Source organism: Myxococcus eversor (assembly GCF_010894455.1).
GTDB classification, from domain to species: Bacteria; Myxococcota; Myxococcia; order Myxococcales; family Myxococcaceae; genus Myxococcus; species Myxococcus eversor.
On record NZ_JAAIXY010000021.1, the window covers coordinates 1 to 212,053 of the forward strand.

The 212,053-nt window shown below is 68.1% G+C and carries 157 protein-coding genes and 3 pseudogenes; 91 read left to right on the forward strand and 69 right to left on the reverse strand.

What is annotated here, in order from left to right; genetic code table 11:
* A partial coding sequence (locus tag G4D83_RS34230; protein ID WP_205522789.1) for a hypothetical protein occupies positions 1-1,254 on the reverse strand: 1,254 nt, incomplete at its 3' end.
* 66 nt (positions 1,255-1,320) lie between these two features.
* The gene (locus G4D83_RS34235; RefSeq protein ID WP_163869091.1) at positions 1,321-1,764 is read right to left on the reverse strand and encodes a hypothetical protein; all 444 of its coding nucleotides are present in this window, start codon (positions 1,762-1,764) and stop codon (positions 1,321-1,323) included.
* A gap of 306 nt (positions 1,765-2,070) precedes the next feature.
* Between G4D83_RS34235 and G4D83_RS34240 the strand changes: the two genes are divergently transcribed.
* From G4D83_RS34240 to G4D83_RS34330, 19 genes are all read left to right on the forward strand, one after another.
* A complete protein-coding gene (locus G4D83_RS34240) occupies positions 2,071-2,955 on the forward strand; it encodes an RNA polymerase factor sigma-32 (protein WP_163869092.1) in 885 nt (294 codons plus the stop codon).
* A gap of 622 nt (positions 2,956-3,577) precedes the next feature.
* Positions 3,578-4,180: a Pvc16 family protein gene (locus G4D83_RS34245; protein WP_163869093.1), complete on the forward strand. Its 603-nt coding sequence runs from the start codon at positions 3,578-3,580 to the stop codon at positions 4,178-4,180.
* Positions 4,177-5,625: a hypothetical protein gene (locus G4D83_RS34250; protein WP_163869094.1), complete on the forward strand. Its 1,449-nt coding sequence runs from the start codon at positions 4,177-4,179 to the stop codon at positions 5,623-5,625. Before G4D83_RS34245 ends, G4D83_RS34250 begins: the two co-directional genes overlap by 4 nt.
* 37 nt (positions 5,626-5,662) lie before the next feature.
* Positions 5,663-7,216 (forward strand): phage tail sheath family protein, encoded by a 1,554-nt coding sequence (locus G4D83_RS34255; RefSeq protein ID WP_163869095.1) that lies wholly within the window; start codon positions 5,663-5,665, stop codon positions 7,214-7,216.
* 91 nt (positions 7,217-7,307) lie between these two features.
* On the forward strand, positions 7,308-7,727 hold the full coding sequence (locus tag G4D83_RS34260) for a phage tail protein (protein WP_240356920.1): 420 nt from the start codon (positions 7,308-7,310) through the stop codon (positions 7,725-7,727).
* A gap of 14 nt (positions 7,728-7,741) precedes the next feature.
* Entirely contained in the window at positions 7,742-8,272 is a 531-nt protein-coding gene (locus G4D83_RS34265; protein ID WP_163869097.1) for a phage tail protein, read from the forward strand.
* A gap of 10 nt (positions 8,273-8,282) precedes the next feature.
* Entirely contained in the window at positions 8,283-8,474 is a 192-nt protein-coding gene (locus G4D83_RS34270) for a DUF5908 family protein (protein ID WP_163869098.1), read from the forward strand.
* Between the two features lie 2 nt (positions 8,475-8,476).
* Complete coding sequence (locus G4D83_RS34275) at positions 8,477-9,178, forward strand: CIS tube protein (protein ID WP_163869099.1); 702 nt, start codon at positions 8,477-8,479, stop codon at positions 9,176-9,178.
* Positions 9,175-10,974, forward strand: a complete 1,800-nt coding sequence (gene vgrG, locus G4D83_RS34280; RefSeq protein WP_163869100.1) for a type VI secretion system tip protein VgrG — start codon at positions 9,175-9,177, stop codon at positions 10,972-10,974. The genes G4D83_RS34275 and vgrG overlap by 4 nt, the downstream gene beginning before the upstream one ends.
* 25 nt (positions 10,975-10,999) lie before the next feature.
* Entirely contained in the window at positions 11,000-11,302 is a 303-nt protein-coding gene (locus G4D83_RS34285) for a PAAR domain-containing protein (RefSeq protein WP_163869101.1), read from the forward strand.
* A gap of 6 nt (positions 11,303-11,308) precedes the next feature.
* On the forward strand, positions 11,309-11,734 hold the full coding sequence (locus tag G4D83_RS34290; protein ID WP_163869102.1) for a GPW/gp25 family protein: 426 nt from the start codon (positions 11,309-11,311) through the stop codon (positions 11,732-11,734).
* A gap of 3 nt (positions 11,735-11,737) precedes the next feature.
* On the forward strand, positions 11,738-15,466 hold the full coding sequence (locus G4D83_RS34295) for a baseplate J/gp47 family protein (RefSeq protein WP_163869103.1): 3,729 nt from the start codon (positions 11,738-11,740) through the stop codon (positions 15,464-15,466).
* 26 nt (positions 15,467-15,492) lie between these two features.
* Positions 15,493-17,943 carry a hypothetical protein gene (locus G4D83_RS34300; protein WP_163869104.1) on the forward strand — a complete coding sequence of 817 codons (2,451 nt, stop codon included), beginning with the start codon at positions 15,493-15,495 and terminating at the stop codon, positions 17,941-17,943.
* On the forward strand, positions 17,940-23,384 hold the full coding sequence (locus G4D83_RS34305) for a contractile injection system tape measure protein (protein WP_163869105.1): 5,445 nt from the start codon (positions 17,940-17,942) through the stop codon (positions 23,382-23,384). Before G4D83_RS34300 ends, G4D83_RS34305 begins: the two co-directional genes overlap by 4 nt.
* Before the next feature lie 4 nt (positions 23,385-23,388).
* The gene (locus tag G4D83_RS34310; protein ID WP_163869106.1) at positions 23,389-24,753 is read left to right on the forward strand and encodes an ATP-binding protein; all 1,365 of its coding nucleotides are present in this window, start codon (positions 23,389-23,391) and stop codon (positions 24,751-24,753) included.
* Positions 24,754-24,850: 97 nt separating this feature from the next.
* Complete coding sequence (locus G4D83_RS34315; protein WP_163869107.1) at positions 24,851-26,458, forward strand: S15 peptidase family protein; 1,608 nt, start codon at positions 24,851-24,853, stop codon at positions 26,456-26,458.
* Between the two features lie 221 nt (positions 26,459-26,679).
* On the forward strand, positions 26,680-28,551 hold the full coding sequence (locus G4D83_RS34320; RefSeq protein ID WP_163869108.1) for an OmpA family protein: 1,872 nt from the start codon (positions 26,680-26,682) through the stop codon (positions 28,549-28,551).
* An 11-nt stretch (positions 28,552-28,562) separates the two neighbouring features.
* On the forward strand, positions 28,563-32,714 hold the full coding sequence (locus G4D83_RS34325) for a DUF4215 domain-containing protein (RefSeq protein WP_163869109.1): 4,152 nt from the start codon (positions 28,563-28,565) through the stop codon (positions 32,712-32,714).
* An 89-nt stretch (positions 32,715-32,803) separates the two neighbouring features.
* Positions 32,804-36,517 (forward strand): serine/threonine-protein kinase, encoded by a 3,714-nt coding sequence (locus G4D83_RS34330; RefSeq protein WP_240356923.1) that lies wholly within the window; start codon positions 32,804-32,806, stop codon positions 36,515-36,517.
* Between the two features lie 10 nt (positions 36,518-36,527).
* On the opposite strand, the gene G4D83_RS34335 is transcribed toward G4D83_RS34330, so the two are convergent.
* The 4 genes from G4D83_RS34335 to G4D83_RS34350 all read right to left on the reverse strand — a co-directional run bounded on the left by G4D83_RS34335 (position 36,528) and on the right by G4D83_RS34350 (position 40,430).
* Positions 36,528-36,872 carry a hypothetical protein gene (locus G4D83_RS34335; protein ID WP_163869110.1) on the reverse strand — a complete coding sequence of 115 codons (345 nt, stop codon included), beginning with the start codon at positions 36,870-36,872 and terminating at the stop codon, positions 36,528-36,530.
* Positions 36,873-37,043: 171 nt separating this feature from the next.
* Complete coding sequence (locus G4D83_RS34340) at positions 37,044-38,660, reverse strand: sigma 54-interacting transcriptional regulator (RefSeq protein ID WP_163869111.1); 1,617 nt, start codon at positions 38,658-38,660, stop codon at positions 37,044-37,046.
* Positions 38,661-38,892: 232 nt separating this feature from the next.
* Entirely contained in the window at positions 38,893-39,600 is a 708-nt protein-coding gene (gene infC, locus G4D83_RS34345; protein WP_163869228.1) for a translation initiation factor IF-3, read from the reverse strand.
* A gap of 275 nt (positions 39,601-39,875) precedes the next feature.
* Positions 39,876-40,430: a GNAT family N-acetyltransferase gene (locus G4D83_RS34350; RefSeq protein ID WP_163869112.1), complete on the reverse strand. Its 555-nt coding sequence runs from the start codon at positions 40,428-40,430 to the stop codon at positions 39,876-39,878.
* Positions 40,431-40,684: 254 nt separating this feature from the next.
* Between G4D83_RS34350 and G4D83_RS34355 the strand changes: the two genes are divergently transcribed.
* The gene (locus G4D83_RS34355; protein WP_275902410.1) at positions 40,685-41,743 is read left to right on the forward strand and encodes an NAD(P)H-dependent flavin oxidoreductase; all 1,059 of its coding nucleotides are present in this window, start codon (positions 40,685-40,687) and stop codon (positions 41,741-41,743) included.
* Positions 41,744-41,930: 187 nt separating this feature from the next.
* Positions 41,931-43,616 (forward strand): DUF6311 domain-containing protein, encoded by a 1,686-nt coding sequence (locus G4D83_RS34360; protein ID WP_240356933.1) that lies wholly within the window; start codon positions 41,931-41,933, stop codon positions 43,614-43,616.
* Between the two features lie 10 nt (positions 43,617-43,626).
* Here the strand turns inward: G4D83_RS34360 and G4D83_RS34365 are convergent, their stop codons facing one another.
* Positions 43,627-44,523 (reverse strand): bestrophin family protein, encoded by an 897-nt coding sequence (locus G4D83_RS34365; RefSeq protein WP_163869114.1) that lies wholly within the window; start codon positions 44,521-44,523, stop codon positions 43,627-43,629.
* 83 nt (positions 44,524-44,606) lie between these two features.
* On the opposite strand from G4D83_RS34365, the gene G4D83_RS34370 reads away from it, so the two are divergent.
* The 4 genes from G4D83_RS34370 (at position 44,607) to G4D83_RS34385 (ending at position 49,489) form a co-directional block, all read left to right on the forward strand.
* The gene (locus G4D83_RS34370) at positions 44,607-46,046 is read left to right on the forward strand and encodes a hypothetical protein (protein ID WP_240356936.1); all 1,440 of its coding nucleotides are present in this window, start codon (positions 44,607-44,609) and stop codon (positions 46,044-46,046) included.
* The gene (locus G4D83_RS34375) at positions 46,036-46,722 is read left to right on the forward strand and encodes a hypothetical protein (protein ID WP_240356938.1); all 687 of its coding nucleotides are present in this window, start codon (positions 46,036-46,038) and stop codon (positions 46,720-46,722) included. The genes G4D83_RS34370 and G4D83_RS34375 overlap by 11 nt, the downstream gene beginning before the upstream one ends.
* A 9-nt stretch (positions 46,723-46,731) precedes the next feature.
* A complete protein-coding gene (locus G4D83_RS34380) occupies positions 46,732-48,282 on the forward strand; it encodes a hypothetical protein (RefSeq protein WP_163869115.1) in 1,551 nt (516 codons plus the stop codon).
* A 115-nt stretch (positions 48,283-48,397) separates the two neighbouring features.
* Positions 48,398-49,489 (forward strand): M35 family metallo-endopeptidase, encoded by a 1,092-nt coding sequence (locus G4D83_RS34385; RefSeq protein WP_163869116.1) that lies wholly within the window; start codon positions 48,398-48,400, stop codon positions 49,487-49,489.
* Here G4D83_RS34385 and G4D83_RS34390 read toward each other — a convergent pair.
* Complete coding sequence (locus tag G4D83_RS34390; protein WP_163869117.1) at positions 49,477-50,547, reverse strand: serine hydrolase domain-containing protein; 1,071 nt, start codon at positions 50,545-50,547, stop codon at positions 49,477-49,479. The two genes, G4D83_RS34385 and G4D83_RS34390, sit on opposite strands and share 13 nt — an antisense overlap.
* Before the next feature lie 108 nt (positions 50,548-50,655).
* Here G4D83_RS34390 and G4D83_RS34395 point away from each other — a divergent pair, with 108 nt between their 5' ends.
* Positions 50,656-51,222: a hypothetical protein gene (locus G4D83_RS34395; protein ID WP_163869118.1), complete on the forward strand. Its 567-nt coding sequence runs from the start codon at positions 50,656-50,658 to the stop codon at positions 51,220-51,222.
* A 64-nt stretch (positions 51,223-51,286) separates the two neighbouring features.
* On the opposite strand, the gene G4D83_RS34400 is transcribed toward G4D83_RS34395, so the two are convergent.
* Complete coding sequence (locus G4D83_RS34400; protein ID WP_240356940.1) at positions 51,287-51,769, reverse strand: hypothetical protein; 483 nt, start codon at positions 51,767-51,769, stop codon at positions 51,287-51,289.
* 24 nt (positions 51,770-51,793) lie between these two features.
* The gene (locus tag G4D83_RS34405; protein ID WP_275902408.1) at positions 51,794-52,291 is read right to left on the reverse strand and encodes a LysR substrate-binding domain-containing protein; all 498 of its coding nucleotides are present in this window, start codon (positions 52,289-52,291) and stop codon (positions 51,794-51,796) included.
* A 20-nt stretch (positions 52,292-52,311) separates the two neighbouring features.
* Between G4D83_RS34405 and G4D83_RS34410 the strand changes: the two genes are divergently transcribed.
* The 3 genes from G4D83_RS34410 to G4D83_RS34420 all read left to right on the forward strand — a co-directional run bounded on the left by G4D83_RS34410 (position 52,312) and on the right by G4D83_RS34420 (position 55,054).
* Positions 52,312-53,028, forward strand: coding sequence for an SDR family NAD(P)-dependent oxidoreductase (locus G4D83_RS34410; protein ID WP_240356942.1), 717 nt, complete (start codon positions 52,312-52,314; stop codon positions 53,026-53,028).
* Between the two features lie 141 nt (positions 53,029-53,169).
* Positions 53,170-54,696, forward strand: coding sequence for a PKD domain-containing protein (locus G4D83_RS34415; protein ID WP_163869121.1), 1,527 nt, complete (start codon positions 53,170-53,172; stop codon positions 54,694-54,696).
* A gap of 91 nt (positions 54,697-54,787) precedes the next feature.
* The gene (locus G4D83_RS34420) at positions 54,788-55,054 is read left to right on the forward strand and encodes a hypothetical protein (protein WP_163869122.1); all 267 of its coding nucleotides are present in this window, start codon (positions 54,788-54,790) and stop codon (positions 55,052-55,054) included.
* Between the two features lie 61 nt (positions 55,055-55,115).
* Here the strand turns inward: G4D83_RS34420 and G4D83_RS34425 are convergent, their stop codons facing one another.
* The 6 genes from G4D83_RS34425 to cqsA form a co-directional block, all read right to left on the reverse strand.
* On the reverse strand, positions 55,116-56,753 hold the full coding sequence (locus tag G4D83_RS34425; protein ID WP_240356944.1) for a cell wall anchor protein: 1,638 nt from the start codon (positions 56,751-56,753) through the stop codon (positions 55,116-55,118).
* A gap of 192 nt (positions 56,754-56,945) precedes the next feature.
* Positions 56,946-58,628 carry a carbohydrate-binding protein gene (locus G4D83_RS34430; protein ID WP_163869123.1) on the reverse strand — a complete coding sequence of 561 codons (1,683 nt, stop codon included), beginning with the start codon at positions 58,626-58,628 and terminating at the stop codon, positions 56,946-56,948.
* Between the two features lie 133 nt (positions 58,629-58,761).
* Positions 58,762-59,748, reverse strand: coding sequence for a methyltransferase (locus tag G4D83_RS34435; protein ID WP_163869124.1), 987 nt, complete (start codon positions 59,746-59,748; stop codon positions 58,762-58,764).
* A gap of 280 nt (positions 59,749-60,028) precedes the next feature.
* Positions 60,029-63,589, reverse strand: a complete 3,561-nt coding sequence (locus tag G4D83_RS34440) for a PepSY domain-containing protein (RefSeq protein WP_163869125.1) — start codon at positions 63,587-63,589, stop codon at positions 60,029-60,031.
* 254 nt (positions 63,590-63,843) lie between these two features.
* Positions 63,844-64,443: a TetR/AcrR family transcriptional regulator gene (locus tag G4D83_RS34445; RefSeq protein ID WP_163869126.1), complete on the reverse strand. Its 600-nt coding sequence runs from the start codon at positions 64,441-64,443 to the stop codon at positions 63,844-63,846.
* Between the two features lie 147 nt (positions 64,444-64,590).
* Positions 64,591-65,832, reverse strand: a complete 1,242-nt coding sequence (gene cqsA, locus G4D83_RS34450; RefSeq protein ID WP_205522790.1) for an alpha-hydroxyketone-type quorum-sensing autoinducer synthase — start codon at positions 65,830-65,832, stop codon at positions 64,591-64,593.
* Between the two features lie 157 nt (positions 65,833-65,989).
* Between cqsA and G4D83_RS34455 the strand changes: the two genes are divergently transcribed.
* Together G4D83_RS34455 and G4D83_RS34460 are read left to right on the forward strand one after the other, a co-directional pair.
* The gene (locus G4D83_RS34455; protein ID WP_163869128.1) at positions 65,990-66,355 is read left to right on the forward strand and encodes an ArsR/SmtB family transcription factor; all 366 of its coding nucleotides are present in this window, start codon (positions 65,990-65,992) and stop codon (positions 66,353-66,355) included.
* Positions 66,352-66,843: an SRPBCC family protein gene (locus tag G4D83_RS34460; RefSeq protein WP_163869129.1), complete on the forward strand. Its 492-nt coding sequence runs from the start codon at positions 66,352-66,354 to the stop codon at positions 66,841-66,843. Before G4D83_RS34455 ends, G4D83_RS34460 begins: the two co-directional genes overlap by 4 nt.
* On the opposite strand, the gene G4D83_RS34465 is transcribed toward G4D83_RS34460, so the two are convergent.
* The gene (locus G4D83_RS34465; RefSeq protein ID WP_163869130.1) at positions 66,815-67,258 is read right to left on the reverse strand and encodes a DUF4345 domain-containing protein; all 444 of its coding nucleotides are present in this window, start codon (positions 67,256-67,258) and stop codon (positions 66,815-66,817) included. The genes G4D83_RS34460 and G4D83_RS34465 overlap by 29 nt on opposite strands.
* A gap of 61 nt (positions 67,259-67,319) precedes the next feature.
* Here G4D83_RS34465 and G4D83_RS34470 point away from each other — a divergent pair, with 61 nt between their 5' ends.
* From G4D83_RS34470 to G4D83_RS34480, 3 genes are all read left to right on the forward strand, one after another.
* The gene (locus G4D83_RS34470) at positions 67,320-67,925 is read left to right on the forward strand and encodes a TetR/AcrR family transcriptional regulator (protein ID WP_163869131.1); all 606 of its coding nucleotides are present in this window, start codon (positions 67,320-67,322) and stop codon (positions 67,923-67,925) included.
* 225 nt (positions 67,926-68,150) lie between these two features.
* Complete coding sequence (gene ileS, locus G4D83_RS34475; RefSeq protein ID WP_163869132.1) at positions 68,151-71,897, forward strand: isoleucine--tRNA ligase; 3,747 nt, start codon at positions 68,151-68,153, stop codon at positions 71,895-71,897.
* 103 nt (positions 71,898-72,000) lie between these two features.
* Positions 72,001-76,017, forward strand: a complete 4,017-nt coding sequence (locus G4D83_RS34480; protein ID WP_163869133.1) for an AAA family ATPase — start codon at positions 72,001-72,003, stop codon at positions 76,015-76,017.
* 9 nt (positions 76,018-76,026) lie between these two features.
* On the opposite strand, the gene G4D83_RS34485 is transcribed toward G4D83_RS34480, so the two are convergent.
* The 9 genes from G4D83_RS34485 to G4D83_RS34525 all read right to left on the reverse strand — a co-directional run bounded on the left by G4D83_RS34485 (position 76,027) and on the right by G4D83_RS34525 (position 86,062).
* Positions 76,027-77,775, reverse strand: a complete 1,749-nt coding sequence (locus tag G4D83_RS34485) for a complex I subunit 5 family protein (protein WP_163869134.1) — start codon at positions 77,773-77,775, stop codon at positions 76,027-76,029.
* Positions 77,772-79,256: a monovalent cation/H+ antiporter subunit D family protein gene (locus G4D83_RS34490; protein WP_163869135.1), complete on the reverse strand. Its 1,485-nt coding sequence runs from the start codon at positions 79,254-79,256 to the stop codon at positions 77,772-77,774. The genes G4D83_RS34485 and G4D83_RS34490 overlap by 4 nt, the downstream gene beginning before the upstream one ends.
* Positions 79,253-80,680: a complex I subunit 5 family protein gene (locus G4D83_RS34495; RefSeq protein WP_163869136.1), complete on the reverse strand. Its 1,428-nt coding sequence runs from the start codon at positions 80,678-80,680 to the stop codon at positions 79,253-79,255. The genes G4D83_RS34490 and G4D83_RS34495 overlap by 4 nt, the downstream gene beginning before the upstream one ends.
* Complete coding sequence (locus G4D83_RS34500) at positions 80,677-81,006, reverse strand: sodium:proton antiporter (RefSeq protein ID WP_163869137.1); 330 nt, start codon at positions 81,004-81,006, stop codon at positions 80,677-80,679. The genes G4D83_RS34495 and G4D83_RS34500 overlap by 4 nt, the downstream gene beginning before the upstream one ends.
* Positions 81,003-81,935, reverse strand: coding sequence for a hydrogenase subunit MbhD domain-containing protein (locus G4D83_RS34505; protein WP_163869138.1), 933 nt, complete (start codon positions 81,933-81,935; stop codon positions 81,003-81,005). Before G4D83_RS34505 ends, G4D83_RS34500 begins: the two co-directional genes overlap by 4 nt.
* On the reverse strand, positions 81,932-82,243 hold the full coding sequence (gene mnhG / locus G4D83_RS34510; protein ID WP_163869139.1) for a monovalent cation/H(+) antiporter subunit G: 312 nt from the start codon (positions 82,241-82,243) through the stop codon (positions 81,932-81,934). The genes G4D83_RS34505 and mnhG overlap by 4 nt, the downstream gene beginning before the upstream one ends.
* On the reverse strand, positions 82,240-82,545 hold the full coding sequence (locus tag G4D83_RS34515; RefSeq protein WP_163869140.1) for an MrpF/PhaF family protein: 306 nt from the start codon (positions 82,543-82,545) through the stop codon (positions 82,240-82,242). Before G4D83_RS34515 ends, mnhG begins: the two co-directional genes overlap by 4 nt.
* Complete coding sequence (locus tag G4D83_RS34520) at positions 82,538-83,065, reverse strand: Na+/H+ antiporter subunit E (RefSeq protein ID WP_163869141.1); 528 nt, start codon at positions 83,063-83,065, stop codon at positions 82,538-82,540. Before G4D83_RS34520 ends, G4D83_RS34515 begins: the two co-directional genes overlap by 8 nt.
* Before the next feature lie 264 nt (positions 83,066-83,329).
* The gene (locus tag G4D83_RS34525; RefSeq protein WP_163869142.1) at positions 83,330-86,062 is read right to left on the reverse strand and encodes a N,N-dimethylformamidase beta subunit family domain-containing protein; all 2,733 of its coding nucleotides are present in this window, start codon (positions 86,060-86,062) and stop codon (positions 83,330-83,332) included.
* A 303-nt stretch (positions 86,063-86,365) separates the two neighbouring features.
* On the opposite strand from G4D83_RS34525, the gene G4D83_RS34530 reads away from it, so the two are divergent.
* A complete protein-coding gene (locus G4D83_RS34530) occupies positions 86,366-87,169 on the forward strand; it encodes an alpha/beta fold hydrolase (RefSeq protein ID WP_163869143.1) in 804 nt (267 codons plus the stop codon).
* Positions 87,170-87,237: 68 nt separating this feature from the next.
* Positions 87,238-89,667, forward strand: coding sequence for an ATP-binding protein (locus tag G4D83_RS34535; RefSeq protein WP_240356973.1), 2,430 nt, complete (start codon positions 87,238-87,240; stop codon positions 89,665-89,667).
* 1 nt (position 89,668) lies between these two features.
* On the opposite strand, the gene G4D83_RS34540 is transcribed toward G4D83_RS34535, so the two are convergent.
* From G4D83_RS34540 to G4D83_RS46495, 3 genes are all read right to left on the reverse strand, one after another.
* Positions 89,669-91,342 (reverse strand): condensation domain-containing protein, encoded by a 1,674-nt coding sequence (locus tag G4D83_RS34540; protein WP_163869145.1) that lies wholly within the window; start codon positions 91,340-91,342, stop codon positions 89,669-89,671.
* A 207-nt stretch (positions 91,343-91,549) separates the two neighbouring features.
* Positions 91,550-91,957, reverse strand: a complete 408-nt coding sequence (locus G4D83_RS34545; RefSeq protein ID WP_240356952.1) for a TetR/AcrR family transcriptional regulator C-terminal domain-containing protein — start codon at positions 91,955-91,957, stop codon at positions 91,550-91,552.
* Positions 91,954-92,181, reverse strand: coding sequence for a TetR family transcriptional regulator (locus G4D83_RS46495; RefSeq protein WP_240356954.1), 228 nt, complete (start codon positions 92,179-92,181; stop codon positions 91,954-91,956). The genes G4D83_RS34545 and G4D83_RS46495 overlap by 4 nt, the downstream gene beginning before the upstream one ends.
* Positions 92,182-92,198: 17 nt before the next feature.
* Between G4D83_RS46495 and G4D83_RS46500 the strand changes: the two genes are divergently transcribed.
* The 7 genes from G4D83_RS46500 to G4D83_RS34580 all read left to right on the forward strand — a co-directional run bounded on the left by G4D83_RS46500 (position 92,199) and on the right by G4D83_RS34580 (position 99,896).
* On the forward strand, positions 92,199-92,990 hold the full coding sequence (locus G4D83_RS46500; RefSeq protein WP_275902411.1) for an FAD-dependent monooxygenase: 792 nt from the start codon (positions 92,199-92,201) through the stop codon (positions 92,988-92,990).
* 75 nt (positions 92,991-93,065) lie between these two features.
* Positions 93,066-94,622 carry a glucosyltransferase domain-containing protein gene (locus tag G4D83_RS34555; protein ID WP_205522792.1) on the forward strand — a complete coding sequence of 519 codons (1,557 nt, stop codon included), beginning with the start codon at positions 93,066-93,068 and terminating at the stop codon, positions 94,620-94,622.
* A gap of 74 nt (positions 94,623-94,696) precedes the next feature.
* The gene (locus G4D83_RS34560; RefSeq protein ID WP_163869148.1) at positions 94,697-95,347 is read left to right on the forward strand and encodes a carbonic anhydrase; all 651 of its coding nucleotides are present in this window, start codon (positions 94,697-94,699) and stop codon (positions 95,345-95,347) included.
* A 180-nt stretch (positions 95,348-95,527) separates the two neighbouring features.
* Positions 95,528-97,540, forward strand: coding sequence for a glycoside hydrolase family 71 protein (locus G4D83_RS34565; RefSeq protein ID WP_163869149.1), 2,013 nt, complete (start codon positions 95,528-95,530; stop codon positions 97,538-97,540).
* Between the two features lie 123 nt (positions 97,541-97,663).
* Positions 97,664-98,206 carry a hypothetical protein gene (locus G4D83_RS34570; RefSeq protein ID WP_163869150.1) on the forward strand — a complete coding sequence of 181 codons (543 nt, stop codon included), beginning with the start codon at positions 97,664-97,666 and terminating at the stop codon, positions 98,204-98,206.
* Positions 98,207-98,532: 326 nt separating this feature from the next.
* Positions 98,533-99,144, forward strand: a complete 612-nt coding sequence (locus G4D83_RS34575) for a DUF6310 domain-containing protein (RefSeq protein WP_338041958.1) — start codon at positions 98,533-98,535, stop codon at positions 99,142-99,144.
* Complete coding sequence (locus G4D83_RS34580) at positions 99,141-99,896, forward strand: DUF5953 family protein (protein ID WP_163869151.1); 756 nt, start codon at positions 99,141-99,143, stop codon at positions 99,894-99,896. The genes G4D83_RS34575 and G4D83_RS34580 overlap by 4 nt, the downstream gene beginning before the upstream one ends.
* Before the next feature lie 47 nt (positions 99,897-99,943).
* Here G4D83_RS34580 and G4D83_RS34585 read toward each other — a convergent pair whose 3' ends face one another.
* Both G4D83_RS34585 and tal read right to left on the reverse strand, forming a co-directional pair.
* A complete protein-coding gene (locus G4D83_RS34585) occupies positions 99,944-101,251 on the reverse strand; it encodes an acetamidase/formamidase family protein (protein WP_205522793.1) in 1,308 nt (435 codons plus the stop codon).
* A gap of 62 nt (positions 101,252-101,313) precedes the next feature.
* Positions 101,314-102,444, reverse strand: coding sequence for a transaldolase (gene tal / locus G4D83_RS34590; protein WP_163869152.1), 1,131 nt, complete (start codon positions 102,442-102,444; stop codon positions 101,314-101,316).
* Between the two features lie 167 nt (positions 102,445-102,611).
* Here tal and G4D83_RS34595 point away from each other — a divergent pair, with 167 nt between their 5' ends.
* On the forward strand, positions 102,612-104,516 hold the full coding sequence (locus G4D83_RS34595) for a transketolase (RefSeq protein ID WP_240356955.1): 1,905 nt from the start codon (positions 102,612-102,614) through the stop codon (positions 104,514-104,516).
* Positions 104,517-104,562: 46 nt separating this feature from the next.
* Positions 104,563-107,031 (forward strand): WD40 repeat domain-containing protein, encoded by a 2,469-nt coding sequence (locus tag G4D83_RS34600; protein ID WP_163869154.1) that lies wholly within the window; start codon positions 104,563-104,565, stop codon positions 107,029-107,031.
* 6 nt (positions 107,032-107,037) lie between these two features.
* Here the strand turns inward: G4D83_RS34600 and G4D83_RS34605 are convergent, their stop codons facing one another.
* Entirely contained in the window at positions 107,038-107,754 is a 717-nt protein-coding gene (locus G4D83_RS34605) for a hypothetical protein (protein WP_240356957.1), read from the reverse strand.
* Between the two features lie 146 nt (positions 107,755-107,900).
* On the reverse strand, positions 107,901-108,320 hold the full coding sequence (locus tag G4D83_RS34610) for a hypothetical protein (protein WP_163869155.1): 420 nt from the start codon (positions 108,318-108,320) through the stop codon (positions 107,901-107,903).
* Positions 108,321-108,607: 287 nt separating this feature from the next.
* On the opposite strand from G4D83_RS34610, the gene G4D83_RS34615 reads away from it, so the two are divergent.
* The gene (locus G4D83_RS34615) at positions 108,608-110,560 is read left to right on the forward strand and encodes a vWA domain-containing protein (protein ID WP_163869156.1); all 1,953 of its coding nucleotides are present in this window, start codon (positions 108,608-108,610) and stop codon (positions 110,558-110,560) included.
* A 93-nt stretch (positions 110,561-110,653) separates the two neighbouring features.
* On the opposite strand, the gene G4D83_RS34620 is transcribed toward G4D83_RS34615, so the two are convergent.
* Together G4D83_RS34620 and G4D83_RS34625 are read right to left on the reverse strand one after the other, a co-directional pair.
* A complete protein-coding gene (locus G4D83_RS34620; protein ID WP_163869157.1) occupies positions 110,654-111,538 on the reverse strand; it encodes a class I SAM-dependent methyltransferase in 885 nt (294 codons plus the stop codon).
* 190 nt (positions 111,539-111,728) lie between these two features.
* The gene (locus tag G4D83_RS34625; protein WP_163869158.1) at positions 111,729-111,947 is read right to left on the reverse strand and encodes a hypothetical protein; all 219 of its coding nucleotides are present in this window, start codon (positions 111,945-111,947) and stop codon (positions 111,729-111,731) included.
* A 195-nt stretch (positions 111,948-112,142) separates the two neighbouring features.
* On the opposite strand from G4D83_RS34625, the gene G4D83_RS34630 reads away from it, so the two are divergent.
* Positions 112,143-114,035: a caspase family protein gene (locus tag G4D83_RS34630; protein ID WP_163869159.1), complete on the forward strand. Its 1,893-nt coding sequence runs from the start codon at positions 112,143-112,145 to the stop codon at positions 114,033-114,035.
* A gap of 65 nt (positions 114,036-114,100) precedes the next feature.
* Here the strand turns inward: G4D83_RS34630 and G4D83_RS34635 are convergent, their stop codons facing one another.
* Positions 114,101-114,700, reverse strand: a complete 600-nt coding sequence (locus G4D83_RS34635) for an RNA polymerase sigma factor (RefSeq protein ID WP_163869160.1) — start codon at positions 114,698-114,700, stop codon at positions 114,101-114,103.
* A complete protein-coding gene (locus tag G4D83_RS34640; protein WP_275902409.1) occupies positions 114,701-115,768 on the reverse strand; it encodes a sigma-54-dependent transcriptional regulator in 1,068 nt (355 codons plus the stop codon). It lies immediately after the preceding gene.
* A 390-nt stretch (positions 115,769-116,158) separates the two neighbouring features.
* Here G4D83_RS34640 and G4D83_RS34645 point away from each other — a divergent pair, with 390 nt between their 5' ends.
* The 10 genes from G4D83_RS34645 (at position 116,159) to G4D83_RS34690 (ending at position 129,354) form a co-directional block, all read left to right on the forward strand.
* Positions 116,159-116,488, forward strand: a complete 330-nt coding sequence (locus G4D83_RS34645) for a hypothetical protein (protein WP_163869162.1) — start codon at positions 116,159-116,161, stop codon at positions 116,486-116,488.
* Positions 116,489-116,590: 102 nt separating this feature from the next.
* The gene (locus G4D83_RS34650; RefSeq protein WP_163869163.1) at positions 116,591-118,840 is read left to right on the forward strand and encodes a TOMM precursor leader peptide-binding protein; all 2,250 of its coding nucleotides are present in this window, start codon (positions 116,591-116,593) and stop codon (positions 118,838-118,840) included.
* Between the two features lie 12 nt (positions 118,841-118,852).
* Positions 118,853-120,247 (forward strand): SagB/ThcOx family dehydrogenase, encoded by a 1,395-nt coding sequence (locus tag G4D83_RS34655; RefSeq protein WP_163869164.1) that lies wholly within the window; start codon positions 118,853-118,855, stop codon positions 120,245-120,247.
* The gene (locus G4D83_RS34660; RefSeq protein WP_163869165.1) at positions 120,244-121,584 is read left to right on the forward strand and encodes a B12-binding domain-containing radical SAM protein; all 1,341 of its coding nucleotides are present in this window, start codon (positions 120,244-120,246) and stop codon (positions 121,582-121,584) included. Before G4D83_RS34655 ends, G4D83_RS34660 begins: the two co-directional genes overlap by 4 nt.
* A complete protein-coding gene (locus G4D83_RS34665; protein ID WP_163869166.1) occupies positions 121,581-122,921 on the forward strand; it encodes a cytochrome P450 in 1,341 nt (446 codons plus the stop codon). Before G4D83_RS34660 ends, G4D83_RS34665 begins: the two co-directional genes overlap by 4 nt.
* The gene (locus tag G4D83_RS34670) at positions 122,918-123,736 is read left to right on the forward strand and encodes a class I SAM-dependent methyltransferase (protein WP_163869167.1); all 819 of its coding nucleotides are present in this window, start codon (positions 122,918-122,920) and stop codon (positions 123,734-123,736) included. Before G4D83_RS34665 ends, G4D83_RS34670 begins: the two co-directional genes overlap by 4 nt.
* 70 nt (positions 123,737-123,806) lie before the next feature.
* Positions 123,807-125,780: a discoidin domain-containing protein gene (locus tag G4D83_RS34675; RefSeq protein WP_163869168.1), complete on the forward strand. Its 1,974-nt coding sequence runs from the start codon at positions 123,807-123,809 to the stop codon at positions 125,778-125,780.
* Between the two features lie 79 nt (positions 125,781-125,859).
* Complete coding sequence (locus G4D83_RS34680) at positions 125,860-126,627, forward strand: hypothetical protein (RefSeq protein ID WP_163869169.1); 768 nt, start codon at positions 125,860-125,862, stop codon at positions 126,625-126,627.
* A complete protein-coding gene (locus G4D83_RS34685; RefSeq protein ID WP_240356959.1) occupies positions 126,624-127,310 on the forward strand; it encodes a carboxypeptidase regulatory-like domain-containing protein in 687 nt (228 codons plus the stop codon). Before G4D83_RS34680 ends, G4D83_RS34685 begins: the two co-directional genes overlap by 4 nt.
* Before the next feature lie 73 nt (positions 127,311-127,383).
* Positions 127,384-129,354 carry an adenylate/guanylate cyclase domain-containing protein gene (locus tag G4D83_RS34690; RefSeq protein WP_240356961.1) on the forward strand — a complete coding sequence of 657 codons (1,971 nt, stop codon included), beginning with the start codon at positions 127,384-127,386 and terminating at the stop codon, positions 129,352-129,354.
* 67 nt (positions 129,355-129,421) lie between these two features.
* Here the strand turns inward: G4D83_RS34690 and G4D83_RS34695 are convergent, their stop codons facing one another.
* Positions 129,422-130,915, reverse strand: coding sequence for a mannitol dehydrogenase family protein (locus G4D83_RS34695; protein ID WP_205522794.1), 1,494 nt, complete (start codon positions 130,913-130,915; stop codon positions 129,422-129,424).
* 436 nt (positions 130,916-131,351) lie between these two features.
* Positions 131,352-133,913 (reverse strand): PPC domain-containing protein, encoded by a 2,562-nt coding sequence (locus tag G4D83_RS34700; RefSeq protein ID WP_163869172.1) that lies wholly within the window; start codon positions 133,911-133,913, stop codon positions 131,352-131,354.
* A gap of 420 nt (positions 133,914-134,333) precedes the next feature.
* Here G4D83_RS34700 and G4D83_RS34705 point away from each other — a divergent pair, with 420 nt between their 5' ends.
* Positions 134,334-135,758, forward strand: a complete 1,425-nt coding sequence (locus G4D83_RS34705; RefSeq protein ID WP_163869173.1) for an MATE family efflux transporter — start codon at positions 134,334-134,336, stop codon at positions 135,756-135,758.
* A 166-nt stretch (positions 135,759-135,924) separates the two neighbouring features.
* Positions 135,925-137,649 (forward strand): serine hydrolase domain-containing protein, encoded by a 1,725-nt coding sequence (locus G4D83_RS34710; protein ID WP_240356963.1) that lies wholly within the window; start codon positions 135,925-135,927, stop codon positions 137,647-137,649.
* On the opposite strand, the gene G4D83_RS34715 is transcribed toward G4D83_RS34710, so the two are convergent.
* Positions 137,588-138,202, reverse strand: coding sequence for a hypothetical protein (locus G4D83_RS34715; protein WP_163869175.1), 615 nt, complete (start codon positions 138,200-138,202; stop codon positions 137,588-137,590). The genes G4D83_RS34710 and G4D83_RS34715 overlap by 62 nt on opposite strands.
* A gap of 230 nt (positions 138,203-138,432) precedes the next feature.
* Between G4D83_RS34715 and G4D83_RS34720 the strand changes: the two genes are divergently transcribed.
* Positions 138,433-139,050 carry a CAP domain-containing protein gene (locus tag G4D83_RS34720; RefSeq protein ID WP_163869176.1) on the forward strand — a complete coding sequence of 206 codons (618 nt, stop codon included), beginning with the start codon at positions 138,433-138,435 and terminating at the stop codon, positions 139,048-139,050.
* 69 nt (positions 139,051-139,119) lie between these two features.
* Here the strand turns inward: G4D83_RS34720 and G4D83_RS34725 are convergent, their stop codons facing one another.
* Positions 139,120-139,998: an aldo/keto reductase gene (locus tag G4D83_RS34725; RefSeq protein WP_163869177.1), complete on the reverse strand. Its 879-nt coding sequence runs from the start codon at positions 139,996-139,998 to the stop codon at positions 139,120-139,122.
* Positions 139,999-140,258: 260 nt separating this feature from the next.
* On the opposite strand from G4D83_RS34725, the gene G4D83_RS34730 reads away from it, so the two are divergent.
* Positions 140,259-141,848, forward strand: a complete 1,590-nt coding sequence (locus G4D83_RS34730) for a hypothetical protein (RefSeq protein WP_163869178.1) — start codon at positions 140,259-140,261, stop codon at positions 141,846-141,848.
* The gene (locus G4D83_RS34735; RefSeq protein WP_163869179.1) at positions 141,845-142,876 is read left to right on the forward strand and encodes a DNA adenine methylase; all 1,032 of its coding nucleotides are present in this window, start codon (positions 141,845-141,847) and stop codon (positions 142,874-142,876) included. Before G4D83_RS34730 ends, G4D83_RS34735 begins: the two co-directional genes overlap by 4 nt.
* Before the next feature lie 12 nt (positions 142,877-142,888).
* Here G4D83_RS34735 and G4D83_RS34740 read toward each other — a convergent pair whose 3' ends face one another.
* From G4D83_RS34740 to G4D83_RS34750, 3 genes are all read right to left on the reverse strand, one after another.
* Complete coding sequence (locus tag G4D83_RS34740) at positions 142,889-143,572, reverse strand: MotA/TolQ/ExbB proton channel family protein (protein ID WP_163869180.1); 684 nt, start codon at positions 143,570-143,572, stop codon at positions 142,889-142,891.
* Between the two features lie 217 nt (positions 143,573-143,789).
* Positions 143,790-144,332, reverse strand: a complete 543-nt coding sequence (locus G4D83_RS34745; RefSeq protein WP_163869181.1) for a DsbA family protein — start codon at positions 144,330-144,332, stop codon at positions 143,790-143,792.
* On the reverse strand, positions 144,329-144,868 hold the full coding sequence (locus G4D83_RS34750) for a redoxin domain-containing protein (RefSeq protein ID WP_163869182.1): 540 nt from the start codon (positions 144,866-144,868) through the stop codon (positions 144,329-144,331). The genes G4D83_RS34745 and G4D83_RS34750 overlap by 4 nt, the downstream gene beginning before the upstream one ends.
* 165 nt (positions 144,869-145,033) lie before the next feature.
* Here G4D83_RS34750 and G4D83_RS34755 point away from each other — a divergent pair, with 165 nt between their 5' ends.
* The gene (locus G4D83_RS34755; protein ID WP_163869183.1) at positions 145,034-145,966 is read left to right on the forward strand and encodes an RluA family pseudouridine synthase; all 933 of its coding nucleotides are present in this window, start codon (positions 145,034-145,036) and stop codon (positions 145,964-145,966) included.
* Here G4D83_RS34755 and G4D83_RS34760 read toward each other — a convergent pair.
* From G4D83_RS34760 to G4D83_RS34770, 3 genes are all read right to left on the reverse strand, one after another.
* Positions 145,948-146,700 carry a class I SAM-dependent methyltransferase gene (locus G4D83_RS34760; RefSeq protein WP_163869184.1) on the reverse strand — a complete coding sequence of 251 codons (753 nt, stop codon included), beginning with the start codon at positions 146,698-146,700 and terminating at the stop codon, positions 145,948-145,950. The genes G4D83_RS34755 and G4D83_RS34760 overlap by 19 nt on opposite strands.
* Positions 146,701-146,875: 175 nt before the next feature.
* Positions 146,876-147,625, reverse strand: coding sequence for a hypothetical protein (locus tag G4D83_RS34765; RefSeq protein ID WP_163869185.1), 750 nt, complete (start codon positions 147,623-147,625; stop codon positions 146,876-146,878).
* Between the two features lie 318 nt (positions 147,626-147,943).
* Positions 147,944-148,456 carry a hypothetical protein gene (locus G4D83_RS34770; RefSeq protein WP_163869186.1) on the reverse strand — a complete coding sequence of 171 codons (513 nt, stop codon included), beginning with the start codon at positions 148,454-148,456 and terminating at the stop codon, positions 147,944-147,946.
* 74 nt (positions 148,457-148,530) lie between these two features.
* Here G4D83_RS34770 and G4D83_RS34775 point away from each other — a divergent pair, with 74 nt between their 5' ends.
* The 5 genes from G4D83_RS34775 to G4D83_RS34795 all read left to right on the forward strand — a co-directional run bounded on the left by G4D83_RS34775 (position 148,531) and on the right by G4D83_RS34795 (position 151,518).
* Positions 148,531-148,749, forward strand: a complete 219-nt coding sequence (locus G4D83_RS34775) for an SDR family oxidoreductase (protein WP_176434694.1) — start codon at positions 148,531-148,533, stop codon at positions 148,747-148,749.
* A gap of 71 nt (positions 148,750-148,820) precedes the next feature.
* Entirely contained in the window at positions 148,821-149,204 is a 384-nt protein-coding gene (locus tag G4D83_RS34780; RefSeq protein WP_163869187.1) for a hypothetical protein, read from the forward strand.
* Positions 149,205-149,445: 241 nt separating this feature from the next.
* Positions 149,446-150,192: a class I SAM-dependent methyltransferase gene (locus G4D83_RS34785; protein ID WP_163869188.1), complete on the forward strand. Its 747-nt coding sequence runs from the start codon at positions 149,446-149,448 to the stop codon at positions 150,190-150,192.
* 11 nt (positions 150,193-150,203) lie between these two features.
* Positions 150,204-150,758, forward strand: coding sequence for a pyridoxamine 5'-phosphate oxidase family protein (locus tag G4D83_RS34790; protein ID WP_163869189.1), 555 nt, complete (start codon positions 150,204-150,206; stop codon positions 150,756-150,758).
* Positions 150,759-150,870: 112 nt separating this feature from the next.
* On the forward strand, positions 150,871-151,518 hold the full coding sequence (locus G4D83_RS34795) for a hypothetical protein (protein WP_163869190.1): 648 nt from the start codon (positions 150,871-150,873) through the stop codon (positions 151,516-151,518).
* 37 nt (positions 151,519-151,555) lie between these two features.
* On the opposite strand, the gene G4D83_RS34800 is transcribed toward G4D83_RS34795, so the two are convergent.
* The 6 genes from G4D83_RS34800 to G4D83_RS34825 all read right to left on the reverse strand — a co-directional run bounded on the left by G4D83_RS34800 (position 151,556) and on the right by G4D83_RS34825 (position 158,677).
* A complete protein-coding gene (locus G4D83_RS34800) occupies positions 151,556-151,753 on the reverse strand; it encodes a hypothetical protein (protein WP_163869191.1) in 198 nt (65 codons plus the stop codon).
* Positions 151,754-151,971: 218 nt separating this feature from the next.
* Positions 151,972-154,050, reverse strand: coding sequence for a sodium-translocating pyrophosphatase (locus G4D83_RS34805; protein ID WP_163869192.1), 2,079 nt, complete (start codon positions 154,048-154,050; stop codon positions 151,972-151,974).
* A 525-nt stretch (positions 154,051-154,575) separates the two neighbouring features.
* Positions 154,576-155,211: a TetR/AcrR family transcriptional regulator gene (locus tag G4D83_RS34810; RefSeq protein ID WP_163869193.1), complete on the reverse strand. Its 636-nt coding sequence runs from the start codon at positions 155,209-155,211 to the stop codon at positions 154,576-154,578.
* Entirely contained in the window at positions 155,208-155,525 is a 318-nt protein-coding gene (locus tag G4D83_RS34815; RefSeq protein WP_163869194.1) for a DMT family transporter, read from the reverse strand. The genes G4D83_RS34810 and G4D83_RS34815 overlap by 4 nt, the downstream gene beginning before the upstream one ends.
* A gap of 22 nt (positions 155,526-155,547) precedes the next feature.
* Positions 155,548-156,288 (reverse strand): 3-oxoacyl-ACP reductase family protein, encoded by a 741-nt coding sequence (locus tag G4D83_RS34820; protein ID WP_176434692.1) that lies wholly within the window; start codon positions 156,286-156,288, stop codon positions 155,548-155,550.
* A 133-nt stretch (positions 156,289-156,421) separates the two neighbouring features.
* The gene (locus tag G4D83_RS34825; protein ID WP_163869196.1) at positions 156,422-158,677 is read right to left on the reverse strand and encodes a S41 family peptidase; all 2,256 of its coding nucleotides are present in this window, start codon (positions 158,675-158,677) and stop codon (positions 156,422-156,424) included.
* A gap of 253 nt (positions 158,678-158,930) precedes the next feature.
* On the opposite strand from G4D83_RS34825, the gene G4D83_RS34830 reads away from it, so the two are divergent.
* From G4D83_RS34830 to G4D83_RS34845, 4 genes are all read left to right on the forward strand, one after another.
* Complete coding sequence (locus G4D83_RS34830; protein ID WP_240356965.1) at positions 158,931-160,016, forward strand: SGNH/GDSL hydrolase family protein; 1,086 nt, start codon at positions 158,931-158,933, stop codon at positions 160,014-160,016.
* Positions 160,017-160,063: 47 nt separating this feature from the next.
* Positions 160,064-160,561, forward strand: coding sequence for a hypothetical protein (locus G4D83_RS34835; protein ID WP_163869198.1), 498 nt, complete (start codon positions 160,064-160,066; stop codon positions 160,559-160,561).
* A 211-nt stretch (positions 160,562-160,772) separates the two neighbouring features.
* Positions 160,773-161,564 (forward strand): DNRLRE domain-containing protein, encoded by a 792-nt coding sequence (locus G4D83_RS34840; RefSeq protein WP_163869237.1) that lies wholly within the window; start codon positions 160,773-160,775, stop codon positions 161,562-161,564.
* A gap of 214 nt (positions 161,565-161,778) precedes the next feature.
* A complete protein-coding gene (locus G4D83_RS34845) occupies positions 161,779-162,705 on the forward strand; it encodes a hypothetical protein (protein ID WP_163869199.1) in 927 nt (308 codons plus the stop codon).
* Positions 162,706-162,785: 80 nt separating this feature from the next.
* Here G4D83_RS34845 and G4D83_RS47300 read toward each other — a convergent pair.
* From G4D83_RS47300 to G4D83_RS34865, 5 genes and pseudogenes are all read right to left on the reverse strand, one after another.
* Positions 162,786-162,992, reverse strand: a pseudogene (locus G4D83_RS47300) (transposase domain-containing protein); the annotation flags it as partial.
* Between the two features lie 45 nt (positions 162,993-163,037).
* Positions 163,038-163,442 (reverse strand): annotated as a pseudogene (locus G4D83_RS47305) (IS66 family transposase); the annotation flags it as partial.
* Positions 163,426-164,073 carry an IS66 family insertion sequence element accessory protein TnpA gene (tnpA, locus tag G4D83_RS47310; RefSeq protein ID WP_420826681.1) on the reverse strand — a complete coding sequence of 216 codons (648 nt, stop codon included), beginning with the start codon at positions 164,071-164,073 and terminating at the stop codon, positions 163,426-163,428. The pseudogene G4D83_RS47305 and the gene tnpA, both read right to left, overlap by 17 nt.
* Positions 164,074-164,506: 433 nt before the next feature.
* Positions 164,507-165,061, reverse strand: a complete 555-nt coding sequence (locus G4D83_RS34860) for a hypothetical protein (protein WP_163869200.1) — start codon at positions 165,059-165,061, stop codon at positions 164,507-164,509.
* A gap of 69 nt (positions 165,062-165,130) precedes the next feature.
* A complete protein-coding gene (locus tag G4D83_RS34865; protein ID WP_163869201.1) occupies positions 165,131-165,562 on the reverse strand; it encodes a hypothetical protein in 432 nt (143 codons plus the stop codon).
* 280 nt (positions 165,563-165,842) lie between these two features.
* On the opposite strand from G4D83_RS34865, the gene G4D83_RS34870 reads away from it, so the two are divergent.
* Positions 165,843-168,209 carry a hypothetical protein gene (locus G4D83_RS34870; RefSeq protein WP_163869202.1) on the forward strand — a complete coding sequence of 789 codons (2,367 nt, stop codon included), beginning with the start codon at positions 165,843-165,845 and terminating at the stop codon, positions 168,207-168,209.
* Positions 168,210-168,271: 62 nt separating this feature from the next.
* Here the strand turns inward: G4D83_RS34870 and G4D83_RS34875 are convergent, their stop codons facing one another.
* Positions 168,272-169,594: a carboxypeptidase-like regulatory domain-containing protein gene (locus tag G4D83_RS34875; protein ID WP_240356967.1), complete on the reverse strand. Its 1,323-nt coding sequence runs from the start codon at positions 169,592-169,594 to the stop codon at positions 168,272-168,274.
* A gap of 537 nt (positions 169,595-170,131) precedes the next feature.
* On the opposite strand from G4D83_RS34875, the gene G4D83_RS34880 reads away from it, so the two are divergent.
* The 6 genes from G4D83_RS34880 to G4D83_RS46505 all read left to right on the forward strand — a co-directional run bounded on the left by G4D83_RS34880 (position 170,132) and on the right by G4D83_RS46505 (position 184,026).
* A complete protein-coding gene (locus G4D83_RS34880) occupies positions 170,132-173,917 on the forward strand; it encodes an FG-GAP-like repeat-containing protein (RefSeq protein ID WP_163869203.1) in 3,786 nt (1,261 codons plus the stop codon).
* A 220-nt stretch (positions 173,918-174,137) separates the two neighbouring features.
* Complete coding sequence (locus G4D83_RS34885) at positions 174,138-180,593, forward strand: SIR2 family protein (protein ID WP_163869204.1); 6,456 nt, start codon at positions 174,138-174,140, stop codon at positions 180,591-180,593.
* A gap of 9 nt (positions 180,594-180,602) precedes the next feature.
* Positions 180,603-181,595: a P-loop NTPase gene (locus G4D83_RS34890; protein WP_163869205.1), complete on the forward strand. Its 993-nt coding sequence runs from the start codon at positions 180,603-180,605 to the stop codon at positions 181,593-181,595.
* Positions 181,595-182,074, forward strand: coding sequence for a hypothetical protein (locus G4D83_RS34895; RefSeq protein ID WP_163869206.1), 480 nt, complete (start codon positions 181,595-181,597; stop codon positions 182,072-182,074). The genes G4D83_RS34890 and G4D83_RS34895 overlap by 1 nt, the downstream gene beginning before the upstream one ends.
* A 143-nt stretch (positions 182,075-182,217) precedes the next feature.
* Positions 182,218-182,829 (forward strand): hypothetical protein, encoded by a 612-nt coding sequence (locus G4D83_RS34900; protein ID WP_163869207.1) that lies wholly within the window; start codon positions 182,218-182,220, stop codon positions 182,827-182,829.
* Positions 182,830-183,195: 366 nt separating this feature from the next.
* Positions 183,196-184,026 carry an 8-oxoguanine DNA glycosylase gene (locus tag G4D83_RS46505; protein ID WP_420826682.1) on the forward strand — a complete coding sequence of 277 codons (831 nt, stop codon included), beginning with the start codon at positions 183,196-183,198 and terminating at the stop codon, positions 184,024-184,026.
* On the opposite strand, the pseudogene G4D83_RS47315 reads toward G4D83_RS46505, so the two are convergent.
* The 3 genes and pseudogenes from G4D83_RS47315 to G4D83_RS34920 form a co-directional block, all read right to left on the reverse strand.
* Positions 183,995-184,633, reverse strand: a pseudogene (locus G4D83_RS47315) (nitroreductase family protein); the annotation flags it as partial. The gene G4D83_RS46505 and the pseudogene G4D83_RS47315 overlap by 32 nt on opposite strands.
* Positions 184,560-185,156: a 7-cyano-7-deazaguanine synthase gene (locus G4D83_RS34915; protein WP_163869209.1), complete on the reverse strand. Its 597-nt coding sequence runs from the start codon at positions 185,154-185,156 to the stop codon at positions 184,560-184,562. The gene G4D83_RS34915 and the pseudogene G4D83_RS47315, both read right to left, overlap by 74 nt.
* Positions 185,153-186,343, reverse strand: a complete 1,191-nt coding sequence (locus G4D83_RS34920) for a PfkB family carbohydrate kinase (protein WP_163869210.1) — start codon at positions 186,341-186,343, stop codon at positions 185,153-185,155. Before G4D83_RS34920 ends, G4D83_RS34915 begins: the two co-directional genes overlap by 4 nt.
* A gap of 781 nt (positions 186,344-187,124) precedes the next feature.
* Here G4D83_RS34920 and G4D83_RS34930 point away from each other — a divergent pair.
* On the forward strand, positions 187,125-189,302 hold the full coding sequence (locus G4D83_RS34930) for an eCIS core domain-containing protein (RefSeq protein ID WP_240356971.1): 2,178 nt from the start codon (positions 187,125-187,127) through the stop codon (positions 189,300-189,302).
* Between the two features lie 27 nt (positions 189,303-189,329).
* Here the strand turns inward: G4D83_RS34930 and G4D83_RS34935 are convergent, their stop codons facing one another.
* Positions 189,330-189,974: a pyridoxamine 5'-phosphate oxidase family protein gene (locus G4D83_RS34935; RefSeq protein ID WP_163869212.1), complete on the reverse strand. Its 645-nt coding sequence runs from the start codon at positions 189,972-189,974 to the stop codon at positions 189,330-189,332.
* 164 nt (positions 189,975-190,138) lie between these two features.
* Between G4D83_RS34935 and G4D83_RS34940 the strand changes: the two genes are divergently transcribed.
* Positions 190,139-191,068 carry a LysR family transcriptional regulator gene (locus tag G4D83_RS34940; RefSeq protein ID WP_163869213.1) on the forward strand — a complete coding sequence of 310 codons (930 nt, stop codon included), beginning with the start codon at positions 190,139-190,141 and terminating at the stop codon, positions 191,066-191,068.
* A gap of 135 nt (positions 191,069-191,203) precedes the next feature.
* Here the strand turns inward: G4D83_RS34940 and G4D83_RS34945 are convergent, their stop codons facing one another.
* Positions 191,204-192,451, reverse strand: coding sequence for a sigma 54-interacting transcriptional regulator (locus G4D83_RS34945; protein ID WP_163869214.1), 1,248 nt, complete (start codon positions 192,449-192,451; stop codon positions 191,204-191,206).
* A gap of 239 nt (positions 192,452-192,690) precedes the next feature.
* Between G4D83_RS34945 and G4D83_RS34950 the strand changes: the two genes are divergently transcribed.
* The 3 genes from G4D83_RS34950 to G4D83_RS34955 all read left to right on the forward strand — a co-directional run bounded on the left by G4D83_RS34950 (position 192,691) and on the right by G4D83_RS34955 (position 195,585).
* A complete protein-coding gene (locus G4D83_RS34950; RefSeq protein WP_163869215.1) occupies positions 192,691-194,580 on the forward strand; it encodes an SPFH domain-containing protein in 1,890 nt (629 codons plus the stop codon).
* A gap of 10 nt (positions 194,581-194,590) precedes the next feature.
* The gene (locus G4D83_RS46990; RefSeq protein WP_255203653.1) at positions 194,591-194,716 is read left to right on the forward strand and encodes a hypothetical protein; all 126 of its coding nucleotides are present in this window, start codon (positions 194,591-194,593) and stop codon (positions 194,714-194,716) included.
* Positions 194,717-194,781: 65 nt separating this feature from the next.
* Positions 194,782-195,585 carry a hypothetical protein gene (locus G4D83_RS34955; protein WP_163869216.1) on the forward strand — a complete coding sequence of 268 codons (804 nt, stop codon included), beginning with the start codon at positions 194,782-194,784 and terminating at the stop codon, positions 195,583-195,585.
* Between the two features lie 10 nt (positions 195,586-195,595).
* Here the strand turns inward: G4D83_RS34955 and G4D83_RS34960 are convergent, their stop codons facing one another.
* Positions 195,596-196,738, reverse strand: a complete 1,143-nt coding sequence (locus G4D83_RS34960; RefSeq protein ID WP_163869090.1) for a hypothetical protein — start codon at positions 196,736-196,738, stop codon at positions 195,596-195,598.
* A gap of 327 nt (positions 196,739-197,065) precedes the next feature.
* On the opposite strand from G4D83_RS34960, the gene G4D83_RS34965 reads away from it, so the two are divergent.
* The 7 genes from G4D83_RS34965 to G4D83_RS34995 all read left to right on the forward strand — a co-directional run bounded on the left by G4D83_RS34965 (position 197,066) and on the right by G4D83_RS34995 (position 205,926).
* A complete protein-coding gene (locus G4D83_RS34965) occupies positions 197,066-197,923 on the forward strand; it encodes a PA5033 family protein (RefSeq protein WP_163869217.1) in 858 nt (285 codons plus the stop codon).
* Between the two features lie 218 nt (positions 197,924-198,141).
* Positions 198,142-199,461, forward strand: a complete 1,320-nt coding sequence (locus tag G4D83_RS34970; protein ID WP_163869218.1) for a leucine-rich repeat domain-containing protein — start codon at positions 198,142-198,144, stop codon at positions 199,459-199,461.
* 276 nt (positions 199,462-199,737) lie between these two features.
* Complete coding sequence (locus G4D83_RS34975) at positions 199,738-200,034, forward strand: hypothetical protein (protein ID WP_163869219.1); 297 nt, start codon at positions 199,738-199,740, stop codon at positions 200,032-200,034.
* A gap of 177 nt (positions 200,035-200,211) precedes the next feature.
* Entirely contained in the window at positions 200,212-200,664 is a 453-nt protein-coding gene (locus tag G4D83_RS34980; protein WP_163869220.1) for a hypothetical protein, read from the forward strand.
* Positions 200,665-200,977: 313 nt separating this feature from the next.
* The gene (locus G4D83_RS34985) at positions 200,978-201,565 is read left to right on the forward strand and encodes an RNA polymerase sigma factor (RefSeq protein ID WP_163869221.1); all 588 of its coding nucleotides are present in this window, start codon (positions 200,978-200,980) and stop codon (positions 201,563-201,565) included.
* A 79-nt stretch (positions 201,566-201,644) separates the two neighbouring features.
* Positions 201,645-203,243: a vWA domain-containing protein gene (locus G4D83_RS34990; protein ID WP_163869222.1), complete on the forward strand. Its 1,599-nt coding sequence runs from the start codon at positions 201,645-201,647 to the stop codon at positions 203,241-203,243.
* A 211-nt stretch (positions 203,244-203,454) separates the two neighbouring features.
* The gene (locus tag G4D83_RS34995) at positions 203,455-205,926 is read left to right on the forward strand and encodes a hypothetical protein (RefSeq protein ID WP_163869223.1); all 2,472 of its coding nucleotides are present in this window, start codon (positions 203,455-203,457) and stop codon (positions 205,924-205,926) included.
* Between the two features lie 209 nt (positions 205,927-206,135).
* On the opposite strand, the gene G4D83_RS35000 is transcribed toward G4D83_RS34995, so the two are convergent.
* From G4D83_RS35000 to G4D83_RS35020, 4 genes are all read right to left on the reverse strand, one after another.
* On the reverse strand, positions 206,136-206,906 hold the full coding sequence (locus tag G4D83_RS35000; RefSeq protein WP_163869224.1) for a hypothetical protein: 771 nt from the start codon (positions 206,904-206,906) through the stop codon (positions 206,136-206,138).
* 252 nt (positions 206,907-207,158) lie between these two features.
* Entirely contained in the window at positions 207,159-208,094 is a 936-nt protein-coding gene (locus tag G4D83_RS35005; protein WP_163869225.1) for a serine protease, read from the reverse strand.
* Between the two features lie 350 nt (positions 208,095-208,444).
* Positions 208,445-209,200 (reverse strand): hypothetical protein, encoded by a 756-nt coding sequence (locus G4D83_RS35010; protein ID WP_240356975.1) that lies wholly within the window; start codon positions 209,198-209,200, stop codon positions 208,445-208,447.
* Between the two features lie 835 nt (positions 209,201-210,035).
* Positions 210,036-211,691, reverse strand: a complete 1,656-nt coding sequence (locus tag G4D83_RS35020) for a hypothetical protein (RefSeq protein ID WP_163869226.1) — start codon at positions 211,689-211,691, stop codon at positions 210,036-210,038.
* Positions 211,692-212,053 lie beyond the last annotated feature (362 nt).

The following is a 212,053-nucleotide window of genomic DNA, read 5'->3' on the forward strand; positions in this document are numbered from 1 at the left end:
TCCCCCGAGCAACGCCAGGAAGACCCCCGCGCCCATCACCGCGCGCCGATTGCCCCCCTCTCCCAGACAGTGCTTCCACCCCAGCCCCGCCGCCACCGCGAGCCCCAGGCTGACCAGCGGCACCAGCTTCTCCGGATAGCGAAACGGCCGCCACAGCGGGAACACCTGATACACCCATCCATAGACAGGCAGCGCATCCCCCAGGCTCAGCGCGAGCAACAACAACCACGCCCCCGCCAGCACCCACGCACGAGGACGCCGCGCGGAGGCGATGAGCCCGCCCAATGCCAGCACACAGGCCGGTGTCCCGACATAGATGGAGTCCACCCAGACGCGACCAAATCCTCCCGACGGAACCAGGTGACGCACGACAATCTCCGGGATGCCGCGCAGCCCCTCCTTGTCCGCCAGGTACGGCCCCACCAGCAGCTCCCACAGGCGCAGCGGATGGAGCGAGAAGCGCTGCGCCTCCGCCGCCGAGCGAGCCCCGGGCTCACCCGAGAGCACCAGCCCCACCGCCGGAGACAACTGCGGCGCGGCCAGAAGGCCCCCCGTCACCACCAACACCCCGCAGACACCCAGCCGCCGTCGCCACGCGCCCACCCCAGGGTCCACGGCGGCCACGAGCACGACCAGCGCGTTCGTCATCGCGAAGCCCTGCGCATCCCCCGCGAAGGCCACCAGCGCCAGCAGCCCCGCGCCCACCCCCAGCCGCCCCACCGACGGCGCGCGCAGGAAGCGGACCGCCCCCCAGAGCGCGGCGGGCACCGTACTCGCCGCGAGCAGATAGGTCGGATTGTTGGTGATGCAGACCAGGTAGCCGCTGAAGGTGAAGCAGAGGGCCGCGAAGAAGGCCCCGGCGCGAGGCACGTCGTACTGCCGCAGCAGCGCCCAGGTGCCGAGCAACGCCACGGGGTAGCAAGCGAGGATGGTGGCCTTCACCGCCACGCCGAGCGGCAGCAACAGGTGCAGCAGCGTCGTGGGGTGGAACGCGCCCGAGATGAAGATGCCCAGGAAGGACTGTCCGAAGCCATCGAAGGCGAACCACTCCGGCAAATCGAACACGGCCACCCGCGCGGCCCAGAAGGCCCGCATCGGATAGAAGGCGCGCAGCGTGTCACCGGCGATGAAGACGTCGCTCCAGAAGAACGCCCGGAAGAAGAACCCCACCGGCAGCAGCACCATCAGCGCGGGCAGCACCCAGGCCCGCCGCGTCCTCGGGTCGTCCACCACCTGCTTCGATTCGTCCGCCATCTCTTCAGCGTTCTTCGCATGCCGAGCGGGCTGACGGGTAGCCCGGACGGGGCACATCCCACGCAATCAGTGCGGCGGCGGTGGCGGGGAGTCCTCGTCCGCGGAGACCCGCTGCTCCACCTGTCTCCTCACCAGCCGCTTCGTCGCGACCTCCTCCTCCTCCGTCCGCTGCCGCCGCTTCACCAGCCCCTGGCTCTCATCCACGAACCAGAAGATGACCCGGTAGAAGGCGGCGATGACGGTGACGAGCAGCGCCGACAACAGCCACCGCAGCACCAGGCCCGGCCAGCCGCCCACCACCACGTCGATGGGATACGTCCCCGTGAGCGGCACCAACACGAAGGCCACGTAGTGCGACAGGCAGTAGGGACACGACACCAGGTAGCCCCACCACGTGTCCTTCCCGCCCAGCCGCTCACGCAGCGACGCGAAGATGCGCTCGCGGGCGATGGTCTGCGACACCCCCATCACCACCGCCGACACCGCGAAGAGCTGGAACAGGGTCCCCATTCCACCAAGGTGGCGATGACGCGCCCGGGCCGCGGACACGCGTCGCACAACCGCCACCTTGCTCGCCTGGATGCCTCCTCCGCTCCCACCCTTCCCCACTGTCAGCCGGGAAACAGTCGGAAGAGTCTTCGGATCACCCCCCTGTAAAAACGAAAGGGTCCTGCCCTTAAGCACCCTGACCCGGTGATGCAAACCCTCGCATTCACTGGGAAATGGTCCGCAAGTGCCGTGGCACATGCATTGCGAAGGACCCGTCCCGTGCCGCCGATGCGCGGCTCCCACCGGCCCCCTTCCCCGAGAGACGCCATGCAGGAAACCTCCCACTTCTCCTCCCCGGATTCCCTCTCCACGTACCTCTCGGAAATCAACAAGTACCCCCTGCTGACCCAGCCGCAGGAGCAGGAGCTGTCGCGCCGCTTCCGCAAGGGCGACCTGATGGCGGGCCACCAGCTCGTCACCGCCAACCTGCGCTTCGTGGTGAAGGTGTCCTACGAGTACCGCTCGTACGGCCTGAAGATGTCGGACCTCATCCAGGAGGCGAACATCGGCCTGATGAAGGCCGTGCAGAAGTTCGACCCGGACAAGGGCATCCGCCTCATCTCCTACGCGGTGTGGTGGATTCGCGCGTACATCCAGAACTGCATCCTGCGCAACTGGAGCCTGGTGAAGCTGGGCACGACGCAGGCGCAGCGCCGGCTGTTCTTCAGCCTGGCGCGCACCCGCCGCGAGTTGGAGCGCATGGGCGCCGGTGACGCGAGCATCGTCAACGCGGAGGAGATTGCCCGCAAGCTGAACGTGAAGGCCTCCGAGGTGCGCGAGATGGAGCAGCGCATGGGCGGCCGGGACTTGTCGCTCGACGCGCCCGTCGGCGAGGACGGCGACGCCACCCACCTGGACTTCGTGGAGTCCTCCGCAGCGTCCCACGAGGACGAGGTGGCCGACCGCCAGCAGGCGGGCCTCACCCGGGACCTGGTGCAGCGCGCCCTGCGCCGCCTGGACCCGCGCGAGCGCTTCATCATCGAGAACCGGGTGATGGGTGACGCGGAGATGACGCTCAGCGAGCTGGGTGAGCACTTCGGCTTCTCCCGCGAGCGCGCCCGTCAGCTCGAGATTCGCGCCAAGGACAAGCTCAAGGCGGAGCTGGCCCTGCTGATGGCCGACGCGGGCCTGGACGCCGCCTCGCTCTCCTGACCGCTCTTCACACCGACTTCCTCACCGGAAGTCGCTGACCTGCACCGAGTCCGCCTTTCGAAAGAAGGGCGGACTCATTCGTTTCCAGGTCCTACGTCCCCGGCCGGCCGCCCCCGGGTCCACCCGACCTCCCCCGTCGAAATCGCGCCCGAGGCCGAAAATCCGGCCCGCGCGGCGTCGCGGCGATTCCTCCCGTCGACGCGGGGCCTCCCCACCCAGGCCCGCTGTCCGGGACGCCCACCCCCACGAACCCTCCAGGTGAGCCCCGCGATTCTCCGTCCACCCGCCCAAGCCCCTCGGGGGCAGGACGTCCGACGTGCGGAAGTCGCCGCGCGCCCCACCGCCTGAATCCACCCTCCGGTGAGCCTTCAAATACAGACGCGCGGGGTTTCAAAAGACATCCTCCCCGCCAAGTCAGACAAGTCCACCCCCATTGACACACTTGTTTTCCCTGTTACTGTCTGACCATCACACGAATCAAACCTTCGCGTGAATCACTCAGCGGCTGTGGCGAACGGTCGGCGGTTCCATCTTCGCTCGCAAAACCCCGGCGGCCCTCCGGGTCTCACCATCCACACCAATCACAGACACGCCCGGCGGGCGTGCTCGGCGGAGTCTTGTCTTGGGCAAGCTGGGAGGCACATTGGAGCTGGTCCGCAGGCGTCTGGATGAGTTCATCCGGAACGCGGAGGCGGCGCCCCGGCAGGAGCCCTGGGTGGTGCTCTCCAACCTGACGGACAATCAAGGCAGTCCCGCGGCCCCCGCGCGCGACGCGGTGGTGATGTTCCTGGCGAACATCCGGCACGAGACCATCGTCAGCACGTACAACCGCAACGTCCCCGTGTCCGCCGACACGTACGGCATCGTCGCGCCGCCGCTCTACATCGACCTCTTCGTCCTGCTGTACGCCAACTTCGAGGACCAGGCGTACCCCGTGGGGCTGGAGGCCATCTCCCACGTCATCAGCTTCTTCCAGCAGACGCCGTGGTTCACCCAGCAGAGCCTGCCGGGGTTGGACCCGGACATCGACAAGCTCACCTTCGAGTTCGTCGACCTGGACCTGCTGGGCCTCAACCACCTGATGGGGCTCGCGGGTGTGAAGTACCTGCCGTCCGTCTTCTACAAGGTCCGGATGATTCCCTACCGGGGCGAGGCCCAGCAGGCCCAGGTGCCCGCGGCCAAGGGCGTCGAGGCGCCCGGCCAGCCCGAGGCGGTCCTGCCATGAGCCGCTTCCGACGCGCCAACGAGCGGGCCCTGCGCGGCCCCCTGAGGCCCGGGGAGCTCGCGCGGCGCCACATCCCCAAGGGCCTGGCAGCGCCAGAGCCGCTCGAGGACGTCACGCTGCCGCGTCGCTACACCTTCGAGCGGCTCTTGAGCGTGGACCTGCGGCACACCTACTTCAATCGCTCCGAGGGCCGCTGCCCGGCCCTGGTCTGCCGGCCCACGTCCGCCACGGCGGCGCTGCTCAGGGACCTGGGCCTCATCTTCCGCGACGAGGGCACCTCCTTCACCGTCCTCTACGACTACAACCGCCGCGCGCAGCTGCTCAAGGCGATGGAGCGCCGCGAGAAGTTGGGCCAGTGGACGTGGCTGTCCTTCGTGCTCGTCCCGGACACGCCCTACTTCGTCAACTTCACGGACCTGCCCAGCGACTTCCAGCCCACGGAGGTCAACCTCTACTTCAACAACCTCCAGGCCCACTTCGCCGGCGAGCAGCCCTCCCCCGAGGACCAGGAGCTCCACTGCGCGGGCACCGCGTCGCTCCCCGTCCTCATCAACCCGGGCGAGCAGGTCACGGAGGCCAGCCGGCAGCGCGTGGTGCAGGTGCAGGTGCAGGTGCCGCTCCTGCCGGGGGCGGACGAGGTCGTCCTGCTGGACCTCTCCGGCGCCGAGGTCCTGTGCAGGCCCTGCAGCATTCCGGTGGCCCTGCTCCAGAAGCAGTCCCCCTCGCGAATCACCTGCGAGGAGGTGCGCGCGACGCGAGGGCTCAAGGGCCCCGAGCAGCGCGTGGGCGACTTCCTCTACCTGGACCTCTCCGCCCTGCCCGAGGGCATCTACACCGTGCGCCAGCTCGACGCCGCCGGCGCGACGCTGCACCAGGGCACCATCCTCTACACCCAGGCGTACCCGACGCCGCTGGCCTTCCTGGACCTGGTGCTGTCCAAGCCGAGCCCCGGCGACGTGGGCCTGTATCCCTTGTGTGACTTGTCCCTGGGCGCGGAGAAGACGCGCATCGTCCCGCTGCGGGCGGAGCTGCGCTTCGAGCGACGGAGCACCCGCTGGTGCTACTACGTCGTGCCGCCCCGGGGCGTCCGCTACGACGTGCTGCGGCTGCTCGACGTGAGCTCGCCCCAGCCCGTCACCTTCTCCGGCCCGGTGCCCGTCACCGTCGCCGGAGCGGGTGACGCCTATCTCTTCGTCGCGGACCAGGAGCTGCCGCTCCAGGAGGTCCCCGACCAGCTCTTCGAGCTCACGGGGAGCCGGGCCGAGGGCGTCTTCGAGAGCACGCTGATGTCCAACGTGCCGGTGGCCTCGCCCGCGATGGTGCTGCCCCGCGTGGGCCCCCCTCCCGGTGTCCCGCGCGCCACCCGTCCCTCGGGCCAGCGCCGAGCGCCCCAGCCCTCGCCACTCGAGCAGCGGGACTACTCGGACATCTACCTGAACCTCTGAACCCCGAAGCCCACCCACGCAGCGAAGAGAGGACCCGATGTCCATCAGGCAAGCCCGTAAAACCCCCGGCGTCTATGTCACCGAGCTGGACGCCTTCCCGCCTTCCGTCGTCGGCATCCAGACGGCGGTGCCCGCCTTCATCGGCTACACCCAGACGGCGACGCTCAGCGGAAAGCCCATCCCCAACAAGCCCATCCGCATCGGCTCGCTGGCGGACTACGAGCAGATTTTCGGCGGGGCGCCGGACCCGACGTTCGACCTCACCGAGGTCACCGACACCGCCAAGCAGAAGTCGGGCGACTACGACTTCAAGGTGTATGACAGCGGCGCGACGCCCGGCTGGAAGTACTACGACCTCATCCCCGCGGTGAGCACCAAGTACGTCCTCTTCAACAGCCTGCGCCTGTTCTACGCCAACGGCGGCGGCAGCGCGTACATCGTCTCCGTCGGCGACTACACGAGCGCGCTGGACCCGGCCACGCTCGTCGGCGGCCTGGCGGTCATCGCCGAGCAGGTGGGCCCCACCATGCTCGTGGTGCCGGACGCGGTGAACCTGACGGCGCTGGCGGACTACGGGACGGTCGCCACCGCGATGCTGGCCCAGTGCGGCGCGCTTCAGGACCGCGTGGCCGTGCTGGACGTGTATGGCTCCGCCACCGTCACCCAGGCCACCCTGTCCACCGTCATCTCCGACTACCGGGGCGTGCTGGGCAGCAAGTTCCTCAACTACGGGATGACCTACTTCCCCTTCCTGCACACCACGGTGCAGGAGGTGAGCGACTTCGACTACACCAACATCAAGACGGAGGCGACGCTCAAGTCCATCCTGCTGCTGGAGAGCGCCAACCTCTACGCCAACGCCGCCGCGCGCAAGACGGCCGTGGACGCGGACATCGCCAAGATTGGCACCGTCACGACGCCCGAGGACATCCTCGCGCTGAACCAGAACCTCACCGCCGCGCTGCCGCTCCTCACGGACATGCTGCGCATCATCACCAGCAAGGACGACGTGCTGCCGTCCAGCGGCGCCATGGCGGGCATCTACACCTGGAACGATGCCAACCGGGGCGTGTGGAACGCGCCGGCCAACGTCAGCCTCACCGGCGTCACCAGCACCACGTTCAAGCTCAACAACGAGCAGCAGGCGGACCTCAACGTCCCGGTGGACGGCAAGGCCGTCAACGCCGTGCGCGAGTTCGTGGGCCGGGGCTCCGTCGTCTGGGGCGCGCGCACGCTGGACGGCAACAGCAATGACTGGCGCTACATCCAGGTGCGCCGCACCCTCACCTACGCCGAGCAGTCCATCAAGGCCGCGTTGGACCGCTTCGTCTTCGCCGCCAACGACGGCAACACCTGGGCGTCGGTCACCTCCATGGTGTCCAGCTTCCTGCAGGGCCTGTGGTCCCAGGGAGGCCTGCTGGGCGCCACCGCGTCGGATGCGTTCAGCGTGGAGTGTGGCCTGGGCAGCACCATGACGGCGCAGGACGTGCTGGAGGGCTACATGGTCGTCCAGGTCACCCTGCAGATGATCCGCCCGGCGGAGTTCATCGAGCTGACCTTCAAGCAGAAGATGGAAGGCGCCAGCGCGTAGCGCCCGCCCGGACTTCGACGACTGATTCCACCCTTCACGAGTTCAACGAGGAGCCGCCATGGCAGGAGAAGTCCAAAACGATATCTGGCCGTTGCCGAAATTCTATTTCTCCGTCCAGTTGGGGGACGACACGTCCGTCAGCTTCCAGGAAGTAGATGGCCTGGAGACGGAGACGCAGGTCATCGAGTACCGGCACGGCAACAACCCCAGCTTCTTTCCCATCAAGATGCCGGGCCTGGGCAAGGTCGGCAACGTGAAGCTGCGCAAGGGCATCTTCATCAACGATGCCCGCTTCTGGGATTGGTACAACGAAATCAAGATGAACACGATTACCCGGCGGACGGTCATCATCAGTCTGCTGGATGAGAAGGGCGCGCCGAAGATGACGTGGACCCTGAACAACGCGTGGCCCACGAAGCTCTCCGGCACGGACCTCAAGTCGGAAGGCAACGAGGTCGCCGTGGAGTCGCTCGAGGTCGCCTTCGAGACGCTCGTCGTCGCCGCGCCGTAATCACAGCCATCGCCATGTCCGAACCCTACTACCCGCCCGGCGCGTTCTACTTCAGCGTCTCCGTCCTCGGCTCCGCGACCCTGCTCGCGGCGGCGAGCGATTTGGACGCCTCGTTCCAGGAGATTTCGGGCATCGAGGCCCGCTGGGACACGGAGGACGTCACGGAAGGGGGCGAGAATCGCTTCACGCACAAGCTGCCCAAGGCCGCCAAGTACTCCAACCTGGTGCTCAAGCGGGGCGTGGTGACGCGGGACTCGTTCCTGGCGGAGTGGTTCGGACAGAGCGTGGGTTCGGGGCTGTCATTGCCGCTGTTGCCACAGAACATCCTCGTGCTGCTGCTCAACGAGGATGGCCTTCCACTGGTGGCGTGGGGCTTCATCAACGCCTGGCCGCTGCGCTGGGAGGTGTCCCCGATGAGCTCCACGGAGAACCGCATCCTCACGGAGTCGCTGGAGCTGTCCTACAACTACTTCGAGCGCGTGAATCTGGGCAGCCCGGCCTCTGTGGCCATCAAGCTGGCCCAGCTCACGTCCCGGCTGATGTGAGGCGCGCGCCATGCCCCTGGAAGTCAACGAGGTCGGCATCCAGATGAGCGTGCGGGGCGGCTCCGGCGAGGCGATTCCGGAGACGCCCAGCACGCCCGTGGGCGACTGCGGCTGCGACGACGAGAAGCAGGCGCACCAGAAGGTGGTGGAGGACTGCGTGCGCCGCGTCCTCCAAATCTTGAAGGCGCGACAGGAGCGGTAGCGATGGGGTTCTCCGGCAGCCTCGAGAAGATGAACGTCATCGCCTACCAGAAGTCCGACTTCACGTCGGAGGTCGGCCGCTACACCGTGTACATCAACCCGGCGTCGTACTCGCACACGTACTGCGTCAAGTACAATGACAACCAGACGCAGGGCAGCCCCGGAGGTTCACCGGACTTCAACCGGATTCCCGCGGACACGGTGGAGCTGGAGCTGGTGTTCGACGGCACCGGCGTGGTGCCCAGTCCACTGCCGGGGCTGATGCCTTTCACCGACGACGGCATCGCCGAGCAGGTGGCGAAGTTCAAGAAGCTGGTCTTCACCTACAACGGGAACATCCACAGCCCCAATTATCTCAAGATGTCGTGGGGCACCTTCCTGTTCAAGTGCAAGCTGTCCAAGCTGAGCATGACGTACACGCTGTTCAAGCCGGATGGCACGCCGCTGCGCGCGCGGGCCAAGGGGACGTTCCTTGGCTACAACGACGAGGTGGAGCTGGCGCTCCAGGCGAGGATGAGCTCGCCGGACCTGACGCACGTGCGCACGGTGCAGGCGGGAGACACGCTGCCGCTGATGTGCTTCCGCATCTACGGCACCAGCGCGCTGTATCTCGAGGTGGCACGGGTCAACGGGCTGTCCGACTTCCGGCGGCTCACCGTGGGCTCGAAGCTGCTGTTTCCTCCGCTGAAGGAGACCCAGGCATGACCCCGCCCTTTCCGGAGAAGAACGAAGGGGCGCTGGCGACGTTCACGATTGAGTCGAACGGCACCGTCATCCCCAAGACGTACCAGGTCATCAGCGTGGACACGTGGCTGGGCGTCAACAAGCTGCCGCGCGCGAAGCTGGTGTTGTTCGACGGCAGCGCGTCCACGGGCCTGTTCCCCATCAGCAGCAAGGACACCTTCATCCCCGGGGCCAAGGTGCTCATCTCCGCCGGCTACGACGGGGAGAACACGCGCATCTTCCAGGGCATCGTCTGTCGGCAGGGGCTCGAAATCGACCAGTCCTCCGGCTCCAAGCTGGTGGTGGAGCTGACCGACGAGGCGATGAAGATGACGCTGGAGCGCAAGAGCGGCTTCTTCGAGAAGGTGAAGGACAGCGCGCTCATCAAGACGCTGCTGACGCGCAACGGGCTGTCCGGCGACGTCACCGCCACGACGGCCGTGCACGACGAAATCGTCCAGTACTACGCCACCGACTGGGACTTGATGGTGACGCGGGCGCAGCTCAACGGCCTGGTCGTCATGGCGGACGGCGGCGAGGTGACGGTGGCGGAGCCCAAGACGTCGCAGACGCCCGTGCTGAACCTCACCTATGGCCGCTCCATCCTGGACCTCCAGGTGGAGATGGACGCCACCACCCAGTTCGACGCGTCCGCCATCAAGGGCTACACCTGGGACGCGGGCGCGCAGAAGCTCATCGAGTCCGGCCCGCGAAGCGTCTCCGTGAAGGAGCAGGGCAACGTCACCTCCGCCCAACTGGCGCAGGTGTTCGGCGCGAAGAAGTTCGCGCTCCAGACGGGCGCGGAGTTGCAACCCGCGGACCTCCAGGACTGGGCCTCCGCGGAGCTGCTGATGTCGAAGCTCGCGAAGATTCGCGGCTCGGTGCGCTTCCACGGCAGCGCGCTGGCGCAGGTGGGGAAGATGCTGGAGTTGGGGGGCGTGGGGCCGCGCTTCAACGGCGCCGCCTTCATCAGCGCCGTGCACCACCACATCGAGGACGGGCGTTGGATGACGTCGGCGGACTTCGGCCTGTCGCCGCGCTGGTTCACCGCGGAGAACCCGGACATCGCGGCGCCGGACGCGGCCGGACAGCTTCCGCCAATAAAAGGACTGCAGACGGGCGTGGTCAAGCAGGTGGCCAAGGACCCCGGCGGCGAGCTGCGCGTGCTGGTGGGGCTGCCGCTGCTCCAGGAGCCGAGCAAGGGCGTGTGGGCGCGGCTGGGGACGTTCTACGCGTCCAGCGGCGTGGGCGCGCTGTTCTACCCGGAGGTCGGCGACGAGGTGGTGGTGGGCTTCATGAACGAGGACCCGCGCCACGCGGTCATCCTCGGCTCCGTGTACAGCAAGCAGCGCGCGCCGGCGTATCCCCCGGACGAGAAGAACACGCGCAAGGCCGTCGTCACGCGGTCCAAGCTGGAGCTGTCGTTCGATGACGAGAAGAAGGTCATCGTCATCAAGACGCCCGGCAATCACATCGTGAAGCTGGACGACACGTCCGGCGCCATCTCCATTCAAGACAGCAACGGCAACACCGTGTCCCTGTCCAAGGGCGGCATCGCCCTGGACAGTGCCAAGGACGTGAAAATCACCGCCAAGGGAAACGTGGCGGTGAAGGCCGGCGCCAACCTGACGCTGGAAGCCACGGGCAATGTCTCCGTGAGCGGCAAGCAGGTGGCGAACAAGGCGTCCGTGAGCTTCTCCGCCAGCGGCAATACCCAGACCGAGGTGAAGTCCGGTGGAATCCTCACCGTCCGCGGCTCGCTGGTGAAAATCAACTGAGCGCTGTCCCCGAAAGGTGCGCCCCATGCCTCCCGCCGCCCGCGTCACGGACTTCCATCAGTGCCCGATGACAACCCCCGTGGGCCCCGTGCAGGTGCCTCACGTCGGAGGCCCCATCGCCGGCCCCGGCGCTCCCACGGTGCTGATTGGCGGGCTGCCGGCCGCCAAGGTCGGCGACGTGGCCATCTGCGTGGGGCCACCGGACGCGGTGATGAAGGGCTCCACGACGGTGAAGGTGATGGGACTTCCCGCCGCGCGGCTCGGGGACAAGACGGCCCACGGCGGCACCATCCTCGTGGGGTTTCCCACGGTGATGATTGGAGGGTGAGCCACCATGGAGAACCAGCCCCCCTCCTTCCTCGGTACCGGGTGGAGCTTTCCACCCACCTTCTCCCGGCGCACCGGCGGCCTGCTCATGGTCAGCGATGACCAGGACATCCGCGAGAGCCTCTGGGTGCTCTTGTCCACCTCGCTGGGCGAGCGGATGATGCTCCCCAACTATGGCTGCGAGCTGCGGCAGATGGTCTTCCGCAGCATCAACACCACGCTGACGCGGCAGATCCAGGACTACGTCCAGCAGGCCATCCTCTACTGGGAGCCGCGCATCGCCGTGGACGCGGTGACGGTGCAGCGGGATGCGTCGGTGGATGGGATGCTGTCCATCACCATCTCGTACATCGTCACGCAGACGAACACGCGCAGCAACCTCGTCTACCCCTTCTATCTCCAGGAGGGCAGCATCCCGGTGCAGGGGCCCTAGCCCATGGCCCCGCGCGATACGAAGGTCGCCATCAACGATGCGCCCAGCCAACTGGGACGCTGGCTGCGCGCCCTGGAAGCGGGCCATGCGCCGGTGGACGGGCGCACGCGCTCGGAGCTGCTCGACTTCGCGCCCCGCTTCGGCGCGCTCATCTACTTCTACGACTTGAAGAACACGCGGGACGGAGACTGGGCGGAGTTCTTCCTCGCGGACCCGGTGATGGTGCTCGCCTCCATCGACGCGCTGGACGCGAGCGCGGTGGAGGACCGCTTCCTCGTCACCCTGCGCGAAGTGGACGCGGCCCGCGCCTTCGAGCGCTCCTTCTCCACGCTCTCGGACGCGTTCCAGCTCGTCCTCGGCCTGGCCCGTCGCTTCGACCTCTGGTTGAGGGGCACGGGCCTGGGCGCGCAGGGCGAGCTGTCCCGGTTGCTCGGCCAGGGCCTGGTCAGCGCCGTGGAGGGGCCGCTGTCCGTGGCGCTGCGCGCGCTGGTGAGCGCGGCGAAGGGCGCGGGGCTGCCCCAGGCGCTCGGGCGAGCGGTGCGGCTGGACACGGAGGGCATGCTGCCCATCTGGGGGCTGGAGGACCTGCCCGCGGACGGCGCCAGCTACAAGGGCGCCTCCAAGGAAGCGCGGGCGCGCGCGGCGGCGGCGAGACTGGAGCCGCTGCTCGACCCGTTCCTCGATGCGCTGTCGCGGCTCCAGGGCCTCACGGCGACGCTGCTGCCCACGGCGCTGGCGACGGGAAACCACCCGCCGCACCTGGCGCTGTACATGTCCTTCGTGCAGCTCTTCCGCACCGCGCAGGACACCGTCAACACGGTGTCGGGCCGATACGCCGGCTTCTATCACCGCGACGTGCTGCGCCTTCAACACCGCGCCGCGCTCCCCGACAGCACGTACCTCACCTTCACCCTCGCCGAGGACGAGGAGGTGCGCGAGGCACTCGTCCCTCGGGGCACGCTGTTCCCCGCGGGCAAGCGGCCGGATGGGCAGGACATCCTCTTCGCCTCGGACACGTCGGTGGGCGTCACGCCGGCCACGGTGGCCCGGCGCCTGGCGCTGCGCGTGCTGAGCGGGCCCCTGCTGCCGTTGGCCTCTCCGCTAGGGGACGAGGAGGACGCGCTCACCGTCGTCCAGCAGGTGCTCTCCTCGGAGATGCCGCTGGAGCCGGAGCAGACCGACGCGGAGTCGTCCTCCGACGAGCGGCTTCCCGGCTGGGCGACGTTCGGCGCCGTGCGCACGGGCATGACGCCCACCACCGTCACCGTGCCCGCGACGCTCGGCTTCGCGCTCGCGTCTCGCTACCTGCTGCTGACGGGTGGCACTCGCGAGGTGACGCTGGAGGTTCCACTCGCGCCGGCCTCCGCGAAGCGCCTGGGCACGCTGCTGACGGCGCTCGCCTCGGCGACAGGGCTGGATGAGCGGAGCGTGCTCCGCCAGGTGCTGCAAGAGTCCTTCACACTCCAGGTCTCCACCGCGGACGGCTGGCTGACGGTGGAGAATTACGAGCCCGTCCTCCCGCCTCTACCCCCTCGGGGCGAGGTCGAGCCGCGACTGAGTGGCTTCGGGCTCTGGTTCAAGCTGACGCCCTCCGCGCCCTCCGTGGTGCCCAATGGCACCGGCCCCACTCCGGACCTGCCCACGCTCCGGGCCTTCCTGAAGTCCGAGCCCGTCCTGCTGCAGGGCGACGTCGAAGTCCATCCCGTGTCGCTGTTGGACGCGGTGGACTTCTCCACGCTGGAGCTGCGTGTACAGGTGTCCGACCTGTCCGGCGTGAGCGTGGAGAACACGCAGGGCGAGGTGGACCCGAACGTGCCCTGGCCCCTGTTCGGCTCGGAGCCCGTCGTCGGCTCCTACGTGCGAATCCGGCACACGGAGCTGTTCGTCAAACAGCCCGACACCCTGCGTCTCTCGCTGGACTGGTTCAACCTGCCCTCCAACAAGGATGGGTTTCACGGTTACTACCGTGACTATGTGGTGGGACCGGACGGCAAGCCCACGGCCGACCTCTTCGACAACCAGAGCTTCCTCGCGGACCTGCGCGTACTCCAGCCGGGCTCCTGGATGTTGCAGCCGCTGATGTCGCCGCTCTCCCCGGTGACGCCGCTGGAGGACGCGGAGGACTGGGACACCGTGCGCGGCTATCTCTTCCGCACGAAGGACGACTGCGCCAATCCCACGCCCACGGTGAGGGGCGAGCTGTGCAAGGACACGGTGTTGGAGCAGTTCGACATCAGCCCCAGCACGCCGCCCGACTACTACGACCCCGCCACCAGCGCGCTGGAGCTGCGGCTGGCCGCGCCGTCGTATGCCTTCGGTGACTCGCTCTACACCCTCAACGTCTTGAACGCGGTGCTGGCCGAGCTGCCGGACCCGCTCGACCAGAGTCCCCTGAGCCCGGTGGAGCCCAAGGACCTCAAGTACCCCAATCCTCCGTGGCTGCCCCAGCTCCAGAAGCTGAGCCTCCACTACTCGGCGCGCTGCACGCTGGAGGACATGCGCTTCTTCCACCTGCTGCCCTTCGAGGGCTTCAAGCAGGTGACGCCCGAGGCGAAGCGCCCCCTGTCGCTGCTGCCGCGGTTCAAGGCGCCGGCCAATCTGTTCCTCGGCTTCACGGGGCTGAACACAGCGCAGACGCTCACGCTGCTGTTCCAGTTGAGCGGCACCTTCCTGGGAGAGGGTGCGCCGCCCGTCGTGCGGTGGGACCTGCTCACGGCGGCGGGGTGGAGCGCGCTCGCGCCTTCGCAGGTCCTCTTCGATACGACGGGAGGCTTCCAGGGCACGGGCATCCTCGCGTTGAGTCTTCCGGCCTTCAGCTCCGAGGGGAGCACGCTGATGCCCTCCGGAGGTGAGGAGTCGGAGCTTCAGTGGGTGCGCGCCTCGGTGGCGGACGACGCGGAGGCGTTTCCCCGGACGCTCGACGTCATCCCGCATGCGTTGCTCTCCACGCGGCAGGAGCCCGGCGTGGACGTGGAGACGCCCGTTCCGGCCGGGAGCATCACCCTCTCCGTTCAGGAGCTGCCCGACATCGGCGGAATCTCCCAGCCGATGCCGTCCTTCGGCGGACGTCCTCCGGAGACGCCTCGCACCTTCGAGGCCCGCGCGTCCGAGCGACTGCGTCACAAGGAGCGCGCCATCCTCGCGTGGGACTACGAGCGCCTGGTGCTGGAGCGCTTCCCCTCCATCTGGAAGGTGAAGGCCCTGCCGGCCCACGCGCCACTCCAGTCCGGCGTGCCTGGCGCGGTGCTCGTCGTTGTCGTTCCCGGAAGGGATGGGACGACGTCGGCGGACGCCACGGTGCCGCAAGTCACGTCGGACATGCTGGAGCGCATCCAGGGCTATCTCCAGGAGCGCGCCAGTCCTTTCGCCCGGATTCGCGTCGTCAATCCCATCTACGTGCGCGTCACGGTGAAGGCCCTGGTGGACTTCCGCGTGGGTGAGGACGTCGGCGCGAGCATCGACCAGTTGGACCGCGAGCTCGTGGAGTACCTGTCGCCCTGGTACCAAGACGCGTCGCGCGCCACGCGGCAGGGACAGTACGCGTCCGAGGCGGACATCTCCGACTTCATCCAGACGCGGCCCTATGTCCAGGCGCTGCTGTCGCTGGAGCTCGGGCACACGCCGCCGCCCGAGGCGCTGGAGTCCGACTGGTACTTCCTCACCTCCGCCACGCGGCATGAGCTGCAAGCCGCCGGTGCGCCCGCCGCCGAGCCCCTGGCGGAAGGCTACTGAGCCCCTTCGTCTTCGTGGAGCCCCCCATGGCAGAGCCCGTCACCGTCACCGCCGAGCCGCCCGCGAACGTGGGCCTGAACTACGGGGCCCTCAAGGAAGAGGGCACCGCGCTCATCCAGCAGCTCTCCGGAAACATCTGGACGGACTACAACGAGACCGACCCGGGCGTCACCACGCTGGAGCAGCTCTGCTACGCGCTCACGGAGCTGTCCTACCGGGCCTCGTTTCCCCTCGCGGACCTGCTGCTGGACCCGGTGACGGGCCTCATCGACCCGGCGCGACAGGGCCTCTTCCCCGCGCGCGACATCCTCCCGTGCAACCCGGTGACGGAGCGCGACTACCGCAAGCTCCTCATCGACCGCGTGCCCACCGTCGGCAACGTCTGGCTCACGCCCGTCACGTCCGGTGAGGTGCAGGGACTCTATGACCTGGGCATCTACGCACCGGGCCAGCACGACTGCGCCACCGACGAGCGCTCCCCCGAGGCCATCATCGACGCCGTCCGCCGCGTCTACCACCGGCACCGCGGGCTGTGCGAGGACCTGCGGGACATCACCGTGTTGGAGAACGTGGAGGCCATCGTCTCCGCCGACGCGAGCATCGACGAGAGCCGCACACCCGAGCTCATCCTCGCCGGGCTGTTCTTCGACATCGGGAACTTCCTCGCGCCGGAGCCTCGCCGTGAGTCGCTGAAGTCCCTGCTCGACGAGGGCCGCACGACGGACGAAATCTTCGAGGGACCGCTGCTCCAGAACGGCTTCATCGCCGACGCGGAGCTTCAACCCAAGGCGACCTCCATCTCCCTCCAGGACCTCACGCGGGTGATGGTCCAGACGCCGGGCGTCACCAGCGTCCGCAACGTGAGCCTCCGCGCGAACGACGCGGTGGCGGTGGGACCGGACGGCTCGCTTCCCGTCGCGTTGAATCAGGTGCTCGTCCTGGACACGGCGACGGACGCGAAGCGGGGCGGATTCACCATCCGCCTGTTCCGCAATGGCGTCGAGGTGAAGCCCCAGCCCGCGCGCGTGCGACGGGAGCTGGAGCGCCTGTGGGCCGAGCAGCGCCGCACGTATCCCCTGGCGCCGCAGTACGACGAGTACCTCGCCATGCCCCGAGGTCAGCGCCAGGACTTCCGAAGCTACACCTCCATCCAGACGCAGTACCCGATGGTCTACGGCATCGGCTCGGCGGGGCTTCCCGAAGCAGCGCCCCTCGCACGCCAGGGACAGGCGCGGCAGCTCAAGGGCTACCTGCTCGTCTTCGAGCAGCTCCTCGCGGACTTCTTCGCTCAGCTCTCGCGCGTCCGGGACTTGTTCTCCGGCGATTCGGAGCTGCGCCGCACGTACTTCTCGCAGTCGCTCGCCGACTCCGTCCCCGACGTGGAGGCGCTGCTCAAGCGGGAGGCTCCTGGCGAGGACTCGTCGGGCTATGAGCGCGGCTTGAGGGAGCTGGTCGCCAGCCAGGACCCCGTCACCGAGCGCCGCAACCGGTTCCTCGATGTCCTGCTCGCGCTGTGCGCGGAGGGACTCGAGGACGACGCGGTGGCGGACGTCGCCTGGGAGGGGAGTCCGCAGGCGCTGCAGTCAGAGCGATTGATGGAGGCGAAGCTCGCGCTGCTCCATCACCTGGTCCAGAGCACGCACGGACGCGGACGCGGCTTCGACTACCTGGAGCGACCGGGCCCCGGGAATGTCGCGGGCATGGCCATCAAGAGCCGCATCCAGCTTGGGATGCACGAGGCGGATGCACGGCCGCTCATCGACACCCTGGACGAGCACGGACTCGACCTCTCGGACTCGGGTGAGCCCGCGCCAGAGGGACGCGCGCTGGCTCGGCATGTGGACACCATCGAGGAGCGCTTCTCGAGCGTCGCGTCCCTGCCCGCTCCGGAGAGTCCGTCCGCCTCCCCGTTGAGAGCACAGGCGGTGAGCGGTGCCTTCCTTGGGGCCGCGGGCGCATTGGAGAACTTCCGCGTGGGGACGTTGCCGGGCGAGTCCTCCGTGGCGCTGGTGTGCAAGGCGCCTTCCGAGAAAGGGTGGCATCTGGCGGGGAAGTTCCCGGACACCGGCAGCGCCGTGGCCCGCGCGCATGCGCTGGTCGACCAGGTGGCCACGCTCAACCGGCAGCGCTCGCAGCTCTACATCGTGGAGCACCTGCTGCTGCGGTCCGCGCGTCGCGACGGCGAGGATGCGTTTCCCTACAGCTTCACGGTGACGGCGGTCATCTCCACGGCGACGCGGCAGTGGAGTGACTCGGAGTTCCAGACCTTCGCTCGCGAGGTCATCCGGAGCAACGCGCCCGCGCTCGTGGTGGCGGACTGCTTGTTCCTCGGCCCTTCGCGCATGGCTCGCTTCGAGCGGCTCTATTGGGCCTGGAGGAACGCGCTTCGCCAGGAGGAGGGGCTGGCCACGGCATCGGCTCGACTGCGGGACTTCCTGGAGGCCGCGACGCGCGAGTCCGAGGTGGCTCCCGCATGACGGGCTCGCGGCACCACATCCGGAAGCAGACGCTCCACGTGGAGCTGGAGTCCGAGGCCCAGGCGCTGGAGCTTCAACCTCGACTGAGCGACTTCAACCGGCGACGCCTGCTGGCCATCATCGAGCAGGTGTTCGACGCGGTGGATATTCCGGGCCTGCACCTGCGCATCGACCGGCTGGATGTGGACCTGGGGACGGTGCCTCTCGACAATTTCGAGCAGGTGGTGGAAGAGCGGCTCACCGCCCGGCTGCGCGAGGTCGTGGAGCAGGCGGTGCATGCCCGACGTGTGGCGCCGCCCTCTGGGGAGCAGCCTCGGACCGAGGCGGAGGTGCGGCTGGAGTTGTTCGAGCACTACCTGCTGCACGGCACGCTGCCGTACTGGGCACCCGGTGGCGCGGGGTTCTCCTTCGGAGCCCTCTTCGCGCAGGTGGCCATGAGCGACCCCCAGGCCCTGGTTCGACTGGTCGGCACGCATGCCTCGATGGGAGACGTGCTGGACCGGCTGGTACTCCAGTTGGACCAGCGCTCCTTGGAGCGGCTCATCACGCTCCTGGAGCCGAAGCACGCGGCGCTCCTCATCGACTACATCGTCAGTCTCCAGGCGCTCCATCGGGTCAAACCCGTCGTGCCGCTGAGCGACCGCGGACTGTCGCGCCTGCTCTGGTCGCTGACGCTGACGTATCTGGTGAAGGAGGCGGGTTCACAGTTCAATCGCAAGAGCGCGCTGAAGCAGCTCCTGGAAGGCGTCGCCGAGAGTCAGGGTCTGGAGTATCCGGAGCTGCTCACCACGCTGGGCATCGGCTTGGAGCAGGTGCGCAAACGGCACCCGGTGCTGGCCTCGCTGTCCTTCGTCATCGGGGAGCTGGTGCGGGAGCTTCCTCCTCCTGTTCCGGAAGCCGCGGACGTGGAGGAGTACGACGCGGAGGAGCTGACGGTGCCGGAGACGGCATCGGCTCGCTATGAGCTGACGGAGGCGCTTCGCTACTACCTTCAGCATGGCGTGTTGCCGTGGGGCACGCTCGTGCGCATGCCGGAGCTGACGGCGGAGCGCCTCGTGGCGACGTTGCCGGAGCTGCCCCGTTCACTTCAGCGACGGGCGCTTGCGTGGGAGCACCCTGGCGGGTCTCTGACGCGATTGGTTCGCGCAGTGCGGAGGATTCCGGAGGAGACACTGGCGAAGCTGCTCGTGCGGCTGATGCCTCCTTCTGGCGATGAAGGCAGTCCGCTGCGCTCGGCGCTGCCGGTGTTCGTGGCTCGGGCGGAGGACAAGCCGCTGTTCTTCGCTCGGTTGATTTCCGCGCTCCTGGATGGGCGGCCGGTGGACCTGGAGGAGCTGGCGGCGCCTCGTGCGGGGGCGTTCGCGGAGGCTCGGAGCTCTCCTGAGGCGGAGCTGTCCCGGTGGGAGGCCCATGCGCTCAAGTCGGCGCTGGTGAGTCGGCTCCGATTCGGAGAGCAGTCGGGGCCTACCGTGGCGGCGCTGCTGGCGGCGCTGCTGGTTTCATTTCCGGAGGACACTCGACACTTCCTTCTCGCGCTGCGCGACGTGGAGGTGTTGAGGACCGCGCTGGTCGAGCAGAGCGAGCCGGAGCTGATTGAGCGGGCAATGGACCTGCTGCGTCCCCGTGAGGCGGGCACGCTGAATGCGCTGGTGCGGGCGCTGAACACTTTGCCGGAGCGGCTCCTTCCACGCGGCAGGGAGGGGGCTCGACAAGAGGTGTTTCACGAGTTGTTGCTGCTGGGGGAGACGGCTCCGCTGGCACAGGGCGCGTTCAGTCGGTTGTTGAAGCGACTGTTCGGTTCGGTGATTCCGGGTGAGGTTCATGGGGTCCTGCTTCGGACCGTCATGGTTTGGGAGGCGGCGGGACAGTTGCCGGCGAAGCAGGTTGAGGCGTTCCGCGGTGCGCTGGCAGATGTGGACCCTGCTCACGCTTCAACCGTGAGTCATCGGCCTTCACGGGGGAATGAAGAAGCAGAGATGTTCGCGCCATCGGTCTCCTCCGTGGATGCAGTCCTGACTGAGGCGGCATCCGTCGGACTCCGGTCAACAGCGACGGAGGAGGAGGAGCACATTCCTCCTCGGCACGTGGACGCGGTGGATTCGGAGATTACCGCGCGCGACCAGTCGCGACGCACGCACGGGATAGATGGGGAGCAACTGCCATCTCGGAGCGTGGACATGGCGGTTCCGCAATCCGCCGCGAGCCTCCAGACTTCTCGCACCTACGAAATAGAGGCGGAGCAGCCGGCTCCTCGGCTCGTGGACACGATGGCTTCGCCATCCAACCTGGGCATCGAGACTTCGCCCACGCACGAAGTCGATGCGGAACTCGTGGATGCGGGCACCTCACCATCCAGCGTGAAGAGGGACCCTGCACGCGCGCAGGAAGAAGAGGCGGAGGGCTTTCATCCTAGGCAAGTGGATACCGAGGTCGACTCACCATCCATTGGCCTCATGCCTCCGCGCATTCAGGCAGCGAATGAGGTGCGAGACTCCGCACGACAGGTTGTGCCCTCAATCGGGGACCTCAATCCATCACTCGCGCTCGAAGCAGCTCCTTCGTCGGTGACGCCATCATCGGGACTGGTCGAGTCATCACCTGCGAGTCGCGAGTCTGCTCTCGCGCACGAGGCAAGAGAGGGAGTCACCCCGTCGGAGCGGACGAATACGGCGCTTGTCGATCCGACACTCGTACGTCCCGGACAAGCGCGTGCGCTTGAAACAGACGCGGCACTGGCTTCCAAGGCGACAGAGGCGGCGAATCGAAACGAGTTCCATCCCACCAGCCTCGGAGCTTCTCCAGCGCCCGGCGCGAGTGCGGAACCCACCTCTCTGGCGAAGCACGGGTCCCCTACCGAGCCATTCTCCGCGAGCCTCTGGCACTCACTTTCGCCGGCGGTTGAAGAAGGCTCAGGTCATCCGAAGCAGTCCGGCGCAGACCAGGTCGAACGGCGACCCTCAACGGACTTCGGGAGTTCACGTTCGCCGGAAGCGAATGCCTCTTCCGCTTATCTGGAGCGGTCCAACGCTGCTCCAGCGGAACAGCCGCACTCCATGGACCTCAGGAGTTCACGCTCGCCAGAGGTGGATGCGCCTTCCACTCATCAGGAGTGGCCCGACGCTGTTCCAGTCGAACAATCGCCATCGACGAGCCTCGGGCATTCACGTTCGCCGGAGGTGAACTCTTCTTCCGCTCATTCGGAGCGACCCAACGCTGCCCTTACCGAACAGCAAGCCTCCACGGGCCTGGGGCATTCACAACAGCCCGAGGTGGACGAAGTCGTTCATCCGAGAAATGCCAACGCTGTTCTGGGCGCGCGGTCCCCCTCCACGCGCCCCGGGCTTTCACTCCCACCAGAGGTGCACGAAGCCTCCAGTCATCTGAAGCCGCCTGACATTGTCCAGGCCGAACAGCCTCCCTCGGCAATCCTCGAGCGTTCACGTTCGCCAGAAGTGGCCGATTCGTCCGCTCATGCAGGGCAGCCTGACACTGCCGAGGTCGAACAGTCGCCCTCCGCAAGCCTCAGGCATTCACGTTCGTCAGAAGTGACCGATGCGTCCACGCATCCAGGGCAGCCTGACACTGCCCAGGCCGAACAGCCGCCCTCCGCGAGCCTTGGGTATTCACGTTCGCCAGACGCGGCTGAAGCGTCCACTCATCCGACACAACCTGACGCTGCCCAGGTCGAACAGCCGTCCTCCGTGAGCCTTGGACGTTCACGTTCGACAGAAGCGACCGCCGCGACCGCTCATCCGATTCAGCCTGACGCTACCCAGTCCGAACAGTCAGGAGAGAGCCTCGGGCGTTCACGTTCGCCAGGACTGGCCGAAGCCTCCATTCATCAGAGGCATTCCGACACTGCACCCGCCGAACAATCGCCATCCACGAGTCCCGAGCATTCACGCGGAGCCATTTCGCACGCAGTAAACACTCCGACGGAAGCAGCCCATCCAGAACTCCAAGGCGACAGGCCCGCGCGCACCTCTTCCCGCGAGGACTCACTCCTTCAGCAACCGCCAACTTCCTCAGCGCCGCACCCTCCTGGCTCCATCGCGGAGGCACCGCGTCCTCCTGTGGCCTCGCACGACCACCGCGCCCTTGCGCACGAGTCGCCACCAACAGCCACTACGGCGTCCCTCGCCTCCCCGCCTCCTCGCGACGCCTCGACCCATCCAGGCAACGAGCTATCGCCAGAGCCGAGCTCCGACGAAACACCCGCCGCCGCCCAGTCCGCGAATCTCGCGGGACACGAAGCACGCGAGGCCCTCTTCTCGTTCCTGCTCGCGGAGAGCGCGGACCGTTACGCCGGCCTGTCAGACGATGCTTTGCTCCGCCTGCTCCAGTCCCTCCTGGATGAATCACCGGAAGTGCTCCGCGGCTTCGTCCGTCGCCATGCCCACCGCAAGCGGCTCCAGGAACACTGGGCCCGGAGCCTTCCGGACTCCGTGCTCGCGCGCTTCAGCGCCGTGCTCGCGCCCCACGTCCACGCAGCGCTCCTCTCCGCCACTGAAGTGCTCGCCGCCGCGTGGCAGGAGGTCGCTCCTCCTGGAACTCCCGCGCTCACGGAGCGGTCCGCCTTCTGGCGCTTCGTCCTGGAGCTGCTCGGCGAACGTCCTGGCGGAAGCCTCACGCTGGAACAACTCGTGTCCGCCTTCTTCGAACACTTCTCCGCGCGCCTCCACACCGCCCAGCCCGGCCACCGAGACTCGCGCAGCACCGCCGAGCGACTCCTCGAGCGCGCCATCGAACTCGCCCGACACGAAGCCGTCCCGCGCCTCGGCGCCCTGCTCCTTCAACGACGCGCGGCCCTCGTCACCGCGTGGACCACCACCACCCGCCCCGACTCGCGCCGCTCCAGCACCCCGCGCTCCCGCCCCTCGAAGAACCCCGGTCGGACCGCCTTCCGACTCGGCGAGGAGAAGCACGGCGGCACGCCCATCTACATCGACAACGCGGGCCTCGTCCTCGCCAGCCCCTTCCTCCCCCACCTCTTCCGGGAGCTCGGCCTGTCGCGCGTCGACGACACGGGAAAAACCCACCTGGACCCCGAGCCCGCCACGCGCGCGGTGCACCTGCTCCAGTACCTCGTCGACGGCCGCACCTCCGCGCCCGAGCCGCTGCTCGTCCTCAACAAAATCCTCTGCGGCCTCTCCGTCCCCACCCCCGTCCCCAGCGGCATCGACCTGACCGAGCGCGAGCAGTCCCTCTGCGACCGACTCCTCAAGGCCCTCATCGCCAACTGGACCATCATCGCCAACACCTCCGTCGCCGGCCTGCGAGAGACCTTCCTCCAACGCGAAGGCCGACTGGAGCAGCTCGACGACCGCTGGAAGCTCCAGGTGCAACGCAAGACGCTCGACGTGCTCGTCGACCAGGTCCCCTGGAGCATCTCCATCCTCACCCATCCGTGGATGCCTCAGCCCCTCTATGTCTCCTGGTAGCGCCATGGCCACCACTCCCGCCTCGAATGCCACGTTCATCCGCGCCGAGGTCTCCTGGTTCAGCCAGCTCCTGGACCTCCGCCTCAAGCAACACGCCGGAGGGACGCCCCACGAAGACCTCCTGGAAGCCCTCCCCCCACCCCGCCTCCCGAAGAAGTCCACGCCCTACTCCGACGTCCTCCGTGAGCTGAAGCTCCAGCCCCCCGAGCGATTGCTCCTCGTCCTCGCGTACCTGCCCCACGTCCAGCCCTCGGCCCTGGACCCCCTCTTCATCCGCAACCAGGCCCTGGACCGCCGCTTCACCGAGTTCGGCGGACTGGCGGGGAGCTCCCACGGCGGCTTCCTCCCCACCGGCGAGACGGCGCTGTTCCTCCTCGCCGGAGAGGACCTCTCCCAGCGGCTCTCCCACCACCGCCTCTTCCATCCCGAGCACCCGCTCCTCGCGCGCCGCGTGCTGCGTCTGGAACGCCGTCACCCGGACGAGCCGCCCCTGTCCGCCGCCCTCCAGCTCACGCCGGAGTACCTGGAGCGCCTCACCACCGGAGGCACCTACCAGCCGCCCTTCGGCCCGGAGTTCCCCGCCCAGCGCATCACCACGCTCCAGGACTGGGATGACCTGGTGCTCGACGGCCCGCTGCGCGATGACCTGGAGGACATCATCACCTGGGCGCGCCACCAGGAGACGCTGATGGACACGTGGGGCCTGCGCAAGCAACTCAAGCCCGGCTACCGCAGCCTCTTCCACGGCCCTCCCGGCACCGGCAAGACGCTCACCGCCTCGCTGCTCGGCAAGGCCACCAACATGCCCGTCTTCCGCGTGGACCTCTCCAAGGTGGTGTCCAAGTACATCGGCGAGACGGAGAAGAACCTCGCCAGCCTCTTCGACCACGCCCAGCTCCAGCGCTGGATTCTCTTCTTCGACGAGGCCGACTCCCTCTTCGGCAAGCGCACCGAGTCGCGCAACGCCAATGACCACGCCGCCAACCAGCAGATCTCCTACCTGCTCCAGCGCATCGAGGACTTCCCGGGCATCGCCCTGCTCGCCAGCAACCAGCGCGCCCACTTCGATGAGGCCTTCGCGCGCCGCTTCCAGTCGATGATCCACTTCCCCATGCCCGGCCCCGCGCAGCGCCTGCGGCTCTGGGAGGCGTGCTTCCGCGACAAGCCCTTCACCCTCGCGGCCGACGTGAACCTGCCCCGCCTGGCGCGCGAGCACGAGCTGTCCGGTGGCGCCATCATCAACGTGCTCCGCCACGCCTGCCTCAAGGCCATCGTCCGCGAGCCCCAGGAGATTCGCGCCCAGGACCTCCTCCACGGCATCAGCCGCGAGCTCCACAAGGAAGGCCGCTACTCCCTCCCTGGACGTTGAATCATGCTTAACAAGCCGTCCTGGACTAACCTTGATTGACGAATCAATCGAGCGGTACGGTGTGCGCCCCCTCTAGCCAGCAGTCCCGAGGTGCTCCATGGCGCAGCGTCTTGCCCCCCGGTTGCTCCGACTGCCGTCCCTCCTCCTGGCGTTGCTGCTCCCCTTCGCCGGGAACGCCGCCGTTCCACATCCCACCCCTGTCGTGAGCGCCGTGCTCGCGGCGGTGCCGACCACGGCCTTCCAGTTCGTCGACATCGCGGTCGGCAACGGCGTGGTGCTGAAGGCGAACTTCATCGCGCCGACGACGCCCGGTCCCCACCCCGCCGTCGTCTTCATCGCGAGCTGGGGACTCAATGACCTGGAGTACCTGGCCCAGGCCAAGGCGCTGGCGCAGAAGGGCTACGTGGTCCTGTCGTACACGCCCCGGGGCTTCTGGGCGTCGGGCGGTGGCATCGACACCGGCGGGCCCGCGGACATCGCCGACACCTCGCGCGTCATCGACTGGCTGGTGGCGAACACGCCCACGAACAGCGCGCGCATCGGCCTGGCGGGCGTGTCGTACGGCGCCGGCATCGCCCTCATCGCCTCGGGGTTCGATTCGCGCGTGAAGGCCGTGGCCGCGCTCTCCGGATGGACGGACCTGGTGGCGTCGCTGTACGGCGGTGACACCCGCAGGCCGCAGGCGGTGGCCCTGTTGGATATCGCCTCGCGCCTGCTGGGCCGGCCCAGCCCCGAGCTGCGCACCAGCATCGACAACTACTTCGCCAACCGCGAAATCGAGGCCATCAAGAGCTGGGGCCGCATCCGCTCGGCCTCCACCTACGTGAGCCGCATCAACACGAACGCGCCCGCCATCCTCATCGCCAACGCGTACGGCGACAGCCTCTTCCCCCCCAACCAGCTCGTCGACTTCTTCGGTCAGCTCACCGGCCCCAAGCGCCTGGAGCTCGCCCCGGGAGACCACGCCGTCGTCGAGGCCACGGGCCTGCTCGGCCTGGACAACCACGTCTGGACCAGCGTGCACCGCTGGATGGACCAGTACGTGGCTGGCATCAACACGGGCATCGGCAACGAGGCCCCCGTCGTCCTGCGCACCTACGACGGCGACGTGGAGGGTTATGCCAACTGGGCCGACGTGTCCTCGGGCACGCAGCGCCAGGCGCTGGGCGCCATCCGCCTGCTTGACGGCACCGGGACACTGGGAGGCTCCTCCTCCACCTCCTCGCGCACCGTCTTCAGCGGCTTCGACACCACCGCCGACGCGGGCGTCGCGCTGCTCACCAACGGGCTCCAGGCGCTCACGGGCATTCCCCCCATCGTGTGGCTGCCGGGCGTCAACCGCCTGAACGCGGGCGTGTGGACCTCCTCCCTCTCCACGCGCGCCATCTCCATCCGTGGCGTGGCCACGCTGAGGCTGCGCATCACCCCGACGACGGCGTCGGGCACCGTGGTCGCCTACCTGTATGACCTGGCCGGCGACTTCGGCGGCCTCATCACCCACGTGCCCCTGAGCTGGCAGGGCGCCACGCCTGGCGCGCCCGTGGACTTGAACCTGGTGTTCCCCGCCACCGCGTACGACGTCCCGGCCTGGCACCAGCTCGCGCTCGTCGTCGACACCGAGGATCCGCTCTACTTCGACGCCAACACCACCGGCGCGCCGCTCGCGCTCGGCGGACCGTCCTGGCTCGACCTGCCGCTGCGCTAGCCACGCGCCCCTCCCTCCCGGGCCCCTCGTGAGCCTGGGAGGGTCTGTCCCCACCCTCCCCTGACCTGACACGTCAACGGCACGCGCGCTCGCGTCCGAACGTGCCCTGACACGTCAGGAGGGCCCCTCCACGCCTGGCCGACTCCTCACGGCGCCCTGGCCCAGGGCGTGCAAATGTGCGCTCGCACACATTTGGTGGCTGAAGGCCGCGCGCGCTCCTGATGAGCCGCGCGGATGTGGAGGAACCCTTGAATCCTAGAAGTCGTCATCCCCTGCTCGGAGGACTCGCCGTTCTCTGCGCGCTTTCGACCCAGGCGCAGGCCCAGCGAATCCCGAGCATCGAGTTGGAGCGGCTGCAGCTCAACCCAGGCGCGAAGGACAGCCTCGTGCTGTCCACCGGCGACCTGCTGCCGGACGGAACGTTCCGCATCGGCCTCACGGCGCACTATGAGCACCAGCCCCTGGTGCTGCTGCGCAACGACGAGGTGCAGGGCACCGTCGTCTCCAACCGCGTGTCGGTGCACTTCAGCGGCGCCTATGCGGTGACGGACTGGCTGGAAGTGGGCGCGCAGGTGCCCGTCGTCACGCAGTGGGGCCCGGAGACGCGCGCGCTCGGCATCGACAAGCCGGGCACCTTCGCGCTGGGCACGCCCTGGCTGCAGGCGCGCGCGGGCCTGTTGTCGGAGTCGCGCGGCGGGCCGCTGGACGTGGGCCTGCACCTGGGCGCGGCGCTGCCCTTTGGCAGCGAGGAGGTGCTCACGAAGGATGACGGCTTCGTCTTCACCCCGCGCGTGGGACTCGGCAAGAAGCTGGGCGACACCTGGCGCCTGGGCGCCGACGTGGGCGCGCTGGTGCGGACCAAGACGTACGCCCTCACCCCCGGCGCGGACCCGCTGCGCGACGAGATGGGCGTGGAGATGAACGGCGGTGTGAATCTCACCGCGAACCTTTTCGGCCTGCGCGAGGAGCTCGTCGTGCGCGGCACGCTGCCCTTCGCCGACGCGCCCAAGTCGCTCGAGGTGCTGCTCGGCCTGCGCTCGAAGCCGAACAATGGCGCCGAGCTCTACATCATGGGCGGCCCGGGCTTCGGCGAGACGCCGGGCACCCCGGAGTTCCGCGTGCTGGGCGGCGTCAACTTCGGCCCTGACACCACGAAGGTGGCGTCATGTGTCGCGGGCAAGCCCCACGACGCGGCCCGCTGTCCGGACCTGGACGCGGATGGCGACGGCGTGAAGAACGTGGCGGACCGCTGCCCGACGGCGCCGGGCCTCGCCGAGCTCAACGGCTGCGCGGACACGGACGACGACCAGGACGGCCTGATGAACCTGGCGGACCGCTGCCCCGCCCAGGCGGAGAACCTCAACGGCTTCGAGGACGCGGACGGCTGCCCGGATGACCCGGACACGGACGGCGACGGCCTGGCCGACTCCAAGGACGCCTGCCCCAGCGCGCCCGAGGACCTGGACGGCTTCGAGGACGCCAACGGCTGCCCGGACCCGGACAACGACCAGGACGGCGTGGCCGACGCGCGCGACGCCTGCATGAACGAGGCGGGCCCGAAGGAGAACCGCGGCTGCCCGGACAAGGACCGCGACGGCGATGGCCTCGTGGACCGGCTGGACAACTGCCCCGACGAGCCGGGCACGGAGAAGAACCACGGCTGCAAGCAGAAGCAGCTGGCGAACATTGGAGAGGGCCAGATTCGCATCCTCGAGTCCGTCTTCTTCGAGAACAACAAGGATGTCATCAGCGCGCGCAGCCACAAGCTGCTCGACAGCGTGGCGTCCATCCTCGCGTCGCACCCTGAAATCGAGAAGCTGCGCGTCGAGGGCCACACCGACAACACGGGCAAGGCCGACTACAACCTGGACCTGTCCCAGCGCCGCGCCGAAGCAGTGGTGAAGTACCTGGTGGACAAGGGCCTCAGCCGCGAGCGGCTGGATTCGCAGGGCTTCGGCCCGGCGAAGCCCATCGCCGAGAACACCACCAAGCCCGGCCGCGCCAAGAACCGCCGCGTGGAGTTCCGCATCGTCGGTGACGCCGAGGGCGTCGAGACGAAGCAGGGCGCTCCCGCCGACACCCTCGAGAAGTGAGGCAGACACTCATGAACCCACGAATCCCTGAACCCCTTTGTCCGGAGCCCGCGAAGTCCTGGCGCCCGGGCCTGTCCACCGCGCTCGCGCTCGCGCTCTTCACCGTCCTCACCGGCTGCGAGCAGAACACCCCGGCGCCCTCTCCCGTCGAGGAGGCCGTGCTGACGTCGCGGCTGGCCCCTCCCGTCGTCGGCGACGGTCGCATCCAGCCCGGCGAGCAGTGTGACGACGGCAACACGGTGAGCGGTGACGGCTGTTCCGCCACCGGCGTCATCGAGGCCGGCTACCTCTGTCATGTCCCCGGACGGGCGTGCTCGCTGGCCTCGCTGTGTGGCAACAACGTCGTCAACCCGGGCGAGGCCTGTGACGACGGCGACACCGCCGCCGGCGCCAACGGCTGCACCGCCACGTGTGACTTGTCGCTGTGCGGCAATGGCACGTTCAACAACCGCCAGTGGCCGAACTTCGACCAGGAGATCTGCGACGACGGCAACCGCACCGAAGGCGACGGCTGCAGCCGCATGTGCGAAGTGGAGCCCGGCTTCGCCTGCGCGGGAACGCCCAGCCGCTGCGTGAGGGCGGGCCTCGCGTTCTTCAACACCGGCGTGGACCAGAACAACCGCCGACTGGAGGTCGGCGCGGACCCGCACTGGTTCTATACGGGTGGCTCGACGGGCGCCGCCACGGGCGTGCGCAACGCCAATGACTGGCCGCAGGAAATCACCACGGCCCGCTTCATGGCGGCCCCGCTGGGCGCGCCCGTGTGCGTCTACCAGGACTTCATCATCCCCTCGACGACGAACATCGCCCAGTTCCGCATGCGGCTGGCGACGTTCAACGACAACGAGTTCGACAGCGCGTCCGTCAACGGCACGCCCTTCACGCCCATCACCGTGAGCGAGCCGGCGGGCAACTCCTGGCAGAAGAACATCATCCGGGAGTTCGGCACGACGGCGGCCTGGCGCACGGGCCTCAACCGCATCGAGCTGTGCAACGAGAACGCGGCTTCGACGCCCAACGCGTTCCGCTACCTCTTCGTGGACGCCTACGACGACCGCTGCGGCGACGGCGCGGTGTCCCTGCGTGAGGAGTGCGACGACGGCAACACGACCAACAACGACGGCTGCAGCTCCAGCTGCGGCATCGAGCCCGGCTATGGCTGCGCGGGTACGCCCAGCTCCTGCGCGGCGACGTGCGGCAACGGCCTGCTCAACTCGGGCGAGCAGTGCGACGACGGCAACGGCACGGTGGGCGACGGCTGCAACGCGTCCTGCCGCGTCGAACCCGGCTACTCCTGCCCCACCCCGGGCCAGGCGTGTGTCACCACCTGCGGCAACGGCGCGGTCGACCCGGGCGAGCTGTGCGATGACGGCAATGGCCTGTCCGGCGACGGCTGCTCCAACTCCTGCCGCATCGAGAGCGGCTACGAGTGCGTGGGCCAGCCGTCCAACTGCGCGCCGCTGTGCGGCAACTCGCGGCTGGACTCCGGCGAGCTGTGCGACGACGGCAACACGAACCTGGGTGACGGCTGCTCCAACGCCTGCACCCTGGAGCTGGGCTACTCCTGCCCCACCGTGGGCCAGCCCTGCGCGAAGACGTGCGGCGACGGCACGGTGAACCCGGGTGAGCAGTGCGACGACGGCAACCTGAACTCCGGCGACGGCTGCGCCACCGAGTGCCGCACGGAGCCGGGCTACTCCTGCAGCAGGCCCTCCAACGGGCCCTCCGTGTGCGCGCAGACCTGCGGCAACGGGACGCGGGAGGCCAGCGAGACGTGCGACGACGGCAACACGGCGAACGGCGACGGCTGCTCGCAGGGCTGCGGCGTGGAGACGGGCTACTCCTGCTCCGGCACGCCCTCCACCTGCACCACGCTCTGCGGCGACGGCCTCACCGCCGGCACCGAGGCGTGTGACGACGGCAACGCGACGGGCGGCGACGGTTGCACCGCGTGCGCCGTGGACCCGGGCTACAGCTGCCCGCCTCCTGGCAACGTCTGCTTCAACACCTGCGGCAACGGCGTCATCAACGCGGGCGAGACGTGCGACGACGGCAACACGACGAACGGCGACGGCTGCTCCGGCATCTGCGGCCGGGAGCCGGGCTACAACTGCTCCGGCGCGCCCTCCACCTGCGCCACCACCTGCGGCGACGGCGTCGTGGCCGGCTCCGAGGTGTGTGACGACGGCAACCTGAACAGCGGCGACACCTGCTCGCCTCGCTGCCTCTGGGCGAACGGCCAGCCCTGCAGCGCCTCCGGCGTCTGCGAGAGCGGCACCTGCAACCCGAACACGGACGTCTGCGTCACCGCCAACGTGTGCGGCAACGCGATGCTGGACAACGGGGAGCTGTGCGACGACGGCAACACGACGAACGGCGACGGCTGCGCGGCCACCTGCGCGATTGAACCGGGCCATGGCTGCGCCGGCAATCCGTCCGTCTGCGCCGTGACGTGCGGCGATGGCATCAAGGCTTCCTCCGAGGCGTGTGACGACGGCAACACGACGGCCAACGACGGCTGCTCGGCCACCTGCACGATTGAAGCGGGCCATGGCTGCCAGAACACCAACGTGCGCGCGTTCATCACGCGTCAGGGCAGCAGCCAGTGCACCCAGGTGTCCAGCATCTCCGAGCCGGAGCTGCCCGCGGGCGCCGTGGTTGCGTTGCTGACGGTGCCGGGCCGCTACCGCACCGGCTACGTCTCCGGAGCGGTGAGCTACTCCGGTGGCACCAACTGGTATCCGGGCATCTTCGGCTTCAACCACGACACGAGCGCGGGCACACAGCACTTCTCGTTGGGCGACGTCCCGGCGGGGGGCCCCGCGTCCACCACGCGTGATGCCGCCATGGAGCTGGGCTTCCCGCTGCGCCGCGATTTCGACGCGACGTCGGGCGACGTGCGCCTGGCGCTCATCGACACCGACTGCGCGCTGAACAACAACTCGGAGACCGCGGTGTCCTACCGCGTGGACTCGCTGTCCATCTGCCAGCTCATTCCCGTGCTGACGGACCCGACCCCGGGCGGCGTGTCCAACCCCGTCATCGGGGGCACCGGCTCGCCGGGCTCCACCATCAACGTCTACGTGGATGGCAGCCCCACCTCCGCGTGCACCGCCGTCGTCGACAACAGCGGCAACTGGGTGTGCGATTTGGGCAACATCCCCGAGGGTCCGCACTCGGTGGTCCTCACCTCCACCGAGGTGGGCGCCACGGAGACGGCTCCGCCGGTGAACATCACCATCGACAACGGGCCGCCCGCCGCGCCCGTCATCACCGGCCCCGCCAACGGCTCCACCACGCCCGACTCGACGCCGCCCCTGAGCGGCACGTCCGAGCCGAACGCCACGGTGACGGTGAGCGAGGGGGGCACGGTGCTGTGCACCGCCACCGCCGACGCCACGGGCAACTGGAGCTGCACGCCCGCCACGCCGATGACGGATGGCCCGCACACCATCACCGCTGTCGCCACGGACGGCTCGGGCAACACCAGCACGCCTTCGGCTCCGGTGACCTTCACCGTGGCCGGGACGCCGCCGGCCGCGCCCGTCATCACCGGCCCCGCGAACGGCTCGCTGCTGAACACGTCCACCCCGGCCATCTCCGGCACCTCCGTGCCGAACGCCACGGTGACGGTGCGCGAGGGTGACACCGTGCTGTGCACCGCCACCGCCGACGCCACGGGCGCCTGGAGCTGCACGCCCACCACGCCGCTGGCGGACGGGACGCACTCGGTGGTCGCCAACGCCACGGACCGGGTGACGGGCCTCACCAGCGCGCCCTCCAATGTCGACACGTTCCGCATCGACACCCAGGCGCCCGACACGTCCTTCAGCCGCAACCCGCCGGCGCGCACCGGCGAGCCGGAGGCCCCCTTCGGTTACGCCTCCAACGAGGACGGCGTGGCGTACGAGTGCAGCCTGGACGGCGGGCCCTTCGTCGCCTGTCGGGACACCTACGACGTCCGCGACGGTGACCACACCCTGCGGGTGCGCGCCACCGACGGCGCGGGCAACGTGGACGCCACCCCCGCCGAGTACCGGTGGACGGTGCTGAACACGCGCGCCTTCGCGGGCGGAGGCTGCAGCGCGGCCCCCGCGACGTCCTGGCTGCCCCTGCTGGCGCTGCTGGGACTGCGCCTGCGCCGCAAGCAGCGCCGCCAGTAGCGAACGGTTTCCGCCGGGAGGTCCACGTCCCTCCCCCCAGTCCCCGGCCCCCTCCGGGGACTCGTGGGCCTCCCGGCGGGTCTCCCCGCATGACCGCGCAACCCCGTATGCTGGGGGCCGTGGACATCGCGGGGAAGAAGCAGGAGACGTATGAGGAGGAGCTGCTCCTCGCGCTGGACGAAGGGCTCGTCTCCACCGAGGAGGCGGCCGCCCTGCGCGAGGAGGCGCTCGACCTGGGGCGCAGTCCCCTGGAGCTCTTGCGCGAGCAGGGGCGCCTGGGCGAGCACACGCTGAGCGAGCTGCGCGAAGAGGTCTCCCGGGAGCTGGGAGGCGCCAGTGGCCAGGGCCCGCTGGAGGCCCCCACGCTGGACCCGGACACCCCGGTGGTGGCTCCCCCGTCCGCCTCCGCCGTTTCGGAAGGCTCGGGCGTGGACCCGTCCTTCCCCGTGCCGGACTGGGACCGCTACCAGCCCGTGCGCTTCCTGGGCCAGGGCGGCATGGGCCAGGTGTTCCTGGCGTATGACCCGCTGTTGCGCCGCAACGTCGCGCTCAAGTTCGTGAAGGGCGGAGACCCGGAGCTGGCGCGCCGCTTCCTCTCCGAGGCCCGCGCCCAGGCCCGCGTGCGCCACGAGCGGGTGTGCGAGGTGTACGAGGTCGGCGAGGTGCAGGGGCGCGGCTACATCGCCATGCGCTACGTGGCCGGCCAGTCGCTGGGGCAGCTCGCGCCCTCGCTGACGCCGGAGCAGAAGGTGCTCGTGCTGCGTCAGGCCGCCGAGGGCGTGCACGCCGCGCACCGCGCGGGACTGGTCCACCGCGATATCAAACCCGGCAACATCCTGGTGGAGCGCACGGAGGACGGCGACTTCGCGCCCTTCGTCATGGACTTCGGTCTGGCGCGGGACTGGCGCGAGGAGGGCGGACTCCACGGCGTGGTGATGGGCACGCCCCACTACATGGCCCCCGAGCAGGCCAAGGGCGACACGGCGCGGTTGGACCGGCGCGTGGACGTCTACGGCCTGGGCGCCACGCTGTACCTGCTGCTCACCGGACAGACGCCGTTCCACGGCACCAACGAGCACGACATCATCACCCGGCTCCAGACGGAGGAGCCCCGTCCGCCGCGCGCGGTGGACCGGGATATCCCCCAGGACCTGGAGGCCGTCGTCCTCAAGTGCCTGGAGAAGGAGCGCTCGGCCCGCTACGACTCGGCGCGGGCGCTGGCGGATGACCTGGAGCGCTTCCTCGGCGGAGAGCCGGTGCAGGCGCGGCGGGGCCTGGGGTACCGGCTGCGCAAGAAGGCGCGCAAGCACCGCGTGGCGCTGGGCGCGGGCCTGGCGGCGCTGACGGTGGTGGCGCTGGCGCTGGGGCAGGCGGTGCTGGCGCGCAGCGAGGTGGCCGAGCGCGAGCGGCTCACGCGCAGCTTCACCGAGCGCGTGGAGCGCATCGAGGCCGCCGCGCGCTACTCGTTCCTGTCGCGCCTGCACGACACGCGCGAGGACCGCGCGTCCCTGCGCGCCAGCATGGATGCGCTGGAGGTGGAGGTGAAGGAGGCGGGCGAGCACGCGGTGGGCCCCGGCAACTACGCGTTGGGCCGCGCGCTGCTCGCGCTGGGTGACGTGGAGGGCGCGCGCCGGAAGCTCGAGTCCGCGTGGGAGCACGGCTACCGCGAGCCCCGCGCGGCCTGGGCGCTGGCGCTGGTGCTGGGCGACCAGTACCGGGAGAAGCTGCTGCTGGACGTGGAGCGCCGAAGCCCCGAGCAGCGAGAGCTGCGCCGCCGGGAGCTGGAGCAGCGCTATCGAGACCCGGCGCTCGCGTACCTGCGCCAGGCGGAAGGGCCGGACGTCCCCGCGCCGCCGCTGTACGTGAAGGCCCTGTTCGCCTTCCACGAGGGGCGCCACGAGGAGGCGCTGGCGCACCTGGAGGCGATGAGCAACACCCAGCCCTGGTTCTACGAGGCGCCGCTGCTGCGCGGCGACGTGTACCTGGCGCGTGCCATGGGGCGCTGGCATCAGGGAGACGGCGTCGGCTCGCAGGCGGACCTGGAGGCCGGGCGGCGCGCGTACGCGGCGGCCATCGCCACCGCGGAGAGCCAGCCCGACGGCCACTACGCCCTGGGACGCCTGGAGCTGGCCGCGCTCGTGATGGAGTTGTACGGCGCGGGCAACGTGCTGCCGCCCTACCAGCGGGGCCTGGAGACGCTGGACTACGCGCTCAAGGCGGCGCCGGACCACCACCGCTCGCTCGTGGTGCGCTCGCGGCTGTACCGGCGCCTGGGCGAGCAGCACGCCAACCAGAACACCGACGACGTGGAGCTGCTGTTCGGCAAGGCCATCGACGCGGCGCAGGCCGCGCTGAAGCTGGCGCCCCCGAGCGACCGCGTCACGCTGGAGCTGGCCATCATCCACCGGCTGTGGGCCCGCCACCGTCAGCGCCTGTCGCAGGACCCGCGCGAGCAGCTCGGCCTCTCCATCGAGGCCCTGGAGCGCCTGAGTCCCGAGGAGCGCGACTACGCCTTCCACGCGAACCTGGGCCTGACGCACCAGGTGTGGGCCGACTACGAGAGCGAACACGGGCAGGATTCGCTCGACCACCAGGGCAAGGCCATCGACGCGTACCTCGCCGCCATCCGCGTGAGGGAGAACCAGGCGGACGCGTGGATCAATCTCGGCAACTCCTACCGCGCGCGGGCGGCCATCCCCAGCGCGCCGGACGCCTCGGGCGATTTGACGCGGGCGATAGAGGCCATCGAGCGCGCGCTCACCCTCAACCCCCGCAACGTCATCGCCTGCTACCAGGGCGCGGACGTGTCCGAGCAGCTCGCGCGCTGGCGACAGGAGCACGGGCAGGACCCGGAGCCGGACCTGGAGCGGGCGCTGGCGCTCTACCGGCGGGGCCGGGACATCAACCCCAAGCTGCCGCAGCTCCACAACGGCCTGGGCGCCGCCCTCCTGTGGCAGGCCGAGCAGCGCTGGGAGGATGGAAAGGACGTGACGGCGCTCCTGACGGAGGCGCGCAAGGCCTTCGAGCAGGCGCGCGCCGTGGCCCCTCAGCAGGCCTTCTCCTACAACAACCTGGGCGAGGTGGAGGCGGTGCGCGCGGGCTTCCTCGTCGCGCGAGGGGAAGACCCCGGCCAGAGCCTCAAGGTGGCGAAGGAGGACTACCGCCGCGCGCTGGAGCTGCTCCCGGGCGACGCGGACCTGTGGACCAACCTGGCGCGGGTGCACGTGCTGTGGGCCACCCACGCGCTGGCGCGCGGGCGCGACGTGGGCAAGGACCTGGCCCAGGCGGAGGAGGCGCTCACCCGCGCGCGAGAGCTCAACCCGAAGCTGGCCTATGCGTGGCGCTACCAGGGTGGCGTGCTGGACGTGCGCGCCCGCGACAAGGCCCGGCGAGGCACCGCGAAGGACGAGGACTTCCAGCAGGCCGCGGAGGCGCTCGCGCACGCGGTGGAGCTGGCGCCCCGGCGGCACGAGTACGTGCTGGCGGCCGGAGAGCTGCAGCTCGCGTGGGGGCGCTGGAAGCAGGCGCAGGGAGAGGACGCGACGCCCATGCTGACGCGGGGGCTGGAGCACGTCGCGCGAATCGTGGCGGCGCGGCCGGCGTGGTCACGGGCCCTGTTGTTGCGCGCGGGGCTGCGGCTCGCGCTGGCGGACAACGCGCCCACCGAGCAGCAGCAGGCGTGGCGTGTCCAGGCCCGAGAGGACGCGGAGGCCGCGCTCTTGCGCAACCCCCACCTCGCGCCGGGATGGAAGGGCAGGCCCACCTCCGACTCGGAGCTGTCGGCCCGCCCTCCCCCGCCCTGAGGCGCGGCGACTACTTCTTCTGGGGGTCTTTCGGCGGGTCGGTCGTCACGTCCAGACCGCCCTTCTTCGTCTCGTACTGGTTGCCCGGGCCGTGCTTCGCGTCGGGCAGAATCACCTGGAACCCGTAGAGGCCCGTGGCGCACGTCAGCGTCACGGAGTTCTCGCTGTTGGAAGCGGCCAGGGAGCCGTTGTTCAGGAAGAACGGGCCGGGCGCATTGAGACACGTCCCGTCGGGGAACTTCACCTCGGCGGACACGACGCCATCCAGGGTGAACGTCACCTCGTCGCCGTGACGGACGCGGGCCTCTTCCGGGGTGGGTCCTGTCGACTGAATCCTGATGACGATATTGGCCATGGGCCGTGGCTCCTTCTGTGGGTTGGACTGACTGTCTGCGGCAACAGACTGCAGACACCGTACCAGCGCGCGCCGACCCGCGGCTCCCTCGGAAACACCGTCCGGGCCCGCGGCGACGAGGAAGAATGGACGCGTCAACGACGTGTCATGCCCGAGGGCTGACGCGTCCACTCAGGCGTCCGACAGCCCCAGCTCGCGCACGCGGCGCTGCAGGGCGCGGCGGGAGACCTCCAGCCGCTGCACCATCTTGTCCAAATCACCCTCGCACTCCTGGAAGCAGCGGGTGATTTCCTCCGGGCTCAAATCCCGCGCGGTGCGGATGAGCGAGCTCTTGTCGATGAGCACGTAGACGGAGGGGCGCGGAATGCCGAGGAAATCCGCGGTGGCCTTCAAGTCCCACGAGCAGGCGCGCAGCGCCTCCAAGAGCTCGTTCTCCCCCACTTCGGATGGCTTGCGCCGGGACGACTTCGCCTCGGCGGCTTCGGGCACGCCCGGAGCGGGCACCGCCAGTACCTTGCCCGGCACGGGCAGCGACTCCGCGTCCAGCGTCTGCTCCAGCCGCGAGTCGATGCGCAGGCCCGGCAGGCCCCGGCTGCCGATGACGAGCTGCCGGGTGACGTTGCGAAGCTGCCGGACGTTGCCGGGCCACGCGTAGCGCACCAGCCGGACGGCGACGGCCGCCGGAAGCCAGGGCTGCGCGCGCGGATCCGTGGAGGCCAGCCGCCACGTCTCGCCCGTCGTCTCCAGCTCCTGGCGCGCGAAGTGGAGGAACAAGAGGCCAATGTCCTCGCGCCGCTCGCGCAACGCGGGCACCCGCAGTTCGAAGCCCGCCAGCCGGTGCAGGAGCGGCGCCTTGAACAGGCGCTCTTCGATTCGCGCCTCCAGATTCGAGTCCGTGGCGGCGACCATCCGCACGTCCACGGGCACCGGCGTGTGGCCGCCCACCGGGTACACCTCGCCCGTCTCCAGCACGCGCAGGAGCGCCGCCTGCACCTCGGGGGGCGCCTCGCCCACCTCGTCCAGGAACAGGGTGCCGCCGTGCGCGGCACGGAAGAAGCCCTCGCGATCTCTACTGGCGCCCGTGTACGCGCCCCGCTGCGCGCCGAACAGCTCCGCGGCCACCAGCTCCTTGGAGAGCGCACCCAGGTTGACGCTGACGAAGGGCCCCGCGCGACGCGGGCCGTTGTCGTGGATGGCGCGAGCCACCAGCTCCTTGCCCGTGCCCGTCTCGCCCCGGATGAGCACCGGCACCTGGAGGTCCGCCACCCGGAGGATGTCCTCGCGAAGCTGCCGGATGCCCTCGCCCTGGCCCACGAGCCCCAGGTCCTTGGTGAGCACATCCCCACCCGAGGAGGCCAGGTGCAGCAGCAGCACCACGCGCTCGGCCAGCACCAGCGGCACGCCCGCGACGAGCTCCTCCTGGGTGAACTCCCGGCCCCCGGCCACCGACTCCCCGGCCACCCAGACCTGGGTGCCGTCCTCCGGCACCAGCAGGCGCAGACCGCCGTTGGAGCCCGGCTCGAAGAGCACCGGCGTCCGGCTGAGGAAGGGGTCTCCCAGGGGCAGCGCCAGGAGCCCTCCCGGACGGGAGAAGTCCGGCGCGTTGCGCGACAGGGCCGCCGTGCGGCCCACGCTCGCGAGCACCTCCAGCAACAGCCGCTCACCGATGCGCTGGGGATGCGGATGCGACACGACCGTCAAGGCCGGCACGCTCCGCGGGGCCTGCGCGGACTTGCCCTTCGTATGGACGGCGGTGGTCGACATGTCGGCGGCAAGCTTCTGCTGCATGAGCTGGTTCGATTTCCAGGTCTTCCAGTCTATCAGCCTACACCGGCCTGGGACGGGGAGATCAGCCGAGGCCCCTCAACCGTCCGCGAACCCACGCTCACGAGGCAGGCCCTCGGAGGCTCGCCAGCCAGCGGCTTTCGGGCACCCCGTTCCGAGGAAGCGGAAAGGGGTGAGGCCCCGAGAGGCCCCCCACGCGGTGGAGGCTGTCCACCGCGTGCGGGGGCTATGGGTCTCAGGGCGTCGGGCCCGTCGAGTCCGCGGGCGGAGGCGCCGCGGGGCTCGCGTCCTCTTCCGGCGCGCTGCCCGTCGCGGGCGCGGCGGCCTTGTCGGGAGACGTCGGGGCGGAGGGCCGCTTGGGACCGGCCGCGGCGCGGGCCTGCTCACGGGCGCGCTGGGCGATCTTCGGCGTGGGCGCGAGAATCATGAACATCAGGCGCCCTTCCATCCGCGGGGCCTGCTCCACCACCGCGACGTCCTTCAGGTCCTTCGCCACGTCGTCGAGGATGGCGGTGCCCTGCTCCTTGTGCGTGATTTCACGCCCGCGGAACTGGATGACCACCTTCGCCTTGTTGCCATCTTCGATGAAGCCGCGGGTGTTGCGGACCTTGAACTCGTAGTCGTGGTCCTCCGTCTTGGGACGGAGCTTCACTTCCTTGAGGTGCACGATGAGCTGGGCGCGCTTGGCTTCCGCCGCCTTCTTCTTCTCCTCGTACTTGAACTTGCCGTAGTCCATGATCTTGCAGACTGGCGGCTGGGCCATCGGGCTGACCTCGACGAGGTCGAGACCTTCCGAGCGGGCCTTGTCGAGCGCGGCCTCGAGCGGCATGACTCCGAGCTGTGAGCCATCGGAGCCGACCACCCGGACTTCACGGGCGCGGATGCGGCGATTGGTTCTCTGGTCGCGGCTCCCGCCGCGGTTGCCTCTTTGATCCCTAAGAATGTGACGCTCCTGCGAAAGGGTGGAAGGACCTGCTGTCCCAAGGGTGGGCAGGTCGCTGAGTTACGGCATGGGGTGGGTCGACGCGTACGGCGGGCGGCCCGCCCCTCTGACACTCGCGCACGGTGCGTGCCTCTCCGTGCGACACTTCGAATCTAATCGCCCCCCTGCCCCCAGAGAAAGGGAGCAAGCGGGAAGACACGTCCCAGGGGCGAGGACTAGCCCACCGGCGGACATAACACCAGGGCCCCTTCCTTGCCCCGGAATCCCACCCTGGGTCAGCCATTGGACGAAGCGCGGCGGGCCCTCCACGCCTCCCGGCCCTGCCCCCACAGCTCCACGGAGACGTTCTCCATGGGGGCGGGGAGCCTTCCGGGGCCCCGCGGGGTGGAGCCCAGGCGGCGGGCCACCTGCTGGGAGCCGACGTTGTCCGGGGCGATGGAGTGGATGATGTCCGTCCACCCCAGGCTGTCGAAGGCCCAGTCCATGGCGGCCGTGGCGGCCTCGGTGGCGTAGCCCTTGCCCCAGGTCTCCCGCAGCAGGGCCCAGCCGACCTCCGTGCCCGGCCACCCCTCGGGCTGCCAGGGCCCCACCCGGCCGACCCACCTGCCCGTGGAGCGCTCCAGCACGGAGAACATGGAGAACCCATGCAGGGCCCATCCCCCCGCCATGACGCACATCGAGCGCCAGACGACGGAGCGGGGCTGGAGGCCACCGATGTGGCGCGCGGACTCGGGGTCGGCCATCAGGGCCACGAAGCCCTCGAAGTCCTCCCGCGCCGTGGGGCGCAGGATGAGGCGCGCGGTTTCGAGCGTCGGTCCCGGTGCATTCATGGTCGGTTCCCCTGAGGTGAGGCCCTGGAGAAGAAATGGAGCGGCGCGGCACGCTGGCACCCACCCCCGTCGCGGGCAAGCGCTGCTTGCCGGGTGACGCGGATGGCGGCCACAAGCGCGGCTTCTCCTCACGTTCATCCAGGGGCCCGGCCCGCCAGGACATCGGGTCGCCAGGCGGGCTGCTCGCCGCTAGGACAGGCGCGGCACGACGACGCGAGGGCCTTCCCATGTGGACTGAGACGCGTGTGGCACGGATGCTTGGAACCCGGCTCCCCCTGGTACAGGGGCCGTTCGGCGGAGGGATGTCGACGACGCGACTGGCGGCGGCGGTGTCGGAGGCGGGTGGGCTCGGCTCGTTCGGCGCGCACCACCTGAGCGCGGCTCAGCTGGAGGCCACCGTCCGGGAGCTGAGGGGGCTCACCACGCGCCCGTTCGCCATCAACCTGTGGGTCCCGTTGGAGGGTGAGCGGGACGTGCGCCCCACGCCGGAGGAGTTCGAGGCGGGCGTCGCCCGGCTGAAGCCCTGGTACGACGAGCTGGGGGTGCCGCTCCCCACGTACCCCAGCGCCTTCTCCCAGGACTACGACGCGCAGGTGGAGGCGGTGCTGGCGCTCAAGCCGCCGGTGTTCAGCTTCATCTTCGGCATCCCCTCGGCGCGAATCCTGGAGGCGTGTCGGGCCTCCGGCATCGTCACGGCGGGGACGGCGACGAACGTGGACGAGGGGCTCGCGCTGGAGCGGGCGGGCGTGGACCTCATCGTCGCCTCGGGAAGCGAGGCGGGAGGACACCGGGCCTCGTTCCTCCGGCCCGCGGAGGAGTCCCCCGCGACGACGGCGCTGGTGCCGCAGTTGGTGGACCGGGTGCGCACGCCCGTCATCGCCTCCGGGGGAATCGCGGACGGCAGGTCGGTGGCCACGGCCCTGGCCCTGGGCGCGGAGGGCGTCCAGGTGGGCACGGCCTTCCTCGCGTGCGAGGAGTCCAACGCCAGTGACGCCTACCGCCAGGCGCTGCGCCAGGAGTCCGCGCGCGCCACGGTGCTGACGCGCGTCTTCTCCGGTCGCTACGCGCGCGGCATCAAGAACCGCTTCCTGCGCGAGCTGACGCCGCACGAGCGGGAGATTCCGCCCTACCCCGTGCAGAACTGGCTCACCCAACCCCTGCGACAGGCGGCGGCCCGACAGGGGCGCGAGGATATCCTGTCGCTGTGGGCGGGACAGAACGCGCCGCTCATCCGGCATTCGCGCGCGCCAGAGCTGGTGGACTTCCTGGAGAAGGACACCGCGCGCGTCCTGGCGCGGCTCGCGGGCCTCTGAGCCGGACGGAGCGTCGGCGCGGGCGAGCCCCTGGGCCTCACGCTCCACCGCCTTGACGGGGCGGGAAGTCCCGTGCTCAAGCACTCGACGAATGTCGGACCCGAGCGCCTCCCTCCCCGTCCCCACCGAGACACCGTCGGCGCCGCGCGCCGAGAGAGAGCGACTGCGGCGCGTCCGGGAGTCGCTCGTGCGGTGGGGAACGGCCCAGGCGGGCCCGCTGGGTGCGGCGCTCGTCGGCCTGCTCACGTTCCTGGCGACCTTCGGGCCGAACGCGCTGGACCCCCAGCGAATCGGCTGGCTCATCCGGGATGACTTCAGCCAGCACCTGTTGGGGTGGCTCTTCTTCCGCGAGACGCCGCTCGGCCTGCCGCTGGGGGCCACCCCCAACTACCTCCATCCGCTGGGGACGTCGCTCGGGTACACGGACTCGATTCCGTGGGTGGGCCTGCTCTTGCGGCCCTTCTCCTTCATGCTGCCCACGGACTTCCAGTACATCGGCCCGTGGATGTGCCTGTGCCTCATGCTGCAGGGCGCGTCCGCGGCGTGGGTGGCGCGGCGCATGGGCGCCCCCCCTCAGCACCAATGGTGCGTGGGCGGGATGCTGGTGCTGTCGCCCGTGCTGCTGTCGCGGATGACCTTCGCGCACGAGGCCTTGTGCGCGCACTGGCTGCTGGTGCTGCTGGTGGGCCTGCACCTGATGCCCCAGCGCGACGCGCGCGACGCGAAGCAGGCGCTGGGCATGAGTCTGGGACTCTGCGTCTTCGCCGCGGGCGTCCACCCCGTCATCGCCACCATGACGTTGCCGCTGGCGCTGTCCCTGTGCGCGCGGACGGCGCTGGAGCGGAAGCTCCCCTTCGCGTGGCCCGCGCTCGCGGCGGTGGCCTGCTTCGCGTCCGTGCTGGGGCTCTTCTTCGCCTTCGGCTACCTGGGCACCGGCATCCCCGTGGGCGCCACCGACTTCGGCGACTACTCCTCGGACCTGACCACGCTGTTCAACAGCATCGGCCACGGCGAGATTCGCTGGTCCCGCTTCCTTCCCCCGCTGCCCAGGCACGGCAGCCAGAACGAGGGCTTCGGCTACCTGGGCGCTGGCGGCCTCGTCGCGCTCGCCCTCGTGCTCGTGCTCATGGCCCGTGAGCCCCGGCGCATCCTCGCGCTGTGGCGGAGATGGGTGCCCGTCACCCTCGTCGCGCTGGCCCTCGCCTTCTTCGCCCTCTCGTGGCGCGTCAAGTTCCAGGGGCAGCAGGTCGCCGACCTGTCAGCGCTCTATCGCCCGGTGCTCAAGTGGGCGGAGGCCTTCCGCTCCTCGGGCCGCTTCATCTGGCCCCTGCACTACCTGCTGCTCGTGGGGGCCGCGCTCGCGCTGCCTCGGCTGGTGCGCCCGTCGCTCGCGCCCACGCTGGCGGGGCTGCTGCTGCTCATCCAGGGACTGGACCTCAACCTCGGTGAAGGGCGGAGGGCACAGGGGGGCGGCGGCACCTGGAACACCCTTCCGTCGCTCGCGCTCACGGAGGCGGCGAAGGGCCGCGAGCACCTGGCGCTCTACCCGCCGCAGATGCATGACGGCTCCGGCCGGGGCTGCCGCGCGGGCCCCATGGACTTCCACCGCTGGGCCTACCGCGCGTACCGGCTGGGCCTCACCTTCAACAGCGGATATGTCGCGCGCATCGACGACGCGAAGGCGCAGGCGTACTGCCTGGGCATGGACGCCGAAATCACCGCGGGCAGGATGGACCCCCAGACGGTCTATCTGGTCATCCCCTCGCGGGTGAGCTGGCTCCAGAAGATTCGCGGCGCGCACTGCCAGCCGGAGGATGGGCTGTGGCTGTGCACCTACGACGCGCCGCCCGAGCCCTCCGTGTCCGGCCGCTGAGAGCCCCCGCTCAAGCGGCCGGGGGTGCCTGGCGCGACTGCGGCTCGGCGGGCAGCAGCGCGTTCAGGTTCGCGTGGATGGTGTTGCAGATGGCGTCCAGCGGCAGGTCGTTGTCGTCGTGGCCGAAGGGGTCTTCGATTTCGACGCCAATCTCCTCGATGCCGAAGAAGATGTACGCGACGATGAACGTGGCGAGCACCGTCAGCCCACCGAAGGACTCCACCAGCGCGAAGGGCAGCGTGTAGCAGAAGACGAGCAGCGCCCGGCGCAGGTGCATCACATACGCGAAGGGGATGGGCGTCTTGCGGATGCGCTCACATCCGCCGATGTAGTCGACGAGCAGGTGGACGTCCTGGTCCAACTGCATCTGCACGTATTCGGAGTACAGGCCCTGGCGCCGGCCGGCGTCGAGCAGCGAGCTCATCTTCCGCGCCACGGCGAACGGCACGTGCTGGGCACGCATCACCTCCGCCACCTCGTCCGGCGGCAGCTCCTGGGCCAGGGGCCCCAGCTCCGCCTTGGTGCGCAGGAACGACGCGGACGCGAAGGGGAAGGCGGCCGTCCACCGCAGCAGCGCGGCGTAGAGGGCGGGCTCGGAATGGAGGAAGACGCCCGCGGCGCGCGCCAGGTTGCGCGTCTCGTTGACGATGCCGCCCCACAGCTTCCGTCCCTCCCAGAACCGGTCATAGGAGGAGTTGGTGCGGAAGACGAGCAGGAGGCTCAGGGAGATTCCCGCCAGCGTGTGCACCGTGGGGGGAATCGCCACCGAGCGGACATGGGAATGGAAGATGGTGACGCCCAGTGCCCACAGGACGCAGACCATGACCCGGGCCACGATTTCGCGGACCATCGAGCCCTTGAGGTAGTGGAAGTAACTCCACCAACGATGCGGATCGTACTCAACCATGGGATTCGGGGGGCGTAGGCTGCCACGGCGCTTGAATCAGTGCCGCAACCTTTTCGCGCAGGGGCTGTTGGTGTGTCCAGCCCATGTTCGATACCCCGCCTCCCCGAGCGCCCCTCGGGCTTCGACGACTGTTGTTGGCCGCCGCCCTCTGCCTGTCCGGAGTGGCCCAGGCCAAACCCCCGGCGGCGGGCGTGTTGTGCGCCACGTATCCCACCGCGCCCACCTGCGTCGGCCGTCAGCCCGCCTGCACGCATTGTCACTCCTCCCCGCCCCAGCGGAACGTCTTCGGCACCTCGCTGGAGCCCCACCTGGCGCCCGGCGCGGCCCGCCCCCTGTCGGACGGTGACTTCGCCGCCGCCCTCCCCGCCGCGCTCCGGGCCGTGGAGGCGGAGGACGCCGACGGTGACGGCGCCGCCAACCTGGACGAACTGCTGCGAGGCACCCTGCCCGCCGACCCCACCAGCACGCCCGGGACTCCGGTGGGCTGCGGCGGCGCGGGCTCCAATCCGGGCTACGACGTGTGTGGCCACGACGCGCGCTTCACCTACCGCCGCGTGCTGCTGGATTTCTGTGGCCAGTCGCCCACGTACGCGCAGCTCCAGGAGTTCACCGCGCTGAGCTCGGACGCACGGCTCGCGCGGTTGGACTCGGAGCTGGACCGCTGCACGCGGAGCGAGTTCTGGCGCGGCAAGGACGGGCAGCTCTGGAAGCTGGCGCACCCGAAAATCCGGCCCGTGGGCTCCGTGAAGGCGGGCGAGAACGCCGGGCCCATTCCGCTCGCGGACTATGACGACGACTACGCCCTCTATTCCTACGCGCAGTTGGACGAGCACGACGCGCGGGAGGTGATGACGGCCCGCTACTACGTGCGACGCGAGACGAACCCCACGCGCTACACGCAGGTGGCGTCACTGCCTTCCCAGTCCGTCGTCGAGTCGCGCCGCGCGGGCAACCTCACCTCCGCGTGGAGCCTGGTCACCTTCGTGATGTTCACCGCGCTGCCACGCAACGCCGCGGCGCAGAGCTACCGCGCGTACCTGGGGCTGGATATCGCCCTCCAGGAAGGCCTTCACAGCGTGCCGGGCGAGCCCCGGGACTACGACGCCAAGGGCGTGCGCGAGCCCGCGTGCGCGGCCTGCCACGCGACGTTGGACCCGCTGAGCTATCCCTTCCGCAACTACCAGGGCATCGCGGGCGCCACCTCCGCCACCTACGTGCCGAACCGCCTGGAGCGCTTCTTCTCCGACGTCTCGCCCACCATCACCCAGACGCCGGAGGCGGGCTACCTCTTCGGCCAGCCGGTGAAGGACCTCCAGGAATGGGCCCGCGTCGGCGCTGACAGTGACGCCTTCGCGGTGGCCGCCGTCACCGACTACTGGAAGCTTCTGGTGGGGCACCCGCCGACGGCGGAGGAGAACGCGGAGTTCGTCGCGCTCTGGCAACGCTTCAAGGGCGAGCACCGCTACAGCGTGCAGCGCCTGCTCCATGACCTGATTCGCACGGAGGCGTACGGTGCGCCCTGACCTCGCTCGCACGTGGCTGCTGCTGCCCGGACTCCTCGCCCTCGCCGCCTGCTCGGAGCAGCCCATTGCCCGGGTGGTGGACCCGCCCCCCGTCAACGGCCAGGCCGACGCCGGCACTCCCACTCCGGATGGAGGCGTGGCGCGCTCCTCGCGCAACAACCTCCGCCGGAAGGGCCCGGAGCGGCTGAACACCGACTTCGCGGCGGCGCTCTCGCTGCCCCCCGAGCAGGTGTGCAACGAGCTGGGGCAGTACTCCTGCGCGAACAAGATTCACACCGTGACGCTGGGCGGAGTGGAGCCCTATGGCAGCGGGCTGTACGAGCCGCTGCCCGCGTCCGGAGTGACGTCCCCCATCGCCGTGGACCGGCTGGCCCTGGCCGCGTGCGCGCGCCGCGCCTCGATGGATATCGCCACGCCGACCACCGCCGTCATCTTCGCCGGCGTCGCGCTGGACGCGAGTGGCCGGCTGGCGAGCCGCGAGGGCCCGGAGGTCCGGGCCGCCATCACCACGCTCTACCAGCGCGGCCTGCTGCGCGAGCCCACCGGGGCGGAGACGACGGCGCTCGTCCAGCTCGCCACCGACGTCGAGTCCTCGGGCAGTCCCCAGCCGGGTCGCGACTGGATGACCGCGGCCTGCTTCGTCGTCCTCTCCTCCGCCGAGTCCGTCTTCTTCTGAGGAATCCCCATGTCGCTCCGCAAGGATGGCCGGCTCTCGCGCCGGGAGTTGATGAAGGCGTTGTCGATGTACGCGGCGGGCTCCGCCGTGCTCGGCCCCCTGCTGTCGGGTTGTCGGGAGGGACTCGACACACCCGCAGCCCTCGAGGAGCGCGGCGGCGTGCGCCAGTCTCGCCTGGACGGCAAGCCGCGCTTCCTCATCGTCGTGGGCGCCACGGGCGGCGCGTCCATCATCGACAGCATGCTCGCGGTGCGCGCGTCGGAGGCCGGGGCGCAGGCGGACAAGCTCAACACCTTCCCGGATGCGCAGGTGCTCGGCGTGGACGGCTCGCCGTTCCGAGCGGTGAAGGTGAGCAGCCCCCGGCTGGGCAGCATCCCCGTGCCGGTGAACACGGACCAGCTCCCCTTCGTGCGCAAGCACAAGGACTCCATGCTGGTCGCCACCACCGTGGGCACGTCGGTGAACCACGCCATCGCCCAGAAGCGCAGCCTCACGGGCAACGCCGCGTGGCGCGGGCGCACGCTCCAGGAATGCGTCGCCCTCCAGTACGGCGCGGACTTCCCCATCCCCAACGTCAACATGGGTGTGAGCGGTTACGCCGAGCGCGGCACGGATGCCTCCCTCCCCGCGCACTGCTACGGCGAGGTGGTGACGGACCCCTCGTTCTGGCCGCTGGGGCTCGACGGAAGCAAGGGCCTCAAGGACCTGCCGGACCGCGACGTGCTCGCGCGGGCTCGCCAGACGCGTGACACGCTCGACGCCCGCTCCGTCTTCGGACAGACGTTCGAGAACGCGCCCGCGCTGATGCGCTGGAACGAGCAACGCGGCGTGGGCCAGCCCGCGCTGGAGGCTCGGGACCTCATCGGCCGCCTCAACCTGCTGCCGAACCTGCCCCCGCGAATCCCCCTGAACGAGTACGGCCTCTCCAACTCCCCCGACGCCGTGCGCGTGCGCGCCGCCTTCCCGAACTACTTCACGGACCCGGTGGAGGGGCAGGCGGCGCTGGCCTTCCTCCTGCTCAAGTACCGGGTGTCGGTGACGGTGACGCTCGGCCCGTCCTTCAACGTCGTGGTGGGGGGCGAGGACGGCATCGCGAACCCGCCGCTCGCCTTCGACATCAGCCACAACGACCACCGCTCCGGACAGGCCTTCATGTGGGCGCGCGTCCTGGGTGTCGTGGACAAGCTCATCGACCTGCTCAAGTCGGAGCCCTTCGACGAGGCCACGGGTGAGAGCTTGTGGGACCGCTCGCTCGTCTATGTGGCGACGGACTTCGGGCGCACGCGCAACCGGACCGCGGGGGCCACGGCGTTCGGCTCCGGCCATGACCTCAACAACGGCGTCCTGCTGCTGTCGCCCCGCCTCCACGGCAACACGGTGCTGGGCGGTGTCGACCCGCTCACCACGCTCACCTACGGCTTCGATGCACGCACTGGCGCTCCGCAGCCCGGCAAGGTGACGTCCAACGAGCCCGACATCTTCTCCGGCGTCCTGACCGCCATGGGCGTGGACACCTCGGGCAGCGGCCTGCCCGATGCGAGCGCCTTCGTGCGGTCCTGAGCAGGAGCATGCCCCTCCAGGCTCCTGGCATGGATTCTTCTCATCCCTAAATCCAGTCCCCCGGAACGAGCCAGGTGCCTTCCGGTGGGCGGTTTCAGACTGAAGAGGAGTCCGCATGCGTCAGCGTCTGGGGAGTTTCGGAAAGGGGTGTGAAGCCCTCGCCGTGGTGGTGCTCCTCGCCGGATGCGGCTCGCCACCCGAAGACACCCCTCCTGACACCGACACGAGCCAGCGCCCCTCTCCCGGCAGTGTGTCGGCGGTCCTGGTGGCGAATCGGACCACGTTCGTCGCGAGCGAAGACGTGACGGTCTCCGTCACCCTCACCAACACGTCCACCCGGCCGGTGCGTCTGCTCCAGTGGAAGACGCCTGGCACGGGCTACAAGGAAGACCGCCTCCGCGTGACGCGCGACGGGCAGCCCGCCGGGTACATCGGCGCGCACTACAAGCGCCCCGCACCGACGCAAGAGGACCTGGTCACGCTCGCCCCCGGCGAGAGCCTGACGGGGGACGTCACCGTCTCCGAGGACTACGACCTCACCACCACGGGCACCTATACCTTCCGCTATCTGCTGGACCCACGGCGGGATGGCGAGCTGGCGGGCTTCGCGTCCAACTCCGTGAGCCTGTTCATCGAGGGGCGCAAGAGCCGCCGCGAGGAGGAGGCACCACGGCGCAAGACCTTCGCGAGCGCACTCACCTTCGAGGGTTGCTCCCAGGAGCAGCAACACGCGGTCTCCGACGCGGTGAGGAATGGCCAGGACCAGGCGAGCGCCGCCCACGCCTATCTGGGCACGCACAAGACGCCCGCGCTCTCCACGCGCTACCTGACGCTCTTCGGCCTCTATTCGCCGGCGAACTGGAACAAGGCGACGGACCACTTCCTCGCAATCAGGGACGCATTCCAGACACGGGCCATCACGGTGGACTGCGCCTGTGACAGCTCCGCGTACGCCTACGTGTACAAGAACCAGCCGTACACGATTCATGTCTGCAGGGCGTTCTGGCCGGCGCCCGCGACGGGGCAGGATTCCAAGGCCGGCACCCTGCTCCATGAGATGAGCCACTTCACCGCCGTCGCGGACACGCATGACCACGCCTACGGGCGGGTCAACGCACTGGCCATGGCGCTCACCCAGCCGCTGCTCGCGCTCACCAACGCGGACACGCTCGAGTACTTCGCGGAGAACCAGCCCTACCTCCCGTGAGCAGGGCGGGCCTCGGTTGTCGTCTCCGTGAGCAGGCGGGAGAGGAGCGCGAAGCCAGGGGCCTCCAGGGGCACGCGTCCTCGGAGCGCGGCGAACAGGGACCAGCCGTGGTTCGAGAGCAGGACGACGCCCGCGTCCACGGAGGGAGCGAGGCCGAGGAAGCCGACGTAGCCGCCCATCACCGACGAGCACCACGCCACGGTGTGTCCACGAAGCTGGGAGATGGACCAGCCGAGCCCCATGCGCGCGGGGCCGCCCTCGGTGCGAGGACTCCACGTCGACTTCAAGGGACGTGAGAGGGATTCGTCGGCGCGGCCGAGGCTCGCGTCGAGGAAGCGCAGCAGGTCTGGCACCGTGGAGTGGAGGGCGCCCGCTCCAGGAAGCGCGGGGAAGGTCCAGGCGGGAACGGGCCGGCCGCGCGCGGTGTGTCCCGCGAGGAGGCGCGGGGCCAATTCGTCCGTCACGCGTGCCGAGGTGTCGCTGAGCTTCAGGGGCGTGAAGAGTCCATCTCGAAGCGCGTGTCCGTAGTTGAGCCCGGCGCGACGGGAGAGCGCATGGCCCAGGACGCCCATGCCGAGCAGGGACTCGGAGACGGGACGCGGTGGTGGGAGTTGGGGGTGGTACGTGCGGAGGAAGTCACCGAAGAGGTTGGCGGAATAGTGGCCGAACGGGTCTTCGGGATTGCGAGGGCCCGCATCCAGATTGGGCGGCAGGTGGGGCATGCCGGAGGTGTGCGTGGCGAGCTGCTCCAGGGTGATCCGGCCCGCGTCCGCATCGGGGAGGAGCGCGCGGGGAATCACCTCTGAGAGCGGCATGTCGCGCCGTGCCTTGCCTTGCTCCACCAGGAGGCCGAGCAGGGCGCCGGTGAAGACATGGGTGAGTCCACCCAGGGAGAACAAGGCGTTTTCGGGAGGCGGTGCGCCCTTCCCCCTGAAGACCTGGACGTGATGCTCGCCGCGTGAAGTCAGGCCCGCGCAGAGCGAAGCCGAGCGATAGCTCCGCACATAGCGGCGGGTCTCATCCTGGAGCAGCGTGGCGAGGGGCGGAGTGGAGCTCACGGCGTACCCTCTACACCATGGTGGACACGGGCCGCGCGAGGGTTGTCACTTCCGGGTTGCCTGGACGCTCCGACGCCTCCAGGGTCCGCGTCCGAGGAGGAAGCACACATGCCGGCTGGACTTGCAGCGGATGGGACGTATGCGGCGGGAGCCCGTCGCACCTTCGACATGACGGCCGAAGAGGCGTGGCGGAACTGGGCGGACGCGAGGGGCCTGGGGCGATGGCTCTCACCCGCGAAGGCGACGCTCAATGAGGGAGACCTGACCACGCTCAACGACGGCACGGACGTCGTCGTGATTCGCGCGAGGCCCCCGACGCTGCTTCGCATCCGACTGAATCGCCTCGAGTGGACACGCCCGAGGACCGCGCAGCTCCGCGTCCTCCCGGCGGCGCGAGGAGTCACTGTCGCCCTTCACGCGGAGGCACTCCCCGACGCGACGACTCGCGCGGACTACATCCAGCGCTGGACGAAGGCGCTGACCAGCGGAGCCACGGCTCCCGCGAAGAAGGCCACCTCCGCGAAGGCGAAGAACACGTCCCCGCGGAAGGTCGCGGCGAAGAAGACCTCCACGGCGAAGACCGCTGCGAAGAAGGCCACGACGGCGAAGAAGTCCTCCACCCGGAAGCCACCGGTGAAGCGGCCCTCTGCACGAAAGAAGTCCGCCACGCGATAGCGCCGGACCTCCAGTCCGACGCACCCCTGGAGCCGGTGGTGACACCTACTCCTTGACGAAGCGCTCACCCTCCAGCCGGAACAGCGCGCCGACAGGTGCATCCCTTCAGGCCCCGGTCAGACGGCAGTCCTCCCACCGCCACGGCCCACAGGCCGTTGTACTTCACCACGCCAAGCCCCCCACCATGCTCGAGCGCCCGACGGGTCCGCTCCGTGTGAGGCACCCGCGTCTTCAACACCTCCGCATGTGCCTCGAAGCCCCGCTCCTTCGCGAACGCCGCGAACTGGGTCATCGCGTCCTGCGGGTCCGTGCGGTCAAAGAGGAAGCGCGAATCGAACTCGCGGTCATACGCCTTGCCCGCCGCCTCCGCGTCACGTCCGACGAGCCGCAGGTCCCACTGCTCCGGGTCCTTCTTGCGCGGCGACGTGGGCGCCTCATCGTGACGCCAGTACCGCCCCAGCCCGGGGTCGAGGATGACGAGGATGCCTTCAGGCAGGTCGACTTCTCCCAGGTCGAAAGCAGCGGATGCGGAGGTGCGGGGGGCCATGGACAAACCCTACCGGATTCACGCTCACCGTCGGGCCGCCAGCTCAGCGACTTCCCGCTTGGGCCGGAACGGCGCGAACAGCTCCACCACCGTCCAGTCCACGAACGCGCGGAGCTTGGCGCTCATGTGCCGGTTCTGCGGATAGACGATGTAGAGGGGGAACGGCGCCCCCTGCCACTCCGCCAGGACTTGAACCAGCGCCCCGCTGTCGAGATGCGGCCGGGCCACGAAGGCGGGAAGCTGCGACGAGCCCAGCCCCGCCAGCACCGCCGACAAGTGCGCGGTGCTCTCGTTGACGGCCACGCTGGAGCGTCCCATCACATCGATGCGCTCTCCCTCCCGAGGCAGGAAGGACAGCGGAATGAGCCGCCCCGTCCTCGTGGAGAAATAGCTCACGATATCGTGGCCCTCCTGGAGGTCCGTGGGGTGCATTGGCGTGCCCTTGCGCTTCAGATACCCGGGCGTGGCCCCGGGCTCGCGGCGATTATTACTCGACTGGAAACAGTCCTGTCCCGAGCACAAGGAAGAATCTCGAAGGCAGGGTGGCCCTCATCACCGGCGGCTCACGCGGTCTGGGCGCGGCCATCGCCCGGGCCCTGGCGGATGAAGGCGCCTCCCTCGCCATCAGCTACGCCTCCTCCGAAGCGAAGGCCCTGGCCCTCGTCGAGGAGCTGAAGGCGCGCGGAGTCCGCGCCGAGGCCCTGAAGGCCGACCCTCAACAGGTGGAGGCCCTGGTCAACGAGGTCGCCCGGCGCTTCGGCCGCCTGGACGTGCTCGTCAACAACGCGGGCATCTTCCACACCGGCGTCGTCGGAGACCCGTCCACGGATATCGAGGCGCTCGACCGCCAGTTCTCCGTCAACGTCCACGGCGTCGTCGCCGCCGTCCGCTCCGCGGTGCCGCTCCTGCGTGAAGGCGGACGCAGCATCTCCATCGGCTCCGGCGTCGCCAGCCACGCGCCCTTCGCGGGACTGGGTGACTACGCCGCCACCAAGGCCGCCATCGCCGCGTACACCCGGGGCTGGGCTCGCGACCTGGGCCCGCGTGGCATCACCGTCAACCTCATCCAGCCCGGCCCCATCGACACCGACATGAACCTGGCCACGGGCGCCAGCGCCCCGGTGCGGATGGCGGGCACCGCGCTCGGCCGCTACGGACAGCCCGAGGAGATTGCCGCCGCCGTCGCCTTCCTCGCCAGCCCCGGCGCCTCCTTCGTCACCGGCGCCACCCTGGATGTGGACGGCGGCTTCAACGCCTGAGCCCGCGAGGGCTTATGCTCCGTGAGTACATTTGCAACAAAGTAGCACGCCAATCCCTTGCAAAAACAAGGGATTGAAGATTTCCCTTAACACCATGTTCAACCCATCCAATCCTGGGAGCCCCTCCTCGAAAGGACTCCCATGCATTGGAACTCCCGCCCCCTCCTCGCCGCGGTGCTGTCCTTGCTGGCCCTGCCTGCCTGGGCGCAGGTGACGAACGTCGCGCTCGGAAAGGCATCCTCGGCGTCCTCGGTGCACGCCAACGGCTATCCCACACAGTATGGACACGCGAAGGCGTTCAACGGCATCCTCACCGGCGATGACCGGTGGGCCTCCGCCGCGGCGCCCGGAGCGACGACTCCCGAGTGGCTGGAGGTGGACCTGCAGGAGGTCCATCGCATCGACAGCCTCACGCTGCACTCCGGTCGCGACACCTCCGTGGGACAGCAGATGCTCGACTTCGACATCCAGCATCGGCTCGCCGCCACGGACAGCTTCCAGACCATTGCCGGCACCTCCATCACCAACAACACCCTTCCCACCTGGACGCTGACGCTCGCCCAGCCCGTGCAGACGCGCTACGTGCGCCTGCAGTGCAAGCGCGCGTCGACCGACGGCCTGTGCCGGGTGCGAGAGCTGGAGGTGCGGGGTGTCAGCCTCGCCAACCAGCCGCCCACCGCGTTCGCGGGCCACGACAATGCCGTCGTCCTGCCCACCCACTCAATCCAGCTCACGGGCACGGCGAGTGACCCGGACGGCACCATCACCAGCATCCTCTGGCAGCAGGCCTTCGGCCCCACGCCGGCCACGCTGACGGGAGCGACGACGCGGACCTTGAGCGTCAGCGGCCTGACGGCGGGCACGTACATCTTCCGCCTCACCGTCACCGACAACAACGGCGCCACCGCGTCGGACACCGTGAGCGTCACGGCGCATCCGAGCACCGCGCCGGTGGACCCGCGCGCGGGCAAGATTCACGTCTGGCCTCGCGGCGGCCGCTACGACACCGCCGTCTTCCTCCCGATTGAGTACGGCGCGCTTCCAGGGAAGAAGTATCCCCTGGTCGTCTCGCTGCACGGCCGGGGCGGCAGCACCCTCAGCGCGGACCACACCCAGGTGCTCGGCAACCCGGAGGGCTTCATCCGCCAGCTCATCCCCGGCAAGCCCCTGGTCAACTCCTACCCCGCCGTCGTCATCGCGCCCCACGCCCCCAACATCGGCGCGCCGTATGACAGCTACTGGCACGTGGACCTCACCCACACCCTGGTGCAGCAGGCCATCAGCCTCTACAACATCGACCCGGACCGCGTGACGATGACGGGCCTGTCCTGGGGCGGCGCGGCGGTGAATGACCAGTTCGTGAAGTACCGGAGCACCTACGCGGGCGGCATGCCGCTGGCCTACACCACGCCCAGCCCCAACCCCATCTGCCTCCTGGAGGACTTCCCCCTCTGGGCCGCGGGCAACTCGGGCGACGGGGTGTTCAACGCCTGGCGGTGGACCAACCCCACCAACGGCCTGGTGATGCAGGTCCAGGCGTGCCCCGGCTACACCGGCGAGCTCCAAGTCACGGTGATGCCTGGAAGCGCGCACAGCGGCTGGGATGAGTTCTGGAGCCGGCCCGACGCACAGACCTGGCTCGTGAGCCAGGTGCGCCAGACGCCCTGATGTCGTCGGCTGTCACACGACGAAGCGGGCCTCCGACGTGTCATCTCTCCGTGTTAGTCTTTGCGTCTCCCATCACGAAAGGCTGGTCATCATGAAGCTGTGGCTCGCAATCTCCCTGAGTGCGGCGGTGAGTCTGGGCGTGGTGATTCCCCCCGTGGCCCTGGCGCGCTCCACGGCGCCGGAGCCGGAGGTCGCGGACTATGACGGTCCCTGCTTCCTGGAGCTCGTCTGCGACAACGGCTCGGTGCTGCGCTGCAACGGGAGCTGGGAGTGCAACTACCAGTCGGACTCCCCCGGCAGCCCGGGCTGGATTCGCTGCGACGGCGCCGGCCAGGGCTGTGGCGGCACGGACTGGTAGGCAATGACACCTCCAGGTGTCCCCGGACGAAGCCCGCTCCGGGGACACCTGGCTTCAACGCCTACTGACGCAGGACGCGCTTGAGCTTGAAGGGCGAGGGGCTCTCGCTCATCGTGTAATAGCTCGCGCCGCTCGGGTCGTACTCAATCGCCTCGCCCTGTCCTTCCACCGTGTCCGTCAGGGTGACGGGCGCCGCGGCGAAGGCCGTCTCGAAGGCCGCCCCTGGCGCCGCGCGGAACTCGTAGACAGCCTTGTACGTGCGCAGGATGAAGCGGTTGGAGCACGGGTGGATGCTCGCGGACGTGGTGTAGGACCAGTTCGGCTGGTCGGGCACCACGGGCAACTGGAGGTTGGACACGAAGATGAGCGTGGACTGGACGCCCGGCGCCGGCAGCGGATTGGGCATCTTGTAGACCTTGCTCAACCCCGTGCCGGACTTGGTGATGACGTAGATGTCGGCGGTGGCCGGGTGCACCATGATGGCCTCGGCGTCCTTGCCGCCATCCGGGTACACGAAGGGGAACTTCTCCGACGTCAAATCCCCGCTCGTCTGGCCCGCGCCGATGTTGGGCTCGGGGATGCGGTAGACGAAGAACGTGTTCGGGGGAATCGGCAGGCTCGCGCTCGAGCGGCCAATGTCTCCCATGTAGATGCAGGAGCCGGTGGGGCACGGCCCGGTGGCCACGTCCTCCCAGTCCTGCGGCGTCACGCCGGCCACCTTGAACGAGCCCAGCGTCGCCGCGTTGGTGGTGCTGATGGCGACGATGTCGTTGACGTCCTCGTTGTGGACGTAGATGGCGCCCGGGGTGACGCGGCTGGCGGCCAGGCCCGAGGGCTCGACGATGAGCGGCGCCGACACGTTGCCCATCAGCGTCCACGCCGGAGCGAAGGTGTCACCCACGGTGCACGTGGGCGCGTCCGCGGCCCGGAGCGCCACCGCCTGCGCGGTGTTGGTGTTGGGCAGCGTCGACACGCCGTTGAACGCGGGCTGCGCGCCCGCCGCCCCCAGCTCCTTCCACGCCATGTCGAAGAGGATGCCCCGGTCCGACGACTGCAAGCACGCCTCGAAGGCCTCGGTGAACCCCGTGGGAGGCGTCAGCGGATTGGTGGGGCACGTGGCTCCCGCCCACAGCTGCGTGCCGAACCACACCGCCAGCCCGTTGGCCGAAGTCGTGGTGATGGCCGGGCTGTCCATGGTGGCCAGGTTGCCGTTCTTCTGGCCGCTGTGCGCGTCGATGGGGTGGGTGGGATTCGCGCCGGAGAACGCGGAGATGCTGCCGGCGAGGTAGTAGGACGCGTCGAAGGTGAACGCATAGCTCGCCGGCTCCGAAGTCCCGGCGACCTTGTAGAAGACCCACGTCTTGATTTGGGACGCGCTCTGGTCCGAGCGCAGGAACGTCCAGCCCGCGGGTGGCGTCGCCACCGCCGCCACGTTGTTGCGATTGCTCAGGCGCGCCAGCAACACGTCACCCGCGACGGTGCCCGCCGGCTTGTTGAGGGTCAAAGACGCGGCGCCCTTGACCCACGCCGTCGTGCTCGCCCGGTGGCTCACCGTGGACACCGACTGCCGGGCCTCGCCCACCACCGCCGAGCCGCTCTCCGGGGACTCGGACTCCAGCGGCCCGCAGCCTCCCAGCGCCAGCAATGAGACGGATACAACCCAGCATGAAACACCCTGACTGAATACCTTCAATGTCATCCAAATCTCCTGATGAGCTGCTCGGCGAGGATGCTCGCCTTTGAGCCCGCTATCTCAGGAAATGGGAAAAGAAGGGAGAGACAGGCTGAGAAAAACAGACGGCTCAACACCGCGTGTCAGCCATTGCTGAAAACTTCCATGACAACCACCCGAGCGGAGGTGCGTGATTCCGCCCGGGTGGTTCAAGGCACGCTACGGCGCGACGTCGAGGAGGCCCACGCCGCGCTGAGCCCACTCGGTGCCGGGCGCGGTGCGCAGGTCATCCACGGGCAGGGGCAGGTGTTCCCACTGCGCGGTGTTGGCCGGAGGGGGCTTGTTGGTGTTCTGCGCCTTCGCCCGGTAGAGCTGCCCGTCGTGCATCACCAGCGCCCCCGCCGCGTACGTCATGTCCGGTGAGTTGGGCGCCAGGGTCGCCTTGGCCGTCCAGCGCTCCAACTGGCGCGTCGCGGTGCCGGCGGGCAGGCCCGTGTTGACGAACGTGAGCGCGGTGACGGCGCCATTCACGTTGCCGGTGGCCGTCACCGAGCCCACCGTGCCGCCGCCGCCCGTCAGGCCGGAGATGAGCCTGCGGCCGCCCTCCCACCGGTTCTCCTTCAGGGTGATGGGCGAGGTAATCGTCCCCGCCTTGCTGAGCACGACGCCCGGGTCCGTGGCCGTCGGATAGACGCTCTGGTAGCCGAAGTCGAGCCCCCGGAAGGCGTTGCGCTCCCAGTTGAACTTCGCCCCCGCGCCCGAAGTGCCGCCGAACCAGATGCCCAGGGACAACGTGTCGGCGAAGTAGTTGTCGGTGAACTCGACGTTGAGCGGAAGGTCCCCGGCCTCCGCCTGCGCGAAGAAGTTGAGCAGCGCACCCGCGCCGCCGAGGAAGACGTTGTGGTGGAAGCGGATGGTGCCGCCGCGCACCTGCGCCTGGGAGTTGTTGTCCTGGTACATGGAGAAGGCCGCTCGCCAGTCGATGGCGCCATACGCGAAGACGTTGTGGTGCACCTCCGTGCCGTCGCCCAGGTTCTGAATCTGGAGGGACTCGGTGCCCGTGCGCACCAGCCGGTTGTTGTAGACCTTCAGGTTGGAGCCCAGCGGAGTCGGCGCGCCCTGCGTGGAGCCGAAGTAGATGGCCTCGCTGGCGGTGTCGTGGATGTAGAGGTCGTGCAGCTTGATGTCGTTGATGGGCGACACCGTGCCGTCGCCGTTGGGGGAGCGGGTGATGCGCAGGCCCGCGAAGCCCGCGCGGGTGATTTCCAGGTACTCCAGCTCGAAGCTGTGCGCGCCACCGATGCCCAGCCCCATGTGGCCGCCATTCAGGAAGATGTCGTCACTGAGGATGCCGTAGCGCTCTCGCGACGTCGCATACGCGCCGCAGCGGTGGCCCGGGAAGTCCGCGTGGCCGGTGCCCGAGTCCGCGTCATACCGGCCGGTAAGCACCCAGTTGGAGCCCCCGCCCATGGACCAGATGTAGCCCTGGGTGCTGCCCGGGTTGGGCCGGATGACCACCTGGCCCCCCGTGTTGGTGATGACCAGCGGGCGGCTCGCGGGGCGGTTGGGCAGGTTGCCCAGGTTGATGAGCGTGTATCTCCCCGCGGGGATGTAGAGCCTGTCCAACGTGCTCCAGTTCGTGGACGGGAAGCGCGCCTGCACATCCGGGATGTACATCTCCCCGTTCGCGCTGGGCCCGGGCAGCGTGAGCGTGTTGCCGGGCGCGCCGAAGCGGCCGAAGGGCTCGCACGCGGCCAGGGCGCCACCGTCCGTGGGCCCCGTCCCGCCGTCGCCGCCCGCGTCCGTCTGGCTTTCGTCGGGACCCGCGCCCTCGGGTGAGTCACCCGAGCACGCCGAGGCGAAACAAGCGATGAGGCACAGGACGGAGAGACTCCGAATCATGGTGCGGCTCCCGAAGGGAAGGAGCCTTGAAGCCTAGCGTGATTTTCGCGAGGGCTCCGCGCGACTCGTGCGCGGAGCCTCGGGTCGTCTCTTGTCACACAGTGGCATATTCAACGAAATAGCGGACTTGGCCTCAGGCCACCTTGCCCACCAGGATGGAGTACGGGCTGTGGGTGGGGATGATGCGGTCCAGCTTGAAGCCGCCCTCGGCGAACAGGGCGTCGTACTGCACTTGCGTGCGCTCGCGTCCGCCGGCGAGGGACAGCATGACCAGGTCCATCACCAGTGCGGGGTGCAGCTCCGGGCCCTCGGGCAGCATCATCTCCAGCACGAGCAGCTCCGCGTGGGCCGGGGCCACCTGGCGAATCTGCCGGAGGATGGAGATGGCCTGCGGGTCCGCCCAGTCGTGGACGATGTTGCTGAGGATGTACGCGTCGGCGCGAGGCAGCGGCCCCACGAAGAAGTCTCCTCCCTGCTTCTTCATGCGCGGATGCTGAAGGGAGTTCTCCACGACATGCGGCTGGTCGAACAGCGTGCCCTGGGAGCGAGGCGTGGCGTCGAGCACCGCCGACAGGATGTGGCCCCGACCTCCGGCGATGTCGGCGATGTGCTCGTAGCGGTGGAACTCCATCGCCTGGAGCACCGCGTTGATGGCCATGTGCGACTTGCCTGTCATCGCCGCGTCGAAGACGCGCGCATCCTCCGGATGGGCCTGCAGGTACGGCCAGAGCCCCCCTGGCGTCACGGAATCGCAAGCCGTCTGGCCCGTCCGCGCGGACACGCCCAGCGCCCCGGCCGAACGCCAGTTGATGTCGTCCCCGAACATCATCACCAGCGACTTCAGCGACTGCGGGTGACCACTCTTCAGGTGCTCCGAGTAGTCGTTGTGGGCCCAGCCGCCCCCACGCCGCTCGAACACGCCATGCGCCGCCAAGAGCCGCATCATCCGGTGCAGCGAGTCGGCATGCGCTCCCGTGGCCCGCGCCAGCTCCTCGCTGCTCATGGGTGTATTGCCCAGGACATCCGCCACCCCCAACTGCGCGATGAGGTGCAGGCACCGGGGGGCGAAGTATCCGGTGCTGAGATTGAAGATGAACGCCGGGGCTGGAAGCTGTTGCATGCGCGCTCCTGGTCAGCAGGCTTGAATTGCCTGCAAAGTGAAATTCTACCTGGACCTGGGAACGAACCAGCCAGACCCCGCATACCGTCTTGCTTTTAAATGAACACAACTGCTGTACCCTCCCACCGTGCAAACCCTGACGCAGCTCGCCATGGCCTGACGGCATGGGTCGGCGACTTCGCCCTGGAGGGCATGACCCGGGAGGGCTGGGTAGTAAAGGACGACACCGCCAGCCCTGACGCGTGCGGCGCGACAGGGCTGGCGGCCTGGACGGTAGGGATTAGCGCGCGGCGCGCGTGCGTCCCTGGGTGGGCTGGGGCCTGGCCGGGCTGGACGCGACGGCCGCCGCCACGCCGAAGACGACGTCGTCGTTGTCGTCATAGAGGCCGAAGGTGCAGCTCGACGCGGGGCTGGAGGCTTCCACGAACTGCGCCCGGAGGGCGTGCCGACCCGCGGTGCCGCCCACCGTGAAGGTGTGGCTGAACGTTCGCGCGCCGCGGCCCGTGCACGTCAGGCCGGAGGCGAGCGACGTCCACGTGGGGAGGCCGGACACGGTGGGGGCGTAGTACAGGTTCAGCCGGTCCGTGGCGTCGTAGCACCACACCGTCACGTCCACCTTGACCTGCTTGCCCGGGGTGATGGGTCCCCCGTCCACGCTCTTGAGGACGACGCGGTCGATGCTCTCGTCAAAGTGGTAGAAGCCGAAGGGGCCGTCCGGGCACCCTTCGAGCGTGTTGGGCGTGTGGGGCTCCGCCGCCAGGAACTGGCTGCCCCGGCTGTTGACCAGCGTGCCGGTGTCACAGCCGCAGCCATTGCCGCAGACGGGGGTGCGCAGCGTCGCGTCATACGTGGCCAGTGCCGGGGACGTACAGGTGCCACCGCCCGTCTGCGTGGTGAAGTCGAAGCCGGTGCTGTAGTTGCCGGCGCCGCAGGCATCCACCGCGCGGGCCCGCCAGGAGTACCGGGTGTTGGCCGTCAGCGCGGAGGACACCGTCCACGCACTGCCGGGGAGCGCGTTGGCCGACCGCACCACGTTGGAGAAGCCCGCGTCCGTGGCCACCTGCACCTCGTACGCGGTGGCGCCCGTGACGTCGCTCCAGTCGAGCGCCGGGGCCAGCGCGACATTCGTCGCCCCATTCGCCGGAGTGGACAGCGTGGGAGCCGCCGCGTGCTGACAGGTGGTGTCCGCCGTGGTGAAGCGGAAGGCGGTGCTGTACGCGCTGGTGCCGCAGCCGCTCACCGCGCGCACGCGCCAGAAGTACGGTGTGCTGGCCGTCAGCGAGGGGGACACCGTCCACGTGCTGCTGGTGAGCGCCGTGGCCGAGCGCACCACGGTGCCGAACCCCGCGTCCGTGGCCACCTGCACCTCATAGGCGGTGGCGCCCGACACGTCCGTCCAGTCGAGCACGGGGGCCAGCGCGACATTCGCCGCGCCATCCGCGGGCGTGGAGAGCGTGGCGGTGCCCGGAGGCGTACAAGGGCCGCCGGCCGTCGCGCAGACACACGCGGCGGCGGGGCCGTAGCAGGCGGTGGAGCTGGCGGGGACGACGGAGTAGCAATACTGGCGCCCGTTGGCGACCTCGGCGTCCGTGTACGTGGTGCCGGTGACGGTGGCGACGCGCACCTTGCCGAAGTCACAGCCGGCGTAGCCCTCCGTCTTCATCACCCAGTACTCGCTGGCGGCAGGCACCGTGCTCCAGCTCAGCGCCACCTGGCCATCGCTGGGGCTGGCCGTCGCGGTGGGCGCCGTCTTCGGCCCCGCCACGCAGCCGGAGTTGGTGGGCGCGGGCGTGGAGCAGGCGATGCCGTGGCGGTTGAAGGCCGCGTGGATGGCCGTCATGTGCGGCGTGCCGTCATTCAGGTTGCCGTTGTCGTCATCCGCGGCCAGCCACTGCATGTAGCCATGGCTCGCGCCGCAGCCGTCGGAGGTCCCCGCCGAGCAGTTGCAGGCGTGCCACGAGCCCACGTTGCCGCTGCCCTGGTAGAAGACCTTGTTGCCGATGATGAACGCCGTGTTGGAGTCGTAGTTGAACGGCGGCGCTTGCAAGTCGCGGGCGACCAGATCCCAAGCGGCCTGACGCACCGGCGCGGCGGCGCAGTGCACCTGCCGACCGCAGGGGCCGGAGCCGGAGGAGCAGCGCGAGCACACGAAGTTCCGCGGCGTGGCAGGCGTCTGGTTGACGTGCGCCAGGTAGTCCGCGTCGCGCACGCCGGAGCAACGCGCGTTGCACCACGTCCCGCCCGCCTGCGCCTCGTTCTGGTTGAAGCCCGTGCCGTCCGGCGTCCTGCCGCAGCCCAGGTCCGTGGTCGCGAAGAAGCCATAACCCACGCACGAGGCCTGGAGCCGGTAGATGGACGCGATGTCCGCGTAGGCCTCGCTGGAGTTGGAGAGCGCGCCGCCCGAGTCGAAGTCATCCATGCCGTGGCCCCACTCGTGGTCGAACACGGCGGCGATTTCGCCCGTGTTCCGGCACCCGCCGCCGCTGCGGTAGAAGTTGACGGTGGAGCCGTTCCAGAAGGCGTTGCACGTGCTGTTGATGTTGACGTTGGCGGTGAGCTGTCCTTTCAGCCACGTGTTTCCTGGCAGCCAGCCGCGCGCCAGCTCGGCGATGCGATTCAGCTCGTAGAAGGCCGAGCGCGAGGCCGGCGTGTTGCCCGCGCCGCCGCCGCCCGTGGCGCAGTCATGCTGACCGTTGGTGCCGCCCAGTTGGATGTTGCCAGTGGACGAACTGGTGCTCGGCGAGCCGCAGGCGTCACTGACTCGCACGTACTTGCCGGCCAGCGTCGTGGTGACGTTGCCTGAGCCATAATTGAAGACGCCGGCGCCGTCCGTGAAGTTGTCGGGCGCGGCCAGCCCCGTATTCGCCCAGGGCATGGGCGAGTCGACCTGCATCGTCCCGCACGTCGTGTTGGACGGGCAGATCTCCGTGTTGCTCAGCGGGTAGATGCCGCCCTTGATGGTGGCGTCCAGGTAGTGGTTGTCATCCTCCAGGGCAAGCACCTCGCCGGAGTGCGCGTCCACCGTCACCCTCCAGCGCTCCCCTTCCCCGGGGTTCTGGAAGCCATACGTCCACACGAGCTGGTGACGGTAGCCCTCGCCGAAGCCGGCGTCCGCGCGCGCCATCGGGGCGAACTCCAGCGTGGGCGCCTGCCACAACGCGCCCGGCGTCTCCAGGAGGCCGAAGCGCTCTCCACCCGCCGTCAGCGCCTGCTCGGGGCTCAGCGTGGGCCGCGCGGACGCGGTGACGTTGCTCCACGCCTCCGTGCCCAGGAGCACGAGGTTGCCGTGGTTGATGGTCGCCACGAGCTGGCCATGCCGGACGGGGATGCCGTCCACCTCCTGAGGCACCCGCACGTGCCAGAGCACGTCGGTCACTCGCGTGACGAGGGGCGCACCCAACTGCGACAGGTCCACGCCCAGCGCGGCCTGGTTGTCCTGGAGGAACTTGAAGAGGACGTCCGCGACGACGGCGGCGTCCACCTCCTCCGTGGAGCGGCCGAGCTGCTCCCGCAGCGTGGACAGGCTGACCGTGTTGCCCACGCCCGTCCCAGGGATGAGCGGAATGGCGCCCTGGATGGCGGTGGGCGAACCCGTGAGCGGGTCCAGGTACACGTGGAAGTCCCGCCCGTTGCGCGCGAAGAAGTCCTCCCAGACGCCCGGCCCCGCGCCCTTCAGCTTCGAGCGCGCCTCCTCCAGCGAGACATTGGAGACAGGCAGGTACAGCTCGGGCTTGAAGAACGCCTGGCTCGCCAACGAGCCAGGCTGTGAGGGCTGGAGTGCCCATGCCAGCGCGCTGCTACACAGCACGAGACAGGCTAGCCACTTCGACACAAGACGCATGCGGTCCTCCCGCGAGTCACGAATGACAGACACTCCCCCCGGGGAGCACCGCTCAATCGAGCCCGCGAGTCGTGACGAGGGACATCGCTACTTTCGGGAACTGTCGGGCCGGCCGGAACATCCCTTCCCACTCGGCGCAGGACAGCCCACGGATGAACAGTCCTCAGGACTTCCAGTCGGACGCCTCCAGATGGATGAGGAGTCATCCACCGCACTTGGAGTCGACGCTCCGCGACCTCGGGCGCGGTCCTGGCTCAGGCGGCGAAGAGCAGGCGCGAGGACTGCTTCACCCACGCGCGTCGCGTCTCCAGCGTCCTGAAGTCCAGGAGGATGAGCTGGTCGAACACGCGCGGCATCATCGACAGCAGCGACACGGAGGACCAGATTTGCGCGAGGGCCAGCCGGCGTCGGTCCTCCGTCAGGTGCTTTGTATCCGGCGCGAGCTTGCCCGACAGCGCCTCCAGGAACGCGTTGAGCTCCCGGATGGCCGCGCCGTCGTAGCGCTGGTGCACGAGCGCGTCATTCAGGTGCGCATGCGCGATGCGCGGGTAGCGCCCCACGTTGCCGATGACGTCCTCCAGCAGCGTCTCGAACGCCTCGCGGATGCCCAGGCCCTCGGCGCGCAGCCGGTCGAAGTCAGCGAGCACGTGCCCGAAGGCCTGCTCCAGCGTGGCCTCGAGCGCCTGGGCAATCAGCCTCTCCTTGCTGCGGAAGTAGTAGCTGATGGCCGCGCTGTTCACCTGCGCCTCGCGGGCAATCTCCCGGATGCCCGTGGCGTCCAGGCCATCCCGTTCGAGGCAGATGATGGTCGCTCGGAGGATGCGCTCCCGGGCGTCCTGCTCCTTGGTTCCCATTCGCGCCCAACCCTTGAAGCAGTGGGACTCCGGGCCCCGGAGGTGACGCCGGAGATTGAGTCCATGACCGACCCTGGCCGCGACAGTAGCGCAGGCGGACTCGACGGCGCTCGCGGAAGAGCGGTTCCACGGCTCGGAGCCACGCTTCTATCTGAACATCGGCGAGGCGTTCTCAGCCGCTGGGTGCCGTGCCTCGTGGCGACGAGTGGAGGCCCAGCTCGACAGGCCCACCTCGTCACGGATTTCCCGGCAGGCGTCGACGACGTGGTCCAGGTCGTCCCGCGACAGCTCGCTGTGGACGGAGAGGCGCACGAGCGAGTGCTTCACCGGCGTCGCGGGGTCGCAGAACACGGAGCCGAAGATGCCTCGCGCCTCCAGCGCGTCCTTGAGGCGCAGGGTTTGAGCCTCCAGACCGGATTGCAGCGCGAGAATCTGGGCCGCGCCGCCATCCAGGTCATAGCCCAGCGCCTCCAGGTGCCCTCGGAGATACGCGGCATTCACATGCAGCCGTTGACGACGTGCGTCCGCGTCGCGGATGAGGTCCAGCGCCGCCAACAGCGCCGCGATGTCGTGGGGCAGCACGGCGGAGCTGAAGATGGCCGGGCCTGACTTCATCTCGAAGTAGCGCTCGAAGCCGCGCATGCAGGCGACGAAGCCGGCCCGTCCGACGAAGGCCTTGGACAGGCTCGCGGTCCGGAAGTGGACGTGCTCCAGCAGCCCCTGCCCCACCACCATCCCCGCGCCGCGGGGCCCGTGCGTGCCCAGCGAGTGGGACTCGTCCACCAGCAGCACGCACCCGCACCGCGAGGAGAGCTCCGCCACGTCCGCGAGCGGGCAGACAGAACCGTTCGTGCTGTAGACCGAGTCCACCGCGACGACACCAGGGCCGGTGCGAGCCAGGCGCCTTCGCAGGTCGTCGACGTCGTTGTGACGGAAGGGAATGGCGGTGGCCCCCGCGCTCTGGATTCCCCTCCAGAGAGACATGTGCGCCATCCGGTCGATGTAGACAGGCACCTGCTCGTCCGCCAGACACTCCAGCAGGCCCACGTTCGCACAGTAACCGGACTGACACAGGATGCCTGACTCCGCGCGAAGCAGCGCGGCGAGCCGCCGCTCCAACGTGTGTCGAGAATGCGCGCCCCGCTGGAACACGCTCGACATCATCACTCCCAGACCTTCCCGCCCGACGGCGTCCACGGCGGCCTGCGCGAGACTGGGGTGCCTTGCCAGGCAGAGGTAGTCATTGCCGTTGAGCAGGATGTCCCCCGGCCCGGGAGCGGGGCCGTCGAGGATGTGTCGCGGAGACTCCCAGCGCTGCATCCGCTTCTCGTGGTCCTGGAGCTTGCGGCGCAAGAAGCCGGGGACTGGAGCGCTGACCTCCTCCGTCACGCGCTGCTCTGGTGCGTGGTCTGTCATGGCACGAGGAAGGAGTGCTCACTCCCACGACGTGACGCCGGGAGAGCCCGTCCCCTCCAAGAGCATCGAGGCGAGGCCCCGCCCACCGGACCGGGCGCACGCCTCATGACCTTGACGAATATATGCACTGATGTGTATATGCACGAACATGCAGACCGACGTCTTCCAGGTGCTCGCCGACCCGACGCGTCGGCTCATCATCCAGACCCTTCGCGAGGGCGAGCAGCAGGTCAGTGATGTCGTCGAGAAGGCCGGAATCCACCAGTCCGGTGTCTCGCGGCATCTGCGCATCCTCTCCGAGTCGGGCTTCGTCTCGATGCGACCGGATGGGCAGCGTCGCCTCTACGCCTTGCGGCCAGAGCCCTTCCGCGAGCTCGACGGGTGGCTGACCCAGTACCGGCAATTGTGGGAGGCGCGACTCGAACGCTTCGAAGCCGCGCTGGAGAAGAAGAAACAACAGACTCGTCGAGTCAAGGAAAGAGGTACGCGGGAATGAGCCACGAGAACACGTCACGCGGTCACGCGAAGGTCGTCATCGAGCGCACGTACCGGGCGAGCATCCAGGACCTCTGGGAGCTCTGGACCACGAAGGAGGGCTTTGAGTCGTGGTGGGGGCCGCAGGGCTTCCGCGCCGAGGTCCAGGAGCTCGACGCTCGTGCTGGAGGGACGCTTCGGTACGAGATGATCGCCGACTCGCCGGAGATGATTGCGGCGATGAAGGCGGCGGGCCAGCCGACTTCGCACGCGACCCGCTCCAGCTTCACCGAGGTGGTGCCCCACTCGCGGCTCGTCATCACGAACGTCATCGACTTCATTCCGGGAGTCGCGACCTACGAGAGCAGGATTGCCGTGGGCTTCTTCCCGAACGGCGACCGCGTCCGGATGGTCGTCACCACGGACGCGATGCACAGCGAGGAGTTCACGAAGATGCAGACGGAAGGCTTCACGAGCCAGCTCACGAAGCTCGACCAGCGCTTCGCCTGAAGCGCCCATCTCTCGGCTCGGATGAGGCCGTCGACGGAGCCGAGAGCAGCAGCGCCGCGCAGATGGCGCCGATCACCAGTTCGGCGACCATCGCCGCGACCAGCTCGGGCGCGGGCTCGCCATCCAGGACCAGGCTCAGGATTCGCGACACGCCATAGGACAGGTAGAGCGTCGTCGACACCACCAGCGAGGTGAAGGTCAGTCGAGTCCAGACCGCGCCGGCCATGATGACCAGTCCGCAGGCCAGCAATGCCCCGCCCGGCGCGCGCACCTCGCTCAACAGGCTGACCTGGCCGCCGAGGTCGATGCCGCTCCAGCCATGGAAGACCTTGGGGATGAACAGCAGGGGCGCGCCAATCAGGCTGCCGATGACGCCCGCGACCAGGAGCACCGTCTTCGTCCATCTGCTTTGCATTGCCGTCCTCGCTTGACACCGTGTCAATTGACTCGGCATTGATTATTCGCGACTTTACATCATGTCAAGTGAATCACCCGAGACGCGAACCCGCATCCTCGCGGCGGCGCTGCACCTGCTGGAGACCGGCCGGGGTCAGACGGTGCGGATGAGCGACATCGCGCGGAGGGCCGGGCTCAGCCGGCAGGCCGTCTATCTGCACTTCGGCACGCGGGCGGCCCTGTTGATTGCCACCACGCTCTATCTGGACGAGTTGAAGGACGTGCGCGCACGCCTTGTCCCCAGTCGCACGGCCCGCAGCGGTGTCGAGCGCCTGGACGCCTATGTCGGAGCCTGGGCCGACTACATCCCGGAGATACGAGGCGTGGCCAAGGCGCTGATGGCCATGAGCGACACCGACGAAGAGGCCGCCGAGGCCTGGCGCAAACGGATGGAGGACATGCGCGAAGGTTGCGCCGCCGCCATCGAGGCGCTCCGCGCCGATGGCACCCTTTCACCCGACTACACACCGGACGAGGCCACTGATTTGCTCTGGACGCTGCTGTCGGTGCGGAACTGGGAGCACCTGACCCTGGAGCGTGGATATGCGCAGCCGCGCTACAAGGACCTGCTGCTGCGCACCGCGCGGCGCCTCTTCGTCCGCGCTCCACGCTCCGCCGCACGCTGAGCCGCCGAGTGCGAAGTCCCTGGACTTCCACGAACGACATTTCTGAATCACTGGGAGGGAAAGACCCGTCAAGAGAGGCCGTGAGGTGGGACGCGTCCTGACAGCCAGGCTCCCCGCCCGGTGGACCTCGAAGGGCGCCCTGGGGCCCTGCTTCCCCTGAGAGTGAGCACCCGCCCCTTCGGGGCTCTTCCCTCCCAGGCTCGCGGTGCTATCAAGCACCGCACCATGCCTGAGTCAGCGCCCGCCCCCCTGTTCGACACCGTGCCCGCGGAGATGGACTTCCCGGCCGAGGAGCGCCGCATCCTCGCCTTCTGGAAGGACCGCCGCATCTTCGAGCGCTCGCTCCAGGCACGCGAAGGCGCCAAGAGCTTCGTCTTCTACGAGGGCCCGCCCACCGCCAACGGCCTGCCCCACAACGGACACGTCCTCACCCGCGTCATCAAGGACCTGTTCCCCCGCTACCAGACCATGCGCGGCCACTACGTCCCCCGCAAGGCCGGCTGGGACACCCACGGCCTGCCCGTGGAAGTCGAAGTGGAGAAGGAGCTGCGCATCCACGGCAAGGCGGAAATCGAACGCTACGGCGTCGAGCCCTTCACCGAGCGCTGCATCGAATCCGTCTTTCGCTACACCGGCGAGTGGGAGCGTCTCACCGAGCGCATCGGCTTCTGGGTGGACCTCAACGAGGCCTACGTCACCTACCACCGCGGCTTCGTGGAGAGCGTGTGGTGGGCGCTCGCCGAACTGCACAAGAAGGGCCTGCTCTACCAGGGCCACAAGGTCGTGTGGTGGTGGCCCCAGGGCGGCACCGCGCTCAGCTCCGCCGAAGTGGGCCTGGGCTACAAGACGGTGGACGACCCGAGCGTCTACGTCACCTTCCCCCTGCGCGATGCGCCCGACACCTCGCTGCTCGTGTGGACGACCACCCCGTGGACGCTGCCGTCCAATATGTACGCGGCCGTCAACCCCGGCGTGGACTACGTCACCGTGGACGCCGGTGACCGCAAGCTCATCATCGCCGCCGCGCTGCGCGAGGAGCTGGCCAAGAAGCTCAAGAAGGACCTGCCCGTCCTCTCCACCCAGAAGGGCAGCACCCTGGTGGGCCAGCGCTACCTGCCGCCCTTCGACACGTACTTCGCGCGCGAAGGCGACACGCGGCTGAAGCTGCGCGACGGCGGCGACGACACCCGCGCCTGGCGCGTGCTGGGCGCGGACTTCGTCACGCTCAACACGGGCACCGGCATCGTCCACATCGCCCCCGCGTTCGGCGAGGACGACTACGACGCCTACCGCAAGGACCGCACGCGCTTCGTCCAGCCGGAGGCGATGGAGCTGTTCTGCGCCGTCAAGCCGGACGGCACCTTCTCCGAGGAAGTCCCGCTCGTCGCCGGCCGCTTCGTGAAGGACGCGGACAAGGACATCCAGCGCAACCTCAAGGAGCGCGGACTCCTGCTCGTCACCGAGCAGTACAAGCACGAGTACCCCTTCTGCTGGCGCGCGGATGACGACCCGCTCATCCAGTACGCGCGCCCCGCCTGGTACATCCGCACCACCGCGGTGAAGGACCGCGCCATCGAAAACAACCGGGCCGTCAACTGGGTGCCCGAGCACATCAAGGAAGGCCGCTTCGGCGACTTCCTGGCCAACAACGTGGACTGGGCCCTGTCGCGCGAGCGCTACTGGGGCACCGCGCTGCCACTGTGGATTCACTCGGAGACGGGCGAGGTGGAGGCCGTGCCTTCACTCCAGGCCCTGCGTGACAAGCCCGGCAGCAACCTGGCGGCCGTGGAGGCGGAGCTGGCGGCGTTCCTCAAGGGCAAGCCCCACGAATCCAACGCGAAGCACCTCATCGTCCACAAGCCGTGGATTGACAAGGTGACGTACGAGAAGCCGGGCTCCCCGGGACGCTTCAACCGCGTGCCCGAAGTCGTCGACGTGTGGTTCGACTCCGGCTGCATGCCCTTCGCGCAGTGGGGCTTCCCACACGCCCCCGGCTCGCATGAGAAGTTCAACCGCGCCTTCCCCGCGGACTTCATCTCCGAGGCCATCGACCAGACGCGTGGCTGGTTCTACTCGCTGCTCATGGTGAGCACGCTCGTCTTCGACGAGGAGACGCAGGCCCGTCTGGGATTGACGCCCCAGCGCGAGTGGCCGCACCCGTACAAGAGCTGCATCGTGCTGGGCCACGTCTCCGACAAGGAGGGCCGCAAGGAGTCCAAGTCCAAGGGCAACTACACGCCGCCCGAAATCATCCTCGACGAAGTGCGCATGGACTTCGCCGTGCTGTCCGCCACGGAGGCGGGCGCGCCGGCCGAGGCGGGCGTGGCGCTCATCGCGCGTGAGGATTTGGAGGGCCTGGACCTGCAGGAAGGCGCCAGGGTGCAGCTGTTCCGTCCGGACCGGCCGGAGGTCTTTGTCACCGCGACGGTGAAGGCGCACAAGAAGCTCAAGCGCCGCGTGGTGTTGCTTTCGCCCGCGGAGCTCCAGACGCTCGGCGTGGCGCCGTCCGCGAAGGGCGCGGGCGTCATGCCGGTGGAGGTGCCTCGGCTGGCGCCGTCCGAGCGCGTGACGGTGAAGGACCCCGCCGCCAAGGCTCCCGGCGCGGATGCGTTCCGCTGGTTCTTCTACGCGGCGAGCCCCACCTGGTCCAACACGCGCCACTCGCTGGCGAACGTGCGGCTGTTGCAGAAGGACTTCCAGGTCAAGCTGCGCAACGTCTACTCGTTCTTCACCATCTACGCGAACATCGACGGCTTCAATCCCGCGCAGGGCAACCCGGACGCGAGCGAGGCCCCCTGGGAGGCCGTGCGCAAGAGCCAGGGCTGGCGCGAGGTGAAGGCCCGGCCGATGCTGGACCGCTGGATTCTGTCCGAGGTGCAGCTCGCGCTGCGCCACGTGGAGAAGGCGCTGGACACCTATCAGGTGTACGACGCGGCCCAGCGCATGGTCGCGCTGGTGGACGCGCTGTCCAACTGGTACCTGCGCCGCAGCCGTGAGCGCTTCTGGAAGCCCGGCTTCGAGCAGGACAAGCGCGACGCGTACTTCACCCTCTACGAGGCGCTCACCACCATCACCGCCCTGGCCGCGCCCTTCGTCCCGTTCTTCTCCGACGAGATGTGGGGCAACCTGGTGCGCAAGGCCTGGCCCCAGACGCAGCCGGAGAGCGTGCACCTGGCCTCCTTCCCGCGCGCGGACGCGAGCCTCATCGACGAGGAGCTGGCGGTGGACATGGCCGCCCTGCGCGAGCTGGTGTCCCCCGGACTCAAGGTGCGCACGGACAACAAGCTCAAGGTGCGCCAGCCCCTGGCCCGCGCGGACATCATCCTCGCACGCAAGGAGATGACGGACCGGCTGGCCGTGTACAAGGACCTGCTCGCCGAGGAGCTGAACGTCCACGAGGTGCGCTTCGTGGAGCCGGGCAGCCCGGACGCGGACGTGGTGCGCTTCCGCGTGCGCCCCAACCTGCGCGCGGTGGGAGGCCGGCTCGGCCCCAAGCTCGCGCCGGTGCGCAAGGCGTTCGACACCGGTGACGGCCGCGCGCTGCACCGGGAGCTGCTCCAGACGGGCCAGGTGGTCCTCCAGCTCGCGGGCGAGACGCTGGTGTTCTCCGGAGATGATTTGGAGACGCTGGTGGAGGCCAACCCGGGCTTCGCGGCGGCGGGCACGGGCGCCGGTGTGGTGGTTCTGCACACCGAGCTGACGGAGGCGCTCGTCGACGAGGGCCTCGTGCGCGAGCTGCTGGCGCGGGTGCAGGGTGCTCGCAAGGACATGGAGCTGGGCTACACGGACCGCATCCGCCTCTGGGTGGATGGTGACGCGCGGGTGAAGCGCGTCACGGAAGAGGGCCGGGAGCTGATTGCCCGGGAGACGCTGGCCACCTCCATCCATGTGGGTCCGGAGGGCCTCACGGGGCAGGAGGAGGAGGTCCAGCTCAATGGCCTGCCCGCGCGCCTGAGGGTGGAGCGCGCCTGAGGTCCCCAACTCCTGCTCATCCGCCCACCGGGTGAGCAGGCATTCTTTTCGAAACCTCGCGTGGCCCCTGTAGTGTGGACGTCTGGATTCAGCGCGAGGTTGAATGGATACCGCCCAGCAGCTCTTGCCTTGCGTGCCGGCCCTGCTGGCACGTCGCGGAGCGCGCCGTCCCGAGGCCCCCGAGTCGGAGTGCTTCGCCTCGGTGGTCCTGCTCGCGGATGTGTCTGGCTTTACCCCCCTGACGGAGCGGCTGGTCCAGCAGGGCGCCGCGGGCGCGGAGGAGCTGTCACGGCTGCTGGAGCGGCTCTTCACGCCCCTGGTGGAGGTCGTCACCGCGCATGGCGGGGACATCCTCCACTTCCCGGGGGACGCGCTGCTCGCGCTGTGGCCACTGAGGGAAGCGGAGACCTCGCTCACCCAGGCGGCACGTCGCGCGGTGGCATGTGGCCTGGCGCTACAGCAGGCCATGCGCACGCCCTTCTTCCGGGAACACGCGCTGGCCCTCCGGGTGGCGCTGGGCGCTGGCGAGGTGCAGGCCGTCATGGCCGGCGGCATCCAGGGGCGCTGGCAGGCCCTGGTGCGCGGAGCGCCCTTCACGCAGCTCCGGGAGGTGGAGCACGTCACTTCGCCGGGGGAGGTGCGCGTGTCGGCGCCGCTCTGGCAGTTGCTGGGCGAGGAGGCGCAGGGGGACGTCTCACACTCGGGCATCGCCCGCATCCTGTCGCTGCCAGCCCCCGAACCCTGGCCCCTGCCCCCGGCCGCGCTCGGCGAGGACTCGGTGGCGGCGCTGCGGCCCTTCGTGTCGCGGGGGCTGCTGGCGGCGCTGGAGGTCCATGACCGGAAGTGGCTCGCCGAGCCGCGCCGGGTGACAGTCCTCTTCCTCCGTCTGGACGGACTTCCGGAGGGGGCCTCGGAGGCGCTGCTGCCCCGCCTGTCGGACGCGGTGCGCGCGCTCCAGGAGGCCGTCTACTCGCAAGGAGGCAGCGTCAATCAGCTCCTGGTGGACGACAAGGGCCTGGTCCTCGTCGCGGGCTTCGGGCTGCCCACGTGCGCGCACGAGGACGACGCGGCGCGCGCGGTGAAGGCGGCCATCCAGGCGCGGGGCTCGCTCCAGGCGCAGGGGCTGAAGGCGTCCGTCGGCATCGCGACGGGACGGGTGTGCTGTGGCCTGCGAGGCGGTGTGGTCCGCTACGAATACGCGCTGATGGGCAGGACGGTGAACCTGGCCGCGCGGCTGATGCAGGAGGCTCGCGACGACATCCTCCTCGACGAGCCCACCGCCCAGGCCGTGGGCGAGCGGCTGTGGACGGAGCGATTGCCTCCCGTGAAGGTGAAGGGGGTGGCGGAGCCCGTGCGTCGGTTCCGGCCGGGGAGCCTGGACGAAACGCGCGGCCACCGCGGGGTCCATCCCGTGGTGGGACGGCTGCGGGAGCGAGCCACCCTCGACTCCTTCCTGGAGAGCCCCACCCGAGGCACGGGCGGGGCCCTGCTCCTCGAAGGCGAGGCCGGCCAGGGCAAGTCGCGCCTGCTCACCTACGCGGCGGAGGGAGCGAAGGCGCGCGGGCTGCGCGTGTTGTCGGGGAGCGCGGACGCGGCGGAGAGCAACACCGTCTACTTCGCCTGGCGCACCCTCTTCTCCGCGTTGCTCGGACTGCCCGCGGGCGCCTCGCTCGAAGCGCGACGCACGGCGGTGAGGGCCCGCCTGCCCGGCAATGCCGCCCTGGCTCCGCTCCTCAACCCCGTCCTCCTGCTGGAGCTGCCGGAGACGGACCGCACGGAGCAGCTCCGCGACGAGGCGCGCGCGGACACCACCCAGGCCCTCATGCTGATGCTGCTCGGAGAGGCCGGGCCCTGTGTGCTGCTGATGGAGGACGGCCACTGGCTGGACTCCGCGTCATGGGAGCTCTTGCGGCGCCTCTGCCGGGACCTCCCCGACTGGCTGCTCGTGGTGGGCCTGCGCCCGATGCCGGTGGAGCCGCCCGCGCTCGAGGCGCTGCGCAGGCAAGGGACGACGCAGGGCCTTCGACTGGGCCCCTTGTCGGGAGAGGAGGTCGAAGCCCTGGTCTGCGCCCGGCTCGGGGTGACCCGGCTCCAGCCCGCGGTGGCCGACTTCATCCAGCGCAAGGCGGAGGGACATCCGTTCTACAGCGAGGAGCTGGCCCATGCCCTGAGGGACCATGGGCTCCTCTTCGTCGAGCGCGGCGTGTGCCACCTCACCCCGGAGGCCGGAGACCTGGAGTCAATGGGACTGCCTTCCACGCTGGAGGGACTCATCACCACCCGCATCGACCGGCTGACGCCCGTGCAGCAGCTCACGCTGAAGGCCGCGAGCGTCATCGGTCGCACGTTCAGCGGCGCGCTGCTGCGCGACGTCCATCCTCTGCCGGACGAGCGTCCCCAGTTGGGCTCGCATCTGCTCAGCCTGCGGGAGAAGGACCTGGCGCTGCCGCTGGAGAACACCCCGGAACTGAGCTACCTCTTCAAGCACGTCATCACCCAGGAGGTGGCCTACAACCTGCTGCTGTTCTCCCAGCGGCGGCAGCTCCATGAGGCGGTCGCCCGCTGGTACGAGCAGCGTCACGCGACGGAGTTGACGCCCCACCACCCGCGACTGGCGTACCACTGGCTGCGCGCGGGAGTGCCCGCCAAGGCCCTGGACGCGCTGGAGCGGTCCGGAGAGCAGGCGATGAGCACGCATGCGCCCAGCGAGGCGGTGGCCTTCTTCACCCGGGCGCTGGAGCTGGATGAGGCGAGCGCCGAGCGCGTGCCTCCCTCGCGGCGCGCGCGCTGGGAGCGAAAGCTGGGACGGGCCTTGAGGTGGCTGGGCCGCCAGGAGGAGGCCCGGCGACACCTCCTCGCGGCCATGGCGCTGATGGGGCACCCGGTGCCCACGCGTCCCGCCGCTCGCGGCCTGGAAACGGCGATGGCGGCCCTGCGGCAACTGCTGAGCTGGGTGCCGGGCCTGCGACGGGTGATGCGCATCGGAACGCGCTTCGAGGAGATGGTGGACCTGACGGAGACCTGCGCGGACCTCTCGCTGCTCGCCGTCCATGCCGCGGATTGGCGCGGCGTTGGCTACTACTCCTTCCAGATGGCCCGCTTCGCCGACAAGTCTGGCTCCGCGAGCCTGCGTGCGCGCGCCTACGCCTCGCTGACGGTGGTGCTGGGTTCGATTCCCCTCCACAGGGCGGCCGCCGCCTACGGACGCGCCAGCCTGAGGCTCGCGAATCAGGCGAACAACCGGCAGGCCGCCGCCTTCTCGCGGCTGTCGCTGTCCATGTACCTGCTGAACGCGGCGCGCTTCCCCGAGTGCGAGGAGTCGCTCACGGAGAGCATCGCGGGCTTCACGCGGCTGGGGAATCAACGGCTGGCGGACGAGGCCACCCTCCTGCTGTTCCACGTGTACCTGCTCCAGGGACGACCCGGCGAGGCCATGGAGCGCTCACTGGAACTGGAGGCGTCGGGCCGCAGGCGGGAGGACCCCCAGACGCTCAAATGGGTCCGAGAGGACAGGGCCATCCTCCTGATGCTCGCGGGGTACCACGAGGCGGCGCTGGAGGGACTCCAGGCGAGGTCCCTGGACCCGGAGACGTACCACGACCCCTCCATCACCGGCCTCATCGCCCTGGCCTTGCTGCGCGCTGGAGATGCCACGCGCGCGCGGGTGCTGGCGGAGCAGCAGATGTCAGCCATCCTGAACAGCGCGCTGAGCATCGCGACGGTGTATTCCTACACCGGACTGGCGGAGACCTTCCTGGAGCTCTGGCGCGAGGCGCGGGCTCGCGGCGACAAGGACGCTGAGCACTTGAGGCAGCACGCCCATCGACTCCGCCGCGCGCTGGAGAAAGGTGCCCGGAGCTGCGCGCTCGGCCTGCCAGCCGCACACCTCTTCCGAGCCAGACTGGCCCTGGCCGAGGGAAGGCCCGGGTCGGCGCGGCGCGGCTTCGAGGCCGCCCTGCGCACCGCGAAGCTCCAGGGCATGCCGTGGGAGGCCGCCGACGCGCACACCCAGCTCGCGGACCTGGACGAGTCCCGCCGCGACTGGCACCTCGCCGAGGCCGCCCGGCTGCGCCCCGTCCTGTCCATCGCCGAGCCGCGCATGGAGCGCAGGAGCGCGTAACGCCTCCCCCTACCGGACCAACAACAGGATGAAGACTCCCAGGAACAACAGCAGCGCGAGGCCCACGTGGCTCAACCGGCTCAGCCTCGCCTCGGCGTTCTCGACCTCGTCGAGCGAGGCTTTCCGGAACCTCGCGAACCCGCCCTGAAGCCGCGCGGCCGTCTCCGCCTGCTCTTCCTCTTCACGGTCCGCCCCTGTCGTCAGCAGGCGCCAGCCCGGCCACAGCACCCGCATCAGCGGCCAGAGCACGTCTCCTGCTGGAAGCACCGGCACGCGCCACGTGCGCCACCGCCGCGAGCGCCACACGACCGCCGCCACCAGTCCACCGACGAGGACGGGCCACGCCGCCGAGACCATGTATTTCGGCGCGAGCAGGTGCGGCAGTTCGTCACGTCCCACCGGTGGCCAGAAGAGCAGCACCGTGTCCACGGCGAGCAGCAGCCCCCACGAAAGCAGCATCCCTCCCGCGCCGGCCTTCCCCTGCTCGGGAGCCTTGGGCACGGTGCACTCCAGGAAGCGCGCCATGATGAGCGTGCTGCCCACCGCCGCCAGGGACAGCAGCGTCGGCAGCGCCTCCGAGGCGTGCGCGGCGGCTTCCGCCGACTTCAATGAGAGCTTCGCCAGCGCCCCGCTCGTCAGCGGCGCGCCCGCGATTTCCAGCGCGCACCACGTCAGCCCCACCAGCACCAGCACGCCCCGCCAGCCCCGTCGTCCCGTCGCGGGCAGGAGGCCCGTGCCCAGGAACAACAACCCCTTCGCCAGCGCGTGGTGCACCGCATAGACGAGCACCGCGCCGATGAGCACGGGAGCCGCCTCCGGGGCGCCCAGGGCCAGCCCCACCGCGAGCGTGAGGAAGCCCATCTGGCTGATGCTGGAGTAGGCCAGCACCGTCTTCGCCTCCCGCTGCGTGAGCCCCACCGCGACGCCATAGAACGCGGCCGTGAGCCCCGCCGCCACGCACACGGTGCCCAGCGTGGGCAGGCTCGCGTGCCCCAGCGGCAGGAAGCGCAACCAGCCCAGCACACCCACCTTGATGATGGTGCCACTGAGCACGGCGCTTCCCGGCGCGGGCGCGACAGGGTGCGCCAGCGGCAGCCACATGTGCAGGAGGATGGCGCCCACCTTGACGCCGAAGCCGACGAGGATGAGCACGCAGATGACGTCGCGATGGGACGACTCCGCCACCACGCGCGGCACGTCGTCGAACGACAGGTTGACGCGCGTCCCCACCAGGAGGAAGAACGCCGCCAGCAGCAGCACCTCCCCCAACAAGGCCATGACGATGTAGACGCGGCCCGCCCGAGCCGCCGCTTCGGTGCGCTCATGGACGACGAGCCCGTAAGCGCAGAACGTCATCATCGCGAAGAACAGATAGAAGCTCGCCACGTCCCGCGCGAGCACCGCGCCCACGTTCCCCGTCAGCGTCGCCAGGAAGAATCCCCAGAACGAGGCGAGGTGCGCGTCCTCGCGCAGATACCCGCGCGCGAACAGGCCGGAGAAGAGCCACAGAACCCCGGTGAAGAGCAGGTACGTCCGCGTCACCTCGTCCGGCGCATACAACTGCATCCCCAGGAGCACCGACTTCCAGTGGACGGTCGCCCCCGTGCCCAGACCCAACCCGAGCGCCGGAAGCGCGGCCCACGGCGCCAGCGCCATGCCCACGCGCCGGGTGAGGGGCAGCATCACCATCCCCGTCAGGACACACGGCACGAGCAGCGTCCCGATGACCGCGAGCGAGGCCCATTCGTCGGCCCTCATGGACGGAACTCCCGCTCGGTGAGGAGCCGCGTCCAGCCCAGCGGGCTCAGCTCCGCCCCGGCGAAGAGGCCCGCGGCGAGCGACAGCACGGCCGTGGCCACCGTGGGCAACAGCAACAACAGGCCAATCTCCCACCGCCCGGGGCTCGGCTTCCACGCCTCGCGCGGGGCCTGGAACCACGCGGAATAGACGATGGGCAGGAAGTAGCCCGCGTTGAGCAGGCTGCTCGTCAGCAGCACCACCACCAGCCAGGGCTGGTGCGCCTCCAGCGCGCCGATGCCCAGGTACCACTTGGAGATGAAGCCGGCGACGGGGGGAATGCCAATCATCCCCAGCGCGCCCACGGTGAAGGCCGCCGTCGTCAGGGGCATCCGGCGCCCCACGCCCCGCAGCTCACTCACGCGGTGCACGTGCAGCTCTTCCGCGTAGTTCCCCGCGCAGAAGAACAGGGTGATTTTCATCACCCCCTGATGCACCAGGTGCACCAGCCCACCGATGGTGGACGCCGTCCCGAAGATGGAGACGCCCAGCACGATGTACGCGACCTGGCTCACCGTGGAGTAGGCCAGCCGCTTCTTCAAGTCGCCCTGCTGGAGCGCGCGCACCGAGCCAAAGAGGATGGTGACGGCGGCGACGATGGCCAGGGGCTGCATCACCCCCAGGTCATGCACCAGATAGACGCCGTACACGTCGTAGATGACGCGGGTGATGCCGAAGGCGCCCGCCTTCACCACCGCGACGGCATGCAAGAGCGCGCTGACGGGAGCGGGCGCCACCATCGCCACCGGCAGCCAGCCATGCAGCGGCACCAGCGCCGTCTTCACCCCGAGCCCTCCCATCAACAGCACGAAGGCGGCAATCAGCTCGGTGCGGTGCGCCGCCACGGCGCCCAGCGCGCCTCGCTCGGTGAACTCCACCGCGCCCGCCAGCGAGTAGAGCAGGACCACCCCCGCCAGCAGCAGCGTGGCCCCGCTCAGCGTGTAGCGCAGGTAGACGTTGCCCGCGCGCAGCGCCTCCGGCGTCCCCCGGTGGATGACCAGCGGGTACGTGGACAGCGTGAGCATCTCGTAGAAGAGGAAGAAGGTGAGCAGGTTGCCGGCGAGGGCGATGCCCATCGTCGACGCGACACACAGCGAGAAGAAGCCGAAGAAGCGACTGCGATGGTCCGTGCCCTCCAGGTAGCCCACCGCGTAGATGGTCGTCACGAACCACAGCACGGCGGACAGGGTGATGAAGAGCAGGCTGAAGGAGTCCGCCCTCAGCACCAGGTCCGCCTTGGGCAAGAAGGGCAGCCGCGTCTCGTACTGACGCCCCTGGAACACGCCCCACGCCATGACGCCCGTGAGCACCAGCTTGGTGACGGCCGCGAGCAGGTTGAGCAACGTGCGCGTGCGCCGCTGCTCCTCGGCGAGCAGGAAGATGATGAGCCCCGGCAAGAGCGAGCTGAGCAGCACGGACAGCGGCAACCAGGTGTTCGTCATCGCGACGCCCCGATGGCCAGCAGCTCCAACGGGAACCAGGGCACCAGCCCCAGCACCAACGCGATGAGCGCCAGCGCCAGCGGCGCCAGTTCATTGCGCAGGGGAATGGAGCGCACCTTCACCTCGGCCGGCAGCGGCAGGAACGAGCCCCGGAGGATGCGGAAGACATACGCCGCCGCCAGCAGGCTGCCGGCCAGCAGCACCAATGCCCACCACCACTGCCGCGTGCCGATGGACTCATTCAAGAGGAGCCACTTCGCGATGAACCCTCCGCTGGGCGGAATGCCAATCAGGCTGATGCCTCCCAGCGCCATGGCGAGGAACGTGAAGGGCATCCGGTAGGCCAGACCCTGCACGCCGCCGAGCGCTGTGATTCCCACCGCCTGGTGGATGTTCCCCACCGCCACGAACATGGAGGCCTTCGCGGCGGCATGGGAGACGACCAGGTAGATGGCGCCCGCGCGAGCCCCGCTCGTCGCCATGGGGAAGACGAGGAACAGGTAGCCAATCTGCGCGACGCTCGAATAGGCGACCACGCGCTTGAGCTGCGTCTGGCTCAGCGCCAGGAACGAGCCCCACAGCACCGCCACCGCGCCCAGCACGCCCAGCAGCTGCCCCACCCGCGCGTCCAGGACGGGCGCGAAGACCTCCAGCCACAGCCGCAGCAGCACGTAGAAGGAGCCCTTCGAAATGAGCGCCGACAGGAGCGCCGTGACGGGCGTGGGCGCGCCCGTGTACGTCGGCGGCAGCCAGACATGGAGCGGGAACAGCGGCGTCTTGAGGCACAGCCCCACCGTCACCAGGCCCGCGGCCACCCACGTCACCGGGCCCGGCTGCACGCGCTGGGCGAGCGTCCCCACATCCAGCGTGGCGTGGGCGCCGTACAGGAGCGCGATGCCCAGCAGGTAGCAGAGCGAGCCCGGCAGCGCGAAGAGCAGGTAGCGCAGGCCCGCGTCGAGCCCCGGCAAATCCCGGCGCACCGCGATGAGCGCGACGGCCGCCAGCGTCGTCAACTCCAGCGTGACGTAGAGGTTGAAGGCATCGTCCGACAGCACCAGCGCGTTGAGCGCGCACCAGACGAACAGCCACAGCGGGAGGAACTCCCGGTCCTCGCGGTCCCCCAAGTGGTCCAGCGCATGGACGCTGATGAGCGGTCCCACCAGCGCGATGGTCAGCAGCATCAGCGCCGCGAGGCCGTCCGCGCGCCACTCGATGCCCAGGGGAGCGCCCCACCCGCCAATGGACTGGCGCAGCACTCCCTGATGGGCCACCTCCCACGCGAGCCTCGACGAGGCCATGAGCGTGGCCACCGACGCCACGCCCGCGACCAGTCGCACACCCGGGCGCCCCACCAGCAGCGCCAGCACCGCGCCCAGCAGGGGGAGGATGACCGGCCACGCCATCAAGGCCGCCACGCTCGTCATGGACCTTCCCCGTCGGAGCGGGGCTCATGCTCGGGGGAATGCGTCGCCTCGGCCTGGAGCCGGGCCATGCGGCGCGCCAGGGCCACGCCCAACGCCGTGGAGCTCACCGACACGACGATGCCCGTGAGCACCAGCGCGTGGGGCACCGGGTCCGGCGGACCCGAGGGCACGCGCCGCGCCAGGGCGACGAGGACGAGCAGCACTCCGGAGCCGGTGATGTTCGAGGCGAGGATGCGCTTCACCACGTGCTGGTGCGAGAAGAGGCCCACCAGCCCCACGCTGAACAACGCCACTCCCGACAGGGCATAGACGAGCCACGGATTCATCGCGCGCTCCCTCGCCCCGTCCTCGGAGGACGCGTCCCCGGGAAGAACATCAGCAGCACCATGGCGATGGTGACCGTCAGCGCCATCTCCACGATGAAGATGAGTGTCCCGGCGTACTTCTCGGGAAACTCCAGCAGCCGCCCTCCGGAGAACAGCGGCGCCACCGCCACGCCGATGAACAGCAACGGGCCGGTGAGCAGCGCCCAGCGCACCCGAAGCGAGGACATGCGCGGCGTTCCCATCCTGCTCGTGAGAATCGCCACCACCCCGCCTCCCGCGAGGATGGCGCCCGCCTGGAAGGCCCCGCCCGGGCCATGGTCACCCACCCACACCAGGTAGCCCGCCACCAGCAGCAGCGCGGGCGTCATCATCCGGAACAGCTCGCCCGTCAGCGGGTCCTTCGCGGCCTCGGAAGAGGCCCGCTCGCTGCGCGGATTCACCGCGCGTGCCCCCAGCGCGGCCACCAGCAGCACCGCGATTTCCAGCAGCGTGTCGTAGCCCCGGAAGTTCAGCAGCACGGCCGTGACGGGGTGCTTCACCCCGCTGTCCTCCCGTCGGGCATCCACCTCCAAGCCCAGGCCCGGACTGTCGGCCGGCAGCGCGAGCACCGCCCACCCGAGCAGGAGCGTCAACGCGGCCATGGCCAGGAGCGCCCAGGGCCTGCGCCGGGCTCGCGCGCGGACATCGGGCGGCGTCTCCTCCGTCCAGCTCAGCGTGTGCATCAACAGCGCGCCGGTGAGGCCCGTGCCCACGGCCGCCTCCACCAGCGCGATGTCCGGGGCCTCCAGGCGTGCCCAGCCCAGCGCGGACAAGAGGCCGAAGGCGACGAAGAGCACCACCGCCTGGGACAGCGACTCGGTCCTCAGCACCAGGTACGCCAGCAAGGGCAGACACAGCGCGAGGCATCCATCCAGCAGCCCGTCCATCATGGCTCCCGCCGCCCTCCCCAGGGCACGGCCCCCCTGCGAAGCGCCGCGCGCGCGATGAGCTGACAGGTGAAGGCGCTGGAGATGAGGACGAAGAGCCAGACGAGCAACAGCTTGAGCGCCGTGGCCCACGAGGAGGACCGCAGCGCCAGCCCCACCACCACCAGCCCCAGTCCCAGGTTGTCGACCTTGGTGAGCGCATGCAGCCGGCAGTACACGTCCGGGAAGCGCAGCACGCCCACCGTGCCCGCCAGACAGAAGGCGGCTCCGGCGAAGAGGAACGCCGCGGAGAGCAGCTCCAGGGGACTCACGGCCTCGGCTCCTGGTCCGGACCGGAGCTTGCGCCTTTCGCGTCCGCGTCACTTCCCACCGCGAAGCGCACGAAGGCCACCACCGTGACGGGCGCCAGCAGCGCGAACACGAGCGCCACGTCCCGCAGCGCGTCCCTGCCCGCGTCCGCCGCGAGCAGCACGAGCACGCCCACCCCCGTCGTCCCGAAGAGCTGCGCGACGATGAAGCGGTCCGTGAGCGTGGGCCCGCGCGCGACTCGCACCAGGCCCGCGAGGATGTTCAGGAGCAGGAAGAAGGCCAGGCCCGTGCGCAGCTCATGCATGGACGGGCTCCGGCTCCGGCGGAGGAATCCCCAGTCCGAAGAGTCGCGACACGCGCCACTCCAGCTTCTCCAGCTCGTGGTGGATGCCCGCGCCCTTGTCCACGAGCGAATGCACCACCAGCTCCTCTCCGAGCACGTCCGCGTTCAACGTGCCCGGCATCAGGCTGAGGGTGATTCGGAACACGGTCTGGGGCGCGCCCTCGGGCAGGCGCATCCGATAGCGGACGAACACCGGAGAGATGGGCAGGCTCGGCGCCAGCGCGCGGCGCGCCACGTCGAAGCCTCCATGGACGGAGCCCGCGAGGAAGAAACCAGCGAAGCGTATGACCTCCGTGAGTCGCCACCCGTAGCCCTGGGGCGGACTCAAGAGGAAGCTCACCACCGATACCGTCAGGACGACGGGCAGGCCGAAGGCGAAGCTCTTCGGGTCCCCGTCACACAGGGCCCACCACGCCACGCTCACGAAGACGACGCGTGCCACCGCGCTCTTCCACGCGCCCGCACGGAACCAGGACCCCACCTTCCGGAGCCCTCCCGTGTGTCTCTGTTCTTGACCCGCATCCCCTGTCTCCACGGCCGAGGACCCTAGTGCCAGGTCCAAGGCCGTGTCGGCCCGAGTCGGCCCCGCGTTCGTCATCGGACGCTTCCCGCACACGGGGACACCGGGACATCTGTCGACAGTTCGACGCCCAGGGCGCGAGTGAATCCCTCTCAAATCCAGACACGAACGATTTCCATCCCGGACCCGCCCGCCTTCGCGAAGTCCTGACGGCTCCACGGTGTCTCAGGGCGCGCCCTCCACTGGCACGCCCACGCGGATGACCTGGGTGGTGGACGCGCTCACCCCCTTGGCATCCGTCGCGGTGAGGGTGACGGTGTAGCGGCCCACGCCCGTGTACCGGTGCTCCAGGTACGCCGCGTCGGACGTGGTGCCGTCGCCGAAGTCCCACCGGAAGCGCTGAATCCAGCTCCCCGGCTCCGTCGTCGTGCTCGTCGTCGCATCGAGGAACACGTCCAGCGGCGCGGCGGTCCCGGAGAAAGGTCCGCCGGTGATTCGCGGCACGGGGCGCGGTCCTCCGCCGCTCGACGGCGCGAGCAGCCTGCGCACCGTCGACGCGCCCTGGTCCACCACGAGCACGTCTCCTCCCGACAGCGCGGCGATTCCAGTGGGCAGGCTGAACGTCGCCTCCGCCGCCGCGCCGTCGCGCGCGCCATGCGCCCCCGTCCCCGCGTAGGTGCGCACCTGTCCGCCGACGAGCGCGCGAATGCGCTCATTTCCGGTGTCCGTCAGCAGCAGCCTCCCGTCGACATATGCCGCGCCCAGCATGGGCAGGAACAGCGCCGCCCCGCCCGCGCCGTCGGAGAAGCCCCCCGTGACGGCACCCGCCACGGTGGCGGTGGTGAAGCTGGCATCCATCGCCACCCGGCGGATGAGCCGGTTGCCCGTGTCCACCACCCACAGCGCGCCCCCGCCGAAGGCCACCGCCGTCGGCCGGTGGAAGCGCGCCTGGCTGGCGGGGCCGTTGGTGCTGCCAGAGCCCCGGGTGCCAATCACCGTGCTCACCCTCCCTTCCGGAGAGATGCGCGCGAGCCGGTGGTTGAAGGTGTCCGTCACGTACAGGTCCGCGCCGGCGAACGTCACGCTGCCAGGCGTCTGGAAGCGCGCGGCCGTGCCCACGCCATCCGCCCTGCCCTGCCGGCCATCCTTCGAACCCGCGAAGGTGCTCACCGTCCAGCGTCCATCCCGGGCAATGCGGACGATGCGGTGGTTGCCCGTGTCCGCCACGTAGAGCGTGCCGTCCGGGGCGATGGCGATGGCTTGCGGCGAGCGGAGCGCCGTCATCGCGCCGGCCCCCTCCCCCACGCCCGCCGAGCCCGTGCCGGCGATGGTGGTGACGGTGCGGGCCTCGTCGTTGGCGATGCGCCTCACCGCGTGGTTGCCCGTGTCCGCGATGAACACCGTGCCCGTTCCGTCCACCGCCACGCCCACGGGTCTGCGGAAGCGCGCCTGCGTCGCGGGGCCGTTCACGAAGCCCTCCTGGAACGCGGCTCCGGCGAAGGTGGAGACGCCCGCGGACTGGCCCGTGCGGTCCACCGGCCGGGGGTTCTGCGCGCCGAAGGTGTCCCCGTCGAGCGTGGGCACCAGCCCCGCCTTGCGCATCACATTGTCGGTGATGCGCTGCACGCGGAGGTCCGCGAAGTGGGGATGGGACAGCCCTTGGGACCAGGAGATGCCACCACTGGAGAAGACGAACGCGCCGGAGGGCGCGGTGTACAGGCCGGAGGTGTGCCAGTTGGGCTCGCCCTTGTTGCTGATGGCCGGAGACGTCGCCAGCGAGACGAAGCCCGGCGGCCCCGCGCCGTTCGTCCACGCGCGGTCGATTTCATAGCCGACGACGGAGGGGATGGAGTCGCCCTGCGCGAGCCCCGTGCCGGCGAAGGGCCACGCGCCCGGCGTGTGCACGACGTACGGCTGGGGAATGATTCCCCACGCGTCGGACATCACCCCCACCAGTCCGTTCTCCGGCTCACCGAGCAGCGCGTTGCGCCAGCGCACGGTGACGAGCGGAGTGCCGGCCAGCGGGTCCTCCGCGCGGGCCTCGTCCTTGTAACAAACCTGCTTGCGCCGCGACGCGCCCTCGCTCGACGACTCCAGGCGGATGAGCCAGCAGCTCGTGTCACTGCCGAGGAACGCCAGATTCACCCCCGACGCCAGCGCCGCGTCCACCGCCGTCCGGGCCGGGCGGGACCAGTACTCGTCATGTCCCACGGACAGGAACAGCCGCTGTCCCAGCAGCAGCGAAGGATTCCTGTCCACGTCGACGTTGGTGACGTAGGACAGCTCGTAGCCCTTCGACTCCGCCCACAGCACGAAGTTGTGCGTGGCGTAGAAGTACTCGCCCGCGCCGTTGCCATCCACGTAGGGCCGGTCGAACGAGACCGCCTTGGCGTGGCCTCCGGACAGCCCCAGGGAGGTGGAGTAGAGGCTCTCGCCGCCCCACGCGTTGTAGGCCTGGAAGGTGGTGAACGGAATCTGGAGGACGCCCGTGTTCTTCCGCTCGTCCGCGCGCACGACGAAGATGACGTAGGACTGGGGCCCGTCGTCACGCCGCAGCTTGAGCAGGTAGACGCCGCTGGGCCAGCTCGCCTGCGTCGGAACGGTGAAGCTGGTGGGCCAGCGGCATTCGACGAGTCCCGTCGTCCGGTCCGCCACGGGCGTGGGTTGGGGGCCGATGGTGATGGGGCCACCGGACGCCATCTTCCGGGAGCCCGTGCCCCCGTAGTAGCCCATGCGGTACAGCTCCCAGCTCACCGGGCGCGCGCCGTCCGTCCGGACATGGATGTCGATGGACTCGCCGCGCTGCACACTGGTCGCTCCGGCGTACCCCTCCAACTGGGTCCCGGTGGCGGGCTGACTCAGGTTCCACTCCGTGGTGCCAGGGCGACGTGCCTCGGGGACCGCTGGGGTGACCGACACCATCATGCCCACCATCGTCAGGACGATTGCCAACCCCATGGAGCGCGCTCCTCCCGCGCCGGTTGTCATCACCCGCTGAATCCCTCTCAACCCGACCGGCTGCCCACTGGGCGACCGCGGACAATGGCACCTCCAATCGTGGAGGGGCCGACGCGGCGAATGTCTGATGTGGCCCGCGCGAGCACCGCCTCGCGGCGTCACCCCACGTTTCCCGACCTGGAGCCACCCAGGGGTTTCCACGACACGGGGTGGGTCCGCGCGGCGCTTTCGTTGAGTGGTCGACCGGAGGGCATGCGGGCGCGGTCCGCGTGAATGGGGCGCCTGGCCTACAATGGACAGACCATGTCCAAGACGGTCCTCACTCGAAACAATGTGCAGGTCGTCGGTCGGGGTGACGACGTGCTCGTGCTCGCCCACGGCTTCGGCACCAACCAGACCGCCTGGCGCAATCAGGTACGTGCCTTCGAGGACACGCACCGCATCGTCCTGTTCGACCATGTGGGCGCCCAGGGCTCCGATTTGGAGGCCTACAGTCCGCACCGCTACGCCGGCCTGGAGAGCTACGCGCTGGACCTGATGGAAGTGCTGGAGGCCGTCCAGGCGCGCAACGTGTTCTACGTGGGCCACTCCATGAGCGGGATGATTGGCCTGCTCGCGGGGCTGCTGCGTCCGGAGCTCTTCCGCGGCATGGTCTTCATCAGCGCGTCCCCGCGCTACCTCAATGCCCCCGACTACCTGGGCGGCTTCGACCGGCCGGGCATCGACGCGCTCTATGAGACCATCGAGAAGCACTTCGACGCCTGGGCCAGCGGCTTCGCGCAGGCCGCCGTCGGGCCCTCCGCCACGCCCGAGGTGGTCAAGGACTTCTCCGAGTCCCTCATCGCCCTGCGGCCCGACATCGCCATCGGCGTGATTCGCATCATCTTCGAGTCCGACTTCCGCGAGCAGGTCACCCGACTGAACGTCCCATCCTGGGTCGTCCAGCCGCTCCACGACTTCGCCGTCCCCAACCACGTGGGCGAGTACCTGGCGAAGAGCCTGCCCAAGGGACAGATTCACTACGTCCCCAACCAGGGCCACCTGCCGCACATGACGGCGCCGAACGAGGTCAACGCGCTCATCGCCCAGGCACTCGCCGCTTCGTGAGCCTGTCGGAGAAGGATGCGTCCACTCCGGGGGGGACTTTCGTACCGTCCCCCGTGGATTCTTCGGTGATGGAGCTGATGGTGGCCGCGGTGCAGGCCCTGTCGGTTCGGGATGGTGGACAGCTCGCGCGGGTGCTGGAAGTCGTGCGTCAGGCGTGTCGCGCGGACGTGGCCGTCAGCCTGCGCCGCATCGACGCAGTCACGGTGTTCGAGCTGGCGGGCACTCCCGCCGCGCGCCCCCGGCTGGCCCACCTGGGAGAGGACCTCTTCCGGGGCGTGCTGGGCGAGACGCAGTGGTGCTTCTTCGACCCGAGTCCCCAGGACCTCGGCCTCCCGGAGCCGCTGCGCGGGGCGATGGCCGTGCTGCCATGGCAGTCCGTCGATGACCGCAAGGGCGCCCTCCTCCTCCTGCGCCGCGGCACAGGCCCTTTCACGCCCGCCGAGCAAGCCGCGCTGCGAGCGCTGTCCGGCCTGCTGCTCACCGCCGCGCGCGAGTGTGACTTGGAAGGCGCGACGGAGAACCTGCGCGCGCGCGTGGACTCCATCACCGACGCGGTGCCCTGCGGGCTCGTCTTCCTGGAGCAGAACCGCGTGGAGACGTGGGTGAACAAGCCGGGCGCCCTCCTCTTGGGGCTGCCGGATGGCCAGGTGCCCGCCCACCTCATGTCCCGCGCCATGGCCACCCTGCGCGAGCGCGCGAAGAACCGCGCTCAAATCGAAGAGCGGATGGCGCGCATGTTCGACGGCAGCCAGCCCGAGCTGCGCAACATGCTCTGGCGCTTCGAGTCTCCGCACCAGACGCTGTCCGTCTCCTGCGTGCCCGCGCGCCGGGGCTCCGCGCGCGGCCGGCTGTGGGCCTTCCTGGACGTCACCGAGGCCCAGGACGCGCTCTCCGCCATGGGCGAGAAGAACGTGGCCCTGGACGCCGCGCGCGCGGAGGCCGACGCCGCCAATGCCGCCAAGTCCAGCTTCCTGGCCAACATGAGCCACGAGATTCGCACGCCCATGAATGGCGTGCTCGGCATGGCCCAGCTCCTGCGCGAGACGTCCCTCACCGAGGAGCAGCAGGAGTGCGTGGACGTCATCCACACCAGCGGCGACTCGCTCCTGCGCCTCATCAATGACCTGCTCGACTTCTCCAAGATTGAAGCCGGCGCCTTCGAGCTGGACAGCCAGTCCTTCTCCCTGCGCCAGAGCCTCAAGGAGTGCCTGGGACTGCTGGGCCCGCAGGCCGCGAAGCGGGGGCTCACCCTGCGCCACTCGGTGGACGAGGACGTGCGCGACGCGCTGTTCGGCGACAAGACGCGGCTGCGTCAGGTGCTCGTCAACCTGGTGGGCAACGCGCTCAAGTTCACCCACGAGGGCGGTGTCACCGTCCACGTCTCACGCGGCGACGCGCGCCCGGACGCCGAGGCCCCAAGCTGGCCCTTGCGCTTCACCATCCAGGACACGGGCATCGGCATCCCCGCCGAGCGGATGGACCGCCTCTTCCGCTCCTTCAGCCAGGTGGACGCCTCGACGAGCCGTCACTACGGCGGCACGGGGCTGGGGCTCGCCATCAGCCTGCGGCTGTCGGAGATGATGGGCGGCACCATCCGCGTCCAGAGCACCGTGGGAGTCGGCTCCACCTTCACGCTCGAGGTCATCCTCCGGGAAGGCCAGGTGGTGCCCATCCGGCCCGCGGCCGAGCTGGACGTCACCCTGAGCCAGCGCCTGCCGCTGCGAATCCTCCTGGTGGAGGACAACCCCATCAACCAGAAGGTCGGCCTGCGCCTGTTCAAGAAGCTGGGCTACGACGCGGACGTCGCGGGCAACGGCGAGGAGTCCCTGAGCGCGCTGGAGCGCGAGCCCTATGACGTCGTCTTCATGGACGTCCACATGCCCCAGATGGACGGCCTGGAGGCCACGCGGCGCATTCGCGCGGACATCCGGCGCTATGGAAACCCTCGCATCATCGCGATGACGGCCAGTGTCATCCAGGGAGACCAGGAGCTGTGTCTCCAGGCGGGGATGAACGACTTCGTGACCAAGCCCGTGGAAGTGGGGCTGCTCGTGGCCGCGCTGGAGAACGCGGCGGAGGCGCCTCGCTTCGGACCGCCTCCCGCGCCACCGACCGTCATCTTCGACACGACGGCCTTCCAGCGGCTGGAGCTGCTCACCGGCTCCGACAGGAGCGAGCTGACCACCCTGGTGCGCGACTTCCTGCGCAACGCCGACAAACACCTGGCCTCGTTCCGCGTGGCCCTGGAGGAGCAGGACGCGGCGGCGCTGACGCGACACGCGCACAGCCTGCGCTCGAGCGCGGCCCTGTTCGGCGCGGCCCGCCTCTCCCGCACCTGTGAGGAATTGGAGATGCGCTCGCAGCGCGAGCCCCCCGAGCGATGGGGCGCGCTCGTGGACTCGGCCCTCCGGGACTTCGACGAGGCCCGGATGGCCCTGGAAGAGGCGGTGCCGGAGGTCCAGTCCGCGGGGACTCCGCCTTCGGACGCCAGCGCCTGAGTCACCCCGTCATCGTGGCGAGGGCTGGAGGCGTCAACTCATCCAGCCTGGCATCGGGCGCCTCCACCACGCGCCCCAGCAGTCGCCGGAAGTCCTCCGCGAGCCGTTCGACCTCGGCCGGCAGGAACACGTCGGAGGCGTACTCGAAGGCGCCTCGCAGGCTCCCCTGGTCCTCGCATAGGAGCAGCGTCAGCTCATGGCGGGCCGTGCCCGGCACCGACGCATCCGGCGTGTCCGACAGCAGCGTGCAGCACAGGCCGGGGATGGCCACCTCGAAGGCGGCCGCGTTCTCGAACACGCAAGCGACCTGCACCGTCGGGGGCGCGCCCCGCGCGTCGCGGACCTGGCGCACCACCTCGTCGAACGGCAGCTCCTGATGACTCAGGTCCTCCGTGGTGCGCACGTGGTGCCTGGCGAGCAGCTCCCGGAACGAGGGGTTGCCCGTCAAGTCACACCGGAGCGCCACGGTGTTGGCCAGACAGCCCACCACGTCGCGCAGCTCTCGCCGCCCCCGGTTGGCCACCACGGTGCCCAACAGCAGGTCCTCCTGGCCCGCATGCCGACGCAGCAGCACGGAGAAGGCGGCCGAGAGCGCGGTGAACAGCGTGGCGCCCTCCCCGCTCGCCAGCGCCTTCCACGCCGACGTCAGCGCCACGGGCACGTCGAAGCAGACCAGTCCTCCCAACCGGGTGTCCTCGGCCCCGGCCCTTCGCGACGTCAGCGTCAGGGCCGGCACGCCCTCCAGCCGCGCGCTCCAGTACTCGCGCTGCCGCGCCGCCGCTTCACTGTCCAGCCAGGCCCGCTGCCACCGCGCCACGTCGACCCACTGACGCGAGGGCGACGCCAGCGGCGACGGCACCCCCGCCTGGAAGACGCGATACAGCGACGCCAGCTCCCGACTGAACACTCCGAGCGACGGCCCATCCGTGATGAGCCGATGCTGCGTCACCAGCAGGACATGCGTCTGGTCCGCCAGCACCACCAGGGTCGTGCGAAGCAGCGGACCTGACTGGAGGTCGAACGGCGTGCGGCCCTGCGCATCGAAGAGTGTCCGGAAGGACGCGGAGCGCAGCGCCTGCTCCTCGTCACCGGCCTGCTCCGCGCGCAGGTCCACGACGGGCAGCTCCAGCCGCGGCGGAGACGCCACCACTTGCGTCAGCCGCCCGTCCTGCTCGCGGAACGTCGTCCGGAACGACTCGTGGCGTCGCACTATTTCTTGGAGGCTGAGTCTCAGCGATTCGACATCCAGGGGACCGTCGAATCGCAGACCGAAATGGACGTGGAAGCGAGCACTGCCCCGCTGGAGGGTGTCGAGGCGCCAGACCCGCTGCTGGCCCAGGGACGCGGGCGGCGTCTCCCCGGAGGAGGACACCAGCGCCTCGCCGGATTCGCTCGGAGGCGACAGGGCGAACAGCGCGTCGGGGGAGGCCAGCGCGCGCGCCAGGGCCTCGATGGTGCGCTGCTCCCAGAGGAAGGACAGGGTGAGCGGCAAACCCAGCCATTGCTCCAGGTCATGCGCCAGGGAGATGGCGCCCACGGAGTCCAACCCCTGCTCGACGAGGGGACGCCGGGTGTCGATGGAGGCCGCGGGCATCTGCCAGTGCAGCGCGAGCCACTCCACCACCCAGCCCTCGATGGTCACATTGTGAGCAGGCAGCCGGGACTCGAATTTCACGCAAGCACTTCCACTCTGATGGAGGTGCGTGCGTGGCGGGGCGACGTCAAGGACTGCTTCCAATAGTCTGACATTCAGGCGTGCACGAGCAGACGCGGCCCGTCACCCGACGTCACCTGCCAATCCCTTCCGTTTCGATACACGCGCGCCCGGGTGCTCCGCGGTCCAGGGTCGCTGTCCAATGCCTCGCGGAAGCCCGGCTTGGGCTCACCGTGCTTTCGGCGCGCGACGGCTCTTCAGTCCCGAGAGGAACACCTCCAGTCCGAAGGTGAAGCGCGCATCGAAGTCAGGGTCGACCAGCGCGTCCACCGCCCGGGCCACGTGGGGAAAGCGCGACAGGGCGAGCGTCCGCATCCGCTCGGCCGCCGGAGGCCCCTCGCCCTGTTGGGCACCAAAGGCCTGTTCCTCGATGGTGAACCCGAGCACGTAGTCGAGCAACGCGAAGGTGGCCCAGCCCGCCTCCTTCGGCGGCAGGCCCAGCAGCCCCAGCGCCTCCATGAGCAGCTCGCTGACCCGGAGCGTGTTCTCCGACACCACGAACGTCCCGGCGAACACCCGGGCTCCATCCCGGTGGCGCAGGAGCGCGCGCCGCAGCTCCTCCGCCACGCCCTTCACCACCGGCTCCCAGCCGTCCCCCGGGGACGCGTACGCGCCACGTCCTCCAGGAGCGCGTCCGCCATCGTCTCCAGCAACGCCTGCTTGCTCGGGAAGTGCCAGTAGAGCGACGGCGCCTGGACGGCGAGCGCCTGCGCCAACAAACGCATCGTCAGCCCCTCCACGCCCAGCTCATCCACCCACGTCCACGCCGCCCGCACCACCTGCTCTCGCTGGATACGCATGCGCCCGGGGACCTCGCCTGAAGGAGCCGCTCACCCTGGACGAGCTGCGCGCGAGCCTCGCCCACGTGGCGGGCTCCGACTTCGGGATGCGCGAGCCCCGGTGGCTGTCACGCTTCGGCAACGAGACGCGGCTGGCGGACACCTACCGGCAGGGGCGCGTGCTGCTCGCCGGTGACGCCGCGCACATGCACTACCCGGCCGGCGGCCAGGGCCTCAACGTGGGGCTCCAGGACGCGCTGAACCTGGGCTGGAAGCTCGCCGCCGTGCCGCGCGAGGGCGCGCCGGACACGCGGCTGGACAGCTACCACCACGAGCGTCACCGCGTGGGCCAGGCCCTGCTGCGCAACACGGAGGCCCAGTCCGCGCTCATGGGCTTCACCCCGGAAACGCTCGCGCTGCGGGAGCTGATGAACGGCCTGCTGCGCAACCCCACCGTGAATCGCCCGCTCGCCGAGCACCTCGGCGGACTCGACGTCGCCTACCCGGACGCGCCCGTGCCTTCGCCCCTCCAGGCCCTGCCCCCTCTGCCGGGTTGGACAGGCCGGAGACTTCCCAACTGGGACCTGCGGCTCTCCGACGGAAGCCCGCGCCCGCTCTACTCCGCCCTGCACCGAGGCCATTGGCCGTGGCTGCACGCGAAGGCAGGCCCCCAGGCACCCACCCGGTGGGAGCCCGCGCCGGGCTGGACACCCCGGCTGGAAGTGCTGGAGCTCGACATTTCCGACGACGCCACACCGCTCCATGGCCTCGGGGGGCTGCTGATTCGTCCGGATGGACACGCCGCATGGGCCTGGGCAGCCGGGCGGTGAAGTCGTTGTGGAACGTTTCACTTTTCCGTGAGACTTCACGCATACCGAGACGCGTCATACGACTCTGCTAGGGTCGTGAGCCTTCAGAGGTTCCCCCTGCGGACACGCATCACGACAGGTGCCTTCCGGGCACTGGGTACGGCCGCCCTGCTCTTCCTGCTGCCCTGGGTCGTCTATGGCAGCGCCATCTCGTCGCACTATGGCCTGCGCGACGACTACGCGATTCAGCGGGAGGCCCGCGAGGAGCCCGGGAAGATTCTGCGGGTGTGCGGCGCCATGGGCCGTCCGTTGTATGGCTGGCTCCTGGAGCGCTCCACGCGTGAGACGGACGGCGTGGAGGGACTGAGCGGCCTGCGGGCGCTGGGCGTGCTGGGGCTGGCCCTGCTGTCGCTCGCGCTCTACCTGCTGTTGCGGTCCGAGGGGTGGCGACGGGCTCCCGCCGCGCTGCTCGCCGCGTTCCTCACGGTGATTCCCTCCGCGCAGGTGGTGGCGAGCTGGAGCATCTGCTGGCCTCAGGGAGTGGCGCTGCTCGCGAGCGCCGCGGCCTTCGCCCTGGCGCGACGGGGGCTGCGCCCTTCCGCGAGCGGGACGCTGCGCTGGGCCTGGTGCGTGGGCGCGGTGGTGGCCCTGGCCGCGTCGACGCTCATCTATCAAGCGAGCGGTCCGTTCTACGCGGTGCTGCTCGCGGCGGCGCTGGTGACGCGGCGGTTCGACGACGCGCGGACGCCGGCGCGCTGGCTCGCCAGCCACCTGTTCGTCGTGGGTGGAGGCCTGGGGCTCGCCTATGTCATCACCCGGCTGACCTTCTGGCTGGGGCTCTTCACGCCGTCGCCGCGCATGGTGCTGGAGCGGCACTTCGTGGACAAGGCGGGCTGGTTCGTCACCCAGGTGCTGCCCAACGCGCTGGCGCTGAACGCGCTCAACGACACGGACGCCGCGCCCTCCGGGGGCTACTGGCCCATGGTGGGGGTGACGCTGACGGTGCTCGCGCTGGCGCTCGTCGTCGAGGGACGGCGCGCGGGACGCGTGGGCGTGGGGACGTGGGTGATGGCCCTGGTGGGCCTGTCGGGCGTCGCGTACTGCGCCAGCCTGCTCGCCAGCGAGCGGTGGCCCACGTACCGCACGCTGTATGCCCTCACCGGCGTGTGGAGCGTGTTCTTCTTCGCCGCCGTGTTGAAGCTGGGAGAGCTGTGGCCCACGCGGGGGCCTCGCGTGGCGGTGGCGGTGCTGGGCGGCTTCGTCGCGGTGAGCGCCCTGCTCGCGCACCAGCAATCCGTGGAGCTGTTCGCGCGGCCCCAGGGCCGGGAGCTGGAGCTGATGCGGCAGGGAGCCGCCGCCATCGTCCCCTCGCGCAAGCCGCGCGTCTTCGTCCTCACCGCGCGGCAGCGGGACTCGTCCGCGTCCCAGCGCTACCTGGACGAGTTCGGCTCCGTGTCCGTCGACACCGAGTGGGTGGCCAAGGAGCTGCTCGCCACCGCCGTCCGGGAGCGCTTCCCGCTCGAGCGCGACCCGCGGGCCCTCTACCGCTTCGCCGCGGGCCCCCTCCTTCCCGAGGCGGGCGCCTACGACATCCTCGTCGACATGCGCCAGGTGCGGCTGGCGTCCGCCAGGCCCATCCAGCTCGCTCGCTGAAGCGGGGCCGCCGGCACCTGAACCGACATTCTCCCGTTGACGCGGGGGCACCGGGCCGGGCATGCCCCCGGTCCGTGCCCTCCTACGAACAGATTTTCGAGAACAACCGTCGCTGGTCCGCGGCCAAGACGAAGGACGACCCGAAGTACTTCGAGCGGCTGTCCGCCGAGCACAACCCCGAGTACCTCTACATCGGCTGCTCCGACAGCCGGGTGCCCGCCAACGAAATCATGGGCGTGGAGCCCGGGGACGTCTTCGTCCACCGCAACGTCGCGAACCTGGTCAACAACGTCGACCTGAACGTGATGTCGGTCATCAACTACGCGGTCCGCCACCTGTCGGTGAAGCGCATCGTCGTCTGCGGCCACTACGGCTGTCAGGGCGTGAAGGCCGCCATGCAGCCCCGGGATTTGGGCATCCTCAACCCGTGGCTGCGCAACGTGCGGGACGTCTACCGGCTCCACAAGGCGGAGCTGGACGCGCTCACCGACCCCGAGGCCCGCTACGCCCGGCTGGTGGAGCTGAACGTCACCGAGCAGTGCTTCAGCATCGTCAAGACGGCCGCCGTGCAGCGCACCTATCTGGAGAAGGGCTTCCCCACCGTGCACGGCTGGGTGTTCGACATGCGCACCGGCCTGCTGAGGGACTTGGAGCTGGACTTCCCCAAGCTGCTGCGCGACGTGCAGGAGGTCTACAACCTCATGGACAAGGACTCGACTCCCTAGCGGGCGACCTCAGTCGTGTCGCAGCGCGATGTGGGATTGCGAAGGCCCCGGGACATTCTCGGGACGCACCAGCGGCTCGCTTGTTATCAATGACTTGGAAGTCTTCCTGTTTTTACACACCCCCTGGAAGACAACACCAACATGCTCTCCACACCCCCTCGTCGAGCAGTCTGGCTTGCCTTGTTCATTCCCCTCCTTGGAGCCTGCGGCCCCGCCTCGCGGCCCGAGGAGACCCCACCCGCTTCCACGACAACGGAGGAGCAGCACCTGGCGAGCACACTCGTCGCGCCAGGCAGCGCGTGGCGCTACCGCGACACAGGCGTGGACCCGGGCGTGGGGTGGACGGCCGTGGGCTACGAGGACACGGCGTGGAAGCAGGGCCCCGCGCAGCTCGGCTACGGCGATGGCGACGAGGCCACGGTGGTCTCCTACGGCCCCAGCACGTCCTCGCGCTACGTGACGACGTGGCTGCGCAAGACGTTCACCGTCGCGGACCCGACACGGGTGAGCAACATGGTGCTGCGACTGCTGCGCGATGACGGCGCCATCGTCTACCTGAACGGGCAGGAGGTCCTTCGCAGCAACCTGCCCGCGGGAGCGGTGACGGCGTCGACGCTGGCGAGCACCGTCATCGCCGACAGCGCCGAGCTGACCTGGCACAGCGTCTCCGTGCCCGCCACCGCGCTCACCTCGGGCACCAACGTGCTCGCGGTGGAGGTGCACCAGTCCACGCTCAACTCGTCGGACCTGAGCTTTGACTTGGAGCTGACGGCGGACGTCGCCGCCGCGCCCGCCACGCCGTGCTGGCCGCTGAATCTGCCGGCCCTGGGCACGCTGCGCGCGGCACCGAAGAAGGTCTTCGCGCACTACTTCTCGCCCTACCCGCTCTCGCTCGACAACCGGGAGCCGTCGGTCGACTACTACGCGCGGCACTACCTGGTGCCCACCGGGGAAAACTCCAAGTTCGCGTACTGCGGCGGCCTCCTCAAGCAGCGGCCACTGCCCCAGGCGCCTCGCGCGGCCGGCGTGGACTACGAGCTGGCCAACTTCGAGCTGGAGGTGCGCCGCGCCTCGGCGCTGGGCCTGGACGGCTTCACCTACGACATCCTCAACCACACCGGCACGCACTGGAACCGGCTGCTGAAGCTGCTGCAGGCCGCGAGCAACGTCGACAGCGGGTTCCGCATCGTCCTCATGCCGGACATGACCTCCACCTACTCGGGCACCGACGCGGAGGCGCTGACGGCGTTCGTGAACACCATCGCCTCGGTGGCCTCGCACCCGGCGGTGTATCACCTGGAGGACGGGCGGCTGCTGCTCGCGCCGTACTACGCGGACAAGCGCACGCCGCAGTGGTGGGCCTCCGCCATCCAGGCCCTCCAGACGCGTGGAATCTCCTCGGCGCTGTGGCCCGTGTACGTCAACCCGTGGGTGGCGCAGACGAACGCGCTCAAGGCGGTGGTCCCGCTGCATGGCACGTCCACCTGGGGCAGCCGGACGCTCTCCGGGGCCTCGGGACAGTTGGCCAACCCCGGCACGGCGCACGGCATGGGACTCCACTGGATGGCGCCGGTGGCCTTGCAGGACTCGCGGCCCAAGGACCTCGTCTACACGGAGGCGAACAACTCGCAGGCGCTGCGGGCCCTCTGGGGCGCGGCCATCCAGGGTGGCGCGGACTGGGTGCAGCTCATCACCTGGAATGACTATTCGGAGGCGACGGAGTTCTCCCCGTCCTCCGGCACGCAGTGGGCCGCCTTCGACCTGACGGCGTATTACACCGCCTGGTTCAAGACAGGCGTGCAGCCGCCCATCGTCCGGGATGCGCTGTATTACTTCCACCGGCTGCACTCGACGAGCGCGGCGCCGGACCTGACGAAGCAGAGCGCCGTGTACCGGCTGGTGAATGGCGCGGCCGCGGTGAACGAAATCGAGCTGCTCGCGTTCCTGACGGCGCCCGCGACGCTGGAAATCGAGCTGGCGGGCAGCGTGCAGCGCACGAACGTGGCGGCCGGAATCCAGTCGTTCCGTGTCCCGCTCCAGCAGGGCACGCCGAGCTTCCGGTTGGTGCGCGGCGGCGCCACCGTGGCATCCGCGACGAGTGCCTTCCCCATCAACAACACCATCGTCTACCAGGACATGCTGTACCGCGCGGGAGGAAGCCTCTCGTGTGACCGCTCGCCCTTCTTTCCCTGACGTGGCTCGGGGGTGAGCAGTGCCGCCCAGGGTCGGCCGTTGAACATCGACGGCCGGCCCTGCCTGATGCCCCAGAAGTGCGTGTCCAGCTTTGAGCCACCCGACGTTCATGGGAGTGGCCAGATGCAAGACAAGGGTTTCGTTTCGGGCAGGTGGTCCTGGAGCTGGGTGGTTGCAGCGCTGTGCGGGGGCCTGCTCGTGGGCTGCGTCGGTGGTGGGGAGGCACCGGTGCCGGGAGACGGCGCACCACCCCCATCCACCTCGAAGGCCCTGACCGCGCTGCCGCCGCGCGTCGGGCTGACGTTGCAGGACATCCAGGACGCGGGTTCGAATATTCCCTACTGCCGACTGCTCAGGACCTATGTGACGCCGCAGGTCCTCCAGGCGTATTACTCGGACCAGGGCTTCGACGGCTGCGTCGTCGCGTGGCTCAAGCGGACCACCGTGCACTTCCCCAACGTCATGCTGCGCGCGGCCCGCTGGGATGGACAGCGGTGGTTGCCCATGGGCGACGAGTTGAACGAGGTCAACTCGCCCGAATCGGTGGCGCTCAATCCTCGGCTGAGCTGGAGCGCGGAGGACCGCCCCGTGCTGACGTGGGATGAGCAGGTGAACGGCGGCACCCTGCACGTCCAGCGGACGTGGGATGGGAGTGTTTGGAGGTAAGCTCGCGAGTTCGAAAGGACACAGCCCTGCGACTCCATACCTGCGCGGCACTTCTGCTCTTCCTCTCGGCGTGCGCGACGTCTGCACCGAGTCCAACGGAGCACATGTCCCGGAACCCACGGCTCGCCAACCTCCAGCGAGCGGCCAGTCTGCCCTGGCGAGACGGGGGACGGTGCGCCGTCCGGGAGGCTTCCCAGCCATGGCCCGTGTTGGCGGAGCGGTGCTTTCAAGCCATCAACCATGACCGGGTCCGGTTCAATGACCCGACCGGAAGGTGCTCTGTCGCCTCGGCGGGCGCGGCTGCCCTGGGAGTCGGCCTCTGCATCTTGGCTGCCCCCGAATTCGCAGTGGGCGCGGTGATCATCATTGGCGCGGTGGTGGTGGGAATCGTCATCAAGGAAGCGCTGGCTGCATACGAACTGAGCCGAGGCAGTCCGGAAGAAGTAGAGCCCGTGGCTCAAACGGAAGCCACTCCGAGTGGCCTCTCCGCAAATCGGAATCCCAAACTGGAACCATCAGGGCAGGACTGGTTCCCCCCGGCGCCGACCGAGCCCCTAGAGCGCGAGCGTCACCCCAGGTGCAAGGCCACTCCGGTCAAGCATCGAGGTGGAGACGACGCGCATGACCAGTGCGCCGACAGGTTTCCACCCAACCGCTACCCTGGGATGGACGTGCTCGTTGACACCAAATACTTCGACGCCCTGCAAGTCGGCGCGCGCGCGTTGTGGGAGATCAAGACCGACCGATTCGACACCTACAGTGGCTTCCTCAAGAAGCAGGTGGTCGATGATCAAGTGGAGGAACTGCGGGAGGAGCACGCCATCGCGGTATCCTGTGGGTATGATTTCGTCGTAGGAGTAAGCACCGAAGAGCACAAGGATGCGCTGCAGTTCCAGGCGCCCGAACTCACCTTCGTCGTCACGGGGTGTAAGCGATGACTCGGCGCAACACCCTCGGCATCATCGTCTACGCACCCGCGCTGGTGGACAGCGATGCTCGCTCGCTCACCGTCGTCCAGGGGATGGAACGGGCGTTTCCCGGTTTACGTCTGGAGTGGAAGCTCTCTAAGGAAGGGCAGCCTCTCCCATTGCCTCAGCGCGACACCTGGCTCACGGAAGAGACGAGGAAGGGGAGATTCCCGCTGGTATGCAATGGCGACGAAAGCTTCCCCGTGACGATCTCTGGGTTGCAGATCCTCGCGAGCCAGGCGGCTGGAGGCCAACACATGATGGACGTCCATGCCGAATTGCCACTCGACGAGACCGTGATGGGGGTCTCGGTGGATGTGCTTGAGGGTGTCGCGGAGGGTGCGCAGGCGTTCTGGGGACATGCGACGCCCTTCCGTGCGGGAGTAGAGATCTCACGGCAGACAATCGACCCCGTGCACAAGCCGGGGGTTCCTCCTCGGGGCCTGCCAGCGCTCAAGCTTCCCGTGAAGATTCGCTCACCGGAGATTCCGCAGCGCCTGGGGTGGATCAACTACTGGTCGCCCGCCGCCGCGCACGCCATCGGGTTTCCAGACCCCACTCGCGACGCCGAGCTGCTCTCACGAGCGCGGCGCACAGCGACGGGGGGCTGGCTCGTGCAACTCACGGAGGCGCCGCTCGACCTCGACAATCCCGCCCACCTCGATGCGCTCCTCCGTGCCTATGAGCGCTTCCCCGCGATAGGCGGGCGGGCGGTGCCTTGATCCACCCACTGCGTCACGCCTCGCAGGCCTGCAATGGTGGAGCCGCGCTACTTCCCAGTGGGGCGGAGCTTCGCCAGTCGCGACTTGTCCAGCTTCGCGACGACTCCCACACTCCGCCCCGCGAGGTTGGCGACGACGTACCGCACGCTCGTCCCCATGACCTGCGCGCTCTCCGAGAGCGACAGCCCATAGTCCTGCTCCAACCACTGTGTCAGGCCACTGGTCGCCTGGCGCAGCGCATCGTCCAGTGAGCCCGCCTGCCCGAGCACCATGAGGTGCGTGGGCGACTCCACCCGGGGCATCGACGGCGCCTTGCCGCGCACGACGTCCACCGTCAGCTCCACCTCCATCGAGGTCTCCAGCGCGTACTGCGACGTCTCTCCGTCGCCCTGCGCGGCGTGGGCATCTCCCACGTAGAGCAGGGCCCCGGGCTGCGAGACAGGCAGATAGACGGTGTTGCCCTCCACCACCTCGTTGAAGTCCATGTTCCCGCCGAAGCGCCCCGTGTCCCCGGTGGAGATGGCGGGCATCCCGAAGCCCGGCGCCACCGCCAGCCCTCCCAACATGGGCCGCAGCGGCACGGTGAAGTCTTTAAGCCGCTCCGTCGGTGTCTCCGGATGCGCGACGCCCTTCTCCCAGTCCAGCGTCCAGCGCACGGGCTTGCCCAGCCCCGTCGCCTTCGCCGCCAAGACAGGCGTCATCGCCCTGCCGACGATGCTGTCGAGACTGTCCGCGGAGCGCCGGTTCAATCGCAGACGCTTCAGGTGGATGACCAGCATGTCCCCGGGCCGCGCATCCCCGATGAAGAACGGCCCCGTCTGCGGATTGCCGAACAGCGCCCGCGTGACACCCTGCTCATCCACGCCCCCCGAGTCGAGCGTCGTCGTCTTCAACGTGTCGCCCGCCCAGAGCGTCAGCACGGGCTCGCGCGTCGCGGAGAACTCGTTGGACCAGGTGGTGGGCTTGAACTCGTGGCGGCGCGGAGGGCCCACGAGCCGCTCTGCGATCCGCCGGGCGGTGAAGGCGTGCTTCACCCGCGCCTGAGCATTGTTGGTGTCGGGCATGTCCGCGGTGCCCCGCATCGTGTCCCCGCTCACCTTGCCCGTGAAGAGGGAGAGCACCTTGTTGGAGTCCGTGACGGTGAAGCGGACGTCCTGCCCCGTCCGCTCGCCCTCCAGCGCGTCGCCGTCGAACTCGCCCCCCAGCCGCTTGCCCGTCCGCTCCAGCGTCATGCCCTGGTAGAGCGGATTGCCCCAGAGGTCCGTCGAGACGACCCACTGCTCCTTCACGGGAGCTTGAGCGAACACCACCCAGGGGACACAGCAGAGGAGCATCGTCACGGCGAATCGGGTCATGGCGGCCGCCACCATGTCACCCATGCGCGGACCGACCAAGCGCGCTTGGTACAACCCTGAGACTACTTCTTCTTCAGCTGCTCCCCCACCGCCCCCAGCAGCGCGTCGAACGACTCCTCAAAGAGCTTCACGCCATCCACCGCCAGTCGCTCGGTGATGGACTTCATCGAGACGCCGCTCGCCTCGAGCTGGCGCATCGTTTCCTTGGCGCCGGCGAGGTCCTCCACCAGGCTGGTGCGCACCTTGCCGTGCTCACGGAAGGCGTCGATGGTCGCCGGGGGCATGGTGTTGACGGTGTCGGGGCCGATGAGCTCCTCCACGTAGAGCACGTCCCGCAGCTTCGGGTTCTTCGTGCTGGTGCTCGCCCACAGCACGCGCTGCACTCGAGCGCCCTTCGCCGCGAGCGCCTTCCAGCGCGCGCCGCTGAAGACCTCCTGGTAGATGCGGTAGGCGAGCTTCGCGTTGGCGATGGCCACCTTGCCGCTGCCACGCAGGGCCTCCAGCGTCTTTCGCTGCTCGGCGGAGACACCCGCCCCCTTGAGCCGCTGCTCGATTTCCTTGTCCGCCGCCACGTCGATGCGGCTGACGAAGAACGAGGCCACGCTGGCCACCGTGCTCAAATCGCCCCCCGCCTTGGCGAACTTCTCCAGCCCGCTCAGATACGCGTCGGCGATCTGCCGGTAGCGCTCCTGGCTGAAGAGCAGCGTCACGTTGATGTTGATGCCCTCCGAGATGAGCTGCTGGAAGGCGGGCACTCCGGCCTCCGTGCCGGGGACCTTGATCATCACGTTCGGCCGCGCGAGCGTCTTCCACAGCCGCCGGGCCTCCTCGAGCGTGGCCTGCGTCTGGTTCGCGAGCCGGGGGGACACCTCCAGCGACGCGAGACCGTCCTTCCCCTTCAGCGAGTCATAGACGGGCCGGAGGATGTCGGCGGCCCCCTGGACGTCGCGCACGGCGAGGTGCTCGTAGACGTCATTGGCGGAGAGCCCCTTGGCGCGCGCCTCCGCGAACAGGTCCGCGTAGTCCTCACTGCCCGACACCGCCTTCTGGAAGATGGTCGGGTTGGAGGTGAGGCCCTTGAGCCCATCCTCGTCGATGAGCTTCTTGAGCGTGCCCTGGGTGATGTAGCTCCGCTGGAGGTTGTCCACCCAGACGGCCTGGCCGAACTCCGCGAGCTGACGCAGTGGATTCATGGGACGTCCTCCCCTGGTCTTCAATGTGCCCATGCCCTCCAGTGCGCGAGCAGGCCCGCGCCCCGGGGCTTCCCTGCCCGGTTGCTCCTCGAAGAGAGGACCCTCGCTTCACCGGGGACTCCACCGTCAACACCCTACGGAGGTCCCCTACAGCCTGGAGAGAGACGATGGCAGACACACTGGCAGAGCTCGCGGCGCAGCTTCGAGTCGACAGCATCCGAGCGACGACAGCGGCGGGCTCGGGACATCCCAGCTCCTCCATGTCCGCGGCGGACATCGTCGCGGTGCTGTTCCAGAAGTACCTGCGCTTCGACTTCCAGCAGCCCAAGTCCCCCGACAATGACCGCTTCGTGCTCTCCAAGGGCCACGCCTGCCCGGTCCTCTATGCGGCGTTCAAGGCGGCGGGCGCCATCGACGACGAGGAACTGCTGACCCTGCGCAAGTTCGGCAGCCGACTGGAAGGACATCCCAACCCGCACGTGCTGCCGCTCGTGGACGTGGCCACCGGCTCGCTCGGCCAGGGGCTCGCCATCGGCGTGGGCATGGCGCTGATGGCGCGGCTGGACCAACGGCGCTTCCGCACCTACGTGATGATGGGTGACAGCGAGACGGCCGAGGGCTCGGTCTGGGAGGCGTTCGACAAGGCGTCGCACTACCAGCTCGACAACCTCTGCGCCCTCATCGACATGAATCGCCTGGGCCAGAGCGGACCGACGGAGCTGGGCTGGAACGACGAAGCCTATGTCGCTCGCGCCCGCGCCTTCGGCTGGCACGCGCTGGCCGTGGATGGCCATGACCTGGGCGCCATCGACCGCGCGCTGGCGGAGGCCGTGGCGACGACGGGCAAGCCCACCTGCCTCATCTTCAAGACGGAGAAGGGCCACGGCTACCCGGCCATCGCGAACAAGGAAGGCTGGCACGGCAAGCCCCTGTCCGAGGACCAGGCCCGCGAGGCCATCCAGGGGCTGGGCGGCGAGCGCAACCTGCGCTTCGACGTGAAGAAGCCGGAGGCCACCCACCCCGCCGCCCGGGAATCCGCCGCGCCGCTGAATCTGCCCCGCTACCCCACCGACGAGAAGGTGGCCACCCGCAAGGTCTACGGCGATGTCCTGAAGGCGCTGGGTGACGCGCACCCGGACCTCGTCGCGCTGGACGCGGAGGTGTCCAACTCCACGTACTCGGAGGAGCTGAAGAAGGCCCATCCCCAGCGCTACTTCGAGATGTACATCGCCGAGCAGAACATGGTGTCCAGCGGCGTGGGCATGGCGGTGCTGGGCAAGCGCGTCTTCATCAGCACCTTCGCGGCCTTCCTGTCGCGCGCGTATGACCAGATTCGCATGGCGGCCGTCTCCAACGCGACGCTGCACGTGTGCGGCAGCCACGCGGGCTGCTCCATCGGCGAGGACGGCCCCTCGCAGATGGGACTCGAGGACCTGTCGATGATGCGCGCCGTCGCGGGCAGCACCGTGCTGTACCCCAGCGACGCCAACCAGACGGCCGCGCTGATGGCCCAGCTCGTGGACCTGCCCGGCATCAGCTACCTGCGCACCACGCGCGCCAAGACGCCCATCCTCTACTCCGCCACGGAGAAGTTCCCCCTCGGCGGGTGCAAGGTGCTCCGGCGCTCCGACCAGGACGTGGCGACGATTGTCGCCGCGGGCATCACCCTGCATGAAGCGCTGGAGGCCCACGCGCGACTCCAGGAGTCCGGTGTCGCCGTGCGCGTCATCGACCTGTACTCCGTGAAGCCCGTGGACGTGAAGACGCTGCGGCAGGCCGCGAAGGAGACCCAGGGACGGCTCATCGTCGTCGAGGACCACTGGGCCGAGGGCGGACTCGCCGACGCGGTGCTCGAGGCCTTCGCCGACGACGGCTCGCCGCTGCCTCGCGTGAAGCGCCTGGCGGTGCGAAAGCTGCCCGGCTCCGGCAAGCCCGAGGAGCTCCTGAGCGCGGCCGGCATCGACGCCGAGCACATCGTCGACGCCGTCCTGGCCATGAAGGACGCCCCGGGCCCCACCGGCGGCGAGGCCGAGCCGAAGGCCCCGCGCGCTCGCGGACGGAAGAACGCCTGAACCCGCTCCAACAGGGGCTGGAGGTCGTGCGAGAGTCTCTCCCGCGATGACCTACGACCTCCAGTCCCTCACCGAGCTGTCCACCCTCGAAGACCTCGTGAGCACCCAGGGCGTGACGGCGCTGCTCGCCACCCTGGACGAGGTGCTCTCCCGCACACCTCCGGACGCGCTCGTCCTCAAGGAGGTCGGCCCGGCCGTGGGTCCGCGCACGCTGCGCGTCCTGCGCAAGGCCGTCGAACTCGACGCCACCTTCCTCCAGGCGCACCCCGAGGCCCTCTTCCAGTGCCTCTACAACCGCCTGCGCTGGCACGACGCGCCCGACGCCGCCCCGCACTTCAAGACCGAGGGCCCGGGCCCCTGGAGCGCGCCAGACGCGCATCTGTTCAAGCTCGCCGAGCACTGGCGGCGCCAGCGCGACGTGGACGGCGCGGCGCCCTGGGTGGAGTCCCTGCTGCCCCTGCGCGGCGCCCTGGAGAGCGCGGACTCCTTCTACTGGCACGACGCCCAGGTGCTGTGCGCGGCCTACAACCCGGCGGGGACGCGGCTCGCCAGCGGCTCCTGGTCCGAAGGCGACAACGTGCGCGTCTGGGACGTGGCCACGGGCGAGTGCATCCAGGTGATGGAGGGCCATGAAGGAGAGGTGCGCGGACTCGCGTGGAGCGCGGACGGCACCCGGCTGGCGTCGGGCTCCAGGTCCCACGACACGCGCATCTGGGACGTGGCGACCGGGGCGCTCCTGAAGGACTTTCCGGGACAGGAGGGCCAGGTGACCTCGGTCGCCTTCAGCCCGGATGGACGCCTGCTCGCCAGCGGCAACCTGGGGTGGCTCGTGCATGTGTTCGACGTGGACTCAGGCCGCCTGGTGAAGACGCTGAAGGGACATGAGCAGTCGGTGCTGAGCCTGTCCTTCCATCCGTCGGGGAAATGGCTCGCGAGCGGCGCGTCCGACTCCACGCTGCGCATCTGGGACACCGCGACGTGGACGCAGGTGACGCGCATCGACTCCGATGGGTACGTCGACACGGTGGAGTTCAGCCCGGATGGCGAGTGGATTGCCTGGGCGGTGTTCGAGGGCATCGCCGTGGCGGACACCCGGACGTGGACCCGGCTGCCGGGCACGCGCGGAGAGGGGCGCTATTCGCAGGTGGGCTGGCTCGGCACGAACCGGCTGGGCCTGCTGTCGTACAACAGGGTGGAGGTCCTGGAGGTGCGCGACGGCACCGTCTTGTGGACCCGGCCCTATCCCTCCGACGGCCATCAGCGCGGCGCGGCCTTCTCACCCGACGGCAAGCGCTTCGCCCTGACAGCGTCGGATGGCGGCCTGCTGGTGAGCGACCTCTACGCCCCCCCGCCCCCGACGCTGCGAGTCGAAGCACAGCGCGTCCAGGAGCTGTGGGGAGAGCCGGAGGGAGCGGCCGCCTTCGCCCAGCGCTATGACGGCGGATACGCCATCGATGCGCGGGGCGCCGTTCGCGAGTACCGCCTCGACGGGGAAGCGGTGCCCAGGGAGCCGTGGAGCATCAGCGCCGACGGCACCCTGGCCGCGTATCCCATCCAACTCTTCATGGAGACGCCTCCCCGGCGGGGGGTCCGGTTGCTCGACCTGAAGAGCCTGACGCCACTGAAGTCGCTGTTCGCCAAGCCGCTGAATCCGGAGGACACGAAGCAGCGCTACACCCAGCCCCAGCCCGTGGCCCTCTCTCCGGACGGACAGCTCGTGGCGGCGGCGCTCGAGCCCGGGTGCGTGCGAGTCTGGCGCGTCTCCGACGGAGCCCTGCTGCACACGCTGCGCGGCGCGAAGGGTCTCGTCTCCCTCGTCGCCTTCACCCCCGACGGCGCCCACCTCGTGTGTGGCTATACCGAGGACGCCCGCCTGTGGGTGTACGAGGTGACGAGCGGAAGGAATGTCCTGACCACCCGCGCCCTCCTGGAGCATCAGCCTTCGTATGCGACGACGACGCTGCCCCCACGCCTCGCCGTGGGGCGAGCGTCCGGCGAGCTGGAGGTCTACGACCTGACGACGGGCGCCTCCCTGCGGCTCATCCAGGTCTGCGACGAAGCAGTCATCGCAGTAGGGCTCTCCGAGGATGGCTCGCTCGTGGCGGCGTGTAGCACCGACAGGCGCGTGCGCCTCTTCGACGTCGGGACGGGCGCGCTCCGGTACGAGCTGCCCCATGTCTCCCTCCCCTTCGCGGTGTCCGTGGGCAAGGACATCCTGGTCACCCAGGCCAATGACCTGCGCACCCGCCTGTTCGACCTCGCCACGGGAACACTCCGCACGGAGCTCCCGGGCGGCTCCGAGCCGGACGACGTCACGCGGCGCCGGTTCTGGGAGGTCCTCGGAGAGGGCCCGGTCTCCTTCCATCGACAGGCGGACCCCGCACCGCTGGCGCACTTCCATGACGCGCTGGAGGCAGCCCTCGTCCTGCGGGACGGACTCGTCGTCGCCCGGGGCCGCGCCATCAAGGACTTCCTGTATGTATTGAGGATTCACGCCGCTCCGAGCGGCGCCTGAGCCCCGTCACGGGGAGGAGCACCCCACCCGCTGCCTGGCGACGGCCAGGTCGTCGAGCCACCAGTCGGTGGGCACGGAGAGCCCCTGGTAGAGGAAGACTCCCGCCTCCACCACGGTGAAGTGCCGGGCCTTCTCCCGCTTCGGCGGTGTGTCGGTGGGCGGGTCGGAGAAGACGAACTTCCGGGGCCACGCCAGCTCCACGCCGTCGAGCCAGACCCGGGGCTCGGCGGCCTCCGGGGCATCGCCGTTGGCCGCGTCGAAGAGCCATTCCAGACACACCCACCGGTCCAGCACGAGCGGCGTGTCGGAGACCTGCACCCACTCCGGGAAGCCGGGCGGCTCCGGCGGGTGCCAGATGGCCATGTACTTCTCCTGGTACGTCGCCACCTCGTACCAGTCGAGCGACTCGAACGCGCCGTCCTCGCTCCCGGGCCGGGGATACCGCGCGTTGAAGAGCCCCGCATGCGAGGCCGGGCGCACAGGCGTCGTGTAGACGAAGACCCGCCCCCACAACACGGGGCCGAAGTCGGCGGGCAGCGAATAGCGCACCGTCTTCTTCGGTCCCCCCTGCCCGCCCTCGCGGCCCCCCACCAGCTGGCGGGCATGCAGCGCATACCTGCCACCATGGGCCCGGGTGTCGTCCACGACGAGCTGCCCTTCGAACTCGTCCCGGTGCGGCGTCCAGCCGGAGGGCAGCCGCCCCTCCTCGAAGTCCCAGCGCATGGAAGCCGGCGGGCGATGGCCACACGCGGTGAACAAGACAGCCAGGGACAGCACGGCAGTCCAAGGGAGGATTCGAGCGAGCAAGTCGGAGACCTCGTCAAAAGCTCCAATCTCGCACGCCCCGCCGTGGCTGTCCCCGCCTGACGTCAGACCCAGACCTGGCTGTCTCCAATCTCCGCCGTCTTGAGCGCCTCGAAGGTGAGGTAGGCCTTGGGCGCGTCATGGTTGTAGCTGTCGTAGCTGAACCAGGTGCCGTTCTCCCGGCGGACGGTGAAGAAATGGCCGCGGGTGGTGTCGGCAATCACTCCCACGCCCCGCTTCTCGAGGACGGACACCTGGCTCTGCGTCAGCCCGTAGAGGCTCAGGACGGAGGGGTCATTGCCATCCATGACCATCTCCTCCGCCTCCTTGTGCTGCAGCCCGAGCGCCGTCTCGTAGTGCTCTGTCGCCTTCTGGATGAACTGTTCCCGGGTCAATCCACCGTCGGTGAAATGATACAGGGCATAGAACCCACAGAGCTTGGAGTCGGGAGGCGTCTTCGGCTGCTTCAGGAACTTGAAGGTCACGGTTCACTCGGTTGGTTGGAGAACGTGCGTCGGGGAGCCCCAACCGCACACCTCCGAGACGACACCCGCTCCAGGCTTGTGACATGGCCGCCACGGGCAGGGTGTAGCGGGAAACTCCACAGAACCACCTCGCGAGTAACCCTTCCCGTCACGCGCTTTCCCGCAACCGCCTGAATGACTTGCATGTCTTCAATGGCTTGCTTCCTGCTCAAGTCGGCTCACCACGTCGACGCCCCGCCAATTCCTCTCCGACATGACGTGGAAACCCCGTAGGAGAAAACCACTACATGTCAAAGCCATCCACGCTCCGCCCCCGAGCCATGACCTGGCTCGGCGCGGCACTCCTTTGTCTCTTCATGACCTCCTCCGTCGCGCAGGCCGCCAGGCCCGGGCCCGCCGAGCCGGGTCCCGTCCCGAAGCCTCCTGAAGTCGACCGCTGCGAGTGCGGCCCCCTGGATGTCGTCTTCGCCATCGACGACACCGGCAGCATGGGAGGCTCGCTGATCGCCTTCCAGTCGAACTTCTCCAACCTGCTGTCACAAATCCAGACGTCATCCAATGGTGACTATCGGCTGGGCCTGGTCACCTTCAAGGATGACGTCACGGTGCAGGTGGACCTGGGTGCGGGCAACGACACGCAGATGCAGCTGGCGGTCGGAAGCCTGGGCGCGTCGGGCGGGGCGAACCTGCCGGAGGCGTCCGACGAGGCGCTCAACACCGTCATCCACAACATCGCCTTCCGTCCCAACCAGAATGGCGCCTTCACCGGCATCTGGCGCACGGGGGCCCGCCGCGTCGTCGTCCTCATCACCGACAACCTTCCGGGTGGCTTCAACGACTTGTACACGGGCAACGCCCTGGCCAGCCTCCAGGCCCAGGAGGCCTACAACGAGGGCATCCGCATTCACGCCGTCTACGTCCCCACGGGCGGCACGCCCGACCCGACGGTGGTGGGCATCATGCAGAACTACGCCACCCTCTCCCAGGGCGGCTACCGGCTGACGTTGCCCAATGGTTCGGACGCGCACCTGGCCGTGCAGGACTTCCTGAGCGACTGCCGCACCCCGTCCGACGTCTTCATCCGCGACACGCCGGCCGACAACGGCTGGGAGCCCAGCTCCGGCGCCATCTGGACCAGCCCCGACATCAAGGTGTGCAACAACGTCAACGGCTGCGCCAGCTCCACCAACCCGGTGTTCGGCACGCCCAACAACTACGTCTTCGTCACGCTGCGCAACTACGGCCCGCTGCGCCCCACCGGCCCCATTGGGGGGTCGCTGCACCTCTACTACCTGGCGTCGGGCGGCAACTCCTCCTGGGGTTCGACGAGCTGGAAGCGCATCCACACCGAGCACGGCATCTTCCTGGACGCGGGCGAGACGCGTGACATCCGCATCAACTGGGCCAACGTCCCGGTGCCCGGCCACTACTGCCTGCTGGCACGGTGGGTCTCCGAGGGCGACCCGATGACCTACCCGGAGTACATCGGCTCCGACACCGTCACCAACACCCAGCTCAACAACAACATCGCCTGGCGCAACGTGGACATCGTCAAGATGGTGTCCGGCGGCACGGGCAGCACCACGTATGACGTGCGCCCCACCGTGGGCGCCGCGACGAAGCTCTTCATCCGTCCCGAGGCGGACCCGTTCCCGGGCACCGTGACGCTGGAGCTGACGGAGACGCTGTTCGCGCTCTGGAAGGCCGCGGGCGGCGAGGCCGAGGGCCTGGAGGGTGTCGAGGGCCGCACGCTGTTCTTCGGCGGCCACGGTGGCGCGCTGGCACTCAAGGCGGACAAGCCGCTGGACGAGCGCATCCACGTGCGCTTCATGTCCCACGGCAAAGAGGGCCTGTTCCCCATGAACATCTTCGAGATGGACGACCGGAAGGAGCCCATCGGTGGCGTGCGGTACGACATCAACGTCATCTCGCCGAACGCCGAACCGGATGCGGTGGAGCTCGCGGTGCGCTCCCTCGACGGCAAGTACGCGGAGCTGACGTGGCCGCACAGCGTCCACCACAAGCACTACGTCGTCTACCGGAGCTCGAACCCCGAGGCGGGCCACATGGAGGCCATCGGTGAGGTCTCCGCCAGCGAGGACCTCGACGCGACGACGGCGGTGCGCTTCCTCGACGCCGACGACGCGAGCCGGCGCTTCTTCTACGCCGTGGAGAGCCACACCGACAGCGGCAAGACGCTCAGCGGTTGGGTGACGCTGGAAGCGCCCGCCAACAAGTAACACGCGCGGCAACCTCCTTCCCGGGCGAGCCGTGCCCGGGAAGGAGGGCTGCCTTTCTTCAGGGCCGCGTTCCGCACGGGCCTGGACCGAGCCTCACCCGACGGCGGGCTTCTCCAGCACCAGGCCGAAGTGCGTGTAGCAGGTGGGGTGCAGCTCCAGGATGTTCTCGAAGTAGATGACGCGGGACGCAAGCCCCGCCGCGTGCGCGGGGTCCAGGACGCGCTGCTTCAACGTGTCCACGCCGTAGAAGCGCCCGTGCCGCTCTCCCCAGCCCGGGAAGAGGTGGATGACGGGCTCGGCCTCGCGGCGGATGTCATAACCCCACGCGGGGTCGCACATCGTGAAGGCATACTCGCCCAGGTACAGCGGGACGATGCAGACCCGGCCCCCGGGCCGCAGCACGCGCGCCGCCTCCCGGATGAAGCCCGTGTCGGCGCCGCCCTCGAAGTGCTCGAAGGAGCAGTGCAGCGTCATCGCATCCACGGAGGCATTGCCCAAGGGAAGCTCCGCCGCCGAGCCACCAATCTCGTGGCCGTTGATGCCGGGCGGAAACACCAGGTCCTGGACGAACACGTTGCGCGTCTTCGCCAGGGCGCGGATGACCTCCAGGTAGGGGCTGTTCAGCGTGGAGGCGATGTCGACGTAGACGGCGTCCTCGCGCGCCAGCAGCGGCGCCAGCTGCGTCCACGAGTAGTGGTACTGCGAGCGCTTCTCCCAGTAGGGCTGGAGCGAGCAGTAGTGTCGGAGGACAGGGCTGCCCGCCTGCAGCTCGTTCCAGAAGCGCTCCAGGCCGGCGACGTCGAAGCGGAACGTCTCGTAGGGGATGCCCGCCTGCCGCAGCGGCTCCGGGCGCTTGAGCTGGGGCCCCGGCCCATAGCGGCCGAAGCCGGTGAGGCTGAGCAGCTTGGAGAGGGGCTGGGAGGCCTGGTGGGCCGCCCGGTGCCGGAGGCTCTTCTTCACGCGGGTCAGCAGGTTCAAGCGGGGCTCCACGGGCCTGGGGAGCGCGCATTCTCGGGGGCCTCTCCAGGCGAGTCAACGCGGTCCGGGCCCACATGCCCACCCGCTCGGCGGCTCACGGGGCATGGATGCGGCGGCGTGGCCGGTCCACTGAACAGACCCGGAGTGGAGGGAGCGGAGAGAGATAGAGACTCCCTCCACCCCGGGGCCCTCACCCTGAATAGGACAAATCATTCAACCCAGGTGAGGACTGATTGCTCTGGTAGGTATTGACCCGCACCTGCCAGGTCCCTCCCTGATTCGTGCCGAGCCACTGGGCAATCGTCGTGATGAGCGTGGCGTCGTGGACATGCTTGTCCTGCTGCCAGCTCACCCAGACTTCCTTCCCTGAATCGGTGTTCTCGAACTTCTCCCGACAATACTTCGGCATCACTTGTCTCCTTCGCGAATCGCCTTGTGACTTCACCTCTCATGACGGTGCGTGAGCCGGGCTCGTGACAGCCCTCCGGGGTGGGGCGGACGACCGGTAGCCCTGTCACTTCAAGGGCCTTGGGCTCGTTCTCAAGGCGCGCCACCCACCGCTCTTCCGCGGTGCCCTGGAGCGCCCAAGGAGGCGAAGCACGCCATGAGCTCTTCCATTCCGAGCGGCACGGACCCGACCCCCAAGCCCCCCGCCAGTCCGCCACCCGCCCCCAAGGAGGTGTCGACGAAGCGCGGCTCCTCCGAGCCACGCACCCGGATTCGCAACCGCAAGGCCGTCGTCGCCGGCATCAACAACTACCGGCCTCAAATCAATCAGCTCTCCAGCTGTATCAACGACGCCAACCTGATGGTGAGCCTCCTGGGCACCCAGTATGGGTTTTCGCCCAAGGACATCCAGGTCCGGCTGGACGCGGACGCCACGCTCGGCAACGTGAAGGAGTCGCTGGCCTGGCTGATGGACGGCGCCACGGAGGACGACGCGCTGGTCTTCTTCTTCTCCGGGCACGGCTACCGGGTGCAGATAGACGAGGTCTGGCGGGAGAGCCTGGTGCTCTACGACGACTTCTTCTTCGACCAGGACTTCTCCAAGCTGACCCAGCAGCTCCCCGAGGGCGTGATGACCACCGTCCTGGACGCGTGCCACTCCGGCGGCATGGAGAAGGACCTGTTCATCGCGTCGGACTTCGCCCGGAAGTTGCAGCAGCTCGGCGCCACCCGCCGCATCGAGCTGGCCAAGGTGAAGGCATACATCGACCCGCGTGACTTCGGCGCCACCACGGGGGAGAAGGCGTTCCAACCCAACGCGAAGGCGCACCAGCGCTCGTGGCTCCATCGCAGCTCCGATGAGCGCTCCGGGGAGATTCCCTTCCGGGGCTTCGGCAGGCCCGTGCAGCTCATCACCGGAGTGCCCGTCACCAAGGCCTATGACGCGCAGGTGGCGGCCGAGCCGCCCCAGGCCAACTGCACGCTCCTGACGGCCTGCACCGCCGAGCAGACCGCCGCCGCGGGCACTCAACTCACCAAGAACCTGTCGGTGTTCACCTTCGCCCTGGGCCAGGTGCTCGGGGCGACGCCGAACGTCTCCTATTCGGACTGCCTCCAGCAGTCCGCGGCGCGCATCTCCAGCCTGGGCTTCCAGCAGACGCCCGAGCTGCTGGTGACGCCCGATACCCGTTGGGTGAGCACCCGCTCCGTCTTCCTCAACACCGATTTCGGCGCAGCGCCGAAAACCGTGGTCCCGGTCAGCCTGCCGTTCGGGCTGGGCTCGCCCACGGCTCCCGCAGCAAATCAATCGAATGAAGGAGTCCAAACGATGACGTCGTACTCACAGATGCCGAACCTGGCGGGCCTGTCGCAGCTCGTAGGCACGCCCACCGGCCTTCCCACGGCCGCCGCCGACAAGGGCTGGTCGGACGTGCTCCAGCACCTGGTCACCACCGCGCCCTCGCTCATCGGGCCCCTGGTGAACACCATCAGCGGCGCCGTCTCCGCCGCCAGCAAGGGCTACCAGCCCGCCGTCATGCCCGCCGCGGACAAGGGCTGGTCGGATGTCTTCTCGTCCCTGGCCTCCTCCGCGCCCGCGCTCCTGGGGCCGCTGGTGAGCACCATCAGCGGCGCCGTCTCCGCCGCCAGCAAGGACTACCAGCCGGGTGCTCCCATCGCCGCCGCCGACAAGGGCTGGTCGGACGTGCTCCAGCATCTGGTCACCACCGCGCCCTCCCTCATCGGGCCCCTGGTGAACACCATCAGCGGCGCCGTCTCCGCCGCCAACAAGGGCTACCAGCCCGCCGCGGACAAGGGCTGGTCGGACGTGTTCTCGTCCCTGGCCTCCTCCGCGCCCGCGCTCCTGGGGCCGCTGGTGAGCACCATCGGCGGCGCCGTCTCCGCCGCCAACAAGGGCTACCAGCCCGCCGTCATGGCCGCGCCCGACAAGGGTTGGTCGGACGTGCTCCAGCACCTGGTCACCACCGCGCCCTCCCTCATCGGGCCCCTGGTCACCACCGTCACCGGCGCCATCGCCGCCGCGCGCCAGTGAGCCAGGGCTTCGTCTGAAGCCGGGCCGGCTCCCATCTTCACGAATGGGGGCCGGCCCGACGAACCTCAGTCCCCCGTCCGCTTGCGCCGCCCCGACAGCCAGCGGTGGAAGCTGGCCTCGTCGCGAATCACCCCCGCCCGGACCAGCGGCTGGATGAGCCGCTTGCGGGAGCGCTCCACGATTTTGCGCACGTTCGCCGGCGTCAACTGGAGCGCCACCGCGATGTCCGCGTAGCCCTGATGGTCAACGAAGGCCAGGCGCGCGCAGGCCCGCATCTGCGGCGGCAGGGACTCCAGCAGCTTCAGCAACAACGTCTGCAGCCGCTGCTCCTCCTCTTCCGCTTCAGGCGTTGCAGCCTCCAGCTCCACGCCTTCCCCCAGCACCTCGTCGAGCGGAGTCCACCGCAACGCCAGACGCCGCCGCTCCCGCTGGAGGTCAATGCAGACATTGATGGCCACCCGACGCAAGAGCGCCCAGGGCCAGTCCGTCTGGGAGGCCCTGGACCATTGAAGCCACACACGCACCGCCGTGCGACTCAACGCATCCCGCGCCGCATCCGAATCCCCCAGCGTCCGCTCACAGACCCGCAGCAGCGCGCCCTGGTGCCGTCGCCAGAGCGCCTCGAAGGACTCGGACGCGCTCGACTCCTCTCCCTCGGTATGCACTCAGGCCTTCCCGAGCGTCAGGTCCACCAGGTCCGTGAAGGGCGAGGGGGACTGGCCCACCGCCTCCACGAGGGCATCCACCTTCTTCAGCTCCCGCTCGAGTGCCTTGTAGTGATTGCGATTCTTCAACAGCCGCTTGCGGCCCAGCAGCAGGAAGGCCTCCTCCCGTCCCACCTGCCGCACGGCGGTGCCGAGCACGAAGCCGCGAAAGGCATCCGCCAGGTCCAGGTCCCACGGCACGGCGGCGCGCTGGGCCTCCATCACGAAGCACGCGGATGCCACGCGCAGCGCCTCGATGAGCGAGCGCGACGTGGGCGACTCCTCGTAGCCCAGCGCCTGCATCACATGCGTGTCCCGCAGCAGGAGCGCGTCGTCCTCCTGAGACATCACCGCCAGGGAGTAGGCACGGCGGATGATGTTGTCGAGCTGCCTCAGGTTGCCCGGCCAGCTCCGGCCAAGCAGCTGCGCCTGCGCATCCGGGGACAGGAGCGCCCGGCCTTCCCGCTCCCGCTCCTGGTGTCGCCGGTCCAGCATGTACTGCGCCCAGGGAATGATTTCGTCCCGACGCGCGTCCAGCGGTGGAATCTGGATGGGGAGGACGTTGACCCGGTAGTAGAGGTCCTCCCGGAAGCGCCCCGCCATCACCGCCTCGTGGAGGTCCACGTTCGTCCCCACGATGAAGCGCACGTCCGCGCGGTGCAGCGTGCCCTCTCCCAGCACCCGGTACGTCCGCTCCTCCAGCACATGCAGCAGCCCCGCCTGCGCGCGCAGGGAGAGCTTGTCGATTTCGTCGATGAACAACGTGCCGCCCTTGGCGAGCGCCAGGCATCCCGGGCTGTTCTGCACCGCCCCCGTGAAGGCGCCCTTCCTCCAGCCGAAGAGCGCTCCCATCTGGAGCTCCTCCGGCACCGTCATCAAATCCAACACCTCGAAGGCGCCCTGCATCCGCCCCGAGTGCTCATGACTCCACCGCGCCAGCCTCGACTTTCCCGAGCCGGTGGGGCCGCTGATGAGGATGGTGTCCTCTTGTTGCGTGAAGACTCGCAGGACCTGAATCAGTCCGGACATGGATTCACCAATGACCGGAAGAAACGCGTCGGTTCGACTCGTCGGCATTCGTCCGCTCCAAACTCAAACAAGGGTGGGGGAAGCGGGGCGCACCGGCCTGCAAAACCTCATCCAGTCAAGAAACTGAACAACCCACTTCATTCACACGCGCGTCTGGGATGAAACCGCGTGGGCCGGCGTCCCCGTGACAAGCAAATGCTTGCAGCACGCAAGCATCGGGGCGGCCTTCACGAGCCCGCCCCAGCGCATCCTGGCGTCAAGACTCGCGCATGAAAGTCCATGCGCCCTGGCGCGCGCCATGCACAACGAAACGGCGGCCCTGTCGAGCGTGTCTTTCGCGTACTGGCGTCTTCATCCAGGGCCGCTCACCACTCGCAGCGAGGGCAGACCATGGCGGACTTCCGCACGGCGTACTCCAAGCTCATCCAGGATGTCTGGGCGAACCCAGGCAAGAAGGACCAGATTCAGCAGGACCCCGATTTGTTGAAGGTGTACGGCTTCGACACGATTCCCAAGTCAGTGGCCTTCACCGACGCGTACAGCGGTGCGACGGCCACGGGCTATGACGAGCAGCTCAAGAGCTGGGACCGCAACAAGGACGGAGACATCACCCTGTTCATTCCGCCGCAGCCCACCGTGACTCCCGGCGGCACGGCGGGCGCCGCGGCCAAGGACGTCTCCGTCTGCTGCTGCTGCTGTCCGTGCTGCACCTGCACCTGAAGTGCCTTGCGCATCCCGGGGCTCGGCGGCGGCGCGCGCCACCGGGCTTCCGGTCCCCTGTCGCTCCAGCGGTGCCCACGCTTCATGTCCCGGGAGTCACGAATGCTGTCGAGACCTGTCTGGAAGAGCCATTGCCGCGTGGAGCGCGTCGACGAGTCGACGGTGCTGCTGCTGCACGAGAAGGACTACCTGCTTTTGAGAGGCCGTGCCTTTCCCCTGCTGGTGCCCCTGCTGGATGGAAGACACTCGCTGCCGGAGGTCTTCGCGGCGCTCTCCTCGCGGCTGTCGCTGGTGGAGGTCTCCCACGCGCTGGAGGTCGCCGCGGAGCAGGGCTGCATCCTCGAGGGCGGCACCGACTCGCCGGAAGAGGCGCCCTTCTGGCACGCGCTCGGCGTGGACATGGCCACCGTGGCCGAGTGCCTCCAGACGCCCGTGTCCGTCGTGTGCCTGGGCGGTGCGTGGGAGGAGCGCCAGTTGGAAGCGCTGCGCGCGCAGGGACTCCGCACCGAGGGCGAGGCGGGCTTCCAGCTGGTGCTCTGCGACGACTACCTGCACCCGGCGCTCGACGCGCTCAACCGCCAGGCGCTCGCGGCGCGGCGGCCCTGGATGCTGGCGAGGCCCGTGGGCGGCACGCTCTGGCTGGGTCCCGTCTTCCGCCCCACCGTGACGGCGTGCTGGGCCTGTCTGGCGCAGCGGCTGCGCTCCAACCGGCAGCTCGAGTCCTTCCTGGAGCGGGAGCAGGGCCGTGTACAACCCCTGGTGCTGCCCACCGCGAGCCTGTCGGCGAGCACGGGCGCGGCCTTCCAGCTCGCGGCGCTGGAGGTGGCCAAGGCGCTGGTGCTCGGCCCCGAGCATCCGCTCGGAGAGCAGCTCGTCACGCTGGACCTGACGACGCTGGAGCTGGAGCGTCACCCGCTCGTGCGCAGGCCCCAGTGTCCGGTGTGCTCCGGCGAGGAGCCCGCGTCGCGAGCGCCCCAGCCCGTCATCCCCCGGTCGTGTCCGAAGCGGTTCGACGGCGACGGAGGCCACCGCACCCAGTCCCCCGAGGAGACCCTGGCGCGCCTGCGAAAACACGTCAGCCCCATCACCGGCGTGGTGAGAAATCTTGAAGCCCTGGGAGCGGACGGCGGCGCGGGGTTGGTCCACAGCTACGCGGCGGGCCACAACTTCGCGCTGATGCAGCAGGACCTGCGCTTCGTCCTGCTGAACCTCCGGGGCCGCAGCGGAGGCAAGGGCACGACGGACACCCAGGCGAAGGTGGGCGCGCTGTGCGAGGCCATCGAGCGCTACTCCGGCGTCTATCGGGGCGAGGAGTGGAGCCTGGTGACGAGCCTCCACGAGCTGCGGGACGACGCCATCCACCCCAACGCGCTGATGAACTTCAGCCCCGCGCAGTACGCCGGGCGCGCGGAGTGGAATGCCGCGCACCCCTCCGGCTTCCACCATGTCCCGGAGGCCTTCGACCCGGACCGGCGCATCCACTGGACGAGCGCGTGGTCCCTCACGAACGAGTGCTTCCGCCACGTGCCGAGCGCGTACTGCTCCTTCGGGCATCCGGACCTGGGCAAGGGGTTCTTCTGCACCAGCGACTCCAACGGCTGCGCGGCGGGCAACACGCTGGAGGAGGCCATCCTCCAGGGCTTCCTGGAGCTGGTGGAGCGCGACTCGGTGGCGCTCTGGTGGTACTCGCGGACCCGGCGGCCCGCCGTGGACCTGGACAGCGTGGACCTGCCGTACGTGCACGCGCTGCGGGAGCACTACCGGAGACTCCAGCGGGAGCTGTGGGTGCTGGACGTCACCGCGGACCTGGGCATCCCCACGCTCGCGGCGGTGTCGCGGCGCCACGACGCGCCCGTGGAGGACATCATCGTGGGCTTCGGCGCGCACCTGGACGCGCGCGTCGCGTTGCTGCGAGCGCTCACGGAGGTGAATCAGTTCCTCCCCGCCGTGCAGCAGCGGGACGCGGAGGGCCGGACGCTCTACTGGTTCCCGGAGCGGGAGGCCGTGAACTGGTGGCTGACGGCGACGGTGGAGAACCAGCCCTACCTGCGCCCGGACCCGAGCGTCGCCGCGCGGCCCCTCGGCGCGTGCGCTGATTTGTCCTCGGGAGACCTGAAGGTGGACGTGGAGCGCTGTGTCGCGCACGCGCGGCAGGCCGGCCTGGAGACGCTGGTGGTGGACCAGACGCAGTCCGACGTGGGGCTGCCCGTGGTCAAGGTGATGGTCCCCGGCCTGCGCCACTTCTGGAAGCGCTTCGGGCCGGGCCGGCTCTATGACGTGCCCGCGCGCCTGGGCTGGACTCCACAGCCGCTTCGGGAAGATCAGCTCAACCCCACGGGCATCTTCTTCTGAGGGATGGACGCGATGCGACTCCATGAATCCTTCGGGCTCACGCCCGGCATCAAGGTCCACGCGCTGGAGGATGGACGGCGCGTCGTCGCAAGTCCTCGCTTCGGCCTGGAGTTCGGAGGGCTGTCCCCCGGCGCCCTCGCCTGTCTCCAGCGCCTGGAGACAGGCTGCACTGAGCAGTCGATGTTCGACGCCGCGGAGCCGCATGACGGGCCCGCCGCGCGCGTCCTGGTGGAGCACCTGCTCCAATCCCTCGCGCGGAACGACTTCCTGTGCCGAACCCTGCTGATGGACGAAGCGCCGCTGGCGACGCTGCTGCCGAGCACGCCCCCCGGCCACTCGGAGCCTCGGCGGCCCGAGGCGAAGTATGTCCTCTCACGGCTCGCGTGCGTGCGTCGCGAGGACCACCAGCTCGTGGTGGAAGCGCCCGTGTCCCACGCGCGGGTGCTGCTGCATGACGCCCGCGCGGCGGCGCTCCTCCTGGCGCTGTCCTGTCCGCGCTCCTTGCCCGAGCTGACGGAGCGCGCCGCCACGCTGCCCCTGAAGGCCGTGGACCTCCTCCTGGGGATGCTCCTGGACGCGAAGGCGGTGCACGTCCCCGGGGAGGAGGACGCCCGGCTCTCGCTCTGGGAGCCGGAGGACTTGTCGTTCCACGCGCACAGCCGGCTGGGGCGGCTGCCGAGTCCCTACGGCGCCACCTATCGCTTCGAGCAGTGGATGGAGCCCCTGCCCCTGCTGAAGCCTCGGATGAGCGAGGTGGTGGTGCCGCTTCCCCGGCCCGACCTGGAGCGGCTCGCGCGGGAGGACTCGACCTTCACCGAGGTGCTGGAGCGCCGCCGCTCCCTGCGCACGTATGGCGAGCCCGCCATCAGCCTGGAGCAACTCGGCGAGCTGCTGTACCGCGCGGCGCGCACGCGGCGGGTCCTCTCCTCGGACCATGGCGAGCTGGGGGAGCGACCCTACCCTGGCGGCGGCGCGCTGTATGAGCTGGAGCTGTACCTCGTCGTGGACCGCTGCACCGGGCTGAAGTCCGGCCTGTACCAGTACCGCTCCGGGCAACACGAGCTGTGCGAGCTGACGCCACGCACGCCCCAGGTGGAGCAGTTGCTGGAGGGGGCGTGGCACACGCTCGCGAGGGAGGGTCGGCCGCAGGTGCTCCTCGTCATCACGGCCCGCTTCCCGCGCGTCTTCTGGAAGTACCAGGCCATGGGCTACGCGCTCATCCTCAAGAACGTCGGCGTGCTGTTCCAGACGCTCTATCTGGTGGCGACCGCCATGGACCTGGCGCCGTGCGCGCTGGGTGGCGGCGACTCCGAGCTGTTCGCGCGCGCCAGTGGAATCCCGTCACGGGTCGAGGGCGCGGTGGGTGAGTTCGCGCTCGGCACTCGAGCGAAGGAGGACGTCGGATGAAGGTCCTTTTGCTCTATCCCAATGCGCGCAGGGAGCTCATCGGCTGGGGAGACCTGGGCGCCATCGCGGAGCCGCTCGCGCTCGAATACCTGGCCGCCGGGGCGCGCCAGGACGGCCACGAGGTGCGGTTGTTGGACCTGCGCCTGCATCCGCATGACCTGATGCTGACCTTGTGGAGCTTCGAGCCCGACGTGGTGGGCGTCACGGGCTACTCCATGCATGTGCTCCGGATGCTGGAGCTGTGCCGGCAGAGCAAGGGGTTGTTGCCCAACGTCCGCACGGTGGTGGGTGGACACCATGCCACGCTGATGCCGGAGGACTTCTTCGAGCCGCAGGTGGACTGCGTCGTGAGCGGCGAGGGCGTCCGCCCCTTCCGGCGCATCCTCCAGGCGCTGGAGGCGGGCAAGGGCCTCGGGGGAATCCCAGGCGCCTGGGCACGTGACGCGGGAGACACGTTCCGCTTCGGAGGAGCGCCGCCGCAGTTGGACATCGACGCGCTGCCCTTTCCGGACAGGAGCCTGGTGCAGGAGGACCGGGGGAGCTACTTCATCGACTGGATGAAGCCCATCGCGCTCCTGCGCACCACGGTGGGCTGCCCCTTCCGGTGCAACTTCTGCTCGCTGTGGAAGATCATGGATGGCCGCTACTACAAGCGCGACGTCGAGCACGTCGTCGCGGAGCTGGCGACCATTCCCGAGCGGTACGTCTTCCTCGTGGATGACGAGCCCTTCGTCAACCCACGCCGCATGTGGGCCCTGGCCGAGCAGGTTGAAGCCGCGCGGATGGAGAAGGAGTTCTTCGCGTACTGCCGCATCGATTCGTTCCTGAGGGATTTGGACTTGATGCGCCGGTGGCGGGACATCGGCCTGCGGCGGGTGTTCTTCGGGCTGGAGGCGGTGCTCGACCACGAGCTGAAGGACTACAACAAGCGGCAGGCGCGCGAGCAGATTGTCCAGGGACTCCAGGCGGCCCGGGAGCTGGGCATCCACGTCTTCGCCAGCTTCATCGTCAAGCCGGAGTACACGCCCCGGGAGTTCGACCAGCTCGCGGCCTTCATCCGGGAGCACGGCGTCGACTACCCGTCCTTCACCCTGCTCACGCCGCTGCCGGGCACGCCCGCGTGCGAGTCCTTCGAAAACATCCTGGAGCGGCAGCCGAATGGCCGGCCCCAGTGGGAGCACTTCGACCTGCAGCACGCGGTGACGCGGACGCGGATGCCTCGGGAGGAGTTCATGCGGGAGTACCGCAAGCTCCAGGGCGTGTTCTCCGCGTCGTACCGCGCGGCACGCCATCCCCTCTTCCAGGACTCAGAGCCTGGGCCCCGGGTGATGCCATGAGCCTTTCGGACCTCACCCTGCCCCCGCCTCCGCTGGTGGAGGATGCCCCGGACCTGGGAGTGCTGCGCGCACAGCCGCTGCGCTTCCTCCTCGACAGCGCCAGCAAGCACGGGAGCCTCTTCCGCTACACGGCGGGCGGATGGTCCACCGTGGTGGTGAATCATCCCCTCCATGCGCAGCACGTCTTGCAGAGCCACGCGCGCAACTACGTCAAGCAGGGCACGCCCGACTTGATGATGCTTCTGCCCATGCTGGGCCAGGGTTTGATGACCACCGAGGGCGAGGCCTGGGCCGAGCAGCGACGGGTGGCCCGCCCCGCCTTCGAGCACAGTCGCATCGAGCCCTGGGTCCAGGTGATGGCGGAGTGCACCGAGGACATGTTGCGCCGCTGGGAGGACCCGGCACGCACGGGAATTCCCTTCGATGTGGAGCGCGAACTGGGACACCTCACGCTTCGCATCGTCACCCGCTGTCTCTTTGGTTGTGATTGGGAGGACGCCACCACGGACTTCGCCGGGGCGGTGCAGCGGCTCAACAACTTCATGTCCCGCTTCGACGCCGGGGACACGGTGGGCCTTCGACAGTTCCGCGAGGCGAGCCAGCTCATCGACACGCTGGTCCAGCGCATCCTCTCGCGGCGCCGCGAGGCAGGAGGCGGCTCGGACCTGTTGGCATTGCTCCTGGACGCGCATCCCCGACAGCTCGAAGGGCCCGCGGGTGAGCGGGTCCTGCGCGAGCAGATCTTCACCTTCCTGATGGCGGGCCACGAGACGACGGCCAAGGCGCTCACCTGGAGCCTTCACCTGCTCGGCCTGCATCCGGAGGCGCGGCTTCGCGTGCGCGAGGAGGCCCAGGCGCTGCTCGGCGCGAGGCCCGTGCTGGCGGAGCAGGTGCGGTCGCTCGACTTCGGCGGTCGGGTGCTCCAGGAGGCGATGCGCCTGTATCCTCCGGTGTGGTTGATGTCGCGCATCTGCCGGGAGGACGACTGCGTGGGCGGCTATCACCTCCCCGCCGGCACCCTGGTCATCGTCAGTCCCTACCTGCTCCATCGCCATCCGGACTACTGGAGCGAGCCGGAGACCTTCGACCCGGAGCGCTTCCGCGACAGCCGCGCCTCGGCTCGTCATCCGTATGCGTATCTCCCCTTCAGCGGAGGGCCGCGCGTCTGCATCGGCCGCAACTTCGCGATGATGGAGGCCCGGCTCGTCCTGGCCATGGTCGTCCAGCGCTTCCAGCTCCAGCACGTGGAAGGCCACCACGTCGAGCCGGAGGCGCTGGTGACGCTGCGTCCCTCGGGTGGGCTTCCGATGCGGGCTCGCCACTGGGGCGCGGAATGAGCGGCTCGTACCGTCCGGAGGAGAATCCGGGAGGGCTCGACGAGGAGCTGGCGAGGTTGAAGTCACAGGTGGAGCTGAGCTGGCCGGAGGAGAAGCGGCTCCTGCGCTCGCTGGGGCTGACGGAGGGCATGACGGTGGTGGAGCTGGGAGGCGGGCCCGGGTTCGTCACGGAAAAGCTGCTGGAGCTGGTGCCCTCCGGCGCGGTGCATGTCGTCGAGCTGGACCCGGGAATGTGTCTGCTCGCGGAGGCGCGACTGGGAGCACGCGCGCGAGTACACCAAGGCTCCGTCCTGGACACGGGGCTCCCCGACGCGCGCTTCGACCTGGCGCTGGCGCGCTTCGTGTTTCAACACCTGGAGGAGCCCCTGCTCGCCGCGCGCGAGGCGCTCAGGCTGCTGCGCCCTGGGGGACGGCTGGTGGTCAGCGAGCTGGACGCCGGACTGTGGGGCGTGGCGGAGCCGTCACTTCCGGAGCTGGCGCCCATCCACCGCAAGGCGGAGCGGCTTCAGCTCCAGCGCGGGGGCAATCGCTTCATCGGACGCCACCTGGTGCGGCTGCTCACCGCCGCCGGGTTCACCGAGGTCCGCCTGGACGTCATCGCGTACCACAGCGACGCCCTGGGCCTGGAGGCGTTCCGACGGCAGCTGGACCCGGAGCGGCTGCGTCCCGCGATGGAAGCCGGGCTCATCTCGCCGGAGGAATTGGAGCAGGTCCGCGCGGGATATCGCCGCTTCTACGACACCCCCTCCGCCTCCATCCTCATGCTGGGCTTCGTGGCCCACGGCCTCCGCTCTTTTGTCGACTTACAAGATTAACCACTTTTACAGTTATGCAACGCTGTAACCGATGCAAGATGCCTCCTTCACCATCCCGAGGAGGAACATCTTGCGACGGCTTCAATCCCTCACCCGTCTGTTGGTGGCGAGCGTGCTCGTGAGCTGCGGTGCGCCGGAGGGCGACGAGCGCGCCCTTCAGCCCGCGTGGCAGCGCGCCGGAATCGACGAGCTCATCAACGTCACCCTGAACAAGCCCGCCACGGCCAGCTCCACCCAGGGGAGCTTTCTTCCCGAGTACGCGGTGGATGGGAACATCACCGGCGATGACTCTCGTTGGTGCCCGGGCATCTACAACCAGACACGCCTGCTCGACATCGACCTGCAAGGGACGTTCGACCTGGTCCGGATGGAGCTCTACACCGGCTTCCGCGACACCCGGCCCATCCAGAGCTACGAGCTGTTCTACGACGACGGGACGGGCTGGAAGCCGCTGCCTGGGGCCAGCCAGACGGGCAACACGAGCATCGCGGTGTCCACCACCTTCCCCCAGCCCGTGACGGCGACGAAGGTGCGCCTGTCGTGCAGGGACCCGCTGGCGGACAACTGCCGGGTGAAGGAGCTGTGGGTCTTCGGCACGCCCCACTCGACGCAGGTGAACATCCCGCCCGTGGCCAGCGCGGGGCCGGACCGGTCGCTGACGCTGCCTGCCACCAGCGTGACGCTGGCTGGCGGAGCCACGGACGCGGACGGCACGGTGACGTCCCTGAACTGGACGCAGGTGAGCGGTCCCTCGGCGACGTTGAGCGGCACCACCACCGCCAACCTGAGCGTGGCCGGGCTGTCCGCCGGCGTCTTCGTCTTCCGGCTCACCGCCACGGATGACGATGGGGCCACGGCCTCCGACGAGGTGAGCGTGACGGTGACAGCGGCGCCGGACGTGCTCACCAACGTGGCGCTCCACAAGCCCGCCTCCGCGGGCACCGTCAACGGGAGCTTCGCCGCGTCGAACGCGGTGGACGACAACCTCACCACCCGCTGGGAGTCCGGCTACCACTTCCAGACGCACAACTACCTCGACGTGGACCTCCAGGGTGCCTTCGAGGTGCGCAGCGCGGAGCTGCACCTGTCCACCTCGGCGACCGCCTCCTACGCGATGCCCGCCTTCGAGCTGCAGGCCTGGGATGGCGGCTGCTGGAAGACCATTCCCGGCACCGTGGTGGAGGGCAACCCGCTCAGCACCACGCTGAAGACAGTCACCTTCACCGCGCCCGTCGTCACCACGCAGGTCCGGGTGGTGTGCAAGGACAAGCCCTATTGCCGGCTGCGCGAGCTGAAGCTCATGGGCAAGCCGGCCGCCGCGCCCACCGGTGCCACCACGTGCGCCGCCGGGCAGCAGACGGTGGTCCGCAACGTCCGCTACGACTACGCCCTCTTCCTGCCCGAGCAGTACAACAACGACCGCACCACCCGCTGGCCCCTCATCATCGCGATGCACGGCCTGGGAGGAGCCACCCTCACCGTCGACCGCACCGCGGTGCTGAGCAATCCGGAGGGCCTGGCCAAGCAGTTCTCCTCCGCCAGCTTCCGCGCCGCGATGAAGGCCATCGTCATCTCGCCCACCCAGCGCCTCCCGTTCACCAACGAGGGCACCGGCTGGTTCGCCGCGCCCGCGGTGCTCGCGCTGCTCGAGGACGCCAAGAAGGACTACCGCGTGGACACGGACCGCATCTACATCACCGGCCTGAGCGGCGGCGGCAACATGAGCCTGGAGCTGGGCATGTACAACACGAACCGGGTGGCGGCCATCGTCCCCATCGCGTTCACCTCCACGCCCCAGAACGACGCGAACGTCTGCAACTTGAAGCCGCTGCCCATCTGGGCCTTCCACGGCGGTCAGGACACGCCGGGCCGCGCGACGAACCTCAAGACGCACCTCGACACGAAGTGCGGCCCGGGTGAGAGCAAGATGCGCGTCACCATCTATCCCAACGGAGGCCACAACGGGGCGACGTGGGACACCGCCTACGCCACCCTGGAACTCTACGACTGGCTGTTGCAGCAGCGTATCAGCGACCGGCTGTAATCGCCTGTCGGTCCCACCTCCGGGCGTGGTGTGCTAGGCACCAGCACGAGCACCCCGTCGCCCGGGGTGGGGAGCGCGAATGCGAGCAGTCCGTTGGCTGGCACTGGTGGCGTGCATCCTGGGAGTGACGTGGGCCGAGCCCGCCCTGGCTGGCCGCCGCCCCTTCATCTGGACGTTCGACACCGACATCGTGCCCAAGGGCGACGTCGAGCTGGAGCAGTGGCTGTGGGCGCGCAGTCGCGCTCCCGCGTTCCCCAGTCGCCCTTCCGTCTACTGGATATGGTGGGGGCCCGTCATCGGCTTGAGCCAGCACCTGGAGCTCGCCATTCCCTTCCAGGTGCTCGCCACCCGGGACATCACGGAGCTGGACTCCTTCGAGGCCGACTTCCGCTACCGCCTCTTCCCCCGAGGCGATGACCGCCCCTTCCAGCCGCTCATCCGCGCCGTCTGGCACCAGTCCATCCGCGACTCGAGTCCCTCACGCGTGGACGCGGACCTGGTCGGCTCGTACCAATGGGACAGCGGGCTGCGCGTGGCGCTGGACCTGGGCACGCAGGTGGGCATCCCCGGGCTGCGCGCGAGCGACGCGCCGGTCCAAATCCTGGGGACGTACTCCGTGGGCGTCTCCTATCCCGTCATCGAGGACGAGCTGCGGCTGTCCCTGGAGTCCTTCGGTGAGTTCGGCCTGAAGGACGTGGACGCGGACCCGCACGTCTTCGTCGGGCCGAGCGTGGCGTGGACGTTCGGGCGCATGTGGATTACTGCGGGCACCTTCGTCGGGTTGACGGGCATCGCCGACGAAACCCCGCGTTTCATGCCGAGGCTCATATGGGCGGTGGCACTGTGAAGCTCCTTCTCCTTGCGCTGCTGTTGGCCGCGCCGCTCGCGAGCGCCGAGCCGGGGAGCGTGCGGGGCGAGGTGCGAATCTTCGTCACCGGTCCGGACGGCAAGCAGACGCCCAAGGCGGACCGCTCCGGCGTGGTCGTCTATCTCACCGGCTACACAGAGGAGGCTCCCACCGAGGTGGCGAAGATGAGCCAGCGGGACAAGACTTTCTTCCCCTCGGTGCTGCCCATCGTCGCGGGCCAGAAGGTGGAGTTCGCCAACCGGGACGTGGTGCTGCACAACGTCTTCTCGCGCTCGGTGGCGCGCCGGTTCGACGCGGGGAAGAACCGGCCGGGCGAGACGTACGTGGAGACGTTCAAGAAGACGGGCATCATCGACGTGTACTGCGACATCCACGAGCAGATGGTGGCCACGGTGGTGGTGGTGCCCAACCGGGCCTTCGCGGTGACGGACAAGGACGGGCGCTTCGAGCTGCGCGGCGTGCCGCCCGGACGCCATCCCCTCTTCGCCATGCACCGGCGGGACGAGAAGAGCGACATCGCCCGCGTGGAGGTCGTCGTGGAGTCGGGAGGCACCGCCACCGCCACGCTCGAGCTGACCGAGACGCGCGCGGACGACACCCACCTGGACAAGCACGGCAAGAAGTACGGCCCCCGGCCTGATTACTCAGACAAGAGTCCCTAGGCTCGCGGGGAGCACCCTTGCGCGGCTATCATCTTCCGCGGTGACGCTGACCCGGAAGCTCGTTCTCGCCTTCATGGCGCTCGCAGGCGCGTCGCTCGTCGCGGCGTTCGTCCTCACCACGCTCGCGGTGAAGGACGCCGCGAGGCAGAAGATCGCCAGCGACCTGGAGCGCACGCTGGGGTCCTTCCAGCGGCGTGCCCGCATAAGCCAGGAGCGCATTCGCGACGTGGCTGAGGCGCGGGCGAAGGACCGCTCATTCAGGGAGATGTCCCTGTCGGTCAACTCCCAGGACGCCCAGGCCGGACTCGGGGACGAGACGGCGGAGGCAGACGGCATCCGCGAGGCGCGCTACGTCATCGACTCCGCCGACACGGACGCCTTCGGCGGCGAACTGCCGTGGGCCTTCTTCAACGCGAGCAGGCGGCTGGTCTACACGCGCGCTGCTCCAAAGCAACTGGGGGACAAGCCGCTGGAGCTGCCGCTGCTGGACGCCGCGCTGAATACGGGGCCCAGGTCGGCACTGTGGTCTCCCGCGCAGTTGCGCGCCCTGCCCTTCACCTTCATCCGTCAGGACGACCTGCGCGAGGGAGACCTGCTGCTCGTCCATGCTCAGCCTGCCTATGGCACATCGCACGAGGTGCCGGTGGGTGTGGTGCTGTCCGGCCAGTGGGTAACGGACGTGCTGCTGAAGGAGCCGGATTCGGGGTCACAGATGGTGGACACCCAGGTCCACTTCGCCGTGCGCGCGGAGGATGGGACCATGGCCACACAGCTCCCGCTGGAGACGCGGCTGGATGGCCCGGACATGGAGGCCGGGCAGGCGCACGATGTGTACCTCGGCGACACACTCTACCTGGTTCGCGAGGGGCCGCTGAGCGGCTTGACCGACAAGTCCCCCCCGCTGGGTCAGGTGTTCGTCCTGAGGGACTTCGACGTGGAAATCAAACCCATCCTCCAGCGCTTCCAGCTCTGGCTGATGCCCACTGCAGTGGGCATCGTGCTGTTCGCGCTCGCGGCGGCCTTCTTCCTCGCGCGCGGACTCGCCTCGCCGCTGGTGGAGCTGGAGGCGGCGGCGGGGCGCGTGCGACTGGGAGACCTCACCGTCGAGGTGCCCGTGCGAGGCACCGACGAGGTGGGCCGGGTGGCTCAGTCCTTCAACGAGATGGTCAGCGGCTTGAGACAGCGGGACCAGATCAAGGGCCTCTTCAAGCGCTACCTCGCGCCGCAGGTGGTGGACGAGCTGCTCAAGAACCCGGAGAAGGCTGCGCCGGGTGGAGAGCGGAAGCTGCTCACGGTCCTCTTCAGTGACCTGGTGGGCTTCACCTCGATGAGCGAGCAGCTCAGCCCGGAAGAGCTGGTCGCGCTGCTCAACACCTACTTCGAGCAGGCGACAGGCGTGCTGACGCTGCATGGGGCCACGCTCGACAAGTTCATCGGCGACGCCATCATGTGCTTCTGGAACGCGCCGCTTCCGCTGGAGGACCATGCGGCGCGCGCGTGCCTCACCGCGCTGGACCTGCTCGCGGTGGTGGACCGCCTGTCACCGGTGTTCGAGGCGCGCGGGCTGCCGCGACTCGACTGCCGCATCGGCATCAACACGGGCCACGCGGTGGCGGGCAATCTGGGCTCCAGCGCGGCCCAGGACTACACCGTCATCGGCGACACGGTGAACCTCGCCTCACGGCTGGAGGGCGCCGCCAAGGTCTACGGCACCCGGACGCTCGTCGCCGAGGACACACTGCTCGCCGCGCGCGGCGTGGTGCTGGCGCGTGAGCTGGACCTGCTGCGCGTCAAGGGCAAGCAGCAGCCCGTCCGCGTATTCGAACTCGTGGGCACCGCGGACACGGTGCCCGCGCCACACCTCGCCCACTTCGCCGAGGGACTCGCGCTGTACCGCTCCCAGCGCTTCACGGAAGCTCGCGCGGCGTTCCTCGCCTCGCCCGAGGACCCGCCATCGCAACGCTTCGCCGCGCGGTGCGACACCCTGCTCGTAACGCCTCCGCCCCAGGACTGGGACGGCGTCTTCACACTCGACAGCAAGTAGGCGCTGCAGCGTGTGACAGGCGAGGGAGGACTCCGCCATCAGCGAGGCGGGGTGCTCCACGCGACGCTCAGGCGGAGGCCTCCTCCATCGACCGCGTCAGCTCCGCCAGCGTCGCCGAGACGCCCTTGAAGCGCAGCTCCCTGCGGAAGTGGACGCAATCCCTCACGAAGCCGGGATGCTCCGCCAATCCCCACTCCCGGAACATCGCCAGGCCCAGCGGCGCCTTCAGGTCCGTGGCATGCGCGCGCCGCACCTCGGCCTCCGTCAGGTGGGGCTCCACGGGGAGGAACACATGGCCGCGCTCGTCGACGCCTCGCAGGTACTCACAGAACGCCGCGAGCAGGAACGCGAGACGCCGTGAGTCCCGACCCTGTCGCAACACCTCGCGCGCCGTGGGCTCGACGAAGTTGGGCAGCTTGGACGCGCTGTCACTGGCGATGCGCAGGAGCTGGTCGCTGATGGCCGGGTTGCTGAAGCGCTCCAGCACCGTGTCGCCGTAGTCCCGCACGGACAGGCCCGGGGGCGCCTGGAGCAATGGCTCCGCGTCCTCTCGGAGGAAGGCTTGCAGCAGGGACACCAGCGCGGGGTCCTCCATGGCCTGGGCGACGAAGCGGTAGCCCATCAGGAGGCCCGGAAAGGCGAGCAGGCTGTGCGAGGCATTCAACAGCCGCAGCTTGACCTGCTCATAAGGCCCGACGTCGTCGGTGAACTGGACGCCCACGCGCTCCAGCGGAGGCCGCCCCGCGCAGAACCTGTCCTCGACGACCCACTGGATGAAGGCCTCGGAGTACACCGGCAGCGCATCATCCAGTCCGCTGGCCTCGTTGAGCCGGGCCGCCTCGTGCTCCGTCACGCCTGGGGTGATGCGGTCCACCATCCCGTTGGGAAAGGTGACGTGCTCCTCCATCCAGTTCGCGAGCGACGGCACCCGCGCCCGAGCGAATGACAGGAAGGCACTCCGCGCCACGTCGCCATTCTGGCGGAGGTTGTCGCAGCTCAGCACCGTGAAGGGGCCGAGGCCCCGCTCGCGCCGACGCCGCAGCGCCTCGGCGACCAGTCCGAAGGCCGTCGTTGGCACCTGACTATCCAGGTCCCTGGCGACGGCGGGCGTCTCCAGCAGGAAGTGGCCTGCCTCGTCCATGTTGTAGCCGCCCTCGGTGAGCGTCAGCGTGACGATGCGGAGGTCCGGAGCCGCCAGTTGCTCCAGCACCCGCTCCGCGTCCCGGGGGGCATGGAGGTAGTCCACGAGCGAGCCCACCACTCGCACCGTGGGACGCCCCCGCGCGGGGAACTCCGTCAGGCTGTAGAGGCCCTGCTGCGCGTGGAGCGCATCCGCCGTGTGACGCTCCCTCGCGCCATCCAGGACGCCGATGCCGACGATGCCCCAGCGCTCCTGGCCCGCGAGGGCAAGGCAGCGGTCCAGGTAGAGCGCCTGATGCGCGCGATGGAACTGGCCCACGCCGATGTGGGCGATGCCCGGCGTCACCCGGGTGCGGTCATACGCGGGACGCGCCACGCCAGGAGGCAGGGACACCAGGGTGCTGTTGCTCAGACGAATCACGAGCCGACCTCCAGGATGAACCGTCGTCGCGCTTCCACGTCGGTCCAGGGCCGCGCACCGTGAACCGCTTGGAGCACCCCGCCCACGGATGGACCGTGACCTCTGGTGGACATGCGTGGCCACGTTCACTCGGGGCGGCAACGGCAGCCCCTCGGAGCAGGGCTCGCGACCTCGGTCGCCCTGAAGCAAGGCCTGACGCGGGGACTCGCTCCGCCGACAGCCCGAATCGGTCAGCGCAAGCTCGCCCAAGGCGCGCGCCAACACCAACGAGCCCACGAGCCCCACCCAGGTGGCGATGGCCTGCCTGCGTCGCGGCCATCCAGGTGCGCCCCACCGACGCCTCGCGAGCCGTCGTCCTTCTTCACGCCCCCTGGTCGCATCCTCCTGCCGCTTCGACGCGGCAGGAGGCCGACCTTCTTCCCTAACGAAACAGGTTCTAATCCTGGCGCACGAAACGGATGCCGTACCAGTCGTTGCCGACGCGGGCGCGCGCGGAGAAGGCGCCTGTCTTCATCTGGTAGTCGTACGTGGCGTCACCGAACCCGATGTTCCAGTCGAAGGTCCAGCGGTTGGACTCTCCATAACACTGCGGCTTGCGGGCCTCGCCGATGGTCCACTTGAGGCGATTCTGTTCGGCGAGCTGCATCACGCGCTTGGCGTATTCCTTGTAGCGCTGGCTGAACGTCGAATCGATGGAGTCGATCATGTTCTTGACGATGCTCTCATAGAGGTTCTGGTACGTGCTGCCGATGAGCGAGTTGAAGATGCTGTTGAGCCACTGCCCTATCTGGGCCGTCGTCACCCGGTAGCCCAGGGCGCTCGCGTTAACCTTGAGGTTCATCGTCTTCACGACCCAGTTGCCAATCTTGTAGTCCGCCAGGCCGTCGAACTTCGGCTGCGCAAGGGTGTTGAACTGCTGCGGAGCCGGGAAGATGTAGTCCGTCCAGAGGTACATGTTGTCGATGGAAATCACCATCTCGTCGGCGTTCGAGGGGCCCCAGTAGGAGACGAACAGGAAGCGCTTCTTGCGCTGGAGCTTCGCCTTCACGCCAATGCGCTCGTAGATGATGCTGAGCGGCTGCCAGGTGTGCTGCGCCTTGAAGACGAAGCGCCGGTTGCTGGTGACACCCACGTTCTCCGAGCGCCGGAAGTTGGAGCCCACGGGGAAGGACGCATAGGGGAGGTTGGCGGGCGGAGTCGTGTTGCACGCAAGGGTGTCCTTGCAGAGGAACTCGCGCAGGCCGTTGTAGGCGGTGGGGCCCGTGCAACCCGCGGACAGCCAGGGGGCCCCCGGCTTCTGCGTCACGGGGACCTCCTGCACCGAGGCCGTGAACGGCCAGAACTTGCGGCAGTAGGCGAGCGGGTCGAGGTTCGCGCCCGAGGTGCAGTCGGTGTCGTGGGTCCAGGCCCCGGACGCCGTCGTGTGCAGGTTGACCTTGCCCCACCAGTACGCGATGCGGCCGTTCTCCCCGCCCTTGTTGCCCTTCTCCGTCAGGCCGTCGGAGCAGGACGTCTTCGACTCCTGGACCTCGCTCTTCTCAGCCAGGATGTCGGACCCGGACCACTCCCCCCCCTGGGCCTCGAGCTTCTGGGTGAGGGTTTGAGCGCCGCCGCCCTCCTCGTCATTGCCCAACAGCTTCATGTCGGGCACGCCGTAGTCCCGGCCCACCGCACGCGTGACGCCCGGCATGACCTGGTACCTGCCATCGCCCAGGGACGTCTCACCCGGCACCGAGGTGTAGTTCGGGTCGACGTTGATGGCGTACTTGTTCGCGTTGTACCAGCTCCGGTACGCCGCGAGCTGAGACAGCTCGACGGTGAAGACCCCCAGGTTCGTGATGTGGCGCAGCGTGTTGCCCACGACGACCTGCAGCTCGGGGTCGACGAGCTTGCGGATGGAATCGTCGTCGGTGAGGTAGAGCTTGAGGTCGTTCAGGTACTCGGCCTCGGTGACGTCGACGATGGCATCACCCGCGGGGTCGCTGAACGAAGCGACCTTGAGCGACGCGAACGCGCTGTTGAAGCCCCCCGGCAGCATCTGCGCCTGCGTCAGCGGCGCGGTGACGGTGTAGGCGAGGGTGCCGGTGCAGGCGACCGCCGCGTAGCACCCCAGGCGGACCTCATACGTCCCGCTGGTGGCGGCGGTGAAGTCGATGCGGCTGCCCCGGCCACCACAGGCATCGTCGCTGCTGGCGACCACCGCGTTGCTGCCATTGAGGACGCTCAGGTAGGTGTCACCCGTGAAGGCAGACCCCACGAGGCCACATGTCCCGAGGCTGAAGGCCTGCCCCTGCTCGAGCTGCAATGACAGGGTCGCGTGGTTCTGGGTCGCGCTGTTGGTGTTCGCGGTGTTGTAGGAGACGAAGCCGCTCGAGGTCGCCCCGGCGCCGATGGCGTCGTTGACGACATAGGCCGTCGTCCCGCTGCACGAGTTGCTGGAGTAACAGCCCATCCGGACCTGATACGTGCCCGTGGAGGGAGCGGTGAAGGTCGCGCGGCTGCCCGAGCTGCCGCAGGCGTCGTCGCTGTAGGCGACCTGGTTGTTGGCGCCATCATAGACGCGCAGGTAGGTGTCGCCCGAGGCCACCGAGCCCTCGACACCGCACGTGCCGACGTCGAAGTCCTGGCCCGCCAGCAGGTAGACGGTGAAGGTGACGTAGTTCTGGCTGGCGCTGTTGGTATTGGCGGCGCTGTAGGCGTGCGTGCCGGTGATGGAGCCGGTGGAGGGAGCCTCCGCGGCATCGAACGCGCGCAGGAACCGGGTGAAGTCCGTCTCGGAGTTGAACTGGAGCGTCCCCGTCGGGAAGTTGCTGTTGACGACGAGCGTGGGGGCCACCCAGGAGACGGCCGGGCCGCCGCCGCTGGCCAGCGCCTCCGACTTCGCCGCCGACAGGGGCGCCGGCTTCTCCCCTTCCAGGGCCTCACCCCCCTCCCCGCCACACCCCACCCAGCCAAGGGTCGCTGCTGCCAAAAGCGCTCGGAATACATGGTGTTTCATCGATGAACTCCTCATCTGACCACGGGCCATGGACATCACTGCGAGTGAAACCATGTCTCATGGTTTTACAGCTTTTTCAAGCTAGTGCCATCTGGTCAGCATTTGGAGCGACTCGCAGCCGCGGCTGCGGCTGGCGCTGAAGCTGGGGAAGCAGCTGCCCGAGCTGGAGGGTGGGGTTGGACCATGACGAGGGACGCACCTTCATGCGACAGACCCTCACACTCCCCTTCCCCCGCGCTCTCGCTGGATGCCATGACGCGCGCCATCGAGCGCTCGGTCATGGACCTGGCTGGAGAGCCGCTCCCCCCACCCCTTCTCCCGGTCAAGGATTTCGTGCTCACCTGCGTCCTCGCGCGTTTTTCACTGCGAGTCCCCGCCCCATCATATTACGCTCATCATACGTCACGCGGGAGCTGAACCATGCAGTTGAAGAGCGCGGTCCCCTTGAGCACCGAAGCCAGCAGCGAGCGCGGGACGCCCCCAGGCCCCGGAGGCGCGAGCGGCATCCGGGAGGCGCTGTTGCACGGCCCCATCCTCCCGACGCTCTTGAAGCTGGCGGTGCCCACCACGGTGGTGCTGGTGGCGCAGGCGTTCGTCGGGGTGGCGGAGACCTGGTACGTGAGCTTCCTCGGCACGGACGCCCTGGCCGGGGTGTCGCTGGTGTTCCCCATCTTCATGTTGATGACGATGATGTCCAACGGCGGCATCGGCAGCGGCGTGGCGTCCGCGATTGCCCGGGCGGTGGGGGCGAACCGGCGGGAGGACGCCGACGCGCTGGTGTGGCACGCGGTGGTGATGGCGCTCGGGCTGGGGCTTGCGTCCACGCTGCTCGCGTGGCTCTTCGGCCCCATGCTCTACCGGACGCTGGGAGGCTCGGGGGGCGCGCTGGAGGCGGCGGTCCGTTACTCGAACTATCTGTTCGCGGGCGCCATCCCCTTCTGGGTCGTCAACCTGCTCGCGGCCGGGCTGCGGGGCGCGGGCAACGTCAAGCTGCCGGCGACGGTGACGCTGGCTGGCGCGGGCATCCTGGTCGTCATCTCCCCCGTGCTCATCTTCGGCGCCGGGCCCTTGCCCGCGCTGGGCATCGCGGGCGCGGGGTTGGCCATGGTGATGTTCTACGTGGGCGCCGCGCTCTTCCTGCTGCGACACCTGGCGTCGGGCCGCACCACGCTGCGCCTGGCGCCGGTGCGCCTGGAGGCGCGCCTGATTCGAGACATCCTGCGCGTGGGCCTGCCCACGGCGCTGAGCGCGGTGCAGCCCAACCTGACGGTCATCATCGTCACGGGCGCGGTGGGCCTGTTCGGCGTGGAGGCGCTGGCGGGCTACGGCATGGCGTCCCGGCTCGACTACCTGCTCGTGCCGCTGCTCTTCGGCCTGGGCACGGCGGTGCTCACCATGGTCGGCACCAACGCGGGCGCGGGCAATTTCGAGCGCGTCCGGCGCACGGCGTGGGTGGGCGGCTGGCTGGGCTTCGCGGTGGCGGGCTCCATTGGACTCTTCGCCGCCGTGGCGCCGAATGTGTGGCTGCACCTCTTCAGCAAGGACGAGGCGGTGCTGGCGCCGGGCCTGCTGTACCTGCGCATCGTCGCGCCGTTCTACGGCCTGCTGGGGCTGGGCTTCGTCCTGGGCTTCGCCGCCCAGGGCGTGGCGCGCGTCTTCTGGCCCGTGCTCGCGGGCACCGCGCGCATGGTCGTCGCGGCGGGGGTGGGCTGGGTCGCCGTCGTGTACTTCGGCGCGGGGCTGCCCATGCTGTTCGCGCTCGTCTCCGCGGCGCTCGTGGCGTTCGCCGGAGTGACGGTGGCGGCCACCCTCGCGGGTGCCATCTTCCGCGAGGGGCCGAAGTAGGCCCCTCAGCGGCCGGCAGCCACCCAGGCGTCCATGCGCGGCTCCCACTCCGGGCCATGGTAGGTTGCCTCGCGGCATGGCTCCCATCCGTAACTCGGTTACCAGGAATTTCTCGGCACGCTTGCTCCTCCTCGCCTGGCTCCCATGGCTCATGGGAGCCGCGCCCGTGCCGACTGACGCGGCGGCCGAGTCCCTCGTGGGAATCTGGGGCAGTGAGCAGGTCCTGGGGCCGCAGGTCCGAGGCGAGCTGACGCTGACGCGCGGGGAGAGTGCCTGGCGCGCGCGCATCGCGGGCTTCGACGTGCCGGTGCGACAGGAGGGGAAGGCTGTCTCCTTCGTCCTTCCCGGCGGCCAGGGCGAGCTGCGCGCGCGGCTCACCGATGACCGGACGCGCATCGTCGGGCACTGGATTCAGCCGCGCGTGCGCACCAGCGGCATGACGTTCGCCACGCCGGTGGAGCTGCGCGCCCTCCAGGCCCAGGTCTGGCGTGGAACGGTGGCGCCCCTGGAGGACCGCTTCTCGCTGTACCTGGTTGTCCAGAAAGACGCCGACGGCACGCTGAGCGCCTTCATCCGCAACCCGGAGCGCAACTTCGGCAACAGGCTGCTGTTTCGCGTCAGCGTCCAGGACGGCCTCGTCAGGCTGGTCGCCACGAAGGGAACGACTCGCCTGGAGGGGCGCTTCGATGCCCAGGCCCGACGGTTGTCCTTGTTCTACCCGCCGTTGGACGCCACGTTCGACTTCACCCCGCGCGGGCGCGACCAGGCCGTGGGCCTCTACCCGCGCACGCCTGCCGCGGGCACGTACGTGTATGAGAAGCCCGTCGCGGAGCGGGATGGCTGGACGACGGCTTCGCCCGGCGACGTCGGCATGGACGTGGAGCCCCTGCGCGAGCTCGTGCAGGGCATCCTGGACCCGCAACCCGGGCCTGATTCGACGCCCGCCATCCAGGGGCTCCTCATCGCGCGCCGGGGGAAGCTGGTGCTCGAGGAGTACTTCCACGGCTTCGACAAGGAGCGGCCCCATGACCTGCGCTCCGCGGCCAAGACGTATGCGCCGCTCCTGCTCGGCATCGCCCTGGACCAGGGCGCGCCCTTCACCGTCGACACGCCCGTGGTCTTCCTGTTCCCCGAGTACAACGGGAAGCTCGCCCACCTGGATGCGCGCAAGCGCAAGCTCACCGTCGAAAATCTGATGACCATGTCGACGGGCCTCGCGTGTGACGACGATGACGAGTCCTCGCCGGGCAACGAGGAGCGGCTCGATGACACGGTGCCCGACTGGTACAAGTACACGTTGGATTTGCCGATGGTGCGCGCGCCGGGCACGAAGGGCGTGTACTGCTCGGCGAACATCAACCTGCTGGGCGGCGTGCTGAGCAAGGCCACGCGCACGTGGATACCGGAGTTCTTCACCCGCTACGTCGCCGAGCCGCTCCAGATGCGCGGCTACCACTTGGACCTGATGCCTTCAGGGGAGCAGTACCTGGGAGGCGGCATCTTCATGCGGCCCCGCGACGCGCTGAAGCTCGGGCAGCTCTACCTCTCAGGCGGCGTGTGGAACGAGCGGCGCATCATCAGCCAGCGCTGGGTCGAGCGCTCCACGGCGCTCCACGCGACGATGGAGCCCGGAAGGACCTACGGGTATGCGTGGTGGCGCCACGAGCTGCGCGTCGGCGACCGCGTGTATTCCGAGTACGAGGCCAGCGGCAACGGCGGACAGCTGGTGATGGTCGTCCCCGAGTTGGAGCTCGTGGTGATGTTCACCGCGGGCAACTACAACCACGTGGGCCTCTGGAGGAAGTTCCGCGAGGAGCTGCTCCCCCGGTTCATCCTCCGCGCGGTGCCCCCGCCGCCGCCAGGCCGTAGTCCAGGCGGAACGCGTCCGTGAGCCACTCCGCGAGCTGCGCCCGGTGGGGCGCGAGGTCCAGCTGAAGCGACTTCTCGCGCACCCGCTCACGCACGCGCGTCATCACCTCGCCGCAGTCGCGCTCCTCCACCAGTCGCCCGCCCTCGAAGAGCAGCTCCTGGATGCGCTTGCTGCTCCAGGCGGGGTGCAATCCGTCGTGGTAGGGCACCCCTCGGGTGAAGCCGTCCACCACCAGGAGCCCCCCGGTGAAGGCCACGGGGGTGCGCAGGCGCGTGTAGATGACCCGCTCGTGCGTCTCGCTGAGGTAGGTGGGCAGCAGGCCGGACAGCGGCGTGCCACGGCCCTCCTGGACGGCCTGCTCCTCCTCCGCCGTCAGGCCGATTCTCAGCTCCTCCAACTGGAGCCGCTTGTCCGCGACGCGGTAGAGGCAGAGGAAGCCTCGCTGGCAGGCCGTCGACATGGACCGGGGCGTCAGCCCGTGGGCGGAGGGTTCGAACAGGCCCGAGCCACGGACCCCCGCGAGCTCGAAGGCGTGCTTGCGGTATTCGACGGTGTCGCGGAGCTGCGCGGTCATGGTGGCATGCCTTCGCTGAGAGAGTCACCTACAGCGTACCCCAGACCACCCCCGAACGCGGGCCTCATGGCTCGGATGTCGACGAGGTCCCCTGGAAGAGAGATGGGCGGCAGGACACCGCGCGAGCAGGCGGGCGCAGGTTTCCCTCTCGACATCGAGTCGAGCCTCGCCAGGATGAGGGAACCGCCTTTCGCGAGGCGGCCACACGTCTGGCTGAGAAAGGATTCGATATGAATTCCCGCTCCATTCCCGTGTTCCTGCTGGGTGCCGCGCTGCTTGGAGGTTGTGGAGGTCCCGAGACGCCCATCTCCGCCGCGGAGGAGGAAGGCGCGCTGGTGCCCGCGGTCCGCACGGAGACCGGTGGCACGGCCTCTGGAAACGTCACGGCCAGCGCGGTGTGTGACGACGTGGCGACCTGGGACCCGGCGTGGGCGAGCTTCGAGGACCAGGTCCTCACGCTCGTCAACCAACGCCGGGCCGCGGGCGCCGTCTGTGGAACGACGTCGTACGCGCCCGCTCCCGCGCTCACGCACAACGCCAGCCTGCGGTGCGCGGCGCGCAGACATTCCAAGGACATGGGCACCAACAACTTCATGAGCCACACCGGCTCGAACGGCTCCACGCCCTGGCAGCGCATCACCGCCACGGGCTACACCTACCGGCGCGCCGCGGAGAACGTCGCGGCCGGGTATTCCACGCCAGCGGCGGTGGTCAACGGCTGGATGACCAGCAGCGGGCACTGCACCAACATCATGAACCCGCTGCTCGTGCACATCGGCATCGGCTACTTCAATGCCCCCGGCAGCACCTACCGGCACTACTGGACCCAGGACTTCGGCACGCCTTGATGCCGAGGGGTGGCTCGCCGTGGGCGTCGACTGGCCCACGGCGGTTCGCCGCGTCGGGACGTCGCGGCTTCAGCGCCCCGACGCCTGCGCGGACACGGCGTCCAGTTCGTCCTTGGTGAGCTTCACCTCCGCGCCCGCGAGGTTCTCCTCCAGGTGCTTCACGGAGGAGGTGCCCGGAATCGGCAGCATCACCGGCGAGCGGGCCAGGAGCCACGCGAGGGCAATCTGCGCGGGTGTGGACTGGTGCTTCTTCGCCACCGAGTCGAGCGCGCCGCCGGCCTTCGCCAGTCCGCCCGTGGCCAGAGGGAACCAGGGGATGAAGCCCAGCTTCTCCTGCGTGCAGTAGTCGAGCACCTTCTCGTGCACGCGGTCCGTGAGGTTGTAGCGGTTCTGCACCGACACCACGTCCACCACCTTGCGGGCCCGCTCAATCTCCTCCACGGAGACTTCCGACAGGCCGATGTGGCGAATCTTGCCTTCCTTCTGGAGCGCCTTCAGCTCGCCCAGGGACTCCTCCACGGGGACCTTCGGGTCGATGCGGTGGAGCTGGTACAGGTCGATGCGCTCCAGCTTCAGGCGGCGCAAGGACAGCTCCAGCTCCTGGCGCAGATACTTGGGCGCGCCCACCGGGTGCCACTCATTGGGGCCGGTGCGCACGAGCCCCGCCTTGGTCGCCACGACGACGCCCTTGGCGTAGGGGTGCAGGGCCTCGGCGATGATCTCCTCGCTGACGAAGGGGCCGTAGGAGTCGGCGGTGTCGATGAAGTCCACCCCCAGCTCCACGGCGCGGCGCAGGACGCGCACGGCCTCCGCCCTGTCCTTGGGAGGGCCCCAGATGCCGGGACCGGTGAGCTGCATGGCGCCGTAGCCCAGGCGATGGATGGGCAGGTCGCCGCCCAGCTTGAAGGTTCCGCTTTTCTCGACGGGTCGTGACGAGGTTCCGCTCATGGACGCTTCCTCCTGACCTGAAAGTAGGGCGTCTGCATAACGACCCACCAGCTCGTCCGCACGACCCGTCACCGGGCATGGGGGCGGCAGCGGTGAGTCGTCCGGCACCTCACTGTGGTTCGATGACGTCCAAGCAGGTGAGGGAACGGCCAGCGTCGGCCCGGTATCGTGGGCAGGCGTTCGCGGGCACCTCGCGATATTCTTCGGGCAATCGAGCGTTCCAGCCCTCCTGTTGGACCTTGAGGGAAGAGAGCCCGTCGATGCGTCGAGCCCTGGTCGGTCTCGCTGTGTTCCTTGTCGGTTGTGCGACAACCGCCCGGCCCCCGGAGGACGCGGTGGCGCAGGCACCGGCTCCACCTCCCGCGTCCCCCGCACCGGAGGCACCCCGCTACGAGCACATCTTCATGTTGCCCGTGGAGAAGGCCCTGGCCGAGGCCACGAAGCTCATGACGGAGAAGGGCTGGGTGCTCAAGCCGCTCGAGGACCCGAAGTATCTGCTGACCGAGTGGCGGACCGCGCAGATGGGCAACAGCTCCTGGGGCTGGCAGAGCGACGGTGACGCCACGCGATATCTGGTGGCCGGCGAGCTGCTCTCCGAGCGCGCCTCCGTCATCCGCATCTTCCGCATGAAGCGCGTGTCCTTCGGCAACGACGTCGAAATCAAGCCCGAGGCCTCGGGGGAATTGAACTCGCGCTTCATGTTGATGGAGCGCTTCGAGCAGAGCTTCGTGAGGCGAGGCGCCCCCGTGGAGCTGGCCCAGCGCGAGCGGGACAACGCGCCTTGGATGGAGATGGACGGCGCCGTCCAGGGCACCCGTGACTTGGAGTTGGAGCAGGCCCTCACCCTGCGCCTGGAGTCACGCCCCTCGCTGGAGACGCTCACCGGCTCGCTGCGCCTCACGCGCGATGACTCCTTCGCCAGGGACCCGACCTTCTATCTCAAGCGCTGGAAGCAGGAGGTGCAGGAGCCCTGCGAACGGAAGGTCCAGGGCTTCCAGGCGATGCTGAAGCCGGGGCTGACGTTGCTCATCGGCGAGCAGCTCGGCACGCGTGAGATTCCCACCACCGTGGGAGACCTGGCGTGTGAGGCCGCGCGGACGGGACACGGCGTCACGCTGGCGCTCGCCATTCCGGAGAAGGAGCAGGAGCGCATCAACACCTATCTCTCCAGCGCCGGGAAGCCCGCGGACCAGGATGCGCTGCTGCAGGGAAACTTCTGGCGCAAGCTGCAGCAGGACGGCCGAGGCAGCCGCGCGGTGATGGACCTCATCGACCGGGCCCGCGCGCTGCGTGCCGCTGGCCGCGCTGTCTCCGTGGTGGCCATGGACACGGACATGAATCATGGGAAGGCACGCGATGCCCACATGGCTCGCAAGGTGTTGAACCCGCGCGCCTCGCGGCCGAAGGACGTGTTCCTGGTGCTCGCCGGCAATGCGCATACGCGCCTGGGTGACGCGGACTGGAGCGACGACTTCGTCCCCATGTCGAAGCACCTGCTCCAGAACACCCGGGACTTGAAGGTCCTGGAGGTGGGCTACGCGCAGGGCCGGCGGTGGGGCTGTGATTTGGAGCAGGATGGGGAGATGATTTGCGACGTCATGGGCCTCACCCCCGGTCCCCAGGTCGCGATTCCGGCCGGGACTCCGCCTGGAATCCGCATGCTCCCTTCACTGGACGACGAAGGGTTCCACGGGTTCCTGGACGTGGGCGTGCTGTCCGTCTCCCTGCCCGCCATCGCCCTGCGCGGGCACGAGCCGCCGGAGGCCACGGAGTCCGCGCCCGCCATCGCTCCAGCGAACCAGGTGCCCTCCACGGAGACGCCCAAACCGGTCCCGGTGGAGGGAGGTTGACCAGCATCGAGAACTTCCCGGCGACCCGATATCAGGGGAGCAAGTTCAAGGTCCTGGGCTGGCTCTGGGAGCAGCTCCGGCCGCTGGAGTTCGACTCCGTGGTCGACCTCTTCGGCGGCACGGGCTCGGTCTCCTATCTCTTCAAGGTGCACGGCAAGCAGGTCCACTACAACGACTGCCTCCGCTCCAATCACCTCATCGGCAAGGCGCTCATCGAGAACCCCTCGACGCGCCTGGCGCCCGAAGACGTGGTGTCACTCCTCGTTCGACGGAAGCGGACCTACGAGGACTTCATCGCGAGGACCTTCGGCGGCATCTACTACCCGGACGAGGAGAACCAGCTCCTCGACGTCGTGGCGCAGAACCTGGCGGAGCTGACGGAGGACTACCGGCAAGCGCTCGCGTACCACGCGGTGTTCCAGGCCTGCATCGCGAAGCGCCCGTACAACCTCTTCCACCGCGCCAACCTCTACATGCGCGAGGCGACCGTCGAGCGCTCCTTCGGCAACAAGGCGACATGGGACAGGCCCTTCGCGGACCACGTGGCGAAGCAAGCCGCTGTCGCGAGCGACGCCGTCTTCGACAACGGCCGGGCGAACCTCGCGACGTGTGCGGACGCGGCGCTCCTCGAAGGCAGGGCGGACCTGGCGTACCTCGACCCGCCCTATGTTTCAGCCAAGGGCGTCGGCGTGGACTATCTGGGCTTCTATCACTTCCTGGAGGGGCTGACGGAGTACAGGGATTGGCCGAAGCGGTTCGATGACCGCTACAAACACAAACCCTACCGTCGCGTGGAGACGCCGTGGACGCAGCCAGCGCGCATCGCCTCCGCCTTCGAGGCGGTGTTCGAGCGATGGAAGGACAGCATCCTCGTCGTGTCCTATCGCTCGGATGGCGTGCCTTCCATCGAGGAGCTGAAGCGACTGCTCCAGCGCCACAAGCGGCGCGTCACGGTGAGAGAGCGCGACTACCAGTACGCGCTCTCCACGAACCAGACGAGCCGCGAGGTGCTGCTCATCGCCGAGTAGGTCGCGCGTGCCTCACGCCACCACGGAGGCGCGTGCGCGCTTGAGGGCCCGAGCCGCCACGTCGAGGAACTCGTTGCTCGCCTCGGCGAGGTCCACCGCGCGGGCGTCCACCCAACCCTGCAAGGAGTTGTAGCCCATCACCGCGGGGATGGCGACGAGCAGCCCGAAGGCGGTGGTGACCAGCGCCTCGGAGATGCCCGCGGAGATGGTGCCCAGGCCGCTCGTCCCTGTCGCGCCCATCTGCTCGAACGAGGAGACGATGCCCATCGTCGTACCGAGCAGTCCGATGAAGGGAGCGGTGGAGGCCACGGTGGCCAGATGGCCCAGGCCGCGCTTGAGGCTCTGCACCTCGCGCTGCGCCTGACGCTCCAGGCTGCGTGCCACCGACTCCATGACCTCGTCGCGGCTGTCGTCCGAGGAGATGCGGTAGGCCGTCAGCCCCGCGCGGATGGTCCGGCCCAGGTAGCCCACGTCCGCGCCTGGCTTGCCCTGGGAGGCGGAGTCGAAGTCACCCTTCGCGAGCAGGGTGCCCATCTCCGAGGCGAACTTGCGGGAGTGTCGACGGGACGCACGAAAGACCAATGCGCGCTCGGCGACGATGATGAGGGACAGCACCGACATGACGCCCATCGCGATGACGATGAGCCTCGCGAAGAGGCCCATGTGGGCCCACAGACCTGGGAGGGTGAATTGCATGGCGATTGGGAGACGCGCCTCCTCGCGCGTGGGGCCACGAAGGCCCCGGGGGATGACAACGGGTGGGAGCACCCGACCGCCAAGGTACGCAGGCCCCCGCGCCCGACGGCGTGTCCGCCTCCATGAGACTGTCATTGTTCAGTCATGGGAAGCGAGAGGACTCGAGCCTCCGGAACCCTGGCCTGCGGCGAGGACTCCGGGGGCTCCGGTTCATGGCTCAGGAGTAGTCGGGCACTCCGACATCACCGCCCTGGAGAACGGAGAGGAGCGCGGGTGCGCTGAAGTCACCCAGGTAGCCCCGGCCGTTGATGAAGAAGCCCGGGGTGCCGCTGACTCCGCTGCGCACGCCACCCATGAAGTCCCGGCGGATGCGTTCGAGGAAGCGGTGCTCGGAGAGGTCCCTGGCGAAGCGCCCCATGTCGAGGTCCAACGTCCGCGCGTAGGCCAGCAGGGACTCGGCGTCGAGCGCCTCCTGATTCTCGTAGAGCAGGCGGTGCATCTCCCAGAACCTGCCTTGGGCGTCCGCGGCCTCGGCGGCCTCGGCGGCCTGCATCGCGAAGGGATGCGCCTCGGTGAGGGGGAAGTGACGGAAGACGTAGCGCAGTTGGTCGCCCATCGCGGCCAGCACCTTGTTCACCTCCCAGTAGGCCGCTCCGCAGTAGGGGCACTCGAAGTCGCCGTACTCCACGAACGTCAGTCGTGCCGTTGGCGGGCCGATGAGGTGGTCCTGGGAACCCACGGGAATGCGCAGCCTGCTCATGGACTCGCCTCCTGCTGGGACTGTCCTCCGGCCGCCTCGGAGCTGAACGTTCCGGTGAGGCGCTCCAGCGCATCCAGCACTCCGTCCGCGCCGGGGTTGACCTCCATGGGCGAGACGTAGCTCCAGAAAATCTTCCCTTCGGGGTCGATGACGAAGAGGGCACGCTCGCAGACGCCGTCGTCTTCCCGGTAGACGTGGTAGGCGCGCGACAGCGCTCCCTTGGGATGGAAGTCCGAGGCCAGCATCATGTGGAGCCCGCGCTCACGAGCGAAGGCCTGGTGGCACCACACGCCGTCGCAGGAGACGCCCACCACCTTCGCGCCCAGGCGCTCGAACTCCGGCAGCAGCTCGTTGAAGAGCGACAGCTCGTCGCTGCAGACGGGGCTCCAGTCGGCTGGGTAGAACACCAGCACCAGCGGAGCGCCGCGGAACTGCTCGAGAGAGAGCCTCTGGTCCGGAGACACCGGAGCGTCGATGGGTGGCGCGGGCGTGCCGGGGGGCAAGGGCGCGTCGGGCTGCTTGACGGAACGAGCCATGGAATCCTCCTCCAATGAACCTGGGACTCAGGCTCGTGAAAGGCACCATGGACTGGGATTCGGGCCTACGAGCGACGCATCGCCCGGCGATGGCGAAACCGACAGGGCTCCGTGTGAGCCCAGCCACGCCTCCCGTCGTGCGCCCGTGAGGTGTAGGGTGCGCGGGTGTTGCTCAACGATGGCTATGTGTACCGCGAGAAGCTCGGGAGCCGACCGGGCAGCAGCGCGCTCGCCCACATGACGGACAAGTATCGCCACTCCTCGGAGGAGGAATGGCGAGCGCGCTTCGCTCGGGGCGAGGTGCGACTCGATGACCTCGTCGCCGATGGCTCGGAGCCGCTGAAGCCCGGGCAGTTGCTGTGCTGGCACCGCCCACCGTGGGAGGAGGCGGATACGCCTCAGTCCTTCGACCTCGTGTTCGAGGACGCGGAGCTGGTCGTCGTGGTGAAGCCAAGCGGCCTGCCGACCCTGCCCTCGGGAGGCTTCCTCAAGAACACCCTGCTCTCCTTCGTCCAGGCACGCTGGCCCGAGGCCGTCCCCATGCATCGCCTGGGACGCGCGACGTCGGGCCTGGTGCTCTTCACCCGCACCCGCGACGCCGCCGCGCGCCTGGCGAGCGACTGGCGCGAGGGCCGCGTCCACAAGCGTTACCGCGCGCTATCCCAGGGACTCGCCGCCCAGGATGAATACGACATCCGCGCGCCCATCGGACTGGTACCCCATCCGTTGCTGGGCGAGGTGCATGGCGCCAGTGCGCGCGGAAAGCCCTCACACAGCACAGCCCGGGTGCTGGAGCGACGCGCCGAGCACACCCTCTTCGAGGTGGACATCCACACGGGGCGCTCCGAGCAGATTCGCATCCACCTGGCCTTCATCGGCCACCCACTCGTGGGAGACCCGCTCTTCGCAGTGGGAGGCCTGCCTCTGGCCGAGAACCCCGGCCTGCCCGGAGACGGCGGGTACCTGCTGCACGCGGAGTCGCTCGCCTTCCAGCACCCTCGCTCGGGCGAGCACCTCCAGCTTCGCGCCCCGCTCCCGCCCGAACTCCGCGGCCAGGACTCGCGTGCGGCCAGTCCGCGTCAGGCGCCGGTGGTCTGACCCAACTCCAGGTCCGAGAGCCGCCACAGGCCCATGTGGCGGCCCTTGTGCGGGTCCTCCACCAGATGCAGGGGCTCCGGGAAGTTGAACGGCGCCAGCCTCAGATTCACGGGCCTCCACATGCCGGTGACGATGTCCTCGTTCTGGCTCAGTCCCACGTGGGTCGTCGCGAGCAGGTGCTCGGTGCCGCTGCGTCGGAGGTTCGTCAGCGCCCGGAAGATGTTCCGGTACGACAGGTGGATGAACAAATCCCTCACCATGACCACGTCCACCTTCGGCAGGTCATCCTGGATGAGGTCTCGGACCATGAACTGGCGGCGCTCGTTGCCATGCTGCTGCTGATTGAGCGCGATGAGGTCCGGGACGATGTCCGCGCCGATGTACTGGTCCAGGTCCAGCTCCACGTGCTTCATCCAGTTGAAGTCGCCACAGGGAACGTCCAGCATCGTCCGCGCACGCGCCTTGCGGAGCACCTCGGGCAGCTCCCGGCGGATGGACTCCGTCGCCTTCAGCGTCGAGCCCGGCCCCGAACGCGACTCCGAGTCCAGCCAGAAGTTGTGGTGGTAGATGCGCGAGAACCAGAACCGCCGATACTTCTGCTCCAGCGCGCCGAGCTGAGGAACATGCTCGTTGAGCCGCGCCTTCGCCGTCGACACGGCCTCGTTCACATACGACTTCATCGCGGACCACACCACGGCGCGCTGAGGGTTCTTGGGCGAGGAAGAGGAGTCCATGGCGAGGGGGGCCTTTCGGTGACGCGGCGAGCGGCATCGGATGTCTGGGTCGCGAGTCGGGCGACACACAGTACACCGGATTCCACACTCCGTGTCACATCGAGCCTGGCTCCTGGGAGCGAAACAACCCGGGGACAGGCGGGTACAAGACCTGCCCCCGGTGATGACCGACCGCTCAGTCCTGGACCCAGCGGAACGTCACGCGGTCTCCGCCGGTGAGCATCGACGAGAGGTTGGAGAGCTCGTACACGTCGGTATGGGTGCCGAAGATGCCCTTCGACTTGCTGAAGACAAACTTGGTCCCCGAAGCCAGCATGACGCTCGACCACTCCGAGTTGGTGTCGCAGTTGGAGGTCGACGGCGACGGCCAGTTGCACCAGCTGCTGCCAGACTCGTTCCAGACCTTCCAGGGCTGGCCGCTGCTGATGAGCGTCACCTGCTTCCACCGGCTGATGCCCGACGCGGACTGGAGGCGGAACTCGACGACGTCCGAGGCCGCGACGCTGTGGTCGATGGTCACGTCGATGAGGTCACCATCCGGCAACTCGACACGCTCGGTGAACGGGAAGAGCGCCTTGTCGCAGGTGAAGCAGGTGTGCGTGAAGTCCCCAGGAGACGTGCAGCCGCTGGTCGCGTACTCCCCGGAGTACAAGCCGTCGGACGCGCAGAACGAACACGTGTGGGCGTAGACGGTGGTCGCACACGAATAGCGATAGACGACCTCCGTCGCCGAGAAGTCCGACCAGGAGATGGCCGTCGCGGCCATGGCGGAGACATTCCCACCGGACTCCTCCTGCGAGGGCTCGGGCCGGGTGGCCTCCGTCGGGGCTCCAGGAGCTTGTCCATCGTCCAGGGGGCCGCATCCAGCACCCCCTACGAGGCCAAGGCCCAGCACGGTCGAGACAAGCCATTTCCGCATCTGCATGGTGAGTTTTCTCTCGGGTGACGCCCAAGGCGGGCGCGACGCATCGGGCTGCGCAAGCGACGAAGGTTCACGTTGAAAGACACGGCAGCCGCCAGGCTCCCGCCACCACCAGTACGTCGGTCGTGGCGAGAACCTCGGTCCGCAAGGGATACGTACTTCCACGGAATGCTGGCTGCGGGCGGTGACGCTTTTCCGGAATGAGCAGCGAAATCGGCTCCCACCCACGCGGCTCTTGACAGCACGACCCGGGTCTCCTCCTGGGTCGTGCCAGCCATTCCCCCCACACCGTCAGGCGAGCCAGGCGCGGGGACGCTCGCGTCAGGGCGCCGGGACACCGACGACGGTGCCGCTCGTCAGGATGGCGCCGCCGGACTTCGCCGTGCGGATGCTGAACACATACGAGCTGTTCGCCTGAATCCACGGGGCATTCTCGCAGTGCTGCCCGGCGTTGCTCTCCTTCGTGAAGAGCTGCTCGGGCGCGCCATTCGCGCTGACCTTGATCCACACCGGATACCGGAGCCCCGAGGTCCTCCAGCAGATGCGCGACGTCGCCAGCCCGCCCGCTGGCACGCTGACCGTCTGGGGCGTCCCCCAGACCGCGGCCGTGGCCGGAGTGGGCGAGCAGGACACCGCGTTGGGACAATTGCCGAAACACGCGGTGCTGCAGGCAAAGCCCGTCTGGGTGTAGCCAGGCGGGCACAGGGGCCCGCAGGAGATGAGCTCGGACTCCGCTGTCTCCAGTGGGGGCTCGGCATCATCGACAGTGCCGCTCCCGCAGGCAGAGAGGAGCGCTGCCAGGAAGCTCGCGACAAGGAGGCGTCTGTTTTTCATGGGTGGGTCCTCATGCTGTTCGTGTCCGGCAAGGACATCGAATGCCGTGCGGTAGGGTGAGGGGCCCCGCGTTTGTGAATCAGCCCGCACCGGGCCTCACCCGTGACACCGCCATCGACTGGGGCGTGCCCGCCACCCAGGTGGGCGTGTTCCTCGACACGCTCGCGAGCCACGTCCCCATGAAGCGCCCGGGTGTCCCTCGCGACATGGCCGACGCCGCGTACTTCCTGGCGACGTGCGCCTACGCCACCGGCATGGTGCTCGACATCGACGGTGGCTGGACGGCCGTCTGAGCGCGGGCCCCGACTCCGGCACACCGGGTCCGGCGTGCCCCGTTCGACGGGGGCATGGTAGACAGAGGGGCATGGACGCGACGCTCGCTCCTTCGTGCCCCCTGCATCCCGAGCGCCCTGCTGATGGAATCTGCAGCCGCTGTGGCACCTTCCTGTGCGAGGGGTGCCGCAAGTGGCAGGTGCAGCGGATGCTCTGCCTGCGCTGTCACAAGGTGGCGTTGGGAGAGAAGCCCTCCCCGCGCGCGACGATGGCGCTCTTCTTCGCCACCGCGGGCTTCCTCGGGTTCGCTCCAGGGCTCGTGGGACTCGTGCTGGGCTACCAGGAGCTGGCGGCCATCCGCGCGGGCACCGCGCCCGGCTCCGGCGAGGGCTGGGCCCTGCTCGCGCGCAACCTGGGCTGGTTCCACCTGACGATGCTGCTCATCATCGTCGCCGGGTGGATGGCCCGGAGCTGAGCCGCTACCCGAGCGGGCGAAAAACCATACACATCCAACCAGGGTCACGCACTGGATTTCCCTGACCCGACCCCGCACCGATTTGAGTTTGATTTCCACTGCGGGCAACTCATCGCCCCAACCTCTTCGACAAGCACCGTCAGACGCATCCTGATTCCTCGCGGCCGATTGACGCAAAGCCCATGCGTCCGCATGATGCGAATGTCATCAACAGTCTTCTCATCCAAATGGAGACACGGCCATGGCAGCCTCTTCCTCCGAGAGTCAGTTCGACGATCTGGGTGCTGCCTACGAGAGCGCCGACGAGTGGCCATTTCGTGAAGAGATTGAATTCCCGAGCGTGCTGCATGCCCTGGGGAATCTCACGCGATGCAGCGTGCTCGACTATGGATGTGGAAGCGGGCTGTACGCTCGACTGCTGAAGTCCCGAGGAGCCGCTCGCGTGGTGGGTTACGACCAGGCCACGGGCATGCTGAGACATGCGCGAAAGCTCGAGGAGGAAAGACCTCAAGGCATCGAATACACCTCCGAGCTGTCGGCGTCCCTGCGAGACCCATTCGACCTCGTCGTGGGGGTCTATGTCCTGCCCTATGCCACGACTCGCACGGCGTTGGAGGCGATGTGCAAGGAGATGGCGTCCGTGCTGCGCCCCGGGGGGAGATTGATGACGCCCTGCCTGAATCCGGATTACGACCCCAGCGTCGGCTACTACAGGCCCTATGGCTTCTGCCTCGTGGCGGACGAACCGCATGTCGATGGAGCGCCGGTTCGATTGGACCTCTTCCACTCCTCCGCCGAAGCCAGCGTCACGGCCTGCTACTGGTCCAGGGCATCCATGGAGCGAGCGCTGGAAGCGGCGGGGTTCACCTCCGTGAAGTGGAAAGCGGTCTGGCCTCCGAGCTTCTCCCGAATCGAAGAGGCCCCCCCGTGGATGGAAGCCTATCTGCGCAAGCCCCACGCCATCCTGCTGGATTGCCAGTTGGGCTGAAGGAGAAACGAATGACGACGCAATCTCATGCGCTCCTGCAGCGGCTCGAGCTGCTCCTGAAGACCGCTCGCTTCGTCACGCTCGCGACCGCCTCGGCGGAGGGCAGGGCCTGGGCGTCGACCGTCAACTATGTGCCTCACATCGACACCCGGGTTCGCCTCCTCTGGTATTCGATGCGTGAGGCGCGGCACTCGCGCAACATCGAGGAGAACGCGGCGCTTTCCGGGTCCCTCTTCCGGACGGACCTCCAAGAGACCTCGCCAGTCGGGCTGGATGGCCTGCAATTCAGCGGCACCTGCCATGCGGTGGATGAGTTCGAACTGGAGAAGTGGCGCGGCCACTTCTACCAGTGGAACTTCCCGGATGAGTCCGTGAGGAGCCAATGGATGCTTCCCTCCACGGAGTTCCTGGGCCAGGGGCCTCGCAGGTTCTATTCCCTGACCATCGAGGAGTGGTGGCTGCTCGATATCGATGGCTGGCTGAAGGACAAGCGGGACAAACGAATCGATTTGCCCCCGCCGGGCCGGGTCGCGGAGCTCGCGGCACACGGCGAATTCGCGGTCTGATTCGCGGGATGGGGAGAAGGACGACCCTCTCCGCCGCCCCTTTTGCATCGCCCCACATGCACGGCTAGCCTCCGCCTCACGACCCGATTCGGGTCAGCGGTGGGGGATTCACATGGGTTCGAAGAAGCTGGCGCTGGAGGCCGGAGGGCCGCAGCGCCTGGAACTGTCCTGGGGACTGTTCTGGAAGAAGTTCACCGTCACCCTCGACGGCAAGGTGGTGGGGACCACGGATGGCGGTTCGTCCGAGCTCAAGAAGGGCGTGGACTTCAGGCTCCCTGACGGGAGCACCCTGAGCGTCCAAATCCAGTCGGGAGTGCTCCAGGTGGACCTGGCGGTGAAGCGGGATGGAGTCCCCCTGCCCGGCTCCAGCACGGACCCCGAGCAGCGAATCAAGTCCGCCGCGTACATGCTCTACTTCCTGGCGGGCCTCAACACCCTGGTGGGCGTCATCGCCATGGCGATTCCCAACGAGGCGCTGGAAGCACTGGGCATGGGGATCGGCTCCGTCCTCTTCGGCGCCGTGACGGCGGTGCTCGGCTTCTTCACCTATCGCGGCACCCGCGTGGCCCCCATCCTCGCCATCGTCCTGTATGTCGGCGACACGCTCATCACGCTGATGGACACCGTCGCCCAGGGCGGCAAGCCCCAGGTCTTCGGCTTCATCATCCGCGTCTACATCGTCGTCACGCTCGTCAAGGCGGTGCAGGCCGTGAACGAGCTGCGACGCCAGGGTGAAGCGGGAGCGCAGCTCCAGCCCTGACGCCCGCCCCCCCGAGGCAGGCGCGGGCCGCTCCCCGTCAGAGGGCGGGCTGCTCGCCCTGCTTCAGGACATCCACCTGACGCTGGAGCGCCTGCAGTTCGTGGAGCTTCCCCCGCAGCTCGTCGCGAAGCTCGCGCATGTCTGTGTGGAGGACTTCGTCGTGCAGCTCCTCGATGCTCTCAGCCAGACAGGCATGGAGGAGGCGAATCTGCTGCTGGGAGAGCTCCAGGACCATGGGACACCTCTCTGACAGCGGAAGACAGCGGGTGCGAACGCGCGCGCGTCTGCTGCTTCCAATGCCTGACGCCCAGGCGGTCGCGGAACACCGTGAAGCCTATCACGGGCTCGCGCGCCGCTCCCGGCGCCCTATCCGACATGTCTTGGAAAGGTGTTGGCTGTCCTACATACGCACGCGGCGCCTCGGGTCAGGAGGCGCCGCGTCATCGACGCTGACTAGCGGAGCGCGATGAGGGAGGCCACGAGCAGGGAGACGACGCTCATGACCTTGATGAGGATGGCAACGCCAGGGCCCGAGGTGTCCTTGAACGGGTCGCCCACCATGTCGCCGACGACGGCGGCCTTGTGGACGTGCGAGCCCTTCGCGTGGCCCGGCAACTTGCCCTTCTCGATGTACTTCTTGGCGTTGTCCCAGGCACCGCCCGCGTTGGCCATGTAGAGGGCCATGGTGGCGCCGACGACGAGCGCACCGGCCAGGAGGCCCGCCAGGGCGCTGGGCCCCAGCACGTAGCCCACCAGGGGCGGGGCGACGACGGCGACGAGGCCCGGGAAGATCATCTCGCGCAGCGCGCTCTTGGTCGCGATGTCGACGATCTTCTTGGGGTCGGGGTCCGCCTTGAGCTCCATCAGCCCGGGAATCTCGCGGAACTGACGGCCAATCTCCTCGACGATGGCGCCCGCCGCGCGACCGACGGCGAGCATGGTGGAGGCGCCCACCATGAACGGCAGGATGGAGCCGAGCAGCAGGCCCACGATGACCTTCGGGTCGGTCAGCAGCAGGCTCATCTCCGGCAGACCGGCCGCGACGCGCGTGTGATTGACCTCCAGGTTGAACGCCGAGAAGAGCGCGATGACGGTGAGCGTCGCCGAGCCGATGGCGAAGCCCTTGCCGATGGCCGCCGTGGTGTTGCCCACCGCGTCCAGTTCGTCGGTGATGGCGCGGACCTCGGGGCCCAGGCCGGACATCTCGGAGATGCCACCGGCGTTGTCGGAGATGGGGCCGTAGGCGTCCACCGTCATCACGACGGCGGTGCCACCCAGCATGCCCACCGCGGACAGCGCGATGCCGTACAGGCCGAGCGCCTGGTCAGCGATGTAGGCCACCAGCGCGATGGTGGCCATGGAGATGCCCACGCTCTCCATGCCGACGGCGAGGCCGCGGATGAGGTTGGTGCCGGCGCCAGTGATTGACGCCTCGGCGATGCGCTGCACCGGCGTGGAGGACGTGTAGTAGTCCGTGACGAGGCCGATGATGGCGCCACCGAAGGCGCCCGCGGCCAGGGCCACGGTGATGGACTGGGAGAGGCCGAACACGTTCATCATCACGTACGACAGGCCCACCAGGATGACGGGGGGCAGGATGAGCGCGCTGCGCAGCACCTGCGCGGGGTTCATCTTCTTGAGGGCGCGCGCGATGAAGATGCTCAGCACGCTGACGACGAGACCCACCGCGGACAGCACCAGCGGGAGCACCACGCCGGCCACCTTCGCGCCACCCGTGGCCGAGGAGTCCACCACGAGGCGGGAGAGCTCCGTGGCGTTGGCCGTCAGGGCAATCGCCATGGCGGCGACGATGGCGGCCACCATGGACTCGTAGATGTCGGCGCCCATGCCGGCCACGTCGCCCACGTTGTCGCCCACGTTGTCGGCGATGACGCCGGGGTTGCGCGGGTCGTCCTCGGGGATGTTCTCGATGACCTTGCCGGCGATGTCGGAGCCGACGTCCGCGGCCTTGGTATAGATGCCGCCGCCCACGCGCGCGAAGAGCGCGATGGAGCTGGCGCCCACGGCGAACGAGTGGAGGATGGGCGACAGCTGCGCGTGGCCCCTGAAGAAGTAGTAGACGCCGCCCATGCCAATCAGGCCCAGGCCGGCGACGGCGAGCCCCATGACCGCGCCGCCATCCAGCGCGACCAGCAGCGCATTCGGCTTCGAGCCGGTGCGCGCGGCCTGCGCGGTGCGCACGTTCGCGAACGTCGCGGCCTTCATTCCGATGTAGCCGGCGAGCAGCGACAAGAACGCGCCCACCACGAAGCTCGCGCTCGCGAGGCCCCCGAGCGCCCAGCCGATGAACACCGCGATGACCGCGCAGTACACCGCGAGCACCTTGTACTCACGCACGAGGAACGCCATCGCGCCTTCGCGGATGTATCCCGCGATGCGGTTCATCGTCGCGTCGCCGTCGGGGAGTGCCTTGACCCGGAAGTAGAAGTACGCAGAGAAGAGCAGTCCCACGGCGCCGATGACACCCGGTGCGATTGCCCAGAAATTCGACTCGAGACTCGACAACTCCATCCAATCCTCCAGAGCAGTCCCCGGGGCTCAAATCCCCCCTCTGGGGCGCTCGCGTGCAGCGCACGTTGCGAGCAGGCCCTATACGGGATTTCCACCGAACCTGGGAGCCTTCTGGGAGCGATCAGCAGAGAGGACGGCCCACCGAGGGAATGGGCCGACGCGGAGACACGGAGGGGGGCTCACGGCGCCCGCCTTCTCGTCTCCACTCGGGACGTATTCACTCGGAGTGGTTCCCGGTGCCCCTCCGCGAGTCACGACCGCCGCTGTTTACAGGTGTTTCATCCCAGGCCCCGGACCGCCAGCCCGCACTGTGAGCAAAAATCCAGGTCTATGTTTCACCGGGAGGGAGGCATGTCGACTTCGACACCCCACCGGGTCAGCTGGCTCAGGGGTGGGTGGAGCGCTCGCCACCCTCGCCGCCGCACCTCAATCAGTTTATCTCGAATTCTTATACTTCCGGGTGTATCAGCCGCCTCCCTCGGAGAATCGAGTCCACCGCCGCGAGCGGGGGCGCCGGCTCGCGGCTCACCGGGCGGTGGCGGGCCACGCGAGCATCGCGGCATCGATGATGGCGTTCAGCTTCGCGACGGACGCGCCATCGCGGGCCTGGATGGAGAGGCCCTCGAGCACCGTGGTGTAGAACGCGGCGAGTTGCTCCACGGGGGCGGACCTGGGGAGTTCTCCGAGGGCGACTCCCCGCTGGAGCCGGCGCTTCAGCGCGCGCTCACCGCTCAGCCGGTTCTCCGCGAGGAAGGTCCGGACCGCCGCGTTCTCCGGCGCGCCCAGGAGCGACGCCAGAACAATCATGCACCCGCGTGGCTTGTCGGCGGCGGTATAGGCCCGCGCGTTGGCGCGCAGCATGTCCTCCACCGCCGCGCGCGCGGAGGTCGCATCCTCCAGGCCGCGGGTGACGTGGAGGCCTTCGGTCCTGTCATAGAGTTCCACGGCCTCGCGGAAGAGTTCCTCCTTGCAGCCGAAGATGGAATAGAGGCTGGGCTTGTTGACGCCCATCGCCTCGACGAGGTCCTGGATGGACGTGCCCTCGTAGCCGCGGGCCCAGAAGACGCGCATGGCCTCGACGAGCGCCTCGTCGCGGTCGAACCCTCGGGGCCGTCCCATCACAGTGGCGGGCTGCTTCTGCTTCGCCTTCTTCGTCGTCATCCGTCGATTGCCCTCAGGCCCGCGACGCCGATGCCAATCAACGCCAGGCAGACGATGCGCGCCACCGAGACCTGCTCGCCGAGGAATAACATGCCGGAGACGGCGACACCGGCCGCGCCGATGCCGACCCAGACCGCGTAGGCCGTTCCGACCGGCAGGTGTTTCAGCGCGAGCCCCAGCAGCACGAGGCTGGCCAGGGCGATGCTGATTCCCAGCACGCTCGGCCAGAATCGCGTCAGCCCCTCGGCCCGCTTGAGCGCGAGCGCCCAGGCGATTTCGAGGGCGCCGGCCACCACCAACAGAAGCCACGCCATGACCACCTCCGACGGACGCGAGTCACGCGGTGAAGCCACCGTCGACCGCGATGGAAGCCCCGGTGATGAAGCGCCCGCCCGGGCCGGCCAGATGTCCCACGGTGGCGGCGATGTCCTCGGGGAGGGCGAAGTGTTTGACCGCCATGAGCGCCAGCTCGCCCGAAACGTGGGGGCCATCCGCCGGATTCATGTCCGTGTCGGTCGAACCGGGGTCGACCACATTCACGGTGATGCCTCGCTCGCCCACCTCCCGCGCCAGGCCCTTCGTCAGGCCCACGAGCGCGGACTTGCTCATCGCGTAGAGAGTGACTCCGCCATAGGGCACGCGCTGCGCGAAGCATGAGCCGATGGAGATGATGCGGCCACCGTGCGGCATGTGGGCGAGCGCGGCCTGGGTGGCGACGAACACGCCCCGGACGTGGACCGCCAGGGTCCGGTCCACCTCCTCGAGTGAGACGTCCTCGAACGGCCCGGACGGGAAGATGCCGGCGTTGTTGACCAGGATGTCCAGGCGCCCCAGCTCCGACGCCGCGCGCTCCACGCCTCGCCGGACGGCGTGAGCGTCTCCGCTGTCCGCCTGGATGGCCACGCCGCGTCGGCCCAGCGCCGTGAGCTCCTCCACCAATGCCGCCGCCTTCTCCCCGGAGTTGGCATAGGTGAAGGCGACGTCAGCGCCACCCCTCGCCAGATGTCGGACGATGGCCGCGCCGATTCCCCGCGTGCCGCCCGTCACCAACGCCGCCTTGCCGCTGAAGTCCGTCATGCCCACCTCGACTTATGAACCGGTCGTTTAAAATATCTAGAGTCCGGGGTCTCCCCCGTCAAGACTATTTAACCGACCAGTTCATAAGTCCGAGCGCGGTGGCCTTCGGGCGCGGATGGGTTCTGCCGTTGACTCAGCGATTCGAGGCCGCGGTTTTTTGCGCGGGCTCCTTGCTCAGGAGTTGGACGGCGCGCTCCAGCAGCTCGTCGCGGCCCGCCTGGAGCCCCGCCACCGTCGGCCGCAACATCACGTGGGGCTCCAGCCCCTTGCGCTGCAGTTGCCGACCATCCCCGTGACGCACCTGCTGGCCGGTGAAATAGAAGGTGACGCCGCCGGGCAGCACCGCCTGGGTGACATCGCCGTTGGTGCCCGCGGTGGCGCTGCCCACGAAGACGGTGTCCGCCGCGGCCTCCAGCATCAGCCCGGTGTGCTCGGACTGGCTGATGGCTCGCGAATCAATCAACGTCACCGTGCGGCCCCGATACTTGGGAGTGCCCTTCTCCGCCAGCGCGTCGACGGACTTCACCCAGCCGACGTGCCGCGGGCCGCCCACATAGGGGCGCTCATACACGGCATAGGGGCGTGAGCCCTTCACGTCGAAGTAGGGCCCGAGCGCCCACAGCGTGCCGCGCGGATAGTCACGCAGGTCGAACACGATGCCGCGAGTGTCCTTGAGCGCCTCGAACATCTGGGGCACCTGCTCGACTTCCAGCGTCCCCAGGTCCACGAAGCCGATGTTCCCCTCCATCACCCGGTAGGACGCCCCCGTCGGAGGAGGCAGCTTCGCCCGGGGCGTGCGGATGAGCTTCGCCTCCTTGCGCCCCTGGGCACCTCGCACGCCCAGGACGGCGGTGGAGCCCTCCTCGCCCCCGAGCGCGAGCAGCAGCGTCATGTCCCTGTGGTAGCCCGGCAGTGAGGCCGCCACGTAGGGCGCGAAACGGCGCGCCCGTGCGTCGATGGGCTCCCCGTCGACCTTCTCGATGATGTCGCCTGGAGCGAGCCCCTGAGCGGAGGCCGCATCGCGCACCTTCACCACCACCGCCTTGCCGTCGAGGTCCGTCACCCAGACCGGCGGGATGACGCCGTAGAACCGCTGAAGCTCCGGGTGGCCTCGCACTCGCGTATGGGCGTCCTGGAGCCAGGTGGTCGCCTCGGCCAACGCGAGCACGTACGCCGTCGCGTCCTTCGCCGCGTCCAGCTTCTCGAGCAGCACCGGCAAGCGGGACTCCCAGGGCCGGTCCATCAGTTCCGGGTAGGCGAAGAAGAAGCGCACCACCGTCCACAGCTTGGCCCCGGCCAGCAGCCGCAGCTCACGGGAAGGATAGAGCGAGTCCTGGTAGCTCGGCTCCGGGCGCCAGGCGGCCGTGGGCCGTGAGAGCGCTGCCAGGGCCTTCGGCTTGGGAGGGCGTGAGGCCAGCAGGAGCGCCTGTCGCATCCCTTCATCCGGGCCCTCCAGACGCGCACGCACGGGGCGACTCACGTCCGGCTCCAGGGGCAGCACCGGCTCGTCCAGGCTCAAGAGGACGCGGTATCCCTCGCCCAGCGGCAAGGAGTCCTGGGTGTTCATCGCGCCGTCATCGAGCGGGCCTTCGGCCACCAGGAGCGCCTTGCCGCGAGCGCGCAGGGCCAGGATGGACAGGTCGATGGCGGAGTCCCCGTCGACCAGGAAGACGAGCAGCGCGGGCTTCTTGCCCGGGGTGCCCGTGACGACCTCCGCCGTGGGCACCTTGAACTCGGAGCGGTAGAAGCTCTGCATGTCATCCTGTGGCCGCAGGCCATCGTGGCGAAGCGCGCGCAAGCCAGGAACGCTCAGCTCGCCGTCGATGAAGTGGGGCAACAGCCGCGCCACCATCCACGAGACGCCGTAGCGCTGGAGGCCGCGCATGCGCAGGTCCAACACCACCGCGCGAGCCTTCGCCGCGTCCGCGTCCAGCGTCCCCTCCAGCTCCTGCAACGACGCATACCCCTGGGGCCCCAGGAGGTTGCGAAGGTCGAGCACGAGGACGTCCTTCTCCCAGCTCTTGAGCGCGCGAAGCGTGGGGGGCTTGCTGGAGACGGTGGGCGGAGTCTCAGGCTCCACCCGCGTGGCCCCGTCTCCCAGGGTCGCGAGCATGCCCTGGACCGCGGCGGCATAGGACTCCGCGTCCCGCGCCGCCTCCACCTTGGGCAGCGCGGAGAGGAAGGCGGCATCCCACTCGGCGGGAATGGAGAAGGCCCGGGGATGGCGGAACCGGACGTCACCCCAAACCTTCACCAGGCGCATCCGGCGCTCGGCGCGGAGCGCCTCCGGCGTGGAGGTCGTGGTGGAACCCTGGGCGTTGGCAGCCCCCGTGAGGAGCAGGGCTCCCAGGCACAGCAATGAGGCCCACCTCAGCGAACCACTCGTCATTCGTGCCCACCCCTTGTCACCGGAACCCACGAGGCTACCCCAGGTCCGTGAGGGGCTCCAAAGAGCTTCGAATGGCAGACACCCGGGCCATCCATCTTGAACGCCCGCCCGCGCGCCACGATGATTCTCGCCACCCATGTCCACGAGACTGAAATCCTCGCGCAGCCTCCCGCCCACTGTCCTCGCCCTGTGTCTGACAATGGCCGCGTGCGACCCGGCGGAGTTTCCCGACACACCGACATCGGTGAAGTGGGTGACCGTTCCGGCGTCCGACGACCGGGTGCAGTACATCGGACGGACGTACGACTCCGACAACGGCGTCATCTTCTCCCATCCCGGCGTCACGGTTCGCGCGAGCTTCTGGGGAGACGCCCTCCGGATGCGGCTCAACGACGCGGGCCTTGGCGGCGCGACGGGGACCAACTTCTTCGATGTCGTGATTGATGGGGCGGAGCCGAAGCTGCTGGAGGTGCGGCGCAGCCAGTCCTTCTATGAGCTCGCCACGGACCTCACCGAAGGACTGCACACGGTGGAGCTCATGAAGCGCACCGAGTCTTCGGTAGGCTACAGCGAGTTCGTGGCGCTCGAGGTCCACGGTGAGCCCAGGGAGCCCCCTGCCCGCCCGGAGCTCAAGATGGAGTTCATTGGAGACTCCATCACCTGTGGCTACGGCAACGATGTCACCGTCTTCCCCCGGCCGCCCCCATGGAGCGCGCCCACCTTCACGTCGAAGAACGAGAATCACAGACGGACCTATGGCTGGCTCACGGCCCAGCGCCTGGGGGCCGAGTCCGTCCACATCTGCTATTCGGGTCGAGGCATGTACCGCAACCTGGACGCCTCGCGGGTGGGACGGGTGCCGGACATCTACGAGCTCGCCGTCCCGGACCATCCGGTCGCCTGGGACTTCTCCGGCGAGTCACCCGATGTGATTGTCATCAACGCCGGCACCAATGACACCTTCGCGGGCTCGGGCACCGCCGAGTACCTTCCAGATGAGACGGCGTTCAAGGCGGCCTATCGGGCGTTCCTCGGGCGACTGAGGACGCTGCACCCTCGAGCACACATCATCTGCACGATGGGAACCATGACGGACGGCTACAAGGAAGCCGAGGGAATTGGCATGCCCGCGGTGGAGTCCGTGCATGTCGGCCACTGGCTCACCGAACTGGTGGCGGAGAGGAATCAGCAGGGTGATGCCCGCGTCTATCGCCATGTCATGGCCGTGCAGGACCCGGCCATCGACGGAGTCGGAGAGGATTGGCACCCCTCCGCGGGCACGCACGCGAAGATGGCGGAGGCACTGGGCCGGTTCATCGAGGACGTCGTGAGGCCCTGACGCGTCAGGTCCGGGCTGTGACATGGAATTCAGGGTAGGCTTGGAGAATGCGATCCGCACTCCTTGCCATCGTCTTGTTCGCCACGGCCTCCACGTCCTGTAGCGCCACCGCCGGGCGCTCCGACCCGCCCACGCCAGAGGACTTCTTCCGCCGCCCGGACCGGGTGCAAATCTTCATCGCGGACATGGTGGGGCCAGGGGAGCGGGATGAGACGACTCCTGGCAATGGCTACTTCGTCTACTCCAAGGAAGGTCCCGAGCTGAGCTCGAGGCAGCGCAGGGCCCTGGCGGATATCTGGAAATCCCCCAAGGACTTCGTGCCCTACCCGGAGAGGAAGTGTGGCTTCAACCCGGACATCGCCTTCCGCTTCTGGATTGGAAAGACGTTTGTGGACGCAGTGGCCTGTTTCAGTTGCCGGATGCTCATGTTCCGTGACGCCCAGGGCAACCCCCTCCCGGATGCCGGCTTCCTGGACGGATTCCCGGTCATGCAGGACCTCGCGAAGCAGTCGTTTCCCGAAGGCGGGTTCAGCGCGGGCTGGTGAAGGCAGGACTCGTGCGGGCTTCGCCTCAACCCGCACGGGCATCTGCTTGTGAATATCCTGCGGGCAGGACGTCTGTCATTCCAAAGACAAAGCCATCGTCCTTGTCGACAGTATTGCCGGTGAGTTGACACGTCGATGATGGCTTCGACGTTCGGCCATCAAAAACCATACGGCACTCAGGGCTTCCCGGACGTCACCCGAGAGGAAGACCATGCGTTCTCACCGCGACATTCTCACCGGCACTTCTCCCGCTGTCTGGCTGCTCCTGCTGTCCGTTCCACTCCTGTCGGCCTGTGGAACAGGGCCCGATGAAGCGAGCATCGAGGAGGACTCCTCGAATCAATCCCTGTCCGGTATCACCTGCGTGACGTTCCGACGCGGCGCCAACGGGACGGTGGCCGACACCACGATTGCCTCGCTGACTCCCAATTCGAACTTCGGGTCCCTGCAGTTGAACGTGGATTACCTCAATCCCATCGTCCTCGCCTCGCGGCAGGAAGCACTCCTGAAGTTCGACGTCAGCTCGATTCCGTCCAACTCCACCATCAACTCCGCCACGCTCCAGTTGTTCGCCGTGGCGCAGCTCAACGCCGTCACGGTGCATGCGGCCACTGCCGCCTGGGACGAATTCACGGTGACCTTCAACAGCTTCAATCAGCAGTTCAGCCCCACGGTGCGGGCCACCATCCCTCCTGCCCTCCTGTCGGCGCGGAACGTGAATGTCACGGGACTGGTCACCGACTGGGGCTCCGGCAGCCTCGTGAACAACGGCCTCCTGCTCGACACCGCCGCGACGGCTGTCTCGGTGCCTTCCATCTTCTACAGCAGCGAGAGCACGGACATCGCCAATCGGCCCGGCCTGGAGGTCTGCTACACGCCCCCTGAATGCGCGGTGACCTACGGACAATGCGGCGGGTTGAATTGGACGGGGCCCACGTGCTGCCAGGCTGGCTTCACCTGCACGTATGTCAACGACTCCTACAGCCAGTGCAATCCCCCCTGACCGGGACACTCGGTCCGCACTGCTGCGGCGCCTCTGCTTGTCGAGGCGCCGCACGCGACCCGACACACCCGCTCAAGGCGTCAGCGAGCACGGCCCGCGCCGCGGCTACACAGGGGCTCCGTCATAAACTCCGTCCAGCTTGGGGACCATTGGGTGTACATGGAAACCCGCATCGCTCGAGGCGACCTGATGCGGGTGCCAACCCGGAGAGTTCATGTCGGCAACACAGTCAGGCAGGGTGTTCTATCGGGGAGGCCATGCCGGCCCCGGCGTCCTCGGTGTACTCGCGGGCCCTGTCGACAACCCCGACGAGACGGAATCGACGATTTTCTACACCGTCCGCGGCGATGAGTGGTCGAGGCAGGAGTTCGCGTTCGAGCTCTCCTCGCTGACCCATCTGGCTCAGCCAGGCAGCGCCGATGCCGGTTGGTGGTTGCTGGGCAAGCGCGGTGAAGTGGTCGCCTGCAACGGCGAAGCACCGCGCATCGAGCGCATCTCGACAGGTGGCACTGGCACCCCCGAGAAGAAGTTCGGTTATCTCAGCCAGATTCGGGTCATCGATGGTGCGTTGTTCATCTGTGGCTACCGTCGTCAGGTCTATCGCCGGGACGGTGCGGAATGGCGCTTGCTCAGCGATTCCATGCTCGACCGGCGCGCCAAGGGGCCGTGGACCGGATTCACGTCCATCGACGGGTTCGCGCGGAACGACGTCTACGCCGTGGGCGATGATGGGGAGATCTGGCATTTCGACGGCGCGGCCTGGAAGCAATGCGAATCGCCCACCGACCAGACCCTGGCCGAGGTCCGCTGTGTCGATGGGAAGGTCTGGATTTGCGGTGACGGGGGTCTTGTCCTGTGTGGTGACAAGAACGGCTGGCACGTCGTCTGGGACAAGAAAGCGCCGTCCGAGAACTGGTGGAGCCTGGAGCGCTTCATGGGACGACTCCATCTGGCCGGCAACGAGTTCCTGGGCGTGCTGGAAGACGGACAGGTCAGCGAAGTCGACGTCGGTCCGAAGGACTCCGTCACCACCATGGCGCTTCACGCCAGGGACGGCGTCCTCTGGGCGTTCGGCGAGGAAGACATCCTGTCGTGGGACGGCGGCAGCTGGCGAGAATGGGTGGCGCCGGAGAATCGCTAGTCAGCCTGTCCAACGTCCCGCACCATGGAGCCGACCCACTGGGACAACGCGCGGGCCGCTCGCGAAGAATCGCGTCAGCCTCATGCGCCGCCCTTGAGCAACCGACCGACGGGTGACGCGGGGTGGCTGCCAAGGCGCATCAACACGTCAGCGAGGTACGCCTCGGGATTGACGCCGTTCGCCTCGCACGTGGCGACCAGGGACCTGAGCCCCGCCAGATTCCGACCTGCCTCGTCATTTCCGACAAAGAGATAGTTCTTCCTGCCCAGGGCCAGGAGGCGCTCGGCGAGTGGCGCCGTGGCCCGCCGGCCCACCTCGTGGAAGACGTCACAGAGCGTGGTGCGCGCCACGGGCATGCCCGCGCGGGCCAGGGCCTTGGCCTGGCGATACAGCGGAATCGAGTCGCAGCACTTCGCCGTCACCACGTGCGCCAGGAAGCCCGGGCCGTACTGGCCCTGCTCAATGGCCTTCGGCGCGGGCGCGGTGAGGATGCCCGCGCCGCAGGGACAGACGAGCGTCTCCTGGAGGTGGACCTGCCGCTCCACGTGTGCGGGCACATGCTCGAGGATTTCGGTGCGCTTGCCGGGGCCCAGGGGCTTCAACGCCGTACCACCGCAGGCCGGACACCGCCGCGCTTCGTCGGGCACTCGATGGTGAATCACCCGCTCGGGCAACGTCGCGCGCGCCTCGCGCTTCCGCCGCCGCTCCTTCAGCGTCGCCTCATGCGGCCTGAGCACGTCCCCGGAGGACTTTCGCAACTCGTCCTCGACGCGGGGAGCTTCTCGCTCTTCTTTCCAAAGACGGTCCGCTGGAGGAGGGCGAGCTGGGATTCGATGCGGCCCACGCGCTCTTTGAGGGTGAGGTTCTCCCGCTCGAGCTCCTCGGCTCGCTCACGCCACTCGCACTGGTGCGTCTCGGCGAACGCTGCCATCTCTCAGGGAGAACCAGCCCACCACTGACGGGCATTGCCTCGGCGACTGGGGGCGGTGCCCACTTGCCTGGTCTCCGGACGTGCGTCACGTCGATTCCGTCGAGGAGCATGGACAGTTGGGTGGCATCCAGCTGCGCTCCCAAGGCGTCCTTGGCGAAGGCAGGCAGGCGGAAGCGGCCCTGCTCCAAGCGCTTGTAGGTGAGGACGAAGCCGCCGGCGTCCCAGGAGAGAATCTTCACCTTGGGAAGGAACGCCGCCCGAGGGCTGCCCCCCGTCTCGGACCGCCGAACCGGCGTGGCCGGTGACTTCTTGTACAGCCAGTACTGGAAGGCACCGAGCGAGACCTGGTGTCTGTCCGCGAATTCCTTCTGCGTCAGCTCGCTCGCCTCGAACTCCTCCACCAACTGCGTCCACTCATCCGGATTGGGTCGTCGCATGCCGGAGTGAACCGGCGAATCCGCCCCGGTTCAGGACGCCCGCCGTCGGTCGGTTACGCATGAACTGGAGCCGTTGCTGTCCGGCCGGCCCACTATCTGAAGAGGTCCCCAGAGGCCAGACAGGGTGGCGCGGCACGCCATCGTCAAACTCCATGGTCCGCACCAATTGGCATTGGATAAGGGCATGGGTAAGGCGCCGCTGGGTGGGGCCCTAACCAGTCCCAACCCACCGACAGGGCGAAGACAGACCGCAAGAAATGCCTGCTGTCAGACTGGCGGGACGCCGCTCAACGTTGAGTCAGTAGCTCCGCACAGACGATTTCAAGCTGGAACGAACACCCGCAGGCGCCCACGAAAAAGCCCCGGGCCCCATGCCATGAGCATGGAACACCGGGGCGGATGCACGGAGAGCCTCGCGGGCTCCCGGCCAGTCCTACTGTCCGCGCACCAGCTGCGACTGCGCGAAGGCAGCGAGCTGCTGGGCGTTGAACTTGCCCTGCGCGATGTCCCCCGCCACGGTGGCGGCATTGCGAACCGTCTCCACGGTGTCCGCCAGCTTGCCCACGTTCTGCGCCTTGCCGAGCATGCTGCTCACGCCCGCCAGCGGGCCACCGGCCACCATGGACAGTCCGTTGTCGATGAACTTGTCCGCGAACGGCTTGGCCAACTGGCCGATGCCGAACGGCAGGGAATCCAGCGCCTTGCCGACGATGTCCTTCAGCGGCCCGGTGATGGCGCTGAGCCCCTTTTCCAGGAGCCCAGAGACCTTGCCGAGCGCCTCGGAGACCTTGCCGAGCGCGTCGCCAATCCCCTTGGCCAGTCCACCCAGGCCCCCCAGCGCCTTGCCAATCCCGCCCAGCGCGTTGCTGATGCTGCTGGCGGCCTTGCTCGCGGCGTCAGCGGCCTTGCTGGCCGCGTTGCTCGCCGAGTTGCTCGCGCTGTTCGCACCGCTGCTACCACCCGCGCCACTGGAGCCGCCGACGGACATGGGATTTCCTCGTGAAATGTAGGTTTACGTGATTATCGAGGACCGACCGGGAGAGTTGCGTCCGCCAGACTAGAGCTCGGGCACCTGGGGCAGGTCCTTGAGGAGGGCCTGGCCTTTGGCCTCATCCGCCTCGGCCCGGGGCTGGTTCTCGTCGCCCCGCAAGGAGGGCTTGTTCTGGGAGGCGGACTGGTTCGCCTCGAAGCCCGTGGAATAGGAGGCCGGCGGCCCCAGGCCCAGCTCCCCCCGGGCGGCGCTCTTGAAGAACTCCCCCACCTCCTGGAGGGTCGGAGGATCATACCCGGCGGCCCGCAGCGCCTCGTCCGGGACGACCTGCAGCACCGGCTCCTTCTCCGGGTGCTGGGCGTAGTCGAGCACCAGCTCCACGTAGGCCGCCAGCTCCATCCCCACCGATTTGGCGATGCGCTGGGTGTCCGGATCCGCGAGCAGCTCGGCGCGGACATTCTCGACGGGACGCGTGAGGCGGGGCTTCTGCTCGGACATGTGGGACCAGCTCCATCGGCGGTGAAGTACGACCTCCCAAGGTTAGCCGGACCTGGAAGCAGGCTCCAGGCTGTCGCCCATTCCAGGGGCTCCCAGACGTGCGAGTCCCCCGCCCGGGCCACTCGCACAGAGAGTGTCCACCAGCCAACACTCATCCCGCCCTCCAGGGCACACCCTGAGTGAAGTGTAAAATATAAGGAACTCGGGGATTTCTGGCGCCATCCCTGGCGTCGGTCATCCCTCGTTCCAGACAGTCAAACACTGCCGAGGGAGCCATTACATGCACCATGTCTTGAAGTCCGCCGTCTGTCTTACCGCGCTGCTGGCGGCGCCCGCGTGGGCGTTCAAGCCGGAAGCGCCATCCGCGCCGGGCTCACTCGCGAGCCAGGCCTTCTTCAAGCCCGAGCTCACCATCCCCAGCGGACAGCTGTCGCTCGAGGAGGCGCTGCCGAAGCTGAGCCGCGCGAGCGCCAGCGCGTGGGATGACTTCTTCGCGCGCAACGGCCGCGGCTTCCAGGTCTATGTCGATGCCCAGACGGGCACGGCCGCCAACCTCATGGGCTCCATCCCCCTCATCCCGGGCACCGGCGTAGGCAACAAGCTCACGTTGGAGAACGTCCGCCAGCAGCTCGGGCGCGGCGTCGCGCGGGTGGACTCCGCCGTCGTGGGCGACCTGGTCCTGCGCTTCATCGAGTCCAACCAGGCCGCGCTCGGCGTGGACGTGCTCCAGTTGGGAGAGCCCCGCGTCGAGCAGATCTCCGAGCACCTGTGGCAGGTCTCCATCCCCCAGCAGCTCAAGGGCATCCCCGTCCGCTACGGACGCCTGGCCGCCACCATCAGCCACGGCAACCTGGTGCTGATGGGCACCGAGTCCTGGGCCAACGTGGACATCTCTCCCCTGCCGCTGCTCGCCGCCGAGCAGGCGATGATGGCGGGCTTCGAGCGCTTCGGCATCTACGAGAGCCCTCCGACGTTCTGGAAGCAGCCCACGCTCGAAATCGTCCCCGTGGCCCGACAGGGCGCGGCCTTCGGCGAGTCCTACGGCCACCAGCTCGTGTGGAGCTACGGCTTCCAGCAGCCGGGTGAGCACGAGCGATGGAAGGTCACCGTCGATGCGACGCGCGGCGAGGTGCTGTCGCTCGAGGACGACAACCACTACTTCGACCAGAGCATCAAGGGCGGCGCCTTCCCGCTGACCAACACCGAGTCCTGCACCGGCACGGCGACGTGCGGGCTGAGCTTCGCCAACACGCCCATGCCCTGGGCCGACACCGGCTTCGTGGCGCCGGACGACTACACGGACAGCGCCGGCGTCTTCAACTACACGACGGGCACCACCACCACCACGCTCAACGGCAAGTACATCCGCATCCAGGACAACTGCGGCCCCGTCACCGCCTCCGCCGCGGGCACCATCGACCTGGGCGGCGTCACCACGCAGCACGACTGCGCCTCGCCGGGCTTCTCCGCGGGCAACACCTCCGCGTCGCGCAGCTCCTTCTACGAGCTGAACCGGATTGCCCAGATTGCCCGAGGCTGGCTGCCCACCAACGTGTGGCTCAACGGTCAGCTCACCTCCAACATGAACATCGTCAGCACCTGCAACGCCTTCTGGACCGGGTCCACGGTCAACTTCTTCCGCAGTGGCGGCGGGTGCCGGAACACGGGCGAAATCGCCGCCGTGTTCGACCACGAGTGGGGCCATGGCATGGACGACAACGACGTCGCCGGCACGCTGAGCAACTCCAGCGAGGCCTACGCGGACATCGCGGCCATCTACCGGCTCCCCACGTCGTGCGTGGGCCACGGCTTCTTCCAGACCGGGGACCAGGGCTGCGGCATGACGCCGGACGGCACGGGCTACAACGTGAACGAGGCCCAGACGGGCGCGCCCTGGTGCGCCAGCCGCTGCTCGGGCGTGCGTGACGCCGACTGGGCCGCCCAGGCCCCCAACACGCCCGCCACGCCGCAGAACTTCGTCTGTGGTCGGTGCGGCGGTGGTGGAGGACCATGTGGAAGGCAGGTCCACTGCGCGGCCTCTCCCGTCCGTCAGGCGGCGTGGGACCTGGTCGCTCGTGACTTGCGGGCCGCGCCGTTCAGCTACGACGCCAACACGGCGAACATCATGGGCAACAAGCTGTTCTACCAGGGCAGCGGCAACATCGGCACCTGGCACGCCTGTGACTGTACGCTCGGCACGTCGAGCGGCTGCGCCGCCACCAACGGCTACATGCAGTGGCTGGCCGCGGACGACGACAACGGCAACCTCATCGACGGCACGCCGCACATGTCGGCCATCCATGCCGCCTTCGCCCGCCACAACATCGCCTGCTCCTCGCCAGCGCGCATCAACGCGGGCTGCGCGGGCGGCCCCACCACGGCGCCCACCCTCACGGTGACGCCGGGCGTCGGTCAGGCGTCGCTGTCCTGGACCGCGGTCGCCGGAGCCAACCAGTACTGGGTGATGAAGTCCGACGGCTTCGCCGCGTGCAACTACGGCAAGGCGAAGGTCGCCACCGTCACCGGCACCACCTACACGGACACGGAGGTGATGGCCGGACGCGCGCACTGCTACTCCATCGTCCCGGCCAGCAGCAACGCCTGCTACGCGCCCGCCAGCACCTGCACCTGCACCACGCCGACCTGATGATTTGAGTCGGTGAGTCCCGGCGCGGCCCACCGTGGCCGCGCCGGTGCTTCAGGCCCGGCTCACGGGTTGTAGACGAACGTCACCGAGGAGTTGCACGGCTGGGTGCCGTTCACGATGTCCGCCAGGGTGATGTCGCCGAAGGGGGACACCGTCGACTTGGGGAAGCCCGTGCCGCCCCACGGCGCGCCCGAGTTGAACTGGGTGAAGCCGCCCGTCGGCGTGTAGATGGGATACGTGCTCGGGTCCGTCGGGTTGGGGTTGGAGAAGATGGTCATGTTGGCGGCGCAGTCCGCGGGCGCACCGGGGAACTCGACGCCCACCTCCTGGTCCACGTTCGGACGGCTGTTGTAGAGGACGACGAAGGGGATGCTCGGCGTCACCGTGTCCGTGAAGGGGACGAAGGTGTTGCCCGCGTTCTGCATCGCGAGGTTGAGCTTGATGTCGTAGCAGTACGCGGGGAAGCCCACGAACTCGACGGTGGTGCAGGCCGGCGTGGTCATCTCCAGGTCGATGTTCCAGGTGCCGAGGCCGCCGTTGGACGGAACCACCGAGCTGGGCGTGGACGCGGGGCCGCCGATGAGCGTGAAGGTGCTGCCGGAGCTGTCCGGGCGGAAGTTGGCGCGCTGCTCCACCCAGCGGTTGAGGGTGGCGTCGAACCGCCACGCGGCGGCACGGCAGAACCCCGTGAACACACAGGAGGGCATGACGCCTCCGGCCGCCTGCGGAACGCGGATGGAGACCTGGGCGGTCCGGTCCTTGGCCAGGTTCAGCGCCTGACCGTCGGCGGTGCTCGCCCCGATGAAGAAGGCGCCCACGGACTCGAGCGCGACCTGCCTGCCGTTCTGGTTCACCGCCGTGAAGTCACCCGGCATGTCGCGCGGGCCATACGTGGCGGCGGAGACGAGCACCGTGCCCGTCGCCGGCTGGCCGGCCGCGTTGACCAGGGAGCCCGCGGGGATGCTCACCACCAGGCCGCCCGTCTCGAGGAGGATGTTCTGCGTCGCGCTGAACTGCTTGATGGGGGCGCGCGGCAGGACGTGGGTGCTGTTGAGCCGGCCCGCGCTCAGGTAGTCCGTATCCGGCGCGAAGCCCGCCTTGCTCACGCTGATGATGTAGCCCGTCGTGCTGTTGACGGACACGAAGTACTTGCCGGCCGTGTCCGTGGTCCGGTTGATGCCGTTGATGACCACCTGGGCGCCGGCAATCGGCTGGCCGCTGGGGTCCACCACCGTGCCGGTGAAGGTGGCCAGCTCCTGCGACACCGTCCCTTCGAGCACCTCCCCGGGAGCCTTCTGCGACGGGTCTACCGCGGGAGCTTCGAGGCACCCGAACGAAAGCACCGCGGGCGCCAGGACTGCGAGACACCAATTCCTCATCGTCATGACAGGTTCTCCTCGGCTGCGTTGACGCCGGCCGGGGACCAAGGACTGGCGCCGGCCGGCACGGCGCGGACACCGTAATGAAAAAGTGAAGAAGCACACACTCCGGGTATGCCCAGAAGGACAGGAGAGTGTTTTGTAGCCGACGATTCACCCTGGGTCGCTCGCACCCGCCCCACTGGATGGCGCAGGGCGGCAAACAGGGTCGCTGTCAGGTTACGGGGCGACCCGAGGCTGGACCATCCGGCGAGGCGCTTACGCCCCAGTCCTACCCATCCCGCTCTTGATGATGGCGCGCCTGTCGGAATGGCACACGGCGCGAAATTCTTTGTTTCGTTTCTCCATGACGATAACAACCCCGCTACTCCATTCGCGCGCGACGTCGTGTGGACGGGGGGATGCGCCTTGGAGCCCTGCCGAAGGGGGTCCTCGGCCCGCTCGCTTTCGCTGAATCCGATTCCTCGCGACATTCTCCCGGAGGGGCCGTTGAGGAGGACAGCACTCCTCGGACGAACCGGCCCACCTGAGAGCACAGGCATCATGAGACTTGTCATCCTCCTCCTGGCAGCGACACTCGTCGGTCTTGGACCCGTTGGCTGTGGTGGAAAGTCCTCGGAGGACTCCGCCGACCCCGGCGACCAGCTCCTGGCGGACGCGGGGCCCACCGACGCGGGGGGAACGCCTGACACGAGCGAGCGCGACTCGGGCCAGCCCCCTCTCAGCGATGCTGGCGAGTCGGACGCCGACGCGGGCCCGAGCGATGCGGGTGCATCCGACGCCGGACGAAACGACGCGGGCCCCCAGGCGCTGGCCGCGCCCACGAGCGTGACGGCCACGCCGGGCATCCGCGAGATGACCGTCTCATGGGGCTACACGCCCGCTCCCTCGGGCAGCGCGCTGGCCTCCTTCGAGGTCATCGCCACGCCCTCGAGCGCCAAGGTCACCGTCGGTCCCTCGGCGCGCACGGCGGTGGTCACCGGCCTGGCGAACGGCACCCAGTATCGCTTCACCGTCACCGCCCTCTTCGCCGACGGAACCCGACAGGCCTCGAGCCCGTCGGCCCAGGTGCGCACCTTCGCCGTCCCGGGCATACCGACCTGGACCCAACGGAGGGGCGCCGACCAGGCGGTGCGGTTGGAGTGGACCGCGCCCTCGGACGGCGGGCAGCCCATCCAGGGATACACCGTCACCACCGCCCCGGGCGGACAGGTCCTCAATACGACACAGACATCGGCTGTCGTCACCGGCCTCACCAACGGGCTGACCTACACGTTCACGCTGGTGGCGACCAACGCGGTGGGGGCCTCCACCGCCACCAGCACCACGGTCCGAGCCGCGGCCGTTCCAAGCGCGCCCCAGAACGTCTCGGTGACGTCTGGCGTTCGCTCGGCGACGGTGAAGTGGACGGCACCCACGAGCAACGGTGGGGCGAGCATCAGCGGCTACGTCATCACCACCCATCCGACCGGCACGTCCCAGACGGCCTCGTCCTCGGCGACGAGCCTCTTCGTGTCGGGGCTCTCGAATGGCGGCACGTACAGCTTCAGCGTGGCCGCGGAGAACTCGTCAGGTGTGGGGGCCCTCGCCACCACCTCCTCCGTGACGCTGCCCTCGCTGCCCTCGGCCCCCCTCAACCTCACGGGCGTGTACCACCAGGGACAGCTCGAGTTGGACTGGCAGCCCCCTGCTTCCGATGGTGGCCGGCCCATCTCTGGTTATCAGCTGACGTCCTCTCCCTCGGGCCTGGAGCAGAACCTCCCCGCCTCGCCCACGGTGCTCAGGCTGTCGGGGCTTGCCGCCGACAGCACGTATACGTTCACGCTGACGGCGCGCACGGACGTGGGAGTGGGCCCGGCCGTCACCTCGGCGCCCATCTTCCTGCGGGCCCAGCCTCGAGCGCCCACCGACGTGCGCATCGTGTCCACCGTGGCCGGAGCCGTGGTGCGCTGGAACGCGGCCTCCGCGCCCGCCACGGACCCCATCACCGAGTACGTCGTCACGGCCTCCCCGGCTGGCGGCTCCGTCACCGTTCCAGCGGGTGCGCGCGTGGCGACGATTCCGGGACTGGTCTCCGGCACCACTTATCTGTTCCAGGTGAGGGCTCGTAACTCAGGGGGCCTGGGCCGCCCCTCCGCTCCGGCGTATCACCGCCACGTCGTGCCCCTGGCCTGTGAGACGAACGGATTCACTCCCGTGTCCAGCTTCAGGCTCCCCACCGGACCGAACTTCACGGGGGCCGGGGACTTCAATGGAGACGGGAAGCACGACGTCCTCGTGGGCAACCTGTTCAACATCTTCGTGCTGGCCAGTGGCCCCGGTAGGACTTTCACGCGGCTGGCCAACTCCGCCAGCAGCACCAACATCTTCGGAAATGCGCCCCCCGAGGTGGCCGACTTCAATGGGGATGGGAAGTTGGATGTCGCCGTCATCATGGACACCGACGGCACGAACAAGACGGGAGGGTTCGCCCTCTACCTCGGCCAAGGCACGGGCACGTTCCAGGCCCCCCTGGAGGTGCCCCTGGGGACGAATCGCACCACCACGTTCGACTGCCTCACCGCCCGGGATTTCAACTCGGATGGGATTGTGGACCTCTTCGCCCACATCGAGCTTGGACAGACGCTGCTCTACCGCGGCAAGGGGGACGGCACCTTCTACTCGCCGCCCACCACCATCATCTCCTCCAATACGCACGACTGCCCCGCCGTCGCCGACTTCAATGGCGACGGGTATGTGGACTACGCGCGGCTCGACACCGCCAACAACCGCATCGTCCAGGCCAACGGCGCGGGGACAGGCTCGTTCAGGGTGCCTGTGTATGCTCCGTGCACCAGTTGCTATGGTGATTTGATTGCCGGTGACTTCGACCACGACGGCGCCGTGGACGACCTGGCCCTGCTCCACCCGGAGAGGGTCCGTGTGTTCAGTCCCTCGGGAGGAACGCTGGCCCTGGTGAATGAGCACCCCTTTGCTCCGCCCGTGGGCGAAACCTGGACGGGCCCCATCGTGGCGGACATGAGCGGCGACGGGAGGGGCGACTTGTTCTGGACGAGCACACCCGGCTCCCAGCTCAACATCCTGCAGGGCGGCACGGCGCCTTCGACCTTCGCTCCGCTGCGCAGCCATGGCTTCAGCGGCAACGTCTATTCTCCCGCCGCGGGGGACTTCGATGGCGATGGGAAGATGGATGTGGCGCTCGCCGACCGCTTCGCCGTGAGACTGTTCTGGGGTGGGAATCAGGCGCCGGAGAGCATCAAGCTCGAGGGCATCCCGGCAGGGCTCGCCAGTGGCGATTTCAACGGAGATGGCGCCACGGACCTGGCCGCTGGGAGCTTCGAGAAGAACGCCATCCATCTGTCGCTGTCGGGGAGTCCGACTCGAAGCTCCGCGCTGCTCTCACCCCTCTTCGTGCCTCCGGCGGGCAGCTCGGCCACGGGGGGCGCGCAGGACATCGTCGCGGTGGACCTGGACGAGGACGGCCGGGAGGACCTGGCCGCCATCACCGCCACCCCCAGCTTTGAGTCGAATACGGATTTTCTCGTCGTCTTCAGGCGGATGACGAGCGGCGGCTTCGCTCCGGCGGAGCGATATCTGGAGGCAGGCCGCCGGTCCGAGCTCATCGCGGTGGACCTCAATGAGGATGGCCGCTTCGACCTGGTGTCGACGGAGCGAACCACGTCCTCGAAAATCAAGCTCAGCGTGTGGCTCAACACGGGCGGCGGCAAGTTCGCGCCCCGCGCCACCGTGGAGGTGACCGCGAACTACACCGTGGACACCTTGCTCTCCGCGGACCTGGACCGGGACGGACACATGGACCTGGCGGTCATGAGGCCCGGCAATCCCAACATCGACCTGGGTCAGGTCTATGTCCTTTGGGGCAAGGGGGACGGCACGTTCTCCGGGCAGACGTCCTTCACCGGTGAATACACGCACCGGAACATGGGGCGCGTGGACCTGGATGGACAGGGGAACGTGGGACTGTTGCTCGACAGGGGCGCGGTGGGGCTCTTGACGTTCGATGCGGCCCGACAGCCCACGCTGACGCCGCAGCACACCTTGGGGATTGGCTATGGCACCGGCATCCTGAGCGCGGACTTCAACGCGGATGGCCGCGCGGATTTGTTCTCCTTCGGCGACCAGGAGAGCCGCATGGTGATGCAGTCAGCGCCTGGAACGTTCGCCCTGGGGCCGCAGACGTCATGGGGGTTCAACGTCCAGGACGCAATCATCGCGGACTGGGATGGCGATGGGCTGCCCGACCTTGCCTTCGCTGACGTGGAGGCCAAGGCAGCGACGTTCGTGCTGAATGTGTGCCTGCCTCCGTGAGGCCAGGGGCATCCCGTATTGAGGAAGACTCGACTTTCGCCACTGTTGCCGGCTCCTCGGGTCTCCCACAGTGGACGGCCGACTCAAAGGCTCGGCATCCCTCTGCTCCCCCAATGGCGAGGGTCGAGTCGAAATCCCCAGCATGAAGCATGGGCGATACGAACCGTCGGCGAGAGTTCGTCCCTCCTCCCATGGCGCCCCTAACTAGCGTGCCCTTGGTATGTTGCGCCTCATGTCGAGCCTTGGCGCCGTCGTACTGCCTCCCGTACCACCCGAACTCACAGAGGCCGGGGCTAGTGGCACCCTCGTCGTCCTGATCGGCGCTGGAGCCGCCTACGACTCCGGGCTGCCGCTGTGGAACGATCTCCTCGAAGAGCTCCTCCTCGACGCAAAGTCTTCCGCGCTTTCACCGGAGAAGCGAATTGAACTTGACGAACTAGAGAGCTGGTACTCCACGGAAAAAGACCAGCTACTCAAGGCTTCCGCGATCGCGCAACTCATGGGGGAGTCCTGGCTCGCCGGACGGCTCTCAGCCAAGCTGCGCTCCGCCAGTTCACACCCATCTCCGACGCACTGGGCGCTCGCAGAGCTTCCAGGAACTATTTTCGTCACCACCAACTACGACGGGCTTCTTGAACAGGCGCTTGCCGCGCATACAGGTAAGCCGCCCAGGGTCGTGCTTCCCGATGACGTAGAGGGGCTTCAGGAACTCGGTCCTGGTCAACTTCTGAAGCTCCATGGAGACCTTGATCGCCCAGAGACCATTGTCCTGAAGATCGAAGACTACTTTCGCATCAGCCATGGCGACGCGAGTGCATGGAAGCACCGACTGGATGCGCTCCTCCAACCGCCTCACAAGGTGCTACTCGTAGGGTACAGCTACTCGGACATTGACATCCAAGAGGTCGTCAATGCTCTTCGAGGGGCGTACAAGGCACAGCTCGCCGGACCCTTCTGGCTCACCCTTGGGGATGGGAAGAATAAGGCCAAGGCCATGGCCTCCGGCCTCCGGGGTATTTGGCTGAACAACTTTGACCATCTAGTACCCTGGCTCAAGGCACTCATCCAAGGGATCCATGACCGCAAGGCTGCCGCCCCAGCGGCTATCAAGGCCGCCGCCTATGCGATGGCTGTTCGTGGACATCTTGAAGAAGAACAGCAGCATGCAAACGAGCTCTTCGACACCGGAGACTACGAGGGCGCTCGCGAAGCATTCCTGCGGCTTCGAACAAAAGCAGAGCTGCTTGTGCTCAAGGACCCAGAGGACAATGTGCTGCAGCGGCTGCTTGGAGTCTGCAAGCTGAACGCAGCGTCCTGCATGCTCTGCCTTCAAGAAGCAGCGGCATTGCCAACGTTCCAGGCAGTTGCTCAAGAGTCGCTGGCAAGCCTCGGAGTTGATGGACGTGCGACACTGGCGGAAGGACTGGCGCAACTAGGTGACCGCGCTTTGGCTCGGGAGGTACTTCCTAAGGGAGACTCCTCCCCTCGAGTGAAGGCGGTACGCCAGCTGTTCGAAGTACTTGAGGGCCACCTGCCAGGAGACAAACGGGAGCCATCTTCCGTACTAACCATTCAGCTCATCCAACTACTGCTCAAAAGAGGCAAGCTGACCGAGGCGGCCCACGAGGCGGTTCGGCTCTTGGATGAGCACCCCAATGATCCTCTCATCCTCCTTGGTGCGGCCTCAGCCCTGACCCAGGCGCTCTTTCAAAGCGTATTCGAGATGGAAGCCGCCCAGTGGATTCCCACCGAAGATCGAGGCGGGCTACTATCCATGGTTGAGAATACGTTAGCTCGGCTGGGAAAAGCACGGCTCGCCCGCCCGCTTTGCATCCTTCAGGAGCAACTCCGGCTCGGCGTCTCCCGCCTCGTCCAGGACACAGAAGGGATAGAAAAAGCGACGAAAGCGCTTGAAGCACTGGGCTCGAACGAGCGCATCGGACGTGAAGACAACGAGATGGAGCGGCTCAGACGCGCCGAGACCCTGGCGAAGGAAGGCAAGCTCAATGCCGCCCTCGCTCTCCTTCCGCAAAACCAAGCACATTGGTCCGAGCAGCTCCATCGCGCCGAGATGGTGAAAGTCAGTGGAGATCGCGAACGGGCGTTGAAGGATGTACTGGAACTAGCGCAGCTCTACCCGAATCGAGCCCCCATCGAGTTCATCGCGGCCCTACTGCTTCGTCAGGCCTCTCGCCCTGACGAAGCGCTTACTCATGCACGATCTGCATTCGCGGCGCTCCCAGGCCGTGGGATGCGGTTGCTGCTTGGGCAGTGCCTCAACTCCGCGGGGAAGCTCGACGAGGCCCATGCCGTACTGGAGCCACTTGCAGACTCGCAGCACCCCGAAATCCTCATCGCACGTGCGACGGCTGCCGAGGGCTCAGATCTGAACGGAGCGCTCGCGCTCTGGCGCCAATATCGGACCCTGGAGCCCAGCGACATCGCTAGTTCGTTTCACATCGCCGCATTGCTCTTCCAAATCGCACGACATCAAGAAGCCGCAGGTGAAGCTTGGCGAATCTTCGAGGAACATCGAGAAAACCTCTCGCCCGCGATGCTGGCACAATGCGCGCAGTTCCAACAGGTAGGGCGCCGTCTTGACGACACTGCAAGGGAGCGCATCAGACAGGTAGCACATGCCCTGGAAGAACGTTACCCAGGCAACTCTGAGGCCGAGTTTCACCGCCTACAACTGCTGATTGCACTGGGTTCCCCTGAGGAGGAGGCGCCCATTGATTTCCAAACACTGGTCACAAGCGGCCTAGTGCAAGCCGTCCCCATCGATCGAGTCAAGGAACGTATCATCGACGACCAGAAACTCTCGACAGCAGCATATCAGGAATACCGACAGGGCCGCCTCCCCTTCGAGTCACTCTGTGAACTCACCGGCACCCATGCAGCTAGCAACTTCGCCCTGATTGTTGGGCCCATTGCCGATAGACGAAGCCCTCCAGTCCTGTGTGCGCCCGTAGCGCTCGCCTCACAACTCCCCATCCCCAGCCTCGCGGGCCAGCAGCTTCTGATGGGCGAGCTAGAACTCCTCGTGCTTCAGCACCTAGGTTTGCTCGGCAAGCTGCGCGAGGCACTCGGTCGAGGGGCTGGACGGGTCCTCCTATTCCGCGATGTCTGGGATAGCATCGTCGATGCTGCCGCAAAACTTGAGCAGCGCACCCAACGCGTCGTGCATGAGCGCTCCGAGCGACTCCTTAACCTCCTCTACGAATCACCGAAGGTAGATGTCAGCAAGGAGCCGCACCTCACTGACGACTTTGTCTGGGCAGCCCAGCGCGCTCTTCCCATCGCCGCCACTCGCTCAACGACGGAGAACGCGCCTATCCTCCCTCTTGAGAACCTCATCATCATGATGAGCGAGCAGTCCCTCATTGATGATAGGCGGCGTGACAGATTGCTGCGGGCCCTGTCCATTGCGCTGCAACCCGTGCCAAGCCTGCGAGCCCCGCTACCTCCGCGATTCGCAATGACCTTCGCGCCCCTGATGATCTTCTTCGAGCAGGGGGTACTAGGACTTCTACTGGACATCGCACCAGAGAAGCTGGTGGTAGGACCAGCCACCCTGCGCCATCTCCAAGCGCGTAGAGATGCGCTGAGGGCAGAAATCGCCGCTTCGGATCTTGCCAACGCGATCCATCGAATGCTTGCCGTAGGTCGTGCCGAAGGCTGGGTTTCGACTATCGAACGTCCCCTGCCAGATCTGCCGCCTCTGTTCTCTTTGGAAGATCCAGAAGGCTCCGAGCAACTCATCCGAAAGCCCTTGCTCAACGGGCTATCCTACCGTCAACACCTCTTAAACTCTCCCATCCCATGGTTGGTCACGGCAGACTTCTTTGTGACAAAGCCTCTCGGATCCGACATCCGTGAGGTGAGTCAATTCGCCTGGAACTCGCCGCAAGCCGCTGTGGAATTGGCCTCGCGCATAAGAAGCGTGAGCAACCGCATCATTCACATGGCGCCGCTCGTCCGGCATCTGCAACCCGGGGAAAGTTCTCGTCTAGCAATTTTCACCCTTGCTAGACTTGGCTTCACGGATGCGCTGGGAGCCGAGGATCTGCTTTCCCTGGCCCGCCCTCCCCTCGGGCTCAACACAAAAGAGTCAAGCACTCTGCTCACCAATACCGAGTGGATGGCAAAGAGCCGAGAGCATTCGGGCGCAGCAATGGCCGGGCTCCGACTGGCTGGCCTGTACTCGGAGACCATATGGGAGGCATTCGGCGCAAAAACTATCTCAAAAGAACTTGCCCAGACCTTGGCGACCACGCTGCTTGCACGAGCCGAGAGCGTCGATCAGGCCGTTCACGGAAGTCTGCTCCCGATGCTTCTCGGGTTCCTCTGTCTACTTGCGATTGGAGCCCCCAGGAAGTCCTTCGAGGACTCGGGCGATATGATGCGCCTCTCGACGGAGACCGACGCTGGCAGGCTCTGGAGCTTCCTTCACGCATGGGCAGGTTGGGAGGGGCCGCGTCGTGCGGCCTTCGACCAAGCTCTTCGTGACGCCTGGATACAACTGGATCAAGTGAAGGATCCGGAAACGGTACGGGACACTCGTGCGATCGTCCTACTACTGCCACTCATGGTCGAGCGGTTCACCCTCACGACGCCAGCCCTGACGGCTGCCTCCGTCATCACAGCGAACTGGGGGCATCGCCCGCTCTCTCGTATTCCGAACGGCAGTAGAGCCGAAACGGAGCCACAGGACATCGAGACGCTCCTGGGGTCATGGGCGAAAAGGCTCGCAGACGGGGACACGAAATTCCTCTTCAACGAAGAGGAACTCGGAATGGATCCCCCTGCCGTTGGAACGAATACGGCAGATCTGGTGGCGCCTGAATCCGTCCTCCTCCGCATCCAGGATTGGACCAAGGCGGCGCGCCAGTTCGCCCGCGATCTCGCCTCGCTACAGGGGGTCCACGATGGGCGCATCTATGATCTGCTGCTGAGGCTCTCCGAAGAGCCAGCGAACAAGGCGTTGCGCCGAGTTTACGCGCAGCAAACGCTCTCTTCTTCGTGGCGATCCATCAGGGAGAACCCCTCGCGCATCCAGTCTTGGGGGTGGCTGCGTCGCTACGGCACGTTCGTATTCCCAAACCAAATCAAGGATGTCCGCGACCTCTTGTCGGAGCCCCCGGGGAACCTCGAAGAGAAGCCTCTGCGTCAGATCGTCGCGGAGCGAATGCAGCGTGGGCTCTGGAAGACGCGACTGGATCGTCGCGACCTCTTTGAACTCTCCTGCGAGGTCCCAGGCTTGCTTCCATCCTTAACCGCGCATCCACGCGTCACCCAAGACGAAGAACTCTATCAAGCAGACGCCGAGCGGGCGTTGGCCCGCCTGAGCAACCCCGATATGAACCCAGCGCCGCGACTGGCCGGAGACATTTTCTTCCTCCGGCTCGCCGCGAGCCGGCGTCCGTATGTTCAGAGTGGCACGCGCGAGGTCGACCTGCGAGAGCAGCTCGCAATCCTGCTACCGGCAGTGCTGCGCTCTGCGATGAATAGTCCAGCAGAGCACACACTCGCAGAGGCGGAAGCAGGACTACTGCGCCTCTGCGGCACAGTAATCCACGAGATGGCCGAACCCGGGCCACTTCCATTCAAAGACGGGCTGTGGCTGACCTATCGATTGTTCCAGTGGTTCTGGCTTCAACTAGAACGCATGCCACCGGACGCTAGGCTTGTTGGGCTGCAGTCGCTCCGGAAAGTCTCGCCTCCTCCGATACCTGGTGCACCTACTGATCTGCTCCACCCCATACATTTCGAACGAACGCGGATTGATTATCGCCTGATGACCCTGCTGTACGCACTCTGCTTCATGGAAGAACTCCCACAGCAGGTGCCGACGGAAGAGGAAGCTGGGTCCGCACTCAATGAAGAAGCCTCCCCAGTTCCACCCATCACCTCTGCGGGCCCCATCAGCATCACCTCACCGGCACTTGAGGGCCTGCTCATCGAGCTGGCCTCGCGTCCGCCGACCGAGGAGGAACGTGCACTCCGGGAGCGTGGCGCCACGCCATCAGCTCTGGATTGGCATGGCCCCAGCGCCATTCCGGACCTCGCGCTTGCCGCACTCCTGCGCCTCAATAGCGAGGTAGTGCTCCGTCTTCCCGTAGGACAACGGCTGCGCTGGTTGACGGACCTGCCCCGGAGTCCGCAGGACAAAGGCCGCGTGGACTGGCCTCTCGCACAACGTCTCATTCTGACGCTTGCCGGCAAGATCCACGAGATCACGCCAGAGGAGAGGCACACCTTAGAGGAGCACCTGAAGTCCCTCTCCGGCTTCGATGGTGCGCTGGTGATGCGGTGTTATGGCTTCGCTCAACTCTATGGCGCAGGCCACCTTCACCTGAAGGACGAGGTGGAACAACTCCTGCTGGATGTGCTCTCCGACTCATTGGCGCCCCGCCTATTTGGCAGCTACCTTTCGGCGCTCTCTCACGTGGCTCCCGACCAGCTAGCCTCTGACGCGGAACGCCTGCTCCAGCAGATCACCAATAGGGGTATAGACCCGGTGCCCTTTGCCGCCAGTGTCGCCACTGTCATCGTACTAGGAGCGCCCGAGGTCATTCCCGCCGCGCAAGAGTTGCTGCGGAGGTTGGCGGCCAAGCCCCCATATAATCAGAGTGATAAGATGCGGAAGATTCTCTCCTATGTCGGAATGCTATAGGCTCTGCTCATGACTGGTCGCACCATTGCCTTGCATGTTTTTGCTTCAGCGAAGGGGGGCGTGGGCAAGTCGACCTTAGCCATTGCCTGTGCCAAGCTCCTGAGCGAGGAAGGCCGCACCTGCGTGCTCCTCGACGCGGACTTCACGGGTACCTCCCTGGCCGACGGACTGCTACTCTGCGCACCGTTAGTCGCCAGTGCAGATGGGGCGTTGGACTTTTATGCACCACCCACTCAGAGGTTTCTATCACGGGAAGAGACGATTCGTCTCCGCATGAGGCGCAAGGACGCCACGCTAGAAGAACAGTTCCCGGCGCCTCCTTTCCTGAATGACATCTTCCTGCACGGTGACTTGAAGCAAGAGTGCCAAATCGAAGCGCTCTGCTGGCGGCATGAAGATAGAGACGACCGAGTGCTCTATCTGCCGTCCTCACCACTGGGCAAGGACATTGGCATCGCACTCGGCTGGCTCTTTCGGGATCAGGCTTTCACTTGGCTGCAACGTTTGACATGGCTGTTGGAAGGCATGGCATCACAGCAAGCGGCATTAACCGATGTGGTCATCGATCTGCCACCAGGGCTTCATGGCTTCGCGCACGAGGTACTCGTGCTCCTCTCGTACATTTCGAGCGGTAGAGAGATGCCCACGGGCTTCCCTGCGTGGCATGAACAACGAGACAAACTGGTGTGGGAAGCACGCCCATTTCTCATCACCACTCCCGACAGGAACGATGTCATCTTGGCGCTGGAGTACTATGCTAGGCACCGCAAGGATTTGAGCGAACTGCGAGTGTTGCTCAATCGCAACGTTACAACCTCCATCGAACAACTGAGGACCGACATCCGCGCATACACCGAAGTCGAGATTGGGCTCGATCAGGTTCCGCTCACTGTGATTGGATTCCTGTCACCCTTGTCAAAGGTCTTCCAGGATCGAACGCTCCGGCTCAACCCTGAGGTGCGCGCGCTCAAGAAGCAATTGCGAGTTACGGAGGAGGGCTGATGGCATCGAAAACTCCGCTACTGCTGGAGATACCCCAACCCGTGGACTCCTCATGGAGGCTGCCTGCAAAGCGATATCCCGGGAGACGTGGATTAGATGGGCGCTATCGCTCCGAGGCGCTGGAGTTGGTACGCGAGGACCATGGGAGGCCCCCCAATCCACTTGAGGACATCGACGGCTGGCTAGAAGCGCTCTATCTGCGCGCACTCTCCGGCCAGACTGGGCCTGCGGTAGGTCAAATCATTGATGCGATCGAAGAGCTCTTTGCCCGACAGGAAATCAGACGCTGCGACACGCTGCTAGAGCGGGTCGATGTGAGCCGATTTGATACAGTAGAGCCACTACTAGCATTCCTGATGGCAACAGGTCGCGCGAAAGAGCAATTCATCTCACGGGAGCGATTGCGCATGAATATAGTGAACAGAGTGCAGGCGCTACTTCCAGAGCGGGCTCAACAGCTCCTTGCCTATGTGAAATAGCCATGAACGCGCCAGCCCTCGCGACAACTCATGCAGATGTTCTGTCACGGCTTAATGTACCTACTGCGCGGCCCTTCAGCGAGATCCAGCAACTCGCTGTCGCCATCAAAGTCCTCACTCACTTCGATGGATGTCACGTAGGCATGGCGTACAAGGATGCCAGTACAGGCCTCGCGAAACTTCTTCACTTCCGCTGGCATCACTTTGTGGCATCAGATGTGCTGAGCAACACTGAAAGTTCCACAAGATACCGTTGGGTTGCGCTGAACCTACCTGAAGAGGTCGCTGAAGTCATCAGCCAATTCTGCTCGGTGTTTGAGGAGAAGCACCGGGCTGCTCCGTCACGGCACATAGGTTCTGGCCTTCGTTATACAGACGGGACGTTCAAAAGTGACCCGCTGGGCTTCTTGACGAACGATGGTTGTGGTCTGACCTGCGCGACTTTCGTCATGGCGCTGCTCAAGACCTATGGGCTTGAGCTTCTTCGCCAAGAGGAATGGCCTCAACGCCTGGAAGACCAGTCTTTTCACGAACGCATCGTCCAAGAGCTAGAAGAGAAGGGCGCAGAAACGGAACATGTGGAGGCGGTCAGAAAGGAGATCGGCTGTGCACGGTATCGCCCTGAAGAAGTCGCCGCCGCCGCGCTGTTGGGTGAGTTCCCTGTCGGATTCAATCAAGCAAGTTCCCTAGGCGTCGAAATCGCAAGGAAACTCAAACAGGAACAACCATCAAGATTGAGTCGCAATGCGACTTAGTCCCACTCGACAGGTAGCTCAGATGGAGTTTTCTTGTGTCAGGGGCTCTGCCGCTCGACCCCGGCTTTTGCCACTAGAGTTTACGACCACCTCAATAAGGACATACACAAGACTCTCCTTCTAGATAGACTCGCGATACACCCGTCCTACCTGAGCAGGCACCGCAGCATCATCCGGATGCTACCCCCTCGCTTGTTACTCGGACGGCGATCAGAATCCACCACGATGCGGCAAGAAGGCTTCGCGGAACGCCAAGTCCGTGGTGCACTGCCACGCCGTCGCGCTCCTTCGCCACGAGGAGGCCACCTTGGAGATGCCATGCAGGTCATGTACTCAGTCGTAGGTGGCAAGGTCCATAAGCTGCCGATGCCCCAGGCCGAGTCGCATGTGCTACCGGGAATTCAGTGGGGCGCCTTCGAGGAACTCCTGACGCCCGCGTTCTGGCACGGACAGGCATGGCAGCACGAAAAGCTCGGAAGCTATCGCGACTTGCGCCTTGGCCGGACGCTGGCAGAGGAAGTGGCGGCCTGCATGCTGGGCGGATTTGGCATGAAGGCAGAGCTCGGTCTCGCCGCGTTCGCACGGCTGCGGGACCAGGAACTCCTGGTGGGGACGCCCACCGCCGAGGCTCTTGAGATCGCACTGAGCAAGCCGTTCGTCATCCATGGCCGGACTCTTGGCTATCGCTTCCCCAAGCAGAAAGCGCGCTATTTGTCGGCGTGCCTCGCCCAGCTCGCGGCGTTGGAATTCCATGTCAGCGACACGGTGCTGCGGGACCGCTTGGCGCAACTCCCTGGCATCGGGCTGAAGACCGCATCGTGGATCGTCCGCAACTTCAGGAACTCCAGCGAGGTCGCCATCATCGACGTTCACATCCTCCGTGCGGGACGGCACATGGGCCTCTTCTCCCAGGAGCAGGAGCCGCAGCGCCACTATCGTGAGCTTGAGACGGCGTTCCTGACGTTCGCCGCCGCTATCAAGGTGCCAGCCGCGATGCTTGACGGGCTGATGTGGGACTACATGCGTCGTCTTCCGGCAAGTGTTCTGGTGTCCACCTCGACTCGAAAGCTCAAGGGGAACGTCCCATCAAGGCAACGCCCGTCGCGAGAGCATCCCCAGGCAGTCCTAGCGCCTGCGCGACCTCATGTCCGAGGATACCGAGCGGACAGAAGGCCAGCCGAAAAGCTGTCGCGGTGAGAAACAGCGTCTGCGTCAGAGCCCCCGCATCACGCCACAAGAGAGAAGCCGCCGTTTCATAAACCGCCGCGACGCGGGAGAGATGACCGATAAGGACGAGCGCGGTCCCCTGAACCTCGGGAAGAAGGTCGCCACATGCTCGAATGAAGCGCCTGAGCGCTTCCGGTTCGGCGACTGTCAGGAACTCGAGCTGGTGTGAAAATGCGTCGTAGCGCGTGATACGTGGGCTTCCTCGCCAGTCCACGAGGACGAGTTCGATGGGATGAAGCGCACCCGCCGATGGGCTGGGCCTTTGTGACCGCCTGAGGTCATCCCCTTCACGCAGGGCGCGTGGGCGCGTCGCATACGCGAGCACGTTGACGAGCTCTCGGAGCGAGGCCCGCCGCATGACTCGAATCGAGCATCGTGCCTCCAAGACAGCAGCGAAGGTCTGGGGGATAGGCGGTACTACCGGCGGACAGAGCACACGGGACCGAACGGGCCAGTCGAGCGGGTCCGGCGTTCCGGCGTTCCGCCTCGGTCGCGGATCTCTATCAATAGGGGTCAACGCCAAGCTCCGCCAGGGTCTGATAGTGTTTCTGACACCCGCGACACTGGCCACAGGCATGGATACCTACGTGGCAGGAATGTGCCCAGGCGAGGACCTCCATGGGGATGTTCGAGGTGCGGATCAGCTCGGCGGAGGTCAGCGCGATTGCGGGTGCTTCCAGTTGGAGTCCACCCTCTTGCAGTCGCAGCAGCGCGTCGAGGGTCGTGACAAAGTCCGGCCGACCATCCGCATGAAGTCCGTCGGTCCTCAGGGTTCCAATGAGCAAACGCTGGACGCCATGGGCCACGGCCTTCATGGCCGCGAGCGTGATGAGCATCTGATTCCGGAACGGCCACCACTCCGTCACAGGAGCAAGGGACAGGGGCTCGGCTCCAGCCATGTCTCCGCTGCCCAGGGCGCTGAGGTCGGCCTTCACGGTCAGGTGCTCGATTCCCATCGCCTCGGCGGCCGACGCCGCGGCACGAAACTCCGCCAATGCGGGGCGCTGGCCGTAATCCACCGTGATGGCCAGCTCCGGTCGTCGCCACCAGGCGATGGCTATCGAGTCCATGCCACCGGAGAGCAGCAGCGCCGTCTTCATGTCCGCCACGCCGTATGGTGAAGAGCCGTCACGAAGTCGTCGAAGATGCGGCAGTTGGAGCCCTGCACCATCTTCAAGTCCTCATCGGAGACAGTCTGAGCGAGCGCATAGACGGGCTTGCCAAGGGCACGCGCGTAGCCGACTTCGAACAAGGTGCCGCTGTCCGTGCCATCGAGGATTGCGAATACCGCGTCGCAGGCATCGAGCGCTGCGAGGTCAGCTGGAGCCACCTGGTCCGCCGGGCCGGCACCCACGTCGTGAATGGGAGAGAAGACCTCGAGCCCCAGTTCACGCAGGCCTCGCCGTGCCTCGTCGACCAACCAGCGCTGGCCGAGCGTGAAGAAGGGAGCCGCGAGGTAGACCTTCCCGCCAGCGGCCACGGCTTCGGGACGCAGATTCAGGAGCAGTACGGGTGGTAGCGGAACGGGGAGCGACATCGAATCGACGTAGGTGGCGACCGCGCGGGAGGCGAGCTCTGCTGCATGGACCGTGGTGGTGCCGTGAACACCCCAGTAGGCGGCAAAGATGGCCGCGAAGACATCCCCCGAGCCTACGGTCCAGACCCGGTCCGTCCGGTAGGCTGGGACGTGGGAAACGCCACTCGCCTCCACGATATATGCGCCTTTTGCTCCGGACTTGACAACCACGACCTCGGCACCGCGTTTCAACAAGGACTGCGCTGCCACGATGGGGTCGTTGCCTCCTCCCAGGGCAAGCGTCTCTCCCTGGTTCGCTACAATCGCCAGATGCTTCGCGGTACTGCCATTGGCGTCGAACGGTTCCGGACGGAAAGCGGATTGTGGGTCATAGACGCAGCGTTCGGCTGCGACCCGGGCACCGCCATCCAGCATTCCGAAGCGCAAGACGACTGACGCGGACACCGGAATGGGAGGATCGGGCGAAATCATCACCGGAGCTGGCCGGATGAGGGGCACCGACAGGCTGTGGATGTACTCGAACGAGACCACCTGTTCGGTGGGCACAGAGTCGAAGGTGAAGCCGTATTGACTGGCGTACTGAGAAAAGTGGGTAGCGACGTCCGGGCGGGCATAGGTGCGTAGGGTGATGATGTCGACGTGGCCGGAGAGCGCCGCTGCGGCACGCCCCGCCGACCCGTAGAGCTGGCTCCAGTCAGGCCAGATGCATCGCTCATAGTAGACACCACCTGCGATGGTGATGGCTGTCATTGTGGCTGCACCCTGACCTGGCACACTGCACCCCGAACGCCGAGGACCACAGCCACGTACCTGACGTTGGACTGAGTGATGCACTGGATGAGCTGCAGCAACGAGGGTGACGTGATGGCACCTGCGACCACACCTGCCGCCGTCTTTGCAACCAACCGTTGGGGAGGACCGCGCTCGAACACGACGTCGAGAACATCTCCTGCCCGGAGCCCCGAGATGACCGTGCGGTCAGGGGAGTTGAGGGTGGTCGGTTCCTGGATGTTGCATACGTCGGGGATTCCACCTCCTCCACCGCCGCCGTCTCCTTCGTCCTTGGGCCTCGTGACGGGCCTTGGTTCAGGCCGCCACGACGGGCCTCCACTGCTACCTGACATACTCTCCTCCTCGGGCATGACACGAAGCGGCTGTTCGCGGCTCAAGACCTGGACCGAGCTCGCAAGCGCCTCGCGCGCTCATATTTCTCGGGAAGATTGAGCTGCCTCAGCTGGGGAGGCCATACCACCCGAGTGGTATGTACCGAGCCCGCTTCGAGTGGGAGCCTCGCGGCGGAGGAATCTCCCCCGGCAGGTCAAGCCAGTGGGAGAGACGTCCCCGCTCCTTCTCGCGTCCCTCGTGGGCTGCCACACTGCCGGAAACCCACACAGACATCAAAATGGCGTTGAGGGAGCGGCGCTTCGCCGCGCCTCAACCCTCCGGAAGGCCTTGCTTGAAAACGTTCGCGTCGAAGGCAGTGGAGGCTCCGGAAAAGAGGCCCGGGAGTGAGCACTCCGCCAGGAGCGGCGTGAGCGACAGCCTCTCGGAACACACCGCGGCCGGACCCGCGTTGCCCCAGGGCCCGAGGGTCGCCTCGTTGATGCAACTCCAGTCCATGTACGACCGGAGTCCTCGCGTCGCCGCACAGGCGAAGCTGGCGAGCGCGCTTTCCTCCCCACCCGTGCAACGGCAGGAGAACCGCACGGGCCTGCCCGACACCCTCAAGGCCGGCATCGAGTCGCTCTCCGGAATGTCCCTGGACGATGTCCAGGTGCATTACAACTCCTCCCAGCCCGCGCAGCTCCAGGCCCTGGCCTATGCCCAGGGGAATGACATCCATCTGGCCCCGGGCCAGGAGCGCAACCTGCCTCACGAGGCGTGGCACGTCGTGCAGCAGGCGCAAGGGCGTGTCTCCCCCACAGGTCAGACGCAGGGCGCCGCCTTGAACGACGACCCCGCCCTGGAGGCGGAGGCGGACCGCATGGGCGCCCGCGCCGCCGCCAGCAGACAGGTGGAAGACGCGCAACCCGTGCAGCGAATCGCCTCGGCGGGCGACACGGTGCAGCGCTCCGTCGTCCTGGGGAGGGAGTCCACGTCCTGGTACCACCTGTTCTCGGGCTCGACGATGAAGCGACTCCTGTCGATGGACGACTTCGACGAAGTCCTGGCCCAGGTGATGGAGTTCCTCCGGGGACTGCCGGACGAGGCCACGCCGGAGGAAGGGGTCAGCCCCAAGAATGTCGCCGTGTGGAAGGGACTGAAGGAACACACCCTCAATAACGAAGGTCAGATAGCCAAGACACTCGCCCGCTGGATTGGGGCGCATACGACGGCGGTCGCCTCGACCACGGGCGTCGACGAGCGGGCCGAGTGGAAGGAGTTCGAGAACGTCGAGGAGCTGGCGCTCGCCCTGGCGCACGAAACGCATCCCCAATACCAGAAGAACATGGCGTACGAAGGCCAGTTGGCCGACGTCGTCAACAACGACGACTGGGTCAGGGCTCAGCTCGAGTCCCTCCGGGAGAAGGTCGACCAGTTCATGGGAGTGGAGACCTCGTACTTCCGACAGCTCGTCGAACCCCTGGAGCGTCGCCTGGTCGGCAGCTACTCCTGGCAGAAGACCGTCACCAGCCTCTTCAGCGTGTTCAAGGACACCGACAAACGCGAGCCGCCCGGGGCCATCTCCGAGAACAAGCAGGTCATCACCGCGCAAATCACCTTCCTGCATGACTTGATGGAGCGGTGGAGCTCCTCGGGTGCCGGGTCCATGGCGGCGAAGGTCCACGAGACGTTCGGCGTCGCTCCGGTGCTGCCGGACGCGCCCGACAAGGCCTTCGAAACCACCATGCTCGACGAGGACCGCTCCGAGTTCACCCAGGACCGACCTCCCAGCGTCCGGCACCATCGCGCCACCAAGCTGGTGGACCAGGAGGAACGCGACGAAGTCCTGCTCGACCTCACCATCCAACGAGCCATCCGCGCGGCCGAGAAGTCGCTGGCGGCGCTCGACAAGATAGGTCGCCTGCGGGAGGAGGTGAAGGCGGCTTCGACTCTCGAGGAGAGAGAGACCCTGGAGCTGGAGATCGCCGAACTGGAGAGCAGAATCGAGGCCCGCAAGGCCAGGCTCGCGTTCGAGGGCCTCGGCCAGCTCAGCTTCAACGACAACCAGACTCCACAGCAGACGGTGGAGGCGCGCGCGGAAGAGGGACAGAAGCTGCCGCCCTACGGGATGATCGCCAGCTATCTCAAGACGCAGCAGCAGGAGCGCGCCAAGGACAAGCTCAAGCGTGTCACCGTCGGGGCCATCGACAAGTCGTCGAAGGCCAAGGGGCGGAGAAACGTCGGCACCCGGCTGGAGAACAACCCGGACACGCTGCTCGCGCGGCTCATGTCGGCGCCCATCACCGCCGGGCGCTCGATGACCACGGCGCGGATGCTCCAACTCGTCGAGAAGGTGGGAGGCTCCGACGAGGAGAAGACGGCGGTGGCCTACGCGCTGTTCGCCTATTGGGCGCGCACGTACAACCAGGGCCTGACGCCGGTCCACACCTTCCACGAGACACTGGACGTGGCGCGGAACTTCGGCGTTCCCTACAAAGCGTTCCACTACCCGACCTCAGAGGACGGAACGCTCGACCTGATGATGCCGGACAGGTTCGTCCCCATGTCCGAGGTGGCGAGAGACTCCGTCGCTGACGAGGAGTGAGACACCCAGGGTGACCTTCACGAGTTTTCACGGCGTCTTCGCTGACAGCGCGCGCTTGCTCGCACTGCCACCCGCTTGTTCGCGAAGCAATGCGTTCTCGCGCTCCAGGGACTTGAGCCGCTCCATCAAGGGATTCACCATCTCGCGCACCTCGTCCTCCGTGAAGCGTGGGGTGATGTGCTGAGGGCAGTTCCAGTCCAGCCCCTCGACATGCAGCACGAAGATGCGTTCGGCCGGTGCGTCCCCCGCGACGCGTGAGAAGAGCTCCGGGTCATCGGTGCGCGTCACCGTCGTGGCGCGCGCCAGGACCTTGAGTCGCGCACGGTTGGGATAGTCGACGAAGATGAGCGCGACACGCTCGTCGCTCGCGACGTTGCCGACGCTGATGTACTGCCGGTTGCCTCGCAGGTCGGCGAAGGCGAGGGTTCGCTCGTCGAGGACGTGCACGAACCCCTTGGGCCCACCGCGATGCTGGATGTAGGGCCAGCCCGATTCACCGATGCTGGCCATGTAGAAGCTGTCGCGCTCGCCGAGGAAACCCACCTCGTCCTCGCCGAGAGTGTCGGGGGTGCTCGGGCCGTGTTCGAGGCGCGCGTATGAGCGACGACTCCCCATCTTCTCCTGGGCGGCCTTCACCATGGGAGTGAAGGCGATTTCCGAAAAGCCGCGCATCGTTCTCCTCCTTTCGTGTTCAGCGTGCGTGGTGGTGGACGACGGGGAAGTCGATGTCCGTCCCCGCGATGCATGTCGTCGCCACACCCAGGAACATGTCGCCCAGAGGCGCCGATGAGAATGCCCGGTCAGCGCAATCCATTTTTGCGTATCCTGAAAGAATCATGGACCGCCTGGATTCGCTCCGCGCCTTCATCGTCGCCGTCGACCACGGCAGCCTGTCCGCCGCCGCGCGAGCGCTCTCCCGCTCTCCTGCCTCTGTCACCCGCGCCATCGCCTCGGTGGAGCAGCGCCTCGGGACGACGCTCCTGCGGCGCACGACACGTTCGCTCCGGCTGACAGAGGCGGGCGAGCGCTACCTCGTCGTCGCGCGCCGCGTGCTGGCCGACCTCGACGACGCGGAGAAGTCCGCGGGCGCGGCGGCGGCCCAGCCGCAGGGGTTGCTCACCGTGACGGCGCCCACCTCGTTCGGCTCGCTCCACGTGCGCCCGCTCGTGGACGAATACCTCGCCGCGAACCCGCGGGTGCGCGCGCGACTGCTCCTGCTCGACCGTGTCGTCAGCGTGGTCGAAGAGGGCATCGACGTCGCCGTACGCATCGGCCATCTCGCCGACTCCGCCCTCATGGCGACGACCGTGGGGAGCGTGCGCCGCGTCGTCGTCGCGAGCCCCGCGTATCTCGCTCGGCACGGGCGACCGACCTCGGCGGCGGCGCTCGCGGAGCACCGCTGCGTCGTCTGCACCGCCGTCACGCCCAACGACACGTGGACGTTCGGCGCGCGTCGGGAGGGGGAGCGTGCGAAGCAGGTGCGCGTGACGCCGGTGCTGAGCGTCAACCTCCCGGAGGCCGCGATTGGTGCCACGAAGAACGGCGTCGGGGTGACGTGCGTCGTCTCGTACCAGGTCGCCGAGTCCGTCCGCTCCGGCGCGCTCGTGGTGCTCCTCGCCGAGCTCGAGCCGCCCCCGGTGCCGGTGCACCTCGTCTACCCCGCCACGAGCGCGCGCACGGCGAAGGTCCGCGCATTCGTGGAGCTGGCGACGCCTCGCCTTCGAGCGACGCTGGCCGAGAAAACAGGGCGTCCCCGCGCCAGATAGCAGCGCGAGCGGACGGGTGACGTGCGCGTCCCGGTCCAGGCTTGAGCCGCCCCAGGGAACACCGAGGAAGCGGCAGGCACGGTGTCCACCATGGCGGATGTGCCTCCCCCGGGGCTCGTCACCCGCCCCTGGGGCTCACTTGCCGCCGCGAGCTGTCACGCCGAGCCGTTTCATCATCGTGCGCACCGTGCCGCCAGGGTCCTTCGCCGTGCCTCGGCCGACCTCACCCAGCAGGCGCGCGGCCTCCGCGGCATTGCCGCTGGCGCGCCGCAACGCGGCCTTGAGGGCGATTCGCTCCAGTCGCTCGATTTCGGCGCGCAGGTTCATCGTCCCCAGCGTCACCCGGCGCTCGACTTCGTGCTCGGACACCAGCACGGAGCTGCTCGCGCGCTCGCGCTGCCACAGCCGTCGCGGCAGGTCCGATACGAGCAACTCGTCGCCGACGCGCTTGGCCACCAGCGCGCCGTAGATGACATTGCGCAGCTCGCGGATGTTGCCGGGCCACGGATAGGCGCGCAGCACGTCGAGCGTCTCGGGCGTCGCGCTTCGGACGCGGGGACTGTCCGGCGCGGGCTCCTCGACGGCGTAGTAGCGCTCCATCCAATGCAGCACCAGCGGCGCCACGTCCTCCTGCCGCTCGCGCAAGGGGGGCAGGTGAATCTGCACCGTGGCGAGGCGCTCGTAGAGGTCCTCGCCGAACAGCCCGCGCTCGATGAGTTGCTTCAAGTCCCGGTTGGTCGCCGCGAGGATGCGGAAGTCCACCTTGCGCCACGCGTTCTCACCCAGTCGCGAGATGACCCGGTCCTCCAGCACGCGCAGCAGCTTCGACTGGAGCGCATGCGGCGTGTCGTCAATCTCGTCCAGCAGCACCGTGCCACCCTCGGCCGCGGACACCAGTCCGTCATACCCATGCACAGCGCCGGAGAAGGCGCCCTTCGCGTAGCCGAAGAGCTCGCCCTCCATGAGCTCATTGGGGATGGCCGCGCAGTTGATGGGCACGAACGTGCGCGAGCGCCGCTCGGACCATTCGTGGATGAGCCGCGCCGCGACCTCCTTGCCCGTTCCCGTCTCTCCAGTGAGCAGCACCGGCATCGAGGTGCGAGCGGCCTGGGCGAGCTGCGCGAGCAGCGCCTTCGCCGCCGCGCTGTGCGCGATGAGCGTCCCCGGCACGTTCGGCGCCGGAGCCTCGATGAGGCTCTCCTCCAGCCGCCGCACCAGCCGCGCCTCCCAGTCGCTCGCGCCCTTCCAGAACACGTCCATGGCCCCCTGCTCCACCGCGAGCCGGAGCGCATCGACAGGAACGGGCGTTTCACACAGCCACAACCACCGCCCCGTCTTCGGCGCGCTCGCGAGCCGTGGCTGCGCGGAGCACACCACCGTCACCCGGGGCTCGGCTCCTCCCAGTCGCCAGCCCGCATCATTCAAATGCTGGAGCAGGGCTCGTCCTGGAGCAGGACCTTTCCAGTGAAAGTTACGCATTCCACGATTCAAACATGGAAACAGCATGATTTGAATCAGGCGCCAGCCGAGCAGTTCCAGGAGTTCCGGCCACTTGGCCCTGGCAGGGGGCATGCACTGAGGGGGGCCACCCGCGCTTCCGCGGGCCGCAAGAGAAGGGCCTCATGGAATACAACGTGGTTCTGGTCGGGGTCGCGCTGCTGCTGGGTATCGGGCTGGTGCTCGTGCTCAGTGGCTTGCAGGTGATCGGCGAGAACGAGTCGGGGTTGGTCATCAAGAAGTACGGCGCGCCGCTGCCGCCCGGACGGCTGGTGGCGCTGGAGGGCGAGGCCGGCTACCAGGCGGAGCTGCTCCCGCCGGGGTGGCACTTCGGCTACCCGTTCTGGCGCTTCAAGGTGACGCACGTCCCGGTGGTCATGGTGCGGCAGGGACACATCGCGCTCGTCGTCGCGAACGGCGGCGCGCCGATTCCGGCCGGGAACATCCTCGGGCGCGAGGTGGACTGCGACGCCTTCCAGGACGCGCGCGCGTTCCTCGACGAGGGCGGGCAGAAGGGCCGCCAGCTCGCCTTCCTCACCGCGGGCACCTATCGCATCAACCCCGCGCTGTTCACCGTCATCACCCCGGAGAACGCGGAGGCGTTCGACATGTCCACGGAGGACCTGGAGGTCTTCAACATGGGCCCGGACAAGGTGGGCATCGTGACGACGTTGGACGGTCGCCCCATTCCTTCGGGGGACCTGGCGGGTTCGCCGGTGGAAGGGCATGACTCGTTCCAGAGCGCGCAGCGCTTCCTGGACGAGGGAGGCTGCCGAGGCCTGCAAGAGCAGGTGCTGCTGTCGGGCTCGTGGAACCTCAACCCGTGGTTCGTACGGGTGGAACAGTCTCCGATGACAGAGGTCCCCATCGGCTACGTGGGCGTCGTGGTCAGCTACGTGGGCCGCGAGCACCTGGACGTGTCGGGCGACGAATTCACCCATGGAGACCTCGTCGAGCGTGGGCGCAAGGGCGTGTGGATTGAACCGTTGCTGCCGGGCAAGCATCCGCTCAACACGCGGGTGATGAAGGTGGAGCTGGTGCCCACGACGAACATCGTCCTCAACTGGGCCCAGCGGACCGAGCAGCACAAGTACGACGAGAAGCTCAGCCCCATCACCGTGCGTTCACGGGATGGTTTCAGCTTCACGCTCGACGTGTCGCAGATCATCCACATCAGCATGAAGCAGGCGCCGCGCGTGATTTCCCGCGTGGGCTCCATGCAGAACCTCGTGGACCACGTACTGCAGCCCACGGTGGCCAACTACTTCCGCAACTCCGCGCAGCAGGTGTCGGTGCTGGAGTTCCTGTCCGCGCGCACGGACCGCCAGCGAGAAGCGTATGAGGCCATCCGTGGCGCGCTGGGTGCGTATGACGTCGAGTGCATCGACACGCTCATCGGCGACATCCAGCCGCCGGCGGAGCTGATGAAGACGCAGACGGACCGGAAGATCGCCGAGGAACTCCAGCGCACGTACGAGGTGCAGCGCGAGGCGCAAGTCCGTCGCCGCGAGCTGGAGCGCGCGACGTCGGTGGCGAACATGCAGGGCGAGGTGGTGCGCAGCGAGCAGATGGTCGCCATCAGCGAGAAGGGCGCGCTCGCGGTGGAGGAGACGGCCAAGGGCGAGGCCGCCCGCACGCGGCTGCAAGCGGAGGCGGAGGCGCACGGCATGAGGCAGCGTGCGGAGGCAGAGGCGGCGGCGAAGCGACTGCACGGCGGCGCCGAGGCCGAGGCAACGCGGCTCATCGGCGAGGCGAAGGCGGAGGCGTATCGGACCGGCGTGACGGCGCTCGGTGCCCAGGCCTTCACCGCGGTGCAACTGGCCACGGTGCTCGCGCAGCACGGGGTCAAGCTCGTCCCTGAAATCGCGCTGGGGCAGGAGGGGGCGGGAGGGCAAGGGCTGCTGGGTGCGCTGATGGCGCGGGTGCTCCAGAACGGGGCCATGCCGCAGGCGCCGCAGCGTCCTTCGAAGCCGCAGCAGAGCAACGGCGTGGAGCACGGCCAGAAGCAGGCGTGAAGTCCGTGGGGTGAAGGCCGTGCACCCGCTGAAGGCGCTCGCGTTGGCCGAGGTGCACGGCTCGGTGACCCAGTACGGGCCGTGCACCCGAGGAAGGACGCGGGTGCGCGACCTGGAGTTGTGTCAGCCGGTGTGAAGGCCACACACCCAGGGAAGCGCGGTGAACAGGCCGTATTTTCGTGTCGGCGGAAGGTGTCGAGCTTGGGAGGTCCGTTGGTCGAAGCGGCGAGACAGGAACTCTTGCAGGCGCTCCGGGCGCTCCCGCGTGGCGCCGGTCCCGCGGCGTTGCGCGGCCTCGCCACGCGCCTCGAAGCCGTGGTCGATGTGGAGGCAGAGGTCGACCCGCGCATCGCGGACGAGCTCATCCGGGTCCTGGGGCCGGTGATGGGCGAGGACACGCCGATCACCGTCGTGGATGCAGCGGCATTCGCGACCGGGGGCGATGCGAGGGTCCTCGTCGCCATGTTGCCCAGACTTCGCGATGCCCTCGTGGAGCTTCGTACGCTGAGGGTGGGACTCACCCTGGAGTCCGTGGGCGCATTGTCGCGAGCACAGACATTGCTCCAGCGGGCGCCCGCCACGGAGACGCGTCTCGCGCTCGCGCGGACCGTGGAGGACGTGCGCGCGAAGCTCGCGAGCGAGCTCTCCCGGCTTCATGCGCCTGTTCCCATTACGCCAGCCGAGGCGCTTCCCATCGCGCGGTGGGTGCTGGGAGAGGGACCGCCGCCCCCGGGCGCGGCGGTGCTGGAGCTGGCGCGGCGTCTGGATGACTTCTGTCATCTCTCGCCTTTGGCGCCCCTGGACCTCAAGGCACTCCGGGCGCTCGCACGGAAGGCGGATGCGGAGCGCGAGGCACCCGGATGGTCTCGGCTGCTGGAGCGACTGCGCACGGTCAGGCCGCGACTCATGCCTCGAAGAGCACTGCCCCCGCTCTATCGGTCCCTGGCTGGAGCCCAGGAGGAGACCACCCAGGGACCGTTGTCGCTCGAGGCGCTGTTGAGATGAATCGGGGAGTCTAGGGGACCGGGTGCGTTGGAGTGGGGCCCGGGTTGGCCATGCCATGGCACGCATGGCAGCTCTGATTGGGACTCCCGGCGTCGGCAGGTCCCGCGTCACGAGGACCGGCATCCGGAGGCCCCGCGTCAGGCGGGCCGGCATCCGGAGGCCCCGCGTCAGGCGGAGCGCACGGGTCGTCGCCCCCACCGCCGTCGGGATTCGGGCGCGGCCGTGGATTCCAGGGGAACGGCTGCGTCTGGTTGGGGCCCGAGTTGGCATTGGTGTGACAGGCACGGCAGCCCTGATTGGGACTCACCCCTGGCTTGACGGGCTCCGGGTCCCCTCCGAGGTAGTTGCTGACGTCCGCGATGTCGGGCGGCACCTCCGCCAGGAGGTTCCCGTTCTTGTCGATGGCCAGTCCCATCACCAGCGGAGGCGACTGTCCGGGCACCACGGGTCCGAAGAGGAAGAGCTCGGTGGCGCAGTTCCCAGTGCTCGTCTTGTCGTAGCTGAAGAGCGTGAAGTACGTCACGGTCTGCCCGTTCTGAACCGACTGGATGAAGAATCCAAAGGTCGCCCGCGAGCTCCCCTCGTTCAGCACTCCGGAGTCCTCCGTGAACTCGATGAACCCGGGACGGTCCTTGAGCTTGGAGGGGTCCGCGTCGCAAGAGTTCGGAGCCATGCCCGCGGCGGCGGCGATGGTGGCATAGACACCCAGGGGATTGTTGACCCCGGTGAAGGTGCCGGGCGTGTCACAGCCGGCCTGGGTGATGGGCGCAATCTGAATCCCCGTCGCGCCGCCCAGCCCCATGAAGTTGTTGAACGCGGTGTTGGCGTTGACCTCGCAGGTGGTGCAGCAATGCGGGAGCCCGTTGTAGCGGACCTGAGACGCCTGCTTCACCTTGCAATCCTTGCCGCTGATGGAGAACGAGTTCCCCACGGGAGTCGTGCAGGCACCGAGCTCGGCGAAGTGCGCCCCCGCGCCGCAGATGTCCTGCGCCGCCGAGATTTGATTCGGAGGCAGGTACAGGGGGTTGGTGAGCTCGGGAGGTGCGACGTAGCCACTGGCGCCCCCTCCATCCGTGCTCAGCGATTCCTCCAGCCCCAGCTCCTCGTGGGCCTCCCCCAGCCCTCGCGGGCTTTCACATCCCGGGAGGGACACACCTGCCGCCAACGTCACCATGAGCCCGACCAAGAATGCCCGCTTCGAGTCTGTTCTTCGCATCGTGTCCTCCGGGAGCACGAAAGAGACAGAGACGAAGTAAAACATGAAAACAGCGCAATTCTTAAACAAGCGATATCGCCAACCCATGGCCGAACGCGTTACAGGGTTGGCGCGGTGCATTGGCCGCGCCGCGCCTCCGACTTCCGCCCTCAAGTAGGGACCACCGCGATTGGAAACCGGCCAGGTCATTTACACGCCCAGTTCGAATTGGGGATATTTCCTGGTAGTCCTGCCTGCAAATACTATCAGGACCGCGAGGCGCACATGTCCCGGAAGAGTGCATCGGTTTCAGGCAGTTCCTTCGTCCAGGCGACGCTCCTGCTGTTCACCCTGAGCGCAAGCCCCGTGTATGCGGCGGGCACCTTCATGGGAGCGTGGGACCTGAACGGAGATGGCACGCTGGAGTCCGTCTACAACAACCTGAGCTACATCGAGGTTCAGCAGACGAATGGCGCCAATCGCACCTACCCCATCTCGACGGGCGCCTGGACGTTCCTTCAGGCGACGGACATGGATGGCACGGCGGGCGCGGAGCTGGCCTTCAACGCGGGAAACCTCATCCGGGTCATCACCCACCGGACCGCGGCGACGCGCGACTACCCCATCTCCGGGGGTGCCTGGGCTCCCATCGGATTCAGCAACATGGACGGAGCGGCAGGGCAGGAGCTGGCCGTCAACGCGGGGAGCTTCGTCCGGGTCATCACCCACCGGACCGCGGCGACGCGCGACTACGCCATCTCCGGGGGCGCGTGGACGCCGCTTGGCTTTCATGACCTGACCGGTGATGGGGCGACCGAGCTGCCCATCAACACGGGCGGCGCCATCCGAATCATCGAGCACAAGGCTGCAGCGACCCGTGACTATGCCATCTCCAGCGGCACCTGGGCGTTGATGGGAGTCGCCGACACGAACGGACAGCCGGGCGCCGAGTTGATCATCAACAACGTCTCCACGGTGAAGATTGTCCGGGACGCCAGCCGCTCCACGCGGGACTACCCCGTCGCCGGATTCTGGACCCTGCAGCTGATCGCCAACATCGACGGACTCGCCGGGGACGAAGTCGTGCTCAGCACTGGCTCCACCACCAAGACCATCTACGATGCCCAGGGAGTCATCCGCTAGTCATCCCATGGCGCATCCGGCGGGCGCCCCTCCAGGGCAGGAGCAATCTTGCATCAGGAGACGTTCCGGGAGGCCGGTCAGGTCGAACATGGGGCGCTGCCAGGCCCCATGGGAAGGTTGGACCCGCGTGCCACGGGGTCGTGCGGAGTTGAAGGCCGCCGTTGTCCATGACCTGATGCTCCGCACGGTCAATCATCTCGGCGGGGAGCATCTGGACGATGGCGGCGAAGCAGGGAGCGGTGAAGAACTGGGGGCGTGAGGTTTCCGCGCGGGATGCCTGGTCCCGCGTGGAGTCGGCGGCGACGCCCGCGTGGAGAAAGACGCTGTCCTCCTGGTGGAAGGGCATCACCGCCAAGGGTGTCCTGTTCCACGAAGGGGACCTGAAGGCGGACTCGCTCGTCGTCGGCCCCCGGCCGCTCGTCGTCTCCGGAAGCGTCAGGCTGAAGGGACTTCTCGAGGACGGACACTCGGCCGACCACACGCTTCTTGTCGTGCTGGGAGACCTGGAGGTGGAGAACGTGGCGACGGTCTCCGCCATGTTCATCGCGGGGGATGTCCGGATTCGAGGCGTCCTTGTTGGAGACTCATCGGGCGATGACGTCTTCTGTGTCGGCGGCGGGTTGAAGGCGCGGGCGCTCATCGAGGAGCATCACCACATCCAGGTGGCGGGCGCGCTCGATGTGGACGTGCTCGTGGGGAGCAAACTCACCGCCTCGAACAAACCTCGCCAGCGGCTGGAGCCGCATGAGGCGCTGCTGCGAGGAGCCTATACGGTCGAGGAAGAGGACGAGGATGGCGTCATCGATTCGACGCTGGACCGAAAAGGTCTTCGCGAGAAGCTGCGGGCGGGAAAGCCCGTGCTGGCGGACACGCGGCTCGGCCCGGTGGAGAAGGCGATTACCGCGGCGAGGGAGAAGATTGAGGCGGGGGCGAAAGCGCCTCGGCTCGGGCTCGGGCTCAAGAAGCTGAAGGCCATTCCGGACGAGGTCTTCTCCCTCACGGGACTGGAGGGCCTCACGCTGGACTCCAATCCCATCGAGGCGATTTCACCGCGCATCGGTGAGCTGCGCGCGCTGCGCTCCCTCAGTCTGGAGCGCGTGCCGGTGACCTCCCTGCCCGTGGAGCTGTGCCGGCTCCCCGCGCTCAAGACACTGAGCCTGCGGTACTGCGACAGGCTCGCCCAGCTCCCGGAGTCGTTCGGCGAGTTGGAGTCCTTGGAGGAGCTGTACCTCGATGCCACGGCGCTGCAGGGCTTTCCCGAGGTGCTGACGCGACTGCCGAAGCTCAAGAAGCTCTGGTGGTGGCGCTTCTTCAAGATGAGTCCGGCGAAGCAGCAAGCGCTGGTGAACGGGATGGGCCGGCTCCCCAAGTTGACGCATTCCGGATTCCTGCAAGGCGAGCTGACCAGGCTGCCCGCGAACCTCGCTCCGCTCGCACGCCTCAAGCAGTTCAAGCTGGGCCTGGATGCGATTCCCGCACCGGAGGTGAAGCGCCTCGAAAAGGCCCTGCCCAAAGGTCGGCTGCACGTGGGCTACTGAGCCCATCGCCGGATGCTGGACCCCGCAGCCGCTCGCCGTGAGGTCGCCTTCATCGGGGTACAACCCGCTCCCGAACGCTGTCGCTTGGGAAGGAGCGGGTGGACACGCACTGGCGATGTGTGTGAATCATTGGCGTCGCCCCGGCACTATCAACAGAGGAGAGGTCCATGACGAGGAACGTGAAGCGTTCCCGCGGCGGAGCGCATCTACGTCTTCAACCAGACCTACGCCAACCTCTACCTGGGCCTCGGGTCCATCACGGGTAGCTTTGGCGGCATGCTCACGCCCTATCCCCCCGTCCCCCATTTCACCTTTGGCGGATTCCAGATCAACTCCGCCGCTCCCTTCCCGGGGTCGCCGGCGATCCACCAGTACTACTGGACGGTCGACCCGTTCAATCCGGCCAACGCGAAGACCTGCCTCTGGCAGATAGAGGTCAGCGACGTCGGCGGAAGCTGCTCGGCGCAGGTCCGCTTCTCCACCTTCGGCGGAGCCATCTGCACCATCGACACGACCTACTCCTACATCGAGCCGACCACGTGCGAGGCGCTGATCGTCACTGACATGCAGTGAGCCGCCCCCCCGTACGAGCCAGGCACCAGCCGCGCCAACATGAAACCACCGAGGGCCTGGAGTTCGACCTGGGCCTGGCGTGTTGCGCATTGGCGCTCAGTCGACACGTACGTAGAGGGAGGTGGCGGCTCTCAACCGCTCCATGGCTTGGGCATCGAGCTTTCGCTGGCAGCTCAGATGAAGGCCCCGGTCACTGAACCGCACCGCCGCGCGAAGGACCGTCACGAGCGATTCGACGCGCCGCTCACTCACCAGCGTCGCAAGGAAGTCGAGAAGGGCGCGATGGTCAACACCGTGGAGGCGCTCGCCACCAAGGCGGCCCTCTCTCCGGATGAGGCCGCCGAGAAGATTGTCACCGTCCACAATCAGCTGATGGAGCTCTACCTGAGGCGGCGTGACAGCATCAGGCCAGTGGCCTCTCGCGAGTTGGCACACTCCATCGACAACATCGGGCTCTGCGTGCGGTCCAATCTGGACTGGAGTCTCACCACGCTGCGCTTCCGTGCCTTCGGCGACAAGGCCTCCTTCACGTCCCAGCTCCACCGGGTCGACGCCCGGACCGAGCAGGCCGGGCCGGCGCAAGGCACGGGACTCTGGTGGTGGGAATTGCCTGGCGTCGACGCACGCTGAACACGAAGGCGGACATGCGTCCGTGTCCTTCGCGCGTGCAATGACAGGCCGGGCTCCCGGCGGGGCGAGACCTCCCTTCCCGCTCTCCCGGCGCTTGTGTCGTCCGGGCAAGGCCACCTTGCCTCACCGCGACTGACGGCTCCCCACCCCGGGATATCAAGCAAGGAACGAAGACTCCGGCACCTCCGCGTTCGCCCTTGGGCGGACATGCGTCGCAGGACGCCACCGCGCCAGTCCTTTCACATGGGCCACCCGACCCGAGGGGAAACCCTTACGTGTCTGGCATCCGTCCATCGTGTCCGGGGGGAAAGACATGGCCATCCAGCGCAAGGGCTCACAGCCCTCCACCCGGACCGTGGCCAGCGGAGTGCCACCCGACCTCCTGGCGCTGTACCAGCGCCACGGCGCCACCATCTACCGTCGGGCCTTCTTCCTCCTGCGCGACGCGGACGAGGCGCGCGACGTGGCACAGGACGTCTTCGTCGCGCTCGTCTCACGACAGGAGCGGCTGGCTGCCTCTCCACGCGAGACGCCATCCCTGCTGTACGAAGTGACGACGTGTCTGGCCATTGACCGGCTGCGCCGACGATTCCGGCGGGCACGCCATGGCCCATCCCATCTCCTGTCCCCTGCTCCCGACCCGGACATGGAGCCCTCGCATTCCGGCAACCTGGCGCGCGTCGAGGCGGCCAGGGACCTCGCCATGCTCACCCGTGGCGAGTCACCCCGGACCATGACGGTCGCCATCCTCCACTTCGTGGAGGGACGCAGCCACACGGAAGTGGGCAAGGAGTTGTCACTGTCACCCAAGACGGTGAGAAGCCTGCTCAAGCGCTTCGTGAATCGCGCCCGCAAGCGCGGCACCCGTCTCGACTGTATTTCTCCGCGCGGGCCCAAATAGCAGCCGCCTGAAATGAAATGTCCCTCTTTGAGTGCGTCAGACGATTCATCTGCCAGCAACCCCGTCCATTGGAGCCCGCGTGAATCGCACTCTCAAGCAGATGTTGTGGTGTGCCCTGGTGATGCCGGCGTTCATCGCCTGTGGGCCTGACCTGGGGACCGAGCAGTCCTCGACTCCCCTCCCTGAAGAGTCTCGACAGGCTATTTCGCTCGTGGCGGACCCGCGCGTGAATGACGACGTGAGCCGCGACGGTCCCCGGACGCCCACGAGGCTCATCCAGGCGGAGCATTCCTTCGCGGGCCCGGAGGTCCAGGGATTGGGGCCCAACCGCTATGGACTGGTCCTGATGGACCGCTCAGGCTCGCTGACCACGGTCCGCGCCAGCACGGGCAACTCCCGGTGCTATGACTCCCGGAAGCAGGCCCTGTTGGAGCTGGACAGACTCTTCGACCCCAACGATTTGGACCGCACGCACGTCGCCGTCTGGAGCTTCGCGGGCACGGTCGTCACCAAGCACACCGTGAACTATGTGGACTACGCCACGGCCAAGGCCGCCATCGAAGCCCTGCCGGCCGAGGGCTGCTCGGGCGTGACGCCGCTGGCGGATGCGATGTGCTGGGCCATCGACAACCTGTCCACGCAGGACCCGGGCTTCACGACGAATCTCTACATCGCCACGGACGGCGAGGAGAACTCGAGCACCGGCGAGTGCTCGGGGCCCAACGGGACGGTGGGGAACCTGGCGAGCTGGCATGGGAAGGTCTACACGAAGGCCAATGCCAGCCTGGTGAAGACAAGCACCTCCTACTGGGTGTCCTCCACCGACCTGGAGCTGTGGCCCGGACAGTTCGAGTCGCTCGCATCCGCCGCGGCTACCTGCACCACCGCCGCCCCCTGGATTTGCGACGACCAGCTCTTCTCCGCGCTCGCCACCCGCTCCGGCGGTGAGTACCGGCGCGCCAACGACGCCAACGCGGCCTATCCCTGTGCCCGGGCGACGTCGTGCCCCGTTCCGTACGCGGGGACGCGTGGCAACACCCTGCCCTTCAGGGTCAGCGGAACCAACAACGCCACCGTCAACACGGCGAACCAGGCCATCTACCTGCGCGCGGGGGAGACGCTCACCGTGGGGACGTGCGGCGTGGCGGGCGCCTCGGCCGTCGGCGACACGAACATGAAGCTGTTCGGGCCTGGCGGCACCCAGGTCGCCCAGAACGATGACAGCTGCGGCCTGCTCTCCAAGATTACTTTCACGGCGCTTACGACGGGCACCTACCAGGTCCGCGTCGGCTGCTTCGCCAACAACCCCTGCAACGGAACGGCGGCATATACCATCGCCGGCGCGTTCAACTTCACCGCCACCAAGACGCAGAACGCCACCGTCAACACCTTCAACCGGAGCATCTATCTGCGCCCGGGCCAGCGCCTCCAGCTCGGCACGTGCGGCGTCGCGGGTGCGTCCGGCGTCGGCGACACCCTCGTGCGCCTCTTCGGCCCCACCACGCCGAGCACCCAGGTCGCCTTCAACGATGATGCGTGCGGAGGGAGCCTCTCCAACTTCACCTACGCCGTGCCGGATACAGGCGCCGGCGAGTCGGAGATTCGCGTGGGCTGCTATGCCACCACCTCCTGCAATGGCTCGGTGGGGTACGTCATCACAGACGCCGCGGTCCCCTGAGGGTGGGACACGTCTCGCGGGGGCGCCGCTGATTCCGGCGGTCCAGGCCGACCTCGCAGGTCGCGCCCCCAGTCACGAATGCCCCAACCGAGCAGGTCTCCTCCATTTCACACTCCCTGTGAAATTCTAGACTCAACACATCCCACAGTGTCAGATGGAACAACACCCGGGACAGTCGTTCCGGGTGTTCATCAGAGGGGGAAGTTCCATCATGACGAAGCAAGTCGAGACGAGGCGGGCGCCCGCATTGCGGGGCGTCCCTGCCAGGCTGCGCGTGCGGTTGGGTTTGGGGACACTGTTCGCGGGGTTGACGCTCCTGCCGGGGGCCGCGCTGGCGGCGGCGCCCATGGGGGCCGTGCAAAGCATTTCATCGGATGGGTATGTGAGGGGTTGGGCCTATGCCCCCAACGTCCCGTCGGGCTCCGCCGAGGTGCGCTTCTACCTGGACGGTCCCACCGGGCCGCTCCTGGGCACCGTGCAGGCCAACGAGTACAGCGCCGCCGCGCAGGCGGCGGGCATCTCCGGCAACCGGGGCTTCAGCTTCCAGTTGCCGCTGCAGGACCGGAACGGCCAGGCGCACACCGTCTACACCGTCGCCTCGGACCCGTCGTTCGACGATGGCGGCGCTGTGAACATGGCCACCGCGTGCACCATGAGCAACGGCGCCGGAGCGGAGGCGCGGGCCCGCGGCTCCGACGACGCGTTCTCATGGGAGTGTTTTCGCAGGCCGGGCGACAACAACGTAGGAGGGCCGGACCTGTGGGGGTACTGCGCGACGAAGGGCAGTGGCTTCGAGCCCCATCTCAAGGGCCCGCAGGTCGCGACGAATGCGGCGTACAACTGGGTCTGCCGCAAGCCCCAGACCTACACGCTGGACATGAACGTCGCGTGCACCAAGAACTTCGGCTCGGGTGTCGAGGGGCGCGCCACCAACGCCAATGACGCCTACACGTGGGGCTGCTTCCGGACGACCTCCGTGCCCGAGACGAGGGTGGTGGATCCCGACCTGAATGGCTATTGCACGCAGAAGGTGGGCTCGGGCTACTACCCCACCCTGAACGGCCCCCAGGTTGGCTCCTATGCCTCGTACAACTGGGTCTGCCGCAAGTCGGGCTACTCCGACCAGCCCCTCATCATGAACACCGCCTGCCAGATTCGGAACGGCGCCAGTTCCTTTGCCCGCGCCAGCAACGTCAACGACGCGTACACGTGGGGCTGCTACAACCCCGCCGTCGCCGCGGGGACGCGCGTCGGCAGCCCGAACCTCGAGGCCGCCTGCCTCGACAGACATCCGACCGCGACGCCCTTCCTCGATGGCCCGCAGACGGGCCCGGGAGCGGCGAGCAAGTGGATGTGCCGCGCCTCCCTCAACGAGTCGGCGCTGGTGATGCAGACCGCCTGCACGATGCGCGACGCCAACTCCCAGGCGCGGGTGGCGAACGCGAACGACGCGTACACCTGGTCGTGCTGGGTTCAGAGCACCACCACCACGGTGGTGAACGGGCCCGACCTGGGCGGCTACTGCTCGAACTATGTGGGCAGCGGCTACGAAGCGAAGGTGACCGGCGCCCCCCAGGGCACCAACGCCTCGTCCCTGTGGCGCTGCCGCAAGCCTCGCACCTCCCCCGCGACGACGAACCTTGGCTCGCAGTCGTATTTCCTGAGCCCGCCCGCCACCCAGTCCGAGACGCTCCACTACGTCTCCATGCACCTGCCCAATACCTCTGGGGCGACGCGCGCCAGCGGCACCTTCTACCCGTGGCCCGGCCGCAAGGTCGCCATCCAGACCCCGCGGGCCAATGGGCACTACAACTCCTCGGCCGCCGCGGACAACAACCCCGCGGTGATGGCCAAGATTGTCCAGGTCCTGGATGCAGCCTACGACTGGTACGTGGAGGCGACGGGCCGCACGCCCCCTACCGCCAACCACTACCAGAGCCGCCTCACCTTCACCGTCATCGAGCCCAACTGCGGCGCGGCCTGCGGGCGCCTGGGCAGCACTGGCATCGAGCTGTCCAACGCGACGTACGAGGCCCTCTACAAGGGCGTCCGCGACTCGCTCGCCAACCCGACGACGTATCCCCGGCCCACCTTCGACCAGGCGGTCTTCTATGAGCTGGGCCGCAACTTCTGGCTCTTCGAATCGGAGCTCTCCTACAAGGACCAGCTCACCAACCCTGACGGCTCGAAGAGGGGCAACGGTGGCAGCGTCGTCACCGGGTATGCGGTCGCCATGCGCTTCTACTCCATGGAAGCCGCGGGCGTGGACGGCGCCAACTTCGGGAGCATGACCTTCCCCGCCCTCAAACAGGCTGTCTCCGATTTGGTGGACACGTACCTGGCGAACACCAGCCTGACCTGGCAGAACACCCTGGCCCAGGACCTGGGCATCCCGGGCAGCCCCTACGGTGGAGCGGACCTGTTCGCCTCATTCGTGATGCGGATTGCCAGCGCCCACCCGGACCGGGACTTCATCAAGCTGGTGTGGAAGCACGCGGACAACCAGCCCAACGCCAGCACCACGCAGCAGACGGTGGACAACTTCATCGTCGCGACCAGCCTCGCGGCGAACACGAATCTGACGGCCGTGTTCAACGGGTGGCGCTGGCCTGCTCCGAGCGCCACCGCGCTCTCGAAGATCAGCCATCTGAATTCGCCGAACCTGTCGAACTACGGGCTGTAGCGGCAGGCCTGTGAAGACGGTCGCGGAGGGTGGATGGCGCTCCTGGTTGAGGAGATGGCCTTCCGCGATGCTTCGAGCTCTCCCAGGAGGAATACTGTCCTCCTGGGGGAGTTGGCGTAGGGCTGGGCTTTCGTGTGGCTCACTGGCTACCCGTACGTGCAAGCAGACCGCAGGAGGGCCCGTGCGACAGGCCCTCCCGCGAGCACGCGCTACCAGATGCAGGACAGCGAGCTGACGGACATGGTGGGGAACGCCGAGAGCGCGCCATCCGGAACCACCCCGTGCGTCGAATGGGTCGTGACGTTCTTGCGCAGGCCGGAGAGGCTGCTGATGAACCCCACCGCGTACAGGGTGGCGCTGGAGCGCTCACGCAGGACCGCGCCGCACCACGGCTCGCTCGAGATGCTCGCCATCGTGCCCAGCGGAACCGTCTTCACGCTGCTGTAGCCACCGAAATAGGCGATGTCCGCGGGGTCGGTGAGAAGGTACTTGGCACCGGCAACCCACAAATAGACCTGACTCGTCGTGCGCTCCTGGACCAGGAGACTCATGGCGTAGGTGTAATCGATGAAGGGGTCGGACCAGTTGCTGTTCGGGATGTCGTGGACGACCTTCCAATCATCCCAGACATCCAGCTCCGTGGGGTTGGGAATCCACCAGGGTCGCTGTCCGACGACGACGTAGATGGGGCTGGTCCCAATCTGGCGGAAGAGCGTGCCGTCCATGGGCACCTGGGTATACGAGTCGATGGTGGCCTGGGGCAGGGGCACCAACGAGCGGCCCGAGTAGAGGCTGTGCTGCGCGGGCGGGATGAAGAAGCGCGCCCCGCCCGCCACGTAGTAGCGGTTCGACGTTTCGATGCCGAGCAGGACGTACCCATCCGGAGCGGAGACGTAGCCCGCGAAGGCGTTCGCTCCGAAGAGACTCAGCCCCAGGATGAGCCAGCGGGTGATGCATGCGAGAGAGGATGTGACACGCACGGATTCTTCTCCTGTCGTGAGAGGCCTGTGTCGCACCCGAGCGGGTGGACAAGTGCTCTACGAAGGCAGTCCTCATGTCTGGTCATGCCGCCTGCTTTTTGAAGGACACCTCCGCGTGCATGGCCAGACCTTCACCAGGAGTGAGAAAGTGAGCCGCGAATATGACCGTGACGACGAACGAGGAGCATGCTCCACGGGGCAAGGACCGGTTGGTCGACGAGGACAGCCACGCTACGCTGGCAGGTGGGGCTCTTACTGGACACCGCTGAGCTCGTGAATCCGCGCGTGGAGCCACGGGAGGTAGTGGGAGACACGTGTGTAGACTCCGGGAAGTCCCGGTCGTCCGCAGCCCAGGCCGAAACTCGTGAGGCCGTGAAGCACATAGGCCCCATCCGGCTCGGGTAGGACCAGGGGGCCACCACTGTCTCCCTGACACGAGTCCCTGCCCCCTTCCGGATACCCGGCGCCGAACATCAGCGCGGGAGCAATGGGAATCCGCTCCTGGGTGTAGGCGGCGATCAGCGCCTCATCACTGACGATGGGAACCCGCACCTGCATCAGGATGCTGGACGTGTCGTAGTCATCCTCTTTCGTCAGCCCCCAGCCCGCGATGGACGCGATTGCGCCGACGGGGACCTGCTGCCCGGATGAAGGCAGACAGACGGGTTGGGCCACCGGCCAACCCCAGACAGGGGGACGAGATGACCGCGAGGAGCGGTGCGGAATGGAGGTTCGTCCACAGGACGTCGAGGGCCCGCTTCCGAACTCGACGGGCGTCTCGAGCTTGAGGACGGCGATGTCGTTCTCCGACGTCTCCGGGTCGTAATCCGGATGATAGACAATCTTCGCCACCCGGGTGGTGACTTGCCTCGCCCCCGGTGCGCGGACGTCGTGCACCCCCGCGACGACCCGGAATTCGGGGACGCGATCATCGGCGACACAATGCGCGGCGGTGATGACGATGTCCGTCCGGGCCTGGCTCCCCACACGAACCAGACTGCCACCGCAGAAGTGGTACCCGATGGATTGCAGGCTGACGATCCAGGGCCAGGAGTAGGGCCAGGCCTCGATGCCGCCCACGATTCCCCGCGTCCCCTGCCCCACCTCGTCGGGCGGGTTCGGGTCCAGTGCTGAACTTCCGCACCCCAACAGCCCCACCGCGACGACCACGTGGCGCATGAAACGCATTGCAGCCTCCTGTTCCAGGTGACGCGGAGGACTGTAATGCCTGAACCCGGGACGCGCGCCGTCCCGAAGGAACGGCACGCACGCGTCCCGACACGAGCCGAGGCCGATACGTCATGTTCCTCACGACGCTCGGCGCAAGACTCAGGTCGACGACGTCGTCGCTCCCGTCCTGTCCTTCTTGCCGGGGAGGCACATCGATTTCGCCCTGGGGAGGCCGGCCCTTGCCGTGGGCGCTGGAGGTCGTCACGCCGGACGCGGAGGGCGCCTGGGGCTACACCCGGCCGGGCTCGGCGCGGGACAACCATCGCCCGCCTGTCAGACAGTGCTGGCCTCTCTCTCGGTCGGGCTCATCACAGCCCGGCCGTCACGCGCGCCACCAGCCAGAAATTCCCCCTCACGATGTTGCCGGGCCACAGCAGAGGAGTCTTTTCGTCTGCCGCCGCGAGGACGTCGTAGGTGCCTCCGTAGGTCTTCACGAGGGCGTGCTGAAACGTATGGCCGGTGACGCCATTGGTGCGCACGTCCGCGGCCTCCACGTGCCCGGTGAAGTGGACCCGGGGCGCGACGGGCGGAGGAGGGCCGCCCTTGGACAGGAGCGCGGCGGGGTTGGGCACGAAGACCTTCGAGACCCGCGGCGCCTTCCCCGGCTTGCGCGAGGCCTGATAGGCCGCCTCGTCCGGCCAGGCCTGCAGCGACTCGGCGAAGGCACACGGCGCCAGTTCCAGCTCCGTGCCGGTCTGGATGCGCTCGCGCACCAGCGCGATGTCATCGAGCTGCGTGGCGAAGGGGTAGAAGACGTGGCCTTCGGCGTCCACCATCTCGGCCTCCAGCGGGTCGCAGAAGCGGCAGCTCTTGTGGGAGGCGAAGCCGATGGCGCGGACCCGCAGGCGCGAATCCGCCCGGAAGCTCGGGATGGAGCACTCCACTTTGCTCGCGTGGTTGAAGACGAAGCTGTAGCTCGCACCCGAAGCGTCGGACCACACCTTCAACTCGTGGTCACCCGCCGTGCCCGCGCTCGTGGTGTTCTTCAGCAGGGAATCCATGACGCGCCCGAAGGTCGCCTGGTCGTTGGCGTGGATTCCGATGCAGGCGAGGTGGTTTGCCATCCACGGACGGTAGCACGCGCCCACTGCGTCGATGTCCACCACCCGCCCTCCCTCCGGCGCATACACCACCGGCGAATGGCCTGGCAGCGCCGCTCCCCGGAAGCCCCTCGGCGGCTCGAGGCGCTTTTCGCTCGCCGGCAGGTCGTTCCCCACGCCGTGGTTCTCGTTCGGCGCACGGGGACCGGTGCGGACCTCCTCGGGCGAGGACCAGGTCGCATTGGGGGGTGGCGCTCGGGGCTCGCGTGGAGCTGGTGCACGATCTCGACGCACGATTGTCATTGGCCGCGACCGCGCCAACCCTCGACGACACCGGCGAACAGCGCATCCGCCTGCGTACGCTGAGCACTTCGGCGATGCTCTTCGCGCGGCGTGGAAGCCTGCCCTTGTGGATGGGGACCGGCGCGGAGTTTGTTTTCGTGTCGGTGGACCGCCCCGTGCCGGACTTCGACACCATCGAGACCGAGAACTGGGGGGCCTGGTGGGAGTGGAGACGAGGTTCCGGTTCGCGCGCGCCACCGCGGTGCTCGGAGTCCAGGGCTCCTGGCATCCGTTCCTCGCGTACGCCGACGTCACCGCGACGACCACCTTCACCTATCCGAGGCTGGGGCTGGGTGTGCTCGCGGGGTTCGAAATCGACGCGACGTGTTCTGACCTGGTCAAGTCCCGAATCGGGGGTAGTTGCTCAGGAAGGGGGTTGGGGGAGGAACGGAGACGCCCTGCTGGCAGCTTGCCGCATCTGCCTGCTCCCCGGAGAGGACCCATACGAAGCGTGGGAGAGTCGTCGGTCTGATTTCGCGGAGGCCATCCTCAACCAGCTTGCTCGGCCACAGTCGAGTCAGAGGATCACGATTTTGTCGTACATCTCCGTGGAGGTTGAGTTGCTGCCCATGCTCAAGCGACGTCCCTCCCTGTCGCAAGTCTCTACCAACTCCGTGCCGAGGGTCAGGTTGTTCAAATCCCCGCCCACCGTCACATAACCGCTGCTTTTCAGCTCCACGGCGAGCGCGTCCTCCTTGCCGTTGAGGAGGTGCGTCATTGCGTGCAATTCATTGTGGGGCCCGTACTTCAACGTGAGCAGATTCTGTCGGGTGCCGTCCACGAGGGTCAGCAACGAGGCTTCGATTTCAATGCCGGGGGATGGGTTGCTCGTGTTGAGAAGCAGGTACCCCGTCAAGGCGTGGACGCCCATGCCAGCGACAAGCTTCCCGCCCTTGTACTCGGACTTGCTGGCGTTCTCGAACCTCAAGTCGAAGCCCTGGGCCTGGGTCCTCGCGCCATACACGTTCAGCGAGTCCGCGGAGACACGGTGGATGTCATTGATGTCCAGATCGTTCTGGACGCGGTACAGGATGCTCTCGAGGATGCCCTCGTGGATGGCGAGCGAGCACTCTCCTACGACGACCAGGACATTGGCCTGCTCGTTCCGGGCGATGCCGAGCAGGAAATCGAGTTCCTGATAGAGGCTGCCAAGGAAGGCCTCACGATGGTCGTGGACGGCGAGCTTGGAGGACTTCTCGGGGTCGAACTTCCCCGAGCCCTGCTTGAACAAATTGAGGCTCGAATGGGAGCCATAGTTCCACGCGGTCCGGGTATTGGTGTGCTGATGCCCGTGCTCCAGGGAGTGATAATAGACGAAGAGGGGCGGGGCCCCCTGGCATGAGAATCTGGAGACGAAGCCCGCATGGTCGCTGAAGACGCTGGTGTCGAACTTCGGAGGGACCTGGTACTTCATTTCAATGGTGGTGCCCCCCGCAGTCGTTGCCCAGGTCATGCGCTCATCGGAGTTGTTTTTCTTGGTCGAAACCGCTAGCAGATGGGCGAAGGTGTTCTTCTTGTTCCTGTAGACATTCGACCCCTTCAGCAGAGGGAGGAGGGTCTGTCGGGGCGTGAGTGTGGAGAAATAGGCGGTGACCACGTCGTCTTCGATGGTGTGGCTGTACGCGACGTCGTAGCGGTCGAACAGCACGTTCATCAGTTGGAACTTGGTGTCGTCGTCGGTGTTCATGCCGTAGATGGCCGCCGCCGCGTTCCGGATGGCCTCGGAGCTCTCCTGGCGGAGAAGCGCGAAGCACTGTTCGATTTCATCCAGGGCCCCCTGGAACCGCTGCGCGGTGACACGGCTCTTCTCAAGCACGCCCTCGAGTTCCGGGCCGAACGGCTCGTCCTCGTCCCGCTCGACGGAGAGCGCGGCCTCGACCAACGCCCACATCTGCTGGCTGTAGGACTCGGTCAGGTCCGCCATCTTCACGCCAATGGCTCTTGGGAGCTTCGCGCGGTCCAGCAGCAAGCCCAGCTTGGGGATTCCGTTCTGGATGGGCTCCTCGGGGGAGAACCGTTCCTGCTTGTCGAGCCGCTCCTTGAGGATTCTGTAGGACCGCTCGGTGAGGGGCTGGGTCGTGCCCGCGCGTCCCGAGATGCCCTTGAGGTGGGGAGCGGTCGCCCCTTTGGGGTCCGTCAGCGGAGAGGCGTCGGTCATCTTGGCGACAGGCATTGTGGTGGACCTCGAACGTATCGAGTGTAGCACCCGGGAGGGAGACGAGCCCCTCGTGCCCCTGACCGAGGGCCGTCACGCGGCCCAGGGGTGGGCATGACCGGCCGGAGGCGCAGCGCGGGGTGAGCGGAGCAGGCGGCGGCCAGACGACACGCGACGTTCGCAGTGTCGAGCGCCGGGCGAAGTCACGCACCGGTCGTGTCCCTATAAGTGTGTAGATGGCGAGGAGGGACGAGCGGGAAAGAGGGAAGCTCCTCGGTGAAACCAACCGAGACGGTCCTCCTTTGGCGAGGAGGCCGAGGAGTTCCCCGCCGTGAACGATACAGACTTTGCCCCGCCCTCGCACGAGGAGGTGCGCACCG

Coding starts and splice junctions, on each gene's coding strand:
- G4D83_RS34235 (WP_163869091.1), bottom strand. CDS start 1,764: ATGGGGACCCTGTTCCAGCTCTTCGCGGTGTCGGCGGTGGTGATGGGG.
- G4D83_RS34240 (WP_163869092.1), top strand. CDS start 2,071: ATGCAGGAAACCTCCCACTTCTCCTCCCCGGATTCCCTCTCCACGTAC.
- G4D83_RS34250 (WP_163869094.1), top strand. CDS start 4,177: ATGAGCCGCTTCCGACGCGCCAACGAGCGGGCCCTGCGCGGCCCCCTG.
- G4D83_RS34255 (WP_163869095.1), top strand. CDS start 5,663: ATGTCCATCAGGCAAGCCCGTAAAACCCCCGGCGTCTATGTCACCGAG.
- G4D83_RS34265 (WP_163869097.1), top strand. CDS start 7,742: ATGTCCGAACCCTACTACCCGCCCGGCGCGTTCTACTTCAGCGTCTCC.
- G4D83_RS34270 (WP_163869098.1), top strand. CDS start 8,283: ATGCCCCTGGAAGTCAACGAGGTCGGCATCCAGATGAGCGTGCGGGGC.
- G4D83_RS34275 (WP_163869099.1), top strand. CDS start 8,477: ATGGGGTTCTCCGGCAGCCTCGAGAAGATGAACGTCATCGCCTACCAG.
- vgrG (WP_163869100.1), top strand. CDS start 9,175: ATGACCCCGCCCTTTCCGGAGAAGAACGAAGGGGCGCTGGCGACGTTC.
- G4D83_RS34285 (WP_163869101.1), top strand. CDS start 11,000: ATGCCTCCCGCCGCCCGCGTCACGGACTTCCATCAGTGCCCGATGACA.
- G4D83_RS34290 (WP_163869102.1), top strand. CDS start 11,309: ATGGAGAACCAGCCCCCCTCCTTCCTCGGTACCGGGTGGAGCTTTCCA.
- G4D83_RS34295 (WP_163869103.1), top strand. CDS start 11,738: ATGGCCCCGCGCGATACGAAGGTCGCCATCAACGATGCGCCCAGCCAA.
- G4D83_RS34300 (WP_163869104.1), top strand. CDS start 15,493: ATGGCAGAGCCCGTCACCGTCACCGCCGAGCCGCCCGCGAACGTGGGC.
- G4D83_RS34305 (WP_163869105.1), top strand. CDS start 17,940: ATGACGGGCTCGCGGCACCACATCCGGAAGCAGACGCTCCACGTGGAG.
- G4D83_RS34310 (WP_163869106.1), top strand. CDS start 23,389: ATGGCCACCACTCCCGCCTCGAATGCCACGTTCATCCGCGCCGAGGTC.
- G4D83_RS34315 (WP_163869107.1), top strand. CDS start 24,851: ATGGCGCAGCGTCTTGCCCCCCGGTTGCTCCGACTGCCGTCCCTCCTC.
- G4D83_RS34320 (WP_163869108.1), top strand. CDS start 26,680: ATGAGCCGCGCGGATGTGGAGGAACCCTTGAATCCTAGAAGTCGTCAT.
- G4D83_RS34325 (WP_163869109.1), top strand. CDS start 28,563: ATGAACCCACGAATCCCTGAACCCCTTTGTCCGGAGCCCGCGAAGTCC.
- G4D83_RS34330 (WP_240356923.1), top strand. CDS start 32,804: ATGACCGCGCAACCCCGTATGCTGGGGGCCGTGGACATCGCGGGGAAG.
- G4D83_RS34335 (WP_163869110.1), bottom strand. CDS start 36,872: ATGGCCAATATCGTCATCAGGATTCAGTCGACAGGACCCACCCCGGAA.
- G4D83_RS34340 (WP_163869111.1), bottom strand. CDS start 38,660: ATGCAGCAGAAGCTTGCCGCCGACATGTCGACCACCGCCGTCCATACG.
- G4D83_RS34350 (WP_163869112.1), bottom strand. CDS start 40,430: ATGAATGCACCGGGACCGACGCTCGAAACCGCGCGCCTCATCCTGCGC.
- G4D83_RS34355 (WP_275902410.1), top strand. CDS start 40,685: ATGCTTGGAACCCGGCTCCCCCTGGTACAGGGGCCGTTCGGCGGAGGG.
- G4D83_RS34365 (WP_163869114.1), bottom strand. CDS start 44,523: ATGGTTGAGTACGATCCGCATCGTTGGTGGAGTTACTTCCACTACCTC.
- G4D83_RS34370 (WP_240356936.1), top strand. CDS start 44,607: ATGTTCGATACCCCGCCTCCCCGAGCGCCCCTCGGGCTTCGACGACTG.
- G4D83_RS34380 (WP_163869115.1), top strand. CDS start 46,732: ATGTCGCTCCGCAAGGATGGCCGGCTCTCGCGCCGGGAGTTGATGAAG.
- G4D83_RS34385 (WP_163869116.1), top strand. CDS start 48,398: ATGCGTCAGCGTCTGGGGAGTTTCGGAAAGGGGTGTGAAGCCCTCGCC.
- G4D83_RS34395 (WP_163869118.1), top strand. CDS start 50,656: ATGCCGGCTGGACTTGCAGCGGATGGGACGTATGCGGCGGGAGCCCGT.
- G4D83_RS34400 (WP_240356940.1), bottom strand. CDS start 51,769: ATGGCCCCCCGCACCTCCGCATCCGCTGCTTTCGACCTGGGAGAAGTC.
- G4D83_RS34415 (WP_163869121.1), top strand. CDS start 53,170: ATGCATTGGAACTCCCGCCCCCTCCTCGCCGCGGTGCTGTCCTTGCTG.
- G4D83_RS34420 (WP_163869122.1), top strand. CDS start 54,788: ATGAAGCTGTGGCTCGCAATCTCCCTGAGTGCGGCGGTGAGTCTGGGC.
- G4D83_RS34425 (WP_240356944.1), bottom strand. CDS start 56,753: ATGACATTGAAGGTATTCAGTCAGGGTGTTTCATGCTGGGTTGTATCC.
- G4D83_RS34430 (WP_163869123.1), bottom strand. CDS start 58,628: ATGATTCGGAGTCTCTCCGTCCTGTGCCTCATCGCTTGTTTCGCCTCG.
- G4D83_RS34435 (WP_163869124.1), bottom strand. CDS start 59,748: ATGCAACAGCTTCCAGCCCCGGCGTTCATCTTCAATCTCAGCACCGGA.
- G4D83_RS34440 (WP_163869125.1), bottom strand. CDS start 63,589: ATGCGTCTTGTGTCGAAGTGGCTAGCCTGTCTCGTGCTGTGTAGCAGC.
- G4D83_RS34445 (WP_163869126.1), bottom strand. CDS start 64,443: ATGGGAACCAAGGAGCAGGACGCCCGGGAGCGCATCCTCCGAGCGACC.
- G4D83_RS34455 (WP_163869128.1), top strand. CDS start 65,990: ATGTGTATATGCACGAACATGCAGACCGACGTCTTCCAGGTGCTCGCC.
- G4D83_RS34460 (WP_163869129.1), top strand. CDS start 66,352: ATGAGCCACGAGAACACGTCACGCGGTCACGCGAAGGTCGTCATCGAG.
- G4D83_RS34465 (WP_163869130.1), bottom strand. CDS start 67,258: ATGCAAAGCAGATGGACGAAGACGGTGCTCCTGGTCGCGGGCGTCATC.
- G4D83_RS34470 (WP_163869131.1), top strand. CDS start 67,320: ATGTCAAGTGAATCACCCGAGACGCGAACCCGCATCCTCGCGGCGGCG.
- ileS (WP_163869132.1), top strand. CDS start 68,151: ATGCCTGAGTCAGCGCCCGCCCCCCTGTTCGACACCGTGCCCGCGGAG.
- G4D83_RS34480 (WP_163869133.1), top strand. CDS start 72,001: ATGGATACCGCCCAGCAGCTCTTGCCTTGCGTGCCGGCCCTGCTGGCA.
- G4D83_RS34485 (WP_163869134.1), bottom strand. CDS start 77,775: ATGAGGGCCGACGAATGGGCCTCGCTCGCGGTCATCGGGACGCTGCTC.
- G4D83_RS34490 (WP_163869135.1), bottom strand. CDS start 79,256: ATGACGAACACCTGGTTGCCGCTGTCCGTGCTGCTCAGCTCGCTCTTG.
- G4D83_RS34495 (WP_163869136.1), bottom strand. CDS start 80,680: ATGACGAGCGTGGCGGCCTTGATGGCGTGGCCGGTCATCCTCCCCCTG.
- G4D83_RS34500 (WP_163869137.1), bottom strand. CDS start 81,006: ATGAATCCGTGGCTCGTCTATGCCCTGTCGGGAGTGGCGTTGTTCAGC.
- G4D83_RS34505 (WP_163869138.1), bottom strand. CDS start 81,935: ATGATGGACGGGCTGCTGGATGGATGCCTCGCGCTGTGTCTGCCCTTG.
- G4D83_RS34515 (WP_163869140.1), bottom strand. CDS start 82,545: ATGCATGAGCTGCGCACGGGCCTGGCCTTCTTCCTGCTCCTGAACATC.
- G4D83_RS34525 (WP_163869142.1), bottom strand. CDS start 86,062: ATGGGGTTGGCAATCGTCCTGACGATGGTGGGCATGATGGTGTCGGTC.
- G4D83_RS34530 (WP_163869143.1), top strand. CDS start 86,366: ATGTCCAAGACGGTCCTCACTCGAAACAATGTGCAGGTCGTCGGTCGG.
- G4D83_RS34535 (WP_240356973.1), top strand. CDS start 87,238: ATGGAGCTGATGGTGGCCGCGGTGCAGGCCCTGTCGGTTCGGGATGGT.
- G4D83_RS46495 (WP_240356954.1), bottom strand. CDS start 92,181: ATGCGTATCCAGCGAGAGCAGGTGGTGCGGGCGGCGTGGACGTGGGTG.
- G4D83_RS34570 (WP_163869150.1), top strand. CDS start 97,664: ATGCAAGACAAGGGTTTCGTTTCGGGCAGGTGGTCCTGGAGCTGGGTG.
- G4D83_RS34580 (WP_163869151.1), top strand. CDS start 99,141: ATGACTCGGCGCAACACCCTCGGCATCATCGTCTACGCACCCGCGCTG.
- G4D83_RS34585 (WP_205522793.1), bottom strand. CDS start 101,251: ATGACCCGATTCGCCGTGACGATGCTCCTCTGCTGTGTCCCCTGGGTG.
- tal (WP_163869152.1), bottom strand. CDS start 102,444: ATGAATCCACTGCGTCAGCTCGCGGAGTTCGGCCAGGCCGTCTGGGTG.
- G4D83_RS34595 (WP_240356955.1), top strand. CDS start 102,612: ATGGCAGACACACTGGCAGAGCTCGCGGCGCAGCTTCGAGTCGACAGC.
- G4D83_RS34600 (WP_163869154.1), top strand. CDS start 104,563: ATGACCTACGACCTCCAGTCCCTCACCGAGCTGTCCACCCTCGAAGAC.
- G4D83_RS34605 (WP_240356957.1), bottom strand. CDS start 107,754: ATGCGCTGGGACTTCGAGGAGGGGCGGCTGCCCTCCGGCTGGACGCCG.
- G4D83_RS34615 (WP_163869156.1), top strand. CDS start 108,608: ATGTCAAAGCCATCCACGCTCCGCCCCCGAGCCATGACCTGGCTCGGC.
- G4D83_RS34625 (WP_163869158.1), bottom strand. CDS start 111,947: ATGCCGAAGTATTGTCGGGAGAAGTTCGAGAACACCGATTCAGGGAAG.
- G4D83_RS34630 (WP_163869159.1), top strand. CDS start 112,143: ATGAGCTCTTCCATTCCGAGCGGCACGGACCCGACCCCCAAGCCCCCC.
- G4D83_RS34640 (WP_275902409.1), bottom strand. CDS start 115,768: ATGTCCGGACTGATTCAGGTCCTGCGAGTCTTCACGCAACAAGAGGAC.
- G4D83_RS34645 (WP_163869162.1), top strand. CDS start 116,159: ATGGCGGACTTCCGCACGGCGTACTCCAAGCTCATCCAGGATGTCTGG.
- G4D83_RS34650 (WP_163869163.1), top strand. CDS start 116,591: ATGCTGTCGAGACCTGTCTGGAAGAGCCATTGCCGCGTGGAGCGCGTC.
- G4D83_RS34655 (WP_163869164.1), top strand. CDS start 118,853: ATGCGACTCCATGAATCCTTCGGGCTCACGCCCGGCATCAAGGTCCAC.
- G4D83_RS34660 (WP_163869165.1), top strand. CDS start 120,244: ATGAAGGTCCTTTTGCTCTATCCCAATGCGCGCAGGGAGCTCATCGGC.
- G4D83_RS34665 (WP_163869166.1), top strand. CDS start 121,581: ATGAGCCTTTCGGACCTCACCCTGCCCCCGCCTCCGCTGGTGGAGGAT.
- G4D83_RS34670 (WP_163869167.1), top strand. CDS start 122,918: ATGAGCGGCTCGTACCGTCCGGAGGAGAATCCGGGAGGGCTCGACGAG.
- G4D83_RS34680 (WP_163869169.1), top strand. CDS start 125,860: ATGCGAGCAGTCCGTTGGCTGGCACTGGTGGCGTGCATCCTGGGAGTG.
- G4D83_RS34690 (WP_240356961.1), top strand. CDS start 127,384: ATGGCGCTCGCAGGCGCGTCGCTCGTCGCGGCGTTCGTCCTCACCACG.
- G4D83_RS34700 (WP_163869172.1), bottom strand. CDS start 133,913: ATGAAACACCATGTATTCCGAGCGCTTTTGGCAGCAGCGACCCTTGGC.
- G4D83_RS34705 (WP_163869173.1), top strand. CDS start 134,334: ATGCAGTTGAAGAGCGCGGTCCCCTTGAGCACCGAAGCCAGCAGCGAG.
- G4D83_RS34715 (WP_163869175.1), bottom strand. CDS start 138,202: ATGACCGCGCAGCTCCGCGACACCGTCGAATACCGCAAGCACGCCTTC.
- G4D83_RS34720 (WP_163869176.1), top strand. CDS start 138,433: ATGAATTCCCGCTCCATTCCCGTGTTCCTGCTGGGTGCCGCGCTGCTT.
- G4D83_RS34725 (WP_163869177.1), bottom strand. CDS start 139,998: ATGAGCGGAACCTCGTCACGACCCGTCGAGAAAAGCGGAACCTTCAAG.
- G4D83_RS34730 (WP_163869178.1), top strand. CDS start 140,259: ATGCGTCGAGCCCTGGTCGGTCTCGCTGTGTTCCTTGTCGGTTGTGCG.
- G4D83_RS34740 (WP_163869180.1), bottom strand. CDS start 143,572: ATGCAATTCACCCTCCCAGGTCTGTGGGCCCACATGGGCCTCTTCGCG.
- G4D83_RS34745 (WP_163869181.1), bottom strand. CDS start 144,332: ATGAGCAGGCTGCGCATTCCCGTGGGTTCCCAGGACCACCTCATCGGC.
- G4D83_RS34750 (WP_163869182.1), bottom strand. CDS start 144,868: ATGGCTCGTTCCGTCAAGCAGCCCGACGCGCCCTTGCCCCCCGGCACG.
- G4D83_RS34760 (WP_163869184.1), bottom strand. CDS start 146,700: ATGGACTCCTCTTCCTCGCCCAAGAACCCTCAGCGCGCCGTGGTGTGG.
- G4D83_RS34765 (WP_163869185.1), bottom strand. CDS start 147,625: ATGCAGATGCGGAAATGGCTTGTCTCGACCGTGCTGGGCCTTGGCCTC.
- G4D83_RS34770 (WP_163869186.1), bottom strand. CDS start 148,456: ATGAAAAACAGACGCCTCCTTGTCGCGAGCTTCCTGGCAGCGCTCCTC.
- G4D83_RS34780 (WP_163869187.1), top strand. CDS start 148,821: ATGGACGCGACGCTCGCTCCTTCGTGCCCCCTGCATCCCGAGCGCCCT.
- G4D83_RS34785 (WP_163869188.1), top strand. CDS start 149,446: ATGGCAGCCTCTTCCTCCGAGAGTCAGTTCGACGATCTGGGTGCTGCC.
- G4D83_RS34790 (WP_163869189.1), top strand. CDS start 150,204: ATGACGACGCAATCTCATGCGCTCCTGCAGCGGCTCGAGCTGCTCCTG.
- G4D83_RS34795 (WP_163869190.1), top strand. CDS start 150,871: ATGGGTTCGAAGAAGCTGGCGCTGGAGGCCGGAGGGCCGCAGCGCCTG.
- G4D83_RS34800 (WP_163869191.1), bottom strand. CDS start 151,753: ATGGTCCTGGAGCTCTCCCAGCAGCAGATTCGCCTCCTCCATGCCTGT.
- G4D83_RS34805 (WP_163869192.1), bottom strand. CDS start 154,050: ATGGAGTTGTCGAGTCTCGAGTCGAATTTCTGGGCAATCGCACCGGGT.
- G4D83_RS34810 (WP_163869193.1), bottom strand. CDS start 155,211: ATGACGACGAAGAAGGCGAAGCAGAAGCAGCCCGCCACTGTGATGGGA.
- G4D83_RS34815 (WP_163869194.1), bottom strand. CDS start 155,525: ATGGCGTGGCTTCTGTTGGTGGTGGCCGGCGCCCTCGAAATCGCCTGG.
- G4D83_RS34820 (WP_176434692.1), bottom strand. CDS start 156,288: ATGACGGACTTCAGCGGCAAGGCGGCGTTGGTGACGGGCGGCACGCGG.
- G4D83_RS34825 (WP_163869196.1), bottom strand. CDS start 158,677: ATGACGAGTGGTTCGCTGAGGTGGGCCTCATTGCTGTGCCTGGGAGCC.
- G4D83_RS34835 (WP_163869198.1), top strand. CDS start 160,064: ATGCGATCCGCACTCCTTGCCATCGTCTTGTTCGCCACGGCCTCCACG.
- G4D83_RS34840 (WP_163869237.1), top strand. CDS start 160,773: ATGCGTTCTCACCGCGACATTCTCACCGGCACTTCTCCCGCTGTCTGG.
- G4D83_RS34845 (WP_163869199.1), top strand. CDS start 161,779: ATGTCGGCAACACAGTCAGGCAGGGTGTTCTATCGGGGAGGCCATGCC.
- tnpA (WP_420826681.1), bottom strand. CDS start 164,073: ATGCGACGACCCAATCCGGATGAGTGGACGCAGTTGGTGGAGGAGTTC.
- G4D83_RS34860 (WP_163869200.1), bottom strand. CDS start 165,061: ATGTCCGTCGGCGGCTCCAGTGGCGCGGGTGGTAGCAGCGGTGCGAAC.
- G4D83_RS34865 (WP_163869201.1), bottom strand. CDS start 165,562: ATGTCCGAGCAGAAGCCCCGCCTCACGCGTCCCGTCGAGAATGTCCGC.
- G4D83_RS34870 (WP_163869202.1), top strand. CDS start 165,843: ATGCACCATGTCTTGAAGTCCGCCGTCTGTCTTACCGCGCTGCTGGCG.
- G4D83_RS34875 (WP_240356967.1), bottom strand. CDS start 169,594: ATGACGATGAGGAATTGGTGTCTCGCAGTCCTGGCGCCCGCGGTGCTT.
- G4D83_RS34880 (WP_163869203.1), top strand. CDS start 170,132: ATGAGACTTGTCATCCTCCTCCTGGCAGCGACACTCGTCGGTCTTGGA.
- G4D83_RS34885 (WP_163869204.1), top strand. CDS start 174,138: ATGTTGCGCCTCATGTCGAGCCTTGGCGCCGTCGTACTGCCTCCCGTA.
- G4D83_RS34890 (WP_163869205.1), top strand. CDS start 180,603: ATGACTGGTCGCACCATTGCCTTGCATGTTTTTGCTTCAGCGAAGGGG.
- G4D83_RS34895 (WP_163869206.1), top strand. CDS start 181,595: ATGGCATCGAAAACTCCGCTACTGCTGGAGATACCCCAACCCGTGGAC.
- G4D83_RS34900 (WP_163869207.1), top strand. CDS start 182,218: ATGGCGTACAAGGATGCCAGTACAGGCCTCGCGAAACTTCTTCACTTC.
- G4D83_RS46505 (WP_420826682.1), top strand. CDS start 183,196: ATGCCCCAGGCCGAGTCGCATGTGCTACCGGGAATTCAGTGGGGCGCC.
- G4D83_RS34915 (WP_163869209.1), bottom strand. CDS start 185,156: ATGAAGACGGCGCTGCTGCTCTCCGGTGGCATGGACTCGATAGCCATC.
- G4D83_RS34920 (WP_163869210.1), bottom strand. CDS start 186,343: ATGACAGCCATCACCATCGCAGGTGGTGTCTACTATGAGCGATGCATC.
- G4D83_RS34935 (WP_163869212.1), bottom strand. CDS start 189,974: ATGCGCGGCTTTTCGGAAATCGCCTTCACTCCCATGGTGAAGGCCGCC.
- G4D83_RS34940 (WP_163869213.1), top strand. CDS start 190,139: ATGGACCGCCTGGATTCGCTCCGCGCCTTCATCGTCGCCGTCGACCAC.
- G4D83_RS34950 (WP_163869215.1), top strand. CDS start 192,691: ATGGAATACAACGTGGTTCTGGTCGGGGTCGCGCTGCTGCTGGGTATC.
- G4D83_RS34965 (WP_163869217.1), top strand. CDS start 197,066: ATGTCCCGGAAGAGTGCATCGGTTTCAGGCAGTTCCTTCGTCCAGGCG.
- G4D83_RS34970 (WP_163869218.1), top strand. CDS start 198,142: ATGGCGGCGAAGCAGGGAGCGGTGAAGAACTGGGGGCGTGAGGTTTCC.
- G4D83_RS34975 (WP_163869219.1), top strand. CDS start 199,738: ATGCTCACGCCCTATCCCCCCGTCCCCCATTTCACCTTTGGCGGATTC.
- G4D83_RS34980 (WP_163869220.1), top strand. CDS start 200,212: ATGAAGGCCCCGGTCACTGAACCGCACCGCCGCGCGAAGGACCGTCAC.
- G4D83_RS34985 (WP_163869221.1), top strand. CDS start 200,978: ATGGCCATCCAGCGCAAGGGCTCACAGCCCTCCACCCGGACCGTGGCC.
- G4D83_RS34995 (WP_163869223.1), top strand. CDS start 203,455: ATGACGAAGCAAGTCGAGACGAGGCGGGCGCCCGCATTGCGGGGCGTC.
- G4D83_RS35005 (WP_163869225.1), bottom strand. CDS start 208,094: ATGCGTTTCATGCGCCACGTGGTCGTCGCGGTGGGGCTGTTGGGGTGC.
- G4D83_RS35010 (WP_240356975.1), bottom strand. CDS start 209,200: ATGGCAAACCACCTCGCCTGCATCGGAATCCACGCCAACGACCAGGCG.
- G4D83_RS35020 (WP_163869226.1), bottom strand. CDS start 211,691: ATGCCTGTCGCCAAGATGACCGACGCCTCTCCGCTGACGGACCCCAAA.